The organism is Stutzerimonas stutzeri (genome assembly GCF_002890895.1).
GTDB lineage: Bacteria > Pseudomonadota > Gammaproteobacteria > Pseudomonadales > Pseudomonadaceae > Stutzerimonas > Stutzerimonas stutzeri_AB.
Genome location: NZ_POUL01000003.1, coordinates 283,367 through 514,052, shown reverse-complemented (window position 1 = coordinate 514,052; position 230,686 = coordinate 283,367). Strand labels below are relative to the sequence as shown.

Annotated in this window: 213 protein-coding genes, 3 tRNA genes and 2 pseudogenes (2 of these 218 cut by a window edge); 91 read left to right on the top strand and 127 right to left on the bottom strand. The window is 59.5% G+C overall.

Annotated features, from left to right (window positions below; genetic code table 11):
- The 6 genes from lysS to recJ all read right to left on the bottom strand — a co-directional run.
- A protein-coding gene (gene lysS, locus CXK96_RS08110) for a lysine--tRNA ligase (RefSeq protein WP_102835949.1) crosses the window boundary here: on the bottom strand, positions 1-33 show its 5' end (the start). 1,470 nt of this gene lie to the left of the window's left edge; only the first 33 of its 1,503 coding nucleotides appear in the window; it begins with the start codon at positions 31-33; the stop codon falls past the left edge of the window.
- Positions 34-228: 195 nt separating this feature from the next.
- Positions 229-1,324, bottom strand: a protein-coding gene (gene prfB / locus CXK96_RS08105) for a peptide chain release factor 2 (protein ID WP_102835948.1) whose coding sequence is annotated in 2 segments (ribosomal slippage) — positions 229-1,251 and positions 1,253-1,324 — 1,095 coding nt in all. Because the reading frame shifts where the segments join, the coding sequence is not laid out codon by codon here.
- Positions 1,325-1,480: 156 nt separating this feature from the next.
- A complete protein-coding gene (locus tag CXK96_RS08100; protein WP_102835947.1) occupies positions 1,481-2,245 on the bottom strand; it encodes a tellurite resistance TerB family protein in 765 nt (254 codons plus the stop codon).
- 27 nt (positions 2,246-2,272) lie between these two features.
- On the bottom strand, positions 2,273-3,382 hold the full coding sequence (locus CXK96_RS08095; RefSeq protein WP_102836001.1) for an NADH:flavin oxidoreductase/NADH oxidase: 1,110 nt from the start codon (positions 3,380-3,382) through the stop codon (positions 2,273-2,275).
- 269 nt (positions 3,383-3,651) lie between these two features.
- A complete protein-coding gene (locus tag CXK96_RS08090; protein ID WP_102835946.1) occupies positions 3,652-5,748 on the bottom strand; it encodes a molybdopterin oxidoreductase family protein in 2,097 nt (698 codons plus the stop codon).
- 235 nt (positions 5,749-5,983) lie between these two features.
- Positions 5,984-7,699: a single-stranded-DNA-specific exonuclease RecJ gene (recJ, locus tag CXK96_RS08085; protein ID WP_102835945.1), complete on the bottom strand. Its 1,716-nt coding sequence runs from the start codon at positions 7,697-7,699 to the stop codon at positions 5,984-5,986.
- Positions 7,700-8,006: 307 nt separating this feature from the next.
- On the opposite strand from recJ, the gene CXK96_RS08080 reads away from it, so the two are divergent.
- From CXK96_RS08080 to CXK96_RS08070, 3 genes are read left to right on the top strand one after another with little or no spacing between them, the layout of a single operon-like run.
- A complete protein-coding gene (locus CXK96_RS08080; protein ID WP_102835944.1) occupies positions 8,007-8,756 on the top strand; it encodes a 5-oxoprolinase subunit PxpA in 750 nt (249 codons plus the stop codon).
- Positions 8,753-9,457: a 5-oxoprolinase subunit B family protein gene (locus CXK96_RS08075; RefSeq protein WP_102835943.1), complete on the top strand. Its 705-nt coding sequence runs from the start codon at positions 8,753-8,755 to the stop codon at positions 9,455-9,457. The genes CXK96_RS08080 and CXK96_RS08075 overlap by 4 nt, the downstream gene beginning before the upstream one ends.
- A complete protein-coding gene (locus CXK96_RS08070) occupies positions 9,454-10,368 on the top strand; it encodes a biotin-dependent carboxyltransferase family protein (protein WP_102835942.1) in 915 nt (304 codons plus the stop codon). Before CXK96_RS08075 ends, CXK96_RS08070 begins: the two co-directional genes overlap by 4 nt.
- A 116-nt stretch (positions 10,369-10,484) precedes the next feature.
- On the opposite strand, the gene CXK96_RS08065 is transcribed toward CXK96_RS08070, so the two are convergent.
- Complete coding sequence (locus CXK96_RS08065; protein ID WP_102835941.1) at positions 10,485-11,027, bottom strand: YaeQ family protein; 543 nt, start codon at positions 11,025-11,027, stop codon at positions 10,485-10,487.
- Between the two features lie 177 nt (positions 11,028-11,204).
- Here CXK96_RS08065 and CXK96_RS08060 point away from each other — a divergent pair, with 177 nt between their 5' ends.
- Together CXK96_RS08060 and bfr are read left to right on the top strand one after the other, a co-directional pair.
- Complete coding sequence (locus tag CXK96_RS08060) at positions 11,205-11,423, top strand: bacterioferritin-associated ferredoxin (protein ID WP_102835940.1); 219 nt, start codon at positions 11,205-11,207, stop codon at positions 11,421-11,423.
- Positions 11,424-11,621: 198 nt separating this feature from the next.
- Complete coding sequence (gene bfr, locus CXK96_RS08055) at positions 11,622-12,092, top strand: bacterioferritin (protein ID WP_102835939.1); 471 nt, start codon at positions 11,622-11,624, stop codon at positions 12,090-12,092.
- 150 nt (positions 12,093-12,242) lie between these two features.
- Here the strand turns inward: bfr and grxD are convergent, their stop codons facing one another.
- Complete coding sequence (gene grxD / locus CXK96_RS08050; RefSeq protein WP_019341028.1) at positions 12,243-12,569, bottom strand: Grx4 family monothiol glutaredoxin; 327 nt, start codon at positions 12,567-12,569, stop codon at positions 12,243-12,245.
- Positions 12,570-12,839: 270 nt separating this feature from the next.
- Between grxD and argF the strand changes: the two genes are divergently transcribed.
- Both argF and CXK96_RS08040 read left to right on the top strand, forming a co-directional pair.
- A complete protein-coding gene (gene argF / locus CXK96_RS08045; protein ID WP_102835938.1) occupies positions 12,840-13,760 on the top strand; it encodes an ornithine carbamoyltransferase in 921 nt (306 codons plus the stop codon).
- Positions 13,757-14,866: an ABC transporter ATP-binding protein gene (locus tag CXK96_RS08040; protein WP_102835937.1), complete on the top strand. Its 1,110-nt coding sequence runs from the start codon at positions 13,757-13,759 to the stop codon at positions 14,864-14,866. Before argF ends, CXK96_RS08040 begins: the two co-directional genes overlap by 4 nt.
- 15 nt (positions 14,867-14,881) lie before the next feature.
- Here CXK96_RS08040 and tadA read toward each other — a convergent pair whose 3' ends face one another.
- Together tadA and CXK96_RS08030 are read right to left on the bottom strand one after the other, a co-directional pair.
- Positions 14,882-15,400, bottom strand: a complete 519-nt coding sequence (gene tadA / locus CXK96_RS08035) for a tRNA adenosine(34) deaminase TadA (protein WP_102835936.1) — start codon at positions 15,398-15,400, stop codon at positions 14,882-14,884.
- Between the two features lie 25 nt (positions 15,401-15,425).
- Complete coding sequence (locus tag CXK96_RS08030) at positions 15,426-16,796, bottom strand: multicopper oxidase family protein (RefSeq protein ID WP_102835935.1); 1,371 nt, start codon at positions 16,794-16,796, stop codon at positions 15,426-15,428.
- Between the two features lie 199 nt (positions 16,797-16,995).
- On the opposite strand from CXK96_RS08030, the gene CXK96_RS08025 reads away from it, so the two are divergent.
- Both CXK96_RS08025 and CXK96_RS08020 read left to right on the top strand, forming a co-directional pair.
- Positions 16,996-17,829: a DUF1206 domain-containing protein gene (locus tag CXK96_RS08025; RefSeq protein WP_102835934.1), complete on the top strand. Its 834-nt coding sequence runs from the start codon at positions 16,996-16,998 to the stop codon at positions 17,827-17,829.
- A gap of 574 nt (positions 17,830-18,403) precedes the next feature.
- Positions 18,404-19,456: a GGDEF domain-containing protein gene (locus tag CXK96_RS08020; protein WP_102835933.1), complete on the top strand. Its 1,053-nt coding sequence runs from the start codon at positions 18,404-18,406 to the stop codon at positions 19,454-19,456.
- 79 nt (positions 19,457-19,535) lie between these two features.
- Here the strand turns inward: CXK96_RS08020 and guaA are convergent, their stop codons facing one another.
- The 3 genes from guaA to CXK96_RS08005 all read right to left on the bottom strand — a co-directional run bounded on the left by guaA (position 19,536) and on the right by CXK96_RS08005 (position 23,364).
- Entirely contained in the window at positions 19,536-21,116 is a 1,581-nt protein-coding gene (guaA, locus tag CXK96_RS08015) for a glutamine-hydrolyzing GMP synthase (RefSeq protein ID WP_102836000.1), read from the bottom strand.
- Between the two features lie 100 nt (positions 21,117-21,216).
- Positions 21,217-22,686 carry an IMP dehydrogenase gene (guaB, locus tag CXK96_RS08010; protein ID WP_102835932.1) on the bottom strand — a complete coding sequence of 490 codons (1,470 nt, stop codon included), beginning with the start codon at positions 22,684-22,686 and terminating at the stop codon, positions 21,217-21,219.
- A 126-nt stretch (positions 22,687-22,812) separates the two neighbouring features.
- Positions 22,813-23,364 carry a sugar ABC transporter ATPase gene (locus tag CXK96_RS08005; protein ID WP_102835931.1) on the bottom strand — a complete coding sequence of 184 codons (552 nt, stop codon included), beginning with the start codon at positions 23,362-23,364 and terminating at the stop codon, positions 22,813-22,815.
- 138 nt (positions 23,365-23,502) lie between these two features.
- On the opposite strand from CXK96_RS08005, the gene xseA reads away from it, so the two are divergent.
- Genes xseA through CXK96_RS07985 form a run of 4 tightly spaced genes read left to right on the top strand, consistent with a single transcriptional unit; the run spans position 23,503 to position 27,648 of the window.
- The gene (xseA, locus tag CXK96_RS08000; protein ID WP_102835930.1) at positions 23,503-24,882 is read left to right on the top strand and encodes an exodeoxyribonuclease VII large subunit; all 1,380 of its coding nucleotides are present in this window, start codon (positions 23,503-23,505) and stop codon (positions 24,880-24,882) included.
- Between the two features lie 22 nt (positions 24,883-24,904).
- On the top strand, positions 24,905-25,723 hold the full coding sequence (locus CXK96_RS07995) for a peptidoglycan DD-metalloendopeptidase family protein (protein ID WP_102835929.1): 819 nt from the start codon (positions 24,905-24,907) through the stop codon (positions 25,721-25,723).
- Between the two features lie 18 nt (positions 25,724-25,741).
- The gene (locus CXK96_RS07990; RefSeq protein ID WP_102835928.1) at positions 25,742-26,284 is read left to right on the top strand and encodes a hydrolase; all 543 of its coding nucleotides are present in this window, start codon (positions 25,742-25,744) and stop codon (positions 26,282-26,284) included.
- A gap of 56 nt (positions 26,285-26,340) precedes the next feature.
- Positions 26,341-27,648, top strand: coding sequence for a mechanosensitive ion channel family protein (locus tag CXK96_RS07985; RefSeq protein ID WP_256061592.1), 1,308 nt, complete (start codon positions 26,341-26,343; stop codon positions 27,646-27,648).
- 54 nt (positions 27,649-27,702) lie between these two features.
- Here CXK96_RS07985 and CXK96_RS07980 read toward each other — a convergent pair whose 3' ends face one another.
- Together CXK96_RS07980 and CXK96_RS07975 are read right to left on the bottom strand one after the other, a co-directional pair.
- On the bottom strand, positions 27,703-29,898 hold the full coding sequence (locus tag CXK96_RS07980; RefSeq protein WP_102835927.1) for a TonB-dependent copper receptor: 2,196 nt from the start codon (positions 29,896-29,898) through the stop codon (positions 27,703-27,705).
- A gap of 54 nt (positions 29,899-29,952) precedes the next feature.
- A complete protein-coding gene (locus tag CXK96_RS07975) occupies positions 29,953-30,351 on the bottom strand; it encodes a DUF2946 family protein (protein WP_102835926.1) in 399 nt (132 codons plus the stop codon).
- Between the two features lie 298 nt (positions 30,352-30,649).
- Between CXK96_RS07975 and leuA the strand changes: the two genes are divergently transcribed.
- The 6 genes from leuA to CXK96_RS07945 all read left to right on the top strand — a co-directional run bounded on the left by leuA (position 30,650) and on the right by CXK96_RS07945 (position 36,512).
- Positions 30,650-32,320, top strand: a complete 1,671-nt coding sequence (leuA, locus tag CXK96_RS07970) for a 2-isopropylmalate synthase (protein WP_102835925.1) — start codon at positions 30,650-30,652, stop codon at positions 32,318-32,320.
- Between the two features lie 215 nt (positions 32,321-32,535).
- Positions 32,536-33,594 carry an NAD(P)-dependent alcohol dehydrogenase gene (locus CXK96_RS07965; RefSeq protein WP_102835924.1) on the top strand — a complete coding sequence of 353 codons (1,059 nt, stop codon included), beginning with the start codon at positions 32,536-32,538 and terminating at the stop codon, positions 33,592-33,594.
- 113 nt (positions 33,595-33,707) lie between these two features.
- Positions 33,708-34,565, top strand: coding sequence for a carboxylate/amino acid/amine transporter (locus tag CXK96_RS07960; protein WP_102835923.1), 858 nt, complete (start codon positions 33,708-33,710; stop codon positions 34,563-34,565).
- Positions 34,566-34,663: 98 nt separating this feature from the next.
- Positions 34,664-35,395: an endonuclease gene (locus tag CXK96_RS07955; protein ID WP_102835922.1), complete on the top strand. Its 732-nt coding sequence runs from the start codon at positions 34,664-34,666 to the stop codon at positions 35,393-35,395.
- Between the two features lie 108 nt (positions 35,396-35,503).
- Positions 35,504-36,130: a DUF2238 domain-containing protein gene (locus tag CXK96_RS07950; RefSeq protein WP_102835921.1), complete on the top strand. Its 627-nt coding sequence runs from the start codon at positions 35,504-35,506 to the stop codon at positions 36,128-36,130.
- 4 nt (positions 36,131-36,134) lie between these two features.
- On the top strand, positions 36,135-36,512 hold the full coding sequence (locus CXK96_RS07945; protein WP_102835920.1) for a DUF2784 domain-containing protein: 378 nt from the start codon (positions 36,135-36,137) through the stop codon (positions 36,510-36,512).
- A 13-nt stretch (positions 36,513-36,525) separates the two neighbouring features.
- Here CXK96_RS07945 and CXK96_RS07940 read toward each other — a convergent pair whose 3' ends face one another.
- Both CXK96_RS07940 and CXK96_RS07935 read right to left on the bottom strand, forming a co-directional pair.
- Positions 36,526-37,320: an amidohydrolase gene (locus tag CXK96_RS07940; protein WP_102835919.1), complete on the bottom strand. Its 795-nt coding sequence runs from the start codon at positions 37,318-37,320 to the stop codon at positions 36,526-36,528.
- On the bottom strand, positions 37,308-38,456 hold the full coding sequence (locus CXK96_RS07935) for a pyridoxal phosphate-dependent aminotransferase (protein ID WP_102835918.1): 1,149 nt from the start codon (positions 38,454-38,456) through the stop codon (positions 37,308-37,310). Before CXK96_RS07935 ends, CXK96_RS07940 begins: the two co-directional genes overlap by 13 nt.
- A gap of 162 nt (positions 38,457-38,618) precedes the next feature.
- Here CXK96_RS07935 and cysE (CXK96_RS07930) point away from each other — a divergent pair, with 162 nt between their 5' ends.
- Positions 38,619-39,404, top strand: coding sequence for a serine O-acetyltransferase (cysE, locus tag CXK96_RS07930; protein ID WP_102835917.1), 786 nt, complete (start codon positions 38,619-38,621; stop codon positions 39,402-39,404).
- Between the two features lie 3 nt (positions 39,405-39,407).
- Here the strand turns inward: cysE (CXK96_RS07930) and der are convergent, their stop codons facing one another.
- The 19 genes from der to trmJ form a co-directional block, all read right to left on the bottom strand.
- A complete protein-coding gene (gene der / locus CXK96_RS07925) occupies positions 39,408-40,886 on the bottom strand; it encodes a ribosome biogenesis GTPase Der (protein ID WP_102835916.1) in 1,479 nt (492 codons plus the stop codon).
- Positions 40,887-40,992: 106 nt separating this feature from the next.
- Positions 40,993-42,141, bottom strand: a complete 1,149-nt coding sequence (gene bamB, locus CXK96_RS07920; RefSeq protein WP_102835999.1) for an outer membrane protein assembly factor BamB — start codon at positions 42,139-42,141, stop codon at positions 40,993-40,995.
- A 4-nt stretch (positions 42,142-42,145) separates the two neighbouring features.
- Positions 42,146-42,787, bottom strand: coding sequence for a YfgM family protein (locus tag CXK96_RS07915; protein WP_102835915.1), 642 nt, complete (start codon positions 42,785-42,787; stop codon positions 42,146-42,148).
- A gap of 39 nt (positions 42,788-42,826) precedes the next feature.
- Complete coding sequence (hisS, locus tag CXK96_RS07910; RefSeq protein WP_102835914.1) at positions 42,827-44,110, bottom strand: histidine--tRNA ligase; 1,284 nt, start codon at positions 44,108-44,110, stop codon at positions 42,827-42,829.
- A 14-nt stretch (positions 44,111-44,124) separates the two neighbouring features.
- Positions 44,125-45,237, bottom strand: coding sequence for a flavodoxin-dependent (E)-4-hydroxy-3-methylbut-2-enyl-diphosphate synthase (gene ispG / locus CXK96_RS07905; protein WP_102835913.1), 1,113 nt, complete (start codon positions 45,235-45,237; stop codon positions 44,125-44,127).
- A 2-nt stretch (positions 45,238-45,239) separates the two neighbouring features.
- Positions 45,240-46,223: a RodZ domain-containing protein gene (locus CXK96_RS07900; protein WP_102835912.1), complete on the bottom strand. Its 984-nt coding sequence runs from the start codon at positions 46,221-46,223 to the stop codon at positions 45,240-45,242.
- Positions 46,220-46,978, bottom strand: a complete 759-nt coding sequence (gene pilW, locus CXK96_RS07895) for a type IV pilus biogenesis/stability protein PilW (protein ID WP_102835998.1) — start codon at positions 46,976-46,978, stop codon at positions 46,220-46,222. The genes CXK96_RS07900 and pilW overlap by 4 nt, the downstream gene beginning before the upstream one ends.
- An 11-nt stretch (positions 46,979-46,989) precedes the next feature.
- Complete coding sequence (gene rlmN / locus CXK96_RS07890; RefSeq protein WP_180981508.1) at positions 46,990-48,141, bottom strand: 23S rRNA (adenine(2503)-C(2))-methyltransferase RlmN; 1,152 nt, start codon at positions 48,139-48,141, stop codon at positions 46,990-46,992.
- Between the two features lie 17 nt (positions 48,142-48,158).
- Positions 48,159-48,590 carry a nucleoside-diphosphate kinase gene (gene ndk, locus CXK96_RS07885; protein WP_021209485.1) on the bottom strand — a complete coding sequence of 144 codons (432 nt, stop codon included), beginning with the start codon at positions 48,588-48,590 and terminating at the stop codon, positions 48,159-48,161.
- 162 nt (positions 48,591-48,752) lie between these two features.
- Positions 48,753-48,950, bottom strand: coding sequence for a Fe-S cluster assembly protein IscX (iscX, locus tag CXK96_RS07880; protein WP_102835910.1), 198 nt, complete (start codon positions 48,948-48,950; stop codon positions 48,753-48,755).
- Between the two features lie 13 nt (positions 48,951-48,963).
- Positions 48,964-49,302 (bottom strand): ISC system 2Fe-2S type ferredoxin, encoded by a 339-nt coding sequence (fdx, locus tag CXK96_RS07875; protein ID WP_102835909.1) that lies wholly within the window; start codon positions 49,300-49,302, stop codon positions 48,964-48,966.
- 5 nt (positions 49,303-49,307) lie between these two features.
- Positions 49,308-51,170 carry a Fe-S protein assembly chaperone HscA gene (gene hscA, locus CXK96_RS07870; RefSeq protein ID WP_102835908.1) on the bottom strand — a complete coding sequence of 621 codons (1,863 nt, stop codon included), beginning with the start codon at positions 51,168-51,170 and terminating at the stop codon, positions 49,308-49,310.
- Between the two features lie 41 nt (positions 51,171-51,211).
- Positions 51,212-51,733 carry a co-chaperone HscB gene (gene hscB, locus CXK96_RS07865; RefSeq protein WP_102835907.1) on the bottom strand — a complete coding sequence of 174 codons (522 nt, stop codon included), beginning with the start codon at positions 51,731-51,733 and terminating at the stop codon, positions 51,212-51,214.
- 7 nt (positions 51,734-51,740) lie between these two features.
- Entirely contained in the window at positions 51,741-52,064 is a 324-nt protein-coding gene (gene iscA / locus CXK96_RS07860) for an iron-sulfur cluster assembly protein IscA (RefSeq protein WP_102835906.1), read from the bottom strand.
- 10 nt (positions 52,065-52,074) lie between these two features.
- Entirely contained in the window at positions 52,075-52,467 is a 393-nt protein-coding gene (gene iscU / locus CXK96_RS07855; protein ID WP_045425243.1) for a Fe-S cluster assembly scaffold IscU, read from the bottom strand.
- 47 nt (positions 52,468-52,514) lie between these two features.
- Positions 52,515-53,729: an IscS subfamily cysteine desulfurase gene (locus CXK96_RS07850; protein WP_102835905.1), complete on the bottom strand. Its 1,215-nt coding sequence runs from the start codon at positions 53,727-53,729 to the stop codon at positions 52,515-52,517.
- 30 nt (positions 53,730-53,759) lie between these two features.
- Positions 53,760-54,251, bottom strand: coding sequence for a Fe-S cluster assembly transcriptional regulator IscR (iscR, locus tag CXK96_RS07845; protein ID WP_102835904.1), 492 nt, complete (start codon positions 54,249-54,251; stop codon positions 53,760-53,762).
- A 181-nt stretch (positions 54,252-54,432) separates the two neighbouring features.
- Positions 54,433-55,209, bottom strand: coding sequence for a serine O-acetyltransferase (gene cysE / locus CXK96_RS07840; RefSeq protein WP_102835903.1), 777 nt, complete (start codon positions 55,207-55,209; stop codon positions 54,433-54,435).
- Positions 55,209-55,985 carry a tRNA (cytosine(32)/uridine(32)-2'-O)-methyltransferase TrmJ gene (gene trmJ, locus CXK96_RS07835; protein WP_102835902.1) on the bottom strand — a complete coding sequence of 259 codons (777 nt, stop codon included), beginning with the start codon at positions 55,983-55,985 and terminating at the stop codon, positions 55,209-55,211. Before trmJ ends, cysE (CXK96_RS07840) begins: the two co-directional genes overlap by 1 nt.
- A 152-nt stretch (positions 55,986-56,137) precedes the next feature.
- On the opposite strand from trmJ, the gene suhB reads away from it, so the two are divergent.
- Positions 56,138-56,953 (top strand): inositol-phosphate phosphatase, encoded by an 816-nt coding sequence (gene suhB / locus CXK96_RS07830; protein WP_102835901.1) that lies wholly within the window; start codon positions 56,138-56,140, stop codon positions 56,951-56,953.
- Between the two features lie 47 nt (positions 56,954-57,000).
- Here suhB and CXK96_RS07825 read toward each other — a convergent pair.
- From CXK96_RS07825 to queA, 6 genes and pseudogenes are all read right to left on the bottom strand, one after another.
- Positions 57,001-57,534 (bottom strand): annotated as a pseudogene (locus CXK96_RS07825) (glycine zipper 2TM domain-containing protein).
- A 72-nt stretch (positions 57,535-57,606) separates the two neighbouring features.
- Positions 57,607-58,515 carry a protein translocase subunit SecF gene (gene secF, locus CXK96_RS07820; protein WP_102835900.1) on the bottom strand — a complete coding sequence of 303 codons (909 nt, stop codon included), beginning with the start codon at positions 58,513-58,515 and terminating at the stop codon, positions 57,607-57,609.
- Positions 58,516-58,527: 12 nt separating this feature from the next.
- Positions 58,528-60,396: a protein translocase subunit SecD gene (secD, locus tag CXK96_RS07815; RefSeq protein ID WP_102835899.1), complete on the bottom strand. Its 1,869-nt coding sequence runs from the start codon at positions 60,394-60,396 to the stop codon at positions 58,528-58,530.
- A 67-nt stretch (positions 60,397-60,463) separates the two neighbouring features.
- Positions 60,464-60,793 (bottom strand): preprotein translocase subunit YajC, encoded by a 330-nt coding sequence (gene yajC / locus CXK96_RS07810; protein WP_021209500.1) that lies wholly within the window; start codon positions 60,791-60,793, stop codon positions 60,464-60,466.
- Positions 60,794-60,834: 41 nt separating this feature from the next.
- A complete protein-coding gene (gene tgt / locus CXK96_RS07805) occupies positions 60,835-61,950 on the bottom strand; it encodes a tRNA guanosine(34) transglycosylase Tgt (protein WP_180981507.1) in 1,116 nt (371 codons plus the stop codon).
- Positions 61,951-61,964: 14 nt separating this feature from the next.
- Entirely contained in the window at positions 61,965-63,014 is a 1,050-nt protein-coding gene (gene queA, locus CXK96_RS07800; protein ID WP_102835997.1) for a tRNA preQ1(34) S-adenosylmethionine ribosyltransferase-isomerase QueA, read from the bottom strand.
- A 114-nt stretch (positions 63,015-63,128) separates the two neighbouring features.
- Here queA and CXK96_RS07795 point away from each other — a divergent pair.
- The 3 genes from CXK96_RS07795 (at position 63,129) to CXK96_RS07785 (ending at position 64,461) form a co-directional block, all read left to right on the top strand.
- Positions 63,129-63,215: transfer RNA gene (locus CXK96_RS07795), tRNA-Leu, on the top strand.
- A gap of 437 nt (positions 63,216-63,652) precedes the next feature.
- Positions 63,653-63,865 (top strand): cold-shock protein, encoded by a 213-nt coding sequence (locus CXK96_RS07790; protein WP_003284681.1) that lies wholly within the window; start codon positions 63,653-63,655, stop codon positions 63,863-63,865.
- A gap of 98 nt (positions 63,866-63,963) precedes the next feature.
- Positions 63,964-64,461: an RDD family protein gene (locus tag CXK96_RS07785; protein ID WP_102835897.1), complete on the top strand. Its 498-nt coding sequence runs from the start codon at positions 63,964-63,966 to the stop codon at positions 64,459-64,461.
- Positions 64,462-64,535: 74 nt separating this feature from the next.
- Here the strand turns inward: CXK96_RS07785 and lptG are convergent, their stop codons facing one another.
- Positions 64,536-65,597 (bottom strand): LPS export ABC transporter permease LptG, encoded by a 1,062-nt coding sequence (gene lptG / locus CXK96_RS07780; RefSeq protein ID WP_102835896.1) that lies wholly within the window; start codon positions 65,595-65,597, stop codon positions 64,536-64,538.
- Entirely contained in the window at positions 65,590-66,711 is a 1,122-nt protein-coding gene (lptF, locus tag CXK96_RS07775) for an LPS export ABC transporter permease LptF (RefSeq protein ID WP_102835895.1), read from the bottom strand. The genes lptG and lptF overlap by 8 nt, the downstream gene beginning before the upstream one ends.
- Positions 66,712-66,896: 185 nt before the next feature.
- Here lptF and CXK96_RS07770 point away from each other — a divergent pair, with 185 nt between their 5' ends.
- The 8 genes from CXK96_RS07770 (at position 66,897) to rlmF (ending at position 76,758) form a co-directional block, all read left to right on the top strand.
- Complete coding sequence (locus CXK96_RS07770) at positions 66,897-68,390, top strand: leucyl aminopeptidase (protein ID WP_102835894.1); 1,494 nt, start codon at positions 66,897-66,899, stop codon at positions 68,388-68,390.
- Positions 68,391-68,412: 22 nt separating this feature from the next.
- Complete coding sequence (locus tag CXK96_RS07765) at positions 68,413-68,832, top strand: DNA polymerase III subunit chi (RefSeq protein WP_102835893.1); 420 nt, start codon at positions 68,413-68,415, stop codon at positions 68,830-68,832.
- 125 nt (positions 68,833-68,957) lie between these two features.
- A complete protein-coding gene (locus CXK96_RS07760) occupies positions 68,958-69,317 on the top strand; it encodes a DNA polymerase III subunit chi (protein WP_102835892.1) in 360 nt (119 codons plus the stop codon).
- Between the two features lie 157 nt (positions 69,318-69,474).
- Complete coding sequence (locus CXK96_RS07755; protein ID WP_102835891.1) at positions 69,475-72,309, top strand: valine--tRNA ligase; 2,835 nt, start codon at positions 69,475-69,477, stop codon at positions 72,307-72,309.
- Positions 72,310-72,668: 359 nt separating this feature from the next.
- On the top strand, positions 72,669-74,051 hold the full coding sequence (gene nhaD / locus CXK96_RS07750) for a sodium:proton antiporter NhaD (protein WP_102835890.1): 1,383 nt from the start codon (positions 72,669-72,671) through the stop codon (positions 74,049-74,051).
- 35 nt (positions 74,052-74,086) lie between these two features.
- On the top strand, positions 74,087-74,383 hold the full coding sequence (locus CXK96_RS07745) for a winged helix-turn-helix domain-containing protein (protein WP_102835889.1): 297 nt from the start codon (positions 74,087-74,089) through the stop codon (positions 74,381-74,383).
- A 173-nt stretch (positions 74,384-74,556) separates the two neighbouring features.
- On the top strand, positions 74,557-75,726 hold the full coding sequence (locus CXK96_RS07740; RefSeq protein ID WP_102835888.1) for a YbfB/YjiJ family MFS transporter: 1,170 nt from the start codon (positions 74,557-74,559) through the stop codon (positions 75,724-75,726).
- A gap of 45 nt (positions 75,727-75,771) precedes the next feature.
- Positions 75,772-76,758 carry a 23S rRNA (adenine(1618)-N(6))-methyltransferase RlmF gene (rlmF, locus tag CXK96_RS07735; protein ID WP_102835887.1) on the top strand — a complete coding sequence of 329 codons (987 nt, stop codon included), beginning with the start codon at positions 75,772-75,774 and terminating at the stop codon, positions 76,756-76,758.
- A 50-nt stretch (positions 76,759-76,808) separates the two neighbouring features.
- Here rlmF and CXK96_RS07730 read toward each other — a convergent pair whose 3' ends face one another.
- Positions 76,809-77,000, bottom strand: coding sequence for a hypothetical protein (locus CXK96_RS07730; RefSeq protein WP_045425197.1), 192 nt, complete (start codon positions 76,998-77,000; stop codon positions 76,809-76,811).
- A 270-nt stretch (positions 77,001-77,270) separates the two neighbouring features.
- Positions 77,271-78,482, bottom strand: coding sequence for an MFS transporter (locus tag CXK96_RS07725; protein WP_102835886.1), 1,212 nt, complete (start codon positions 78,480-78,482; stop codon positions 77,271-77,273).
- A gap of 148 nt (positions 78,483-78,630) precedes the next feature.
- Between CXK96_RS07725 and yejK the strand changes: the two genes are divergently transcribed.
- Positions 78,631-79,638: a nucleoid-associated protein YejK gene (gene yejK / locus CXK96_RS07720; RefSeq protein WP_102835885.1), complete on the top strand. Its 1,008-nt coding sequence runs from the start codon at positions 78,631-78,633 to the stop codon at positions 79,636-79,638.
- Positions 79,639-79,820: 182 nt separating this feature from the next.
- Complete coding sequence (locus CXK96_RS07715) at positions 79,821-80,618, top strand: undecaprenyl-diphosphate phosphatase (protein WP_102835884.1); 798 nt, start codon at positions 79,821-79,823, stop codon at positions 80,616-80,618.
- A 48-nt stretch (positions 80,619-80,666) separates the two neighbouring features.
- Here CXK96_RS07715 and CXK96_RS07710 read toward each other — a convergent pair whose 3' ends face one another.
- On the bottom strand, positions 80,667-81,605 hold the full coding sequence (locus tag CXK96_RS07710) for a glutathione S-transferase family protein (protein ID WP_102835883.1): 939 nt from the start codon (positions 81,603-81,605) through the stop codon (positions 80,667-80,669).
- A 66-nt stretch (positions 81,606-81,671) separates the two neighbouring features.
- The gene (locus tag CXK96_RS07705; protein WP_102835882.1) at positions 81,672-81,971 is read right to left on the bottom strand and encodes a GIY-YIG nuclease family protein; all 300 of its coding nucleotides are present in this window, start codon (positions 81,969-81,971) and stop codon (positions 81,672-81,674) included.
- 266 nt (positions 81,972-82,237) lie between these two features.
- On the opposite strand from CXK96_RS07705, the gene mltF reads away from it, so the two are divergent.
- Positions 82,238-83,698: a membrane-bound lytic murein transglycosylase MltF gene (gene mltF / locus CXK96_RS07700; protein WP_102835881.1), complete on the top strand. Its 1,461-nt coding sequence runs from the start codon at positions 82,238-82,240 to the stop codon at positions 83,696-83,698.
- An 18-nt stretch (positions 83,699-83,716) separates the two neighbouring features.
- Here the strand turns inward: mltF and ybaK are convergent, their stop codons facing one another.
- Positions 83,717-84,187, bottom strand: a complete 471-nt coding sequence (ybaK, locus tag CXK96_RS07695; RefSeq protein WP_102835880.1) for a Cys-tRNA(Pro) deacylase — start codon at positions 84,185-84,187, stop codon at positions 83,717-83,719.
- 129 nt (positions 84,188-84,316) lie between these two features.
- Entirely contained in the window at positions 84,317-86,617 is a 2,301-nt protein-coding gene (gene metE / locus CXK96_RS07690; RefSeq protein ID WP_102835879.1) for a 5-methyltetrahydropteroyltriglutamate--homocysteine S-methyltransferase, read from the bottom strand.
- A 390-nt stretch (positions 86,618-87,007) separates the two neighbouring features.
- Here metE and metR point away from each other — a divergent pair, with 390 nt between their 5' ends.
- A complete protein-coding gene (gene metR / locus CXK96_RS07685) occupies positions 87,008-87,934 on the top strand; it encodes a transcriptional regulator MetR (protein ID WP_102835878.1) in 927 nt (308 codons plus the stop codon).
- A 1-nt stretch (position 87,935) separates the two neighbouring features.
- Here metR and CXK96_RS07680 read toward each other — a convergent pair whose 3' ends face one another.
- From CXK96_RS07680 to CXK96_RS20740, 4 genes are all read right to left on the bottom strand, one after another.
- On the bottom strand, positions 87,936-89,063 hold the full coding sequence (locus tag CXK96_RS07680) for a GNAT family N-acetyltransferase (protein WP_102835877.1): 1,128 nt from the start codon (positions 89,061-89,063) through the stop codon (positions 87,936-87,938).
- A gap of 83 nt (positions 89,064-89,146) precedes the next feature.
- Positions 89,147-90,445: an OprO/OprP family phosphate-selective porin gene (locus CXK96_RS07675; protein WP_102835876.1), complete on the bottom strand. Its 1,299-nt coding sequence runs from the start codon at positions 90,443-90,445 to the stop codon at positions 89,147-89,149.
- A gap of 245 nt (positions 90,446-90,690) precedes the next feature.
- Complete coding sequence (locus tag CXK96_RS07670; RefSeq protein WP_102835875.1) at positions 90,691-91,812, bottom strand: beta-ketoacyl-ACP synthase III; 1,122 nt, start codon at positions 91,810-91,812, stop codon at positions 90,691-90,693.
- A 105-nt stretch (positions 91,813-91,917) separates the two neighbouring features.
- Positions 91,918-92,058 (bottom strand): hypothetical protein, encoded by a 141-nt coding sequence (locus CXK96_RS20740; RefSeq protein WP_180981503.1) that lies wholly within the window; start codon positions 92,056-92,058, stop codon positions 91,918-91,920.
- Positions 92,059-92,083: 25 nt separating this feature from the next.
- Between CXK96_RS20740 and CXK96_RS07665 the strand changes: the two genes are divergently transcribed.
- The gene (locus CXK96_RS07665) at positions 92,084-92,614 is read left to right on the top strand and encodes a hypothetical protein (protein ID WP_102835874.1); all 531 of its coding nucleotides are present in this window, start codon (positions 92,084-92,086) and stop codon (positions 92,612-92,614) included.
- A 1-nt stretch (position 92,615) separates the two neighbouring features.
- Here the strand turns inward: CXK96_RS07665 and CXK96_RS07660 are convergent, their stop codons facing one another.
- A complete protein-coding gene (locus CXK96_RS07660; protein ID WP_102835996.1) occupies positions 92,616-92,828 on the bottom strand; it encodes a DUF3820 family protein in 213 nt (70 codons plus the stop codon).
- A 190-nt stretch (positions 92,829-93,018) separates the two neighbouring features.
- Here CXK96_RS07660 and CXK96_RS07655 point away from each other — a divergent pair, with 190 nt between their 5' ends.
- Complete coding sequence (locus tag CXK96_RS07655) at positions 93,019-93,552, top strand: ankyrin repeat domain-containing protein (RefSeq protein WP_102835995.1); 534 nt, start codon at positions 93,019-93,021, stop codon at positions 93,550-93,552.
- Positions 93,553-93,609: 57 nt separating this feature from the next.
- Here the strand turns inward: CXK96_RS07655 and CXK96_RS07650 are convergent, their stop codons facing one another.
- From CXK96_RS07650 to CXK96_RS07635, 4 genes are all read right to left on the bottom strand, one after another.
- Positions 93,610-94,596 (bottom strand): lysylphosphatidylglycerol synthase transmembrane domain-containing protein, encoded by a 987-nt coding sequence (locus CXK96_RS07650; RefSeq protein ID WP_102835873.1) that lies wholly within the window; start codon positions 94,594-94,596, stop codon positions 93,610-93,612.
- The gene (locus CXK96_RS07645; protein ID WP_102835872.1) at positions 94,593-95,357 is read right to left on the bottom strand and encodes a DUF2334 domain-containing protein; all 765 of its coding nucleotides are present in this window, start codon (positions 95,355-95,357) and stop codon (positions 94,593-94,595) included. The genes CXK96_RS07650 and CXK96_RS07645 overlap by 4 nt, the downstream gene beginning before the upstream one ends.
- Positions 95,350-96,465 carry a glycosyltransferase family 4 protein gene (locus CXK96_RS07640; protein WP_102835871.1) on the bottom strand — a complete coding sequence of 372 codons (1,116 nt, stop codon included), beginning with the start codon at positions 96,463-96,465 and terminating at the stop codon, positions 95,350-95,352. The genes CXK96_RS07645 and CXK96_RS07640 overlap by 8 nt, the downstream gene beginning before the upstream one ends.
- A 174-nt stretch (positions 96,466-96,639) precedes the next feature.
- Positions 96,640-97,515, bottom strand: coding sequence for a YihY/virulence factor BrkB family protein (locus CXK96_RS07635; RefSeq protein ID WP_102835870.1), 876 nt, complete (start codon positions 97,513-97,515; stop codon positions 96,640-96,642).
- 330 nt (positions 97,516-97,845) lie between these two features.
- On the opposite strand from CXK96_RS07635, the gene CXK96_RS07630 reads away from it, so the two are divergent.
- On the top strand, positions 97,846-99,117 hold the full coding sequence (locus CXK96_RS07630) for a polysaccharide biosynthesis C-terminal domain-containing protein (RefSeq protein WP_102835869.1): 1,272 nt from the start codon (positions 97,846-97,848) through the stop codon (positions 99,115-99,117).
- Positions 99,114-100,355 (top strand): polysaccharide pyruvyl transferase family protein, encoded by a 1,242-nt coding sequence (locus CXK96_RS07625; RefSeq protein WP_102835868.1) that lies wholly within the window; start codon positions 99,114-99,116, stop codon positions 100,353-100,355. The genes CXK96_RS07630 and CXK96_RS07625 overlap by 4 nt, the downstream gene beginning before the upstream one ends.
- Positions 100,356-100,436: 81 nt before the next feature.
- Here the strand turns inward: CXK96_RS07625 and CXK96_RS07620 are convergent, their stop codons facing one another.
- The 6 genes from CXK96_RS07620 to CXK96_RS07595 form a co-directional block, all read right to left on the bottom strand.
- Complete coding sequence (locus CXK96_RS07620) at positions 100,437-102,641, bottom strand: OsmC domain/YcaO domain-containing protein (RefSeq protein ID WP_102835867.1); 2,205 nt, start codon at positions 102,639-102,641, stop codon at positions 100,437-100,439.
- Between the two features lie 192 nt (positions 102,642-102,833).
- Positions 102,834-102,909 (bottom strand) — tRNA-Thr (locus tag CXK96_RS07615).
- A 100-nt stretch (positions 102,910-103,009) separates the two neighbouring features.
- Positions 103,010-103,834, bottom strand: a complete 825-nt coding sequence (locus CXK96_RS07610) for a DUF3618 domain-containing protein (protein ID WP_102835866.1) — start codon at positions 103,832-103,834, stop codon at positions 103,010-103,012.
- On the bottom strand, positions 103,831-104,283 hold the full coding sequence (locus CXK96_RS07605) for a phage holin family protein (protein ID WP_102835865.1): 453 nt from the start codon (positions 104,281-104,283) through the stop codon (positions 103,831-103,833). The genes CXK96_RS07610 and CXK96_RS07605 overlap by 4 nt, the downstream gene beginning before the upstream one ends.
- Positions 104,280-105,191 (bottom strand): hypothetical protein, encoded by a 912-nt coding sequence (locus tag CXK96_RS07600; RefSeq protein ID WP_180981502.1) that lies wholly within the window; start codon positions 105,189-105,191, stop codon positions 104,280-104,282. The genes CXK96_RS07605 and CXK96_RS07600 overlap by 4 nt, the downstream gene beginning before the upstream one ends.
- 448 nt (positions 105,192-105,639) lie before the next feature.
- On the bottom strand, positions 105,640-107,454 hold the full coding sequence (locus CXK96_RS07595) for a glycoside hydrolase family 5 protein (RefSeq protein WP_102835864.1): 1,815 nt from the start codon (positions 107,452-107,454) through the stop codon (positions 105,640-105,642).
- A 517-nt stretch (positions 107,455-107,971) separates the two neighbouring features.
- On the opposite strand from CXK96_RS07595, the gene CXK96_RS07590 reads away from it, so the two are divergent.
- The 3 genes from CXK96_RS07590 to CXK96_RS07580 all read left to right on the top strand — a co-directional run bounded on the left by CXK96_RS07590 (position 107,972) and on the right by CXK96_RS07580 (position 110,341).
- The gene (locus CXK96_RS07590; RefSeq protein WP_102835863.1) at positions 107,972-108,187 is read left to right on the top strand and encodes a DUF2945 domain-containing protein; all 216 of its coding nucleotides are present in this window, start codon (positions 107,972-107,974) and stop codon (positions 108,185-108,187) included.
- Complete coding sequence (locus tag CXK96_RS07585; protein ID WP_102835862.1) at positions 108,184-108,756, top strand: DUF488 family protein; 573 nt, start codon at positions 108,184-108,186, stop codon at positions 108,754-108,756. Before CXK96_RS07590 ends, CXK96_RS07585 begins: the two co-directional genes overlap by 4 nt.
- A 361-nt stretch (positions 108,757-109,117) precedes the next feature.
- Positions 109,118-110,341, top strand: coding sequence for a lipopolysaccharide biosynthesis protein (locus CXK96_RS07580; RefSeq protein WP_219807523.1), 1,224 nt, complete (start codon positions 109,118-109,120; stop codon positions 110,339-110,341).
- A gap of 66 nt (positions 110,342-110,407) precedes the next feature.
- Here the strand turns inward: CXK96_RS07580 and CXK96_RS07575 are convergent, their stop codons facing one another.
- Positions 110,408-111,178, bottom strand: coding sequence for a WecB/TagA/CpsF family glycosyltransferase (locus tag CXK96_RS07575; RefSeq protein WP_102835860.1), 771 nt, complete (start codon positions 111,176-111,178; stop codon positions 110,408-110,410).
- A 121-nt stretch (positions 111,179-111,299) separates the two neighbouring features.
- Here CXK96_RS07575 and CXK96_RS07570 point away from each other — a divergent pair, with 121 nt between their 5' ends.
- Positions 111,300-112,442: a glycoside hydrolase family 5 protein gene (locus CXK96_RS07570; protein WP_256061591.1), complete on the top strand. Its 1,143-nt coding sequence runs from the start codon at positions 111,300-111,302 to the stop codon at positions 112,440-112,442.
- 54 nt (positions 112,443-112,496) lie between these two features.
- On the opposite strand, the gene CXK96_RS07565 is transcribed toward CXK96_RS07570, so the two are convergent.
- From CXK96_RS07565 to CXK96_RS07505, 14 genes are all read right to left on the bottom strand, one after another.
- Positions 112,497-113,477, bottom strand: a complete 981-nt coding sequence (locus CXK96_RS07565) for a phosphoribosyltransferase family protein (protein ID WP_102835858.1) — start codon at positions 113,475-113,477, stop codon at positions 112,497-112,499.
- Positions 113,478-113,539: 62 nt separating this feature from the next.
- Complete coding sequence (locus CXK96_RS07560; RefSeq protein WP_102835993.1) at positions 113,540-114,304, bottom strand: glycosyltransferase; 765 nt, start codon at positions 114,302-114,304, stop codon at positions 113,540-113,542.
- Complete coding sequence (locus CXK96_RS07555; RefSeq protein ID WP_256061590.1) at positions 114,267-115,550, bottom strand: hypothetical protein; 1,284 nt, start codon at positions 115,548-115,550, stop codon at positions 114,267-114,269. Before CXK96_RS07555 ends, CXK96_RS07560 begins: the two co-directional genes overlap by 38 nt.
- Positions 115,551-115,721: 171 nt before the next feature.
- Positions 115,722-116,690 carry a GDP-L-fucose synthase gene (fcl, locus tag CXK96_RS07550; protein ID WP_102835857.1) on the bottom strand — a complete coding sequence of 323 codons (969 nt, stop codon included), beginning with the start codon at positions 116,688-116,690 and terminating at the stop codon, positions 115,722-115,724.
- Between the two features lie 2 nt (positions 116,691-116,692).
- Positions 116,693-117,817, bottom strand: coding sequence for a GDP-mannose 4,6-dehydratase (gene gmd / locus CXK96_RS07545; RefSeq protein ID WP_102835856.1), 1,125 nt, complete (start codon positions 117,815-117,817; stop codon positions 116,693-116,695).
- Between the two features lies 1 nt (position 117,818).
- The gene (locus CXK96_RS20735; RefSeq protein ID WP_180981501.1) at positions 117,819-117,992 is read right to left on the bottom strand and encodes a hypothetical protein; all 174 of its coding nucleotides are present in this window, start codon (positions 117,990-117,992) and stop codon (positions 117,819-117,821) included.
- On the bottom strand, positions 117,989-119,218 hold the full coding sequence (locus CXK96_RS07540; protein ID WP_102835855.1) for a glycosyltransferase family 4 protein: 1,230 nt from the start codon (positions 119,216-119,218) through the stop codon (positions 117,989-117,991). The genes CXK96_RS20735 and CXK96_RS07540 overlap by 4 nt, the downstream gene beginning before the upstream one ends.
- On the bottom strand, positions 119,218-120,606 hold the full coding sequence (locus CXK96_RS07535) for a lipopolysaccharide biosynthesis protein (protein WP_102835854.1): 1,389 nt from the start codon (positions 120,604-120,606) through the stop codon (positions 119,218-119,220). Before CXK96_RS07535 ends, CXK96_RS07540 begins: the two co-directional genes overlap by 1 nt.
- A gap of 14 nt (positions 120,607-120,620) precedes the next feature.
- Entirely contained in the window at positions 120,621-121,967 is a 1,347-nt protein-coding gene (locus CXK96_RS07530; protein WP_102835853.1) for a UDP-glucose dehydrogenase family protein, read from the bottom strand.
- A gap of 157 nt (positions 121,968-122,124) precedes the next feature.
- Complete coding sequence (locus CXK96_RS07525) at positions 122,125-124,326, bottom strand: GumC family protein (RefSeq protein WP_102835852.1); 2,202 nt, start codon at positions 124,324-124,326, stop codon at positions 122,125-122,127.
- Complete coding sequence (locus tag CXK96_RS07520; protein ID WP_102835851.1) at positions 124,326-124,859, bottom strand: polysaccharide biosynthesis/export family protein; 534 nt, start codon at positions 124,857-124,859, stop codon at positions 124,326-124,328. Before CXK96_RS07520 ends, CXK96_RS07525 begins: the two co-directional genes overlap by 1 nt.
- A 42-nt stretch (positions 124,860-124,901) precedes the next feature.
- Positions 124,902-126,062 carry an outer membrane beta-barrel protein gene (locus CXK96_RS07515; protein WP_102835850.1) on the bottom strand — a complete coding sequence of 387 codons (1,161 nt, stop codon included), beginning with the start codon at positions 126,060-126,062 and terminating at the stop codon, positions 124,902-124,904.
- An 807-nt stretch (positions 126,063-126,869) separates the two neighbouring features.
- Positions 126,870-127,706 (bottom strand): CvfB family protein, encoded by an 837-nt coding sequence (locus CXK96_RS07510; protein ID WP_102835849.1) that lies wholly within the window; start codon positions 127,704-127,706, stop codon positions 126,870-126,872.
- A gap of 91 nt (positions 127,707-127,797) precedes the next feature.
- The gene (locus CXK96_RS07505) at positions 127,798-130,140 is read right to left on the bottom strand and encodes a glucose/quinate/shikimate family membrane-bound PQQ-dependent dehydrogenase (protein WP_102835848.1); all 2,343 of its coding nucleotides are present in this window, start codon (positions 130,138-130,140) and stop codon (positions 127,798-127,800) included.
- A 385-nt stretch (positions 130,141-130,525) separates the two neighbouring features.
- On the opposite strand from CXK96_RS07505, the gene CXK96_RS07500 reads away from it, so the two are divergent.
- The 4 genes from CXK96_RS07500 (at position 130,526) to CXK96_RS07485 (ending at position 133,054) form a co-directional block, all read left to right on the top strand.
- On the top strand, positions 130,526-130,705 hold the full coding sequence (locus CXK96_RS07500; protein ID WP_019342315.1) for a hypothetical protein: 180 nt from the start codon (positions 130,526-130,528) through the stop codon (positions 130,703-130,705).
- A 96-nt stretch (positions 130,706-130,801) separates the two neighbouring features.
- Positions 130,802-131,524, top strand: a complete 723-nt coding sequence (locus CXK96_RS07495) for an RNA pseudouridine synthase (protein WP_102835847.1) — start codon at positions 130,802-130,804, stop codon at positions 131,522-131,524.
- 151 nt (positions 131,525-131,675) lie between these two features.
- Complete coding sequence (locus CXK96_RS07490) at positions 131,676-132,437, top strand: substrate-binding periplasmic protein (RefSeq protein WP_102835846.1); 762 nt, start codon at positions 131,676-131,678, stop codon at positions 132,435-132,437.
- Positions 132,438-132,514: 77 nt separating this feature from the next.
- Complete coding sequence (locus tag CXK96_RS07485) at positions 132,515-133,054, top strand: hypothetical protein (RefSeq protein ID WP_102835845.1); 540 nt, start codon at positions 132,515-132,517, stop codon at positions 133,052-133,054.
- 6 nt (positions 133,055-133,060) lie between these two features.
- On the opposite strand, the gene CXK96_RS07480 is transcribed toward CXK96_RS07485, so the two are convergent.
- Positions 133,061-133,252, bottom strand: a complete 192-nt coding sequence (locus CXK96_RS07480) for a hypothetical protein (RefSeq protein WP_102835844.1) — start codon at positions 133,250-133,252, stop codon at positions 133,061-133,063.
- A 202-nt stretch (positions 133,253-133,454) separates the two neighbouring features.
- On the opposite strand from CXK96_RS07480, the gene CXK96_RS07475 reads away from it, so the two are divergent.
- Positions 133,455-134,333, top strand: a complete 879-nt coding sequence (locus CXK96_RS07475) for a DUF6279 family lipoprotein (RefSeq protein ID WP_102835843.1) — start codon at positions 133,455-133,457, stop codon at positions 134,331-134,333.
- A gap of 26 nt (positions 134,334-134,359) precedes the next feature.
- On the opposite strand, the gene CXK96_RS07470 is transcribed toward CXK96_RS07475, so the two are convergent.
- The 4 genes from CXK96_RS07470 to CXK96_RS07455 form a co-directional block, all read right to left on the bottom strand.
- A complete protein-coding gene (locus CXK96_RS07470; protein WP_102835842.1) occupies positions 134,360-135,334 on the bottom strand; it encodes an SDR family oxidoreductase in 975 nt (324 codons plus the stop codon).
- An 85-nt stretch (positions 135,335-135,419) separates the two neighbouring features.
- Positions 135,420-136,244: an aldo/keto reductase gene (locus tag CXK96_RS07465; protein ID WP_102835841.1), complete on the bottom strand. Its 825-nt coding sequence runs from the start codon at positions 136,242-136,244 to the stop codon at positions 135,420-135,422.
- The gene (locus CXK96_RS07460) at positions 136,244-136,708 is read right to left on the bottom strand and encodes a VOC family protein (RefSeq protein ID WP_102835840.1); all 465 of its coding nucleotides are present in this window, start codon (positions 136,706-136,708) and stop codon (positions 136,244-136,246) included. The genes CXK96_RS07465 and CXK96_RS07460 overlap by 1 nt, the downstream gene beginning before the upstream one ends.
- Positions 136,709-136,807: 99 nt before the next feature.
- Positions 136,808-137,443 carry a LysE family translocator gene (locus CXK96_RS07455; RefSeq protein WP_102835839.1) on the bottom strand — a complete coding sequence of 212 codons (636 nt, stop codon included), beginning with the start codon at positions 137,441-137,443 and terminating at the stop codon, positions 136,808-136,810.
- A gap of 236 nt (positions 137,444-137,679) precedes the next feature.
- Between CXK96_RS07455 and CXK96_RS07450 the strand changes: the two genes are divergently transcribed.
- From CXK96_RS07450 to CXK96_RS07425, 6 genes are all read left to right on the top strand, one after another.
- Positions 137,680-138,330 carry a helix-turn-helix transcriptional regulator gene (locus CXK96_RS07450; RefSeq protein WP_102835838.1) on the top strand — a complete coding sequence of 217 codons (651 nt, stop codon included), beginning with the start codon at positions 137,680-137,682 and terminating at the stop codon, positions 138,328-138,330.
- The gene (gene csgE, locus CXK96_RS07445) at positions 138,327-138,710 is read left to right on the top strand and encodes a curli production assembly/transport protein CsgE (RefSeq protein WP_102835837.1); all 384 of its coding nucleotides are present in this window, start codon (positions 138,327-138,329) and stop codon (positions 138,708-138,710) included. The genes CXK96_RS07450 and csgE overlap by 4 nt, the downstream gene beginning before the upstream one ends.
- Entirely contained in the window at positions 138,707-139,117 is a 411-nt protein-coding gene (locus tag CXK96_RS07440) for a curli assembly protein CsgF (RefSeq protein WP_102835836.1), read from the top strand. The genes csgE and CXK96_RS07440 overlap by 4 nt, the downstream gene beginning before the upstream one ends.
- 17 nt (positions 139,118-139,134) lie before the next feature.
- Entirely contained in the window at positions 139,135-139,971 is an 837-nt protein-coding gene (locus tag CXK96_RS07435; protein WP_102835835.1) for a CsgG/HfaB family protein, read from the top strand.
- Positions 139,972-140,059: 88 nt separating this feature from the next.
- Positions 140,060-140,536 carry a curli production assembly protein CsgB gene (locus CXK96_RS07430; RefSeq protein WP_102835834.1) on the top strand — a complete coding sequence of 159 codons (477 nt, stop codon included), beginning with the start codon at positions 140,060-140,062 and terminating at the stop codon, positions 140,534-140,536.
- Positions 140,537-140,587: 51 nt separating this feature from the next.
- A complete protein-coding gene (locus CXK96_RS07425) occupies positions 140,588-141,862 on the top strand; it encodes a hypothetical protein (RefSeq protein WP_102835833.1) in 1,275 nt (424 codons plus the stop codon).
- Between the two features lie 163 nt (positions 141,863-142,025).
- Here the strand turns inward: CXK96_RS07425 and CXK96_RS07420 are convergent, their stop codons facing one another.
- Entirely contained in the window at positions 142,026-142,970 is a 945-nt protein-coding gene (locus CXK96_RS07420) for a class I SAM-dependent methyltransferase (RefSeq protein WP_102835832.1), read from the bottom strand.
- A 186-nt stretch (positions 142,971-143,156) separates the two neighbouring features.
- Between CXK96_RS07420 and CXK96_RS07415 the strand changes: the two genes are divergently transcribed.
- Positions 143,157-143,852 carry an AzlC family ABC transporter permease gene (locus CXK96_RS07415; protein ID WP_102835831.1) on the top strand — a complete coding sequence of 232 codons (696 nt, stop codon included), beginning with the start codon at positions 143,157-143,159 and terminating at the stop codon, positions 143,850-143,852.
- Entirely contained in the window at positions 143,849-144,163 is a 315-nt protein-coding gene (locus CXK96_RS07410) for an AzlD domain-containing protein (protein WP_102835830.1), read from the top strand. Before CXK96_RS07415 ends, CXK96_RS07410 begins: the two co-directional genes overlap by 4 nt.
- Positions 144,164-144,170: 7 nt before the next feature.
- Here the strand turns inward: CXK96_RS07410 and CXK96_RS07405 are convergent, their stop codons facing one another.
- From CXK96_RS07405 to CXK96_RS07385, 4 genes are all read right to left on the bottom strand, one after another.
- On the bottom strand, positions 144,171-146,126 hold the full coding sequence (locus CXK96_RS07405) for a DNA topoisomerase III (RefSeq protein ID WP_102835829.1): 1,956 nt from the start codon (positions 146,124-146,126) through the stop codon (positions 144,171-144,173).
- Between the two features lie 158 nt (positions 146,127-146,284).
- The gene (locus CXK96_RS07400; RefSeq protein ID WP_102835828.1) at positions 146,285-148,021 is read right to left on the bottom strand and encodes a sensor domain-containing diguanylate cyclase; all 1,737 of its coding nucleotides are present in this window, start codon (positions 148,019-148,021) and stop codon (positions 146,285-146,287) included.
- Positions 148,022-148,449: 428 nt separating this feature from the next.
- The gene (locus CXK96_RS07390) at positions 148,450-149,151 is read right to left on the bottom strand and encodes an SDR family NAD(P)-dependent oxidoreductase (RefSeq protein ID WP_102835826.1); all 702 of its coding nucleotides are present in this window, start codon (positions 149,149-149,151) and stop codon (positions 148,450-148,452) included.
- A 66-nt stretch (positions 149,152-149,217) separates the two neighbouring features.
- Positions 149,218-150,525 (bottom strand): ABC1 kinase family protein, encoded by a 1,308-nt coding sequence (locus CXK96_RS07385; protein ID WP_102835825.1) that lies wholly within the window; start codon positions 150,523-150,525, stop codon positions 149,218-149,220.
- Positions 150,526-150,971: 446 nt separating this feature from the next.
- Between CXK96_RS07385 and CXK96_RS07380 the strand changes: the two genes are divergently transcribed.
- The 3 genes from CXK96_RS07380 to CXK96_RS07370 all read left to right on the top strand — a co-directional run bounded on the left by CXK96_RS07380 (position 150,972) and on the right by CXK96_RS07370 (position 156,021).
- The gene (locus CXK96_RS07380) at positions 150,972-152,498 is read left to right on the top strand and encodes an ATPase domain-containing protein (RefSeq protein WP_102835824.1); all 1,527 of its coding nucleotides are present in this window, start codon (positions 150,972-150,974) and stop codon (positions 152,496-152,498) included.
- Positions 152,482-154,161 carry a response regulator gene (locus CXK96_RS07375; RefSeq protein ID WP_102835823.1) on the top strand — a complete coding sequence of 560 codons (1,680 nt, stop codon included), beginning with the start codon at positions 152,482-152,484 and terminating at the stop codon, positions 154,159-154,161. Before CXK96_RS07380 ends, CXK96_RS07375 begins: the two co-directional genes overlap by 17 nt.
- Positions 154,162-154,527: 366 nt before the next feature.
- A complete protein-coding gene (locus CXK96_RS07370) occupies positions 154,528-156,021 on the top strand; it encodes a sialate O-acetylesterase (RefSeq protein WP_423835183.1) in 1,494 nt (497 codons plus the stop codon).
- A gap of 2 nt (positions 156,022-156,023) precedes the next feature.
- Here CXK96_RS07370 and CXK96_RS07365 read toward each other — a convergent pair whose 3' ends face one another.
- The 4 genes from CXK96_RS07365 to CXK96_RS07350 all read right to left on the bottom strand — a co-directional run bounded on the left by CXK96_RS07365 (position 156,024) and on the right by CXK96_RS07350 (position 159,664).
- On the bottom strand, positions 156,024-156,944 hold the full coding sequence (locus CXK96_RS07365) for an AraC family transcriptional regulator (protein ID WP_102835821.1): 921 nt from the start codon (positions 156,942-156,944) through the stop codon (positions 156,024-156,026).
- Positions 156,945-157,075: 131 nt separating this feature from the next.
- Positions 157,076-157,528 (bottom strand): ferritin-like domain-containing protein, encoded by a 453-nt coding sequence (locus CXK96_RS07360; protein WP_102835820.1) that lies wholly within the window; start codon positions 157,526-157,528, stop codon positions 157,076-157,078.
- Between the two features lie 112 nt (positions 157,529-157,640).
- A complete protein-coding gene (locus CXK96_RS07355; RefSeq protein ID WP_102835819.1) occupies positions 157,641-158,996 on the bottom strand; it encodes a heavy metal sensor histidine kinase in 1,356 nt (451 codons plus the stop codon).
- Positions 158,993-159,664 (bottom strand): heavy metal response regulator transcription factor, encoded by a 672-nt coding sequence (locus CXK96_RS07350; protein ID WP_102835818.1) that lies wholly within the window; start codon positions 159,662-159,664, stop codon positions 158,993-158,995. The genes CXK96_RS07355 and CXK96_RS07350 overlap by 4 nt, the downstream gene beginning before the upstream one ends.
- Before the next feature lie 146 nt (positions 159,665-159,810).
- Between CXK96_RS07350 and CXK96_RS07345 the strand changes: the two genes are divergently transcribed.
- Together CXK96_RS07345 and uraH are read left to right on the top strand one after the other, a co-directional pair.
- The gene (locus CXK96_RS07345; RefSeq protein WP_102835817.1) at positions 159,811-160,305 is read left to right on the top strand and encodes a GlcG/HbpS family heme-binding protein; all 495 of its coding nucleotides are present in this window, start codon (positions 159,811-159,813) and stop codon (positions 160,303-160,305) included.
- Positions 160,306-160,319: 14 nt separating this feature from the next.
- Positions 160,320-160,730 carry a hydroxyisourate hydrolase gene (gene uraH / locus CXK96_RS07340; RefSeq protein ID WP_102835816.1) on the top strand — a complete coding sequence of 137 codons (411 nt, stop codon included), beginning with the start codon at positions 160,320-160,322 and terminating at the stop codon, positions 160,728-160,730.
- A gap of 66 nt (positions 160,731-160,796) precedes the next feature.
- Here uraH and CXK96_RS07335 read toward each other — a convergent pair whose 3' ends face one another.
- The 6 genes from CXK96_RS07335 to CXK96_RS07310 all read right to left on the bottom strand — a co-directional run bounded on the left by CXK96_RS07335 (position 160,797) and on the right by CXK96_RS07310 (position 167,865).
- Positions 160,797-162,050: a sensor domain-containing phosphodiesterase gene (locus tag CXK96_RS07335; RefSeq protein WP_102835815.1), complete on the bottom strand. Its 1,254-nt coding sequence runs from the start codon at positions 162,048-162,050 to the stop codon at positions 160,797-160,799.
- Between the two features lie 430 nt (positions 162,051-162,480).
- Positions 162,481-163,758: a sensor domain-containing phosphodiesterase gene (locus tag CXK96_RS07330; RefSeq protein ID WP_102835814.1), complete on the bottom strand. Its 1,278-nt coding sequence runs from the start codon at positions 163,756-163,758 to the stop codon at positions 162,481-162,483.
- 199 nt (positions 163,759-163,957) lie between these two features.
- Entirely contained in the window at positions 163,958-165,343 is a 1,386-nt protein-coding gene (locus tag CXK96_RS07325) for a PepSY-associated TM helix domain-containing protein (protein ID WP_102835813.1), read from the bottom strand.
- Between the two features lie 220 nt (positions 165,344-165,563).
- Positions 165,564-165,947: a DUF2946 domain-containing protein gene (locus tag CXK96_RS21125; protein WP_102835812.1), complete on the bottom strand. Its 384-nt coding sequence runs from the start codon at positions 165,945-165,947 to the stop codon at positions 165,564-165,566.
- 61 nt (positions 165,948-166,008) lie between these two features.
- Positions 166,009-166,854, bottom strand: a complete 846-nt coding sequence (gene xth / locus CXK96_RS07315) for an exodeoxyribonuclease III (protein ID WP_102835811.1) — start codon at positions 166,852-166,854, stop codon at positions 166,009-166,011.
- A gap of 102 nt (positions 166,855-166,956) precedes the next feature.
- On the bottom strand, positions 166,957-167,865 hold the full coding sequence (locus tag CXK96_RS07310; RefSeq protein WP_102835810.1) for a LysR family transcriptional regulator: 909 nt from the start codon (positions 167,863-167,865) through the stop codon (positions 166,957-166,959).
- A 256-nt stretch (positions 167,866-168,121) separates the two neighbouring features.
- On the opposite strand from CXK96_RS07310, the gene gcl reads away from it, so the two are divergent.
- The 6 genes from gcl to CXK96_RS07280 all read left to right on the top strand — a co-directional run bounded on the left by gcl (position 168,122) and on the right by CXK96_RS07280 (position 175,867).
- Positions 168,122-169,903, top strand: a complete 1,782-nt coding sequence (gene gcl, locus CXK96_RS07305; RefSeq protein ID WP_102835809.1) for a glyoxylate carboligase — start codon at positions 168,122-168,124, stop codon at positions 169,901-169,903.
- A 216-nt stretch (positions 169,904-170,119) separates the two neighbouring features.
- Positions 170,120-170,902 (top strand): hydroxypyruvate isomerase, encoded by a 783-nt coding sequence (hyi, locus tag CXK96_RS07300; RefSeq protein WP_102835808.1) that lies wholly within the window; start codon positions 170,120-170,122, stop codon positions 170,900-170,902.
- 32 nt (positions 170,903-170,934) lie between these two features.
- Positions 170,935-171,825: a 2-hydroxy-3-oxopropionate reductase gene (locus CXK96_RS07295; protein WP_102835807.1), complete on the top strand. Its 891-nt coding sequence runs from the start codon at positions 170,935-170,937 to the stop codon at positions 171,823-171,825.
- A 344-nt stretch (positions 171,826-172,169) separates the two neighbouring features.
- Positions 172,170-173,441 (top strand): glycerate kinase type-2 family protein, encoded by a 1,272-nt coding sequence (locus tag CXK96_RS07290; RefSeq protein WP_102835806.1) that lies wholly within the window; start codon positions 172,170-172,172, stop codon positions 173,439-173,441.
- A gap of 50 nt (positions 173,442-173,491) precedes the next feature.
- Complete coding sequence (gene pyk, locus CXK96_RS07285; protein ID WP_102835805.1) at positions 173,492-174,907, top strand: pyruvate kinase; 1,416 nt, start codon at positions 173,492-173,494, stop codon at positions 174,905-174,907.
- 75 nt (positions 174,908-174,982) lie between these two features.
- The gene (locus CXK96_RS07280) at positions 174,983-175,867 is read left to right on the top strand and encodes an urea transporter (protein ID WP_102835804.1); all 885 of its coding nucleotides are present in this window, start codon (positions 174,983-174,985) and stop codon (positions 175,865-175,867) included.
- A 3-nt stretch (positions 175,868-175,870) separates the two neighbouring features.
- Here the strand turns inward: CXK96_RS07280 and CXK96_RS07275 are convergent, their stop codons facing one another.
- Positions 175,871-176,095 carry a DUF2188 domain-containing protein gene (locus tag CXK96_RS07275; RefSeq protein ID WP_102835803.1) on the bottom strand — a complete coding sequence of 75 codons (225 nt, stop codon included), beginning with the start codon at positions 176,093-176,095 and terminating at the stop codon, positions 175,871-175,873.
- 281 nt (positions 176,096-176,376) lie between these two features.
- On the opposite strand from CXK96_RS07275, the gene hmpA reads away from it, so the two are divergent.
- The 4 genes from hmpA (at position 176,377) to pncB (ending at position 179,845) form a co-directional block, all read left to right on the top strand.
- Positions 176,377-177,555, top strand: a complete 1,179-nt coding sequence (gene hmpA / locus CXK96_RS07270; RefSeq protein WP_102835802.1) for an NO-inducible flavohemoprotein — start codon at positions 176,377-176,379, stop codon at positions 177,553-177,555.
- A 58-nt stretch (positions 177,556-177,613) separates the two neighbouring features.
- The gene (locus CXK96_RS07265; RefSeq protein WP_102835801.1) at positions 177,614-177,847 is read left to right on the top strand and encodes a hypothetical protein; all 234 of its coding nucleotides are present in this window, start codon (positions 177,614-177,616) and stop codon (positions 177,845-177,847) included.
- A gap of 221 nt (positions 177,848-178,068) precedes the next feature.
- On the top strand, positions 178,069-178,245 hold the full coding sequence (locus CXK96_RS07260; RefSeq protein WP_102835800.1) for a general stress protein: 177 nt from the start codon (positions 178,069-178,071) through the stop codon (positions 178,243-178,245).
- A 400-nt stretch (positions 178,246-178,645) separates the two neighbouring features.
- Positions 178,646-179,845, top strand: a complete 1,200-nt coding sequence (gene pncB, locus CXK96_RS07250; RefSeq protein WP_102835798.1) for a nicotinate phosphoribosyltransferase — start codon at positions 178,646-178,648, stop codon at positions 179,843-179,845.
- A gap of 6 nt (positions 179,846-179,851) precedes the next feature.
- Here pncB and CXK96_RS07245 read toward each other — a convergent pair whose 3' ends face one another.
- The gene (locus tag CXK96_RS07245; RefSeq protein WP_102835992.1) at positions 179,852-181,045 is read right to left on the bottom strand and encodes a GGDEF domain-containing protein; all 1,194 of its coding nucleotides are present in this window, start codon (positions 181,043-181,045) and stop codon (positions 179,852-179,854) included.
- Between the two features lie 417 nt (positions 181,046-181,462).
- Here CXK96_RS07245 and CXK96_RS07240 point away from each other — a divergent pair, with 417 nt between their 5' ends.
- Positions 181,463-183,376 carry an autotransporter domain-containing protein gene (locus CXK96_RS07240; RefSeq protein WP_102835797.1) on the top strand — a complete coding sequence of 638 codons (1,914 nt, stop codon included), beginning with the start codon at positions 181,463-181,465 and terminating at the stop codon, positions 183,374-183,376.
- A 75-nt stretch (positions 183,377-183,451) separates the two neighbouring features.
- Here the strand turns inward: CXK96_RS07240 and CXK96_RS07235 are convergent, their stop codons facing one another.
- A complete protein-coding gene (locus CXK96_RS07235) occupies positions 183,452-184,354 on the bottom strand; it encodes an ATPase (RefSeq protein ID WP_102835796.1) in 903 nt (300 codons plus the stop codon).
- Positions 184,355-184,725: 371 nt separating this feature from the next.
- On the opposite strand from CXK96_RS07235, the gene CXK96_RS07230 reads away from it, so the two are divergent.
- The gene (locus tag CXK96_RS07230) at positions 184,726-184,998 is read left to right on the top strand and encodes a hypothetical protein (RefSeq protein ID WP_102835795.1); all 273 of its coding nucleotides are present in this window, start codon (positions 184,726-184,728) and stop codon (positions 184,996-184,998) included.
- 6 nt (positions 184,999-185,004) lie between these two features.
- On the opposite strand, the gene CXK96_RS07225 is transcribed toward CXK96_RS07230, so the two are convergent.
- A complete protein-coding gene (locus CXK96_RS07225; protein ID WP_102835794.1) occupies positions 185,005-185,892 on the bottom strand; it encodes a LysR family transcriptional regulator ArgP in 888 nt (295 codons plus the stop codon).
- A gap of 94 nt (positions 185,893-185,986) precedes the next feature.
- On the opposite strand from CXK96_RS07225, the gene CXK96_RS07220 reads away from it, so the two are divergent.
- The gene (locus CXK96_RS07220; protein WP_102835793.1) at positions 185,987-186,589 is read left to right on the top strand and encodes a LysE/ArgO family amino acid transporter; all 603 of its coding nucleotides are present in this window, start codon (positions 185,987-185,989) and stop codon (positions 186,587-186,589) included.
- Between the two features lie 363 nt (positions 186,590-186,952).
- Positions 186,953-187,534 (top strand): superoxide dismutase, encoded by a 582-nt coding sequence (locus CXK96_RS07215; protein WP_073300977.1) that lies wholly within the window; start codon positions 186,953-186,955, stop codon positions 187,532-187,534.
- A 303-nt stretch (positions 187,535-187,837) separates the two neighbouring features.
- Here CXK96_RS07215 and dcd read toward each other — a convergent pair whose 3' ends face one another.
- Entirely contained in the window at positions 187,838-188,404 is a 567-nt protein-coding gene (dcd, locus tag CXK96_RS07210; RefSeq protein ID WP_102835792.1) for a dCTP deaminase, read from the bottom strand.
- Between the two features lie 321 nt (positions 188,405-188,725).
- On the opposite strand from dcd, the gene CXK96_RS07205 reads away from it, so the two are divergent.
- Positions 188,726-188,935 carry a cold-shock protein gene (locus CXK96_RS07205; RefSeq protein ID WP_003282211.1) on the top strand — a complete coding sequence of 70 codons (210 nt, stop codon included), beginning with the start codon at positions 188,726-188,728 and terminating at the stop codon, positions 188,933-188,935.
- Positions 188,936-189,106: 171 nt separating this feature from the next.
- Here CXK96_RS07205 and apbC read toward each other — a convergent pair whose 3' ends face one another.
- Positions 189,107-190,201: an iron-sulfur cluster carrier protein ApbC gene (gene apbC, locus CXK96_RS07200; RefSeq protein WP_102835791.1), complete on the bottom strand. Its 1,095-nt coding sequence runs from the start codon at positions 190,199-190,201 to the stop codon at positions 189,107-189,109.
- Positions 190,202-190,394: 193 nt separating this feature from the next.
- Here apbC and metG point away from each other — a divergent pair, with 193 nt between their 5' ends.
- The 4 genes from metG (at position 190,395) to CXK96_RS07180 (ending at position 193,593) form a co-directional block, all read left to right on the top strand.
- Positions 190,395-192,449, top strand: a complete 2,055-nt coding sequence (metG, locus tag CXK96_RS07195; RefSeq protein WP_102835790.1) for a methionine--tRNA ligase — start codon at positions 190,395-190,397, stop codon at positions 192,447-192,449.
- 99 nt (positions 192,450-192,548) lie between these two features.
- Positions 192,549-192,758, top strand: coding sequence for a cysteine-rich CWC family protein (locus tag CXK96_RS07190; RefSeq protein WP_102835789.1), 210 nt, complete (start codon positions 192,549-192,551; stop codon positions 192,756-192,758).
- The gene (locus CXK96_RS07185; RefSeq protein WP_102835788.1) at positions 192,758-193,450 is read left to right on the top strand and encodes a pseudouridine synthase; all 693 of its coding nucleotides are present in this window, start codon (positions 192,758-192,760) and stop codon (positions 193,448-193,450) included. Before CXK96_RS07190 ends, CXK96_RS07185 begins: the two co-directional genes overlap by 1 nt.
- 69 nt (positions 193,451-193,519) lie before the next feature.
- Positions 193,520-193,593 (top strand) — tRNA-Gly (locus CXK96_RS07180).
- Between the two features lie 47 nt (positions 193,594-193,640).
- Here the strand turns inward: CXK96_RS07180 and CXK96_RS07175 are convergent.
- Positions 193,641-194,624, bottom strand: coding sequence for a DUF4113 domain-containing protein (locus tag CXK96_RS07175; protein ID WP_256061589.1), 984 nt, complete (start codon positions 194,622-194,624; stop codon positions 193,641-193,643).
- 396 nt (positions 194,625-195,020) lie between these two features.
- Entirely contained in the window at positions 195,021-196,550 is a 1,530-nt protein-coding gene (locus CXK96_RS07170; protein ID WP_102835787.1) for a hypothetical protein, read from the bottom strand.
- Positions 196,551-197,020: 470 nt separating this feature from the next.
- On the opposite strand from CXK96_RS07170, the gene CXK96_RS07165 reads away from it, so the two are divergent.
- From CXK96_RS07165 to CXK96_RS07140, 6 genes are all read left to right on the top strand, one after another.
- The gene (locus tag CXK96_RS07165; protein ID WP_102835786.1) at positions 197,021-198,145 is read left to right on the top strand and encodes a hypothetical protein; all 1,125 of its coding nucleotides are present in this window, start codon (positions 197,021-197,023) and stop codon (positions 198,143-198,145) included.
- Positions 198,146-199,234 carry a hypothetical protein gene (locus CXK96_RS07160; protein WP_102835785.1) on the top strand — a complete coding sequence of 363 codons (1,089 nt, stop codon included), beginning with the start codon at positions 198,146-198,148 and terminating at the stop codon, positions 199,232-199,234. It begins immediately after the preceding gene.
- A 498-nt stretch (positions 199,235-199,732) separates the two neighbouring features.
- Positions 199,733-201,397 (top strand): DNA cytosine methyltransferase, encoded by a 1,665-nt coding sequence (locus CXK96_RS07155; RefSeq protein ID WP_102835784.1) that lies wholly within the window; start codon positions 199,733-199,735, stop codon positions 201,395-201,397.
- Positions 201,394-203,418: an ATP-binding protein gene (locus tag CXK96_RS07150; protein ID WP_256061588.1), complete on the top strand. Its 2,025-nt coding sequence runs from the start codon at positions 201,394-201,396 to the stop codon at positions 203,416-203,418. Before CXK96_RS07155 ends, CXK96_RS07150 begins: the two co-directional genes overlap by 4 nt.
- Entirely contained in the window at positions 203,418-205,736 is a 2,319-nt protein-coding gene (locus CXK96_RS07145; RefSeq protein ID WP_102835783.1) for a Z1 domain-containing protein, read from the top strand. The genes CXK96_RS07150 and CXK96_RS07145 overlap by 1 nt, the downstream gene beginning before the upstream one ends.
- Entirely contained in the window at positions 205,729-206,682 is a 954-nt protein-coding gene (locus CXK96_RS07140; RefSeq protein ID WP_102835782.1) for a PD-(D/E)XK motif protein, read from the top strand. Before CXK96_RS07145 ends, CXK96_RS07140 begins: the two co-directional genes overlap by 8 nt.
- Positions 206,683-206,965: 283 nt before the next feature.
- Here CXK96_RS07140 and CXK96_RS07135 read toward each other — a convergent pair whose 3' ends face one another.
- The 4 genes from CXK96_RS07135 to CXK96_RS07120 all read right to left on the bottom strand — a co-directional run bounded on the left by CXK96_RS07135 (position 206,966) and on the right by CXK96_RS07120 (position 210,286).
- Complete coding sequence (locus tag CXK96_RS07135; RefSeq protein ID WP_102835781.1) at positions 206,966-207,148, bottom strand: hypothetical protein; 183 nt, start codon at positions 207,146-207,148, stop codon at positions 206,966-206,968.
- Between the two features lie 602 nt (positions 207,149-207,750).
- Positions 207,751-208,155: a DUF6957 family protein gene (locus CXK96_RS20630; protein WP_146030698.1), complete on the bottom strand. Its 405-nt coding sequence runs from the start codon at positions 208,153-208,155 to the stop codon at positions 207,751-207,753.
- 143 nt (positions 208,156-208,298) lie between these two features.
- The gene (locus CXK96_RS07125) at positions 208,299-209,699 is read right to left on the bottom strand and encodes a DEAD/DEAH box helicase (protein ID WP_102835779.1); all 1,401 of its coding nucleotides are present in this window, start codon (positions 209,697-209,699) and stop codon (positions 208,299-208,301) included.
- The gene (locus CXK96_RS07120; RefSeq protein WP_102835778.1) at positions 209,696-210,286 is read right to left on the bottom strand and encodes a hypothetical protein; all 591 of its coding nucleotides are present in this window, start codon (positions 210,284-210,286) and stop codon (positions 209,696-209,698) included. The genes CXK96_RS07125 and CXK96_RS07120 overlap by 4 nt, the downstream gene beginning before the upstream one ends.
- A 103-nt stretch (positions 210,287-210,389) precedes the next feature.
- Here CXK96_RS07120 and CXK96_RS07115 point away from each other — a divergent pair, with 103 nt between their 5' ends.
- Positions 210,390-210,620, top strand: coding sequence for a helix-turn-helix domain-containing protein (locus tag CXK96_RS07115; protein ID WP_102835777.1), 231 nt, complete (start codon positions 210,390-210,392; stop codon positions 210,618-210,620).
- A gap of 278 nt (positions 210,621-210,898) precedes the next feature.
- Here the strand turns inward: CXK96_RS07115 and umuC are convergent, their stop codons facing one another.
- The 9 genes and pseudogenes from umuC to CXK96_RS07070 all read right to left on the bottom strand — a co-directional run bounded on the left by umuC (position 210,899) and on the right by CXK96_RS07070 (position 220,660).
- Positions 210,899-212,173 (bottom strand): translesion error-prone DNA polymerase V subunit UmuC, encoded by a 1,275-nt coding sequence (gene umuC / locus CXK96_RS07110; RefSeq protein ID WP_102835776.1) that lies wholly within the window; start codon positions 212,171-212,173, stop codon positions 210,899-210,901.
- A complete protein-coding gene (locus tag CXK96_RS07105) occupies positions 212,160-212,597 on the bottom strand; it encodes a LexA family protein (protein ID WP_102835775.1) in 438 nt (145 codons plus the stop codon). Before CXK96_RS07105 ends, umuC begins: the two co-directional genes overlap by 14 nt.
- 107 nt (positions 212,598-212,704) lie before the next feature.
- The gene (locus CXK96_RS07100) at positions 212,705-213,151 is read right to left on the bottom strand and encodes a hypothetical protein (protein WP_102835774.1); all 447 of its coding nucleotides are present in this window, start codon (positions 213,149-213,151) and stop codon (positions 212,705-212,707) included.
- Positions 213,141-215,162: a hypothetical protein gene (locus tag CXK96_RS20920; RefSeq protein ID WP_256061587.1), complete on the bottom strand. Its 2,022-nt coding sequence runs from the start codon at positions 215,160-215,162 to the stop codon at positions 213,141-213,143. The genes CXK96_RS07100 and CXK96_RS20920 overlap by 11 nt, the downstream gene beginning before the upstream one ends.
- The gene (locus tag CXK96_RS07090) at positions 215,159-216,895 is read right to left on the bottom strand and encodes an integrase (protein WP_102835772.1); all 1,737 of its coding nucleotides are present in this window, start codon (positions 216,893-216,895) and stop codon (positions 215,159-215,161) included. Before CXK96_RS07090 ends, CXK96_RS20920 begins: the two co-directional genes overlap by 4 nt.
- The gene (locus CXK96_RS07085; protein WP_102835771.1) at positions 216,888-218,201 is read right to left on the bottom strand and encodes a site-specific integrase; all 1,314 of its coding nucleotides are present in this window, start codon (positions 218,199-218,201) and stop codon (positions 216,888-216,890) included. Before CXK96_RS07085 ends, CXK96_RS07090 begins: the two co-directional genes overlap by 8 nt.
- A 58-nt stretch (positions 218,202-218,259) precedes the next feature.
- A pseudogene (locus CXK96_RS07080) lies at positions 218,260-218,583 on the bottom strand (DNA polymerase V subunit UmuC); the annotation flags it as partial.
- Entirely contained in the window at positions 218,570-219,001 is a 432-nt protein-coding gene (locus CXK96_RS07075; protein ID WP_102835769.1) for a LexA family protein, read from the bottom strand. The gene CXK96_RS07075 and the pseudogene CXK96_RS07080, both read right to left, overlap by 14 nt.
- Positions 219,002-219,253: 252 nt before the next feature.
- Positions 219,254-220,660: an alpha/beta hydrolase gene (locus CXK96_RS07070; RefSeq protein ID WP_102835768.1), complete on the bottom strand. Its 1,407-nt coding sequence runs from the start codon at positions 220,658-220,660 to the stop codon at positions 219,254-219,256.
- 567 nt (positions 220,661-221,227) lie between these two features.
- Here CXK96_RS07070 and CXK96_RS07065 point away from each other — a divergent pair.
- The 3 genes from CXK96_RS07065 to CXK96_RS07055 are packed head-to-tail and all read left to right on the top strand — an operon-like array spanning position 221,228 to position 224,407.
- Positions 221,228-222,796, top strand: a complete 1,569-nt coding sequence (locus CXK96_RS07065) for a CHASE2 domain-containing protein (RefSeq protein WP_219807522.1) — start codon at positions 221,228-221,230, stop codon at positions 222,794-222,796.
- Positions 222,699-223,064, top strand: a complete 366-nt coding sequence (locus CXK96_RS07060; protein ID WP_146030696.1) for a hypothetical protein — start codon at positions 222,699-222,701, stop codon at positions 223,062-223,064. The genes CXK96_RS07065 and CXK96_RS07060 overlap by 98 nt, the downstream gene beginning before the upstream one ends.
- On the top strand, positions 223,061-224,407 hold the full coding sequence (locus tag CXK96_RS07055) for a M48 family metalloprotease (protein WP_256061586.1): 1,347 nt from the start codon (positions 223,061-223,063) through the stop codon (positions 224,405-224,407). Before CXK96_RS07060 ends, CXK96_RS07055 begins: the two co-directional genes overlap by 4 nt.
- A gap of 262 nt (positions 224,408-224,669) precedes the next feature.
- On the opposite strand, the gene CXK96_RS07050 is transcribed toward CXK96_RS07055, so the two are convergent.
- The 6 genes from CXK96_RS07050 to CXK96_RS07025 form a co-directional block, all read right to left on the bottom strand.
- Positions 224,670-224,849, bottom strand: coding sequence for a hypothetical protein (locus tag CXK96_RS07050; RefSeq protein WP_102835764.1), 180 nt, complete (start codon positions 224,847-224,849; stop codon positions 224,670-224,672).
- A 179-nt stretch (positions 224,850-225,028) separates the two neighbouring features.
- A complete protein-coding gene (putP, locus tag CXK96_RS07045) occupies positions 225,029-226,513 on the bottom strand; it encodes a sodium/proline symporter PutP (RefSeq protein WP_102835763.1) in 1,485 nt (494 codons plus the stop codon).
- Positions 226,514-226,752: 239 nt separating this feature from the next.
- Positions 226,753-227,172, bottom strand: a complete 420-nt coding sequence (locus CXK96_RS07040; RefSeq protein ID WP_102835762.1) for a group I truncated hemoglobin — start codon at positions 227,170-227,172, stop codon at positions 226,753-226,755.
- Positions 227,172-228,029, bottom strand: coding sequence for a DUF3034 family protein (locus CXK96_RS07035; RefSeq protein WP_102835761.1), 858 nt, complete (start codon positions 228,027-228,029; stop codon positions 227,172-227,174). The genes CXK96_RS07040 and CXK96_RS07035 overlap by 1 nt, the downstream gene beginning before the upstream one ends.
- Positions 228,026-230,383: a putative bifunctional diguanylate cyclase/phosphodiesterase gene (locus CXK96_RS07030; RefSeq protein WP_256061585.1), complete on the bottom strand. Its 2,358-nt coding sequence runs from the start codon at positions 230,381-230,383 to the stop codon at positions 228,026-228,028. The genes CXK96_RS07035 and CXK96_RS07030 overlap by 4 nt, the downstream gene beginning before the upstream one ends.
- Positions 230,367-230,686: the end of a methylamine utilization protein gene (locus CXK96_RS07025; RefSeq protein WP_102835759.1), read on the bottom strand. The gene runs 352 nt beyond the window's last position; the window shows 320 of its 672 coding nt (coding positions 353-672); its start codon lies beyond the right edge, outside the window — the gene reads right to left on this strand; its stop codon occupies positions 230,367-230,369. The genes CXK96_RS07030 and CXK96_RS07025 overlap by 17 nt, the downstream gene beginning before the upstream one ends.

The following is a 230,686-nucleotide window of genomic DNA, read 5'->3' as shown; positions in this document are numbered from 1 at the left end:
GATGGCGTGCTGGTTCAGCGGTTGTTCGCTCATGGTTTAAAAATGCCTGGATCGAATGAATGAATCCCGGGGAGGGCGTGTTGGCAGGCGTTTCACTTCAGCCCACCGTGACCTGCCCCTGTTTTGGTGGGCGGAAGCCCACCCTACATCTGGACACTTGGAACTCGAGTTGGGTGAGCTGAGCGGCGTTCCGCTTCAGCCCACCCACACTGGCCAAGGTCAGTCGCGTTAAAGCCCTTGCTTGAGACTGGCTTCGAGATACTGGTCGATGTCGCCGTCCAGCACCTTCTGGCAGTCGCTACGTTCCACGCCGGTACGTAAATCCTTGATGCGCGAGTCGTCGAGCACATAGGAGCGAATCTGATGACCCCAACCGATATCGGACTTGGTGTCTTCCAGCGCCTGGGAGGCCGCGTTGCGCTTCTGCATTTCCTGCTCGTACAACCGGGCCCGCAGCATTTTCATGGCGGTGTCCTTGTTGGCGTGCTGGGAACGCTCGTTCTGGCAGGCCACCACTGTGTTCGTCGGTACGTGGGTAATACGTACCGCCGAGTCGGTGGTGTTGACGTGCTGACCACCGGCACCGGAAGAGCGGTAGGTGTCGATGCGCAGGTCGGCCGGATTGATGTCGATCTCGACCCTGTCGTCGATCTCGGGCGAGACGAACACTGCCGAAAATGACGTGTGGCGGCGGGCGCCAGAGTCGAACGGACTCTTACGCACCAGCCGGTGCACACCAATCTCGGTGCGCAACCAGCCGAAGGCGTATTCGCCCTTGATGTGGACGGTAGCGCCCTTGATGCCGGCGACTTCACCTTCGGACAGTTCGACGATCTCGGCACTGAAACCGCGCTTGTCGGCCCAGCGCAGGTACATGCGCAGGAGAATGTTGGCCCAGTCCTGCGCCTCGGTGCCGCCGGAACCGGCCTGGATATCCAGGTAGCAGTTGTTCGGGTCCATTTCGCCGCTGAACATGCGGCGGAATTCCAGCCCCTCGAGGATGCCGCGCAGACGCTCCAGCTCGGCCGCGACGTCGTCTACGGCGCTCTGGTCATCTTCTTCGACAGCCATGTCGAGCAGGTCGCGGGAATCGGCCAGTCCACCTTCGAGATCGTCGATGGTTTCGACGATCTGCGCCAGGGTAGCGCGCTCGCGGCCCAGGTTCTGGGCGTACTCAGGTTTGTTCCAGACGTTCGGGTCTTCGAGCTCGCGGTTTACTTCAACAAGACGATCATGCTTCTGATCGTAGTCAAAGATACCCCCGAATTGACTGGGTGCGGTCGGACAGGTCCTTGATGCTGTTGAGGATCGGGTTGATTTCCATAGGTCGGCAGCTCTCAATCGGACGTTGCGAAAAGCCGGCGATTATAGCGCAGCTGACCGTGACTGACAGCCCACGCGGGACCGTCGGCGCGGCGAATGTCAAGCAGATTGACCAGGGCTCGTTGGAAAGGCGGCGTGCTCGCCGCCCGATTTGGGATCAGGCGGAAACGCCGCGCACCTGGCTTTCCAGTTCGGCCTTCAACTGCGGATCGAGCTTCAGCTGCCGGGCCAGCTCATCCAGGTAGGCGCGCTCCATGAACTGCTCCTCATCCACCATCAAGACACTGGCAAGGTACATCTCCGAAGCCATTTCAGGTGTAGTGGCAGCCGCGGCCACATCTACTGGATCGAGCGGCTTGTTCAGCTCCGCCTCAAGCCAGTGCTGCAATTCAGGGTCGTCAGTGAGCTGGGCCAGCTCGGCCTCGATCATCTTACGCTCCTGATCGTCGACATGACCGTCGGCTTTAGCCGCAGCGACCAGCGCCTTGAGGATGCCACGACTGTGCACTTCAACCTGGTCTGGCGGAAGTCGGTCGACCGTCTTCGGCTCAGTGCGCGATGCGCTCGCAGCTGCTGCGGTACCCTGTTGAGCCTGCTGCGCCTGCCAGTTGCCATAGGCTTTGTAGGCCAGCATGCCGAGTGCGGCCAGACCACCATAGGTGACAGCCTTGCCACCCATGCGACGTCCGCTTCGGCTGCCCAGCAACATGCCGAGCGCACCGGTCGCCAGCGCACCCTTTCCACGCCCGCCAGCGCCTCCAAGCAGGCTACCCAGAGGCCCACCTGCGCCGGAGAGCATGTCGCCGAGCGAGCCGCCGCTGGTACTGTTGGTATTACCGGGGCGCGTAACCGAGCCCTGCTGCTTCTGCAGAAGATCCTGCCCGGATTTGAGCAGTTGATCGAGCAAACCGGAGGTTTTCATGAAAATACCTGTATACGAAGTGATGGATTAATCGAGCGAATCGGGAACCTGTCGGATCGGCGTATTGCGGTGGGCCGCACGCACATACTGGGCAGGCCAGGGCACCGAGCTGTTACGAAGATCTTCGGCGGCATGTAGCGGCCAGTACGGATCACGCAACAGCTCACGGGCCAGCAGGATCAGGTCGGCCTGGCCGGTGCGCAGAATGTGTTCGGCCTGGACAGCCTCGGTGATCATGCCGACGGTGCCGGTGGCGATACCCGCCTCGCGGCGGACCTGCTCGGCGAACTGGGTCTGGTAGCCCGGCCCAACCGGGATCTCCGCGTTGACCGCCGTGCCGCCCGACGAGACGTCGATCATGTCGACGCCCAGCGTCTTTAGCCGGCGCGCCAGTTCGACGGTTTCTTCCGAGTTCCATCCGTCCTGGACCCAGTCGGTTGCGGACAGGCGAACGAACAGCGGCAACTCTTCCGGCCATACCGCCCGTACCGCCTCGGTCACCTCCAAAAGCAGCCGGATGCGGTTTTCAAACGAGCCGCCATAGGCATCCTGGCGCTGGTTGGACAGCGGTGAAAGGAACTGATGCAGCAAGTAGCCGTGGGCGGCGTGTATTTCGGCAATATTGAAGCCAGCCGCGAGTGACCGCTCGGCAGCGCGAATAAACGCCTGAATGACATCCTGAATCCCCGCCACGTCGAGTGCGGTTGGAACCGCATGTTCCGGGTCGAATGCAATGGTCGACGGACCTACCGGGGTCCAGCCTCCGGCAGCGATGGGGACGCTGCCATGCCGCCCAAGCCAGGGCTGCCAGGTGCTGGCCTTGCGGCCGGCATGAGCCAGCTGAATCCCAGCGACGGAGCCCTGAGCCTCGATGAAGCGTGTGATTCGCCGAAGCGGCTCGATATGTTCGTCAGACCATATCCCCAGGTCCTCAGGCGAAATCCGTCCATTGGCCGAAACAGCGGTCGCCTCGATGATCACCAGCCCTGCCCCGCCCACTGCGCGGCTACCCAGGTGCACCAGATGCCAATCGTTGGCCATACCGGCCTTGGCCGAGTACTGACACATGGGCGATACGGCAATGCGATTGGGCAGGGTCAGCTGGCGCAAGGTGAGCGGCTGGAAGAGCTGGGTCATGGAAACCTCGACTGCAGGGGATGCGTTTTTGGACATCCTTCAGTACAGACTGTTTCGGTGACTTTGCTCCTCCTGGATGGTGTTTACCGAGAATTCGGTGACCGCGTGTTGCACACCGGCGTGAGCCAACATTGATCGACCGCCGACATGACCTTCTGCGTACAAGGAGCGTCCACGCAAATCGCCGATCGCTATCCCAGCTCGGTCTTGTTCGGAAATATTGGAAGCTTGGGGGATGACAAACCACTCGCCATCCCCAGCAACTGCAGTTACGCCGCCTCTACCTCCACCGGTACGCCATTGAGTGCTGCGTTTCCCGACAAGGCATCGAGCTGGCGCTCGTCGGTGAGGTCGTTGGCACTGGCGCCCGGCTGGCGATTGGCAATCTCCAGCTGCGCACCGGGACGACCATGGCCCCAGCCATGCGGCAGGCTGACCACACCGGGCATCATCTCGTCGCTGACAGCCACTTCAACTTCGATCATGCCGACCCGCGAGCGTACCCGCACGCGCTGACCGTCAAGCAGCCCCAGCCGGCTCAGATCAGCCGGATTCATCAGCAGCTGATGGCGCGGCTTGCCCTTCACCAACCGGTGGTAGTTGTGCATCCAGGAGTTATTGCTGCGCACATGGCGGCGGCCTATCAGTACCAGCTGATCGGCCGGCGCCGCGATCGACGCCGCGAAACGCTGCAGATCACCGAGGAACAGCGGGGGCGCCGCCTGAACGCGCCGGCCTTCGGTTTTCAGTCGCCCGGCCAGATTGGGCTTCAGCGGACCAAGATCAAGCCCGTGCGGATAGTCACGCAGCCGGGAAAGACTCAAGTCCAGTTCGCTTTTCTCGCCATAAGGGCCGGCACGCAGGCCACGATCGATCATCTGTTCTGGCGCGACGGTGGGCTTGAGATCGCCGCCGGTGCGCGCCGCGAACGCCTTGGCCAAGCCGATGAAAATTTCCCAGTCATGCAGCGCACCCGCCGGCTTGCTGAGTACCGGCTCGTTGAAGCGGGTAACGTTGCGCACCGCGAACGTGTTGAAGGTGGTGTCGTAATGATCATGCTCCAACGGCGCCGTCGGCGGCAGGATCAGATCAGCGTAGCGGGTCGTTTCATTGATGTAGAAATCCACGCTGAGCATGAATTCCAGACCGTCGAGCGCCTGTTCCAGCTTGCGCCCGTTGGGTGTGGAAAGCACCGGATTGCCGGCTACCGTCACCAGCGCGCGAATCTGCCCGTCCCCTTCGGTAAGCATCTCCTCGGCCAGCGCTGAAACCGGCAGCTCGCCGCCGTATTCCGGCAGTCCTGAAACCCGGCTCTGCCAGCGGTTGAAGTGTCCGCCGGAGGTGTTTGCCACGAGATCCACCGCCGGCTCCGTGCACAGCGCGCCACCGACCCGATCCAGGTTGCCAGTGACCAGGTTGATCGACTGCACCAGCCACTGGCATAGCGTACCGAACGCCTGGGTCGAAACGCCCATCCGGCCGTAGCAGACCGCTTTGTCCGCCGCAGCGAAATCCCGCGCCAGTTGCCGAATCTGCACAGCCGGCACGCCGCAGCGCGGCCCCATTGCTTCCGCGGTGAAAGGTTTCACCGCCGCTCGGAGTTCATCCAGGTCCGCCACGGGAAGATGGCTGGCACGTGTAAGGTCTTCGTCAAAAAGCGTATTGAGCAGGCCGAAAAGCAGCGCCGCGTCTTCGCCCGGGCGGACGAACAGATGCTGATCGGCAATGGCTGCGGTTTCGCTGCGACGCGGGTCGACCACCACCAGCTTGCCGCCGCGTGTCTGCAGTGCCTTCAGCCGTTTTTCCACATCCGGGACGGTCATGATGCTGCCATTCGATGCCAGCGGATTACCGCCCAGTATCAGCATGAAGTCGGTGTGATCGATGTCTGGAATCGGGATCAACAGTCCGTGGCCGTACATCATCAGGCTGGTCAGGTGATGCGGCAGCTGATCGACCGAGGTGGCTGAAAAGCGATTGCGGGTTTTCAGCTGGCCCAGAAAATAGTTGCTGTGGGTCATCAGCCCGTAATTGTGCACGCTGGGGTTGCCCTGATAGACCGCCAGCGCATTATTGCCGTGACGCTCGCGAATCTCGGCGAACCGGTCTGCCACCAACGCGAAGGCTTCGTCCCACTCGATCGCCTGCCACTCGTTGCCCACCCGGCGCATCGGGTGGCGCAGGCGATCCGGATCGTTCTGGATGTCTTGCAACGCGACGGCCTTGGGGCAGATGTGACCACGACTGAAACTGTCCTGAGGGTCGCCCTTGATCGATACGATCTGCTCATCACGAGTTTCGATGGTCAGGCCGCAAATGGCCTCGCACAGGTGACAGGCACGGTGGTGCTGGGTCGTTTCGCTCATCGCGGGCTCCAGAGATTGTTCTTGTAATCAGAACACTCTAGGCCTGAGCCGGGCCTGCGCCAATCATGCACGCCCAGGCAAATAGCGCCCGATTCAGATAACCGATCTTGCTCAGGCCAGTCAGCGGAAGGCATGGGGGCCTGAAGCCCCAGCGGTCCGCAAACCGACACCACCTGCAGCAGCGAATCGCGCGAGTCTCTTGCGCCTTATATTGCGCAGGGTGCAGACCGAGCGGTCATCGCGCAGCGATATGCGCCACCAGCAACTGCACGCTTTCACGCCCGCGGAATTCATTGACGTCCAGCTTGTACGCCAGATCGGCCCAGCGCACCGTGGGGTTGGGCCAGAGTTCGCGGTCAATGTTGAACGCGATTCCATCGAGGGTCAGCGAGCCGCATTCGCTCTTGAGCACCATCTTCAGGTGCTTCTCGCCGACCAGCCGCTGCTGCACCAGCTGGAAAACGCCGTGAAACACTGGTTCGGGGAAGTGCTGCCCCCATGGCCCGGCGTTGCGCAGCGCCTTGGCCAGCTCTAGATGGAATTCCTCGACACTCAATTGGCCATCGGTCAGCAGACGCCCGGTGAGGTCGTCCTCACAGAGCTGACGACGCACCTCGGCATCGAATGCCGCGGCGAAGGCGCCGAAGTTAGCCTCGGGCAGCGACAGGCCAGCCGCCATCGCATGCCCGCCAAACTTGCTGATCAAACCCGGATGCCGCGCCGCAACCGCATCCAGCGCATCGCGGATATGAAACCCCGGCACTGACCGCGCCGAGCCCTTGAGCAGGCCTTCCCCAGCATCGGCGAAGGCGATGGTCGGACGGTGGTACCGCTCCTTGAGACGTGAGGCGAGGATGCCGATGACGCCCTGGTGCCAGTCCGGCTCGAACAAGCACAGGCCGAACGGCATGTCTTCAAGCGGCAGGTCTTTCAGCTGGGCCAGCGCCTCGCGTTGCATGCCCTGCTCAATGCCCTTGCGGTCCTGGTTGAGCTGGTCGAGCTGAACGGCCATGTCGCGCGCAAGCGCTTCGTCTTCGCAGAGCAGACACTCGATGCCTAAAGCCATATCGTCGAGGCGACCTGCCGCGTTCAAGCGCGGGCCCAGAATGAAGCCAAGATCGGTCGAGGTAATGCGGCTGTGATCGCGCCCGGCAACCTCCAGAATTGCCCTCAACCCCGGCCGTGCACGACCGGCACGGATTCGAGCCAAACCTTGATGCACGAGGATGCGGTTGTTTGCATCCAGCGGCACCACGTCAGCGACGCTGCCCAGCGCCACCAGATCCAGCAGCTCGGCCAGGTTCGGCTCCGCCCAGCCACTGCGGCTGAACCAGCCCCTCTCGCGAAGTGCCGCACGCAAGGCCAGCAACACGTAGAAAATCACCCCGACGCCAGCAATGCACTTGCTTGGAAAGGCGCATTCAGGCTGGTTGGGGTTGACGATGGCATCTGCCGCTGGCAATTCGGTACCAGGCAGGTGATGGTCGGTCACCAGGACCTTGAGGCCTGCCGCCTTGGCTGCCGCTACGCCGTCGACGCTGGAAATGCCGTTATCCACCGTCACCAGCAGATCAGGCCGACGCTCGAGCGCCACGGTAACAATCTCTGGCGTCAGACCGTAGCCGTACTCGAAGCGATTGGGCACCAGATAATCCACGTGCGCAGCACCCAGCTGACGAAGGCCCAGCACACCCACGGTACTGGCGGTTGCGCCGTCGGCGTCAAAGTCACCCACGAACAGAATGCGCTGACGAGTTTCGATTGCTTCGACCAGCAGCGCCACAGCGGCGTCGATGCCCTTGAGTTGACCGTAGGGGATCAAGCGCGCCAAGCCTTTGTTCAGCTCGCTAATCGACTGCACGCCACGGGCGGCGTAGAGACGCGTCAACAGCGGCGGCAGGTCTCCCAGGTCGGGAAGCTGCTCGGGAAGGGGGCGAGGTTCGATACGCATCTGTTGATTATCCGGTGCAGCGTGAAGTGGGTGACAGTCATAGCGGAGGGCGCAGGCTGGCCATAGCGGCGGACATGGTAGACGCTACCGCGCAGAGGCGGCTCCTGATTCCGATGGTCAGGCAGCCACGGCAGAAGTACCGACGCAGCAGGCGCCGCTTGAGCTGGCCGCAAGCATACAGCAATGAATTATTGCCGGGCTGCCCGCCGACGGTGTGCCCTATGATCAGGCATCGCGCATCAATGCTCTATCATCGTGACAACCGCGCAAGGCCAATACGAAACCCGCCATTACCCCGGAGACCGGCATGAAGCGCCTGCTACTTAATTGCGACATTGGCGAGAGTTTCGGAGCCTGGACAATGGGTCTGGACGCCGAAGTCATGCCTTTCATCGATTGTGCAAACGTAGCTTGTGGATTTCACGCGTCGGACCCGCAAATCATGCGCCGCACAGTGGCCCTGGCCACAGAGCATCAGGTCATGATCGGTGCGCACCCGGCCTACCCTGACCTGGCCGGTTTCGGGCGCCGCTCCATGGCTTGCAGCCCGGACGAGGTGGAGAACATGCTGCTCTATCAGATCGGCGCGCTGGAAGGCATCTGCCGCGCGGAGGGCAACCAGGTCAGCTATGTCAAACCCCACGGAGCTCTCTACAACGACATGATGCGCAAGCCCGAACTGCTTCGCGCGGTCATGAAAGCCGTCATCGCCTACTCGCCAACGCTGCCCTTGATGCTGATGTCGACCCGCGACAACAGCGCCGCCCAGACGCTGGGTGACGAGCTTGGCGTGACCCTGTGGTTCGAGGTGTTTGCTGACCGCGCCTATGATCCAGACGGCAGGCTGGTCTCCCGTGATCAGCCCGGCGCCGTACATCACGACACCGAGACGGTCGCCGCCCAGGCTCTGAGCCTGGCCATGGGCGAAGCGCTCGTCGCCAGCGACGGCAGCCCGCTGAGGCTGCTTGCCGACACCCTCTGCGTACACGGAGACAATGCCGGCTCTGTTGCCGCAGTCCAGCGGATACGCCTGGCACTCGAGAACCTGGCCGGATGAAGCCACGGATAGAGGTCGTCGGCATCGACTGTCTGATGCTGCGCCTGTTCGACGAGATCGACGAAGCCCACATGCCCTGGCTGCTCGCGGCAACCGGACGGCTGCGCGATGCCTTCGGTGAGGCGTTGCTAGATCTGGTGCCCTCCTACACCACCTTGCTGGTGCACTACGACCTGCGCCAGCTCGACGACGATCAGGCGCGTCAGCGAGTGGCCGAAGCGCTGCACAACCTGCAGCCAGACGCTTGCGGACAGGCGCGGGAACTGAACATTCCGGTGTGGTACGACCCGAGCGTAGGCCCCGAACTAGAGGCATTGGGCCAACGCAGCGGGCTCGGCATGGCGGGCGTGATCGAACGGCACAGCGCCCGCACCTACCAGGTTTTTGCGCTGGGATTTGCGCCGGGCTTCGCCTTCATGGGGCTGGTCGACGAATGCCTCGCCAGCCCGCGCCTGCAAACGCCGCGTAAGCGAGTCCCGGCCGGCAGCCTGGGTATCGCTGATCGCCAGACGGCCATCTATCCGCTGGTTTCTCCCGGCGGCTGGAACCTTATCGGGCGCAGCCCGACCCGCCTGTTTGATCGTGAGCTGGATGGCTACAGCATCTGGCAACCCGGTGGCAGGGTCCGTTTTCAGCCCATCGATCACGCCGAATTCGTCAGGCTAGGCGGAGACGACACGCCGTACGAGGTGACGTCATGACCCTGCTGATCGAGCGCAGCGGCGCCTTGGCCAGCTTGCAGGACGGCGGTCGATTCGGCGTCCGTCATCTTGGTGTGACCCAGGGCGGTGCTGCTGATTGGGTATCGCAATCCTGGGCCAACTGGCTGCTGGGTAATCCACTTCATGCCGCCACGGTGGAAATCACGCTCGGCAATCTGACTCTGCTCGCTGAGACAGATAGCTGCCTGGCCCTGTGTGGCGCCGACCTCGCGGCGACACTCGAAGGACAGCCCATCGCGCCGGGGCGCAGTTTCACCATCCGCAAAGGACAGCGTCTGCGCTTCGGCACGCCGCAACTGGGCGTGCGGGCCTATCTCGCCGCGCCGGGCGGATTCGCGGCGCCGCAACTCCTGGGTAGCTGCGCTACGGTGCGCCGAGAGGGACTCGGCGGCCTGCACGGCGATGGCCAGCCCCTGATCGACGGTGATCGGCTGATTTACAGTGGCGCCCCTGCTAGCGCACGCGAATTGGGCTCTGAACAGAACCCTCCACTGTTTAGCGATACGCCACTAGAGGTCGTGCTGGGCGCGCAGATCGGAGATTTCAGCGGCCAGAGCCTGTTCGACGTGTTCAACCGCCCTTGGACGGTCGACCAGCGTGCAGACCGTATGGGCATCCGCCTGCTGGGGCCAGTGCTGCGCAGTTCGCGGCAGTCGATGATTTCCGAAGGCGTGCCGCTGGGTGCTATCCAAGTGCCGCCGGATGGCCAGCCTATCGTGCTGCTCAATGACCGGCAAACCATTGGCGGTTACCCGAGGCTGGGCGCACTGACGCCACTTGCGGTGGCGCGCCTGGCGCAGTGCCTGCCCGGCACCGAGGTCCATTTGAAGCCGAAAGCCCTGCAGGCTGCGCAACGCGAGCAACGCCTGTTACTCGCCCAGTGGCAATAAGGGTGACAGCGGCGAGATACCACAGACGGCAGCCCGGCCTGTAGGAGCACGGTATGGGTAACCCGATCCTGGCGATCCTGATTCAGGCATGGGAGCCAATACAGTCGGCGAACGCCTTAGCCGCGCTCCCCAATCAGCCACTCAAGCGGCACTTCATGCTGGCCGCGCTCATCGGTGATGAACAATGAACCCTCACTGACCATCACGCTCCAGCTGATCGCCCTGGGCAAATCGCGCGCCACTGATTCCAGTGCCTCCTGCCCCACCGCCACCACGTTGATTTTTTTCAGGCTGCGCACGCTGTCGAGCACCTTCGTCTGCCATACCCGCAGATTCCCGTAAGCGACCAAGCTGAAGCGTTCCGCGCGGCGCGAGCACCAGGTGATCCGCTCAGCATCCGGCTGGCCGACTTCGATCCAGTGCAGCACGCGGTCATCGAGGCTCTTTTCCCACAACGCGGGTTCATCGACATCCGACAGCCCCCGACCGAAGGCAAGCTTTTCGTCATACCAGAGCACGTAGGCGATCAGCCTTGCGACCAGGCGCTCCTCTGTCTCAGAGGGATGCCGAGCAACGGTAAAGCGCAGATCCTGATAAACGTGGCGATCAAGATCGGTGAGATTGATCTCGACCTTATACGGTGTGGCTTGCAGGGCCATGACAGCTCCGGACGGGAAAAAGGAGACGCAGTTTAGCGTATCGGCACAATTTCAGAGCCGCTCGTAGCACGCCTTTCAATGCCATAACGAGCAGGAAAAATCCGACGAACGTTATTTGACAATCGTTCTCATTATATTTAGCATCCACCACATTCGCAGACCCAACGGGTAGTTCATATGTACGTGTGTCTTTGCCAGGGCGTTACCGACGGCCAGATCCGTGAAGCCATCTATGAAGGTTGCTGCAGCTATCGTGAAGTGCGAGATGCCACTGGCGTTGCCACCCAATGCGGTAAGTGCGCCTGCGTCGCCAAACAGGTTGTTCGCGAAACCCTGAGCGATATACAGAACGCCAGCGCCTCCCTTGCTTACCCAGCGGGATTCTCACCCGCCTGATCCACATCGATTTACCCGAGCCGGGCACATGCCCGGCTTTTTTCTGCCCGCGAATCAAGGCCTTGGCCGCCAGTCGCGGAACAGACTTATTCTTATTTCGCTTTACCCTTTATCATTCAAGGACTTAGGTTTGACAGCACCTAGGTTCGTGGCCAGACTGCGCTTATTAACGAACCCGATTCGACGCAGGGCACCGACATGAAAGGCGACAAGCTGGTCATTCAGCATCTGAACAAGATTCTTGGCAACGAACTGGTCGCAATCAACCAGTACTTCCTGCATGCACGCATGTACGAAGATTGGGGCCTCGGCAAGCTCGGCAAGCATGAGTACAAAGAATCCATCGACGAGATGAAGCATGCGGACAAGCTGATCAAGCGCATCCTCTTTCTCGAAGGCCTGCCCAATCTGCAGGATCTGGGAAAGCTGCTGATCGGTGAAAACACCCGCGAGATGCTCGACTGCGACCTCAAGCTCGAGCAAGGCGGCATACAGGATTTGAAGGTTGCCATCGCCTATTGTGAAAGCGTCGGCGATTACGGCACCCGCGAGCTGCTTGAAGACATTCTTGAATCCGAAGAAGAACACATCGACTGGCTGGAGACTCAACTGAGCCTGATCGGCAAGGTTGGCATGGAGAACTACCTCCAGTCGCAGATGGACGAGTAAACCGTCGCTTTTCAACGAAAACGGGAGCCTAGGCTCCCGTTTTCTTTATTGCCTGACGCAACTGAACGTCACATCACGCTGAAATATCGAAGCTTGCCTAAACGTAGGCATAAAAAAACCCGCTCTTTAGCGGGTTTTTCGGAGTAGCTATCAAGCGCCAGCTTTTTCAACGGCTTGCTTGATCAGCGGTTGCAACTCGCCCTTTTCGAACATCTCAAGAATGATGTCGCTGCCACCGACCAACTCGCCATCCACCCACAACTGGGGAAAGGTCGGCCAGTTGGCATATTTCGGTAGATTGGTACGAATTTCAGGATTTTGCAGGATGTCGACGTAGGCGAACTTCTCACCACAGCCCATCACAGCCTGGGTCGCACGGGCGGAAAAGCCGCACTGCGGTGCATTGGGCGAGCCTTTCATGTAAAGCAGCACCGGGTTCTTTTCGATCTGCTCTTTGATGGTTTCGATGATATCCATGGGGCACCTCGGCTAGTCTCGGTTGCCGCGCATTGTACAGAACAGCAGCCTAAAAGCCGAGTCGCGGGCTCGGCTTTTATTAACGCTCGTGCAGCACAGCTTCCCTGAAGCGCACGATTCTGGCGCGCTGAGGCCGATTTGCGCCGGCTGAGGCTTTCTGGATAAGATCGCGCCTTTCCCGTTTCGTCGCCATCTATGCGACCCCTGTCGTAGGCCCTTCTATTTCGTCGAAATCTCCGGCCTCGACTGCGGCAATGAAAGGTAGTTGATATGAGCGCAAGGCACTTTCTCTCACTGATGGACTGCACGCCCCAGGAGCTGTTAGGCCTGGTCCGTCGCGGCATCGAGCTGAAGGATCTGCGCGAGCGCGGCATTCTGTTCGAGCCGCTGAAAAACCGCGTTCTGGGCATGATTTTCGAAAAAGCTTCGACCCGCACGAGACTGTCTTTCGAAGCAGGAATGATCCAGCTCGGCGGCCAAGCCGTATTCCTTTCACCGCGCGACACGCAGCTGGGTCGCGGCGAACCGATCAGCGACTCCGCCATCGTCATGTCGAGCATGCTCGACGCCATCATGATCCGCACTTTCGCTCATTCAACGCTGACCGAGTTTGCGGCGAACTCTTCGGTACCGGTAATTAACGGCCTGTCGGATGATCTGCACCCTTGCCAATTGATGGCCGACATGCAGACGTTTCATGAGTTGCGCGGCAGTATCGCGGGCAAGACCGCAGCGTGGATCGGCGACGGCAATAACATGTGCAACTCCTATATGGAGGCGGCGCTTCAGTTCGATTTCCAGCTGCGTATCGCTTGCCCTGAGGGCTACGAGCCCGACAGCGAGCTGCTTGCGCAGGCCGGTGACCGGGTGCAGATATTCCGCGACCCACGCGAAGCAGTGGCTGGCGCGCACCTGGTCAGCACCGACGTTTGGGCCTCCATGGGCCAGGAAGATGAAGTCGCCGCACGCATGGCCACCTTCCGGCCGTATCAGGTCGACCGGGCCTTGCTCGACGCGGCCGCTGAAGACGTTCTGTTCATGCATTGCCTGCCGGCACATCGCGGCGAAGAAATCAGCCACGATGTGCTCGACGACAAGCGTGCAGTCGCCTGGCAACAGGCCGAAAACCGTCTGCATGTGCAGAAAGCCCTGCTTGAGTTTCTGGTCGAGCCGGCTTACCACCACGCATGAGCCATGAGCCGCTGCTCCACCTGCGCGACCTCGCCTGCGGTTATGGCGAACAGAGCATTGTGCAGAACCTCAATCTGCACCTGAATCGCGGTGATATCGGCTGCCTTCTCGGGCCATCCGGTTGCGGTAAGACCACTACGTTACGGGCTATCGCCGGATTCGAGCACGTCAACGATGGTGAGATCCAACTAGGCGGCGAAGTGCTTTCGCGGCGAGGTTTCACCTTGGCACCCGAGAAGCGCCGGGTCGGCATGGTGTTCCAGGACTATGCCCTTTTCCCGCATCTGACGGTGACCGAAAATATCGCCTTCGGGATTCGCAAGCATCCGCAATCGCAACGCATCGTGCGCGAAATGCTCGATCTGGTGCATCTCTCCCCGCTCGGCAAGCGTTACCCACACGAGCTCTCCGGCGGCCAGCAGCAACGCGTTGCGCTCGCCCGAGCACTTGCACCCGAGCCGGAACTGCTCCTGCTAGATGAACCGTTCTCCAACCTCGACGGCGACCTGCGCCGACGCTTGAGCCATGAAGTCCGCGAGATTCTGAAGGCGCGTGGTACCAGCGCGATCCTCGTCACCCACGATCAGGAAGAAGCCTTCGCCGTCAGTGACCAGGTCGGCGTATTCAAGGATGGTCGGCTGGAACAGTGGGACACCCCTTTCAACCTCTACCATGAGCCGCTTACACCTTTTGTGGCGAGCTTCATCGGCCAGGGCTACTTCATTCGTGGCCAGCTGATCGACCCGGAGACGGTGCAGACCGAACTGGGCGTCATTCGCGGCAACCGCGCCTACACCATGCCGGCTGGCAGCTCAGTGGACGTTCTGCTGCGTCCGGATGACATCGTCTACTCACCGGAGAGCAGGCTCAAGGCGCTCATTGTTGGCAAGACTTTCCTTGGTGCCTCGACCTTGTATCGACTGCAGTTGCCTACCGGCAATCAACTCGAGGGAATATTTCCCAGCCACGCGGACTACCCGACCGGCCAGGAAGTGGGCATTGGCATCGCTGCCGACCATCTAGTGGTGTTCCCGGCGCAGGGCAGCGTGGCCGCCTATGAAAAACTGCCAGAAGCGGGCGTGCGGCGTTACAGCAGCAACGTTTGAGCTCAGCCCCCGCCGTTACTCCTCTGACCGAATCTCCATCGCCTCGCCGCCGCGTGATTTGAGGCGTCGCGCCCTGAAGAACTCAGTCAGTATCTCGCTGCAACGCTCCGCAGCGACGCCACCTTCGATCAACACCCGATGATTGAGAAAATCCTGGGAGAAAAACTGGCCCCGACTGACCGCAACCCCCGCCTTGGGCTCCGTTGCGCCGTATACCACTCGTTGCACGCGTGAATGGACGATCAAACCCGCGCACATACTGCAGGGCTCGAGCGTCACGTACAGCGTGCTCTCCGGTAAGCGATAGTTCTCCAGCTTCGACGCTGCGTCGCGAACAGCGACCATCTCAGCGTGGGCGCTCGGGTCGTGGCTCGAGATCGGGCAATTGAAACCCCTGCCAATTATCTGGCCGTTGTGTACCACCACCGCACCGACCGGGACTTCCCCGAGTCTTGCCCCTTCGGCGGCAAGGGCCAACGCCTCGCGCATGAATTCATCATCACGGGAACGGTCGATGATCATAGGTCTTTTCATTTATTCCGTCCGGCTACTACTGCCCTCAAACCACTTCAATCGCCGCCATCAATCCGGTTTCCATGTGATCGATGACGTGGCAGTGGAACATCCACACCCCGGGATTATCCGCCACCAGCGCGATTCTTGCCGTCTCGTTCTTGCCGAGCAGGTAGGTATCGGTATACCAGGGATCGATGCGCTTTCGGTTGGACGAAATGACCTTGAATGTCAGCCCGTGCAGATGGATTGGATGCTGATACTGGCTGAGGTTGCGCAGCTCGAATATGTAATGACCGTCTTTCTTCAATGTAGCAATCGGGCGGTCCGCACAGGTCTTATCGTTGATGTCCCAGGCCTGGCCGTTGATCTGCCAGAACGTGAAGGTATCGCCCTGCCCGGCATCACTGGACAGGGTGCCAGCCCATTCGAAATTAAAACGCAGGGTTTCCGCTCGCTGCAGGTCCGGCTCTGCAACCGGATTGGCAGGCAGCGGTGCAGGCCAATCGCCTTCGACCTCGGCGGTAGCCACGGAGGCGAGCGTCGCCAGCCGCAGCGGGCCATTACGCAAGGACAGCGCTTCCCCGGCAGGCGGGACTTTCACCGCCAGATCAATACGCATGCCTGGGCCGAGCCAATAGGTTTTACCTAACGGGCGCGGAGCAACCGGGTTGCCATCGATCGCGTAAATACGCGCGTCGCCACCTGGCAGGTTCACTCGGTAGGTCACGGTGTTGGTGAGATTGATGAGGCGCAAGCGCACTACTTGGCCTGCCGGCAACTCAAGGGTCGGCGCGTGCTCCCCGTTGACGGTCGAGAGCACACCAGGCGTCCCTCCCCGCGCGGCCTCACGGGGCACGCTGAAATCGGTGAATGCGCCTTGCTTGTCGATATGCCAGTTTTTCAGGCTCAGCGTTCGCTCATGACGAAAGCCGCTCGGCTCGCGTTCTTCGACAATCAAGGGCCCCACCAGCCCACGCCCCAACTGCTCGGCGCTCGAAGTGTGCGGGTGATACCAGAAACTCCCCGCATCCGGGACCTGAAAGAGGTAGTCGAACGACTCCCCGGGCAATACGGGCAATTGCGAAACATACGGCACCCCGTCCATGTTCAGCGGCAGGCGGATGCCGTGCCAATGAATCGTAGTGGGCTCGGGTAGATGATTGATAAAGCGCACTCGCAGCCATTCGCCCTGCCTGGCGCGCAGCTCCAAGCCAGGCGCTTGTCCGCCGTAGCACCATGCTGGGGTCTTGGTGCCTGCGATAAGCTCGATATCGGCTGGAGCGGCGATCAGCTCGTAATCGTGGGTCACAGGATCGGCGGGCCGCCCGATCCAGTACCGTGCTCCGCCACCGACAACGCCCAACGTAGCGAGCCCAGCCAACCCAACCAGCATCTTTCTTCGGGTAAAAGTCATTTCTTTCTCATCAAAAACTGCACGAGCCGTTACACCAGTAACTAGATTGGAATCGCTCGCATTTGCGACATGCTACAGCTTCGCGGGCCAACTCGCAGCCGGGCTAGACGCACAGCGAACCCGTTGATCAATAGAAGCGAACCCTTGCGCCTGATCCCGCGTCTACTGCGGAGACACTCATTCCAATTGAGGAGGCGCCATGCACCCCACAGCAGCCCAAGCCAAGGGTGAAGTCAGCAGAGGCATTACCTGGCTCGCTCGTAGCGGCTACGCCGCCAGAGGCGTTGTCTATCTGATCATCGGTATATTCGCCTTCATGGCCGGCATCGGTAGCGGTAAAACTGTTGGTACCAAAGGTGCCATTCAGCAATTGTTAGGGCAGCCCTTCGGGCAGACCTTGCTCTGGATCATGGTTGTCGGCCTCGTGGCCTACGTGGCGTGGCGACTGACGCAGGCAATAACCGATCCGGAAGGCCATGGCACCGACGGCAAGGGATTGCTGATCCGCGCTGGTCTCGTCGGCAGCGCCGTGACCTATACCTTGCTTGCGCTGTTTACCCTTGGGCTGCTTGGCAGTTCCATTGGCAGCTCCGGGAGCGGTGGTGGCTCAGGTGGCGGCGACTTCCTGTCTGGCGTACTTGGATGGAAATACTCGAACTATCTAATCTACCTGGTTGCGCTTGTGCCGCTTGGCGTCGGTATCGCCCACATCATCAAGGGCTGGAAAGCCAAGTTCGAAAAGTATTTCTACGCCTCTGAACACGTCATGAAATGGGTTCGCCCGATTTCTCGGGCCGGCCTTATTGCCCGCGGCGTTGCCTTTCTGGTCGTTGCTGGCATGCTTTTCACTGGCGGCAGCCGCTACGAGCCAACCGATCCGCCGGGGCTGGAGGACGCCCTGAATGCTCTGCAGAATCTGCCGTTTGGGGCATTTTGGCTTTCGCTGGTCGGCCTTGGGCTGGTCGCATTTGCGGTTTACAGTTTTTCCGAAGCCATCTGGCGCCGTATCGACACGCCCGCCGTCATGCACTGATTGAACGCTGCAAAGTAGAAGCCCCGGCACGTCGGGGCTTCTGCTCGCCAAAGTGGTCCGGGAATGGAGCGGCTGAGTTACCTTCCACGCGGACACGACCACCCTACTGTCCCCTCAGGAACACGACTGAGCTAAGAAAGTCTTGTTTGAAAGCGAGTGAAGGCGGGATCGCCAGCGTTTACGCAGGCTCTCCAAACTCGCATCGCAACGTTTACAAAACTACGCTGCTTAGCGATACACGGGCCGCCCGGCTCACACCAGCAGTGCGGCCAATCGAATTTCAACACAAGCACGGAAGATCGTCCTGCGTTGCTTCACGCCTCTGAGCTGTTGAAAAAAACACAGGTATGGCAGCGGCGCCTAAGTCGGCGGCTGCTGCGACTCGATCGTAAGCCTGTTGAGAAACATGGCTATTGAAGGCACAGGGCCAGTGGCCACTAGACAGCGACCCTCTAGCCTCGTAACGTGCTTGAGATGCCCTGCAAACTGCTCTCCCGCCCTATTTTGCTAGGTTTCCGAGGCAGTCCGCTCAAAAAGCCGGCGCGATAGAACCGGAGTTCAAGGAATAGCATCGATGCAAGGAACACAACCGGAACACCTTCGCCAGCGCGACGCCCGCCCGGAGTTCTGGCAGCTCTCGATGCGTTGCTGTCAGTTGGCGGGTAGCGTCGATGTAGCCTTTTTATTCATATTCCTCATTCTTGGTTCACCGATTCTGGCCTGGATAAACGTGGTCAGCGTGGCCATGTATATCTATGCCTATCGCGCATTCCAACAGCGAAGAAATCAGCTTGCGGTCATGCTGATACGTGTTGAAGTGCTTGTTCATGCCGGACTGGGAACGGTGCTAATTGGTTGGGAAAGCGGCTTCCACTATTACCTGCTGATGTTTATTCCGGCCCTGTTCGTCAGCATGCCCACACGCACCGCCTGGATATACGCGGGTTGGCTATGGGCTTACTACGTCGGGCTCGACGTATTGATGTGGTTCATTGAACCGCTGCAACCTATCTCCTCCAGCGCGCTGCTGGGCGTGCACGTGTTCAACCTTACCGTAGTGTTCTGCATGTTCAGCTATCTCGCGCTGTTCTATGTGGCCACGGTGACACGGGCACACAAGAAGCTGGCCTCGATGGCAACCACCGATTCACTGACCGGCCTATTCAATCGTCGACACATGATCGAACTTACCGAAAAGGTCCTGGCGAGACACCAGCGCCATCCCACCAACCTCACCTTGATGCTGATGGACATCGATCACTTCAAGCAGGTCAATGACCAGTACGGCCACGATATGGGCGACCGCGTCCTCCAAGCGGTGAGCGATCTGCTCAAACAATCAATGCGCGAACAGGATTTTATCGGCCGTTGGGGCGGCGAAGAGTTTCTGGCCATTCTGCCGGATACGAATTTCAACCATGCAGGCGAAAGCGCCGAGCGTATACGCAAGCGTGTCGAGGAGCTCGAACTCTACAGTGATGGCATACGTGTCTGCGTTACGCTGTCGATCGGCATCACCCAATATCGTGCAGACGAGTTGCTCAGTGATGCGATTGCACGAGCCGACGTTGCGCTCTACGAAAGTAAATCGGCGGGGCGTAACAGGGTAGAAGTCGCTGAGGGATAGCGCCAAATAACCAAAAGCCCGCAGTCACGCGGGCTTCAGGCTTTCTGCTAATCGATGTCGGCCAGCGCCAGACGTCCGATCATTCCCATTCAATGGTAGCTGGCGGCTTGCTCGACACATCGTAGGTGACGCGCGAGATGCCTTCGATTTCGTTAATGATGCGGTTGGAGACCTTCTCCAGCAGCTCATACGGCAGATGCGCCCAGCGCGCGGTCATGAAGTCGATGGTTTCCACCGCACGCAGCGCGACGACCCAGGCGTAGCGACGGCCGTCGCCAACGACACCGACCGATTTAACCGGCTGGAAGACTACGAAGGCCTGGCTGGTCTTGTGGTACCAGTCGAAGTTGCGGAGCTCCTGAATGAAGATGTGGTCAGCGCGACGCAGCAGGTCGGCGTATTCCTTCTTAACTTCGCCGAGGATGCGCACGCCCAGCCCCGGGCCCGGGAACGGATGGCGATAGACCATATCGTACGGCAGGCCGAGTTCGAGACCGATCTTGCGGACTTCGTCCTTGAACAACTCGCGCAGCGGCTCGACCAGCTTGAGGTTCATTTCCTCCGGCAGGCCACCGACGTTGTGGTGGGACTTGATCACATGCGCCTTGCCGCTCTTGGCACCGGCGGACTCGATGACGTCCGGGTAGATGGTGCCTTGGGCGAGGTACTGAATGTTGTCGAGCTTGCTGGCCTGGGCATCGAAGACGTCGATGAAGGTACGGCCGATGATCTTGCGTTTCTTCTCTGGATCGGCTTCGCCTGCGAGGTTGTCGAGAAACTGCGCTTCAGCGTCGGCGCGGATCACCTTGACGCCCATGTTCTCGGCAAACATCGCCATCACCTGATCGCCTTCGTGCAAGCGCAGCAGGCCGTTGTCGACGAATACACAGGTCAGCTGATCGCCAATAGCCTTGTGCAGCAGCGCCGCGACCACCGAGGAATCCACGCCGCCGGACAGGCCCAGCAGCACGTTGGCCGAACCGACCTGATTGCGAACTTGTTCGACCAGATCGTCAACGATGTTGGACGGTGTCCACAGCGCTTCGCAGCCGCATATTTCAAGCAGGAAGCGCGACAGGATGCGCCCGCCCTGGCGGGTGTGGGTGACTTCCGGGTGGAACTGCACGCCGTAGTAGCGGCGGTCATCGTCGCCCATCGCAGCAATCGCGCAGCTCGGGGTGCTGGCCAGAATACGGAAGCCAGCCGGCAAGTCGGTAACCTTGTCGCCGTGGCTCATCCAGACGTCAAGGCCGAACACGCCGTCGTCGTCCATATGGTCTTCGATACCGTCGAACAGCTTGGACTTGCCAACCAGATCGACGCGCGCATAGCCGAACTCACGCTCATCCGAACCCTGGACCTTGCCGCCGAGCTGCTCGGACATGGTCTGCATGCCGTAGCAGATGCCGAACAGCGGTACACCGAGATCGAACACTGCCTGCGGTGCGCGCGGGCTGCCTTCGGCATGCACCGACTCCGGGCCGCCAGCGAGGATGATGCCGCGCGGCGCGAAGGCGCGAATGTCCTCATCCGGCATATCGAACGGATGAAGTTCGCAGTAGACGCCGAGTTCGCGCACGCGACGGGCGATCAGCTGGGTGTACTGCGAGCCGAAATCCAGGATCAGGATGCGGTGAGCGTGAATGTCTTGATGGGCCATTTTTTTCCCCTGGGAAAAACGGCTGAAGGCTGAACGCAAGCAGCTGAACGAGGCATTGCTCATCCAACCGCTCGGCGATCAGCCTCCAGCGACAGAAATATCAACCAACCCGGTAGTTGGGCGCCTCTTTGGTGATCTGCACGTCATGGACGTGGGACTCAGCCATGCCAGCACCGGTGATGCGCACAAACTGCGGATGGGTACGCATGTGATCGATGGTCGCGCTGCCGGTGTAGCCCATGGAGGCGCGCAGGCCGCCCATCAGCTGGTGGATGATCGCAGCCAGCGAGCCTTTGTAAGGCACACGCCCTTCGATGCCTTCCGGCACCAGCTTCTCGGCACCAGCAGAGGAGTCCTGGAAGTAACGATCCGAGGAACCCTGCGCCTGGGACATGGCGCCCAGCGAACCCATGCCGCGGTAGGCCTTGTAGGAACGGCCCTGGAACAGTTCGATTTCGCCCGGAGCTTCTTCGGTACCGGCGAACATCGAGCCCATCATCACGGCATTGGCGCCAGCGACAATGGCTTTCGACAGGTCACCGGAGAAACGGATGCCGCCGTCGGCGATCATCGGCACGCCGGTGCCTTCAAGTGCGGCGGAGACGTTAGCGATGGCGGAAATCTGCGGCACACCAACACCTGCGACGATGCGCGTGGTGCAGATCGAGCCTGGGCCGATACCGACCTTGACCGCATCGGCGCCAGCCTTGACCAGATCCAGCGCGGCTTCAGCCGTGGCAATGTTGCCGCCGATGACCTGGACCTGCGGGAAGTTGTCCTTCACCCAGCGCACGCGATCGAGCACGCCGCGGGAATGGCCGTGCGCGGTGTCGACCACGATCACGTCAACGCCTGCAGCTGCCAAGGCCTCGACACGCTCGGCAGTGTCGGCGCCGGTGCCGACCGCAGCACCGACACGCAGGCGCCCCTGGTCGTCCTTGGATGCCAGCGGATAGGTCTTGGCCTTCTCGATATCACGGAAGGTCACAAGGCCACGCAGGTGGAAGTTGCCGTCCACCACCAGCATCTTTTCGATGCGATGTTCATGCAGCTTGGCTTTGATTTCCTCGAGCCCCGTGCCTTCCTGAACGGTGATCAGCTTTTCCTTCGGCGTCATGATCGCGGCAACCGAATCACCGACGTTCGGCGTAAAGCGCAGGTCGCGCCCGGTGACAATACCCACCAGTTCTTTGCCCGAGACCACAGGGAAGCCAGAGAAACCAAGCTCGCGCGCCTTGCGCAGCAGTTCGCTGATCTTGGTTTCGGGGGTCACGGTCGCCGGATCGTGAACAATGGCCGTTTCGTGGCGCTTGACCTTGCGCACCTCTGCAGCCTGCTGCTCGACATTCATGTTCTTGTGAATGATGCCGATCCCACCTTCCTGCGCCATGGCGATGGCCAGGCGGGCTTCGGTGACGGTATCCATTGCCGCCGAAACAAGGGGAATGTTCAGCTCGATTTCGCGGGTCAGGCGGGTCTTGAGGCTGACATCCTTCGGCAGGACCTCGGAATATCCCGGGATCAGGAGAACATCATCGAAAGTCAGGGCTTCTTGGCTGATACGCAGCATGGCGGGGGCTCCCAGGCGGGAAAAAGGAAGCGCGGCATTATACCCACGCACACCATTACGCTCAATGCGGTTGTGCGGCCTATCGCGTGCAACCCGCTCCGCCTGGCCCCGCAAATGACTGACCGGTCACGCCTCTACATCCACTACCGCAACCGCGAATCCCAAGCGTGCAGCGAACTCGTCAAGAAATGGTTGGCTGAATACTGCGTCTCCCCAACCGTTGAAAATAAAGCCGAGATTGGAGAAGCCGCAGGCTGGGATGAACAGAAAGCCGTTTATGTCGTCCTCATGTCCGCATTCCGGACAGGTGAACGTATCGGTCTGCGCGGGCATCCACTCATCGAGACTGTCAAACAGTGCTTCGCCGATTTCGCGGCGACACTCGGGGCATCCCGCCTCCTCGGCGAAGTCCCGGGTTGGGGTATAGATGCAGCGTTTGGAAACCACCTCCAAGCCATTGATCGCCTGGCCGAACGGCAAGCGATCCGGGTGCAGCACGACGCTGCGTGCGCCCGGTCCGATCGCATATCCCATACCGCCAACGCCACGACCGCAGGTGGTGGGCAGCGCCTCGACGACGCGTCGCTCGGCGAGCCAGCGCAAGATCATCCGCGCCTTGGCTTCATGGCCGGGAAACGTTGAGATGCGCGGCACGACGATAGCTTGACTGTGGCTCATGACTGGCTCGAAAGGACGTGACGAAAGCGGCGCAGCTTAATCTGTACTTTGCTCAGGTCAACGACGGGGCGTCGGCTGCTGTCTGTTCGGTCATACACTGCAGCGCCCCCAGCGCGCTTTTCCCTTATCATCCCCTGCATGCTCAAAGATCCTTTTCAACGCCTGAACCTCGACCGCGAAGTGCTGACCGTCAGCCAGCTCAACGGTCGTGCGCGGCTGCTTCTTGAAGACGTGTTCGCCCAGGTCTGGGTCGAAGGCGAAATATCCAACCTGGCCAAGCCAGCGTCCGGCCACGTTTACTTCACGCTGAAAGACAAGAACGCACAGGTCCGCTGCGCACTCTTCCGACAGAACGCCCTGCGTGTGCGCCAGGCGTTGCGCGATGGCCTGGCGGTCAAGGTGCGCGGCCGGGTGTCCTTGTTCGAGGGCCGCGGCGACTATCAGCTGATCCTCGACAACGTCGAACCGGCCGGTGATGGCTCGCTGCGCCTGGCCTTCGAGGCGCTGAAAGAAAAGCTCGATGTCGAAGGCCTGTTCGACGCCGCCGGCAAGCGCGACCTGCCCGCTCACCCACGGCGTATCGGCATTGTCAGCTCGCCCACCGGTGCGGTGATCCGCGACATCATTTCCGTGTTCCGCCGACGGGCCCCGCATGTCGCCCTGACGCTGGTGCCGACTCCTGTCCAGGGTCGCGAGGCAACAGCGCAGATCGTCCGCGCGCTTGAACTGGCCGACCGTGGCGGCTTCGACGCACTGATCCTGGCGCGCGGCGGCGGCTCGCTGGAGGATCTCTGGTGCTTCAACGAAGAAGTGGTTGCGCGCGCCGTGGCGGCATGCGAGACGCCAATCGTCTCCGCCGTCGGCCATGAAACCGATGTCTCCATTGCCGACTTTGTCGCCGATGTGCGTGCACCCACGCCTTCTGCCGCTGCCGAACTCCTGGCGCCCAGCAGCGCTGACGTGCGCCAGCGACTCGAAGGCCTGCGCCAGCGTCTATTGCTGCGCATGCGCGACCGACTGCACCGCGATGCCACGCGCCTGGAAGGGCTGACGCGTCGCCTGCGCCACCCGGGCGAGCGCCTGCAACAGCAGGCCCAACGCATCGACGATCTGGAGCAGCGGCTGTTGCGCGGTATCGACCGTCGCCTCTGCGCCGGGCAGGAACGCCTCGCCCGCCTCGAGACTCGCCTGGCCGGGCAACACCCTGGGCGAAACCTGACCCTGCTGCGCCAACGTCTGGATCACCTGTCCAGTCGGCTGCCGCGCGCAATGCAGGATACCCTCAAGGGGCATCGCCAACAGCTACAGGGGCTGGCGCAGACCTTGAACGTGGTCAGCCCGCTCGCCACGCTGTCACGTGGCTATAGCATCCTGCTCGACGAGCGCGGCCAGGCAATTCGGCGCGCGGATCAGACCCAGCCCGGCCAACGGCTCAAGGCACGCCTCGGCGAGGGCGAACTGGAGGTCAGAGTCGAAGACAACCACCAGACGCCGGTCACCTTGTCACTGCTGGACTAACCCACTTCTGCTCAGGACTCCCATGCGCTTTGCCCTAACCTTGCTGCTCTGCCTCACGCTTCCCGCCCACGCCGAAGGTTTTCTCACCCGTTTGCTCAACAAGCCCGTACCCGGCGGCGTAGCGGTCATCGACCTGGGCAACGACGCCAGCGCCCCCACAGCACGCTACGACGGCAAGCCGGTGCTGGTGCTGCGTGAAGATGACCAGCGCTGGATCGCTGTCGTCGGCATCCCGCTGACGGTCAAGGCGGGCCAGCAAACGCTGGAGGTCAACAGCCAGGCACAGAGCTTTCGGGTCGAGCCACGCAATTACCGCGAGCAGCACATCACGCTGAAAAACCAGCGGCAGGTCAATCCGAATCCTGATGACCTCAAGCGCATCGAGCGCGAGCTGGCCGAGCAAACCCGTGCCTACCGGCAGTTCAGCCCTCGCCAACCCAGCAACCTGTTGTTTGACAAGCCGGTCAACGGCCCGCTGTCCTCGCCATTCGGCCTACGCCGTTTCTTCAACGGAGAAGAGCGCAATCCCCATTCAGGCCTCGATTTCGCCGCCAAGACCGGCACGCCGATCAAGACTCCCGCCGCCGGCAAGGTGATTTTGACGGGTAATTACTTCTTCAATGGCAAGACTGTGTTCGTCGATCACGGACAGGGACTGATCAGCATGTTCTGTCACCTGTCACAGATAGACGTAACGGTCGGCGACGAACTGTCCCGCGGTGCCGTGCTCGGCAAGGTCGGTTCCACCGGCCGGGCCACGGGACCGCATCTACACTGGAACGTCAGCCTCAACGATGCACGGGTCGATCCGTCGATCTTCATCGGTGCGTTCAAACCCTGAACCAACAAGGATCTCCCTATGCTCATCAATGTGCAGGACTCGACGCTCGTCATCATCGACATCCAGGAACGGCTATTCCCGTCCATCGAAGGCCACACCGCGTTGGCTGAGCACAGCGCCTGGCTGATACAGGTAGCCCAGCGCGTCGGTGTTCCGGTACTGATCACCGAGCAATACAGCAAGGGCCTCGGCCCGACCATCGCAACCCTGCGTGACGGTGTGAGCGACGACGCAATCATCGAGAAGCTGCATTTTTCCGCCGCGCGCGACGGCGAGCTGTTCAAGCGCCCCGGTGGCGAGCGCAAGCAGTTCATCATCAGCGGCATCGAAACCCATATCTGCGTGCTGCAGACGGCGCTCGACCTGCTGGCTCGCGGTCATCAGGTGTTCGTCGTTGAAGAAGCGGTCGGCTCGCGCCGCGCCAGTGACAAGGCGCTTGGCCTGGCGCGCATGCAGCAGGCCGGTGCCAGCATCGTCTCCCGAGAAATGGTTGCCTTCGAGTGGATGGAACAGGCCGGGACCGAACTGTTCCGCTCGATCAGCCGCGAATTCATTCGCTGAGAGGAACACCCCCTGGCACGCGGTTGTGGTTCGACGCCAACTGACGGAGCGGCACGATGCAGGAAGAAATGAAGGTCTGGCTGGAATGGCTGGGCGAGCATGCCGAACTGGAGACGCTGGTCGCCAGCGCGGCGCTGATATTTGCGGCCTGGCTGGCCAACTGGGTGGTCAAGCGCATCCTGGTGAGCGGTCTGTACAAAATACTGCGCAGCACTCGCGAAACTCAGCTGCAGGACTTCGGCATCATTCGCCGGTTGTCCAACATCGTGCCGGCACTGGTGCTGTCGATTGGAGTAAATGCCGTTCCGGGCCTTCCGGAAGCAGCCGTCACCGTTGTACGCAATGTCTGCGGTGGTTTCATAGTGCTGACCATTGCCCTCGCTTTGGGTGCGTTGCTGGACATCATCAACATGATGTACCAGCGTCGGGCCGATGCGCATGTGCACCCCATCAAGGGCTATCTGCAGGTGATCAAGATCGTGCTGTACGCGGTCGCCACCATCCTCATCATCGCCACCCTGATTGACCGCTCACCGCTGATCCTGCTGTCCGGCCTCGGGGCCATGGCGGCGGTCCTGATGCTGATTTTTCAAGACACCATTCTTTCATTAGTGGCCAGTGTGCAGATCACCTCCAACGACCTGATCCGAGTGGGCGACTGGGTGGAAATGCCGCAGCTCAACGTAGACGGCGATGTCATTGATATTGCCCTGCATACGGTGAAGGTGCAGAACTGGGACAAGACCGTAAGCAACATCCCGACCAAGCGTTTTATCAGCGATTCGTTCAAGAACTGGCGAGGCATGCAGGAAAGCGGCGGGCGGCGAGTCAAGCGCAGCCTGTTTCTGGATCAGCAAAGCGTGCACTTTCTGAGTAGCGAAGAATGTGAGCATCTGCATCGCTTCAATCTGCTGGATGAGTACCTCACCGAGAAACGCCGTGAGATCGATGCGTGGAATGCCAAGCTCGAGGAGCGCGGCAAGGAGCCGGTGAATACTCGACGGATCACCAATATCGGCAGTTTCAGAGCGTACGTGGAACGCTATCTGCGCAGCCATGGCGGTATCCATCAGGGTATGACGTTGATGGTGCGCCAGCTCAGCCCCACCGCTGACGGTTTGCCTCTGGAAGTCTACTGTTTCACCAACACCGTAGCCTGGACCCAGTACGAGGCGATCCAGTCAGACATCTTCGACCACCTGCTGGCGATCCTGCCTGAGTTCGGTCTGCGCGTGTTCCAGCACCCGAGCGGTGCGGATATGCGCGAGGGCTATGGCTCGGTCAGCCAGTTATTCAGCCGACCATTAGCCGAGCCGCTCCAACCCGGCGACAATCGCAACGAAAGCCAGTCCCGGCACGGTTGATCGTCCGGGCAGTGAAGCATCAGGCCGTGATGCTCACTGCCCAGACGAGAGCCGTCAGAAGCTGATGTCGACCCGCGCCCAATAGGTGCGGCCCGGCTCATTGACGCGACGGGTAGCGTCAAGCCCGTAGTCGGCGAAGCCTGCGCTGCCAGCCAGGTTGAGATGCTCGCTGTAGGCTTTGTCCAGCAGATTGTCGACACCGGCGCTGAGCTTGAAATGCTGGTCCAAACGATAAGCACCGTTGACCGCCAGCACACCGAAGCCGGCACTCTCGTCGAAGTCCTTGCCAACCACGGTGCCCTGATTTTCAGCGACCCGCCCCTGTGAAGCGACTACTCGCCAGAGCCCGCTGGTGCTCCAGTTTTCACGTTCGTAAGTCAGCCCGAGGCGCCCCTCCAGCGGCGGAATCTGCGGCATGGCACGGTCATCGCTGCGGTTCTTGCCCCAGGCGTAGGCCAGACTTGCGTCGCCTTTCCAGTTGCGATTGAAGCGGTAGCTTGCGCCCAGCTCGCCACCGGCGATGGTGGCGTCAATGTTGCTGACCTCCGCGCGAAGCATGCCGGGCATCACCCCAGGCACATAGCTGAACAGAATGTAGTCTTCGACCAGACCGGCGTACGCGGAGACCCAGGCCTGCAGCGGGCCCTTGGCGTACTGCAGTCCGACATCAAGCTGCGTGGTCTTCTCCGGCCGAACAGAGTCGAACGGCTGTACCGAGCCGACCGGCCCTGGGTTGGAGACGAACAGTTCCCAGTAATCGGGGAACCGCTCGGCATGGCCGAGGCCGGCATATCCGGTCACCGGCATCCCGGAGAGTTCTTTTTCGTAGCGCATGAAGCCGCTGTAAAGCGTGTCACGCCGAGTATCTCCGGCGCTGGGATTGGTCCAATCCTGACTGACCGGCATGCCCATCATGTTTTTCAGCGTCGGGTGATGGCTGTTGAAGAACGCACGCTCATCGGTCGCTTCGTGCAGATCCAGGCGCAGACCGCTGATGACTTTCTCGCGCTCGCTGAGCTGCCAGGTCAGCTCGCCGAACAGGCCATAACTGTGCAGGACGGCATCCGGCACCCACGGCAGCGAGTCGCTATCCGCCGCCGCTACCATCTGATTGACCGCACCCGTCGGGTTCATGACCTTGCGATGTTCACTGCGCTGCGCATCAATGCCGGCCTTCACCTCGACATCAGACCATTGCCAGGTTCCGACGAGGCGGCCACCGAGCGTGCGCCTGTCGACCCGCGACAGGGTCGGCTTTGTCATCATCATTGTCGGGACGAAGTCGCGCAGGCTGTAGTTGTCCATGATGTGATCGGCGTAGTTGTAATAAACCTGCGCCTCCAGCCCGTAGAAGGTCTCGCCGATACTGGTCTTCTCGAAGCGCAATCCGAGGCTTTCACGTTGAAACTGGCTGCCGTCCATGCCTCGTCCAGCATAGCGGGCGAAGCCGTCTCCCCGGCCAGCGGTCAGCTCGACCAAGGTATCCGCATCCGGCACCCAGCCTAGCGCGATGTCGGTGTTCCACTTGTCATAGCGCGACGGCACTGTGTCGCCGTTGCCGTCCGCGTAGTCATCAGCCTGCGAGCTGTTGGCCATCAGCCGCGCGTAGCCCTGTGTGCTACCCACAGCGGCATCTAGGTTGCGGTCGAAGCGGCCATTGGAGCCAGTCAGCAGACTGGCGTTGAGGCGATAATCGGGCTCGCTGAACTGCTCCGGTTCACGCTCGAAGAGCACCGTAGCGGCCGAAGCGCCTGGTCCCCAGAGCACGGTCTGCGGCCCTTTAATGACCGTCAGCTTGTCGAACGTGTCTGGACTGATATAGGAGCTAGGCGAGTCCATGCGATTCGGGCAGGCACCCAGCATCTCGCCGCCATTGCTGAGCAGTTTCAGGCGCGAGCCGAACATCCCTCGGAAAACAGGATCACCGTTCACCCCGCCGTTGCGCACCGCCGAGAACCCCGGAATGGTTTTCAGGTAATCGGCGCCGTCGCTGGCCGGCATCGGCTGACGGGGGATCTTCGGATCGGTAACCACCGTCAGCGGGGACTGCTGCGCTACCCCGGTGACGACCATGGGAGTGAGCTGGATCGGCGACCTGGGGTCCGCCTGAGCGGCCATGCTCTGGGCTGCGACGGCGCTAAGCAGCGCGACGTGCGCCAAGTGCCAGCGCAGGCGCAGGCGCAACGGACGGAGAGAAAAGTTGCCGGGCAGGCGTGAGGTTACCGCCCGTGCAGGGGTGATTCTGGACATAAGGATCTTTCACTTCTGAAATGTAGGAGAAACCGCGCGCTGGCGGCTCGGAAATCAGCCGTGGAGTACAGGTGGTGCCCGCGCATGCCCGCCAGTAAGGCGCGGCATGGCCGGCAGTGGCGGTTGCGCACTCAGCCGTGCAAAAGAAGGCGAGAAATAAGGCAGGGCCGGCGCGAAGGACAGCACCAGTGGCGGACTCAGCGTCAGTAGCTCACAGTAACCACAGAGGTCAAGCGAGGCGAGCCAGGCCGGCTGGCCAACCGACCCCGAAGTTGTATGCGCCTTTGGCGCATGGCCCTGTGCCTGGTGATGATGCTGGTGGGCGACTGATGCCGCTGAAGCGGACTGGGCAGGCCCAAGCTGCGAAGCTGAATAGAGCGGACCCACATGAATCATCAGCATGGCAAAAAGGCCAAGCCAGAGATCCGCTGTGAAAAGTCCTCTACGTCTCACGAAAATCCTGCCCTGGAGCGGCTACTACTCGTCGTGGCCGGATGATCGCATGCTGCAAGGCTAAGGGTGACTGCGACACGGGGCCGCAATTTCGTTGCGCAATCGACCGTCAATTACTTTAACGAGTCGAAATATATCTCCCTCAAATAGTCATTTATTAGTGGTTTTCACCATTTTCTCGGAGAGAGTTGCAATCCAATACGCACGAGCCCTACATTCGGAACCATAGAACCGCATCGACCTGCTCTGCCCTCCCCTATTTGCGCCGCGCTTTGGGGAGCCGCTCAAGGAAATCGCCATGACAATGCTCAAAGATCCTTCAAACAAATACCGCGCCTTTCCGGTGATCAACCTGCCTGACCGTACCTGGCCATCGCAGACCATTACCCAGGCGCCGATCTGGCTGAGCTCCGACCTGCGCGACGGCAACCAATCGCTGATCGAGCCGATGGACGCGGGCAAGAAGATGCGTTTCTTCAAGACGCTGGTTCAGGTCGGCCTGAAGGAAATCGAAGTTGGCTTTCCCTCCGCATCGCAGACCGACTTCGATTTCGTTCGCGAGCTGATACAGGGTGGGCATATCCCGGATGACGTCACAATCCAGGTGCTGACTCAGGCTCGCGAGGACTTGATCACCCGCACCTTCGAGTCACTCAAGGGCGCCAAGCAGGCCATCGTCCACTACTACAACGCAACCGCGCCGAGCTTCCGTCGCATCGTCTTCAACCAGGACAAGGCCGGTGTAATCAACATCGCCGTCAACGCCGCGCAGGTGGTCAAGCGCCTGGCCGATGCCGCGCCGGAGACCGACTGGCGCTTCGAATATTCGCCGGAGGTGTTCAGTTCCACCGAGACCGACTTCGCCGTCGAAGTGTGCAACGCGGTCATCGAGGTGTTTCAGCCGACGCCAACGAAGAAGCTGATCCTCAACCTGCCCGCCACCGTCGAGGCCGCGACGCCGAATATCTATGCCGATCAGATCGAATATTTCGGCCGCAAGATCAACAAGCGCGACAGCGTGTTGATCAGCCTGCACACCCACAACGACCGCGGCACGGGCGTTGCTGCAACCGAATTGGGCCTGATGGCCGGTGCGGATCGCGTCGAGGGCTGCCTGTTCGGTAACGGCGAGCGCACCGGCAACGTTGATCTGGTCACCGTTGCGCTGAACATGTACAGCCAGGGCGTTGATCCGCAGCTGGACTTCTCCGACATCGACGCATTGCGCAAGGTAGTCGAAGAGTGCAACCAACTGCCGGTCCATCCGCGCCATCCCTATGTCGGCGATCTGGTCCATACGGCCTTCTCCGGCTCGCACCAGGACGCGATCCGCAAGGGCTTCAGCCAGCAGGATCCGAACGGGGTCTGGGAAGTGCCCTATCTGCCGATCGACCCTGCCGACATCGGCCGCAGTTACGAGGCGGTGATTCGCGTCAACAGCCAGTCCGGCAAGGGCGGCATCACCTACTTGCTGGAACAGGAGTACGGCATCAGTCTGCCGCGCCGCATGCAGATCGAGTTCAGCCAGGTGGTGCAGCGCGAAACTGATCGTCTCGGCCTGGAAATGAGCGCCAAGCAGATCTACGCGCTGCTCGAAAGCGAGTACCTGCAGGCTACTGCCCCGTATGCGCTGAAGAGCCACCGCTTGCAGGAAGAGAACGGCACCAGCGCCGTCGACGTGGAGGTCGCCACCGAAGGCGAGATCATGCACTGGCGCGGCATCGGCAAGGGCCCGCTAGAAGCGCTGGTTGCCGGCTTGCCGGTCAAGCTGGAGATCATGGATTACCACGAGCACTCGATCGGCGCCGGCAGCAATGCACGCGCAGCAGCTTATATCGAGGTTCGTCTGGACGGCGAACGCCCGCTGCACGGCATCGGGATTGACGAGAACATCACCACCGCAAGCATCCGTGCGCTGTTCAGTGCCCTGAACAGAGCCTTGCGCGAAGCAACATCCAAAGCCGCCTGAGGCCAGACGGCGAGCCCGGAACGGGCTCGCCGTCCCCGCACCACCGGCGGAAGCATTGAGCACAACCCCCTGAGCGCCGCTCCCGCCACTCCATGGCTTCTCGCCCCCTGCTTCCTGCAGGAACGCATCATTCATCAGCAGAATCGTGCAACCGCTTCACGGCCTCTGGTACTAGGATGGGCGTTTCGTCCAGACAATCAGCCTCAGGAGTCGCCATGAGCAATGCCATCGGTTATGCCGCCCAGGATCCGAGCACGCCGCTCGCACCCTATTCCTTCACCCGCCGCGACGTCGGACCGAACGATGTAAAGATCGACATTCTCTACTGCGGCGTCTGCCACTCGGACCTGCATACCGCACGCAACGAATGGAACAACACGCTCTACCCTTCGGTCCCGGGCCACGAAATCGTTGGGCGGGTAACGGCCGTTGGTGAGGCGGTCAGCCGCTTCAAGGTCGGCGACATGGCCGGCGTCGGCTGCCTGGTCGACAGTTGCCGGACCTGCTCGTCCTGCGGCGAAGGGCTGGAGCAATACTGTGAGAACGGCTTCACCGGCACCTACAACGGTCCGGCGTTCGGCGGTGGTGAGAACACCCTGGGTGGCTACTCGGACAACATCGTGGTGGACCAGCATTTCGTCCTGCGCATCTCTCACGACGAAACCAACCTGGCGGCCGTCGCGCCACTGCTGTGCGCCGGGATCACGACCTTTTCGCCGCTGCGCCAGTGGAAGGTCGGACCCGGCCAGAAGGTCGGCGTGGTCGGCCTCGGTGGCCTTGGTCACATGGCGGTGAAGATCGCCAATGCCATGGGGGCGCACGTGGTGCTGTTCACCACCTCGCCGGACAAGAAGGAAGACGCGCTGCGCCTCGGTGCCAGCGAAGTGGTGGTGTCGAAGAACCGGGACGAGATGGCCGCGCATCTGAACAGCTTCGACTTCATCCTCAACACAGTCGCCGCGCCGCACAACCTCGACGCCTTCGTTGCGCTGCTCAAGCGTGACGCGACCATGACCCTGGTAGGCGCCCCCGCATCGCCGCACCCCTCGCCCAGCGTGTTCGGCCTGATCTTCAAGCGTCGCCGCATTGCCGGCTCGCTGATCGGCGGCATTGCCGAGACCCAGGAGATGCTCGACTTCTGCGCTGAACACAACATCGTGTCGGACATCGAGATGATCGATATCCAGACCATCAACGAGGCCTACGAGCGCATGCTCAAGAGCGACGTGAAATACCGTTTCGTCATCGACATGGCCTCGCTGAAGTCGGCGTAAGCCCCAGCATGGGCGCGCCGGGTCCAGGCGTGCCCGTGACCAGCGCGGTTCAAACCGGGCCTTCCCTCTTTGCCGCCGAGCCGCTAAGGTCGCCGACCTTCTGAGGAGTCGGCATGCGCTACCTGATTTTCGTCACCCTGCTCTGGGCGTTTTCCTTCAACCTGATCGGTGCCTACCTCGCTGGCCAGGTGGACAGCTACTTCGCTGTGCTGACACGCGTGTTGCTGGCAGGCGTGGTATTCCTCCCGCTGACCCGCTGGCGCGGCGTGGCACCGGGCTTCATCGGCGGCGTAACATTGGTCGGCGCGCTGCAGTTCGGCGTCACCTACCTCTGCCTGTATCTGAGTTTCAACGTGTTGACGGTGGCGGAAGTGCTGCTGTTCACGGTACTGACGCCGCTCCACGTGACATTGATCGACGATGCACTGAACCGTCGTTTCAACCCCTGGGCTCTGGTCGCCGCGGCCGTAGCGGTATTGGGTGCCGGACTGATTCGCTATGACGGCGTCTCCAATGACTTTCTCGGTGGCTTCCTGCTGATGCAGTTGGCCAACTTCACCTTTGCCGCGGGCCAGGTCGGCTACAAGCATCTGGCGCAGCGCTACCCGTCTGATATCCCACTCCACCGTCGCTTCGGCTACTTCTTCATTGGCGCGCTGGTCGTCGTGCTGCCGGCCTGGCTGCTGTTCGGCAACCCGGACAAGCTGCCGACCACCACTGCGCAGTGGGGCGTACTGGTCTGGATGGGCGTGCTGGCGACGGCACTCGGGCAATTCTGCTGGAACAAGGGCGCCACCCTGGTCGATGCCGGCACTCTCGCGGTGATGAACAACATGGCGGTGCCGGTGGGGCTGGTTCTCAATCTGTTGTTCTGGGGCACGCAGACCAATCTTGTACTGCTGACGGTGGGTGGCCTGATCATTCTGGCCTCGCTGCAGATCAACCGCCTGGGTCGCAAGCAGGCTCAATGACATCATGTAAGTTATTGTTATATATGGATTTATATATCTAGCAGGTAAGATAGCGCGCCGCGCATGGATGCGATTCTCAGTTAGTCGTCGAGAACCCCATGCGCCGATACAGCCTGCTTCTGCTCGCCCTGCTTTTTTCTGTTCAGCTCCACGCCGACGCGCCACGCACCTTTCGCGAAGCAAAGAAAATTGCCTGGCAGATGTACGCCGAGCGACCGGTGGATTTCTATTGCCGCTGCGCCTTCAAGGGCAAGCAGATAGACATGGCGAGCTGTGGCTATGTACCGCGCAAGCAACCCAAGCGTGCCGCGCGGGTGGAGTGGGAACACATCGTGCCGGCCTGGGTTATCGGCCATCAGCGCCAATGCTGGCAGGACGGCGGGCGCAAGCACTGTACGTCCAGCGACCCGGTATTCAGCCAGGCGGAAGCCGATCTGCACAACTTAGTGCCGGTTGTCGGTGAAGTGAACGGTGACCGCAGCAACTACGGTTTCGGCATGCTTAGCGAAAAGCCCAGCCAGTATGGCGCCTGCCCTTTCGTGGTGAACTTCAAGCAACGCACCGCCATGCCGCCGACTTACGCACGCGGCACCATTGCCCGTACCTACCTGTACATGAGCGAGCGCTACGGCCTGCGGTTGTCGAAGCAGGATCGCCGCCTGTATGACATATGGAATCGCCAGTACCCGGTCAACGAGTGGGAGCAATGGCGTAACCGCAGCGTCGCCTGTGTGCAGGGTAATGCCAATCGCTTCGTCGGCGCGGTTGACCTGCGTCGCTGCAGTAGATCGATCTCCCGTTCAACCACCGCGTTGCGGCGGCCAGGCTAGACCCGTCTCGGCAGGAGGCGCTTTTGCTGGCGTTGCCGCCGACGCAGTTGCGCCTGGCCAACCCAGCACTGCATGCTGATGGCCCGACTCGTTACCATGGCGACATCGATGCAGGACCGGACACTCTATGCGACGCTCGGATTGGTCGTGCTGGCGGCACTCGTCAGCTCCGGCGTGGCTCCGTACGATCGAGCAACCTGGCTGCTGGAAGTCGCACCCGTGCTCATCGCCGCCCCCTTGCTGCTCTGGAGCTATCCGCACTTTCCGCTGACACGCCTGCTGTATGGGGTCATCGCCTTCCATGCGTTGGTTCTGATTCTTGGTGGCGCCTATACCTATGCGCGTGTTCCCGCAGGTTTCTGGGTGCAGGACTGGTTCGACCTCAGCCGTAATCCGTACGACAAACTTGGCCATTTCATCCAGGGCGTCACGCCGGCTCTGCTCACGCGCGAAATTTTGCTGCGCCGCCGTATAGTCGCAGCCGGAAAAATGCTGGGCTTTCTCGCCGTTTGCGTCGCTCTGGCGTTCAGCGCCTTTTACGAGCTGATCGAGTGGTGGGTGGCGCTCCTTGCCGGCCAAGGCGCGGAAGACTTCCTCGGCACGCAGGGCGACCCCTGGGATACCCAGTCAGACATGTTTATGGCGCTGCTGGGAGCAATGCTCTCAGTCATACTCCTGGCGCGGCCGCAAAACCGGCAGATACGCCGGCTGAGCGGGGCAGGCCCAGCGGTGTAACGCGGTGCTTTATCGACTTGGCGCCGATGCAGTTCTGCTGCTGCATCTCGCCTTCATCATCTTCGTGTTGCTGGGCGGCCTGCTGGTTGCCTGGAAACGCGGATTCTTACTGTTGCACCTTCCAGCAATCGCCTGGGGCCTCTTCGTTGAGCTGAGCGGACGATCCTGTCCCCTGACCCATTGGGAAAACCTGCTGCGCCGCCTGGCCGGCAGCGCCGGGTACCAGGCAAGCTTCATCGAGCATTATCTGCTGCCGCTGATCTACCCCGCCTGGCTGAGCGTGCCGGTGCAATATCTGCTGGCCGCCATAGTGGTGGTGCTAAACGCACTCATCTATGGCGGCCTGGTGTGGCGTCGCCGGCACCGATCAGCAGCGCGCTGACCTCCACTCCGGGTTAAAGCTTCAGTTCGAAAGCGTCGCCATCGTGGTACGCGGGAAATTTGCTGCGGAATTTGGCCAAATGAGCCGCGCGAAGCGTCGTGCGGAACACACCTTCTGCATCACCGGCTTCGAGCAGCGGATCGCCGAGATAGTCCAGTACCTGGCTGTCGCCACTGTAGGGATAACCCTTACCGTCTTCGCCCACCCGATTCACCGCGGCGACGTAGCAAAGATTCTCGATCGCACGCGCAGGTAACAGGCGATTCCAGGCGTTACGTCGTGCGGCCGGCCAGTTGGCGGTATAGAGGAGCAGGTCGGTGTCGTGCGGATCGCGGCTCCAGACCGGGAAGCGCAAGTCGTAGCAGATCAGCGGGCGCACGTGCCAGCCGTTGAGTTTGAAAACGGCCTGTTTCTCGCCCGCCGTGTAGTGCTTGTGCTCACCGGCCATACGGAACAGGTGACGCTTGTCGTAATGCAAGATTTCGCCGTTCGGCTGAGCCCAGAGCAGCCGGTTACGATGGCTGCCATCGGCGGCCTCGATGATCACGCTACCGGTGATCACCGCGTCCATACGTGCTGCCTGCTCACGCAACCATGAGTAGGTCGGGCCCTCCTCGGGCTCGGCGAGCTCGGCGGAATTCATCGAAAAAGCGGTCGTGAACATTTCCGGCAGGACGATCAGGTCCGCGCCGCGGGCGTCATCCAGCAGCCCGATGAAACGCTCACGATTGGCGTCAGCATCCTGCCAGACAAGCGTCGTCTGGATCAGAGCCAGTTCAAGATCGGGTAAGTCGTTCAGATCGCGCATAGTCGTTCTGCTGCTTGACGCAGCGTCTCCTCTCGTTTGGCGAAGCAGAAGCGGACAAGCCGCGACTCTGCAGGAGGCGTTTGGTAGAACACCGAAATCGGAATACTGGCGACACCGTGTTCACGGGTCAGCCATTCAGCCATGGCGACATCGCCGAGATCCGGGCGGATCGCAGAATAGTCCGCCAGCTGAAAGTAGGTCCCCGAGGCGCGCGTGAAGCTGAAGCGCGAACCGGCCAGCAGATCGCAGAACAGATCACGCTTGGCCTGGTAGAAGGCTGGCAGCTCTGATACGTGCTCGGGATGCGCAGCCATGAAATCGGCCAGCGCCCATTGCAACGGCGTGACGCCGGCAAAGCTGACGTACTGGTGCACCTTGCGCAGCTCACTGCTGAGCGCGGTTGGCGCCACCACGTATCCGGTCTTCCAGCCGGTGACATGGTAGGTCTTGCCAAAGGAACTGACGACGAAGGCACGCTGATACAGTTCATCGTGCCGCAATACACTGGCGTGCTCACGACCGTCGAATATCAGGTGCTCGTAGACCTCGTCACTGAGCAGGTAGATATCGCGGTCGCGGATCAGGGCCGCCAGACGATCCAGGTCAGCCCTCTCGATCAATGCGCCGCTGGGGTTATGTGGCGTGTTCAACACGATCATTCGAGTGCGTGGGGTAATTGCATCGGCGAGCTTCTGCCAATCGATGGAAAAGCCCGGCAAGCTCAGCGACTGATGAACGCACACCCCGCCGGCGAGTTCGACGGCTGGCTCGTAGCTGTCGTAGCAGGGGTCGAAAACGATTACGTCATCCCCTGGGCGGACAACCGCGTGAATTGCACAAAAAATGGCCTGCGTCGCCCCGGGGGTGATCGTGACCTCGGTCTCGGCGCTGACCCGGCGCTCATATAACGAGCCGACCTTGATCGCCACCTGCTCGCGCAACGCCGGCAGGCCGGTCATCGGTGCATATTGGTTGTGCCCAGCCATTACATGCCGGGCAACTGCCTCACGCAACGCATCGGGGCCATCGAAATCGGGAAAGCCCTGCGACAGGTTCAAGGCGCCGGTCTGCGCCGCCAGTTGCGACATTGTGGTGAAAATGGTGGTGCCGACATTGGGCAATTTACTGATCAACATGACAGCCTTCCAACAGGCCCGCCGTAAGGGGCTTCGGCAGGGGAAAACAGAATAGCCGATCAATGCGCCAGGATACGAGGGCGTCGGACATGCCGCGCCGGCTGCTACAGTGATGCAAACACGCCTGCGCGGCACCTCAATCCGATACTCAGGAATTCCAGCATGTCACCTGCAGACTCCCCATGGCACATCTTGCGTACCCAGGCAGAACGAGCAGTGCAGGCAGAGCCGGTCTTGAGCGGCACTTTTCGTGAAGCCATTCTCGATCAGCCTGATTTCGCTTTCGCCTTGGCCCACCGAGTCAGCCAAGCCCTAGCTGACAGCGAGGAGCAGCAAGCGGTCTTGTTTGATCGCTTCTCCAGCATTCACCAGCAGTTCCCGGCATTGGCCGAGTCGGCCTGGTGCGACCTGCAGGCCATCGTCAGCCGAGACCCGGCCTTTGGCACCGGGCTGGAAGTGCTGCTGTTCTCCAAGGGATTTCTGGCCCTGCAGGCCTACCGCATAGGCCATCAGCTGCTGCTGCAGGATGAGCGCCTGCTGGCGATGTTCATCCAGGCTCGCTGCAACGAACGTCTAGCCGTCGACATAAACCCGGCCAGCCGGATCGGCACCGGCATCATGCTCGACCATGCGACCGGCATCGTCATCGGCGAAACCGCCGCAGTGGGCGATGATGTCTCGATTCTGCAAGGTGTGACGCTGGGCGGGACCGGCAAGGAAAGCGGAGACCGTCACCCCAAGGTGCGCAGCGGCGTGATGATCGGCGCGGGAGCAAAGATTCTTGGCAATATTGAAATCGGCGAAGGCGCCAAGGTCGGCGCTGGCAGTGTGGTGCTGCAAGCCGTGGCGCCTCACACAACCGTGGTCGGTAACCCGGCCCGCCAAGTCGGCAAGCCGAGGCATGCACGACCGGCCCTGGATATGGACCAGTCGTTCGACGATGGCTGAAAACTAGCGTTTATCGCGACGCTTTTTCTCGGCCTTTTTGTGGTGGGACATGAGGCGACGCTTCTTGTTGACCTGTCGGTCGGTCAGGGTGTTCTTCTTGCCCTCAAAGGGGTTTTCGCCACCCTTGTACTCGATACGAATGGGTGTACCAACCAGCTTCAGCACCCGCCGGTAAGTGTTTTCCAGATAACGGGTGTAGGACTTGGGAATCGAGTCGACCTGGTTGCCATGGATCACGATCAGCGGCGGGTTGGCACCGCCCAGGTGTGCGTAACGAAGCTTGATTCGGCGGCTGGCCACCATCGGCGGCGCATGCTCGCGAACCGCGTCTTCAAGGATCTGCGTCAGACGGCTGGTGGGCCAACGAGTCACAGCTGAAGTGAACGAAGCCTGCACCGACTTGTACAGGTTGCCAACGCCGGTGCCATGCTTGGCGGAGATGAAGTGGATGTCGGCAAACTCAACAAAGAACAACCGGCGCTCCAGCTCGGTCTTCACATAGTCACGCTCGCTCGGCTCCATGCCGTCCCACTTGTTCAGCGCGATGACCAGCGCTCTGCCGCTTTCCAGCACGAAACCAAGCAGATTCAAATCGTGCTCGACCACGCCTTCGCGGGCATCCATGACGAAGATGACCACGTTCGAGTCCTGGATCGCCTGCAGCGTCTTGACCACCGAGAACTTTTCCACGGCCTCGAAAATCTTGCCACGGCGTCGCACACCAGCCGTATCGATCAGGGTGTACTTTTCATCGTCGCGTTCGAACGGGATGTAGATGCTGTCGCGGGTGGTGCCGGCCTGGTCATAGACAATGACCCGCTCCTCGCCAAGCATGCGGTTGACCAGCGTCGACTTGCCCACGTTGGGTCGACCGATGATCGCTATCTTGATGCCATCTTTTTCGCTCGGCCCTGGGATGCGCTTTAGTTCCTCGCCTTCGGCGACCGCCTCGCCCTCTTCACCTTCGCCTTCGGCAACTTCGGCGTTGTCCTTGGGGAACACGCCGAGCGCTTGCTCCAGCATATGGCTGATCCCGCGGCCATGGGCGGCGGCAATCGGCAGGGCATCACCAAGACCCAGCGGACTGAATTCCGCGCGGGCGATATCGGGATCAATACTGTCGACCTTGTTCGCCACCAGAAAGTGGCGTTTGTTCATCTTGCGCAGGTGTTCGGCAATCATCTGATCGCCAGGCGTCATGCCAGCACGCGCATCGACCATGAACATGACTGCATCGGCCTCCTGCATGGCTTGCAGGGACTGCTCGGCCATCTTGGCGTCGATGCCTTCCTCATCCCCTGTCAGACCACCGGTATCGATGACGATGTAGGTGCGACCCTGCCACTTGGCCTCGCCATACTGGCGATCACGGGTCAGACCGGCATATTCCGCCACGATGGCGTCACGGCTCTTGGTCAAACGGTTAAACAGGGTGGACTTGCCAACGTTCGGGCGGCCCACCAGGGCGATTACGGGAACCATACGGCTCTCCACTGCGATATTTCAGAAAACACGAAGGCCGCTGCAAGGCAGCGGCCAGATATTTATTGCTCCGCCTGATCGGAGCAAGGTACACGACGTGAGGCTGTCAATCCGCCTGGCGAATGGTCAGCGCGACAAGCTTTCCGTCGTTACCGTAGGCATACAGCCAGTCGCCTTCGACCACAGGTCTGGCACGCACCCCGGCGCTGTCGATACGGGTGCGCGCGACGAAACGCCCATCGACCTGACTGAGGAAGTGTAGATACCCCTCCTTGTCACCCACCACGACATAGCTGGAGAAAACCGCCGGAGCGGACAGCTGCCGACGCAGCAGCGAATCATTGCTCCACAGTACGGTTGTCGATCGCTCATCGATGCCGAGCACGGTGCCGTCGGCCTGGCTTACGTAGACACTGCCATACCCCATTGCAAGGCCGGTTGCCGTCGAGGCATCGCGTTGCCAGAGAATCCGACCACTCTCCAGATCCAGCGCAGCTGCGCGACCCTGGAAGGAAGCGACATAGAGGGTGCCGCCTGAAAGCAGCAGCCCGCCATCGATATCGACGACGCGCTCAAGTTCGGAACGACCTTGTGGAATGGCGACCCGTTGCTCCCAGATTGGCAATCCGCGGCGGGTGTCCAGTGCTACTACCTTGCCACTGGAAAGGCCGGCAATCGCCAGCTTGTTGGTCAGCAACGGTGAGCCGGTACCGCGCAGGGTCAGGACCGCTGGCGAACTTTCGTAGCTCCAACGCTGTGCGCCGGTGTCAATCTCAAGCGCGATGACACGGTCATCCTGGGTCTGAACAACAACCACGTCACCATTGACGGCGGGGGCGGCGAGCACCTCGCTGCTCACCTGGCTACGCCAGCGCTCTTCACCAGTGGATACATCCAGAGCCAGCACTTCACCACGCAGGGTACCGACCAGAACCAGGCCGTAGCCAGCGCCTACGGCACCAGAAATCGGCACTTCGAGGTCATTCTTCCAGTTGACCTTGCCGGTCGTACGGTCCATGGCCACGACCAACCCTTCGACATCGGCGGCAAATATCTCATTACCGTAGACAACGGGGGCTAGTAGGTTATAGGTCTCGCCCTGGCCGTCGCCGATAGACCGGCTCCACTGTTCTTTTAGCTGGATCTCAGCGTCAAACTTGACCAGTTCGGCGGGTTCGGGTTCTTTCTTGTCGTTGCTGCTGCAACCTGCCGCAAGAACGGCCAGGGTCAGCAGTGCTGCAGTTTTCCAACGCATCAATTCACGCCTCTCCACGAGCCAGATCGTCAAGTTTCAGCTGCAGGCCACCGATCGCGGCATCCTGAGACAGCAGTTCTTTTGCTTTGGAATAGGCAGCGTGGGCTTCTTCAGGGCGTTGCAGCTGAACCAGCAGATCGCCCCGTAACTCTTCACGACTGGCGGCAAACGCATCGACGGCTTCGCCGTCGAGCAACGCGAGACCATCCTCAGCCTTATCCTGCGCCGCAAGAACACGAGCCATACGCTGGCGAGCCAGCTCTTCCAGAGTCTTGTCGGCAGGCTTGTCCAGCACCGCCTGAAGCTCCGTTGCAGCCTCGTCGAGACGGCCGGACTCTACCGCCACCTTGGCAACGAAGAGGCTGCCGTACTGAGCGTAGTGAGAACCAGCGAATTCTTTCTGTAGCAAATTGCCCAGGCGCGAGACCTCGGCGGTATCGGCTCCACCCTCTTCCAGCGCGGCATTCAGCAACTGCTGATAGACAGTCGAGGCACTATGCGCCTGATTGAGCTGGTGCTTCTGCCAGAACTGCCAGCCGAATACCAACACCAGAGCAAGCGCACCCCCAAACAGCAACGGCTTGCCGTTTTGCTGCCACCATTCCTTGATTTGCGCCAGCTGTTCTTCTTCGGTACCCGAGGTCACACTGTCACTCCTTCATTCGCTTAAATCAGACCTGACCGCTCACGCGAGACAGGCAGCCAGACACTCGGGTAGAGCATCCCAGGCAATGCTTTGTTGTTCGCTGTCGTCGCGCAGCGGCTTGCAACCTACCACGCGCCCGGCCAGTTCGTCGTCACCCAGAATCAGCGCGAAACGGGCGCCGCTCTTGTCGGCTTTCTTGAACTGACTCTTGAAGCTTCCGCCGCCCGCGTTGACCAGCAGGCGCAGGCCCGGCAAGGCATCTCGCAAACGCTCGGCCAGGCCCAGCGCTGCCAGTTCGGCCGCCTCACCAAAAGCACAGATGAATGCGTGTGCCGGCTGATTGAGTTCCTCGGGCACCAATTCGAGTGTTTCGAGAAGCAGCACCAGCCGCTCAATGCCCATGGCGAAGCCAACGCCGGGAGTGGGCTTGCCGCCAAACTGACTGACCAGCCCGTCATAACGACCACCCGCGCAAACGGTACCTTGCGATCCCAGTTTGTCTGTCACCCACTCGAACACGGTCCGGCCGTAATAGTCCAGGCCACGAACCAGCTTGGGATTGATCTTAAAGTCTATTCCTGCCACTTCGAGACGGGCTTTCAGGCCTTCGAAATGCGCACTCGATTCTTCATCCAGATAGTCATGCAGCGTCGGCGCATCAGCCAGCAGCGCTTGGGTCTGGGCATTCTTGCTGTCGAGAATACGCAGGGGGTTACTGGTCAGGCGGCGCTGGCTGTCTTCGTCGAGCTGCTCGAAACGCTGCTGCAGGTAAGCTACTAACGCGTCGCGATAGGTTGCCCTTGCCTCGCTAGAGCCGAGGCTATTCAGCTGCAAGGTGACCGAATCGGACAGGCCGAGCTTCTTCCACAGCCGCGCGGTCAGTACGATCAGCTCGGCATCAATATCCGGACCCGGCTGATTGAAGACTTCGACACCGATCTGATGGAACTGGCGATAGCGGCCCTTCTGTGGCTTCTCGTAGCGGAACATCGGCCCCGCGTACCAAAGCTTCTGTACCTGCCCGCCGCCCGTCATGCCATGTTCGAGCACAGCGCGCACGCAACCGGCAGTTCCCTCTGGCCGCAGCGTCAATGACTCCTCATTACGGTCGAGGAAGGTGTACATCTCCTTGTCGACCACGTCGGTACCCTCGCCGATTCCGCGAGCGAACAGATCGGTGAACTCGAGGATCGGCAGACGAATCTCGCTGTAGCCATAGCTGTCGAGCAACTGTGCGAAGGTCGTTTCTAGGTAGCGCCAAACCGGCGTCTGGGCCGGAAGAATATCGTTCATGCCACGGATGGCTTGCAGAGACTTGCTCAATTCGGTTCCTTAATTCAGCTGCGCAGTATCAGCGCAGCGTCAGACTCGGCCTTTTCGCTGGCCTTGCGACGAATCAGCTGCTCCAGCTCATCGACCAGGTTTTCGTTGTTCAGCTTTTGCGCCGGCTTACCGTCGATATAGATCAGGTTGTTCGGCGTCCCACCTGTCAAGCCGATATGTGCTTCCTTGGCCTCACCGGGCCCGTTCACAACGCAACCGATCACCGCCACATCCAGAGGCACCAGCAAATCATCAAGCCGCCCCTCTAGTTCGTTCATGGTCTTGACCACGTCGAAGTTCTGCCGGGAGCAACTTGGACAGGCGATGAAATTGATCCCTCGCGAACGCAGACGCAGCGACTTGAGGATGTCGAAACCGACCTTGATCTCTTCCACCGGGTCAGCAGCCAGCGATATGCGAATGGTGTCGCCTATGCCCTCGGCGAGCAGCATGCCCAATCCGACGGCCGATTTCACTGTACCCGAGCGCAAGCCACCGGCTTCGGTAATGCCAAGGTGCAGAGGCTGCTCGATCTTGTCCGCCAACAGACGGTAGGCTGCCACAGCCATGAATACGTCGGAGGCTTTTACGCTTACCTTGAAATCCGGAAAGTTCAGACGGTCGAGATGTTCGACATGGCGCAACGCAGACTCTACCAGCGCCTCGGGTGTCGGCTCGCCGTATTTCTTCTGCAGATCCTTTTCCAACGAGCCGGCGTTAACGCCTATGCGAATCGGGATGCCGCGATCCCGCGCCGCTTCGACCACAGCCCGGACACGGTCTTCGCGCCCGATATTGCCGGGATTGATGCGCAGGCAATCAACACCAAGCTCGGCGACACGCAGAGCGATCTGATAATCGAAATGAATGTCAGCCACCAAAGGCAAACTGACGCGCTGCTTGATCTTGCCGAACGCCTCGGCCGCCTCCATCGAAGGCACCGATACACGCACAATGTCAGCTCCGGCATTTTTCAGCCGCTCGATCTGTGCAACCGTGGCATCCACATCGCAGGTTTCGGTATTGGTCATGCTTTGTACGGCGATAGGCGCATCGCCGCCGACCGGTACGTTGCCTACCCAGATTTTGCGAGTAGGTCGACGCTTGATAGGAGACTCACTGTGCATGATTACTGTCCGAGCTTGAGACGCGCGGTTTCACCGCGGGTTTTTCCGGAAAGACTGACGGGCTCGCCGTTGTAGCTGACCTGCACGCCCGAGGCAAAGCCCAGATGCAGGTCCAGCGGGGTTGCGCCAACCAGGGTGCGGCTGCTGCCGGCTTTAGCCAGCCCGCTGTAGAGCACTTCACCTTTCGCATCAGTGACCCGCGTCCAGCAATCCGCCGTGTAATTCAAGGTCAAACGGCCTTCCCCCGGCCCGACAGGCTCGGCTTCAGCTACAACGCCCACTGGCGCGGGCGTAGCATCGGCCGGTGCCTCACTGGAAGGCTCGTCCTCGGGCAGCTGAGCTGGCGTTCCTTCCTCCGTTCCGACTACAGGCTGTTCAGCTAGTGGTAACGGCTCGGTGTTGGGGGCCTGGAGCTCGTCGGCAGCCGACGGCGTCGAGCTGACTGGCTCCTCGATTGCGAGTTCGACTGGCTCTTCAGCGCGGTCGAGCAAATGAATCTCAGTAGTTCCGTCGGCCGCCTCGACCTCAATGCGCTCAAGTGCGGAGACCGACGGGCCCGACTCGGTACGAGCCGAGCGATCCTGCCACCACAAGAACGCACCTACGCCGATCACCAATGTCAGGATGAAGGTAAAGAAACGCACCATGCTGCGCGACAGCCGCACGGGCTGATCGATGTGGCCAAGACTGTTGACGCTGCTGCCGGTTGCATCTGTACCGGTATGCTGGTCGAACTGCTGTACCAGACGATTCTGGTCCAGTCCCAGCAGCTTGGCGTACGCACGAACGTAGCCGCGGGCGAATGTGTGGCCCGGCAGCTGACTGAAGTCACCGGCCTCTATCTGGGTCAGGGATCGCTCCGAAAGGTTGAGCTGCTTGGCTACTGCAGGGAGGGACCAGTTTTTACTCTCGCGCTCGGCCCGCAACGTTTCGCCAGGATTGCCCAGGGCCGTCGGGGCGGCGGCTTCAGAATGGGGCGCTATCATCGTTGCTCCGAAAGAAACTGTTGATATTCAGGCGTCCCCGGATACAGGCGCTTGAGCTGTAAACCCAGGCTCGCCGCCTGATCGCGGTCCTGATGAATGTTCGCCAAACGAATGCCCAGCAGCAGACTGCGGGCATTTTGCTCGGAAAGGCTGCTGAAACCTTCGTAATAACGTTTTGCCGGGACGTACTGCTTGTCTTCGTACGCCATTACGGCCAATTCGAGTAGTGCGCGCGGCTGCCGGCTGTCGAGGCGCAAGGCACGAGTGAAATAGGTTTCGGCCTGCTCGCGCTGACCCAGCATCAGAGCTGTCATGCCCATGTTCTGAAAGACGTGGGATCGCCCGGAATACAGATTATCTTCCGCGGCCTTTGAGAAACGCTCCATCGCCTCTGGATAGCGCTTTTGCTCGAACAGAAAGCTGCCGTAGTTGTTGAGGATACGGGCGTCATTGTGACTCGACAGCGCCTTGCGGTAATGCTCGTCTGCGAGCTGATTTTCCATTTCGTTCTGGAATACCAAGGCCAACGCCGCATGGGCATCTGCACTATTGGGGTCCAGCTCAAGCGCCTTGCGTAGCGGCGATTTCGCCCGAGAGGCCTCGCCCTGCTGCAAATAGCCGATGCCAAGCTGAATATAGGCATCTCGGGCTTCGTCGCGACCTTGCGAAGTACGCATCGGGTTCACCGATCCGGAAGACACACAGCCAGCCATTAGACTGGCGAGCACAAACAGCAGCGCGACGCGCAAGATCATCAGCATCCCCCTCAGGAACGGTTCGTAGCAACGGGCGTCGTCAGTGGCTCAGATTGCAGCTGGCGCACTGCGATGTATCGCTCGCTTCGACGCGTTCTATCCAGCACCTGCCCGACCAGCTGGCCGCAGGCAGCGTCGATATCCTCACCGCGAGTGGTGCGCACTGTCACATTGTGCCCAGCTTTGTGGAGGATGTCCTGAAAACGTCGGATTGTGTTGTTGCTCGGCCGCTCATATCCGGAGTGCGGAAAGGGATTGAACGGGATCAGATTGATCTTGCACGGAATCTTCGCCAGCAGGACGACCATCTGTTCGGCGTGCTCAGGCTGATCGTTAACGCCCTGTAACAACGTGTATTCGATAGTCAGGACGCGCTTTTCGCCGAGATTGGAGATATAGCGTTGGCAAGCCGCCAACAGCATTTCCAATGGGTATTTCTTGTTGATCGGAACCAGCTGATCACGTAATTCATCATTCGGCGCGTGCAGCGAAAGGGCCAGCGATACATCGATGACCTTGGACAGCTCCTCGATCATCGGTACTACACCCGATGTTGAGAGCGTCACCTTACGCTTGGATATACCGTAGCCGAGGTCGTCCATCATGATCTGCATGGCGGCGACGACATTGTCGAAGTTGAGCAGGGGTTCGCCCATGCCCATCATCACCACGTTGGTGATGGCGCGATCTACCTTCGCCGGTATCGTGCCGAACGACTTATTGGCAACCCACACCTGACCGATCACTTCGGCAGCGGTGAGGTTGCTATTAAAACCTTGCTTGCCAGTCGAGCAGAAGCTGCAGTCCAGCGCACAGCCAGCCTGGGAAGAAACACAGAGCGTGCCTCGCCCACCCTGGGGAATATAGACGGTCTCCACGCAGCTCCCCGAAGCCACACGCACAACCCATTTGCGGGTGCCGTCGGTGGAAATGTCTTCGCTAACGATTTCGGGGCCGCGGATCTCAGCAGAGGCCTTGAGCTTTTCGCGCAAGGCCTTGCCGATATTACTCATGGCATCGAAGTCATCGACGCCAAAGTGGTGAATCCATTTCATGACCTGACCGGCACGAAAGCGCTTCTCCCCTATGGAATCGAAGAAGCTTTCCAGCTGAGGCTGGGTCAGCCCCAGCAGATTTACTTTACCGGTAGTCACAGTCATCAGGATTCACCTTCGCCTGATCAGCGAATGCGGGCACACACTTCGGTGGCAGAGAAGAAGTAGGCGATTTCGCGAGCGGCGGACGCCTCGGAGTCGGAACCATGAACAGCGTTCTCATCGATAGAGACAGCGAAATCGGCGCGAATAGTGCCTGGAGCTGCTTCCTTCGGGTTGGTAGCGCCCATCAGCTCACGGTTTTTGGCAATGGCGTCTTCGCCTTCCAGAACCTGGACGATTACCGGACCGGACACCATGAACGCGACCAGGTCCTTGAAGAAACCGCGCTCGCTGTGTTCGGCATAGAAACCGCCCGCTTCACGTTCGGACAACTGAACCATCTTCGAAGCGACGACACGCAGACCAGCCTTCTCGAAACGAGAGGTGATTTCACCAATAACATTCTTGGCGACGGCGTCAGGCTTGATGATGGAGAAAGTGCGTTGCAGGGCCATTTGAAACTCCAGAAAACGATAAGTTAAAGCAAACGAGTAAACCCGCGAATTATACGCGGGTCGAGACGAAAAATATAAGGGTAGCCAGAAGCTAGAAGCCAATCGGCAGAAGCCATCAATTCCAGATAGCCCTCCCACAGACCCCGGCTGACAGAGGCTCCTCTAAGCCTCTTCGATCCAGGCAGCCTGTATGGCTTCCAGGACTTTTTCGCCACCGCGCGTCGGATCGTCCGCAAAGCTTGGCAGCTCGACAACCCAACGATGCAATTCGACGAAATTTACGTAGCGGGGATCAACGTCAGGCTTACGCTCACTCAGCTCAATTGCAATATCCAATACATCGGACCATTTAAGCGCCATGATTCACCTCGCCTTAATGACCTTCGGACACTTGATTGATGGTGTATTTCGGTATCTCGACAACCAGATCGACGTCGGCAATCGCAGCCTGGCAGGACAGCCTGGAGGTAGGCTCTAGCCCCCACGCCTTATCCAGCATGTCATCTTCCAACTCGTCGGACGCCTCTAGCGAAGCGAAACCCTCGCGGATCACCACGTGGCAAGTCGTACACGCACAGGACTTTTCACAGGCATGTTCAATATCGATGCCATTTCGCAGCGCAGCGTCAAGCACCGTCTCACCGGGCTGAGCATCCACTACCGCCCCTTCCGGACAATGGTCGGCATGAGGCAGGAAAACAATCTGCGGCATCTGGTTCAATCCTCGATATCGTTAAGCCGCCGCCCGGCCAGGGCGGCCTTGACGGTGGAATCTAGTCGTCGCGCTGCAAAGGCATCGGTAATTTGGCTGAGGCGCTTCACCTGACGCTCGATGGCAAGGCCATCCTGACTATCAAGCAACTCACGCAACTCGCGCACCTGCGACTCGATCGCCTCGCGCTCTTCTTGGTCGAGCAGACGCTCGCCATCAACCGCCAATGCCCCTTCAACCGCCTCGAGCAGTCGCTGCGCATCAACCAACTGCTCACGAAGCGCTCGGGCCGTTTTGTCTTCATTGGCCTTATGAAAAGAGTCTTCCAACATGCGAGCAATCTCGCCATCGGTGAGTCCATAAGAGGGCTTTACCTGGATACTGGACTCCACGCCCGACGCCAGCTCACGCGCCGAAACACTGAGCAGCCCGTCCGCATCAACCTGAAAGGTGACACGAATCTTCGCAGCCCCGGCCACCATTGGCGGGATGCCCCGCAGCTCGAAGCGAGCCAGGGATCTACAATCGGCAATAAGCTCGCGCTCACCCTGCAGCACATGGATCATCATGGCCGTCTGGCCGTCCTTGTACGTGGTGAACTCCTGAGCCCGAGCAACCGGAATGGTGGTATTGCGCGGAATGATCTTCTCCATCAACCCGCCCATCGTTTCCAGTCCAAGCGACAGCGGAATTACATCGAGCAGCAACAGCTCTTCACCATCGCGATTGTTGCCGGCCAGCGTCTCGGCCTGGATTGCAGCACCGATAGCAACGACCTGATCGGGATCGATATCCGTCAACGGTTCCCGACCGAACATCTCCCCCACACGCTCGCGAACCCGAGGGACCCGTGTGGAACCGCCGACCATGACCACCGCCTGGACCTCATCCAGCTCAATCGACGAATCACGCAGCGCGCGCCTGCACGATTTAAGGCTACGAGCGATCATCGGCTCGATGAGTTCGTTGAATATGGGTCGTGTCAGAATGCCCTGCCAATCGGCATAGCGCACTTCAACGGTATCTGTTTCGCTGAGCTGCTCCTTGGCATCGCAGGCAATTTTCAGCACTTCACGCTGGGTTCCCGGATCGAGATCCTGGGAGGCGCCGGCCTTGGCCAGAATCCAGTCGGCAATCGCATGATCGAAATCATCACCGCCAAGCGCAGTATCACCACCGGTAGCCAGCACCTCGAATACGCCTTTGGTCAGACGCAGGATGGAGATATCGAAGGTTCCACCGCCCAGGTCATAGATCGCCACGACACCTTCGGCTTCGCGGTCCAGACCGTAGGCAACGGCGGCGGCAGTAGGCTCATTAAGCAGGCGTAGCACGTTGAGATTAGCCAGGCGCGCGGCATCCTTGGTCGCTTGCCGTTGCGCATCATCGAAATACGCCGGAACCGTAATCACCGCACCGACCAGCTCGCCGCCCAATACGGCCTCCGCACGCTCACGCAACGCGCGAAGAATCTCCGCAGAGACCTCAACCGGGCTTTTGGCACCCTGCACCGTCTCGATGAAGGGCATCTGTGACTGCCCCTCGCTGAATCGATAAGGGAGCTGCCCACCCAGCTGCTTCACATCACCGACACCCCTACCCATCAAGCGCTTGACGGACACAATGGTATTTAACGGATCGCTGGCAGCGGCGGCTTTCGCTGCTCGCCCCACTTCAACGTGATCGCTGTGATAACGCACCGCGGATGGCAGAATCACCTCTCCATCGGCATCGGCCAGTGGCGCCGTAACGCCACTGCGCAGGGCTGCAACGAGCGAATTGGTAGTGCCAAGATCGATGCCAACCGCCAGTCGACGCTGGTGTGGTTGCGGGCTTTGTCCGGGTTCAGCTATCTGAAGTAAGGCCATGTCTGTCTGATATCGGGCGCAGCGTCTGGCGCTACGCGGGGTTAATCGTCGAGGCGCTCTTCTAACTGGCGCACTTCATGGGACAGCTTGTCGAGAAACTGCATGCGACGCACCAGCCGTTCCGCCTCCGCCCGCTGCGAATCATCCCGCCAGATGCCGGCGAAAGAGTCATTGAGACCTTGCTGAGCCGCTTTGAGGCGAGCCTTGAAGGAACCTACACCTGCGATATCCGCATCACTTTGCAATTCCTCCAGCTCTTCACGCCACTGCATCTGCTGCATAAGGAAAGCGGGATCCTGAACGGTCGCCTCCAACGGCATCTCGCGACCCTCAAGCGTGAGCAGGTAGCGCGCTCGACGCGACGGGCTTTTCAGCGTCTGATAGGCCTCGTTGAGATTCGTCGAGCGTTCGATTGCGTAGCGCTGCTCGGTCTCGCCAGCGTCAGCAAACCGATCCGGATGAACTTTGCGCGCCAGCTCGCGGTAACGAGACGACAGCAGCTCCGGATCGATATCGAAAGTTGGCTGCAACTCGAACAGCGCATAGTGACAGGGAGTTCCCACAGCGTCCTCAGATATTGAAGCTTTCGCCGCAGCCGCATTCGCCACGTACGTTAGGGTTGTTGAACTTGAAGCCTTCGTTCAGCCCCTCTCGAACAAAGTCGAGCTCCGTCCCGTCGAGGTACACGAGGCTCTTGGGATCGATGATCACCTTGACGCCATGACTGTCGAAGACCGAGTCCTCTGTAGCTGCTTCGTCCACGAACTCGAGCACATAAGCCAGGCCGGAACAGCCGGTGGTCCGTACACCCAACCGGACCCCAAGCCCTTTGCCGCGCCCTTCCAGAGAACGACGCACGTGATCGGCAGCGGCGGTTGTCATGCTGATAGCCATCGATACCCCCTTAGGCCTGCGGCAACCCTTTTTTCTCGCGGTAATCGCGAACGGCTGCCTTGATGGCATCCTCTGCCAATACCGAGCAATGGATTTTCACCGGCGGCAGTGCCAGCTCTTCAGCGAGCTGAGTGTTCTTGATGGTTTCCGCTTCTTCCAGCGTCTTGCCCTTCATCCACTCGGTAGCAAGGGAGCTGGAAGCAATGGCTGAACCGCAACCATAGGTCTTGAACTTGGCATCTTCGATCACGCCTTGCTCGTTGACCTTGATCTGCAGTCGCATCACATCGCCGCAGGCCGGCGCGCCGACCATGCCGGTACCGATGGAAGGATCCTCAGCGTCGAACTTACCGACGTTGCGGGGATTTTCGTAATGGTCAATGACCTTATCACTGTATGCCATGGTGCAATCCTCTTTGAATCAGGCTATGCGGAACTCGACGTTTCAAATCAGTGGGCAGCCCACTCGACCTGAGAAATATCGACGCCATCCTTGAACATGTCCCACAAGGGTGAAAGCTCACGCAATTTCGTGACCGCCTCGCTGACCTTCTGCGCGGCGTAGTCAACTTCTTCTTCGGTAGTAAAACGACCGAAGGTAAAACGGATCGAGCTGTGTGCCAGTTCGTCATTACGACCCAGCGCCCGAAGCACGTAGGACGGCTCCAGCGAAGCAGAGGTACAGGCTGAACCAGAAGAAACCGCCAGATCCTTGAGCGCCATGATCAGCGACTCGCCTTCAACGTAGTTGAAACTCAGGTTCAGGTTGTGCGGCACCCGTGCCGTCATGCTGCCATTCACATAAAGCTCTTCCAGGTGCTCAACCTGCTGGAAGAAGCGGTCGCGCAGCTGAGTAATACGCTCGTTTTCTGCAGCCATTTCTTCTTTGGCAATGCGGAACGCCTCACCCATGCCCACTGACTGATGCGCTGCCAGCGTTCCCGAGCGCATGCCACGCTCATGTCCGCCGCCATGCATCTGCGCTTCAAGACGCACACGTGGTTTGCGCCGCACGTACAGGGCGCCGACCCCTTTGGGACCATATGTCTTGTGAGCAGAGAAGGACATCAGATCGACCTTCATCTTCTCCAGATCGATCTCCACCTTCCCGGTCGACTGCGCGGCATCGACGTGGAACAGCACACCACGCGAACGGGTGAGCTCACCAATAGCGGCGATATCGTTGATCGTTCCGATTTCGTTGTTCACATGCATGATGGACACCAGCACGGTGTCGTCACGTAGCGCAGCTTCAACCATCGCCGACGTGATCACACCATCCTCGCCAGGCTCGATGTAGGTTACTTCGAAGCCCTCGCGCTCGAGCTGGCGGGTTGTATCAAGAACGGCTTTATGCTCGATCTTACTAGTTACGATGTGCTTGCCCTTGGACGCGTAGAAATGCGCCGCACCCTTGATAGCCAGGTTATCCGACTCGGTCGCACCAGAGGTCCACACGATTTCGCGAGGATCTGCATTGACCAGCTCGGCAACTTGACGACGCGCATTCTCGACTGCTTCCTCGGCTTTCCAACCGAAAGCGTGGGAGCGCGAAGCCGGGTTACCGAAGTTACCTCCGGCTGTCAGGCATTCAACCATCTTCTCGGCGACGCGAGGGTCAACCGGCGTGGTAGCGGAGTAGTCCAGGTAAATCGGCAACTTCATCAGGTATCTCCTATCAGGCTGTCGTCCTGCTCATTCAATGGCGGACGCTTCAATCTTATCCAGTTGCGGAGTCTGTCCATTGGCGCGGCGCATATCCTGACGCAGAGCCACTTCCTGAACCTCGCGACGCATCACCAGATCCGCCAGACTGATGCCAGTCAGAAACTCATGGATCTGCTGACTCAAGTCGCACCACAGATGGTGGGTCAGACACGTATCCCCCGAGTGGCAGTCACCCAAGCCTTGGCATCGCGTGGCATCTACCGACTCGTTCACCGCATCGATGACCTGCGCAACCTGAATGCCCGCCATCTCACGAGAAAGCTGATAGCCACCCCCCGGCCCACGAACACTCGTCACCAAACTGCCGCGACGCAGCTTGGCAAACAGCTGTTCAAGATAGGAAAGCGATATGCCTTGGCGCTCGGAAATATCCGCGAGGGATACCGGACCGTGTTGCGCATGCAGCGCAAGGTCGAGCATCGCAGTGACGGCGTAACGGCCTTTGGTAGTCAATCGCATCGGTTCGCACCAAGCATCATGGTTTGAGGCAAGTATGCAATACCCGACTATTTAGATCAACTATAAGCCCCATTAAATCACTCGGACTTTAGCCGCACGGGAAAGGTGCCAGAAGCGCGAGCCGTACAGACACGACCGCAGCCGAGCCCGCATGATAACAGCTCGCCCACCCTGTCGCACTTCAGGAGCGAGGCTCTTCGCCGGCGCGCTTGACCTCAGCGAAATCCTCCTCACGCAATTCCGGCATCTGCTTTGCGCAATAATCGCTACCAAGCGCGGTTAATGCCTGACACATGCCATCCATACGCTCCTCGACAGCCTGGACGTGATCGAGCAACTGGCCGATAGCGCGCGCCACCGGATCAGGCATGTCCTCGGTAACACCGTAGGCATCGAAACCGATCTTCTCAGCGATCGCTTTGCGCTTGGCCTCTTGCTCGTCATCGGCCTTGGCAATCACCCGACCCGGGATACCAACGGCGGTCGCCCCGGCCGGCACCGCACGCGTCACCACCGCGTTAGACCCGATCTTCGCGCCCGCGCCCACAGTGAACGGGCCAAGAATCTTCGCGCCGGCACCCACGATTACCCCATCTTCAAGCGTGGGGTGACGCTTACCCTTGTTCCAGCTGGTACCGCCCAGGGTCACCCCATGGTAGAGCGTGACGTCATCGCCTATCTGGGCCGTCTCGCCGATGACGATCCCCATACCATGGTCAATAAAGAAACGCCGCCCTATTTGCGCGCCCGGATGGATTTCGATGCCGGTCAGCCAACGGGCCAGATTTGAGTTCATCCGTGCCAGCCATTTGCAATTGTTGACCCAAAGCCAGTGAGATACCCGATGAAACCAGACAGCGTGCAGACCCGGATAACAGGTGATCACTTCGAATGCGTTACGCGCTGCCGGATCGCGATGGAAAACGCTCTGGATATCTTCGCGCATGCCTTCGAACATCAATCACCTCTCCGCTTGTGGGGTTCGCCGCGCACGGCCTTTTGGGTCTCGGTAAGGATTCCGCGCAAGATATTCATTTCAAGCTTGCTGATACCGCAACGACCGTAAAGCCGGCGCAGTCGCGGCATCAGATGCCTGGGTTTCTGAGGATCAAGGAAGCCAATCTCGACCAAGGTTTGCTCAAGATGACCGTAATAGTGTTCGAGCTCATCGGCTGTAACCGGCTGAGTGTCGAGCATCGACGTTGTTTCGAGCTTTTCTTGCTTGCTAGGCTGATCGTTTGCCGCCAGCCAGGCCATGCGCACCTCATAGGCAAGCACTTGCACCGCAGCAGCCAGGTTCAGCGAACTGAAGGCAGGATCTGAAGGGATATGTACATGGTACTGGCAGCGCTGGAGCTCTTCATTGGTGAGCCCTGCATATTCGCGCCCAAATACCAACGCCACCTCACCGCCCCGCTCGACCTGCTCAAGGCAGACCGTACCGGTTTCGCGCGGATCCAGAAGCGGCCAAGGAATGCGACGATCGCGCGCACTTGTGCCCAGCACTAGGCTGCAGCCAACCAAGGCCTCCTCGAGCGTCGCCACGATCTCCGCTGAATCAAGAATATCGGTTGCACCCGAGGCTCGCGCGACGGCGTTCGGACTCGGAAAATCCTCCGGGCCCACCAACACCAAGCGCGTCAAGCCCATATTTTTCATGGCGCGGGCCGCGCCCCCGATATTCCCAGCGTGACTGGTGTTGACCAACACTACGCGAATGCTCTGAAGCGACACTGTTTTTTCTCAATCAGAAAGCAGACGGAGAGCTTACAGGAAGGATCCGCAGCTTCGCTATTAGCCGCCAGAACGAGCGCTTGGCGAGCAACATGCAGCGCCGGTTTCTGATAGAATTGCCGGCTTTCTTTAAACGACCAGGTATTTGATCGATGCAGCCCATGCTGAATATCGCGCTGCGCGCCGCCCGTAGCGCTGGCGAAATGATTGTTCGTTCCACCGAGCGCCTGGACGTGATCTCGGTTAGCGAAAAGGACGCGCGCGATTACGTCTCGGAAATCGACCGCACCGCCGAACAACTGATCGTCACGGCGCTGCGCAAAGCCTATCCAAACCACGGAATCCTTGGCGAGGAAGGCGGACTGCTGGAAGGCAGCGGTGACGGCAAGGATTACCTCTGGGTGATTGACCCACTGGACGGAACCACCAATTTTCTACGCGGCGTACCTCACTACGCAGTCAGCATCGCTTGCAAATATCGTGGCCGCCTCGAACACGCCGTGGTAATCGATCCGGTTCGCCAGGAAGAGTTTACTGCCAGCCGGGGTCGTGGCGCGGCACTCAACGGACGCCGCCTGCGCGTCAGTGCACGCAAGAGCCTGGAAGGCGCACTTCTCGGCACGGGATTCCCGTTCCGCGACAGCCAGCTGGACAATCTCGATAGCTACCTCAATATGTTCCGAAGCCTGGTTGGGCAAACCGCAGGGCTTCGCCGCGCCGGGGCTGCCAGCCTGGATCTGGCCTATGTCGCGGCCGGTCGCTATGACGCGTTTTGGGAGTTTGGCCTGTCCGAATGGGACATGGCCGCAGGCGCCCTGCTGATTCAAGAAGCCGGCGGCCTGGTCAGTGACTTCACTGGCAGCCATGAATACCTTGAAAAGGGCCAAATCGTTGCGGGCAACACCAAGTGCTTCAAGGCAGTCCTTACCGCCATCCAGCCCCATCTGACTCCAGCACTGAAACGGTAACCATACGCCGCAAAAAAAACGCCCATCTGGGCGTTTTTTATATCGACTTACTGCTGTGTCAGCACCAAACGCCCGTCATGGACCGGAATTTTCTGACCAGGGTCGCGATCCATCCGGACTTGCCCGACCGTGCCGTCGAGGTCGTACTTCACCTCATAGCCAATGATCTTCTGATGAGTGTCAGTGACTGTACTGCAACGGGTTTCCGTTGTGCTATAGGTGTCATTCGCCTGCATGCGGCCTTGCACCTAATTCCCGGCATAACCACCGCCCACCGCACCGGCTACCGTGGCAATCTTTTTGCCGTTGCCGCCGCCAATCTGGTTTCCGAGCAGCCCACCGACCACCGCACCCACGGCTGTACCGGCAATACGATTGCTGTCCTGTACAGGCCTCTGGCGAGTGACCGTCACGTCCTTGCATACCTCACGAGGCGTCTTGACGGTCTCCTTGACGGGATTAACGGCTAGCACGCTGGCGAATTCAGGCCCTCGATCAACCAGCGCATAGGTCGCAAAAGCACCACCAGCGCTCACCACAACAGCCCCCAGTACGGTACCGACCAACATGGACTTGTTCACTGCATCTTCCTTCATCTGACGAGCCAGGCTCGCGGCGGCGCCTTGGACTCGCCAGACTGCCGGAAGTTCGAATCAGGGAAGCTCGTCCACCTCTTCGACGACCGGAGGAATCAGATCTTCGCGCGTCAGATTCAGCCAGACCAGCAGCATTCCCGCCACATAGACCGATGAGTAGGTACCCGCGCCAACCCCGATTAAGAGCGCCAGGGAGAAGCCCCACAGATTTTCGCCACCGAAGTACATCAGCGCGCCCACCGCAAGCAGCGTGGACACCGAAGTGGCCAGAGTCCGCAGTAGAGTCTGGGTGGTCGAAATGTTGATGTTCTCGAGCAGCTCCGCCTTGCGCAGCATGCGGAAGTTTTCACGGATTCGGTCGAAGATCACGATGGTGTCGTTCAACGAATAACCGATCACCGCCAACACCGCCGCCAGTACCGTCAAGTCAAAGGAGATCTGGAACAGCGAGAAGACGCCTAGCACCAGGATCACGTCGTGGAACAACGACAACACCGCGCCCAGGCCGAACTTCCACTGAAAGCGGAACGCGACATAAACCAGAATGCCGCCCAACGCGAGCAACATGCCTAAACCGCCCTGGTCCCGCAACTCCTCACCCACGGCAGGACCAACAAACTCCACACGTTTGACGGTCACCGCACTGCCCGCCTCGCCACCGCGCAGGGCGTCGGCAATTCGCTCACCAAGCAGTGGATCATCGCCCGGCATGCGCACAAGAACATCCGTGGTGGCACCAAAGCTCTGAACCACAGCTTCATTGAAACCGGAGCCGGCAAGCTGTGAGCGCACCTGATCCAGAGCAACCGGCTGTTCGTATGAGAGCTCGATTAGCGTGCCGCCGGTGAAGTCCAGACCGAAGTTCAGCCCCTTCACCGCCAGACTAGCCAGCGAGACCAGCGTGAGCACCACGGTCAGGGCAAACGCCACATGACGAACGCCCATAAAGTTGATTACGCGTTTCATCGTGCTAGCCCCTTAAATCCACAATTTCTTGAGATCACGGCCACCGTAGATCAGGTTGACCATGGCTCGAGTCACGATGACGGCGGTGAACATAGAAGTCATGATCCCGAGCGAGAGCGTAACGGCGAAACCCTTGATCGGCCCGGTTCCCATGGCGAAGAGAATGCCGCCTACCAGCAGGGTCGTGAGGTTGCCGTCAACAATCGCTGAAAACGCGCGATCGAAGCCTTCATGGATGGCGCGTTGAATTGACATGCCGTTAGCAATCTCTTCGCGGATCCGCGAAAAAATCAGCACGTTGGCATCAACCGCCATGCCCATCGTCAACACGATACCGGCGATACCCGGCAGCGTCAGCGTGGCGCCCAGCATCGACATCAAAGCCGTCAGCACGATCATGTTGAACAGCAGCGCGACGGTAGCCAGGATCCCGAAGAACTTGTAGATCAGCACCATGAACACGGCGACGAACAGAAAGCCCCACATCGCCGCCTCGACACCGAGCTGAATGTTTTCAGCACCCAAGCTTGGGCCGATGGTGCGCTCTTCGGCAAAGTACATCGGTGCAGCCAGCCCCCCAGCACGAAGGAGCAATGCCAACTCGGATGACTCGCCCTGACCGTCAAGACCAGTGATACGGAACTGACTGCCCAAGGGAGATTGGATGGTTGCCAGGCTGATGACTTTTTTCTCTTCCTGGAAGGTCTCGACTCGAACTTCCTGCTCGACTCCGTCGACCATCTGCTTGACGTAGCGCGTTGTCGGCCGTTGTTCGATGAACACAACCGCCATGCTGCGCCCAACGTTGTTGCGAGTGGCGCGGTTCATCAGATCGCCGCCGTGACCATCCAGGCGAATGTTTACCTGAGGCCGGCCATTCTCGTCATAGCTGGCCTGAGCGTCGGTGACCTGGTCACCAGTGATGATCAGGTTGCGCTCGAGCTGGACAGGCGGACGCCCCTCCTCACGGAACTCGAAGGTCTCGGTTGTCGCACGGGCAGCGTCAGCTTCGGCCGCCAGCCGGAACTCGAGGTTCGCAGTCTTGCCCAGGATACGCTTGGCTTCAGCCGTATCCTGAACCCCCGGAAGCTCAACCACGATGCGGTTGGCACCCTGACGCTGAACCAACGGCTCGGAGACTCCCAACTCATTGACCCGGTTACGGACGGTGGTCAGGTTCTGCTTGATCGAATACTCGCGGATCTCCGCTAGCTTGGCCTCGGTAATGGCCAGACGCAGCACCTGCTGGCCGTTGCGCTCGGTGGACGTCAGCTCAAAATCGTTGAAGTTCTTGCGGATCAGCGACTGAGCAGCCGAAAGCGTGGCCTCGTCGGCGAAACCTAGCTGCACAGCATTTTCAGCTAAAGGAAGGCTGCGATAACGAACGCGCTCCTTGCGCAACAGGCTCTTGACCTCACCCTCGTAAACGTTGAGGCGCGTTTCGATGGCTTTTTCCATGTCGACTTCGAGCAGGAAATGCACACCACCGGACAAATCCAAGCCCAGCTTCATCGGGCTTGCAGCCAAGTCACGCAGCCACTCTGGCGTCGTGGGCGCAAGATTGAGCGCAACCACATAGGCATCGCCCAGCGCACGACGCACCACATCCTTGGCAGGCAGCTGATCGTCCTGATCAGTCAATCGCAACAGGCCGCCCCGCCCCTGCTCATCAAGGCTTGCAGCCTTGACTTCGATACCGGCCTCGGCAAGCGCTTTGCTCGCCTGATCGAGGTCGGCTTCGGTGACATTGAGCGAGGTGGCAGCGCCGGTGATCTGAACAGCCGGATCATCCGGATAGAGATTGGGCGCCGAATAAATGATGGCAATGCCGAGCACTACCACTATCAGCAGATATTTCCAGAGGGGGAATCTATTGAGCATGACGCAGCCCGTCTAATGACGCGGGGCGCCTTGCGCGCCCCGTCGTTGGTGTGGAGTAGAAGTCGGCTCAGATGGCCTTCAGCGTGCCCTTGGGCAGCGTTGCGGCGATCGCCACCTTCTGGAACTTCAGCTCCACCGAGTCGGAGACTTCGATCACAACGAAGTCATCAGAAACTTTGGTGACCTTGCCAGCGATACCACCGGAAGTCACCACTTCGTCACCCTTCTGCAAGCCGCCGATCAGGTTCTTGTGCTCTTTCGCACGCTTGGCCTGTGGGCGCCAGATCATCAAGTAGAAGATGACCAGAAAACCGACCAGGAACAGCCACTCGAAGCCACTACCAGCGGGACCAGCGGCAGCCTCTTGAGCGTAGGCGGCGGGAATCAGAAAGCTCATGTAGCACTCCTGTTGCAGAGATCAGTTAAGTTATGGATTCGTCACGCAAGCGGCGGCGTTGGCAGGCCGCGCTTGGCATAGAAGGCGTCGACAAAGGCCGCCAATGTACCCTGTTGAATAGCTTCGCGTAAACCAGCCATCAGGCGCTGATAGTGCCGCAAGTTGTGGATCGTATTCAGCATGCTCCCCAACATTTCGCCACATTTATCCAGATGATGCAGGTAGGCTCGAGAGAAGTGTTTGCAGGTGTAACAATCACAGCCTGGATCCAGCGGCGAATCATCGTAGCGGTGAGAGGCGTTGCGGATCTTGACCACCCCGACATCGGTAAACAAGTGCCCATTTCGCGCATTTCGGGTCGGCATCACGCAATCGAACATATCCACCCCACGACGCACACCTTCGACGAGGTCCTCCGGCTTGCCAACGCCCATCAAGTAGCGAGGCTTGTCGGCCGGCATCTGCGGTGGCAGAAAATCAAGCACACGAATCATCTCTTCTTTCGGCTCCCCGACGGAAAGCCCGCCGATCGCCAGACCGTCAAAGCCGATCTCGCACAAGCCTTCCAGTGAGCGCATGCGCAGGGACTCGTGCATGCCGCCCTGTACGATGCCGAACAGTGCCGCCGGACTATCGCCATGGGCATCCTTGGAGCGCTTCGCCCACCGCAGCGACAACTCCATAGAACGCCGCGCGACGTCCTCGTCCGCCGGATAGGGCGTGCACTCATCGAAGATCATTACGATGTCGGAACCAAGATCACGCTGAACCTGCATCGACTCTTCCGGGCCCATGAAAACCTTGGCGCCGTCGACTGGCGAGGCGAAATACACGCCCTCCTCCTTGATCTTGCGCATCGCCCCCAAGCTGAACACCTGAAAGCCACCGGAGTCCGTCAGGATCGGCCCCTGCCACTGCATGAAATCGTGAAGATCTCCGTGCGCCTTGATCACCTCGGTACCGGGTCGCAGCCACAGATGGAATGTGTTGCCAAGGATGATCTGCGCGCCGATCCCTTCAACATCGCGCGGCAGCATGCCTTTCACCGTGCCGTACGTACCCACCGGCATGAATGCAGGGGTTTCTACCGTGCCACGCGGAAAGGTCAGACGGCCGCGGCGCGCTCGCCCCTCGGTCGCCAGCAGCTCGAAGGACATGTGACAGGTACGACTCATTGGGAATCCTCGGGGCCGCGCGGGGCCGGATTGCGTGTGATGAACATGGCGTCGCCGTAACTGAAGAAACGATAACCCTTGGCGATGGCCTCGGCATACGCAGCCATGGTTTCGGGATAGCCCGCAAATGCCGACACCAGCATCAGCAGAGTTGATTCAGGCAGATGAAAGTTGGTGACGAGCGCGTCGACCACGTGAAATGGCTTGCCCGGATATAGAAAAATATCGGTATCGCCACTGAAAGGTTTCAGCACACCGTCGCGCGCCGCACTCTCCAGCGAACGCACACTGGTAGTACCCACAGCCACCACGCGGCCGCCTCGGGCACGGCAAGCTGCCACCGCATCGACAACAGCCTGATCAACTTCGAGCCATTCACGGTGCATATGGTGCTCTTCGATGCGTTCGACACGCACCGGCTGAAAGGTGCCTGCGCCTACGTGCAGCGTGACAAACGCACTCTCAACGCCTTTATCACGAAGGGCAGCCAGCAACTCGGCATCAAAATGCAATCCGGCCGTCGGTGCAGCAACTGCGCCCGCCCGCTGGGCATAGACCGTCTGATAGCGTTCACGGTCTGCGGCTTCGTCTGGTCGGTCGATATAAGGCGGTAATGGCATATGACCGACGCGCTCCAGCAACGGCAATACCTCTTGATCGAACTCCAATTCGAACAGCGCGTCATGGCGCGCCAGCATCAGCGCCTCGCCGCCGCCATCGATGTGAATGCCACCCCCTGGCTTAGGCGACTTGCTGGACCGGATATGCGCCAGCACCCGGCGACCATCGAGCACGCGCTCGATCAGCACTTCGACTTTGCCGCCAGACGCTTTTTGGCCGAACAGACGAGCCGGAATCACCCGCGTGTTATTGAAAACCATCAGGTCGCCGGCGCGCACGTAATCGAGCAACTCAACGAAACTGTGGTGGCCAAGCGTACCGGTCGAACCGTCGAGCGTCAGCAAACGACTGGCACGACGCTCGGCCAATGGATGTCGAGCGATCAGCGAATCAGGGAGATCGAAGGAAAAAGCGGAGACTTGCATTGAAAAGATCAGCACGGAGCAGCAGGGGCGCAAAGCTTAGCGGAAACACCTCATTCTGACCACGCCAGACGATTGACCGCTCCGCAATGCATCCCTATACTGCGCCGCCACTGAGCCTCGATGGCGGAATCGGTAGACGCAGCGGATTCAAAATCCGCCGTTGGTAACAACGTGAGAGTTCGAGTCTCTCTCGAGGCACCATACTTCAGTGACCAGAAGCAGCTATCGCTTCTGATGGGGGATCCGCAGCGAGAAGCGGCTTCACCGACCTATGAAAGGCCAACAGCGCCCTGCTGGAGCAAGCCTTACGCTTCATGGAAAAAAGTTTCGTACTGGCGGCGCGTCATACAGCACCGACTGAACCAAACTGCGATAAGTCGAATTTCTGCAGCACTAAAATAGCACTGTAAGCACCGCTTGCGGTGGGCATAATCTATGGCTCCAAGGGCTTGGCATCGCCCAGCGAGTTATCGTAGAGTGTGCCCACTGTGTTTGCATGGGTCGCTGTTGAATCGTGGCCTGGTGCAGTAGATCTCAAGATCCGCTACATCCGTTCGACTCTTTACTCCTTGCAACCAGTTTCCGCTTTCTGCATTTGCAGAGGCGCTTCCACTATTGAGTTTCAAGGATACAAAGCTATGTCGAATCGTCAGAACGGTACCGTCAAGTGGTTTAACGACGAAAAAGGTTTTGGTTTCATCACTCCCGAGAGCGGTCCGGATCTGTTCGTGCACTTCCGCGCGATCGAAGGCAATGGCTTCAAGAGCCTGAAAGAAGGCCAGAAAGTCAGCTTTGTAGCTGTACAAGGTCAAAAGGGCATGCAGGCTGACCAGGTTCAAATCCAGGAATAAGCCCCGCTCCGAAAAGCCCCTGATGGCAACATCAGGGGCTTTTTTATGCGCGCGTTTCCGTAGAATGCGCGACTGCCTTTCCTAGCGAGACAATATGCATGCGCAACCATCCACTCAGCCCGCAAGGCCCGTTTCCTGCCGCCGGCCTGGTTCGTCGACTCGCCGCCATCTTCTATGATGCCTTCCTGTCGATCGCACTGATGATGGTGGTTACGCTGTTCTACCAGCAGGTGCTCTTGCGTTTTTTTTATGGCAACGAAGGCCTTAAAGCAGTGGCGGAAGCCGGCGGACTCGATATAGACCCGATCCTCTCGACTCTACTGTTGTTCACCCTGTTCGCCTTCTTTGCCAAGTTCTGGACACACAACGGTCAGACACTCGGAATGCAGGTCTGGGGCGTACGCATTCAGAACGCCGATGGCAGCGCCATCGACCTGTGGCAGGCCCTGCTGCGCTTCCTGATTGCGATCATGTCCTGGCTTGCCCTGGGGCTGGGCTACTGGTGGATGCTGATCGACAAGAAGCGCAGAACCTGGCATGACATCTACTCGGAGAGTCAGGTCGTGCAGCTACCAAAGAACATCCATAAGAAATAGCGCCAGGCGGCGAGTCATTCTCGCTCGACTGATCAAGCCCTGCAGGCTCAGGTTCTGAGCCTGCAGGAATGCAATCACCCCGCCCGCCGCAATAGCCAGACACCCGCCAGCGCGCAGATAGTCGCCGGCACCGCCACTGCCAGCAGCGGCGAGAAGCCGAACACCTGGCTTGCCGGACCCAACAGGTCCTGCAAAATTCGGAACACGAAACCAACAATTACACCGGTGAAGATGCGTTGACCGAGCGTTACGGAGCGCAACGGTCCAAAGATGAACGAGATGGCCAGCAACACCAGCGCTACTGTCACCGCTGGCTGCAATACCTTGCTCCAGAATGCCAGCCAGTAGCGACCGTTGCTCAGCCCCTGCTCACCCAGATAATGGATATAGCGCCACAATCCGGTGATCGACAACGCATCCGGCTCCATCACGACAGTACCGACCAGCTGAGGTGTCAGCTGAACATCCCAACGTTCCTCGGCGACTTTTGTCACCTCAGTGTGATCACCTCGAAAATGCGTCGTAGCGACATCGCTGAGCAACCACTGCTCATCCTCGTAGCGCGCGCGGCGGGCAAAGCTTGCGGATAGCAACTGACGCTGTTCGTCAAAACGGTAGCGGGTAACTCCGAGCAGCAGACCACTGGGCTGCACCGCATTGATATGCACAAATTCGTCACCCTGACGATGCCAGAGCCCGCGCTTGCTGCTCTGCGCTTCGCCAGCGCCCTGCGCCGAAGAGCGAGTGGCCTGTGCGATGTTTTCGCTCCAGGGCGATACATATTCACCTATCAGCACACCGATCAGCAGCAGTAACAGCATCGGCTTCATCACAGCCAGCACGATGCGCCCTAGAGACACGCCGGCAGCCCGCATAATGGTCAGCTCGCTACTGCTCGCCAGCGTGCCAAGCCCGATAAGGCAGCCGATCAAGGCCGCCATCGGCAACATCTCGTAGATCCGTGACGGCGTGGTGAGCAGTACGTAAACGGCGGCGTTCAACGTGCCGTAGCTACCCTTCACATCGCCCAGTTCGTCGATAAAGGCGAACAGCAATGCGAGGCCGACAATAATGCCGAGTACCGTCAGAATCGCCAGCAGAACGTGGCTGCCGATGTAGCGATCAAGCTTACGCATGAGCGGCCCTCGACAGGCTGCGGCGCTTGCTGATGGCAAGCCTCAGCGGTTCCCAATAAAGCATCAGCATCCCTATTGCGAAGAAGATTCCGTGCACCCACCAGAGCCCCAGCGCCGGGGGGATTCGACCCTTGTCCAGGGAGCCCCGGGCAGCGATGAGCAGCGCGAGGTAGGCCATATACAGAAGGATTGCGGGTAGCAGTTTCAAGAAGCGCCCCTGCCGCGGATTCACCTTCGAAAGCGGGACCGCCAGCAACGTGACGATGAACACCAACAGTGGCAGCGACAGACGCCACTGCAGCTCGGACTGCAGACGAATGTCGTCACTCCCAAGCAGATCGAGCGTCGGCATTGATTCGCGCTCGCTCAGCTCGACGCTGACCTCCGGCCGGGGCAACAGCACGCCATAAGTGTCGTACTGGATCGCCCGATAATTGGCCTGCCCCGGGTTGCCGTCATAGCGATAGCCGTTTTCCAGAATCAGATAGCGGCTTCCGTCAGGCTGGATTTCTTGACGCCCGCTTTCGGCAACCAGAACGGAGAGCCCACGCTTTTCGCCGGTCGCGCTGGACAGATTGGTTTCGGAGATGAACACGCCGGCCAACTCGGTGCGATCAGCAGTCAGTTCGCGGGTATAGGTCACGCGAGTGCCATCGCGCAGGGTCTGAAAGCGGCCCGGCACCAGCGTGTCGAACTCAGTCAGCGAGTCCTGCTCATTGAGGATGCGATCAACCTCAGCCACACCCTGCGGCGCCAGCCCTAGACTCAGCCAACCGACCAGTCCGGCGACCAGCGCAGCCGGCGCCAAACTGTAGGTCAGCAGACGGCGCTGACTCATACCAGTAGCCGAGAGCACGGTCATTTCGCTGTCGAGATAGAGCCGCCCATAGGCCAGCAGAATGCCGAGAAACAGGCCCAGCGGCAGAATCAGCTGCAGGAACCCCGGCAGGCGGAACCCCATGATCATCAGCAGGACACCGGGATCGAGCAACCCCTGTGCAGCCTGCGCCAGGTATTTGATGAAACGCCCGCTCATGATGATGACCAGCAGCACGGCACTTACCGCGCTCAGGGTGACCAGAAGCTCACGGGACAGGTAACGAAAGACGATCAAACCGGACACTCCAGGGTTGTCAGACTCCGGCGGCTACGCTCAAACTAGCCACCAAGCAGCCGGCCCGCACGTAACAGAGCGTTGGAGTCACTCAGCATTTTCCAACGCCCCGGTAGACGAACCACCGGAAAACAAGCCCGGCATTATCCTGCAAACCCGACTCTTTGTCTTGGGGACTCGACGCCATGGAATTCGTTGTAAAGAACACCAAAGCCGCTGCCGCAAAAACAGCCACCCTGGTTCTGCCCGTTGGCGAAGAGGGTCTGCTCGGTGCAACAGCCCAAACCGTCGACCAGGCCACCGGCGGCGCGATCAGTGCAGTGCTCAAGCGCGGCGACCTGAAAGGCAAAGCGGGGCAGACGCTGTTGCTGCACAGCCTGCCAGACCTCAAGGCCGATCGCGTTCTACTGGTTGGCACCGGCAAGGACGACGAGCGCGACGGGCGCCAGTGGCGAAAGATCGCCGCAGCCGCCCTCGGCGTACTCAAAGGCCTTGCCGGAAGCGATGCGACCTTTGCCCTGCAGGATGTGCAGGTCAAGGACCGTGATACCTATGCACGTGCTCGCATGCTGGTCGAGGTATTGGCCGATGGTCAGTACGTGTTTGACCAGTTCAAGAGCAAGAAGAACGACGAACCCAAGCTCGGCAAGATCACCCTATTAACTGACAAAGCTGACCAGGAACGCGTCGAGCAGGCTGCTCGTCACGCCGCCGCGATTGCCGCCGGCATGAGCTTCGCCCGCGACCTTGGCAACCTGCCGCCAAATATCTGCCATCCGAGCTACGTGGCCGATCAGGCCAAGCAGCTTGGCAAGACCTTCAAAGGTCTGAAAGTCGAAATCCTGGATGAGAAAAAGCTGCGTGAACTTGGCGCTGGCTCGTTCCTCGCCGTTTCCCAGGGCAGCGAGCAACCCGGCTGTATCGTCGTCATGCAGTACAACGGTGGGAAGAAAGGCGAGCAACCCTACGCACTGGTCGGCAAAGGCATCACCTTCGATACCGGAGGCATCAGCCTCAAGCCCGGCCAGGGCATGGACGAAATGAAGTACGACATGTGCGGTGCCGCCAGTGTGCTCGGCACCTTCCGTGCTGCATTGGAGCTTGAGTTGCCGATCAATCTTGTCGGTCTACTCGCCTGCGCGGAAAACATGCCGAGCGGCAACGCCACCCGCCCCGGCGACATTGTCACCACCATGAGCGGCCAGACTGTTGAGATTCTCAACACCGACGCCGAAGGCCGTTTGGTGCTCTGCGACACCCTGACCTACGCCGAGCGTTTCAAGCCCCGCGCAGTCATCGACGTCGCCACCCTGACCGGCGCTTGCATCGTAGCGCTGGGCAGCAACACGTCTGGCCTGCTTGGCAACAACGACGAACTGCTGCAGCAGGTATTGGGCGCCGGCCAGAAAGCCGACGATCGCGCCTGGCAACTGCCATTGTTCGACGAGTATCAGGAGCAGCTCGACAGCCCCTTCGCCGACATCGCCAATATCGGCGGGCCCAAGGCCGGCACCATCACCGCGGCCTGCTTCCTTTCGCGCTTCACCAAGGCCTACCCCTGGGCGCACCTGGACGTCGCCGGTACTGCCTGGATCAGTGGCGGCAAGGAAAAAGGCGCAACGGGACGTCCGGTTCCACTGCTGACCCAGTACCTGCTGGACCGAGCCGAGCAGGCATGAACGAAACGAGCGTAAACCTGGCATGACTCGGATCGAGTTCTACGTATTGCCTGACAGCGAGCAGGCGGGCCGCGCGAGAGCGGCCTGCCAGTTGGCAAGCAAAGGCTGGCAGCACGGCCTGTCGGTGTTCATTCGGTGCCAGGACGACCAGCAGTGCAATGAACTCGACGAGCTTCTGTGGACCTTTCGTGCAGAACGTTTCATCCCGCATGAACTGCATGGGGTCGATCCACTTGCCCCTGTGGTGATTGGTACAGAGCAGCCACCCGCCTCGGTACAGGGCTTGCTGATCAACCTTTCACCGACGCTATCGTCGCATACCGACCAGTTCAGCCGGGTGATCGAGATCGTCAATCAGCAGCCTGAGCTACTGACCGTCTGCCGGGACAACTTTCGCCTCTATCGGCAGCGTGGCTATGATCCAAAGAGAGTCGAACTGTAACGCACGATGGCTGCAAGCGAAGGAGTCGCCAAGCCTGCCACCGATGGACATCAATAGCTTCTGGGCCAATGCCCGATCAGGATCGCCTTAACACGCCTGGACGCTCAATTCCGGATGCCCCGTACATGACGCAATCGCGCCCCCCTAAAGCCCACCTTCTAGATGATCTGGAATCCATTCGCGCGCTACTAGGCGACCAAGACGCGCCACTGCTTAGCGACACACTGGATCCGGACAGCATTCCGCTGCTTTCAGACATCGTCGAACACGCACCAGCAGCCGAGCCGGAGGTCGAGCCACGCGAGCCTGCCGTGCGTACAGCCTTCCGAACGCTCGCCGAGCGTCATCTCGACCACGAGCTGCGAAATGCCGCGCAACTGATCCTGCAGGAGGTCATCGATGATTTCGTGCCGCAGATCGAAGCCGAACTGCGGGTTCGCCTGGAGGCACGCGCCGAGCAGCTGATCAAGTCTCATCGCTCCTGACTCGCTGACAACCAAGGCACACGCTCCGCCGGAACAGCCATCCACGCGCGCTTAGCTGTGCCAGCTGGACAAAAGCGGCATCGCAAGCCTGCCGATCAGCCACTTTGCCTTTATACTTGCCCGCTTTTCCGATCAGCCGTTCTAAGGGTCCCGCCGCATGGACAAGACCTACCAGCCGCACGCCATCGAAACCTCCTGGTACCAGACCTGGGAATCGAACAACTATTTCGCGCCCCAAGGTTCAGGCGAGCCCTACACCATCATGATCCCGCCGCCGAACGTCACCGGCAGCCTGCATATGGGCCATGGCTTCAACAACGCCATCATGGATGCACTGATCCGTTTCCGGCGGATGCAGGGTCGCAACACCTTGTGGCAGCCCGGCACCGATCACGCCGGCATTGCCACCCAAATGGTGGTCGAGCGTCAGCTCGGCGCTCAGGGCGTCAGCCGTCATGACCTGGGGCGCGAGAAGTTCCTCGACAAGGTGTGGCAGTGGAAAGAAGAGTCCGGCGGTCACATCACCCGGCAAATTCGCCGCCTGGGCTCCTCGGTGGACTGGTCGCGTGAGCGCTTCACCATGGACGAGGGGCTTTCCGAGGCTGTCAAAGAAGCCTTCGTGAGGCTGCACGAGGACGGCCTGATCTACCGCGGCAAGCGCCTGGTCAACTGGGATACCAAGCTGCACACCGCGATTTCCGATCTTGAAGTCGAAAATCATGATGAGAAAGGTCACCTCTGGCACCTGCGCTATCCGTTGGCAGATGGTTGCAAGACAGCCGATGGCGAGGATTACCTGGTCGTAGCGACCACCCGGCCGGAAACCATGCTGGGCGACGCCGCGGTCGCGGTGCACCCCGAGGACGAGCGCTACAAGAACCTCATCGGCCGCCACATCATGTTGCCGCTTGTGAACCGCCTGATCCCAATCATTGCCGACGACTACGTCGACCTCGAATTTGGCACCGGCTGCGTAAAAATCACCCCGGCTCATGACTTCAACGACTATGAGGTCGGCAAGCGCCACCACCTGCCCCTGATCAACATCTTCGACCAGAACGCCTGCATCCTGGCCCGCGCCCAGGTGTTCAACATCGACGGCTCGGTGAACGACAAGATCGACGGTAGCCTGCCGGACGGCTATGCGCACATGGACCGTTTCGATGCACGCAAAGCCATTGTCGCGGAATTCGACGCCATGAGCCTGCTGGAGAAGATCGACGACCACGGACTGAAAGTACCGCGCGGCGATCGCTCCGGCACCATCATCGAGCCGTGGCTGACCGATCAGTGGTACGTTTCCACAAAGCCGCTGGCCGAGAAGGCCATCGCCGCCGTTGAAAGTGGCGACATCCAGTTCGTGCCCAAGCAGTACGAAAACATGTATTTCAGTTGGATGCGCGACATCCAGGACTGGTGCATCAGCCGTCAGCTCTGGTGGGGCCACCGTATTCCGGCCTGGTATGACGAAACGGGCAACGTCTACGTCGGCCGCGACGAAGTAGAGGTACGCAGCAAGTACAACCTGTGCAACAACGTTGAACTGCGTCAGGACGAGGACGTGCTGGATACCTGGTTCAGCTCCGGACTGTGGACTTTCTCCACTCTCGGCTGGCCCGAGCAGACCGATTTCCTCAAGACCTTCCATCCTACCGACGTATTGGTAACCGGGTTCGACATCATCTTCTTCTGGGTAGCCCGGATGATCATGCTGTCGACCCATCTGACCGGGCAGATTCCGTTCAAGACCGTGTACGTGCACGGGCTCGTTCGTGATGGCCAGGGCCAGAAGATGTCCAAGTCCAAGGGCAACGTCCTTGATCCGCTGGATATCGTCGACGGCATTACCCTTGACGAGCTGCTGCAGAAACGTACCAGCGGCATGATGCAGCCCAAGCTAGCCGAGAAGATCGCCAAGCAGACCCGCACCGAGTTTCCTGAAGGCATTGCCAGCTACGGCACCGACGCCCTGCGTTTCACCTTCTGCTCGCTGGCCTCTACCGGTCGCGACGTGAAGTTCGACATGGGTCGCGTCGAGGGTTATCGCAACTTCTGCAACAAGATCTGGAACGCCGCCAACTTCGTCTTCGAGAACACCGAGGGCAAGGACACAGGGATCAATGACGAACCCGTTGAGCTGTCGTCGGTGGATCGCTGGATCATCTCCTCGCTGCAGCGCACCGAAGCCGAAGTCACCCGTCAGCTCGAGGCCTTCCGCTTCGACCTGGCCGCTCAGGCCCTGTATGAGTTCATCTGGGACGAGTATTGCGCCTGGTATCTGGAACTGGTCAAACCGGTGCTGTGGGACGAAACGGCCAGCGTCGAACGCCAGCGCGGCACGCGTCGCACGCTGGTTCGGGTACTGGAAACGGCGCTGCGCCTGGCGCATCCATTCATGCCGTTCATCACCGAAGAGATCTGGCAGCGCGTCGCACCGCTGGCGGGCAAATCCGGGCCGACACTGATGCTGCAATCCTGGCCTGAATTCAACCCGGAGCGCATCGACGAAGCCGCCGAAGGTGATATCGAGTGGGTCAAAGCCTTCATGCTGGGTATCCGCCAGATCCGTGGCGAGATGAACATCTCCATGGCCAAGCGCATCGACGTCGTGCTGGGTGACGCCAGCGAATCCGACCAGCGTCGCCTCGCCGATAACGAGCCGCTACTGAAAAAACTGGCCAAGCTGGAAAGCGTTCGCGTCCTCAATCAAGGCGAAGAACCGCCGCTGTCGGCCACGGCGCTGGTCGGCGACATGCAGGTGCTGGTGCCTATGGCAGGCCTGATCGACAAGGACGCCGAACTTGCCCGACTCGACAAGGAGATAGGTCGACTGGACGGCGAAGTAAAGCGCGTGGGCGGTAAGCTCGGCAACGCCGGCTTTGTCGACAAGGCGCCCGCCGAAGTCATCGACAAGGAGCGCGCCAAACTGGCGGAGGCTGAGCAAGCCAAAGCCAGACTGCTCGAGCAGCGTGAGCGCATCGCCAGCCTGTAAACAAGCGAAAGGCCAGCACTTGATGTGCTGGCCTTTTTGCTTAGATAACTGCGCTTGATTGATGACAAGTCGCTTTCAGCGCCGCTGGTACACTATGCCGCATCCGACAATAACGAATTGCAACTGACAGGCCTGAACCCACGCGGAAAGCTCCACGACATGAAGTAAGTCAGCAGCGAAGCAAACCCGAGGCGGTTTGCCCTACGCGCAGCCGTTCACGACGCAGGTAAAACCTTCCGTACCGCGGTTACTTAATTCTCTCGCACCGCCAGTCGCCCATTTTTTAAGCCTGTCAGCCCCGAGCCTGAACAACAACCCGAAATGGCCCGGCACGGTTTATAAAAAATGGAGCCCCTCCGATGTATGTACTCATGGCTGTTCTGTTTGTTCTGGGCTATCTATGCATAGCCTTCGAGCATCCGCTGAAAATTGACAAGGCCGCCGCCGCAATCCTCACAGCCGTGCTGTGCTGGACTGCATTGATACTCGGTGCGGAAACCATCGTGCCACTGTTGCCATCTGCCGCGCATAACCCAGGCGAACCTTCAGCCTTTGTAGTCGAATCGCTGAGACATCATCTGGGCGAAATCTCGGAGATTCTGTTCTTCCTGCTCGGCGCCATGACCATCGTCGAACTCATCGATTCCCACGAAGGTTTCAAGGTCATCACTGACCGGATCCAGACGCGCAAGCGCGTGCACCTGTTGTGGATCATCGGCTTCCTGACCTTCTTCCTGTCCGCCGCGCTGGACAACCTGACCACTACCATCGTCATGGTATCGCTGCTGCGCAAACTGATCCGCGGCCGTCCCGAACGCTGGCTGTTCGTCGGCGTCGTGGTGATCGCCGCCAACGCGGGCGGCGCCTGGTCGCCGATTGGCGACGTCACCACCACCATGCTCTGGATTGGTAACCAGATCACCGCCTCGGGCGTGATCGTCGGATTGTTTATCCCGAGCCTGGTCTGCCTGCTTGTTCCGCTGTTGATCCTCAGCTTCAGCATGCGAGGCGAAGTGCCCCGTCCAGGTGCCAGAGCGCATCTGGCCGAAAGTAACCCGCCAACGACCACGGTGTTCGAACGCAACCTGGTATTAACGCTCGGTATCGGCGCGCTGGTGTTCGTGCCGGTCTTCAAGACCGTTACCCACCTGCCCCCTTATATGGGCATCCTGTTCGGGCTCGGCGTGCTCTGGGTCACTACCGAGTTTCTGCACCGTCACAAAGAAGACGATCACAAGCACCCGCTTTCGGTCGTGGGCGTCCTGCGCAAGGTCGATACCCCGAGCGTGCTGTTCTTCCTTGGCATCTTGCTGGCCGTTGCGGCGCTTGCTACAGCCGGTCATTTGACCCAGGTCGCGACGGCGCTGCGCGATTCGCTCGGGCACATCTATCCGATCAACTACAGCATCGGCTTGCTGTCGGCGGTGGTGGACAACGTGCCATTGGTTGCCGGCTCGATGAAAATGTACCCGCTGGTAAGTCCGGAAACCCTTGATGCCGCACCAGCCGCTGAAGCCGCTTGGCTGTCGCAGTTCGTCGTCGACGGCAACTTCTGGGAGATGCTCGCCTATTGCGCCGGGACGGGTGGCAGCACGCTGATCATTGGTTCGGCCGCAGGCGTTGCGGCCATGGGCATGGAAAAGATCAGCTTCACTTGGTACGTCAAGCGCGTCAGCCTGCTGGCTTTCCTCGGCTATACAGCCGGCGCCGTGACCTATATAGGCATGCTCGCCCTGCGTTGAACCACTCAGGCGGGCCCCACTGTTATGGAGCTGTGATGACAGTCAGCAAAACCAAAAGCAGTTTTTATCGCCGTTTGTATGTCGCCTGGCTGATTGACAGCGGTGCCGCCACGAGCGTGCCCGCCCTGGTTGAAGCAACCGGAATGCCGCGCAGAACGGCGCAGGATACGTTGGCAGCCCTCGCCGACCTGGACATCGACTGCAGTTTTACGCAGGACGACGGCGAGCGACATAACGCCGGTCAGTACCGAATCCACGACTGGGGCGCGATCGACCCGCAATGGATCGAGCGCAACCTGGCGCAGATCAGATCCGTTCTCGACTATCCGTAACCGCGAGCGGTAAACATCCACTCTGGCGCCGCTCGGCCGTCCCAGAATGGGGTGCGGGATGGGTAGCCTTTATCCGCGTACTCGCAATGTTCCTCTCAACCATCAGTAGCGTGGTCCTTTGCCAGGCGCGCCGTTAAGCTGTTCGGTCTCTTCGCCCGCATGGTTCGTCGTCAATGTCTCAACGCCCCTCCCTGTTCCCGGCACTGCTCGCGGGTGCCGCCCTGCTACTGGTTGTCCATGGCCTCGGGCGATTCGTCTACACGCCGCTTCTGCCGTGGCTGGTAGAGGATGGCGTGCTCACCGTGCAACAGGGCGCGAGCGTCGCCAGCTGGAATTACCTGGGCTACCTGATTGGCGCGCTGCTCGCTCTGCGCTGGCACCAGGTTGGTCAGATTCGCCAGAGCTTGCCTTGGGCATTGGTGCTGCATGTCGGAACCACATTGGCGCAAACCCAGGCCGAATCGGTAGAGGTGCTTTCAGCGCTGCGCCTGCTCAATGGCATCAGCAATGGGCTGGTTTTTGTGCAGGCTCCCTCGCTGCTGCTGGAGTGGCTGGCGCGTCATCGCCGCGTCTCATCCAGTGGCCTGGTCTATCTTGGCGCGTGCGTTGGGCTGATCGTATCCAGTCTGATGGTCAGCTTAAGCAACGGCGTGCTCGAGGGTGCTGATCGTTGGTGGCCTGCGGCAATCCTGTCTATCCCGCTTTCGTGGTGGGGCTGGCGCAAACTGGCGAGCCTCGACCTGCCTCCCGAAGAACCCCAAAGCACTACCACAACGCCCCGGAGCGCGCGCCTGCTGGACCGCGCCAGTACACCGCTGTTTCTCTCGTATGCAGGCGCCGGCATGGGTTATATCCTGCCGATGACCTTCTTGCCGATGGTTGCGCGGTTGCAGGTCGAACCGGGAGACATGCTGGTGGAGAGCAGCTGGTTGGTGGTCGCACTGGCTACCCTGCCCTCACCCTGGCTCTGGAACCGCCTCGGCGCTCTGCTCGGCGATACGCTGGCACTGCGCTTCAGCTATGTCACGCAACTGGTCGGTGTGCTGGCTGCGCTGTTGCTGCCCGGCGCACCGGGGATCCTGATATGTGCCGTCCTGGTCGGCGGCACCTTTCTTGGCACCGTGTTGCTGACCCAGCGCCTGGCACGCGCCCTTCATCCGCACCAGGGACCGCGACTGTCAGCAGCGCTGATTGCACTCTACAGCCTGACGCAACTGGCCGGCCCCTGGCTTACTGGCGTCTGGCTAAGCATGGGCGGTTCCCTGCACAGCGCCTTCTGGCTCGGTGCCGGCGCGCTGCTATGGGGGCTGGTATGGATGCTGCTGGTGCCACGTCGGGCCTGAAAGCTGTGGGACAATACGAACTTTTACAGCCAGCGGCAGCCGACCATGACATCCAGACCCGCCACACCGCCACCGCGCAAGGCCAAGCCAGCGGTCGAGAAGGCCGTGCTGCACCCTCGTAACCGCCATACCGGGCGCTATGACTTTCCGGCGCTGATAGCGGGCAGCCCCGAGTTGGCGAGGTTCGTCATTCTCAATCCCTACGGCAAGCAAAGCATCAATTTTGCCGATCCGGAGGCAGTCCGCGTCTTCAATCGCGCACTGCTCAAACAGTTCTACGGAATCGTGCACTGGGATATACCGCCGGGTTACCTGTGCCCGCCGATACCAGGCCGGGCCGACTATCTGCACGGTCTGGCCGACTTGCTGGCTGACGAAAACGCTGGTGAGATTCCGCGCGGCGCAAGCATTCACGCACTGGACATCGGCACCGGCGCCAACTGCATTTACCCGTTGATCGGTCTGCGCGAATACGGCTGGCGTTTTACCGGGTCCGATATCGACGCAACGGCGCTGGCTTCGGCCCGTACCATCGTCACCGCGAACAAGCTCGGCAAGAGCATTGAACTGCGCGCGCAGCAGCACCCTCGCCACGTATTTGAGATTCTGCTGCAGGCCGACGATCGCTTCGACGTCACACTCTGCAATCCACCCTTCCATGCCTCGCAAGCAGAAGCCAGCAGTGGCAGCCAGCGAAAGTGGCGCAACCTTGGCAAGCTCGACCCCAAGCGCAAACTGCCCGCGCTTAACTTCGGCGGTCAGGCAGCGGAACTCTGGTGTGAAGGTGGAGAGGCAGCATTTATCGCGCTGCTGGCGGAAGAAAGTCGTGGCGTGAGCCAACAAGTCTGCTGGTTCAGCACGCTGGTTTCGAAAGCGAGCAACGTGCAGGCTCTACAGGCTCGGCTCAAGAAGCTTGGCGCCCAACAAGTACGCGTATGCGAAATGTCCCAGGGGCAAAAGCGCAGCCGCTTCGTGGCCTGGACCTACCTCGATAATGAACAGCGCGCGAAGTGGCGGAGTGATCACTGGTGAGTCGCAAGTAGGGCTGATCGCTTTCCGAATGATCAGCTGAGCAACTTACTTCAGACGGCAATATCCCAGCGCTGGCGATCTTTCAGGGCCAGCGTCTGGATATACCTCGGCTCCCCGTTGATTTCTTCCAGCTCGGTCATCCCGGCGAGTTCGCCGACGACGCGATAGCGCTTGCCGACGCGTTTGTCCTGCAGCGGATAGAGCTGGGCAATCTGTTGGGCGAGTTCGGTAAGAGTGGACATGGTTCGGTAGCTCCAGATAACTGCATGCCGCAGCTTTTTACAGGCCTTAAGTTACGATTCAACGACAACCTTCCTTCGTCTCGCCTGTTGGAGCCATCCGTTGCGCAATTGATTCCCTAACAGAAGCAAAAACTACCCGAACGATTGATCAACAGATCCCTACACCCAGTTGCAACAGTGCCAGGCCACCCTGCTGCCAGCCCCACCAGGCCGCGACCAAAAGCAGCGACGCCAACATGGCGCCGCATGCCCATAACCAGCCGCGGCGCATCAGGCCATACCTGCCGCCAAGCGCACACGCTCGACCGGCTGCTCACGAATCGGCCAGTTGAGTGCTGCAGCCATCAGGCTCAGCGCGATGGAAATCTGCCAGACCAGGTCGTAACTGCCAGTCGTGTCATAGACCCAGCCGCCCAGCCAGCCACCGAAGAACGAACCGATCTGGTGGAACAGAAACACGATGCCGCCCAACATCGACAAATTGCGCACGCCAAACAGCGTAGCGACCGTGCCGTTGGTCAAGGGCACGGTAGAGAGCCACAACAGCCCCATGGCGATGCCGAAGGCATAGGCGGTCCACAGCGTCAGCGGTGCAAAGAAAAACGCGCTGATTACCACGGCCCGAGCCAGATAAAGCGCCGTCAGCAATTTCGGCTTCGAATAACAACCGCCCAGCCAGCCCGCCGTGTAGGTGCCGATAATGTTAAACAGTCCAACCAGTGCCAGAACGGTCGTGCCGGCCATCGCAGGCAGCTGCTTGTCGACCAGATAGGCCGGCAAGTGAATACCGATGAACACCACCTGAAACCCGCAGACAAAGAAACCCAGCGCCAGCAGCCGGAAGCCGGAATGGCTGACCGCTTCACGCAGCGCCTCCATCAGCGTTTGCTGCGGGCCGGTCACCGGCGCTGCTGGTCCGCTGCGCAGCATCAGCGCCAGCGGCATGATCAGCGCCACCAGCAAGCCCAGCGCCAGCAAGGCCGACGACCAGCCCAACCAGCCAATCAGACCAAGCGTGCCAGGCAGCATGGCAAACTGCCCGAACGAACCCGCTGCGCTGGCAATACCCATCGCCATGCTGCGTTTTTCGACCGGCACCGCGCGCCCGACTGCACCAAGGATCACGGAAAAGGAGGTTCCGGAAAGCCCCAGTCCGATCAGCAGGCCAGCGCTGAGTGACAACGAAACCGGCGAATCCGCGCCCGCCATCAGCAACAGGCCGACCGCGTAGAGCACACCACCGAGCAGCACTGCACGTGCCACACCAAAACGGTCCGCCAGCGCGCCGGTGACCGGCTGCGCCAGGCCCCAGATCAGATTCTGCAAGGCAATGGCAAACGCAAAGGTTTCACGCCCCCAGCCGAATTCGGCGCTCATCGGTGGCAGAAAAAGGCCGAACCCATGCCGGATCCCCAAGGAAAGAGCAAGGATCAAGGAGCCGCCCAGCAGGATCCAGGTACTGTTGCGCCAAATCGCATTCATCGCTGACACACTTTGCAAAAATCGAGGGGGATTCATCTTACTCGCAACCACCCCGTCATCCACCTCCCCTTTTTACTCAGTGAACGACGAGTGGCGGGTTTGCTCGGGTAAACTGCCGCCTGTCTGCCTTTCCCGACGCGAGTACCCCATGCCGATTCGCCACTGCATCGTTCACCTGATCGAAAAAAAGCCGGACGGCACGCCTGCCGTTCTCCATGCCCGCGACTCGGAGCTGGGCGATTCTCAGGCCATCGAGAACCTGCTGGCCGATCTCAACGAGAGCTACAACGCCAAGCAGGGCAAGGCCTGGGGCTTCTTCCATGAGGAATCCGGTGCCTACCCCTTCAGCGGCTGGCTCGCGCAGTACATGGAAGGCAATCAGGACTTCACCGCGTTCAGCCGCCAGGCGGTCGAGCATCTGCAGAAGCTGATGGAGGAGTCCAACCTGTCAACCGGCGGCCACGTGCTGTTCGCTCACTACCAGCAAGGTATGACCGATTACCTGGCCATCGCCCTGCTGCATCACAGCAATGGCGTGACCGTGACCGACGCACTGGATGTGGCCGAAGCCAGACACCTCGACCTGGGGCAACTGCATCTGGCGACACGCATCAACATCTCCGAGTGGAAGAACAACAAGCAGTCCAGGCAGTACATCTCCTTCATCAAGGGCAAGAACGGCAAGAAGGTGTCCGAGTACTTCCGCGACTTCATCGGTTGCCAGGAAGGCGTCGACGGCCCGGGCGAAACGCGCACGCTTCTCAAGGCCTTCAGCGATTACGTCGAGAGCGAAGACCTGCCCGACGAAAAGGCACGTGAGAAAACCAGCGCACTGGTGGGTTACGCCAGCAGTCAGGCCAAGATCGGCGAACCTATGTCACTGGAAGAATTGTCCGGAGTCATCGACGAGGAGCGGCCGCGCGCCTTCTACGACCACATCCGCAACAAGGACTATGGCCTTTCGCCGGAGATTCCCGCTGACAAGCGCACCCTGAACCAGTTTCAGCGGTTCACCGGGCGTGCCGAGGGGCTGTCGATCAGCTTCGAATCACACCTGCTGGGCTCGAAAGTCGAGTACGACGAAGCCCGCGACATGTTGATCATCCGCAACCTGCCGACGCAGCTGACCGATCAACTCAAGCGCCGCAAGGGATAAGGCGCCGGGCAGCGACGCCTGTTCAGGTCGGAGACTGCTGAAGCTCTGGGCCAAGCCCGCGCAAGGCACTCTCGCTACGAAAATCTGCCTTCCCGCTGGAATGAAACGGCCATCTGCCAGTCAGATGGCTGCTTATCGCTGCCGCAACCCCCCGCTCTATCCGTAACGGCTAAGGAATCACAATGGATTGGCTTCACCTGATTATTCTGTCCCTGGTGCAGGGCATTACCGAATTTCTCCCGATTTCCTCTTCCGCCCACCTGATCCTTCCTTCGCAAGTGCTTGGATGGCCCGACCAGGGCCAGGCATTCGACGTTGCGGTGCACGTCGGCACATTGCTCGCAGTATTGATCTGCTTCCGTCACGAAGTGATCGCGACCACCCGCGGCTGGCTGGCGCATGTATTCCGTCGGCAGGTCAGTGCCGAAAGCCGTCTGGGTTGGGCGATCATCATTGGCACCCTGCCAGCCGGAATCATCGGCTTGCTGCTGGAAGACTATATCGAGCAGTACACCCGTTCGATGCTGTTCATTGCGGCAACGACCATCATCTTTGGCCTGCTGCTGTGGTACGCCGACGTCAAGGGCCGACGTGTCGCCGAAATGGACCAGCTGACCTGGAAGAGCGCACTGATCATCGGCTTTGCCCAGGCGCTGGCGCTGATTCCCGGTACATCGCGCTCGGGTATCACCATGACTGCGGCCCTGTTGCTCGGCTTCACCCGGCAGACTGCTGCACGCTTCTCCTTTCTGCTGTCGATACCGCTGATTCTCGCCGCAGGCGGCCTGAAAGCGGTCGAACTGGCTCAGTCAGGTGAAGCTGCGCCGTGGAATGACATTTTCATCGGGGCAGCACTGTCGTTCATAGCCGCTTTCCTTTGCATCAAGCTGTTCCTCAAGGCGCTCGACGCGCTGGGCATGCTGCCTTTCGTGATCTATCGCCTGCTGCTGGGCGTGACACTGCTGTTCATCGCCCTCTGACTAGCGTCGATGGAGGCCCGCGCAACGCATGTGCGCGGGCCCGATACATCAACGCGCGTCGATGCGATAACCCATACGCGGGAAATGCACATGCACGACGCCAGCACGCTCATCCTCACGTCGCAGAATCAACTCTTCCACGCCAGCGAAGACCAGCTCACCCTCGACAGGATCGGTGCCGTAGTCCACTGCGGAGATGGTCACGGCCTGGCCTGCTTCGAACCCGTTGGGTTCAGAGAATGGCTCATCCGGGAGATCGGCCGGCGTTGCCTCGCGGGCGATAGCGACGGCGTCTTCGGCTGACAGCTCGGACAGCGAGCCGTGCCCCACCGCCAGCACCTTACCCAACCACTCTGCTACGTCCGGATAGGCGTCAATCAGCGGCGCCGTCACCGGTGTGCCCTTGAGGAACCAGAGGCAATGGGCGACGGAGAAATCAGCCACGCAGGGTGCGCTGCCAAGCAGAAACTCTCCGTTACCACGCGCCAGTTGCTGTTGCAGGCGCGCCATCAGGACCGGCCAATGGCTCTTCGCCTGCTCCAGTGGAACCCGAGCCGCCGAGCCGCTGCTGAACAACGCAGCGCGGTCCTTGCTGAACACCTCGATGAACGCCTTGGGCACTTGAGCGAAACGCATCGCCATCGACTCGGGCTGAAACACCAGGCTGACGGCATGCAGAAACAGCACCGAGTCAGCCCACTGCGCCAGCGTAGCCGCGACGAACTCCTGTCCTTCCGGAAACAGCGCAGGTGTAGCTTTCTCGGCCTCCAGACGACGTGCAATCAATGCGGTGTCGCAATAGATGTCCGCGCCAATCTGCAGCACCGGCGTCCGCCGATAGCCACCTGTCAGCGCGGTCAGATCCGGTTTTGGCATCACCGGAGGAATTTGCACCGAGCGCCAGGAAAGCTGCTTGAAACCCAGCATCAGTCGCGCTTTTTCGGCAAAGGGCGAGGTTGGATAGTGGTGCAGGATCACTTCGTGCATTGCAGGCTCCGCCAGTCGTTAGGTAAACCGGCAGCTTACTCGCGCCAACGGAGGCAGCCTACCCGTTCAGCTGATTGCCTGGACATTCACCGGATCGCTACCGGACTGAGCAGAGACCAGTGCCTCTTTGGCGGGTTTCTTCATTTGTTTGATGGCGCGCTCACGCCGAAGTGCATCGCCCTTGCTGCCAAGCCTTTCGACATAGACCAGCGCCACCGCGGGGCTGGAGTGAAAGAACCGCGCTCCTCGCCCACCCTGATGAGCCGCGAAGCGGCGCCGTGCGTCGTCACTTATCCCGCAATAGAGCGAGCCGTTGGCGGCGCGTACCAGATAGACGAACCAGGGTTTGATAGCAGCGGTGCTCATGCAGCAGGCTCTTGAAAAGACGGTTGGATTCTCCTGCGCAAAACCCGTCAGGACAAGGCCGCTCTAGCGAAACGAACATCCGCAAGCGCACCGCTTGTCGTCTCGACTTCATCGCGTTTGAACGCTGCAGCAATGTTCCGACACAGTTTGCGTATGCGTGCGACCAGCAGCCAAGCCGCTAGCTTCGAGAAGTGTCGCTTCGCTTAGCAAAGTCCGTCGATCCTGTCGAGATATGGTGGCGGTTCGCCTTTGCGTATACTGCGACGATGTTTGCCCACACTGCATTCCGCAAACGCTGCGCCTCCTGGTTGCTGGCGGCCGGACTCTTCCTGATGCTCAGCAGCTGCGCTGAACCGCCCAGCGCGCTTGAGCGAATAAAGGAGGAAGGTGTACTGCGCGTGATCACCCGCAACAGCCCGTCCACCTATTTCCAGGATCGCAACGGCGAAGCCGGTTTCGAGTATGAGCTGGTCAAGCGCTTTGCCAGCCATCTCGGCGTCAAACTGCAGATCGAAACAGCCGACAGCATCGAAGACATCTTCACCCGCCTAAACCGCCCTGGCGGCCCGACACTGGCCGCCGCCGGGCTGGTGGCCAGCGAAGGGCGCAAGGACCTGGCGCGCTTCACCCAACCCTACCTGGACGTCACCACTCAGGTGGTCTATCGCCGAGGGCAGCGTCGTCCGACTCAACCCGAAGACCTGGTTGGCAAACGTATTCTGGTGCTCAAGGGCAGCAGTCAGGCGGAAAAGCTCAAAGCTCTACAGAGCGAGTTTCCCGATCTGCGCTACGAAGAATCGGATGCGGTGGAAGTGGTCGACCTGCTGCGCATGGTCGATGAGGGCCAGGTGGACCTGACGCTGGTCGAGTCCAATGAACTGGCACTGAATCAAGTGTACTTCACCAATGCCCGAGCAGCTTTCGATCTTGGCGAGCAGAGCAGCCTGGCTTGGATCGTTGGCAAGGGCGAAGACAACAGCGTGCTCGAAGCAGCCAACCAGTTTCTCACCCAGGCGCAGGAGAACGGAACCCTGCAGCGCCTACGTGAACGCTATTACGGTCACGTCGACGTGCTCGGCTACGTTGGCGCCTATGCCTTTGCCAAGCACCTGCAGCAACGTCTACCGCGCTATGAGAAGGTGTTTCGCGAAACCGCCAAGGAACATGGCGTCGACTGGCGTCTGCTCGCCGCCATCGGCTATCAGGAGTCTCACTGGCAGCCCGAAGCTACCTCGAAAACCGGCGTACGCGGCTTGATGATGCTAACGCTCAACACGGCCAAGGCCATGGGCGTAAACAATCGGCTCGACCCGGTTCAAAGCATCCAGGGCGGTGGCAAATACATCGCCCGGGTTCATGCCAATCTGCCTGACAGCATCAAGGAGCCGGACCGCACCTGGTTCGCGCTGGCGGCTTACAACGTCGGCGGCGGTCATCTGGAAGATGCGCGCAAACTGGCCGAAAGCGAAGGTCTGGACCCGAACAAGTGGCTCGACGTGAAACAGATGCTGCCAAGGCTGGCACAGAAACAGTGGTACACCAAGACGCGCTATGGATACGCGCGCGGTGGCGAGCCGGTGCATTTCGTAGCCAACATCCGCCGCTACTACGACATCCTGACCTGGGTAACCCAGCCGCAGATGGAAGGCCAGCAACTGGTCAACAACGAGATCCACGTTCCGGGCATCAACTCCACCGATCTCGGTGAGATTCTTCCGCCGCTCTGATCCTTGCGGCCCGGCCCCTCAGCCCCTTCCAATCGGTGCGAAGCTGCCTGCGGTGTGCTCGGCCAACACCTCAGCCGCCAACTCCACCTCCACCCCTCGCCGTCCGGCGCTGACATAGATGCTCGGTTGTGCTTGCGCCGAAACGTCGATGAAGGTGCGTAGCCGCTTCTTCTGGCCCAGCGGGCTGATGCCACCTACCAGATAGCCGGTCGCACGTTGCGCTGCCACAGGATCGGCCATGTCGACCTTCTTGACCTTGGCGGCCTGCGCCAGCGCCTTGAGATCAAGCGAGCCGGCAACCGGCACGACAGCGACAAGAAGCTCGTTCTTTTCGCTGCACGCGAGCAGCGTCTTGAACACTCTCGCCGCCTCGAGACCGAGCTTCTCCGCGGCCTCGAGGCCGTAGGATGCCGATTTCGGGTCATGTTCGTAACTGTGGATGCGGTGCTCGGCCTTGGCCTTTTTCAGCAGATCGATAGCGGGCGTCATGGCAAAAGGATTCGTCGAGGAAAGGCCGCTACATTAGCCAAAACCCAACGGCCCGCACAGCGTGCGGGCCGAAGCTACTGCAGCACCTACCGGCCGTTAGGCCGACCGGATCTACCCTCAAACCAGCGGTCAGGCCACCTTGGCCCGGTTCGCGGTCCGCAACTGGCGAGCCGCCGCGACCATGTTGACCAGCGCCGCTTCGGTTTCCGCCCATCCGCGGGTTTTCAGGCCGCAGTCGGGGTTGACCCAGAGCCGCTCTGCCGGGATTCGCTCGCTGGCCTTCTGCAGCAGTTGCACCATCTCTGCTGTGTCTGGCACCCGTGGCGAGTGGATGTCGTACACGCCGGGACCGATGTCGTTGGGGTAGTCGAAGGCGCGAAATGCTTCCAGCAACTCCATTTGCGAGCGCGAGGTCTCGATGGTGATGACGTCGGCGTCCATGGCGGCGATCGCCTCGATCACATCATTGAACTCGCTGTAGCACATGTGAGTATGAATCTGGGTTTCGTCGCGTACCCCACTGGCGCACAGGCGGAACGCATCGACTGCCCAGTCCAGGTAGTGCCCCCATTGGGACCGGCGCAACGGCAAGCCTTCGCGAAAGGCCGCTTCGTCGATCTGGACGATCTTGATGCCCGCCGCCTCCAGGTCACAGACCTCGTCACGGATCGCCAGCGCCAGCTGCCGGGCCTGCTGCTCGCGGGTGAGATCCTCGCGAGTGAATGACCACATCAGCATGGTCACCGGGCCTGTCAGCATGCCTTTCATGACCTTGCTGGTCTGCTGCTGAGCGTAGCGAATCCATTCCACCGTCATCGCTGTCGGGCGGCTCAGATCGCCGTAGATCACGGCTGGTTTCACGCAGCGCGAGCCGTAGCTCTGCACCCAACCGAAACGGGTGAAGGCATAGCCATCCAGTTGCTCGGCGAAGTACTCGACCATGTCGTTGCGCTCGGCCTCGCCATGCACCAGCACGTCCAGTCCCAATTGCTCCTGGACGGCGACCGCGTGGCGAATCTCGGCATGCATCGCCTCGGTGTAGTCGGTCAGCGCCAGCTTGCCCTGTTTGAAGGCCTGACGCGCCAGGCGGATCGCCGGAGTTTGCGGGAACGAGCCAATGGTGGTCGTGGGGAATGCCGGAAGATTCAGCCGGGCGCGCTGCTTTTCGATACGGCTTTCAAAGCCTGACTGCCGCTGGCTGTGTCTGGGCTTGATCGCGGCCAACCGCGCTTGTACCTCGGGTTTATGGATCCGGCTGGACAGTGCGCGGCTCGCCTGCACCTCGCGGCTTTGCTGCAGCGCTGACTGTACCAGGGCGTCATCAGGCTGATTGACCGCACGCGCCAGCACCGCGACCTCGGCACATTTCTGCACGGCGAATGCCAGCCAGCTCTTCAGTTCGGCGTCCAGTTGGTCTTCGCGCGCAAGGTCCACCGGCGCATGCAGCAGCGAGCAGGACGGCGCGACCCAGAGCCGCTCACCCAGCCGTTCTGCAGCGTGGCGGAGCACGTTCAAGGCTTTATCCAGATCGCAACGCCATACGTTTCGTCCATTGACTAGGCCGAGAGACAGGATTTTGTAGGCGGGCAGTCGATCCAGAATGACCGGGTACTGGTCAGGTGCCCGCACCAGATCGATATGCAGGCCATCGACCGGCAACGCTGCGGCCAAGCCGAGGTTGTCCTCCAGTCCACCAAAATAGGTCGCGACCAGCTTCTTCAACGGCGCGCGCTGCAACTGGTTGTAGGCTCGTTCGAAGGCGTTCTTCCAGTCCTGAGGCAAGTCGAGCACCAGGATAGGCTCGTCGATCTGCACCCACTCGACACCCAGCGCGGCGAGTCGCTCCAGCACTTCTCCATAGACTGGAAGCAGGCGTTCGAGCAGCGCCAGCTTGTCGAACGCCTCACCCTTGGCCTTGCCCAGCCAGAGATACGTCAGCGGCCCGATCAGCACCGGCTTGACCGCATGCCCCAGCGCTTTGGCCTCTTCGACTTCTTCGAACAGCTGTTCCCAGGACAACTGGAAGGTCTGATCGACGCTGAATTCAGGGACCAGATAGTGATAGTTGGTATCGAACCATTTGGTCATCTCCTGCGCCTGGCCACCACCGCAGCATGCGTGGGTAACACCCCGCGCCATGGCGAACAAGGTATCCAAGGTAGGCTGGCCATCGGCAGGACGAAAGCGCTCAGGCACAACGCCAAACATCAGTGAGTGCGTCAGAACCTGGTCGTACCAGGCGAAATCGCCAGCCGGTAGCAGTTCGATGCCGGCATTGGCCTGCAGCTGCCAATGGGCGGCGCGCAATTCCCTGCCGACCTGGCGCAGCTCGGCCTCGCTGAGATCACCCTTCCAATACGCTTCAAGCGCCTTCTTCAATTCTCGGTCGGCACCAATACGTGGGAAGCCCAGGGAATGCGCAACAGCCATGACGATCTCCAGTTCGTTCGTTTTCGATGAGCGGATTGTGATGTCCGGACAGCGATGAAACAAACTCACGCATCTCTTGATCATCAGTAGATATTTTCATGTTCCTTGCTAGTGCGACTCTTTTCAGGCGTACAGACCCGCCCTCTGCATTCGGTACGTCGCGGCATCCTGAATATCAACGAAAGGAACTTGAGATGGGTTTGATAGCGACGCCGCTTTGCACACTGATTCGTGCGTACCCTTCAAACGCCAACTATTGACGTGCCGGCTCGACAAGAGTCGGCGCGCTGGGACACACTTCGCCGCCACGATGAGAGCGGCTCAAGTCAACCGTCCTCACCGCCCAGTTAAAACCCAGGCTCGCCAACGAAACAGCAGGAAGTCCCCAGCATGCTGGAAATCCGCCACCTGAAGACCCTTCATGCACTGCGCGAAACCGACAGCTTGGTAGAGGCCGCCGAGCGGCTGCATCTGACCCAGTCGGCGCTGTCCCATCAGTTCAAGGAACTGGAGGAACGGTTGGGTTTGCAGCTGTTTGTCCGTAAGACGCGGCCGGTGCGTTTCACCAGCGCCGGGTTGCGTCTGTTGCAGCTGGCCGACAGCTTGCTGCCGCAGCTGCGCAGTGCCGAGCGGGACCTGGCCCGGCTGGCTGGCGGCACCGCAGGACGCCTGCACATGGCAATCGAATGCCACAGCTGCTTCCAGTGGCTGATGCCAACCATCGACCAGTTCCGCGATGCCTGGCCGGAAGTCGAGCTGGACCTGGCCTCGGGGTTTTCCTTCGCGCCGCTGCCAGCCCTGGCGCGCGGTGATCTGGATCTGGTGGTGACGTCCGATCCAGTCGACCTGCCGGGCATCACCTATGTGCCGCTGTTCACCTACGAAGCGCTGCTCGCCGTCGCCAACCAGCACGTGCTCGCGTCCCGCCCGTTCGTACGCGCCGAAGACCTGGCCAGCGAAACCCTGATCACTTATCCGGTGGAGCGAGATCGTCTGGACATCTTCACCCGCTTTCTCGAGCCGGCCGACGTCGAACCGGCGCAGGTGCGGACGTCCGAACTCACCGTGATGATGATGCAGCTGGTGGCCTCCGGTCGCGGCGTATGCTGCGTGCCGAACTGGGCATTGCATGAATACAGCACGCGCGGTTATGTCACGGCCAAACGCCTGGGTGAAAAAGGCTTGTTTGCCACTCTTTATGCGGGCATCCGCGCTGACATGCTGGACTCACCGTTCATGCGCGATTTTCTTTTGACCGCCAAGGACACCTCCTTCTCGACCCTCGAAGGGGTCAGCGCCGCGTCGAAGACCAAATAGATTATTCCTGCCGATACGGCAGCGCATCGCGCGCTGTCTCGGCATAGCGCATCACGCCCAGCCGCTCCTGCTGAAGGAACTCGCTGACCGCAGCACGCAACCCCGGATGGACCAGATAGTGCCAGGAGCGGGTAATCACCGGCTCGAAACCACGTATCAGCTTGTGTTCACCCTGGGCGCCGGCATCGAAACGTGACAAACCGCTGGCGATCGCCTGATCGATCCCTTGGTAAAAGCAGGTTTCGAAGTGCAGGCGATCGAACTCCGCCAGGCTGCCCCAATAACGACCGTAGAGCTCGCCAGCGCCGATCAGGCTGAACGCCATGGCCACCGGTCGTCCGCCCTGTCGGGCAAGTACCAAGCGGATTGCCTCGGGCATCCGCTCGGCCAGCAGACTGAAGAATTCCCGAGTCAGATACGGCGCCTGGCCACGCACGTGGTAGGTATTGGCGTAGCAGGCGTAGACGAAGTCCCACTCCTGTTCGCTGACCTGGTGGCCCTCGCGCCACTCGAACTCAATCCCCTGCCCCGCCACCTGCTCACGCTCTTTGCGCAGCTGCTTGCGCTTGCGCGAGGTGAGGCCGTCGAGGAAATCCTGGAAATCCCGATAGCCGCGATTGTGCCAGTGAAACTGGCAACCGATGCGCTCAAGCCAGCCGTCCCGGTTATCAAAGACCGCATCAGCATCCGGCTCGGTGAAGTTCACGTGCAGGCTCGAATAGCCCCCTTCGGCCAAACCGGCGGAGAGCTGATCCAGCAACTGACCACCCGCCACACGGTTACCCAGCAAGCGCGCGCCGGTCACCGGTGAAAAGGGCACCGCACAGAGCAGCTTGGGGTAGTAGTCGATTCCAGCACGGTGGCAGGCGTCAGCCCAGGCCCAATCGAATACGTATTCGCCACTGGAATGGAGCTTGCGGTAGAGCGGCAGCGCGGCCACCAACGCACCCTGGGCATCGCTGAGTATTTGATGCATGGGACGCCAGCCGCTGCGCCCACCGACACTGCCGCTGTCTTCTAACGCGGACAGAAAGGCATGCCGGAGGAAGGGCTGCGGATCTCTACCAAGCAGGGCATCCCAGCGAGCGGGATCGATATCAGCAAGGCGGGACAGGGTTTGAATAGGCATGCGCGCCAGTCTGGCCTGTAACCGAGACGAAAAAAAGCCCCGCCGAAGCGAGGCTGAATCAGGCACCAGAAGAGAATCAGCGGTTAGAACACGTACTGAGCGCGGAAGACCAGGCCATCACCGTCGTCATCGCCGTTGGCGTTCTCGGTATTGTCGACCTTGGCTTTGACGTAGTAGCCGCTGAGCTTGACGTTGTCATTGGCGTACCAGTTCAAACCCAGGTTGTGCACCTTGCCTTCGACGTCGTTCGTTGCAACCAGACCGACGTTGTCATCCTCAGCTTCGATGTGGTCGTAACGGTAGAAGACTTCCCAGGCACCGATCTGCTTGTTGGCAGGCTTCAGCTGGTCGAAACGGCCCAGCTTGTAGCCGCGGGCTTCGCCGGTCAGGGTGTAGGCGACCTGTGCGTAGTAACCCTTCGCCTCCACATCTTCAAAGGCAGCGGAATCGGAGTCCATTTCGCGTGTGATGTACTCACCCTGTACCGACAGCGGGCCCATGGCCCAGGCGGCTTCCAGACCAAAAGCGGTGTCGTCCCCGTAGGAACCAGCCGGTGCGTTGTTGGCGCCACCCAACAGCAGGCGGTTGCCGTTGGTGCCGGCATCGTTGCCACCGGCGGTGCTCACGCCACGCATGCCCAAGCGGCTGCGAATGCGCCCGTCAACAGCGGTGTCATCCAGGCTGCGCTGGGCAAAGTTCACGCCCAGGTGCAGCACATTGCCCGCCTCGTGCATCGGCGCAAACACGCCGCGAACGTTGACCTGCTTGACGCTTTCACCGTCCACGTCGTTCTGGTCCTTGGCGTGCAGGCCCACCGAGCCGTACAGCGACGAGCCTGCCGTGCCGTTTACCTGGATACCCAGACCGTTCTGGTGACCATTGGCCCAGTCAACCAGATCGTAAGCGGCGTTACGCTCCTGCGCCGTCACCCACTTTGAGCTGGTGGCTTTTTCCAGACCGAAGTCAGGGTCGAAACGGCCCATCTTGATGTTGACCGGGTTGAAGCCGGAATACTGAATGGACGCCTCGTCCCAGTAGCCGTCTTCGCTGCTGCCGGCGTTGTGAGCGAAGTCGTAGTTGAACTGGTATTTCCAATCCTCGAAGGCTACACCGCCGATTTCGAGGAAGGCGCGGCGGAAGTACGCCGCATCAGCATTGTCACCGTTCTGGGTGTAGAAGCCGTCGAAGGTGCTGTAGTCGGCCTGCAGACGGCCACCGATCTTGAAGCTGAATTGCTTGTCCGTCGTGGCGACTTCCAGGCCACCCTTGGTCTTGACTACGATGTCAGCGCCGTCAGTGGTAACGGTACCGGCGAAAGCCTGGGCGGAAACGGCCAGAGCGAGGGCGCTGGCGGCGAAACCGGCGAAGTGCTTACGGATCATCGAAAATTCCCCTTTTGGTTTAGCGTTGGAAAACACACAGCTAGTGGCTCTTTGTGTTGCCGGCATCTTGGCCAGCACGTGTGTCATCCAGGTGGCTGTTCCATAAAGGTTTTATGACAACGGGAACTTAAAAACGCCGTTCTTATCGCCGCTTATCGAGACTACGGTTGCTCATCCCTCCATCAAGTGGCAGGTACAAAAAAGGCGGACCGAAGTCCGCCTTTTGCTTCAGGGGTTAGCGTGAATCAGCGCTTGCGCAGGATCACGCTACCGATGGAGTAGCCCGCGCCAAACGAGCTGAGCACGCCAAGGGTGCCAGCCGGCAGGTCATCCTGATGCTTGTGAAAGGCGATTACCGAACCCGCCGAACTGGTGTTGGCGTAGGTGTCGAGAATGACGGGCGCCTCTTCCGGGCTGGCGTCGCGGCCAAGCAGCTTGCGCACAATCAGGTGGTTCATGTTGAGGTTGGCCTGGTGCAGCCAGAAGCGCTTGACCTCGCCGACCTCGATTTCATTTTCCTTCAGGTGCTCACCGATCAGCTCAGCCACCATCGGGCAGACTTCCTTGAATACCTTGCGCCCTTCCTGAACGAACAGCTTGTCCGGGTTGGTCATGTATTCCTCGGCAGTGCGGTTGAGGAAGCCGAAGTTGTTGCGGATGTTGTTGGAGTATTCGGTCGCCAGCTTGGTGCTGACAACGTCCCACTGATATTGCGAAGTGGCTTGATCGGCGCGCTCGACGATAACGGCCGTGCAGGCGTCGCCGAAGATGAAATGGCTGTCCCGGTCACGGAAGTTCATGTGCCCGGTGCAGATCTCCGGGTTGACCATCAGCACCGCGCGCGCCTGCCCCAGCTGAACCGAGTTGGCGGCATTCTGGATACCGAAGGTTGCCGAAGAACAGGCCACGTTCATGTCGAAGCCGAACCCCTTGATACCGAGTGCAGCCTGCACTTCGATGGCCACGGCCGGATAGGCGCGCTGCAGGTTGGAACAGGCAACGATCACACCATCAATGTCGGCTGCGGTTTTGCCTGCGCGCTCAAGCGCCTGCTGGGCGGCCTTGACCGACATCTCGCAGAGGATGGACCACTCGTCGTTGCTGCGCTCGGGAATGCGCGGAACCATGCGATCCGCATCGAGGATGCCGGCCTTGTCAGTGACGAAGCGGCTCTTGATGCCCGACGCCTTCTCGATGAATGCCGAGCTGGATTCCGGCATCGGCTGTACTTCACCCGCTTCGATTGCCGCGGCGTTCTCATCGTTGAAACGGCGCGAGTAGGTGTTGAAAGACTCAACCAGCTCGTCGTTGGAAATGCTCTGGGCAGGGGTGTAAAGGCCGGTACCGCTGATGACGACGTTATGCACAGTCGTTCCTCTCGAATATTGGCTGATCATAGTCGGGCGCCGGAACAGGAGCGAAGCCGGCCAGCGCCGATGCGATCGTTCATGCCGCGTCTGTTTATATGGCGGCTATTGTGCACGAAAACCGAACAGAATCTGCAGCTCAGCGCGTAAAAGCAGACAAAGGTTGACGATGTGCAGCGAGGGTTGCCACACAGCGGCAATGTCCACCGTGGCCCGCTGGCTCCAGGCTTTCGGGTATTCTTGCACGCCCTCATTCCAGGACTGCGCCCCGATGAAAGAGCCACTCGCCGAACTGATAAGTCTGATCAGCTCAGGCTGCATGAGCGAAGACGAGATCAACCGGCTCGCCGACGAAGCGGCTCAGGCCTATGCCGATCCCCAGGCCTTTCTGCAGGCGAACCCGGACATCATCTACGACGATGACTTTCCCATTCCGCTGGGCGAATGGATGATCGTCGGCAGCCTGCCGGACACCGTATTGTTCCAGGCCGACGATTATCAGGCGCTGTTCGAGCAGATCGTCGGGTCATTCGGGCCGGATGTGAATTTCGTGCTCAAGTCAAAGCAGCTGGCGAAAACCGAGCCGCTCAAGGCACTCAACCGTATCCAGACCCAACTCAGCAGTCTCTACCCGGAAAAAGGCGGCTATGTGCTGGTGGATTTCAGCGAGCCACTGGACGACGAACTGCAAGCGGTGCTCGTCTACACCTGCGATATCGAGCGAGTCATGGCGCTGGCGGTGGAGGTGGGCATCTATGCAGCCCCGGCACTTGCGGCCCGGCAAGCAGAAAGCGAAGACTGACTCAGCGCCGGCGCAGCGGCTCGAGCAAGCCGGACAGGCCGTTGTGGTCGATCTCCTGCATCAGCGCCAACAGCTGGCCGAGATCCCCGGGCGGAAAACCGACCCGGGCGAACCAATTCAGGTAGTTACCCGGCAGATCCGCAATCAGCCGTCCCTTGTATTTGCCGTACGGCATCGTCTGGGTCACCAGACGTTCCAGGTCTTCAGGTTTCATTGCAGCGCTACCGGCGGACGGGCCGCAGATACTGCCATAGCCATTGTGGCCGTGCAGCTTTCGGCCCGTGCCGCACATTTGCGCGGCCTGTCGGTCGGATAGAAACGCAGCCCTCCCGCACCGGCCAATCGCTTGCGAAATGACGCGTCCCGCGCCGCTGCGCCAAAACCATAACGCCGAGGAGATCAAGATGACGGAACAACCGAGCCCCAAGCCCGAACTGGACGAGGCCGCACTCGCGTTCGCTGAACAGGTTTTCGAAAGCGCCCGTACCGGCGACACTCAGCGTCTGGCTGACCTGCTCGGTCGCGGCTTGCCGGCCAACATTCGCAACCACAACGGCGACAGTCTGTTGATGCTCACCAGCTACCACGGCCATCTCGACGCCTCCCGCGTGCTGCTGGAAAACGGTGGCGATCCCCAGCTGCGCAACGACAAGGGCCAGAGCCCGCTGGCCGGCGCCGCCTTCAAGGGCAACCTGGAGATGACCCGCCTGCTGCTAGACCACGGCGCCGACGTCGAAAGCGCGACACCCGACGGCAAGACCGCACTGATGATGGCTGCCATGTTCAATCGCGCCGAAATTGTAGAGCTGCTGCTGGCGCGCGGAGCAGACCCGAGACGCGCCGACATGAACGGCGTTACGGCCCTGACCGCTGCGCAGTCCATGGGTGCGCAGGACACTCCAGAACTGCTAACCGAAGCTCTCGCTGGCTGCAACTGAGGTTCAGCTGCGCAGGCTCTGGACGGCAGCCCTCCCTAATGCGCTGGCTCAGAAACGTCATGGCAAATTCCGGCTTTTGGTCCAGCGAAAAGTCGGCCATAAATACAGAAACAGCGGCGCGCCAGCGATCAGATAGAAGTAGTAGGTCACAAATCGCCAGATCAGGATCGCCGCCGCGGCCGTCGACTTCCCCACGAACGGCGCAAGCAAGGCTGCGGAAGCGAGTTCGGCGCTGCCCGCACCGCCCGGTAGCAGGCTCAGCTGCCCAGCCGTCAAGGCCAGCATCTGCAAGATAAACGTCCAGGCCCAGGCCAGGGATTTGCCCAGGCCCAGCAAGGTGAGATAGAGCACGCTATAGCGCAGCAACCAATGCAGCGTCGTCAGGACGAATACGCTTAGCAGGATCGACAGGGGCAATCTGAAACACTCAAGCACGGCATTGCGAAAACTCAGCGCCTTCTTGGCCCAGCTGCGCTGCCGGGCGCCCTTCACGCCGAGCCGGCTGATCAACCAGCCATTGAGCAGAAACACCTGCCGGTGAAAGCGTCCGAGCAACGCCAGCAGCACCATCAGGCCGATCAGCAACGCCGCACTGACGCCCAATAGACTGGCGATATAGGTATTCAGCGAATGGGTGACCGCATAGATGAGCACACCCACCAGCGCACACGCAAAAAACAGCAGGTCGGTGAGCTGCTCAACGGCATAGGTGGCGGTGCCCTTGGCGGGCGGCACGCCATGGCGCAGCAGCAACGCCATCATGGTCAACGGGCCGCCCGCGCCGCCGGGGGTGGCACAGATGGCAAATTCCGTGGCGATCACGATGCCCACCGCTCGGTGCTGACCCAGACGTCGAGGGCCGACGAGCAGCCGCAGCCGTAGCGCGTTCAAGTACCAGCCAACAACGATCATGCCCAGCATCAGCAACAGCAACCCCGGTGGAAAGCTGCGCAACCGTTCGAGCAAACCGCTGCCGCCGAGCAGAATCGGCACCAGTGCCGCCACCACTAAAGCGCCAGCGAGCAACCACCAGCGGCGATTCATGCCGCGGCGCTCGAGGCCAGTATGTGTCGATCAAGCCAGTCAATCTTTGTCACCGGCTTGTGTCCGTCCGCCAAAAGCCGAGTCAGCAGGTCCAGCCAGTATTGCCGCGAGAACCCATGCCGCATGTCCACCGGATGCAACCCGAGCCGCAACACCGGCGACTGCTGATGCCGCTTGAGCATCCGCTCGCTAACCAGCCGTGACATCCCGCGGCGCCAAGCGCTTCGAGCGCTCCAGACCAGCCCCGGCGCGTCTACGGATTGATAGTTGGGCAGCAAGTAGAAGTGGCCTGGATCGCTGGTATAGGTCAGCCCGGTTGCCGCCAAGGCTTGCCGAGCACCCGGCCCCAAAAGCCAGGCAGGTGCCACGAAACCATGAAGGGGCCACTGGTGGCGCTGAAACAGCTCAATACCGCGCTGCAAACGCCTGGCGGACTCCTCGCGACTGAGCGGGTAGAACTCGCCTTCATGGGTAAAGACGCGGCGCATGAACCAGTCTCGTGGCGTGCGTGGCGAGGGGGCTTCATCTGCGTGGTAGAAACCATGCAGGATGAGCTCATCGCCACGTGCAAGCCGCCCGTCCAGCAGGCGTCGAAAATCAACATGATCGTCGAGCCGGTTGCGACGGTGAAAATCCGGCACCACAAGCCAGCAGATCGGTATCTGACCCAGCGCGTCGACCGCTTCGACGAAGGGCCGGTAATCGGGCCAGGTCTCGGGCGCCACGTCATGCAGCACCAGCATCAGGCTACGGTCAGCCATGCACGGCAACCGGCAGTTCAGCGGTGCCCAACACGGCGTGATAATGCGCCAGCAATCCGGCTACCACCGCATCCCATGCGTGATGCGCCTCGACATGCTGACGGGCCTGCATCCCCAGCAGACGTGGGTCGTCCTCGAATAACTCCCGGACGGTCTGCGCCATCGCTGGAGCGTCCAAAGGGCGACATAACCGACCGGTATGGAAGGGCACCAGTTCTGGTAGTGCGCCGGCGCGTGCCGCAATCACCGGTATCCCACTGGCCATGGCTTCAAGCGCCACCAGACCGAAAGTCTCCTGATTTCCGGCGTGCAGCAGCACGTCACTGCTGGCCATGTAGCGCGCTACGTCCGCCGCCGGGCAAAAACGATCGATCACCGACACGTTGGGCGGCACGCGATGGGGCATGCCGGAACCGACCAGCAGCAGATGGTAGGGCTCACCTAGCCGCCGTGCGGTCTCCAGCAGAACACCGAGGTTCTTTTCGCGCGACCCGCGCCCAGCGAAGATCATCAACCGAGTACCGTCGGCAAGACCCAGCTCGCGGCGCACCTGCGGATCGCGCAGGCTTGGCCGAAAGGTGTCCAGATCCACGCCCAACGGCTGCACATAGACGTTCTCGACCCCGAGCGACGTCAGCTTTTGCGCCATTACCTGGCTTGGCGCAAGCACCCGGTCGAAGCTGCTGTACAGCCGCGACACATAGCCATTCAAGTTGGTGCCCAGCCACCCGCCGATGCGGTTACTCACCAACAAAGGAAGATCCGAGTGGTAGAAGCCGATCACCGGCACGTCCAGGCGTCGCCCGGCGTCCAGAGCCGCCCAGGCAGTCATATAGGGGTCCCCGACTTCGATCACGTCGGGACGAAGGGAGCGCAGTTGATTACGCCAGGGAGCGCGCCGTACAGGAAACCGATACCCCCTACCAAAAGGCAGTGCAGGCGCCGGTATCTGATAGATGCCGGCGCTGTGGCTATAGCGCTCACCCGGAACGAGGATGCTGTGGCGGACTCCCGCATACTGCTGCAGCCGGCGGTGCTTGGCCTCGAGATAAGTACGAACGCCGCCACTGGCGGGGGCATAGAACATGGTCATGTCGGCGATGTGCAAAGCGGAGCGTCTCCAATAAGTCTCGATGCAAAACCTTCGGAGCCGGGTCCGTTAGCCGTAATCTGCTGCCGTTTGGCGGGGCGCAGCCAGACCACCGCTCGAAAGATTCTGCAATGAAATCAATGGACCACCGCCCCTGACAGTTGTTCGCCGTCGCATCGGCGTTATCCGCCGCTAACCGTCGACACGCTTGTCCCCCTCGTCCTTCCCCTCTGCCGAGGCATGTTCGATCACGGCGTTCATCTCGGCGCCCAGGAGCAGAACTGCCGCTGAAATGTAGAAATAGAGCAACAGCACGATGACAGCGCCGATACTGCCGTAGGTCGCGTCATAATTACCAAAGTTCTGCACATACAGGCCGAAGGCAATGGAGGCGGCAATCCAGACGATTACAGCCACCACCGAGCCGGGCGTGATGAAGCGAAACTCTTGCTCTACATCGGGGGTAACGTAATAGAGCACCGCCACCACAAGCATCATCAGCACCACCACAACGGGCCAGCGCAGCCAGGTCCATAGCGTGACAACGATTTCCTTCAGGCCAACCTGATCAGCCAACCACTCGATGACCTGCGGGCCCACGATCATCAGTGCTGCTGTAGCCAGCAGGATCAGCGCCAGACCGATGGTGTATACGACCGAGAGCAGCATCAGCTTCCAGGTCGGCCGCCCTTCTTCGACGTCATACGCCTTGTTCATGGCGTTCATCAGGGAGCGAACCCCGACCGAGGCCGACCACAACGCTACGAGGATACCGAAGGAAACGAAACCGCCTTTTTCCTGTTGCATCTCGTCAATCACAGGATTGACCAGATCCAGCGCATCGGGCGGTAACACCAGCGAAACCTGCTGACGGAGCCAGGTGAAAAATTCCTGCAGATCAAGCAGACCCAGCAGGGCGATCAAAAACAGCAAAAAGGGAAACAGCGAAAAGATCGCACGGTACGCCAGAGCCGACGCGTAGGTGGTCATGTCGTCGTTGCTGAACTCCTTGAAGGTGCGTTTCAACAGCTCGAAGCTGCCGACGCCACGCGTATTCAGCATTGCCATTCCCCCGTTCACTGTAATTAAAGCCGAAGCCGTTAATCGTGGGACGACCCCCGACTGCAAGAGTTCGCCCCGCGTGACGGGCGACGCAGTGCAGGGCCCTCTAGAACCGTACGCTCCCCATCGGCTTAAGCACGACTGAGGCGTGGCAGAGGAACTTTCTTCGCTCGCAACGCTCTTGATGGAGTCGCCAATTCGGTCCAACGCTGACTGAAAGCGCATGCACAGCTGCCAAGTACAAATCGCTTAATCCGCGCGTTTGGCTTGGGCAGGAGTAGCAACCCGGACGCCAGCCATGGCTTTTGTCGCGATCAGCGGCCGCAGGAGCATTGAATGAAATCGGCCTATGCCACGGACGCAGCCCAGCCTGGAATGAAAGCCGACCTCGTCAAATACGCTCGACTCATAGTGACCAAAGGCAGCGGCGCCGGCGCTACGCTCGGCCTGAATATCCTCTTGGCGCGGTTTCTCGTGCCAGAGCTGGCCGGTACCGTGTTCTTTTGCGTGGCTTTGGGCATCTTCCTGTCCCTGCTCGCCCGGCTGGGCCTCGACATTGCTTGCCTGAAGAATATTTCCTCCCTGCACGAGGGCCAGCAGCGCAGGTACTTCGACCGCGCCTTGATCCTCGCGGCACTGACAAACATACCCGCGTTTCTGATCGGCCTGGCGGTGGTGTATTTCTCGGAAACCACACAGGCCTACTTCATCCACGCAGTCGTCCTGTTTGCGGTCACCGCGCTTGGCCTGTCACTGCTGAGCATCGCCAGCGAGACCTTGAAAGCCAAGCACAAAACCAGCGAAGGCCTGTTCTGGCAGACGGCGTTCCAGCCTGCACTGACGCTTGTACTGGTGGCGATCACCGGCAATGACCTGACGACCGTAGTGGGCTGCTTCGCATTCAGCTTCACGCTGGCCATCCTCGGGTCGATCTGGCGTGCCCGTACCAGCCTGCCCCGCTCAGGTTCCGAGGCTGCCCTGGGCTGGCGAGAAATGCTCATTCTCTGCATACCGCTAATGCTGATCGCCGTCATGAACAGCATCATCGAGCTGTCCGACACGCTGTTGCTCGGCGTGCTGCGCTCGGCCAGCGAAGTCAGCATCTATTACATCGCCGCCAAGATTGCAGCGCTCTCGACCACACTGCTGTTCATCATCAACGGCACCATCGCCCCGGACATCTCCAAGCGCTGGGCACGAGACGACCGCGCTGGCGCATTCGCCATTGTTCGCAAATATTCGCGATTCATGCTGGCGCTGGCACTGATGATCCTGCTCGCCATCGGCCTGCTACGCGAATACATCCTTGCCGTGTTCGGCCCTGAATACCGCGAGCAAGGCATCTATCCATTGCTGGTCCTTGCTGTCGGTTACTTCTTTGTCCTGGCCGCAGGCCCTCTGGGCATCTTCATGACCATGACGGGCAATCACCGCCGATACCTTCACAACAACATCGCAGCCTGCGTGATCAACGTAGCGCTCAATCTGATCCTCATCCCGCGCTACGGCGTCAACGGCGCCTGCTTCGCAACCGCCGTGGCGCTGGCGATCAAAAACACTCTGCTCTACGTGCAGTTCAAGAATATCGAAAGGAGTCCGACGCCATGACTGACCGGATAAACGTAATTGCTTACGGAGCCTATGACCGGCACAACTATGGCGATCTGCTCTTTGCAATCGTCCTCAAGCGTTACTTGGAAGCGGATGGTCGCTTTTCGGTAATAGTTGCCGCGACCAAGAAATCCAATCTCTCGAGCTACGGGGCGCTGCCCACCGTTCCGCTGAAAAAAGCGCTGGAGGCCACCCGCCCGCAGCCGAAAACGATGCTCATCGTGGCGGGCGGCGAGTGCCTTACAGCGCAATGGGAAAGCATCATCGGCTACCTCGCGCCGCAGGCGATCTACTACCCGATCAAGGCCAGCCCCTATCTGATCGGCCACAAGGCGTTCATTCGCCTGAGCCGTCTGTTCACCTCGATTCCTTCTGACATCCCACTGGTCCTGGGTGAGCGCGACCTGCCCGGCTACAAAGTGATGTACAACAGCGTGGGTGGCAACGAGATCAGTCGGAAGAAGCCGCTGATCCATGACGCCATCAAGCGCAACCTCAAGGACTGCACATACGTGTCTGTACGCGACCGAGAAACATCGGCCGAACTGGACAAGCTCGGTGTCGAGCACAACCTGGTACCTGACAGCGCCATCCTCATATCCGACATTTACCCGCAGCACGTCGAATCGACCGAACCCGGCCATATCGTCTTCCATATCTCTGATCACCACGCCAAGCGGCGCATCGAGGCGATCGCTCAGCAACTGACCGAACTCAACGTCAATACCGGGCTCAAGATCGCACTGCTGACCATCGGCAAAGCGCCAGGCCACTCGGATGACGATCCTCTCGACAAGCTGCACAGCCTGCTCGGCGACGAGCGCGCGTACCGTGTCGATAGCGGGAACATCAATGACATCATCCACTGCATTGCCACCAGCAAGCTCTATTGCGGCACCAGCCTGCACGGTGCGATAACCGCGCTTGCCTACGCCGTTCCGCAAATCGCATTGCTGCCGCAGCGCGTAATCAAGCTGTCGAGCTTTCTGGAGACCTGGGTGCCTAAGCAGTCGTGTGGCTTTGCAGAAGTCCCGCAGATCAGCCAGATCGGCACCAACCTGATCAACGTCTTCGGCGATAACCAACGGGCCGAACTACGTGCGGTCGTTGAAGCCATGAAAGGCCGCGTGCGGGCTAACCTCGATCATATGGTCAATCTCTATGACGCAGCGCCCGCCCGGGGTGAGACGAGCGGTAACCAGCAGCGCAAGCCCGAAGCGGTAGCTGCAAGCTGATCGATCAGCTGCGTTATCTGAACAACAAAGCCCGCAGCAGTGCGGGCTTTGTTGTGTCCATCAGCTTGATCAACAGCGCAACTAGCGGGCCGTGGTCAGCGACCCGCCTCGAGCCGTATGGAGCTTCTTGTAGCTGTCGATCAGCCGCAGGTGACGATCGAGCCCTTCAAGCTTGATGCTGGTAGGCGTCAAGCCAAAAAAGCGCACGCTGCCGTCAAGCGAGCCGATCACCGCGTCCATCCGAATATCGCCAAACATCCTGCGGAAGTTCATTTCGAAATCATCCAGCTGCAGATCCTCATCCAGCTCCACTTCCAATACAGCGTTCACCGCCTGGTAAAACAAGCCACGTTCGACGGTGTTGTCGTTAAATTGAAGGAAGGCTTCCACCAGCTCTTTGGCGTCTTCGAAGCGCTGCAGAGCAAGACAGATCAACAGTTTCAGCTCGAGAATCGTGAGTTGCCCCCAGGCCGTGTTGTCATCGAACTCGATCCCGATCAGCGTCGTGATGTCGGTGTAGTCATCCAGCTCGCTTTCTTCCAGCCGCTCAACAAGTGCTTCCAGGCCGGCATCGTCCAGGCTGTGGAGATTCAGAATATCCGCCCGGAACAGCAGCGCTTTGTTGGTGTTATCCCAGATCAGATCTTCCACCGGGTAGATCTCGGAATACCCAGGGACGAGGATGCGGCAGGCCTTTGCGCCGAGGTCCTCGTAGATCGCCATGTACACTTCTTTCCCCATCTCCTCGAGGATGCCGAACAGGGTCGCGGCCTCCTTGGCGTTGGCGTCGTCGCCCTCGGCCGTGAAGTCCCATTCAACGAAATCGAAGTCCGCCTTGGAACTGAAGAAACGCCACGACACCACACCGCTCGAATCGATGAAATGTTCGACGAAGTTGTTCGGCTCGGTCACTGCGTTGCTTTCAAAGGTCGGTTGAGGCAAGTCGTTCAAGCCTTCAAAACTGCGCCCCTGCAACAACTCTGTAAGGCTGCGCTCCAGTGCGACTTCGAAACTGGGGTGAGCACCGAAGGAGGCGAATACACCGCCGGTTCGCGGGTTCATCAAGGTCACGCACATCACCGGAAACTGCCCACCCAGCGAGGCATCCTTTACCAGCACCGGGAAGCCTTGCTCTTCAAGTCCCTGAATACCGGCCACGATGCCAGAGAATTTAGCCAGCACGTCCTGAGGAACGTCCGGCAGCGCCATTTCCCCTTCAAGAATCTCCCGTTTCACAGCGCGCTCGAAGATTTCCGACAGGCATTGCACCTGGGCTTCAGCGAGCGTGTTGCCGGCACTCATGCCATTGCTGAGAAACAGGTTCTCGATCAGATTGGATGGGAAATAAACCTTTTCGCCGTCCGATTGGCGTACGAAAGGCAAGGCGCAAATGCCTCGCTCCACGTTGCCAGAGTTGGTGTCGTACAGGTGCGAGCCGCGCAGATCGCCGTCAGCGTTATAGATGTCCAGGCAGTACGCATCGAGTATTTCTTTTGGCAATGCGTCCTTACGGCCAGGCTTGAACCAAAGCTCGTTGGGGTAATGGACAAATTCTGCATTGGAGATGTCCTCACCCCAGAACTGGTCGTTGTAAAAGAAGTTGCAATTAAGTCGTTCGATAAATTCGCCAAGCGCCGACGCTAACGCACTTTCTTTCGTGGCGCCCTTCCCGTTGGTAAAACACATCGGAGAATGGGCATCACGAATATGCAGCGACCACACATTCGGAACGATATTGCGCCACGAAGCGATTTCGATCTTCATGCCCAGATCAGCCAATAGCCCGGACATATTGGCGATAGTTTGCTCAAGCGGCAGGTCTTTGCCGGCAATATAGGTGCTCGTTTCTGATCCCGTGCCGGGTAGCAGCAGCGCCTGAGCGTCGGCGTCAAGGCTCTCGACTTCTTCGATGACGAATTCCGGCCCCGTCTGCACCACTTTCTTCACGGTACAGCGCTCGATTGAACGCAGGATTCCTTGGCGGTCCTTATCGGAAATATCCGCAGGCAACTCGACCTGAATTTTGAATATCTGGTTATAGCGATTATCCGGATCGACAATATTGTTCTGCGACAATCGAATGTTCTCGGTCGGAATACTGCGGGTCTGGCAATACAACTTCACGAAGTACGCTGCGCATAGCGCCGATGAAGCGAGAAAATAATCGAACGGACCCGGTGCCGAACCATCGCCCTTGTAACGAATCGGTTGATCGGCGACCACCGTGAAATCATCAAACTTGGCTTCGAGCCTGAGGTTGTCGAGAAAATTAACCTTGATTTCCATGCGGGATTACCAGAGCGATACATTTGATCGCTATTATCCGGCTTCCGGACAAGAAGTCTTATCCTTTTCCCAATAGGCGCTCGGTGAACAGCCGCTTTTTCAGCCTCTGAAACAGCCACCCAACGTAGCGCGCTGCGCGATCGCCCTTCGGAAAATGAAAAAGGCCCACATCGCTGTGAGCCTTGATTTCATTGGTGCCGGTGAGAGGAGTCGAACCCCCGACCTTCGCATTACGAATGCGCTGCTCTACCTACTGAGCTACACCGGCGCCGAGCGGCGCATTATCGAATTTCGCCGGTGCGGACTCAAGCCCGCACCGGCGAAACTAGCGCTGTCATCGAACGACTTCGATTCAGCGTGGCGCTGCGTTAGATACCTGTAGAGGTACTACCAGTTGTACCAGTCGAGCCGGTTGAACTGGTCGAACCGGTCGAGCGATTACTGTCGCTATTGCTAACCTCGTGCTTTACACGATTCGCGACTTCCTCGCCTTTGGCCGAGGCCTTCTGGTAACCCTCTTCCGCCTTATGACGAAGCTGGTCGGTCATGCGGTCGCTGGCCTCACCGAGCATTTCGTCTTCGCGACGGGACGGCGGCACCGCAGCAGCAATCAGAGCACCAAGTGCGATACCGATCGCACCGAGGGCCAAGGGTTGCTCCTGCAGCAGCTGGTTGAATCCACCGCGCGCACGGTCCGCGCCGCCACGAATTCGAGCCGATGCCTGGCGCCCTGAGTCACTTGCACGCGTCCGGGCACTGCCCAGCGACTCGGATACGCTATGACTCATCTGGCTGGCCTTTTCCTTCATATTGGCGCCTTGTTGCTTCATACCAGCAGTTTTGGCGTGAAGCTTGTCGCCCATGGAAGGACCGTCCGACCCCGAGCTGTAAGCCGTCGTGGTCACATTGGAATGAGGCTGGCGATTCTGCCCTGCCATCATCCAGATCAGTCCGATCGAGGTCAGGACAGTAGGAACCGGATTGGCCTTTACCGTATTGCTCAAGTTACCGAAGAACTCGCCACCGCCGCCTTTGACATAGCCCAGGGCGGTGTCAATCAACTCGCCGGGAGACAGTTTGTTTTCAAGCGCGTGAACAATGTTGCCGATCTCGGTGCGCGTTTGATCAATCTCGCGCTCAAGCTCGTCTGGATCCTTCTGCGCTTCGGCATCAATCTGATTACGTGTGCTCATGATGTGTGCCCCTTCACAGCTTCTTTATCCTTGTTGACCGAATGAATGGTGCGCTCCGGCTTGAACGAGGAAGCCTGAAACTTCTTCTTCCCGGACGAGACCATGATCATCCCGATAACCACCACAACAGCGCCGACGATGAGCGCAGCGAGCCAAGGCTCGACCACGTTGCTCAGTGCGAAGACAGCCGACATCAATAAAACGATGAATCCGCCGAGGAGCACTGCACCGCCGGTAGCGACGCTGCCAGCACCCGCCTTGGTTGCTCGGATCGACTCGCTCATTTCGGCCTTTGCAAGCGCCAGTTCCTTGGTAATCAAGGACGGCACTTCATGAGTCAGCTGCCGAAGCAGCCCACCTACTGAGGTGTCGTTTTCTGGGCGATGGCCAGGCTCCAAAGTCGCATTGGAGGTCGTGGTTGTGGTCGTTGTCTTACGTGGTTCGCTCATGGGAAAAGTCCTCCGTCGGTACCCTTGCCGTCGCGGCTGGTCGTGGAGCCTGTACTGTTGGAACCAGCATTTGACCCTACGCCCAACCCACTACTGGTATTGGCACCCGTACCGGTGCCCGTCCCGCTGGAACCAGCGCCCAGGCCTGTGCCTACGCCGGTTGCCGAACCAGTTCCCAGCCCCGTAGAGCTGCCGGTTGGCGATCGGGAGGTGCTGGTTGCAGACGAAACACCTGCATTGCTGACGCTGCCAACAGAGCCTGACTCGCCTGTACTCAGGCGATCATTCAGCTCGTGTTGGTCGGAGCTGTGATGGCTGCTGGAACCGGTAACGGAACTGGAACTTCCCTGATAGCTGTGATCACCCTGAGAAGCACGCTTGCTGGAAGCTCGAGCGAAACGAGTCAGCCCGAAGCCAAGCGCGATACTGCCGGTAATGAACAACGCTGGATTGTTTCGCGCCATGCGATTCACATCCTGGAAGAGCTCATCGACGTTTTTTCCGCGCAAGCTGTCAGAGAACTGCACCATGCTTTGCGCCATGTCGGAGACATAATTGGACAGTCCAAGACGGTCCTGACCCTCAAGCTCTTGAGCAGCAGCTTTAGCGCTCTGGGCCACTTTCTCAATTTCATCAGCTGCGGTTTCCCGATAGCCTTCCAACTGAGATTTCCCCTGCGTCTTCACCTGGTCGGCTGCCTGACGTGCTGTTGCCTTCGCGTCGTCAGTGACATGACTGGCCGTGCCGGAGCCGGTGTTTTGGGATGCACTGGATGTATGACTGCCACTCGACCCCATTCCCGAACTTGTCGAGCTGGTGGAGCTAGAGCCGGTGGTGCCGGTAGTGGAGTCGGGGCCGGTCTTGGGTTGGCCGCCGTAACCAGTAATTTCGTCGTCGGGTGTAGTCATTTGATTCACCTTTTATATGGCTTGGCCGGAAGACCACGGTCCGTAGGAACACAGCAAATGCGGTGGGCCGCGAACTGTGTAGTTTTCGGTGCGCACATATATGGTGACCGGGGGTACATTTTTGAGTTCCATATTTTCAGGACCGCGGCAAGTGCCCTACTCAAGCTAATAAAACTCAACGCAACTTGGATTAACTGACGGCAACGTGATAGCACTTTGTCCACCATTTCTCGCAATACCGCACCATCACTGAGTTAAAGCGAAGCGATAGAAAACAAGCGAAGCGGCAGTATCAGCGATCGCTGTATGTATCTTTGATTGGAAAACTCCGCGTTATCGTTAGGTACAGCGAAACCGCAGCCGACGAGCTGCATCGCAATTCCCTTGAGAACAAATCGCTAGACAATAAAAAACGGGCCCGAAGGCCCGTTCTTTATATCAGTCGCTATTACAGCGGACCGATGGTGGAGCATGTTCTCTTCGCAGCAGCGTGCTTTTGCAGCGGAGCCAACTGAGGACGATGCTTACCACTCGTTACGTCCAGCGCCATGATGTTCTCACCCCAGCGAGGACCCGCTGCCCAGTAGGTGCTCGGGATGCAGTTCGCGTTCAGGTAAGCCAGCAGGTTGTCAGTCGCGACCACAGCAGATGGAGAGAAGTCCGGAATGCCGTGCTCACCAAGGAAACCGCGCAGCTTGTTGGCCTTCAGCCACTCGACCCAAGGCTTGACCCGCTCGACACCCAGCATCGGCGCGAAGGTTTCGGCACGCTTGGTGTAGGTACCCGAGTAGTCAAAGTCCAGATACTGATGCGCTTCATAGACCAGGTTGTTCTTCGGATCACGCATCCACGGATCGTTGATCAGCGAGGTGTTGTACTTCTGCCAGTGGAAGGCGCTGGAGTAACGGTCACCGGCGATCATGATCCACTTGCTCGGATCGATCTTGCGAATCGCCTGGCCTGCGGCCTGTGCAGTCTGTGGCCAGAGGTTGTTACCGGTGTTGTAGGGCTCGTTCATCAGACCGTAGCCATACAGCGCAGGATGCTTGGACACCGCAACCGCGATCTTGCGCCAGGTCTCGGCGAACTGAGCGCGCGGCACTTCCGGCGAGTTAATGACCTTGCCGTAGTAGCGATAGTAGTTGTGCATATCAAGGACGACCTTGATGCCGTACTTCTGCGCGTAATCCAGCGACTGCTTGATGCGACCCAGTTCAGCTGCATCCAGCTCGGTGCCCAGCTTGGGCTGAATACGCTCCCAGAGGAAGCCCAGGCGGATCAACTTGAAGCCGAGCCCTGCGTGACGCTTGTAGTAGGACTCGTCTGCATAGGTGTAGCCCTTGTTATAGATACCGGGGACAGTGCCCGGATCGAACACGCCAGAGCCGAAGTTAACACCCACAAGATTAATACCGCTGCCATCACTGACTACCGGAGCCGGAGCCGGCGCTGGCGTCGGGGCCGGTGCTGGAGTAGGCGCAGGTGTAACGGCCGCTGGTGGCGTGGTTGTACCAGCGTTGCTGGACACAACACGAATGGTTTTCGGATAGCCAACGCTAGCCGCCGAAAGCTTCGAGCCACTGAGCATGACGGAAAGATGCGCGCCTACATCATAGACAGCCGCAACTTTACGGACTTGGCCATCGGCCAACTGAACCGATGCGCCAACTTTGAACGCAGCCTTGTTGGCACCGGTGTCAGGGATCGAGAAGCCGGCCGCCTTGCGGTAGATGCCATTCTCCCAATCGGAGTTAGAGAAACTGTTCATCGACGCGGTGTAGGTGCTGCTAGGCGCCGGGGCTGCCGGAGCTGCCGGAGCGGTTGTGACCGGAGCTGAAGGGGCTGGAGCGCTCGGCGCCGCAGCGGCTGCAGCAACAGTGCTGACGGTGCGTGGCGCGCCGACTTTGTTGCCATCCAACAGACCGCCATCTACATAAATGCTGAGGTTGGCTCCAACCTTATAGACCCTGGAAATCTTACGTACCTGGCCGTCAGCAAACTTGAGCTGAACGCCCGGCTTGAAGGCAGCGATAGAAGCTGAGGTGGCCGGGACGGAAAAGGCTGCCGTACGACGCCAAACGCCGTTAAGGAAATCGGTACTGGTGAACTTGTTGATTGAAGACGTGAAAGCCACCGAGGTAGCCGTGCTGGCTGTTGTTGCAGCAGCCACTTGGCCTGTGAAGGTAACAGCACTGAATACTGCAGCGAGCGCGATGGAACGAACGAGTGCCTTGGGGGCGCCCATAAATACATTGGTAGACATGCAGTCTCTCCGAAACTTAATACTTCAAAAGGCTTAAGCCTTTAAAAAAGTGGCGGGAGTTGTAATTAAGTCGTACAGGCGCTTGGGGCAGATGCATCACTCGCGCAACCGGACGAACCGCGTTGCAACGACGCCGGATCACCAGTAGTGAAACCCGGCAATCCGTTGCGTGGCGTCTTTATAATAGGTTTCCAAAACGATTCAAAATTTATTTGGCGGCTTTAGAACGCCAACTCTACGTCACAATTTTGACCAGCCATTAATCCGCTATTAGTTTGTGGCTTAGTGCCACCATCTTAAATAGGGTTTAATCCGCTTTAGCACGTTTCGTTTATGGTCCTACCAGCGTCATTTTTTTGGATTTTATCTATCAGCATCACTGTTAGCTGCTATCAGGCTAGCCGACGAACGGTAGGCGTAAGGAAGCCCTGTTTCCGGTCGCTCATAGAGAGAGAGGAAGTAACGTTTCCCAAACAAAAGCGTCGCTCGCCACCTTTTTGAGCATCAGGAGCGTTCTATGAGTCGAGAACAGTTTGCAGTGGGCGACCACGTCCGCTGGAATTCGGAAGCGGGGCATGTAACGGGGCGTATCGTAAAAGTGCACACCAGCGATACCGAATACAAAGGCCACAAGCGACACGCCAGCCCAGATGAACCCCAATACGAGATCGCAAGCGACAAGACCGATCACGTGGCAATGCACAAGGGCAGCGCGCTGAGCAGGGCGAAATGAGTCCACCTCAGCCACACCGAATCTGGACCATTGGCCACTCAACACGCACACCTGCGGCCCTTGTCGCCTTGCTGGAGCACTACGGCATACGGGCGATAGCCGACGTTCGACGTTTCCCCGGTTCCAGGCGATTTCCGCAATTCATGTCGGCAAACCTGCAAGCCACGCTCGCCGAGAATGGGATTGCCTATGAGTGGATCGAAACGCTGGGCGGTCGCCGACGAGCTTCACCGGGTCCTAGCGCGAGCGCTTGGCGCAACAGCTCTTTTCGCGGCTACGCCGAACACCTGCACAGCGACGAGTTTGCGAGCGGGCTAGAGCAGCTTTTACGGCTGGCTGCCGAGCAACCTACGGCGATGATGTGTGCTGAATTACTCTGGTGGCGGTGCCACCGGTCAATGGTGTCCGACGTCTTGAAGCTACGCGGAGTTGAAGTGCTGCACATCCAGGACGAGCAACGTCTGACAGTGCACCCCTATACATCGCCAGCAAGACTCAATAACGGCAAGCTGGTTTACGACGAAGGCGCTGGCCAGCCACTTAAGACATCGGGGCCGGGCATCGACTGAGCTTGTGGACTACATAGGGATCGAGTCGGCATAACTGGCCGGTTTTCACGGCGCTGCGCCAGTAGGCTTAGCGGCTGAAATGACAATCGGAACCGGCGAGGCGAGGCGCATGGGTTGTCCGCTACAAACAGCACTCGCTCACCAGAACTTTTTCTTTAGAGCGACTTCTTATGGCCGGATGCACTCCAAGCGTCATGCCAACGGTCAACTCGGCGCATGACGCGCAGTACGGAACCGCACACGCTGCCTAGGCAGCTCGCTCATAGGAAGAGGAGTTCAAGTGCAAAGCCTCCGTACGGGCAAACTAATCGCAATCCGGCAAAGACTGGCGGGCGACGCCTCTGCCAAAGTGTTTAAGGGCATGGCGACCCTTGCCGTCGGCAACGGCTTGGCCAGAATAGTTGGCCTCGCCTCCATCCCGATCCTCACTCGAATCTACAGCCCGGAGCATTTCGGCGTCCTGTCGGTCTTTACCGCCTTGCTGCTGATTCTTACGCCGCTGATGACGCTGCGCTACGAACTTGCGGTTCCGCTGCCTAGCCGGCATGGGGCCGCCATGACGCTGATGGCATTGGCTGCAGCCTTCGTTGCGGTGACAACGGTATTGGTGAGTACTGTTCTTTGGCTTGCTGGCCCCGTCTTGTTGACCAGCATCTCAATGGAGGCGCTTATTCCGTATCGCTGGATGCTGGCAGTGGCACTGGCAAGCGCTGGCTTCTACGAAGTTTTTCTGATCTGGGCGGTTCGCCGGCGCGCCTATGCGGCTATCGCCCGCACACAGCTGCAGCAGAGCGCCGTTGGCTCGATTGCCAAGGTAGTGTTGGGATTGCTGGGAATGAAGCCCCTTGGGCTTCTGGCTGGCCAGGTGTTGGGAGCTGGCGCGGGGACGTTTAAGCTGGTGCGGTTGTTCAGCGCGGATGTGAGGCGCTACTGGCGGCAGGTCACCCTGCAGCGGGCGTGGTGGCTGTTCAGGCATTACCGGAGTTTTCCAATCTACCGGCTGCCGTCGCAGCTCTTACAGATCTTTTCCAGCCAGGCTCCACTGCTACTGACTGCAGCGCTCTATGACCCGACAACGACCGGACAACTTGGGCTGGCCATGATGACGCTGGCTTTGCCAATGAATCTACTCGGTCACTCGACCAGCAAGGCCTACTACGCCGAAATCGCCACGATAGGACGTAAGCGCCCTGCAGAAATCCGCACGCTGACCTATTCGGTGATCAAAAGGTTGCTGTTACTCGCACTCGCACCGACGCTGCTGCTGTTGCTCTTCGGGGAGCGATTATTTGCGGTGGCGTTCGGCGCAGAATGGGCCGTGGCCGGTGAGATGGCGTCAATACTGGCGATCTATCTGTTGTTTCAGTTCATGCACGCGCCCGCTTCGCATCTGTTGTCGGTGTTCCAGGGTCAGCGGCTGCTGCTGATGCTGAATGTGCAACGCGCAGTGCTTACCGCTGCCTGCTTTGCCAGCGGGCAGCTGCTCGAGCTACCAATCACTTCGGTTGTGTTGATCTACGCGGTCACGCTCTCGGCCCACTACCTGTTCAGCCTGGCGATGACGCTACGGGTGATTCCTCGATAGTCGTCGGGCGCCGCCCGCCCCTGCTGCCGCGGCCATCCATGGCGATGCGGCCGCAGCGGGACCGTATCAGGGCTCGCGCTTGAGGGCATTCCAGCCGCCTACACGGCGGGCGCTGGATAACGCATTACGCGACAGGTAGAAGAAGAACACCGGTATACCGATGGCATATCGCTTGAATAGCCGGCGCGGCTCGATGAGCATGCGGAACGCCCATTCCAGCCCCAGACGTCGAAAGACCATGGGCGCGCGCGGAAAGCGCTGCGCTGAAAAGTCCAGAATCGCACCGCCACAGATCAGCAGCGCGCGGGTATCCATGGCCTTTTGCAGATGCAGCGCAACGCGCTCCTGCTTGGGCATACCCATCGCCAGCACGATGATGGGATAGCGGCCTGGCACGTGGTGCCGCTGATAGAACTCCAGGTATTCCTCAGGCGCCTTGAAGCCATCAATAGCGTGGAAACGTCTGTCTCCGAACAGGTTGCGCGCACCTTCGCTTAGCCAGGGCTCTCGCGTGCCCATGGCGAACAACTCATAACGATCATGGGATTCACCCACCAGATCTTCAATCAGCTCAGGGATGAAGTCAGACCCGTTGAGGTTAGCCTTCGGATCGCGGCCATTGAATGTGCAGGCCATCTTGATGCCAATCCCATCGCGCAGCAGGTAGTTGACCTGCATAAAACTATCCAACACCGCCGGCTGACGCTGTGCAATGTTGTAGCCATGCTGATTGAGAAAACCAAGAATCGTCGGCGCTTCGCGCTTTTTCAGTTCGGAAATGAAGGGGCCGGTATCCGATTCTTCCAGCAGTTTCAACTTCCCTATCAAAGGATCCATCCTTTTGGTGAGGGGATTTTTCATAAATAGATTCTCTGTCTGTAACCCATGAAAGTTGTTGGCACCCGATTCCCATCTTGGTCGTCGTGGGCCGCCAAGCAGAAAGATTCGCCTGACAAAAATGAACAATGCCTTCCGGCACCGGACAAACGAAGCAGCCGCAGCCGCAGCCGCAGCCGCGGCATCGTCCAAAAGAGCAGAAAGAGGTAGTGAGATGTTAAGGACACGCAGCGCTTCGAACCGATCAAAAGGAATACTCCTCGGACTCACGGTTGCGCTCTGGAGTGCCGCCAGCTATGCGGAAAATATCGATCTGGTGGGGCTGAACATTGGCGGAGCCGCATTTTCCGGGAATGTCATCCCCGGAAAATATAAAACAAATTATTTCTTCCCCGCGCCCGGCTATTTTGCCAAGTGGAAAGCCAAGGGAATCGAGACCATCCGCTTCCCCATCATGTGGGAGCGTTTGCAGCCAGCATTGAATGCCGAACTTGATGAGGACTATGCAGAACTGATCGACCAAACCCTGCAGCAAGCCGCCCAATACGACATGCGCATCATCCTCGACATCCACAACTATGCCCGATATCGAAAGCAACTCATCGGCACCGAGGCCGTGCCGATCTCGGCTTATGCCGATCTGCTCGAACGTGTTGCCAAACGCTGGAAAGATGAAAAAGGCCTTTATGCCTACGACATCATGAATGAGCCACATGGCGCTGACGAATACTGGCCGGCAGCCGCTCAAGCCGGTATTGATGCCATTAGAAAACATGACCAGAAGCGGCCCCTGCTCATCGAAGGTAACTTCTGGTCCAGCAGTTATCGCTGGCCTAAATTCAATGATCCGTTGCTGCAACTGGAAGACCCCTCCGACAAGTTGATTTTTTCTGCTCACCTGTACATCGATAAACATGGAAGCGGACACTACAAAGAGCCGCTGGAGAAAAATTTCGACACCATGCTAGGCGTCAAACGAGTCAAGCCCTTCATCGACTGGCTGATCAAGCATGACAAACAAGGCCATATCGGTGAATTTGGCATTCCCGCAGACGAACCTCGTTACCTCGAAGCCATGGATAACTTGCTGGCTTATCTTCAGGACCACTGCATCCCTATTACCTATTGGGCAGCAGGTTCCTCGTGGGGCAAATACAAACTATCCATCGAGCCTACCAAAGACGGCCGAGACCGCCCCCAATGGGAAGTGCTCAGCAAGTACGTCGGCCAAGGTGACTGCAGTCGCATTGGCCCTAATCGCTGACTGAATCATTGAACCGGTGGTTGGTTGCACCCTTCGGTACAACCAACCACCCGCTCAACTCTTCGACGATGATGCTACTGGCGCCCATTTGCTCAAAAAAGACTTGGCCTTCCCGACCAGTTTCGCCTTCAGGCTGTGAGTTTTCCGCAGTGTATTGGCCTTGAGGTTATAGACCTGCCCAGGCACATACATCTCGTTTGTCTCGATGCAGTACACCGGCTTGCGGCTGAGCTTCATGATCTCGACGGCCTGTCTGACTTCGCTCTCGACGAACAAGCGTGTCAGCGGCTGCTTGGAATAGACTTCGGCCTTGAACTTGTGGTGAATGTTCAAACGCCGGCGCTCTTCCGCAGTCGGGAGATCCAACATGTGCAACGTCCCGTATTGCACACCGTTGCGCTGCAGCCACTCCTCCGTTTCGGCGCGATACTTCTCCAATCGGCTGGTCACCAAATGCGCGACCTTGACCGAAGGGATGAACAACGGGCGTGTACAGCTCAGAAACTCCCGGTAGTTCGGTCCGTCATCGTTTTCATCGTTGGTCGGATCGACACAGAGCACGCCGTCGATATCCAGGCACGCCTGAGCCAAGAATGGATGGTGCATGATGTTCCACTCGAACACCCGAGGCTGCTCCACGAGCTCCAGATACATGTCTACGTGGTGTCGATTATGCTTCTCGGCAAAACCCGCCATGGTCAGAACCTGACCGCCATAAACGGCGCGGACTTGTTCATCCGCCGCACGCATCGACTTGGCCGAAGAAACACTGTCGTCGACCAGCAGAATCTTTTTCGCATCCCTCGGCTTTACCAGTTCGGCGTGCTTGTAGGTGCGGGTATTACCCTTCTTCAGGTCGTCGTTGCGCAGGAAAGAGTAGAGATCTGTCAGCGGCAGATTCTGTTTCAGTGCGATGATGCTGGCGACCAACATCCCACTTCTCGGTATGCCGACTATCAGTTCGACATCATTGGGAATTTTGCTAGCACATTCCGTGCTCAACCGCGACAGATCATTCAGGCTTCGGTAATTCATAGAACTCTCTCCTGCGCCCTGTTCTTTTGACAGTCCATTTTTATTGGATCGGTTACCTGTGTTCAGCGCCCCAACGACGAACGCAATTGTTTGGAATGCGTATGGACGTAATGCAACATGTAGAGCGCCAACGCATTGGGTTTGGAAAACTTCAAAAACCGCTTTCGGATATCCATATCTTCACGGATCGCTTCGAAACGGCGTTTATGCGAGACACCCGTGGTGTCGAAAATACATAACGGGAAAGACAGCTGAAGCACCTCGGCCTGCAAATCCAGGCCCTGTAGAAACTCAAGCAGCAGGCAATAGTCGGCTGACAGCTTGTAATCCAAGCGGAATTTGAACTGCCGCAGCCGCTCATTTTCGAAGTACATCGTTTGATGGCTCGCCGGTAGACCAAGCGGTGCTCGCTCAATAGGTCGCGCGGCTGTACGCTTCAATTCACCACTGGCTTCCTTGCGATAGAAGTCGCCATAAACAAATTTGGGTTTGACTGTGGCATCGGTTAATTCTTCGTTGATCCGCTCCAGTACGGTCGGATCGGCAAATGAATCGCCACTGTTAAGGAACAGAGTAAAACCAGGCGTTTCAACAGCCCGCTGGCGTCCCTTTTCCATTGCGTCATAGATGCCTTTGTCTGGCTCTATGGTGATTTCAGCTTGGCTGTCCTGCAAATTCCTCAGCCACTCGCCGCTCCCGTCTTTGGACGCACCGTCTATCACGATCCAGCGGAAGTTCCGGTAAGTCTGGCTGGCCAAGCTCTGATAGGTTTCCTTCAGGCCGTCAAAATTATTCCAGTTTATAGTTACGATACTGAAACTGACCATAATTCACCTGTTCTAGATTTGCATTTAAAGGAGCATCCGCCATCTGCAACTTGGCGTAATAAAGGAAAAATGCAGCAGCCATTCCATACACATCGCCGGAAAACGTCAGTGCGTTGGACAACGTGATATTCAGCATACTGACTACGAATGACAGCTGTAGCGCGGCGAGAAGATTGCCTTTGTCCGAACATTGCCGCATGACCCAAATGAAGCCGCCATAGAACATCAGGACGACAATTGGGGTCAGGAACCCATAGCGATGATAAACCCCGAATATACCGACGTCGGCGAGGTAGAAGTGCGAGTTATAGACCCTTGAAAAACCACCATTCCATTGCAGAGACAGCGCACCCATACCGAAGTAGTTGTTGGTGCTGATAGCGTCGAGAATCACGGAGACAGTTGTGTCACGTACCCCAGGGCCGGATGTTGCATCAAATAACAAGGCGTCGAAGCGCGCGAACTGCTCTTGATAGAACTCCGGAACCATCAGGTACGAAACCACCAGCACCGCCACGCCAAGCGCACTCAGCTTCATCAATGAATCGATACGCTTGCGGAAAATCCATACTCCGGCCAGCGCCCAGACCAACATGGTCTGGCGTGTCTGCATGACCAACCACAGGTAGGCGACGAAGTAGAGAAGAATTGCCAACCGGCCGAGGGTGACGCGGTCTTTCATGCTGTACATCACCATGAATACGGCAATGGTCACGAACGGCGAGCCAATACGGAAGCGGTTCGGTCGCAGCAGATCCTCGTACTGCGTCCAGTCATCGACGGTAAAGGAGGCAATCTGGTTCTGAGGAATGATGCCCAGGTAATACGCAAAGCCCAGCGTCGCGCAAAACAGCGCGATATATAGAAAGTATTTCGCCAGCTCTTCCTGAGTGGGAGAAGCCTTGATCAACAGAAACAGCGTCGGGAAGAACACCAGGTACTGAAAGAAGCGTCGCTCTTCCAGCAAGCCATATGCCAGCGGCTGACCGAAGTTCAGGTTGGCGAGTACCGCAGAGATCACCGGCAGCAGGCAGCCCATGAAGATGATCCACAGGCTGGTCTTCGATTGGTAGACCCACTTCCACGCCACGAACAGACAGGCAGTCGCCGCCACCACCAACAGCAGGAACACCTCTTGGAAGTATGCGATCCCGGCTCGCTTGTCATCCGTCAGGAAGAAGCAGGTCGAGTTCAGCAGTAACAGGATGAACAACAGATTCTTGTACGCCAGAACTTTCCTTAACAAGCGCTCTCTCCAGTATCCGATTGACGTGGCGAAACATAGAACCGAGCAGCCCATCCTGATGACCTGGATGAGGCAGCCCACTGCGGCGAAGAAACATGCGCCATGGATGGACAACAGCAGCGGTAGAAAGGTCCGCTGCTGTCAAATGATCCATGCCAGTCACTATTTCGGTCAGTGGCGTGCCTGATGCTGGTTTTCCACGAACCAGCGATAGGCGTCGCGCAAGCCGTCTTCCAGGCTGATGCTGGACTGCCAGCCCAGCGCCTTGAGGCGGGAAACGTCCATCAGCTTGCGCGGTGTGCCATCCGGCTTGCTGCTGTCGAACTTCAGTTCACCCTGGTATTCGGTGACCCGGGCGATGGTTTCAGCCAATTCACGAATGCTGCAGTCAACACCGGTACCCACATTGATGTGCGAAAGCATCGGCTGGGTATGGGCCTGGTAGGTTTCATCATCCAGCTCCATCACGTGCACGCTGGCAGCGGCCATATCGTCGACGTGCAGGAATTCGCGCTGCGGCTTGCCACTGCCCCAGATCACTACCTCATCGTCGCCACGCTGGGTCGCCTCGTGGAAGCGCTTGAGCAGAGCAGGCACGACGTGGCTGTTTTCCGGGTGGAAGTTGTCGTTGGGACCATAAAGGTTGGTCGGCATTACGCTGCGGTAGTCACGCCCGTACTGGCGGTTGTAGCTTTCACAGAGCTTGATACCGGCGATTTTGGCAACTGCATACGGCTCGTTGGTCGGCTCGAGCACACCGGTCACCAGCGCTTCTTCCTTCATCGGTTGCTCGGCGAACTTCGGATAGATGCACGACGAGCCGAGGAACAGCAACTTGTTCACATCGTTGCAGTGGGCCGCATGAATGATGTTCGCCTCGACCATCAGGTTCTGATAGATGAATTCGGCCGGGTAGGTGTTGTTGGCATGGATGCCGCCCACCTTGGCCGAGGCCATGTAGACCTGATCAATCTTGTTTTCCGCAAAGAAAGCGTTTACCGCCGCCTGATCGACCAGGTCCAGCTCTTCACGGCCGCGCCTGATGAGGTTGGTGTATCCCAGCGCCTGCAAGCGTCGGACGATCGCAGAACCCACCATGCCGCGATGTCCCGCAACAAAAACACGTGCGTCACGATTCATATTCAGTTCTCCACACTCACTGGAATTTCAAAGCCGTGCTCTTTGAGCAGGGCATGTCGCTGGGCAACCTTCAGGTCCTCGCGAACCATTTCGGCGCACATTTCCTGCACGCTGATCTCTGGCGTCCAGCCCAACTTGTTCTTGGCGTTGCTCGGGTCGCCGAGCAATGTTTCCACCTCTGCCGGGCGGAAGTAGCGAGGATCGATGCGGACCACAACGTCGCCGACGTTGAGAGCTGGCGCCTGGTCCCCTTCGATACCCGCGACGACCGCGACTTCCTCTACCCCGCTGCCTTCGAAGCGCAACTCGATGCCCAGCTCGGCGGCAGACCACTTGATGAACTCACGCACCGAATACTGCACGCCGGTAGCGATGACGAAGTCTTCGGCCTGATCCTGCTGCAGCATCATCCACTGCATGCGCACGTAGTCTTTGGCATGGCCCCAGTCGCGCAGTGCATCGAGGTTGCCCATGTGCAGGCAGCTCTCCAGCCCCTGAGCGATGTTCGCCAAGCCACGGGTGATTTTGCGGGTCACGAAGGTTTCGCCACGGCGTGGGGATTCGTGGTTGAAGAGAATCCCGTTGCAGGCATACATGCCGTAGGCTTCGCGGTAGTTCACCGTGATCCAGTAGGCGTAGAGCTTGGCGACTGCATAAGGGGAACGCGGGTAGAACGGCGTGGTTTCCTTCTGCGGAATCTCCTGCACCAGGCCATAGAGCTCTGACGTGGAGGCTTGATAGAAGCGCGTCTTCTTTTCCAGACCCAGCAGGCGAATGGCTTCGAGGATGCGCAAAGCGCCCATACCATCGACATCGGCTGTGTACTCGGGCGACTCGAAGCTGACCGCGACGTGGGATTGCGCGCCGAGGTTGTACACCTCATCCGGCTGAACTTCCTGGATGATGCGGGTCAGGTTCGACGAATCGGTCAGGTCGCCGTAATGCAGCACGAAATTCTGGTCTTCAACGTGACGGTCCTGATAGATGTGGTCGACCCGCTGCGTATTGAACGACGACGCACGGCGTTTGATGCCGTGTACTTCGTAGCCCTTTTCCAGCAGAAACTCAGCGAGATAGGAACCGTCCTGGCCAGTAATTCCGGTGATCAGCGCGCGTTTCTTTTCCATTTCAGAGTACCTGTAGGTTCCAGATGACGAGAGGGGTGTTGAGTTGATGCTGGAATGACAGCGCAGCGGCGCCCAAGCGCCCTGCTCTGCCATGCAGCTGATTGAATCGATGGTTGGCTGGCGACGTTAACGAGGCGTTACCGCCCTGCCCGGCGCGGACAGACGGTCCGCTCATGCGAGCATCTCCTCGTACAGCGCCTGGTATTGACGGGCAATGACGGGACTGTCGAAGGTGGTCAGGATCTTTTCTCGCGCGTTGAGCACAAGCTGCGGATAGTCTGCCTCTCCGGTGATCCACTCGACGCCTTCGGCCAGACCCTGGGCGTCAAAGGGCGCAGCCTTATAACCGTCGTGCTTGTGCGTCACGATGTCCTTCGGCCCTGTGGCATCGAAGCACACCACGGGGGTTCCGCAGCCCATGGCTTCGGCCAAGGTCTTGCCGAACGCCTCCATTAGACTCGGCGCGATGAAGACATCTGCCGCTGAATAAAGCAGGCGCAGCGAGATGCTGTCATGCAGGTAGCCGAACGAGGTGTAATCGAACCCCAAGCCGTCGGCGACGGACTGGTCGAGCTTGCCGAAAAAGCACAGGTGGTACTTGGCCGGGTCCAGGTGCGTGAGCATCTCCAGATACTTGCCAAAGCCCTTATAGGTATCTTTCGCGCTGGTGCAGCCGGTCAGGATGATCTTCTTCTCGGTCTCGATACCAAGCAGTTGCCGCGCCAGCTGTTTGTCCAACGGAAAGAACTCACTGGCATCGACGTTGTTGTGGATGGTGCGCACGTCGAAGTCGCGGAACAGGAGACTCTGCCTGGCCTGCTCGGAAACCCAGTCGCTGATGCCGATCATCTTCATCGACTCGGGAAGATACTTGCGCTTGCGGTTGAGTACGAAACGCGACAGGTCTCGGTCAGAGCTGCTGCCAAGCTGGTCGCAACTGCCACAGCCGGTGGTGAATTTTTCACAGCCCATGGCGTAGTGGCAGCCGCCAGTCATCGGCCACATGTCACGCATGGTCCAGACAACGGGCTTGCGCAATTTGGCGAGGTGCTTCATGTCGACGAAGCCACCGTTGACCCAGTGCAGATGCACCACGTCCGCCTCACGACATGCGGTACTGTCAGTGAAATCGGCGCCCATGACCCCAGCGCTGAACATGCCGGACTGGCGCTTGCGGTAGACGCTGGCGAACGCCTGGTCAGCCTGACTTCTGGCAATGCTGATGATCTTGTCTTTCTTGCTGCGACTGACCGATACCACCGAGGTGTCGCCATAGGTTTGCTGACTGTTGGTGTAGACGCGCGAGTCGACACCCAACGAGCGCAAGCCCTGGTGCAGCCAGTACGCGCCGCGTGCGGCGCCCCCGGTCAGTTCGCCAGCGACCAAATGTAAAACCTTCATCAATCGAAACTCTCTTCTGAATGCTGGGCGTTCTGCTGAGCCGCGTACCACCGGCGCGATGCAATCAGCACGATCACCATCAGCGACGAATAGATGACGATGCTGGCGACGGCGAAGGCCTGCACGGTGGCCAGGGCGCTACCGATCAACAGTGCACCGCCGAACAGCGACAGCACGCGCAAGCTGGTGCTGAAGATTTCGAACAACAGGAAGCGCGCCTGCAGCGACAGCGCCGGGACCGCAACCACGCATGGACGCGAAACGAAGATCACGTACTCGGCCAAGGCCAGCCAACGGGCGTACTCGCCAGCCACATGCCACTGGTCACCAAACACCAGTGCAAACAGCCATGGGCCAAACACTGCGACCAGCGAAAACGGCACCAGGCCAACCAGACCCAGCGCGGCGGTTGCCTTCAGCAGCATCGCGGCGACCGGCTCGCGGTCGTGGATGGCACGACTGATGCGCGGGTAGTACACATCGGCGACCGACTTGCCGATCAGATTGGTTGGCATCGTCAGCGCCTGCTTGCACAGAGCGAAGAAGCCCGCGGCAGCCGGTCCGAAATAGGCAGCAAGCACCAGCGTCGGCAAATGCTGCGACACGGCGTTGATCAACATCACCGGCGCACGAAACCTCGGGAAGTCGCTGTGCCTGCGAGCCAGTTCGAGCATGCCGGGGCTGCTCTGCTCGGCGTCTTCCGCATGGTTGTCCGCATGGGGTTTGGCGCGCAGCATGGCCAACGCGAGCATTGCCGCATGCAACGCTTGTTGCAGGGCGGTGGTGCAGACCAACACCAGAGCAGAGGACTGCACCAGACCCGCGACGGTCCGCATCGAGTTGAAGAACAACGAATGCCCCACCGCCACACTTGCGGTGATACGGAAACGCTGGGTGCGAAACAGCCACTGCTGGCAAATCTCAAGCGCAGCGCCGCAGAACATCACGAACGGGATGAGCATCAGGTAGGGCTGAATGATCTCGATCTCGAGCGTTCGGGCAAGCTGATCGCCAAAGAAGTACAGCGCCAGAGCGACCACTGTGGCCAGCGACAACGCAGTAGCCAGAGCCAATCGCACCAGACCTCGCGCATCGCCATCGCGCTTGGGCAGCACAATGGCAATGGGATAGGTCAACGCCGCCACCGGTATCAGCATCATCGTGACGCTGAGAAAGGTGCCGAGTACCCCATACGCTTCTGGACCATAGATGCGCGTGATCACCGGCATGAACGCCAGGGTGATCGCCTGCGCACCGGCGGTACCAGTCACCACGGTCAGGATATTGCGCAGCAGCTTGCTGCGCATGCTTGCCTGCAGCAGCGCAGCCAGTCTTTCCCTGACCGGGGACGAAGTGCGCCGCATGCTGGACTGATCGATGGCGCTCACTCGCTGCCCCTCGCTCAGGCCTGGACCGGCTGACGGCCGATGCCGTAATAGCTGAACCCTTCGCGCTTGACCTGCTCGCGGTCGTACTGGTTACGCCCGTCGATGATCAGCGGGGTGTTCAGCAGGCGCTTGAGCGCACGGAAATCCGGACGACGGAACGGCTTCCATTCGGTGACCAGGCACAGCGCATCGGCATCGATAGCGGCTTCGTATTGTCCCTCGACGATCTGCAGACGGCCGTCGGTAAACCAGCTCTCAGGGAACTCGCGGCGGGCAGTTTCACGGGCAACCGGATCGAACGCGCGCACCTTGGCGCCGGCATTGATCAGGCTGTTGATCAGCACCACGCTTGGCGCCTCGCGCATGTCGTCGGTGCCGGGCTTGAACGCCAGCCCCCAGACCGCAAAGGTGCGGCCGCTCAGGTCGCCATTGAAGTGGGTGGACAGCTTGTTGAACAGCGAATGCTTCTGCTGATCGTTGCGCGATTCCACCGCCTGTAGCAGCTTGGGCTCGAAGTCGTTCTGATGGGCGATGTTGATCAGCGCCTTGACGTCTTTCGGGAAGCAGGAGCCGCCGTAGCCACAGCCGGCATAGATGAAGTGGTAGCCAATGCGCTCGTCAGACCCGATACCCAGGCGCACATTCTCGACATCCACATCGAGGCGCTCGCAGAGGCTGGCGATCTCGTTCATGAAGGAGATTTTGGTCGCCAGCATGGCATTGGCTGCGTACTTGGTCATTTCCGCATCGCGAATGCCCATGAACATGGTGCGCGGACGATTTCGGATGAAGGGTGCGTACAGCGCGCTCATGACCTGACGAGCGTGCTCGTTGTCAGCACCGATAACGATGCGGTCCGGGTGCATGAAGTCGTTGACCGCCGCACCCTCCTTGAGGAATTCCGGGTTGGAGACGACTGAGAATTCAATGTCGACGCCGCGCGCCTCAAGACGCTCGGCAACCGCTGCGCGCACGAGGTCCGCCGTGCCGACCGGCACTGTCGATTTGTTCACCACGATTGCAGGAGCAGTCAGCGTGTCACCAATCTGCTTGGCGACCTCCAGTACATAGCGCAAATCGGCGGAGCCATCTTCGCCCGGCGGAGTGCCGACAGCGATGAAAAACACTTCGGACTGCTCGACTGCCTCGGAGAGCGACGTGGTGAAGAGCAAGCGGCCGGACTGATGGTTCTCGGTGACGATCTCTTCGAGGCCCGGCTCATAGATCGGCAGAATGCCCTGCTTTAGGTTATCGATTTTGGCCTTGTCGACGTCGACGCAGTAAACCGTGTTACCCATCTCCGCGATACAGGCTCCGGTAACCAGTCCGACGTAGCCGCTTCCAACGACGGTGATATTCATAGCAGGATCCTCGATTCATACATTGATACAGGCGTGCCTCGGCGCGACCCTTTTCGGTGGCCGATGGCGCAAATTGTTCGCTTGGGCAGATAGTCAATCCGGGGTGTGTCCATCGCATGGTTGGACACACCCCGGTAATGGATTGACGAGCCGGTCGTCAGACCGTTTGTGGCTCGCTGTATCCGTAATGGTCGTAGTAGCCACGGAACTGACCGTTCTTCTTGGCTTTCTCGATATCGACGTAGTTGAGTACCACGCCGGTGACCGGCGCATTGCTGTTCTGCAGCTGGCTCACCCCTTTCTGCACATGTGGGATCAGCGTGCTATCGGACTTGACGACGTAGATCACCGCATCAGCGAGCGTGGACAGAACAGCCGCATCACTGACCGCCTGGCTCGGCGGCGAGTCGATGATGATGCGGTCATAGCGACCCTTGACCACTTCGAGCAGCTTAGCGAAACGCGGTGAAGACAGCAGCTCCAGCGGATTGGAGGGCACTGCACCGGCAGCGATCATGTCGACATTGCCAACGGTGTGAATGCACTCCTCAAGCTTGGCGTTGCCACCGATCAGGTTCACCAGGCCCGGCGTGCCCGGCTTGAAATCGAACGCCTTGTCGAGCGTCGCGCGACGCAAGTCGGCGTCGATCAACAGCACGCGATGCAGCTGGCCCATGGCGAATGCGAGGTTGGCCGATACCGAACTCTTACCTTCGCCCGGTGCGGTCGAGGTGATCACCAGCACCTGACGAGGCTGGCTTGCCTCGGTCAGCAGCAGGTTGGTGCGGATAGTCCGTACCGCTTCGCAGAAGCGCTTGTCACCGCTACGTTCGAACAGATGGCTGACTTCCTTGCGCAGCTTGCGCGGCACCTGCGGGACGATACCCATGACAGGCAGACCCAGCTTGGACTCGACTTCTTCAGAGCTCTTGAAGGTGTTGTCGAGAATTTCGCGGATGATCGCCTGGGCGATACCCAGCACCAGTGCCAGGAACAACGCCACCACCAAGATCAGCTTCTTGTTTGGCGCACTGGCCTCGGTTGGCGGGATGGCGGCATCGACTACCCGAGCATTGGTAGAACTGAGATCCGAGGTCGCGGTGGTTTCCTGCAGGCGGGTCATGAAGGTGTCGTAGAGCGCACGATCACTTTCGACCTCACGCTGCAGGTCACGTACTTTGAACTCTTTACGGGAAATATCCTGAATCCGGCCCTTGTTCTCGTCGAAGGAGGCCTTCAAGGAGTTCTCATTGGCGACGGCCAGCTGATAGTTACGCTCGATGCTGGCGACGACCTGCTCGACCTGCTGTTTCAGGCTGGCGGTGGCAGCATTGAGGTCCGACCGAGCAGAAACCATCGCCGGGTGGCGGTTGCCGTAGCGACGCGAAAGATCTTCGACACGCGAACGGGCATGGGCCTGGTCAGCTTTGAATTGCTGGATCAGCGGATGACCCAGAACGGCCGGCACACTGGCCAGACGCTCCCAGCCCTGGCTGCGCATGGACTCGACCTGGCGGTACTGGCTTTCGGCTTCAGCACGCTGACGGCGCGCATCGATCATGCGATCACCAGTAAGCGACAGCTCGTTGGCACTGATGGTGCCTACACCATCGAGGTCGACCAGCCCTTCCGCATCGAGATAGGCCTGAAGGCGATCTTCCGAAGCCTGCAGGTTCTCACGCAGCGAAACCAGGCGTTCATTCATCCAGCTCGCAGCCGTCATCGACATGTCGACCTTCGCTTCCAGCTGCGCCTCGATATAGGCCTGCGCCAGCCGGTTGGTGGCCTGTGCGGCAGTCAGGTTATCCGCCATGGATACGGACAGATAAACCAGCTGACTCTTGCCCTCGACCCAGACTGAAGTACGCTCCATGAATTGCTGGGTGGCGTAATCCATGACCTGCGCTTCTGTGATCGGCTCTGGCTCTTCGCCTGTGACCATATCGATCAGAGCGCCAACGTCGACCAGCGGGCCCGGCTGCTGTCGCAGATCGAACTCGGGGTGTTCGGTCAGATTCAGATCGCGGACGACGCGCTCGGCAACGCCACGGCTCTGCATCAGGCTGAGCTGTGTCTGCAGATACTCGCTGAGCTCAACCGGGGTATCGGCTGCCGGCTGGAACGACAACACTGGCGTGCCCTTGCTCTCGATGAGCACCGTGGCGACAGCCTTGTAGATCGGCGTCATGCGCGACAGCAGGAAAACGGTCAGCACCGCGACGACCGCCACGAGCAGGATGATCCCCCACTTACGCGACCAAACTGCATGCCAGATTTTTTTCAGATCTATGAAGTCACTATCAGCCGCAGGCCCAGCGGGGCGCTGCCATGGTCGATCCGGGCGAACTGGGCTATTCATCAGAAGAATCCTTCATCGATGTTGATCGTGTCGCCAGGGCGAACCAGGGTGTTCATGGTGGCTTTCTCTTCCTCGCGGCTGCCTTGCGAGCCGCGCACGATAGTCATGCGTTTGGTCGAAGCACGCTCGGTCAGCCCGCCAGCAAGCGCAATGGCGCGGTCAAGCGTCAGGCCGGGCTGGAACGGATAGCCGCCTGGAAGCTTTACCTCACCCGCGATGTAGAACTCGCGGTAGTTGGCAACCGATACCGATACGCGCGGATCGATCAGATAGCCATCCTTCAGCTTCTCGACCAGGATGTTGCGCACTTCACCTGGGGTTTTGCCGTTGGCGTCCACCTCACCAATGAAGGGAAAGGTGAAAGTGCCAGCGTCTGTCAGGCGAATCTCTTCGAAGGTCAGGTCCGGCTCACCATGCACATTGATGCGAATGACGTCCCCCGAGCCCAACTGGTATTGCGCAGCGGCGGCACCGGCGCTGAACGCCAGCATCAGCAGCAGTGAAAAGAGTTTGAACATGTTCGGGATGCGCATCGGCGGCTCCTCCTTAGGCACTGGTTAACGTCCTACCCGGGCTCAGAGGCTCAGGTCGAAACTCAGCAGATAAACGTTACGGTCGTAGGTTTCCGAGCTCAGACTGGAGTCGTTTTCCGTCCTGAGGTAGGAAAGGGTCACGTCGATCCAACGATCAGGTGACCAGGTCACGCCTGCGCCGTAGCCGGTGCGCTCATCGTCCCGGTTAATCCCTTCGTACTCGCGGTCCGAGAATCGATACAGCAGCTCGGTCGAGATCCGCGACGTCCATTCGTGATCCCAGGAAGCAATGGTGGTCCAGTCATTGATGGTGCTGGCGCCGTCATCGCCTTCGTCGAAAGCACGGCGAGAATTGACTGTGAATGCCGAATAGCTACGCGGCTTGTAGGTAACACCGACTTCCCACATGGGGCTGGTAAAGTCTTCGCGCTGATCGCTGTCGAAGTCCTTCCGCTCGGCGCCCAACTTGACTGTGCCGGAGGTCTTGGAGGTTGCATCCCAGGTAGCACCACCCAGCAGCGCCACGTTGGTGCTATCGCGCAGTGCGCTGGAGAGCTTGTAGTCATGATCGGTATGGCGAACTTCGACCAGCGAACGGGTCTTGGAACCCAGCCGATGGAACCAGATGGAGTTGAACATCAAACTGTCGCGCTCTTCCGACGCGTTGATGTTGTCGCTGTTGTGGTAGCGACGCTGCTCGTAATGCGTGCCGAACTCCAGCTGGTTGCGAGCAGTGCGGGCTCCGAAACGATAAGCCGCCTGGGCAACGGCGGTACTGTACTTGTCGTTCTCGGTGTTGATCTCGGTGTCGGCGGTCTCTTCCACGCGGTGGTAGGCGAGACCCCAGGTCAGGCGATGCCGGGAGGTGAATTCCATGGCGCTTCTGAGGCGCAGATGATGGTCGGTGTTGCTGGCTTCGGAATCCGAATGGAAGATGTCGCTGTTGAACGAGTACTCAAGTTCATACTCGCTGTTGCGATTACCGGTTCCCAGCACGAACGTTGGATTAATACCGGTGACCCAGGATGCCTGCTCGTTGTCCGACAGACCGCGGTAGTTGTCATCGTAGCTTTCGCGTACAACCAGCGTCGGAGTGAACTCGAACCCTCCCAGCTGTATGTACCGGGGTTCGTCGTCCTGTGCCCAGCTCTGAGTGGCTGCAAGGCACAGTAGCGGCAAGCATGGAAGTGTGATCTTCCTCATATAGAATCCCTTCTCGGAGATAAATTGTGGTGCATACCTACCCTCTGGCTGCGTCGCCTGGCTGCTGTGAGGAGGCATAGACACGCAACAGACCGCAAATATCCCAGACAGTTGCACATTCGCTTAGCAGGGCACTTTTCCGGCGCCAACAGCTTTTATCTCGCACCGGCTCTAATCCGGCCGGTTCCTGCACGCTACCGCCCCGGAGAAATGCTCCCGAGGCGAAACATCCTGTCAACATCCACAGGTGAGCCGCGTCAAGCGTTCGACCCAGGGTCGAACAACGGCTTAACCTGACCTTAGCTTAGGTTTTGTTGTTGGCACGGAAGCATGTAGACGTGCGGCGCGGCCCCAGCTTGTCATCACACCGTTGAATCAAGGCTCAGCATTCAGGCGCACATGAGCTGTACTGCAACGGGGAATAAGAAACAGGCCAAGCCTCTACTCGGAACAGCACCGTTCAGACGCCTGCCATGTCTCGTTGCGCCGCTCAAGGTCTCGCGGGCACATCCAGTCGACCGTCTCAACGCACCTTGTAAAGCACCAGCGACCCTTTCTGGACCCAGCCTGATATGAACGAGTTCCATATGGAGCTCGGACGAGTGCGACGGGGATGAGTGGCAGCGGCTAGTGTTTGATCAGACGAGACAGGCCAAAACCTGGCAGATGAGCGAGGTGCTCAAAAACCCGCGCTAGAGGGGTCGGCAAATCGATACGTCGATTTATGATTGGGCGCAGGGCAAAACAGGGGGGAAAGGAATGCCAAAGTAAATGGCACGGGCGATCCCGAAGGGCCGCCCGCACACCTCAGGCTCGCTCGATACGGTCGGGATGGATAATGATGCGCCCCTGCTTGTACAGGCCACCGATGGCTTTCTTGAAGTTGCCCTTACTAACGCCGAACAGCCGCGCGATTTCATCTGCGGCGGTCTTGTCGCTGACGGGCAGGCTGCCCTGGTTTTCCTGCAGCTTTTGCAGAATCAGCGCCTGCAATGCATCAGCAGCCTCGCTGCCCACTGGTTGAAGGCTCAGGCTGATCTTGCCATCAGGTCTGATTTCCTTGATGTAGCCTTTCTCGCGGATACCGCCACGCAGGAACTTGAAGGCCTCGTTCTTGTGGATCAGCCCCCAGTGCTTGCCGTTAATGATTGCCTTGTGGCCGAGATCGGTGGGCTCGACCACCAGCAGATCAACGGCTTCGCCGATCTTGTAACGCGCAGGCGTCTTGTCCAGATAGCGGTCGAGGCGCGCCGTGGCGGTAATACGACGGGTGTGCTTGTCGAGATAGACGTGCACGACACAGTAGTCACCCTCGTTGAGCGGCCGCTTTTCTTCCGAGTGCGGCAGCAGCAGATCCTTGGGCAGCCCCCAGTCGAGAAACAGGCCGATCCGATTGATTTCGACGACTTTCAAGCTGGCGAAATCACCGACCTGGACCTTGGGCTTCTCGGTCGTTGCGATGAGCTTGTCTTCACTGTCCAGATAGATGAAGACGTTCAGCCAGTCATCTACCTCAGTAGGCGTGTTTTTCGGAATGTACCGGTTGGGCAGCAGAATTTCGCCATCCGGACCACCATCCAGATAGAGGCCGAAACCGGTGTGCTTGACGATTTGCAGACTATTGAAGCGCCCGATTGCGGCCATGTAACGATTCCTCTGGGTCGAAGGTGGCGATTCTAGCAGGCCACCCGCTTACCGCGTGCGCGCCGCTATGGCGCCCACGCGACGATAACCCTTACTGCGGCAGTGCGTAGGCGATCACCGAGTCCCCAGCTTTGGTGCCGAGCGATCCGTGACCACCCGCAACGACCACGACCATCTGCCGGCCCGAACGGCTCTGATAGGTCATCGGTGTCGCCTGGCCACCGGCTGGCAACCGCGCACGCCATAGCTGCTTGCCAGTCGTGACGTCATAGGCACGCACGTAGTAATCCAACGTACTGGAGAGAAATGCCACGCCGCCAGCGGTCATCACAGGCCCACCTAGGCTCGGCACACCCATTTCGAATGGCAGCGGGACCGGCGCCCGATCGCGCACCGTACCGTTCTTGCGCAGCCAATGGGTTTTACCCGTGCGCAGGTCGGCGCCTGCCACATAACCCCATGGCGGTGCGGTGCAAGGCAGACCAATCGGCGACACGAAGGGCTTCAGGTCGACCGCGAACGGCGCGCCGAAGTTTTCGTTCAGGTACGGCTCGCTGTCGGAAACGTAGGTCGTCTCGTCGTTCTCTCGCGGAATCAGCGTTGAAGTAAAGGCCAGATAGGACGGTGCGCTGAACACCATCTGCCTAACCGGATCAACCGCTACGCTGCCCCAGTTGAACACGCCGAAGTTGCCGGGATAGACCAGCGAACCCTGTGTCGAAGGCGGCGTGTAACGGCCCTCGTAACGCAACGAGTTGAACTTGATGTGGCACATCATCTGATCGATGAAGGTTGCACCCCACAGATCGGAATCTTGCAGTTTCGGCGGCTCGTACGACAGCGCCGAAACGGGCTGCGTCGCTGCCACATAATCGCCCTTCGCAGCGCCCTGCGGTGCTGGCACTTCTCGTACCGGGAGCACTGGCTCACCCGTCCGCCGATCCAACACATAGATGTCGCCCTGCTTGGTCGGCTGCACCAGGGCCGGCACCATACCCGACTCGGTCTGGATATCGACGAGGCTTGGCTGCGCTGGCACATCCATGTCCCATAGATCGTGATGCACGGTCTGGAACACCCAGCGCACCTGCCCGGTCTCCAAATCCAGCGCGACGACGGACGAAGCGAAACGCTGTGTGTTCTCGCTGCGGTTGCCGCCCCACTGATCCGGAACCTGGTTACCCATTGGCACGAATACCAGTCCTAACTCCTCATCAGCGCTCGAAATGCTCCAGCTGTTCGGTGTGCTTTCGCTATAGGTTTCGCCCGGCGCGATAGGTGCGGTTTGTTCCGGATCTCCCGGATCCCAGTTCCACTTCAGCTCACCGGTGATGACGTCATAAGCACGGATCACGCCGGATGGCTCGGTAGTCGAGACGTTATCGTTAACTGCCCCACCCACGATGACCAAATCGTTCGCGACTACCGGTGGTGACGTTGAGTAGTAGAAGCCATCGGTGATGTTGGGCATGTTTTTCCACAAATTCACCGCGCCGTTTTCACCGAAGGATTCACAAACCTTACCGGTCTTTGGATCAAGCGCGATCAGCCGTGCATCGGCAGTCGGCATGAAGAGACGTTGCTGACAGGCCTGCCCCTCGACCGGGGTCTCGCTGGCGTGATAAGACAACCCGCGGCATGTCAGATGCTGCCGATTGGTCGAGTCCGGAACCTCCGGATCGAAGCGCCAGCGCTCTTCTCCGGTCTCGGCATCCAACGCAATCACGAAATTATGCGGCGTGCAGATGAAGAGGCTGTCATCGATCTTGAGCGGTGTGACTTCGTAGGTAGTCTCGTTGGGATCGCCCGGACGTCGCACATCACCGGTGTGGTAATGCCAGACCTTTTCCAGCCGCTCGACGTTGTTTGGCGTGATCTGCGCCAGCGGTGAATAGCGCGTGCCGTGCTGAGTACGACCGTAAGCGTGCCAGTCGCTGGCTGGCACATCGTCGGCGGAGTCCACCTCGGCTGCAGGCGCCGCAGCCAGAGGTGGCGGCAGCATGCCCCTGATGTCGTTATTGTCGGTGGTTAACGCATGCAGAGCAGTCGCCCCCCAGAGGGCCACGGCGACCATCAGGGGAATTGCACTACCGCCCCAAGCGCGCGCACCGAAGTGTTGCCAACCCAGTCGCTGCGCAATCCAGGGCGTCAGCAACCACAACCCAAGCGGGCCGATGATGCTGGCGCGAGGGGCCAGTTGCCACCAGTCGAAGCCCACTTCATAGATAGCCCAACCCAGCGCACCGAGCATGACCAGCGCATAAACCCAAAGCGCCGCGCGACGCCGAGCCCACAGCAATCCGCCGGTTAACAGAAACCCGACTGCGAGGATCGCGAAATACCAGGTACCGCCGAGCGCGATGATTTTCCAACCACCGACGGCAAGCGCCAGGCCCAGGATGATGCACAGGATTGCACTGATGACGACCGCCACTCTCCGCTCCTTATTCCATTGATATTCCATTGATGGGGCTGGAGATGACGAAACAAATAACTTTGCCGCGAGCGTCCCCTGCCTTGTCTTCGTGTCGTGGCAGACCGCCGCTTCGCCAGACCCGATAGTGTGTGGACCGGATGTGAACGAGAATGCTCCCGAGGGAGGGGAAAAATCGAAGACGCATGTGTGCTGGCGATCCAAGCCCTGCTAACGCATCCGCCATCAGTCGTTCTGAAGCCGAACACAGGCTACGGCAACGAGCCAGGCGAACCTGAGCCAGGTAGCAAGCGGGTAGAGAAAATCGAGTCAAGCGAAAAATCGAACAAAATTTAGCCAGATCTGTATAATGTCCGGTTCGACTGACCAAAGGAACCAGATGACGATGGCCTCCAAGACCACCACCGCCAAGCGCAAACCCGAACCCGCCAGTGAAACCAGCGAATCGCTGGCCAGCCAGATGGCAGCCTTTCTGAAAGCCGGCGGCGAAGTACAAAAGATCCCTAACGGCGTCAGCGGCCAGACCCAGGGCCCGTCGCGCCAGATCACCATCAGCAAGAAGTAATCTCCGCAACACCCGACCTACTAAGCGAGCCCCCACTGCTTTTAGCCGTTTGCAGTGGCTCGCCAGGTTTCCCCTTCCGAAGTACCCGAGCCCACCATGACTGACCCGATACGCTTGTCCAAACGCCTCGCCGAGCAGATCGGCTGTTCCCGGCGCGAGGCCGAGCTGTATATCGAGGGAGGCTGGGTCAGCGTCGACGGGCAAGTCATCGAAACCCCCTATTTCAAGGTAGGCGAGCAGCGCATCGAACTGTTGCCCGGCGCCACCGCGGCCGAACTGCCACCAGTCACGCTGTTGCTGCACAAGCCAGCCGGCCAGCCCACCGCAGCGGAACCTGCCGATGCAATGAAGCAACTTGCCGAAGCTGGCCATTGGAGCGGCGACGGCTCACGCCTGGCGCCCCGCGAACGCCACTTTGCACGCCAGACTGCCATTCTGCCGCTGGAGCAAGACATCAGCGGGTTGATGGTATTCAGCCAGCAACGCGAGGTGATCCGCAAACTGGCCGATCCACGCGACACGCTAGAGCAGGAGTACATCGTCGAAGTCGCTGGCGAGCCCGAGGAAGGCGGGCTGGCGTTGCTGGGCAAGGGCATCGGCCATCGTGGCAAAATCCTGCCCAAGGCCAAGGCCAGCTGGCAGAACGAGACCCGCCTGCGCATCGTGCTCAAGTCGCCGCAAGCCGGCGATCTGCGTCAGCTGTGTGAAGCCATCGGCTTGCAGATGATCAGCTGCAAGCGAATCCGGATAGGCCGCCTGTCGATGGCCAAGCTGCCGGTCGGCGAGTGGCGTTTTCTCGGCGAACATGAACGCTTCTAGCCTAAAGCCGTCTCTTGCATAACCCTGATTGCTCACGCGTTGCGGCAGCTGGACTATGCTGATGTCGATGGCAACGAAAACAAAGCCAGCCGCAGGCCGTCGTTACAGGCCCTGATCGCCGCCCCTCGCCATCCCGAGATAAAGGTTTGCAATGCACAGACTCGTCCTGTTGCTGACGCTCATCCTGTTGCCTTCGGTCTGCGGAGCCCAGCAACGGGTCGAGGTGTGGACGTATCATTTTTCGCCACCGTTTGTTCTCGACGATGCCCAGGGGCTATCGCAGGCCTTCGTCGAACTGCTCAACAACAACGCCGCCAATGATTACCGCTTTCGCTTCGAGCTGGTCAAATTGCCCCGCAAGCGTGTGGATAAGCGCCTGGAGCGGAAGCGGGCCGGCATTCTGCTATGGGCTACCCCGAGCTTTTTCACAGCCGCGCAGACCGCTGACGGAACCTGGTCGGAACCGCTACTGACAGATCAGCAAGACTTCGTCTCATTACCCGACGCGCCCGTTGAGTACGAGAACCCCGCGTCGCTAGACAACCTGGTCTTGGGTGGCGTGTTGGGTCACCGATACGAAGGGCTTGAAGCGGATATCGCCAGCGGTGCAATCAAACGCCAGGACGCCCAGGGCGATCTGCAAAACCTCGAGAAGCTGCTGTCGGGTCGTATCAGCACCTTGCTGATCCCGCGCTCTGCCCTGCTCTACTACCGCAAAGAAAAAATGCTTCGAGATTTATACGTCTCGAACATGCCGCTGTATCAGTTCAATCGCCGCGTGTGGATAGCCGACACCCTTGGTCAGCCTGTCATCAGCTACCTCGACCACTTTCTAGAAACCTTGCCACAGAACCCCGAGTGGCAGATCCTGCTGTTCCGTTACGGACTGCAGCCCATTGCCGCCGCGCATTGAAACAGGCTGAACAGAAACGAAACACGCAGGTCAGAACACGCGCTGACCCACTAAACAATCAAGAGAATAAGGCAGCAATGAAGAACGCACTGGTGATCGGACTGCTCGTTGTCCTGGGCGGCTGCGCCTCACAGCCATGTGATCAACCTGGAAGCGATAGCGCTTGCCGCGCTGAGCGGTTGCTCTACCAGAACGACCTGCTGCAGGCCAAGATTCTGATTTCCATCGGCGATGAAAATGGCTATGAACTCGCCGAGGCGCTACTTGAGCGCAGCGCTCGGCTTGATGATCGTGGCGAGACCGAGTTCTACCAGGCCCTCCTGCTGATCCGTCAGGGCCCCCAAGCCGAGCAGGTCCTGCACTTGCTGGAACAGGCCCGCGCCAAGGGTCACCCGCACGCGGTGGCGCTGCTTTACAAGATTTATCAGGATCCCTACCTGCTGAATGAGCGCAACGCCGTCAAAGCCGAACAATATCGCCAAGCCTACGCCGGGCTGGACGTTGCGCAGAGCGGCTATCCTTCGTTCGACAAAGCCTTGGAGCTGGTTTCCAAGCTCGTCGAGCCGCCTCCTCCACTCCCGGAAAGAGACGACCCGTGCGTTAATCGGTGCCTCTGACCGCCATCACTGCGGCGTAGGCGTCTGCGAAATCTTGGGGTCCTGCTCCCCATCCAGCACCGCCTGCGCTTCGGCTTCAGTGGCGTACGGCCCGGCAATCGTCTGGCCATCGATCTCGACCACCCAACAGGTGACCCAGGTCGGACGCCAGCCCTGAGGCACTTCGTCTCCGGTCAGATGCTTGATCCTGCGTTGCATATCCACCTCCGCTAGTAACTCTCAACGTTAGAGCGCCGCGCTTGCGCTGCTCTCTTGAGCTAGGACCACAACCTCGAGCATTTTCTCGCAGAAAAACAAGCCGTTGCTGTTTCGTCTCGAACTGACGGGGCGCTTGCGGCTCTATTGAACAGCGCAACCAAAACCTGTTCAGACATCTCGACACAACCAGACGAGGGCTGCAATGCAGATCAGTCAGGCGCTTGTACGACAAACGATTCTGATCCTGCTGGCGTGTGCCGTTGTGCTTACCGGCTGCAGCCGCATGAATCTGGCTTACCGAAATCTGGACCTGCTGATTCCCTGGTCGCTCAACGATTACCTGGACATGAACCGTGACCAGCAGACGCGCTTTCGTGAGCAGCTGCGCGAGCACATCAGCTGGCACTGCCGTACTCAGCTGCCTGGCTATCTGGATCTCATCGAGCAGTTACAGGCACAGGTTCGCCAGGGTTCGCTAGATGAACCCGCGCTCCGGGAGCACTACGAAATCGCCCAAAAGGCAATTCAAACGATCGCGCTGGAGATCACACCGACCACCGTTCAACTGCTTCGCGACCTTGATGACAGACAGGTAGAGGAGCTGAATGAACAATTCGAGAGAGATCGCCAGGAGCGCGAGGACAAATACCTGAAACCGCCGCTGGACCAGCAAATCGGTAAGCGCACCGACCGCATGCAAGAGCGCGTCGAGCAATGGCTCGGCAATGTCACTGCGGCTCAACGCCAACGCATCCACGAGTGGGCTGAGGCGCTCAACAAGCAGAATCAGCTCTGGCTCGATAACCGAGCGCAATGGCAGCGTTCAATGGTCGATGCCGTGCGCAACCGGGACCAGGCAAACTTTGACGAGCGCATTGCTCGACTGCTCCAGGATCGCGAGGTCTACTGGACCGCACCCTATCGAGCTGCCTTTCCGGCCGTTGAACAGGCCACAATCGACCTGATTGTCGACCTGTACGACACGGCCGACGCAACCCAGCGTCGTCATATCAATGAGCGCCTGCAGGACATGAGGCGCGATCTTGGCTCTCTGGACTGCTTACCGGCAACGGCTGACTGACTAGCCGCCGCCGGCACGAAGAAGTGCTAACGGCGTCGACTTGCCAGCAGCAGTCCGACCAAGCCCGCGGCGGCAATGCCACCCGCCAGTAACAAACCACGCTGACTTTTCTCGTCGCTGCGCCAGCCACCATCGATGCGTCGCTCACCCAGCGCGGGATGGTAGAGATTGCCGGCCGACGGCGCGACACGCTCGGCACGCCCCAACGCCGCGCCTGTGAGCAGCCCCGACAACCGATCGAAACCTGGCGTGATGAAGTGCGCAAAACGAAGCAGCGTAGCAGTCAGCCCCACCGATGTTGTGTGCCGCGGGTGCAGGGCGAGACTGACCATCGCCTCGGCCACCTGGCGCGGATCACAAAGCGGTGGCGGCGGTTGCAGCGAGCGGCCTGCAAAATTGCCACCGTCCCGAAAACCGGGGGTATCCACCATCGAGGGGTACACATCGCAGACATGGATACCAGGCCACCGCGCCAGCTCGCCCCGCAGCGCATGGGAAAAGCCGCGCAGTCCGAACTTGCTTGCCGAATAGGCCACTGCGTACGGCTGAGGCACCCAGCTGCCCACCGACTGCGTGTTGATCAGCACGCCGCCGTTCTGTTGTTTGAAATACGGTAGAACGACATGGGCACCGCGCAGATAGCCGATCAGATCCGTCTGCACGACCTGTTCGTGGGCATCCAGCGGCGTCTCGTCGAAAGCACCGACTGCACCAACCCCGGCGTTGTTGATCCAGATATCGATACGGCCTCGACCGAACTCGGCCGCCGCATTGGCGAGCTGTTCGACCGAATCGCTGCGCGTCACGTCCGTCGGCACCACCAGTGCCTCGGCGCCCAGGGCTCGGCATTCATTAGCCACTTCGTGCAACGCCTCCTCGTCACGCGCAGCCAGGACGACTCGGGCCTGCTCCCGCGCAAAGGCTTGCGCTGTGGCACGGCCAATACCGCTGGAGGCGCCAGTGATGACCACCACCACGCCGTCGAGTCTGGATTCGCTCATGTTCGCTTCTCCGGTTTGCTGTCAGTCATAAGCTGACACCCACGGCGAGGCAAACATTCCCCCGCGCCACGCGCGACGCTGAGTTTCAGACCATCTGCAAAGGCTGGGATCGGGACGGCGGCGGGAAAGCCTTGTCGAGAAGCGCCAGGTCGTCGGCGCTCAATGTCAGCTCCGCTGCGCTGGCGTTAAGTCGCACATGAGCAGGGTTTGATGACTTGGGAATCACCAGCACCTCCGGCTGGCGCAGCGACCATACCAGCGCAATCTGGGCAGGTTCCACACCATGCCGCCGGGCAATGTCGAGTATGGCCTGATGACGCAATAGACCTCCGCCCTGCCCCAGCGGACAGTAAGCCATGACCGGCATGCCCTGCGCCTGGCACCAGGGCAACAGATCAAACTCAATGCCACGCTCCTGAGGATTGTAGAGCACCTGATTGACCGCACAGTCCGGCGCATCCAGCTCGCGCATGTCATCCAGGTCCAGGTTCGATACGCCCCAACGGCGAATCTTGCCCGCATCTTTCAAACGCTCGAACGCCTCAACCGTTTCCGCCAGTGGGTATTGGCCGCGCCAGTGCAACAGGTAGAGATCGAGGCAGTCTGTACCGAGACGACGCAGGCTGCGCTCGCAGGCCTCAGGAACACCCTTGCGGCTGGCGTTATGGGGGTAGACCTTGCTGACCAGAAACACCTGGTCGCGGCAGCTGCGGATCGCCTGGCCGACCACCTCTTCGGCACCGCCTTCAGCGTACATCTCCGCGGTATCGATCAGAGTCATGCCCAGCTCGATACCCAGCCGCAACGCAGCGATCTCATTGCCACGCTCTGCGGGATTCTCGCCCATGTGCCAGGTGCCCTGCCCAACCAAGGGAACCCTGGCGCCATCGGCTAGTTTGAGGCTACGCATCAGCAGTCTCCTTGTGGGGCGTTCTGCTCGGCAACCGGCTCGGCCCAGGGATCATAGGTGCCGAAGTTCCACAAATGGCCCTCAAGATCGCGGCAGCTAAAACCACGCCCGCCGTAATCCTGGTCTTTGAGCTCGATGACGATCTCGGCGCCGGCCGCCTTGGCCTTGGTATAAAGGGCGTCGGCACTGTTGACGATCACATAGATGCTCTGAGTAGAGAGGCCTCCCACCTCATCCGGCTGTTTCACTTGGCGGCCGTACTCCGAATCCGCTACCGGCCCGACCATCAACATGCCGCTGCCGAAACTGAGCTGGGCATGAATGACGCCGACCTGTGCATCTTCGATCACACGTTGCTGCTCGAAATCGAAGACCTGGCAAAGCCACTTCAGCGCCGCGGGCACATCCCGATAGCGCAGACAGGGAATCAGATTGGACGTGGTGTTCTTGCTGTACCGAGACATGAGCGCTCCTTTCGGTTGCTGCGGCTGCGTCTATAAAAGCGCACCGCATATTCTTCAGACCGAAACAGGCGCTGACGTTCCCATGCAGTGGCTTGTTGCTTACGCCCGCTCAGCCAAGCCGAGACGGATACCCAGCCCGATTAACACCGAGCCGAGCACGCGGTCGAGCCAAAGACTCAAACGATGGTTACTGCGCAGTGCCGCACTTGCCCGAGCCGCCAGGAACACCATGGCGCATTCCACGACGACCGCCACCAGCACCACCAGCACACCCAATATCAACAATTGCAGCGCCACAGCACCATGGTCGGGTCGAACGAACTGTGGCAGAAATGCCATGAAGAAAATGGCCGCTTTCGGGTTGAGGACATCCACGAGGATGCCTTGACGATAAGCCTGCCAAACGCTGACTTTCGGCGCCGCTTCGAGGTTGAACGATGCGGTGGCTCCGGCAGAGCGCAACGCCTGAACACCGAGGTAAAGCAGATAAGCTGCGCCCACGTACTTGACCACAGCAAAGGCCAACGCCGAGGTGGCCATAATGGCTGAGATCCCCAGAGCAGCGGCCGCGACGTGCACCAACGCTCCGCTACAGACGCCACATACCGAGGCCACCCCGACCCGCCTGCCGCCGGACAGCGTGCGCGACAGAACGAACAGCAAGTCGGGGCCAGGCGACACATTCAGCGCCAGCGCAGCCGAAAAGAACACTAACCAAAACGTCGGCTCTGGCATTTACCTGCTCTGCTCGATTTGAAAAAAGGACGTTGAATCTAGTTTAGTTTTTTCTCGAAAGCCAATCGGCCACGCACGTTTATCAAATGCGTCTCGTCGGAAAACAGGCACCACTTCTCGTTTACGACTTTTTTTTGTCACCTCTCTGAACTACCTTTCTTCCCACAATGTCAAAGCGCCAGTCCCGCGAGGATCACGGGCGCTCCTAGATAGATTTCTTTGCAAAGGATATGCGTATGTTCGATGAAGCCACTGCGGTGCTCGTCGCCTCATCCACTCGTCTGGCCCTGCTGTCCGACAGCGAGGAACTGGGCGCCCTGCTCCATCAGCACTTACAGGGCTGCCCACAAGCTCGCCTCACTCGCAGCAACATGTTCCGTTCAGGGATTACCGACGCCGATCTGGTTCTGCTCGATGTCTGCAGCTTTGCACACGAGGAATGCCTGCGCCTGCTTCGCCAATTGCGGGATACGCCGACGGCGCTGGTCAACGCCCCGGTCGATCAGGCCCGTCGTTTGCTGGTTCAGCACCCTTGGATCAAAGGTGTGTTCTACCCGAACGCCAGTCGCACCAACTTCAGCCGCGGAGTCGGCGTCATTCTTGAGGGCGGCGACTGGCTACCCCGAGCATTGATGGAAAAGCTATTGGGCCGCTACCGTCAGCTGACCCACGCTTCGCGCGCCATCGACGATCTGTCGGTACGGGAGAAGCAAATTCTCGCGCTGGCCGGGAAAGGCCTTTCGAACTCTGAAATCGCCGAGTCCCTTCATCTGAGCACCCATACCATCAAGAGTCATATCCATAACGCCTTGGGCAAGCTGGGCGCGTCCAACCGCGCGCAGGGAGCGTCGCTCGTGCTGGGGCACGTCGGCGAGTCCGGTATATGAGGGCGGCGTGCCTAGGCCTGATGCTGCTGTTCTGCATCCAGGCCTGTGCCGACGAGGCTGAACTCAAGGGATTCATCACCAACAACACGGTTTCCCGATCCGGACAGGAGTTCTACCGCAAATTCTGTGAACGTCTGAACGACACCAGCGCGCTGGATTTCAACCTGGCCGTCAAGGAACGCCCCTCGGCGCGCTGGGGAATTCTCGTCTGGGTGGAGCAGAACAATCAGCCGCTGTATCGCCGCTTTTTGCAACCAAACGTCAGTGACATGGAGCAAACCGCCTATGAAGCGGCGGATTTCGTGCTGCAAGAGATAAACCGTAGGAAAGTCGAAGCACTATTCGAAGACACCATTGACCTCGCGAAGGATGAGTTATGAACCGGCCACAACAAAAAATCACCGGCGTCTTCCTGGCCGGATTGCTGCTTAGCTCCGGCCTCAGTGCCACCGAACTGGTCTATACCCCCGTCAATCCATCGTTTGGCGGCAGCCCCCTCAACGGTGCGTGGCTGCTGGGCAGCGCCCAGGCGCAGAACGACAAGAAGGATCCAGATGCGATCGACCGCTCCATTTATGAGCGGCCTTCAGATCTGGAGCGCCTTACCAGTCAGCTCGAATCAAGCCTGCTGAGTGAGCTGCTTAGGGATGCGCAAGCAGGCGAAACCGGTTCGCTCACGACCACGGACTTCTTCGTTCGGGCCTACAACGGCGATGCTGGCTTACTGATCGTCGAAATTACCGATCGAGTGACCGGTGAAATCTCAGAAATCATCATTGGGCAATAACCAGGGAGAGAAAGGCCATGAGAAGCCTATTTGTAGCCATCGGGATGATGGCTGTTCTACAAGGCTGCGCCGTACGCGAGCCAATGTCGGCAGACCAGGAAACCCCAACACTCACGCCGCGTACCTCGACCTACCAAGATCTACTTGAGCTGCCCCGCCCGCGAGGCCCACTCGTGGCAGCGGTCTACGGCTTTCGCGACCAGACCGGGCAGTACAAGCCCAGCCCGGCCTCCTCCTTCTCAACAGCAGTAACCCAGGGCGCAGCAAGCATGCTGGTCGATGCCATGCAGGCCAGCGGCTGGTTCATCGTGCTTGAGCGTGAAGGCCTGCAGAACGTGCTGACCGAGCGCAAGATCATTCGGGCTTCGCAAGCCAAACCGGACGTGGCGCCAAATATTCAATCCGAACTGCCATCGCTGCTCGCCGCCAACATCATCATGGAAGGCGCCATCGTCGCCTACGAAACCAACGTGCGCAGTGGCGGGCAAGGTGCTCGCTACCTGGGTATTGGGGTATCGCAGGAATACCGGGTCGATCAGGTCACGGTCAACTTGCGTGCCATCGATGTACGCAGCGGCCAGGTGCTGTCAAACGTAATGACCACCAAAACCATCTACTCCATCGGACGCAGCGCCAACGTCTACAAATTCATCGAATTCAAGGAGCTGCTCGAAGCCGAGGCCGGCTACACCACCAACGAGCCGGCGCAGCTCTGCGTGCTGTCAGCCATCGAGGCGGCCGTCGCCCACCTCATCGCTCAGGGTGTCGACCGTCGCCTGTGGCAAACCGCCGACAGCACGCCGGCAGTCGACGCTCAGTTGGCGAAGTACCTCAGCACGCCGGCCAACCCCTAGCAAACGAAGCGGTTTCAGCCGTTAGATGGATTTGTTAAATCGCGGTTTAGATCAGGATGACTTACCGCGACTTAACCAGGGATGACTGATGTTCGACGCGCAAAGGATTGCTCGCAAAGCGCTGCTGCCGCTGATGCTGACAGCGTTTAACTGCTCTGCCCTCCAGGCATCCAATCTCTCGACCTCGGCCGACCTAGCGCCTGACGAAATCGCCGCCAGCCGATCTCCAGTGATCGCACTGACACAAACCAAAACCGGTATCCCCGCCCGCAACCTGGCGCTCGTCGCTCAGGCTGGCGAAAGCCTGAACGGGGACATCACACAGACTGGCAACGCACTGGAAGCCTTCATCCTCCAGAGCGGCTATGCGCTCGATGCATCCATCGAGCAGCAAGGCAGTCACAACCTCGGATTGATTGTTCAAACGGGCAGCTACAACGAGGCCCGCATCGAACAGTACGGCGCATACAACAACGCGTTGATCGAACAGACCGGCACTGGGCATAGCAGCAGTGTTACGCAGCATGGCCAGGGTCTGAGCGTGCTGGTCCGCCAGTACCGCTGAAAAAAGCACCACCAGGAAGTACCGCTGAAAACATTCCATGGAGATACAACAATGTTCAAGATCAAACCCCTTGTAGCTGCCCTGCTGACCGTTGCCGCCGCTCAGGCTATGGCCGCCGATCACACGTCCGAACAGCGCCAGAACGGTGTAAACAATGTTGCCGAGGTAGCCCAAAGCTTCGGCAGTTCCAACATGGCCAAACAGGTGCAGAGCGGCTGGGGCAACGACGCAATGGTCGAGCAGACCGGCTCTTCGTCCTCCTCCGCGCTGCAGACCCAGACCGCCAATTTTAATGAGGCAGACGTCAACCAGACCCTGGCCTTCAACAGCCGCTCCGTGCAGTGGCAGTACGGACACGCGAATCAAGCCAGCGTCAGCCAGAGCGGCACCTTGGGCAGCAGCGCTGAACAGCGCCAGCGCGGCCAGGGCAACACTGCCAAGACTGAGCAGGGCGTTAGCTATGGCGCCGAAGCGTTCACCAAGCAGGACGGCACTGACAACTCAGCGACCAGCTACCAGTCCGCAGTCAACGGCAGCAAGAGTTCGCTGTATCAGGACGGCAACCTCAACGAGGCTACCCTGAGCCAGACTTTAAGCTCCGGTGATCGCGCCTTGGTCGATCAGCTGGGCGATCGGAACATGGCTGAGGTGGTGCAGACCTGGAGCAGTGGCTCGGTAGCCGAAGTTGAGCAAATTGGCACGGCTAACAACGCCGATGTGTATCAAGCCGGACGCAACCAAGAGGCCTACGCCTACTCGAGCGGCAAATACAACACAGTCAACGTAGACCAACGCGGCAGCAATCAGAACGGCTTCGTGTATCAGCAGGGCAACCTGAACAAGGCAACCCTGGATCAGCGCGGCAATGGCAACACGGCTACCGCCAACCAGACAGGCCTCGATAACGCAGCCGTGATCGACCAGGACGGACGCGGACAGATCGCCAAGGTCGACCAGCGCGGCGGCTACAATCAAGCCGAAGTCGAGCAGCAGGGCAAATACAACGAGCTGAACTTCTCCCAGTCGGACGTCGGCAACATCCTGGCGGCGCATCAGGACGGTGACAGCAACCGCATCACCGGCTCTAGCACGGGTGTCAATAACAACGTCGACATCGACCAGGACGGCGACCTCAACGTGGCCAGCGTCAGCCAGAACGGTTTGTTCAACGAGGCAGACCTGGTTCAGAACGGCCAGAGCCACACAGCTACGATCATGCAGAGCGGCAGCAACCACACCGCAGACGTCATGCAGAGCGGTATCGGCAACACCGCGTTGATCAGCCAGGCAGGTCTCAACAACATGGCGATTGTTAGCCAACACTGACGTCGCAGCAGCCAAAACTGCCGGCCGTGTGCCGGCAGTTTCGCTTCCATCCCACATCGACTAATCCGGCTATATGCGCCATCGGAGCTATTCGCCAAACCATATGCCAGCGCCAGGTCCTGTCTGTTGGCGTTGCTTCAGCCCTAGACTCGGATCGCTGCTTCTATGTCGAGCGACGGGTGAAAACCAATGCCTTGAGACCACTGTCGGAGCTGATGTCGGGGAACTCCGGCGGGTTTTCCAGGCGCTCCTGAAACACCAGTTCCGGCGCTTCGGTCGCCATGCCCTGGACAAGAAAGTCCGGCCCCGTATCCGGGTCATTTATACAGGCCAGCACCGTCCCGTTCTCGGTAAGCAACTCGGGCAACCGCCGGAGGATCTTCTGATAATCGCGGCTCAGCGCAAAGCTGCCCTTCTGGAAAGACGGCGGGTCGATGATGACCAGATCGTAGGGACCGGTCTTTTTCACCTTGCCCCAGGATTTGAACAGCTCATGGCCGAGGAAACTGACCCGGCTCAGGTCATGTTCGTTGAGCCGATGGTTGTCCCGACCCCGACTCAACGCGGCGCGTGCCATGTCGAGGTTGACCACATGCTCAGCGCCACCCGCGATCGCAGCGACGGAAAAGCCGCAGGTGTAGGCGAAAAGATTGAGCACGCGCTTGCCGGCGGCCTGCTGCTGAACCCAGCGCCTGCCGTAACGCATGTCGAGAAACAGCCCGTTGTTTTGCTTGATGCCCAGGTCAAGCTTGTAGCGCAGGCCGTTCTCGCTGATCAGCCATTCCTCGATAGGCTCGCCCAGCAGCTGCTGCATGTGGCTATCCGGCAGATAGCGGTGTTGCAGCAAAAGCGTATGCGCCCCGCTCGCCTTCCAGGCTGGTCCTCTCGTCAGGACAGAAAGCATCTCGACCAGTGCATCCAATTCCGATGCGGCCGGCTCGCGGAACAGCGAGATCAATACCACCCCTTGCAGCCAGTCCGCCGTGACGTGCTCAAGCCCGGCCCAGCAGCGCCCTCGCCCGTGAAATATCCGTCGGGTTTCGTCGGGCACCTGGGTCAGGGCTTGGGTGAGGTGGTGCTGCAGGGTAGCGAGGGCGTCGGGCTGCATGATCGGTCGTCTCGAAAAAGGCGCGCGCATTCTAATCGCGAACAGTTGGGCCTGCTGAGCCGATAGCAGTCAAATCGAAAAATGTTGATGAACACTGTCACGCGAGACGACAGAAAGAGCGCCGGTTTAGACTGCTTGGCTCGGTGCGATAAGCGCACCATGGCGCGAGCAAAAGGATAGTAATAGATGGAAGCCACCGCATACCGCCCCTTCGACGCCTTGCGCCGGGTCGCGCCCGCTGCGCTGGCAATCATCCCGGTCAGCCTGTTGTTCGGCGTGTTGGCCGGCCGCTCCGACTGGAGCCCGCTCGAAGTCGCGCTGATTGGCCTGCTGGGTTTTACCGGAAGCGGACAGTTTGCCGTTTTGCCGCTGGCCGATTCCGGCGCCGGGTTCCTCACGATGTTACTGCTCACCGCCTCGATCAACAGTCGCTATCTGCCCATTGCCTACGTTTCGGCAGCGCGCTTGCCCAGGAGCCGGGCACCACGCGCACTGCTGGCCCACATGCTCGGCGACGAGGCTTATGCCAGCGAGCGCGAAACGGACTCCTGGGCTCAGCTGGCGATGATCCGCGGCAGCCTTTTCCTGACCTGGGTGATCGCCGGAGTGGCGGGCGCCTTGATGGGTCGCCTGATTCCTTCGGCCTGGCTCGATGCCGACCTGAACCTCGGGTTTCCAGCAAGCGTGGTGTTGATGTATCTCTCGATCTGTCAGTTGCGTGCTCGGCTGCCACAGTTTGATGCAGGCAAAGCGCGCCTGTTGTTGGCAGTGGTGCTCTGTGCAGCACTCGCCGTGCTACTGATCCTGCTACTAGGCCCGCTGTATTTCTGGATACCCAGCGTGCTGCTCGCCACTTTTGTGCTTTCGAAGGTGCGTGCATGACGACTTCCGTACTGCTGGCTATCGCGGCCCTATTCGCCACTAGCTGCCTGGTACGCATCCTGCCGGTATTCGTCAGCATCGACCTGACCGACACAACCCAGCGGCTGCTCGAACGCGTACTACCAACCGCCGTGTTCATCAACTTTGCCGTGTACATCCTCTACAGCGAGGCCACCAAGGCGCCATTGGCTGCCGGGGTTGCGTTGGCACTGGTCGCGGGCATCGCCGTGGCAACACGGCTGGGCCTGATCATAACGGCCGTGCTGGGTAGCGGCTGTTATTACCTGCTGCAGTCTCTCACCGGGACCTAATAGAGCCTCACGCCGGGCTCGGTGATCTGGCCGCCCGGCCCTTGCGCGGCGCCGTTTTGCGTCCAGCACCCTTGCGCTTTTTCCAGGGCGCGCCGCGACCGCCAGGCGTGGCCGGGCCAGTGATATTCAAGCGAACGCCCTTGCACCGCTCCACCTGCTTGCTCATCCACGCCGATTGCTTGCTGACGAACTCTTCCAGGCTCATCTCACCGCTCTGCACCATGTCCAGGGCCTGTTCCCAGATCGCAGTGGTGCCGGGGTCGGCGATGGCGCGCGGAACGGCGTCGATCAGGCTGAAGGCTGCCGGGGTTGCGGCCAACGCCTTGCCCTGTTTGGTCAGGTAGCCACGGTCGAGCAGGCCCTGGATGATCCCCGCGCGGGTCGCTTCGGTGCCGATGCCAGTGGTGTCCTTGAGCTTCTGTTTCAACTTGGGGTCATCCACCAGCTTGGCGACGCTCTTCATGGCCTTGATCAAGTCGCCTTCGGTGAAGGGTTTGGGCGGCTGGGTCCAGAGGTCCTTGAGCACGATATCGGCCACCGGATACACCTGCCCCTGTTGTAACACCGGCAAGCTTTGCGCCGACGCATTCGCCGCATCAGCGGATCGCCCACGGCTGGCCGCAAGCGCTTCAGGCAAGGCGCGTTTCCAACCCGGTTCGACAACTTGCTTGCCCATCGCTCGCAGCGCCTCACCGGCGCAATCGAAGTCTGCCTGGGTGCGATCGTACTCGTGGCTCGGCAGAAACTGCGCCAGGTAACGAGCGCGAATCAGCGTGTAAACCGCACGCGCCTTGCCCGTCAGCCGCTCCAGCGAGCGCGCCGCGGCGGTAGGGATGATGCCGTGGTGCGCGCCTACCTTGGCGTCATTCCAGGCGCGCGACTTGCGCCGCGGATCCAGATGCGGCTTGAGCGCGGCCAGTGTCGAGTCAGCCCCGGCCAGCGCTGCAAGAATCGCGGGCGCCTCGCTGTGCTGGCTCAACGGCAGATAGCCGCAATCGCTGCGCGGGTAGGTGATCAGCTTGTAGGTTTCGTAAAGTGACTGGGCGATATCAAGGGTCTCCTGAGCGCCCAGCCCGAGCTTTTTCGAACAAATTTCCTGCAGCGTTCCGAGATCGAACGGCAGTGGTGCTGCTTCTCGCATGCGCTCGGTCTTGAGCTTCTGCAGTCTCGCTTCCCCCGCCTGACGCATGGCCTCTGCAGCCTGCTGCGCAAGGTTCTGGTCAAGGCAGCGGCCCTGATCATCACAACGATCGTCCGCTGCTCGCCATTGCGCGGTGAACGGCGCGCCATCACCCAGCAGCTGCGCCTCGATGGCCCAGAACGGCAGCGGCACGAAGCCGGCAATGCTGCGATCGCGATCGACCACCAGCCGCAGCGTTGGTGTCTGCACGCGGCCCACCGGCAGCACACCCTGATAGCCGGACTGCTGTCCGAGCAAGGTGAACAACCGGCTCATGTTCATGCCGATCAGCCAGTCCGCCCGTGAACGGCCCAGGGCCGACTGATACAGATTGAAGGTGTCCGCGCCCGCACGCAGTGCGCCGAGTGCCTTGCGAATTGAGGCATCGTCCAGTGCCGACAGCCACAGCCGCTGAATCGGCCCGCGATACCGGCAATGCTCGACCAGCTCCCGCGCGATCATTTCGCCTTCGCGGTCGGCATCAGTGGCAATGACCAGTTCTCGCGCCTCTCCCAGCAACCGCTTGACCGCCTTGTACTGGCTCGCGGTCTTGGGCTTGACCTGCATTTTCCAGCGCTCCGGCACGATGGGCAGATCCGCCAGCACCCAGCGTTTGTACCGCGCGTCGTAGCTGTCTGGCGGCGCGGTTTCCAGCAAGTGGCCGATGCACCAAGTGACGGTAACGCCCGCGCCCACCCAGCAGCCATCGCCACGCCGAGTGGCACCAAGCACCTGGGCAATGTCCTTGGCCTGGGAGGGTTTTTCGCAGAGAAACAGCCGCATCGGGTCGTCACTAGGTCAATCGTCGATAACGCACAGCATGCGCAGCGGTAATGCCTGAAGCAAGATTTATCTGTATGGATATACAGCCAATAGTGACTCCACTATGCGGAGACGTAGCGCCGTGACTCAATTTAAAGGGTTACAGAGCACCGCCTGATTTAAGCGGTTACTTGATCAGCCAACGCCTGGACGCTGGACATCACAACGGGCTCTGCTTGGCACACGCGATTGCGCCCGCTTTTCTTGGCGTCGTACAGCGCCCTGTCGGCGCGCCCCAGCGCGGTTTCAATACTCTCTTGCTCGATATTGATCTCCGCGACGCCAATGCTTGCAGTTACCTGAATGTTCTCGCCTATGCTGACAGCGACTGCCAGCGCCTGCACTGCAAGACGGATACGCTCAGCACACTGACTGGCTTCCAACAGGTTGGCACCTGGCAGCAGGACAACAAACTCTTCGCCGCCCAAACGAGCAACAAGGTCAACAGTGCGACTTTCCTCTTTCAGTGTTTTCGCCAGATACATGATGACCTTGTCACCACAGGCATGGCCATGGGAGTCGTTGATGCGCTTGAAGTGGTCTATATCCAGGGTCACGATCGACATCGGAGTGCGGGTCTGTCTGGCCAACTCCAGCAAATAGTCTGATTCTGGGAAAAAGAACCGTCGGTTATACAACTTGGTTAGCGGATCGGTGGCGGCCTGCTTCTTCAGGTCCTCCTGGGAGGCGCGCATGTTTTCCAGCAGCTTGATACGGTGAGAGATGATGAATGCCAGGGTCAGCGCTTCGAGCACGATACCGATACCCACCCCGTGGCTGCTTACGTAACTCGGCGAAAGTAAGCCCTTATAAGTGAGCACGGCGAGGATGTTGAACAATACGAAGAAGCTATGACCGACCAAGAAGTACTTTGCGAGCGGATGGCCCTTACGGTACAGCGAGATGCTGACCGAAAAGGTGACCAGCATCATAAGCGCCGCCAAGCTGCTTGCCGGTTTGAGCGCAGCGGAGATATCGAATACAGACCAGACAAGGGTCGCTGTTAGGAGTGCAATCAATCCCTGTAAAAAACGGTGCTCGGTCGGGTAAAACAATTTGGTTTCGAAGATAGCCATCATGAATAGCAGCAGGAAGATCGGCATTGTGATCAGTGACATGTTCAGCTGGAAAACCGCGTCACCATATCCGTTGAACACACTGGCGATCAGGCCGTAGGACAGTGCAATCCAAGTCAGTCCGGAAATCAGATACAGCGAGTAGTAAATATTTTCTCTATTACTGGTAGCGAAATATAGCAACGCGTTGTAAAGCACTAGCGCGAGTAGCATTCCGACCATCAGGGCTATATCGGTGTTTATACTTACCAGTGCTAGGCGCGAGGCTTGTTCATCAAAGATTTCGACTGCAAACCACTGATGCGAATAAGAGAAGCTGCGCACGTAGAGCGTAGTGGACTGGTGCGCCGCCAGCGTCAGAGGGAAAACTACAGTCCCGCGATACATCAAATCGGAACCGGCAGTTTGGCTCAGGTCTAGCACTTCGTGCCGCCGCAGCTCGCCGTCTCGCTCCTGATAAACACTGACTGAGCGTAGATGGTAGGCGTGTGGCAGATGGACAAACAGCTTTTGATCCGCGCTCGATGCATTCTTCAGAGCCAGCCGATACCAAGCAACCCGCGCATCAGTGCCCAAGGAGGTCCGGTTGCTGGTTTCCTTGAACGGCTGAGTTCTGGCCTGTTCAAAAGTTAGGGTACGCGAGGGATCGACGAGGTAACCCATATTAAAGTCGGTCAGTTCGACTGGGCCCTGGTCAATTACCAACTGTGATGCGGCACATGTCTGTTCCACTGCCAGCAGAAACATAAGTGCGAACAGCACCTGCTTGTATAGATCCATCTGCCAAAGCCTGTCTTATGTTCGCGTGTGCCGGGGTTTATCTGTGCGCTGCGGTTCCCTCGAAGCGAATATACTCAAATCCGACCGCCAATCCCATGTTGACCTTTGTATACATAGTATTTTCCTGATATATGCGCAGGTCCTGGATCAGACGGATGGTAGCTGCATACTTTGCCTTCGCCGGCTGCCTCGGCAGCGCTCAACGGTGGCGCTGGCTTCTTGCAGAATTTTTGAACCCTGCACGCAAGATGTTCCGCAAAATTAAGTCGTCACGCTCCTGCTTGAAATTTAGCGCTGCTAATGTGGTGGTGCAGGATGATTTGTCTGCTTTGACCTAAAGCAGCCGCCCGCCCATCAAGCCCGAGCAGACATATATCTGTCTTCAGCAGAACGGCAGCCCCATCCCGGCTCGCCCCGACAAGCAGTGATTACCACGGCAACGCCTCTCCGCTATACGCATAAAACCCACCACTGGCCTCCGGCCCCAGCCCGTCGATGACGCGCAGCAGGTCATCGGCCGCCTCTCTGGCAGGCCGGCCTATTTCGCTGCCGCGGAAAGGTTGTGAAAGGCGGGAGTTAACGGTGCCAGGGTGCAGCGCCAGCAACACGGCATTCGGCTGGCTGCGCTTGACCTCGATGGCAGCCGTCTTGATCAGCATGTTCAGCGCGGCCTTGGAAGCGCGGTAGCTGTACCAGCCGCCGAGGCGGTTGTCGCCGATGCTGCCGACCTTGGCTGAGAGCATGGCCAATACACCGCGCTGGCGGTCGAGCAATGGGCAGAAGTGTCGCAGCAACAGCGCGGGGCCGAAGGTGTTCACCTGAAAAGTGTCGAGCAGCTGCTGGTGATCGAGGTCAGCGAGGCGCTTTTCCGGCATGAAAGCGTCGTTGTGCAGCACGCCGGCCGCATTGATGATGAGGTGGAACGGGCCCTGCCCGGCTACCTCCGTCGCGGTCTGTCCGATGCTGGTGGGGTCGGTTAGGTCCAGCGGCGGTGTGGTTGAGCGCGCCAGTTCGGTTACCGAGGCGCAACGCGGGTCCGCCCGTAACGTTTCGACCAGCGCAGCACCGATGCCGCCAGAGGCACCGATGACCAGCGCGCGATATCCCTCGGGAAGAGAATCCATCTGCATCCTGTTTGCCTCTGGCCGCGATCAGGCCTGATTGGAATGGTCGGGTCCGACTTTAAGGTTGAGCGCTTAGCCTGGTTTGTCGGGCAAACCGGTGCACCATTGCTCGATGTGCTTCGCCAGCAGGTCGGCCACCGGCAGACAGGCGCCGAGCCGGTAGAGGTTCCAGTAATGCCCTTCCAGCGTTCGATTGACCAGTAGCGTACCGGACGCCGGTTGCAGACTGCCGAGTGCGGACATCAGCAAAGGCGAGAGCTCGACCAGCTGCTGATGCAGGGACGCGCCGCGGAAATCCCATTCCGCGCCCGGTTGCAGCAGCGGATGCAGCAGCAAATGGATGCGTCGATACAGGCTATGGGGCGGCGCGCTGCCGGGCTGGCGCCCTCCGAGTGCCTGGAAGCCCGCCTCCAGCGCCTCACTGGAGGGACCGCGCAGGGCGTCGAAGATCTGTACATAAGCACGCAGCAAGCGCTCCGGCAGCGGCACGACGCTGCCGAAGTCGTAGACAACCAGTTCCCCGGTCTCGGTCCAGGCAAGATTGCCTGGGTGCGGGTCCGCGTGCAGCAGTCCCAGGCCGAACGCCTGCTCGGCAAGCCAGTCGCACAGCGCTTCGGCCAGCTGTTGCCGGACCTCGAGGGCCGCCTGGTCGACCTCGTTCATTGAGCGCCCCGGCACTTCCTCCAGCACCAGCACGCCCGGGCGGCACAATGTGGGGACGGCATACGGGATGCGCAGGCCAGGCCAGTCGCTGAAATGCTGGCGAAAGCGCTCGAGGTTGTTGCGCTCGGCCTCGTAGTCGAGCTCCTGGTCGATAGCGCCCTGAAGCTCACGGTAGACGGATTCGAGCCGCGCCGAGGGCGTGCCGAATAGCCGCCCCAGCGGCATCAAGCGACGCAACTGCCGGAGGTCAGCATCGCAGATGCCGCGAATGCCTGGATACTGGACCTTCATGATCAGCGCCCGCCCCTGCCGATCACGTGCGCGGTGTACCTGCCCCAATGACGCCGCTGCCGCAGGTTGGGGTTCGATGGCTTCGAATAGCTCGTACAGCTGCCCTTCATAGAGACGCTGCAGGTAGGACTCTAGCGAGGCGAACGGCAGCGATGGAACCTGGTTCTGTAGACGAGACAGCGCCGCGCTTATCGGCTGGGGCAACACGTCCTGCCATTGCGAAGCCTGTTGGCCGAGCTTGAGCACCGGGCCCTTCATCTGCCCTAGCGTCTCGCCGAGCAATGAGCCGACCGGCTCCCAGTCGATACGCGCCTTGCCGGGTGTGATGCGCTGCACCAGCAGATTGCCTGCTATCCGGGCGCCAGTGCCACCAAGGTTGAGGAAGCGCCCCAGCGCTGACGTCGATGGGCGAGAGAAACGAGACATGCAGGCTACCTGTCACAGGCAAAGGATGATCATGGAGCAGCCGCCCAGGTGAACCAAGGGGCAATGGTTGCAACCTGTTACATCATCAACACGTCAGTAGCCCGTTCGGAGCAACTGGCGAAACGCCAGCGACCGGTGGCGTGGCAGGCCATTACCCGCATGAAAAGCCCTCCTGAGCGCAGCTGGCAAAGAGCCTGACACGGAACGGGCCGTGGAAAAGCGAGTCGGATTAGCTGACTACGCCCCTCGGCTATCGTCCGCCGAACACCTGTAATAAGCTCGCTCGGCACGCCTCTGACGATCGTTCGAGAGGTTTTTTTGCCCGACCCGCCTACCAGGCATTTTACGGGCGTGTTCCGCATGGCCTTGCCTGGATTAAGGACTTGGCCGGCAGGAACAACCAACGCGGCTTCCTTTGAAATAGAAGCCTGCGTAAGGAGTACGGAATGACCGATTCAAGTGATCTTTCCTTCAACGCGGACGACGAACTCCCACGTATTTCCACCGGCAGCGAAGGCCTGGACGACATCCTCGGCGGCGGCCTCGATGCCAATCGCATGTACCTTTATGAAGGCAGCCCGGGCGCTGGCAAAACCACCATCGCCATGCAGTTTCTGCTCGAAGGCGTCCGCCAGGGTGAGCGCGTACTCTACGTCACCCTGTCGGAGACCAAGCAGGAGTTGGAGTTGGTCGCCAAGCGTCACGGCTGGTCGCTCGAGGGTGTCGACGTATTCGAGCTCGTTACCCCGGAAGACAGCCTCGACCCAGAGCTCGAGCTGACGGTGCTGCACCCGGCAGAGATGGAGCTGAGCGAAACCACTCAGCAAGTCTTCGACCGTGTGACCCAAACCAATCCGACCCGAGTGATCTTCGACAGCCTCTCGGAAATGCGCCTGCTGGCGCAGAGCCCGCTGCGCTATCGGCGCCAGGTATTGGCGCTCAAGCACTTCTTCACCACGCGCCGTTGCACCGTGATTCTGCTGGATGACCAGACCTCCGAACTGGGCGACCTGCAGCTGCATTCGATCTCACACGGCGTGGTCATGCTGGAACAGTTGGCCATCGACTATGGTGCGGAGCGGCGGCGTCTGCGCGTCGTGAAGATGCGCGGTATCCAGTTCCGCGGTGGCTATCACGACTTCGTCATACGCAAGGGCGGGTTGCAAATCTTCCCTCGGCTGATCGCCTCAGAGCATCATTCGAATTACATCGGCGAAGCGGCTTCCTGCGGGAATGCAGCGCTGGACACCATGCTCGGCGGCGGACTGGAGCGGGGCACCAATGCCCTGTTCGTGGGTGCTGCCGGTGTCGGAAAGTCTTCATTGGCATTGAGCTTTGCGGTCGCAGCGTGCAAGCGCGGTGAGCAGGTGTCCTTTTTCGTCTTTGACGAAAATATCGGCACCTTAATGGCACGTGGACGCTCGTTGGGTCTCGACGTCGAGCCGTGGGTCGAACAGGGCCTGCTGCATTTGCAACAGGTCGACCCGGCGGAGCTGTCGCCCGGCGAATTCACCGCAGCCGTGAGGCGCGGTGTGGAAGAGCAAGGCTCGCGGCTGGTGATTCTGGACAGCCTCAACGGCTACCTGCATGCGATGCCGGACGGCCGTTTTCTGATCCTGCAAATGCACGAGCTGCTGAGCTACCTGGGGCAGAAAGGTGTGATCAGTATCATGGTGCTGGCCCAGCATGGCCTGGTGGGCCCGATGGATACGCCCATCGATATCAGCTACTTAAGCGATGCGGTTATCATGCTGCGCTACTTCGAGCACACCGGTATCGTTCGCAGGGCCTTGTCTGTTGTCAAAAAGCGCAGCGGGCGGCATGAGAACACCGTTCGCGAGTACCGCCTCAGCGCCAGTGGCGTTCAGGTCGGGCCACCGCTGAGTCACTTCAGCGGCATTCTATCGGGCACACCGGAATACACCGGTGATGCGACTCAGCTACTGACAGACGAGCATGACAACGCCCACTAAATCAGAGCATCCGCGGATCGTTGTCTATGCCCCCATTGGCCGGGATGGCCCGGCCACAGCCGAGCTGCTACGCCGCAGCGGCATGGATGCGATGGTCTGTCACGGCGTCGACGAAGTGCTGCAACGCGCCGAAACCGACGCGTCTGCCGTGTTCATCGCTGAGGAAGGCCTGTTCGGCCATGACCTTCAAGCGCTATCGGACTGGGTCGATCGACAACCGCCCTGGTCGGATTTTCCTTTCGTGGTCCTCACCAGCAAGCACCAGCAACCCGCTGTTGCCGCCTGGCGGCAACGCATGGTCGCGGCGCTGCGCAATGTTTCGCTGCTCGAACGTCCGGTGCAGAGCATCACCCTGACCAGTGCCGTGCAGGCCGCGGTACGCGGACGGCTGCGCCAGTACGAAGTGCGCGCCCTGATCGAGGCACGCGAACGGGCGTCGCAGGAGCTCGAAGCACTGGTGGTCGAACGCACCAGCGAGCTGGAACGCACCAACCTCGAATTGCGCACGCAGATGGCCGAGCGCGCGCACATCGAAGAAACCCTGCGGCAAACGCAGAAGATCGAAGCCATCGGCCAGCTTACCGGCGGCATCGCACATGACTTCAACAACCTGTTGATGGTGATCTCCGGCGGGCTCGACATGCTCGACCGCCGCGACGACATGGAGCGCCGCAAGCGCCTCATGGACGGCATGCGCCAAGCCGCCCAGCGTGGCTCTGCGCTCACTCGCCAATTGCTGGCCTTTTCACGCCGTCAATCCCTGGCGCCTGAGGCTGTCGACTTGGCTCAGCGGATCAGCCAGATGCGCGAGCTGCTCGACCGCAGCCTGCGCGGCGACGTGCACGTCAAGGAAGAGTTCGCGCCCGATCTCTGGCCCGTGGAAGTCGACCCAGGTGAGCTGGAGCTGGTCATCCTCAACCTCGCCGTCAATGCGCGTGATGCCATGCCTGAGGGCGGCTCGATTCTTCTGCAGGCTTGCAACGCGCCCGATCAGCAAGTGCTCGGTCGCAGGGGCGATTTCGTTCGCCTGGCGGTCATCGATTCGGGCGTCGGCATACCAGATGACGTTCGCAACCGGGTCTTCGACCCGTTTTTCACCACCAAGGAAATTGGCAAGGGTTCGGGCCTCGGATTGGCGCAGGTCTATGGTTTCGCACGTCAATCCGGCGGCACGGTGTGGATCGATTCCGAATGCGGCCAGGGCACCAGCGTCGTGATGCTGCTGCCGCGCTCGGTGAACCTGCCGAACCCCACCAAGGATCAGCCACCGGTGGACGAACCGGCCCGGCGTTCGGCCGGCAACGTACTGCTGGTGGATGACGATGAAGAGGTAGCGGCGCTGGTCGGCGAGATGCTCGAGCACCTTGGCTACGAAGTGACGTACGCCGCCAGCGCCGCGGCAGCGCTGGGTGCGCTCGCCAATGAGCGCGAGGTCGATGTGGTGTTCTCCGACGTGATGATGCCCGGCGGCATGAACGGCCTGGACCTGGCCCGCGAAATCCGTGCGCGTCAATTCGGCGTGCCCGTGCTGCTCACCAGTGGTTACGCCGAAGCGATCAAACAATCGGCCGAAGCCGAAGGCGTGCAGGTGTTGGCAAAACCCTATCGGCTGGAAGAACTGGCTGCGGCGCTCAAGAGCGCAGTCGAAGTCATCGAGGCCTGATCGTTCTGCCTTGGCGCATGCCGTGGACGAACGCCGTTTCCCGGTCGACCGCAGCATGCTTGGTGTCGGAGCGAGCTTGCTCGCGAATCGTGTGACTGGTCCTCTCCGAACGCGCACTCCGGTCATCGACCGGCTTGTCGCATCGAAAGCCTGTTGAATCCGCACTGCCCCACTGCTCGCGACGTGTATCGCCTTGATGGCTTGCACATCCCTCCAGAACTAAGCGCCTCCCAGATCGTCGAAACGCGAGCCCTGCCTTTACGGTATGCCGCAAGCTCCCGTCTCCCTTGCATCGCGCTCGTTTGCGCTTCAATCACAAGGATCCGATCGATGCCCTTTGCTTCCAGCCAGTCCAGCCGAGCCTTCATGCTCCCTAGAAATCCGATCGTTTATGCCGCTTTTACCGGCCTCCTGCTTTCAGGCGCCCCACTGCTAGCCCACGCCGATGAACCGGCCATCGCTGCGCGCGATGCCCAGAACAAGCGCTGGAGCCAGGAGATGATCGAGCATCCCAAGCATCAGCCGCCGGCCCTCGATGCGAAGTACAACCACGTCATCACTTTCGGCCAGTCGCTGGCATCGGCTGCCGAGGGCTGGCCTGCGCTATCCAAGCAGCCGGGCTATGACAACCTCATGCTGGGAGATTCGACGCGCTCGGCCACCTTTAGCGGCGATCGCTTCGTCCCGGTCGGCGGCGCCGCGTTCAAGCCGCTCCAGGCGGTGGTGCAACTCAAACGCGACCCGAAGGTTCTGCTCGATGCCGACGCCGTTGCGCAGCTGGAAGAAAAGGCCCAGGAAGAAGGCGAGTCGGTGGAAGTCGGCGCATTGAACATGGCCCGACGGCTCTATCTCGATAGCAAAGGCATCGAGGCCGACCCGGAGCATTTGCTCGTCGCCAGTAACGCTGCGACGTCGGGCCGCTCCATTGCTCAGCTGTCCAAGGTCGGCGGCACCCACGAATACAAGCGCGTGCTCCAAGCGGTGGATCAGGCCCGGCAGGTCGCGCAGGCCGATGACGCCAGCTACAACCTCAGCGCCCTGTTCTGGCTGCAAGGCGAATACGACTATGCCGAGGTACAGGGCGGGGTCAACGACAAGGCCACCTACAAGAAGATGCTGCGTCAATTGCGCAACGACATGAACGAGGACACGGCCAAGGCCATCGGCCAGGAGCGGATGCCCGCGTTCATCAGCTACCAGACCGACGCCAAGACATCGGTCGTCGATGGCAGCCTGGACATCGGCCTTGCGCAGTGGGAGCTGGCGAAGGAAGAGCCCAACTGGTACCTGGCCGGCCCCGTCTATCCCTACGTCGACAAAGGCACGCATCTGTCGGCCAATGGCTACCGCTGGTTCGGCCAGATGCTCGGCAAAGTACTCCACCAGGTGGTGGTCGAGCAGCGCGGCTGGCAACCGTTATCACCTCTGCACGCGACGGTCGAAGGCCGTGAAATTCTGATGGACTTTCACGTACCTCATCCGCCGCTGGCCTTCAGCGAGCCCTATCTTGGGCACAAGGCGCAAATGATCGAGAACTACGGTTTCGTCATCACCGATGACAAGGGCAAGGTACCGGTGGAAAACATCGAAGCCGCTGCCGATACCGTGTTGCGCCTGGTGGTTGGCCGCGATCTGGTGGGCGTCCCGACGATTCGCTACGCCAGCCATGCGACAGGCGGCGCCGGTGAACTGCATGACAGTGACCCCACCGTCGCGGACGCCAATTACGAATACCTGCCCGATGAAGGCATGCCGGACGAAGCCAATATTGAAGCGCTGGTGGATAAGCCCTACCCGCTCTACAACTGGTCGATTGCCTTCGAGATCAAGCCCAGCAGAGGACACGACTCGGCGCGTTGAGATCAGGCGCTGTTGCGCAGGCGGGCCAGATCCTTGACCGGGGAGGCACCGAACAGCCGGCTGTATTCGCGGCTGAATTGGGATGGGCTCTCGTAGCCGACCCGATAACCCGCCGCCGACACCTCCAACCCTTCGGCCATCAGCAAGCGGCGAGCTTCCTGAAGGCGAAGCTGCTTCTGGTACTGCAGCGGGCTCATGGCGGTAAGCGCCTTGAAGCGATGATGCAGGCTGGAGCTGCTGAGATTGACCCGTCGCGCCAGCTCCTCGATGCGCAGCGGCTCGACGTAGTTGCGATTGAGCCATTCGATAGCATCGTTGACCCGGTGCGACTGACTCCCTTGCAGCGCCACCGCCTGCAGATGATGCCCCTGCGGGCCGCAGAGCAGGCGGTAGAAAATCTCGCGCAAGGCCAGAGGCGCCAGGACCGGAATGTCATTCGGATTGCTCAGCAGGCGCACCAGCCGAAGCGTGGCATCCAGCAGCGGCGCGTCGATACGGTCCAGATAGAGGCCGCGCCCCTCGGTGTCCTTCGGCGTCGGAGGCAGGCTGGCCTCAGCGACCAGCCCGGCAATCAGCGACGGATCGATGTCCAGCCGAACGCAGATGTAAGGCTCATCGCTGGACGCCCGAATGACGCAGCCGGCGACCGGCAACGTCACCGACACCACCAGATAGTGCAGCGGGTCGTAGCGATACAGCTCGTCGGCCAGGCGCACTTCCTTGCCGCCCTGCACGATGACGCACAACGCCGGCTTGTGCAGCCCGTAGGTCATCTCGCCGGGCTTTGCGCAGCGGATCAGATGCAACGGCTCGATAGCGGTCGGGTGCATCCCGTCGCCGCTGACGGCACCCTCGACCAACCGTGCCAGCTCGGCACGCTGAGCGCTGGTATCGCCATCCGACGGTGATACGAAAGAGTTCATGAGCAGCCAGCTCCCTGATGCACGAAGGGATGAAGCTTAGCAGCTTGGCTGAACTGCACCGCTAGCCACAGCGAGGTCCCGGAAACAGGAACGCCGGCACTATGGCCGGCGTTCTTCATTTGATCGATCGATCAGCTGCGGGCGCGTTCGGCGTCGCGCAGTGCTTTGACCTGATCATGGTTGCGCTGCACGCCCTGCATCTGGCGCTCCACGACTGAACGCACATCCATCGGCAGGTCTTTTTCCAGCGCCTTGCGGTAGCTCTTGAGGGCGACATCTTCGCCACGCTCGCACTCGTTGAGAATCGCTTCGTCGTCCTTGCCGGTGACCATCGTCTTGAGGTCAACCCAGCGGCGGTGCATATCACCTGCAGTGCTGGTAGTGGTTTCTGGGTCGCCACCCAGGGTGCGTACCAATTGCTGCAGCTCGGCGGCCGCCGTGGCGCAATCCTGGGCACGCTGGTTCATGGTGGTCTTCAGCTGCGGATTCTTCAGATCCTCAGCGCACTCGCGAAAACCCTTCTCACCGTCCTTGCTGGTTTCGATGAGATCGTTGAGTACGGAAATGGTGTCTTTGGTATCCATGAAGATTCCTCCTAAGGGCTTTTGAACGGGCCGGAACAAACACGGCCAACCTGTTAAGTCGACTGTGCCGTTTCGACAAAGGTTCAGCCGGGCCGCCCGGTGGAAGCCGCGCTCAACAAGGAAAGGACAAGCTGAAGCTGGTGCCTGATGCGTCGCTTGTCACCCGCACCTCACCCCCGTGCAACTGCATGATCGAGCGCACTATTGCCAGTCCCAGCCCGCCAGAGTCGCCCGGCTCGGCACGGGACGGATCGCACCGATAAAAGCGGTCGAACAGGCGCGGCAGGTGCTCTGGAGGAATCGCCGGCCCCTTGTTGGCGACGCTGATCACGATTCGATCGCCCGTGCATTGGCTGGCCACGGTGACGACCGTCCCCGCCTCGCCGTAGCGCAGCGCATTGGCGATCAGGTTGGCCAGTGCCCGGCGCAGCAGCTCGGGATCGGCGCGCAGCTTGCCGGTTGCCTCTTTGTGCAGGCGCATGCCGTGCTCTTCGGCAATGCCTTCGAAATAGTCGCCGAGCTGCTCCACCGCTTCGGCCAGATCGATCTCCTCCAGGCCGACCTGTTCGTTTGCCTGTTCGGTACGTGCAAGGAACAGCATGTTGTTGATCATGCGCGCCAAGCGCTCGTACTCCTCCTGGTTTGATGCCAGTAGGCTCTGGTAGTCCTCCAGCGAACGCACCCGGCGCAGCGCCTGTTGGGTCTGCCCCATCAGGTTGCTCAGCGGGGTACGCATCTCGTGCGCCAGATCCTCGGAAAACCTCGACAGCTGGGTGAAACCCGCCTCCAGCCGCGCCAGCATCTGGTTCAGTGCATCGCTCAAGGCCCGCAGCTCGCTCAACTCGGCGCAATCGTCGATTCGCAGGTGCAGGTGCTGGACGTCGATCGCCAATGCGCGGCGGGTCAGCTGACGCACCGGCCGCAGCCCGCGCTCACTCACCAGCCAGCCCAACAGAAACGCCAGCAGCGCGCCGGCTGCCAGCGCCAGGCAGAGCTTCAGGCGGTACGCCGCAAGCATCTGCCCACGCTCGGCCAGCAATTTGCCGGCAATCAGCGTCAGACCGCCCTCCGCCCGCTCGATATGCACCCAGGCCAGGCGCGCCTTGTCGTCAAGGTCATCGAGTTGCGGCTGCGCCTCAAGCGGCAGCTGCGGGATCGCCAACTGAACGGGGTTGATCTCGATCAGCGGCTGGCCGCCCTCCCCCAGCACCCAGAGCAGGTTGTCCCGATTGCCGAGCATGTTGGCGTAGAGCTGGGGCCGCTCACGCAATGCCTCGATGCTATCGCTGTCATCGAGCAGGGCTCGCATGCGCTCCAGCCGACCCAGCAAGGCCTGATCGTCGCGCCAGGCGATCTCGCGCTCCAGTGACTGGTACAGATAAAACCCGATTGCGCCCAGCAGTGCCGTGCTGACCACCGCGAACATCAGCGCCAGCCGCAGGCTCAACGAGCGTGGCATCAGGCTCATTCCGGCGCCTCCAGCAGGTAGCCCATGCCGCGTACGGTATGGATCAGCTTGGGCTGGTAGGGGTCGTCCACCTTGGCGCGTAGGCGGCGAATGGCGACATCCACCACATTGGTGTCGCTGTCGAAATTCATCTGCCAGACCTGCGAAGCGATCTGCGCTCGCGACAGTACCTCGCCTTCGCGGCTGAGCAGCAGATGCAGCAGCGCAAATTCCTTGTTGGTCAGCGTCAGCCGCTCGCCGTTGCGGCTGACGCGACGGCGCAGCAGGTCCAGCTCCAGATCGGCCACCCTGAAATGCTCGACCTCGCGCGGCGGCCCGCGACGCAGCAAGGTGCGCACCCGCGCCAACAGCTCGGCATAGGAAAACGGCTTCACCAGGTAATCGTCAGCGCCCAGTTCGAGGCCCTTGACCCGATCCTCCACGGCATCGCGTGCGGTGAGAAAAAGCACCGGCGTCTGCGCCTTGCGCCGCACGATTTGCAACAGCTGCCAGCCGTCGATGCCGGGCAGCATGACGTCGAGAATGATCAGATCGAACTCGCTCTCCTGAATCAGGTGCTGGCCATCCAGACCATTGAGCGCAACCTCCACCAGATAGCCGGATTCGCTCAAGCCCTTGCGTAGGTAGTCGGCTGTCTTGAATTCGTCTTCCACCACCAGTATGCGCATTTGTACCTCCCGGGCGAGGCGCATAGGCTAGGCCGGCCAGTGCGTTTATCCCATTACAAATACGTAATCCACCGGCAATGGGTTTGACGGGGCCGCCAGCACAGGATGGCGCCACCTGCTCCACGGAGCCCATTGAGGAGAAACCGATGCGCATTGTTCCCCTGTCGCTGCTCGGCCTGGCGCTTGCCAGTGCCCAGGCGCTGGCCGCCACGCCACAACCCGTTAACCAGCAGAACGTATCGCTGCAACTGGCCAACGCCCTGCTCGACTCGACCATGGCCGCCTGCCATGCCGACGGCCGTACTGCCGCTGTGGCAGTGGTTGATCGCGGCGGCAACCTCGTCGCGCTACAGCGTGATGACAATGTCGGTCCGCACAACACCATCGCGGCACAGCGCAAGGCCTATACCGCATTGTCGAGCAAGACGCCCACCCGCTTGTTCGGTGAGCGTGCACGCAACAACCCGGACGCCGCCAACCTCAACACCTTCGACGAATTGCTGCTACTTGGCGGCGGCGTTCCGCTGCGGGTCGGCGCTGAGGTGATTGGTGCCATCGGCGTAGCCGGTGCCGGCGGCGCCGAAACCGACGAAGCCTGCGCCACCCAGGCGATCGCTCAGCTGCTGCCTTCCAAATCCTGATCGGAGAAACACCTATGACTTCTTTGAAAACCCTTTGCGCCAGTCTCGTCCTCGCCGGTCTTTCCAGCCTCGCCATGGCGGCCGACAACCCGCTCAGCGTGCATGTGCTCAACCTCAACGATGGCCTGCCGTCGCCCGATGTAAAGGTCACCCTGGAAAAGCAGAACGGCAACCAGTGGGCTGTGCTGAACGATGGCGTCACCAACCAGCAGGGCCGCATCACGGCGCTGTACCCACAAGGCAAGGCGCTGGAAAAAGGCACCTACCGTGTCACCTTCAAAACCGGTGACTGGTTCGAGGCACACGACACGGCGAGCTTCTTCCCGGAGGTTCCGGTGATCTTCGAGGTGGACGGTACCGTGCCGCACTATCACATCCCGCTGTTGCTCAGCCCATACGGTTTCTCGACCTACCGGGGTAATTGAGCCCACAGAGCCTGCCACACTGATAGTCGCAGCCAGGCGGGCTGCAGCTATCAGTCGCGGCCTCGTCTAGATCATCTGCCTGTCACCCAGTGGCAGAGGGCAGCCAAGCAGATAGCCCTGCGCCTTGCTGACCTGCAGTTCCCGCAGAATGGCCAGTTCAGCCTCCGTCTCGACGCATTCGGCGACGATCTTGCACTCAGTTTCCTGGCCGAAACGAATCAGCGCCGAAGCGAGTGCTCGGCAGTCGCGGTTGCTGTCGATGTTACGGATCAGGCTGCCGTCGAGTTTGATCACGTCCGGCTTGAGCTTGAGGATGTGGCGAAAGCTCGCATAGCCGGCACCTGCATCGTCAACGGCCAATAACAGGCCTTTCGCTCGCATCGGCGCAAGCGCTTCGGCAATCAGGTCATAGTCACGAACCGAAGCATGCTCGGTCACCTCGAGCATCAACCGGTCCAGCGGCTGGCCTTCCAATAGCGCTCCGACTGCGCCGGCCAGAATGGTTTCCGGCGAGACGTTAACGGACAAGTAGCAGTCTCGGCGAATGTCGCCCAGGCCTTTCAACGCTTCCTTGACAAGCGCCATTTCCAGCTCGCACTGCAGACCGACCTGCTCGGCCTCGTCAAACCAGAGATCCGGGGTACGTTGCGGTTCACCAGAGAACCGCGCCAGCGCTTCGTAGCCGACCACGCTGTTCCGTAGCACGTTGAAGATTGGCTGATACACCACGTTATAGGCCTGCTCGCTCAGCACGCCATTGATCCGTGCGAGCCGCTCCTCGTGTTCTCGTTGCTCCCTGGCCTGTGTTTCGAGCAGTCGGCCGGCAAAGTCGGCGAACAACCGCAGGGTGTCCAGGTCACGCTCGTTCAGGGTGCCGTCAGGCTTGGAACTGAAGCAGCAGAAGGTGCCGTATAAACGGCCATCGCTGAAGCGGATTGGCACGCTGATATAGGAGCCGATACCGAGGATGGCGGTAATTGGCAGCGCCACCGCTTCGGGAAGCTTGCTGGTGTCCGGGATCAACTGCGGCAGTCTGCCGTCAACGACCCGCTGGCAGTAACTGTCGGAAAGAGGGTCAGAGCCGCCGACACATATCGGTGGCGAGTCGTCACGACCACACACATGGCGAAACACCCGCAAACCCTGCACCATCTCGGCGACGAACGCGACGTCCATTCCCAGATGCGAACGCACCGAGCGCAGCGCCTCGCACAGCATATCGCCCACCGAGTGGCCCGCTGTTTCTATATCCCGCAGCATGGAGGCCGCGTCACCCCTGTCCTCGAAAACTTCGGGGCCCAACCGAACGTTCTGCAGCATTCACACCTCCGGTGAAATAGCCGTTTCGCTTCGACGGCTTGAGTGGATCGCCTTATCCGCAATACGGTTAACGCTGCAGCCCCGCTGCAAGGTTAAGACTTGTCGCCAGTGTGGTTTGTTTCAGACGCCTTGCTGAGATTCCAGATGATCGGTTCCCGGCTGCGAGCCTCTGCGATCAGCCTGCCTTGCGCAGCGGCCCTCGGGGCGTTATGGGGCAAGGTCTAGCGGCCCATTCACTGACTCAATAGCTGTTCATCACGACACCAAGCCTTTGCAGCGGTGCCATGTAAACCTCAGAGCAGCTCCCAACAATCTCAACCTACATCCCCCTCGCTCAGTCGGCAGCATCGGACCGCTATCACGCCAACTACCCGTCATCCCTGTTAACCCTCGATGCCCAGCGCGACCTTCGATACCAGTTCTCATGCAGCTACGAGAAAGCCTGCTCGAACGCTGCGGAAACCGGCGCGGTGATGGGAACCGGGCGACCAAGCAGGAAGCCCTGTGCCTTGTTCACCTTGAGCTCCCGCAGCACCGCCAACTCCGCTTCGGTTTCGATGCACTCAGCCACGACCTTGCTGCCCGTTTCTTCAGCGAAGCGAATCAGTGCGGCCGCCAGGGCGCGGCAATCGGTGCTGCTATCGATGTTGCGGATCAGGCTACCATCCAGCTTTATTACGTCCGGCTTGAGCTTGAGGATGTGACGGAAGCTGGCAAATCCAGCTCCTGCATCATCCACCGCCAGTCGCAACCCCTGCTCTCGAAGTGGTTCGAGGACATTGGCGACAATCTCATAGTCGCCGATGGACACATGCTCGGTTATTTCAAGGATCAAACGGTCCAGCGGCTGACCCGCAAGCGTTGCAGCGAGCGCCCCCGTAAGCACCGTAGCCGGCGAGACGTTCAAGGACATGTAGGTCTGTTCCGGCAGAAAAGCGAGCCCTTTGAGCGCCGCCTCGATCAATGCAATTTCCAATTCTGCTTGCAGACCGACCGATGCCGCTTCGGCGAACCACAGATCGGGCGTTCGCGCTGGCGTTGCGCTGAAGCGCGCCAAGGCTTCATACCCGACAATCCGGTTTTCGAGCAGATGAATGATCGGTTGATAGACCACCGAGTACGTTCGTTCTTCCAGCACCGAACGGATGCGACTATGGATTTCGGCATAGCGCATCTCGCTGAGCGCATGCCGCTCGAGCAACCGCCCGGCGAATGCGGCAAACAGCCTCAAAGTGTTCAGATCGCGCTCATTGAGCGTGCCGTCAGAGGTCGTGCTGAAACAGCAGAAAGTGCCGTAGAGGCGCCCATCGCTGAAGCGCAGCGGCACGCTGAGGTGTGCGCCAACCGGCAGGGCCTTGGTCACTGGCATGGCAAGGGCTTCAGGCAGAAGCGCTGCGTCCTGGATCAACTCCGGCAGGCGTCCGTCCAGCACACGCTGACAGTAGCTGTCTTCCAGCGGATCTGAGCCGCCAATGGCGAGCTGCAGTGGCACGAAGTTGCCATCAAGGTAGCGAAACACTCGGCTTCCGCCGCGAAACTCGCTGATAAACGCTACATCCATACCCAGGTGCATGCGCACCGCATGAAGCGCCTCGGTCAGCATTTCGCTGAGTGAAAGATTCGTACCCTCAAGGCGAAGCAGGATCGATACCGGATCGTCGATAACCGTAAAACGGTCAGCTCGATCAGGCTTCACATCGTCAGACATGGACTCCCTCCCCCACTACGGCAGCCATGTCTTGCCGAGTGACCGAACCCAAAATATTTGAAAGCCGCCCCGTTCCTGGGCCGGCTTCCTGAACAGCTGACCCGATACTACTGATACAAACGCAGACGCTGTACTTTCGCCGACGATCGGCGCAAAAATCGCAGCGATGGTCTATCGGACCCCGAAGTCAGGCATCCCGCTAAGCCGCGTCGGGCCGGTAACGCCAGGGCGCTGTCAGAACGAACTCGCTTACCAGGAACAACAGAAGACTGCCGCCCAGAACCGGCAGGCAATAGCCAAACAGCAGCGCCACGGCGAGCGTGGTCCAGCGCACAGGTGGCGACAGACCGCGCAGAACCGCGACCACCCCCAGCCGACCAGCTCGGCGCTGCCCGCGGCGTCGCCACCACATCAGGTAACCGAAGGCCACCAGGAACGCCAAGCCAAGCGCCGTGACGGCAAGCAACAACTGGTTAGCCAGACCGAACAGCGAACCCATATGTGCATCGATGCCCCAGCGCGTCAGCTTGGCTGCAATGGGGAAGGTCGCGAAATCAATCCGATCCGTGATGCCCAAGGTGCGCGGATCGACAGCGACGGCATCGACCTGGGTGGGCCAGCTGCGGTCGATTTCAGTCACCGTCCAAGCGCGATCTGGCCCGACAGCCGGGACGATCTCGACCTTGCCAGCTTCTATTCCGCTCGCTCTGGCCGCGCCAAGGACTTGATCGAACATCTCCGGTGCTGCCACTCGGGGCGCCGACATGGCCATTCCGGTGTGGTGTGCATGTTCGCCCGCAGGTGCGGCCGTTTCGCCACCCAGTGCGGTCGAGACGCTCGGGGTCGACATGCCCAGTGCGGCTCGCGCAACACCGATGTTGCCGCCTGCCCATCGCGACCAGGTCAGACCCGTCGCGGAGAAGAACAGCAACCCGATCAGCAGGCACAAACCGAGCGTGGCGTGCCAGCGTCGCAGACCTCTTGAGCGCACCGGACCTCCGCCGCGCCGCCGCCGGATGTACCACAACGCAAAGCCACCCAGTGCTGCGACCCACAACCAGGACGCTGCCAGTTCGCTGTAAAACCGCCCTGGCTCGCCAAGCAGCAGGCTGCGGTGAAACTGATCGAGCCATGTGCGCAACGGCAGCACGCCGCTTGTGCCGTAGACGAGCAGGTCGCCCCTAATCTCAGCTGTAACCGGGTCAATGAATATGGCGCGACTTTCAGACGCGCCAAGGCCTGGCGCCTGAAACATTACGCGCGTAGTCGTGCCCGGTTGCGGTGCCGGACGTACCGCCGACAGCGTCGCCGCTTCGCCAATATAGGTCTGGGCCGCCTTGATCTGCCGAGCCAGTGGCTGCGGCGTACCGCTGCTGTCGCTGTAGAGCTGCTCGGCGTACAGCCGGTCCTCTAGCTGCGGTGTCAACGCATAGACCAGGCCGCTCAAGGCAGCAACAAAGATGAACGGGCCGACCAGCAGCCCGACGTACAGATGCAAACGAATCAATAACGCCAGCAGTGGGTGCTGTGTTCGGGAAGGCAGGAGTGGTGCCTCATGGTGGGCGCCAGCGGTACTTGAAGTCATGACTACTTACTCGATCGAAACGGCAGCAGCTTCTCTGTAAGAGCCAGTTTGCTGCGATCAATGGCGCAGCAATGGTTCAGATCGCGAGCAAGCTCGCGCCTACAAAGGCGGGGCCGTATTTTCGCGCTGCCGGCCGGGACGTAGGCCTGCAGCAAGGGCCAGCAACCAATAGCGGCGAACGCAACCACCGGCGGCTACCGGACAGACAACACTTGATCGATCAAGCGAAAGGAGAGGCGCGGGGGTTCAGGCTCGGCCAGCGATATCGCGGCGATAACAGCGGTGCGGTGACCGAAGGCAAGTTGCCGAGCGGCACCAGTCGAGGATGGAGCAATACTGGCGAGCCAGCTGGAATAGCTGCCAGCGAGGCCGACCCCGCGGCACAGCAGCAAGGCATACCCTGATGATGACTCTGCGCCGGCGCGGACTCGCTGGCATGACCGTGATGCTGGTCTGCCTTTAGCGCATGGTGATGGCCCATCGCATCATGCCCACCTGCTATAGCCTTGGCCCGCATATGCGCAGCCATCAGCGGCATCGAGCACAGATGCAACAGGACGGCGAAGGTGGCTATCCAGACGGGAGCACGACGACGGCGGTGCATGCAGCTAGCGGCCCCAGTGAAAACGGATGGGCGCCGAACCTGTGATCCGGCGCCAGTGAAGTTACTTGGCAGTGCTCTTGGCCTTGCTGCGCTTGGCCGGTTTTTCAGATTCTTCCTGCGCAGCCTCACCACGAAGGGTTATCCAGGTCGGCGCGTGGTCGCTGGCGTGTTCCTGGTCACGCACCCAGCGATCCACCCCGGCATCGACCAGTCGCGGCGCCAGATCAGCGCTCAGCAATAGATGATCGATGCGCAGCCCGGAGTTCTTTTGCCAGTGCTGGCGGAAATAATCCCAGAAGGTATAGAGGCGCTCGTCCGGGTACTTGGCGCGTAACGCATCGGTCCACCCTTGATCGAGGAGCCGCTGAAAACACTCACGGCTTTCGGGTTGCAGCAGCGCATCCTTGGTCCAGGAGCGGGGATTGTAAATGTCCTCGTCGGTGGGCACCACGTTGTAATCCCCAGCCAGTACCACCGGATGACCGTTCGCGAACAGCCCGGCTGCGTGCTCGATAAAACGTTCGAACCAGCTCAGCTTGTAATCGAACTTCGGTCCCGGCTGCGGGTTGCCGTTGGGCAAATAGAGGCACGCGACGATCACCCCATGGGCGGCGGCTTCGAGATAGCGACTGTGGGTATCGTCCGGATCGCCCGGTAAGCCGCGGCGGATCTCCAGCGGGTCGTCGCCCTTGGCCAGGATCGCCACACCATTCCATGACTTCTGCCCCTGCCAGATGGCGCCGTAGCCGGCCGCGCGAATGTCATCGATGGGGAAATCGGCGTCCTGCGCCTTCAGTTCCTGCAAGCACACCACGTCCGGCTGTTCGCGCTCCAACCATTCGAGCAGGTTGGTTCGACGGGCACGGATGCCGTTGATGTTGAAGGTGGCGATTTTCAGTTGATCCACTGGGCACCTCTGACGATAGCTGCGATTGTTTGACGGCCGCAGCGCGTGGATGTGCTTCGCGACATCCACACTACGACCAGACGCGGACCGACGTGGTTCGACTCAACGCACCTCCCAGTAGCCCGGCGCGTTGTAGATCTGCTTCAGATAATCGATGAAGAAGCGGACCTTGGCCGGCAGATAGCGCTGCTGCGGATACACCGCCTGGATGTCATAGGCCGGCAAGGCGTACTCGTCGAGCACCGTCACCAGCTCGCCGCGCTTGAGTTCGGCCTGGATTTCCCAGGTCGAGCGCCAACCGATACCCAGGCCCTGCTTGACCCAGTCGAACAAGAGTTCACCGTCGTTGCAGTCGAGATTCCCCGCCACCCGCACCGCCACCTGTTTGCCGTCACGCAAAAAAGTCCAGCCGCGCTGCTGCCCGCCTTGCAGGTTGAACGCCAGGCAATTGTGTCGCGCCAGATCTTCCAGCGTGCGCGGTACGCCCTGGCGCTCGAAGTAGTCCGGCGAACCACAGACCACACGGCGATTGGGGAACAGCTTGACGGCAACATAGTTGGGATCAGTCACCTCGCCGATGCGGATGCCCATGTCGTAACCGTGGCGCACCAGATCGACCACGCTGTCGGTGAAATTGAAGGACAGCTGCAGGTCCGGATAGCGCGCCTGGAACGCCGGCGCGTGCGGGCCGATGTGCCGACGTCCAAATGCCGCGGGCGCCGATATCACCAGGTGCCCGCGCACCGAGGTGCGGTCATGGCTGATGCTGGCATCGGCTTCGTCGAAATCCTTGAGCAACCCTCGGGCGCGCTCGAGGTATTGCTCGCCGAGGTCGGTCAGCGCCAGCCCGCGCGTCGAGCGGTGCATCAGCTTGACGCCCAGGTGCCGCTCCAGCGCATCGAGCCGGCGCCCCATGACCACCGGCGTTACGCCTTCCTTCAGCGCAGCGGCGGCAAAGCTGCCGTTTTCAGCCACCAGAACGAAGCTGTGCAAGGTTGTGTAGCGATCCATTCGATACTCCTGATATCGACAGAATTGAAGTTTCTGCCAATTCCCTCGTTCCGGCCAGCCCTTCATGCTTGGGCCACGTATAAAAACTATTGAATAAAAAGACAGCCACGATCTAGCGAGCTAGAGACCTGCAAGGCAAAAGCAGGCGAGGAAGCGGAGTTTGCTGGTGCAAATGAGCATTCCGAGCCTGGTTTTAACGCAGCAGGGCCGACGCGCAGCAGATCGTGAACAATTCTAAGAGTCAGGAGGAACGACCATGCCCCGAATGAGAGCAATCGATGCCGCCGTAGCGGTGTTACGCAAGGAAGGGATTGATACCGCCTTCGGCATCCCTGGTGCGGCGATCAATCCGTTGTATTCCGCCATGCGTGCCGACGGCAGCATCCGTCACATTCTGGCTCGCCACGTCGAAGGCGCTTCGCACATGGCCGAGGGTTACACCCGCACCAAGGCCGGCAACATCGGCGTGTGCATCGGCACTTCGGGCCCGGCCGGTACCGACATGATCACCGGCCTCTACTCGGCCTGGGCCGACTCGATACCGATCCTCTGCATCACCGGCCAGGCGCCGCGTGCTCGCCTCTACAAAGAAGACTTCCAGGCTGTGGACATCGAGTCCATCGCCAAGCCGGTCACCAAGTGGGCCGTGACCGTGCGTGAGCCGGCACTGGTGCCGCGCGTGTTTCAGCAAGCCTTCCACGTCATGCGCTCCGGTCGCCCTGGCCCGGTATTGATCGACCTGCCGTTCGACGTGCAGATGGCCGAGATCGAATTCGACATCGACACCTATGAGCCGCTCTCCGTTTACAAGCCGGCCGCCACCCGCAAGCAGATCGAGAAAGCCATCGACATGCTCTGCGCCGCTGAGCGCCCGTTGATCGTCGCTGGTGGCGGTATCTACAACGCCGGCGCCGAAGCCCTGCTGGTGGAGTTTGCTGAAACCGTTGGGGTACCGGTGATCCCGACCCTGATGGGCTGGGGCTCGATTCCCGATGACCATCCGCTGATGGCCGGCATGTGTGGGCTGCAGACCAGCCACCGCTACGGCAACGCCAACATGCTGGCCTCGGACTTCGTGCTCGGCATCGGCAACCGCTGGGCCAACCGCCACACCGGCTCGGTCGACGTCTACACCAAAGACCGCACCTTTGTGCACGTGGATATCGAACCGACCCAGATCGGCCGGGTGTTCTCGCCGGACTTCGGCATCACTTCCGATGCGGGTGCCGCGCTGGAGCTGTTCGTCGAAGTCGCCAAAGAGCGCAAGGCCGCCGGCCAGCTGCCGGATCGCACCCCATGGGCCGCCGACTGCCAGGAACGCAAGCGCACCCTGCTGCGTAAAACGCACTTCGACTCGGTGCCGATGAAGCCGCAGCGCGTGTACCAGTGCATGAACAACGCGTTCGGTCGCGACGCCTGCTACGTCAGCACCATCGGCCTGTCGCAGATTGCCGCCGCGCAGTTCCTGCATGTCTACAAGCCGCGCCACTGGATCAACTGCGGCCAGGCCGGCCCGCTCGGCTGGACCATTCCGGCAGCGCTGGGTGTGGTCGCCGCGGACCCAACGCGCAAGGTGGTGGCGCTTTCGGGCGACTACGACTTCCAGTTCATGATCGAGGAGTTGGCGGTGGGCGCGCAGTTCAAGCTGCCCTACATCCACATTCTGGTGAACAACGCCTACCTCGGCCTGATCCGCCAGGCGCAGCGCGGCTTCGAGATGGATTACTGCGTGCAGCTGGGCTTCGAGAACATCAATGCCGATCAGGCCGGTATGGAAGGTTACGGCGTCGACCACGTCGCGGTGGTCGAGGGCCTGGGTTGCAAGGCGATCCGCGTGTTCAAGCAGGAAGACCTGCGCCCGGCCATCGAACAGGCCCAGGCCTGGATGGCCGAGCATCAGGTGCCGGTAGTGATCGAGGTGATCCTTGAGCGCGTGACCAACATCGCCATGGGCACCGAGATCGACGCCATCAACGAATTCGAGCCGCTGGCCGAGGGCCGGGAAGACGCACCGACTGCGGTCGCGCTGCTGGATTGACCGTTACACCGAGCGCGACCTGCCACCAACGCGTGGAAGACGCTTCGCGGTCTTCCACGGGGCGGCCACCCGTCCTACGGCAGGAACAGCTCGGACTCGTAGGGTGGATATCGCGAAGCATATCCACCGCAAACGCAACACCCCGGATGGCTGCGCGTCGCGCAACCACCACGAGCATCACCGGATTGTCCCTACAGACAAAAAAGGAGAAACCCCATGCCCCGCTTTGCCGCCAACCTGTCCATGCTGTTTACCGAGATGGATTTCCTCGACCGCTTCGCCGCCGCTGCCGAAGCCGGCTTCAGCGGTGTCGAGTACCTCTTTCCCTACGACTACCCGGCCGAAGAGATCAAGGCGCGCCTGGACGCCCACAACCTGACCCAGGTGCTGTTCAACCTGCCGGCCGGCGACTGGGCCAATGGCGACCGTGGCATTGCCTGTGACCCGGAGCGGGTCGAGGAATTTCACGCCGGCGTCGACCAGGCCATCGCTTACGCCAAGGTCCTGGGCAACACCCAGATCAACTGCCTGGCGGGCATTGCACCCAAGGGCGCCGACCTCGGCAAGCTGGAGATGACCTTTATCGAGAACCTGCGTTACGCGGCGAAGAAGCTCGAAGCCGAAGGTATTCGCCTGGTGATGGAGATGATCAACACCCGCGACATCCCGCGCTTCTTCCTCAACAACACCTCGCAGGCGTTGGAGATTCGCGACAAGGTCGGCAGCACCAACCTGTTCCTGCAGTACGACATCTATCACATGCAGATCATGGAAGGGGACCTGGCGCGCACCCTCGAGACCAATCTGGCGGCGATCAACCATGTGCAGCTGGCCGACAACCCCGGCCGTAACGAGCCGGGAACCGGCGAGATCAACTACCGCTTCCTGTTCGAGCACCTGGACCGTATCGGCTACCAGGGCTGGGTTGGCTGCGAATACAAGCCGGCCACCACCACCGCGGCCGGCCTCGGCTGGATGAAAGCGCATAACGCTATCTGACCCGACCTGAACGAATCGAAGGAGAAAACCTCATGGCTAAGATTGGATTTATCGGCACCGGCATCATGGGCCTGCCTATGGCTCAGAACCTGCAGAAAGCTGGCCACAGCCTTTTTGTTTCGACTCACCACGATGCGGCCCCGGCCGCCCTGCTCGAAGCAGGCGCCGTTGGCCTGGCCAATCCGAAAGAAGTCGCGCAGGAAGCCGAGTTCATCATCGTCATGGTGCCAGACACCCCGCATGTCGAAGACGTGTTGTTCCGCGAGAACGGCATTGCCGAGGGCGTCGGCCCGAACAAGCTGGTGATCGACATGAGCTCGATCTCACCCAGCGCCACCAAGGCGTTCGCCGAGAAGATCAACGCCACGGGCGCCCAGTACCTGGATGCGCCGGTCTCTGGCGGTGAAGTTGGTGCCAAGGCTGCAACGCTGTCGATCATGGTGGGTGGTAGCGAGGACAGTTTTGCCCGCGCCCTGCCGCTGTTCCAGGCCATGGGCAAGAACATCACCCTGGTCGGCGGCAATGGTGACGGCCAGACCGCCAAGGTCGCCAACCAGATCATCGTGGCGCTGAACATTCAGGCGGTGGGCGAAGCCCTGCTGTTCGCCGCGAAGAACGGTGCCGACCCAGCCCGCGTCCGCGAAGCACTGATGGGCGGTTTCGCCGGTTCGAAGATTCTCGAAGTGCATGGCGAGCGCATGATCAAGGGCACCTTCGATCCGGGCTTCCGCATCAGCCTGCACCAGAAGGACTTGAACCTGGCTTTGGCCGGTGCCCGCGAGCTTGGCCTGAACCTGCCCAACACGGCTAACGCGCAGCAGGTCTTCAGCACCTGCGCAGCCATCGGTGGCAGCGGCTGGGATCACTCGGCGCTGATCAAGGGGCTGGAGCACATGGCCAACTTCTCGATTCGCAAGGATTAAACAGAAACTTCAGCCTTCGAGCACGTTGGCCAAGCCAAGCGGCCCACCTTCAGGGACAGACAGACCAGGTGGTGGGAACCGCAACGTTTGGCCCAGCGATGCTCAAAGGGTCGGATTGGAGTTGCGCGGGGTCGGAATCACAGCGTCCCCCACAACCTCAGCCCAGCGCACCTGCGATCCGATCGCTGCCCTCGGGCGGCACCCCTTTCGACCTGCTCGGCACGAGGAGTCACGGCCTGACTGCCGGGTGGGTCGATTCCAAACCTTAGGACTTGCTTTTGTACTTGCATAACCGAGCCCTAAGGTCTGGAATCGGGCACCTGACCTACTAGATGGAGTTGTACATGAACCTCGAACCGCAAGCCTTCCTGCGCGACCTGTTCACCGCCGCCATCGATGCCGCGCACCCGCGCCAGGTGCTGGCCGACCATTTGCCGGCAGACCGCAGCGGCCGGGCCATCGTCATTGGAGCAGGCAAAGCGGCAGCCGCCATGGCCGAAGCCATCGAAGCGGTCTGGGAAGGCGAGCTCTCCGGGCTGGTGGTAACGCGCTACGGCCACGGCGCCGACTGCCGCAAGATCGAGGTGGTGGAAGCGGCGCACCCGGTGCCGGACGATGCCGGTGAGCGCGTCGCCCGCCGGGTGCTAGAAATGGTCAGCAACCTCGAAGAAAGCGACCGGGTGATCTTTCTGCTCTCCGGCGGCGGTTCCTCACTTCTGGCACTGCCGGCCGAGGGCATCAGCCTCGCCGACAAGCAGGCGATCAACAAGGCGCTGCTGCGCTCCGGCGCGCACATCGGCGAGATGAACTGTGTACGCAAGCACCTCTCGGCGATCAAAGGCGGCCGTCTGGCCAAGGCCTGCTGGCCAGCAAGCGTCTACACCTACGCGATTTCCGACGTGCCGGGTGACGAAGCCACGGTGATCGCCTCCGGCCCGACCGTCGCGGACCCGACCACCTCGGCCCAGGCCCTGGCGATCCTGGCGCGCTATCACATCGAGATACCGCAGAATGTTCGCGCGTGGCTGGAAGATCCTCGTTCCGAGACGGTCAAGGCGGATGATCCGTGCCTGTCACGCAGCCACTTCCAGCTGATCGCCAAGCCTCAGCAATCCCTCGACGCGGCGGCCGAGAAGGCGCGCGCAGCGGGCATCACCCCACTGATTCTCGGCGACCTGGAAGGCGAAGCACGCGATGTAGCCAAGGTCCATGGCGGTATAGCTCGCCAGGTGGTGCTGCACGGTCAGCCGATCAAGCCGCCCTGCGTAATCCTCTCCGGCGGCGAAACCACGGTGACCGTGCGCGGCCATGGCTGCGGCGGCCGCAACGCCGAATTCCTCCTGAGCCTGACGGACACTCTGCAAGGGCTGCCGAATGTTTACGCACTGGCCGGCGACACCGATGGCATCGACGGCTCGGAAGACAACGCCGGCGCCTTGATGACACCCGAGAGCTACGCTCGCGCCGAGGCGCTGGGCCACAGCGCAGCAGATGCCCTGGCGAACAATGATGGCTACGGTTATTTCCAGGCGCTCGATGCGCTGCTGATGACCGGCCCGACGCGGACCAACGTCAACGATTTCCGCGCCATCCTGATCCTGCCGTCGTCCCGCTAGCGGGACACGGCAAGCAGGGTCCCTAACCACAACTGCCGATAGAGCCTGCCATGACACCCGACAAGAAGGTCAAGATTCTCGCCACCCTGGGACCGGCCACACGCAGCATCGAGGATGTGCGCGAGCTGGTGGAAAACGGCGTCAACCTGTTCCGCCTCAACTTCAGCCATGGCGAGCACGCCGACCATGCCGAACGCTTCGGCTGGATTCGCGAGGTGGAACGTCAGCTGAACCAGCCGATCGGCATCCTCATGGACCTGCAAGGGCCCAAGCTGCGCGTCGGTCGTTTTGCAGAGGGCAAGGTACAGCTCAAGCGTGGGCAAACGCTGCGTCTGGACCTCGACTCGACGCCGGGCGACAGCACGCGGGTCAACTTGCCGCACCCGGAAATCATCGATGCCCTGCAGCCCGGCATGAGCCTGCTGGTGGACGATGGCCGTCTGCGCCTGACAGTGACGGCCAAGCATGCTGATGCCATCGACACGCGCGTGGTGGCCGGTGGTGAGCTGTCCGACCGCAAGGGTGTAAACGTGCCAGAGGCGGTGCTGGAGTTGAGCCCGCTGACCGAGAAGGATCGGCGTGATCTGGCCTTTGGCCTGGAGCTGGGTGTCGACTGGGTGGCGCTGTCATTCGTCCAGCGGCCACAGGACATTCATGAAGCACGCGAACTGATCGGCGACCGCGCCTTCCTGATGGCCAAGATCGAGAAACCCTCAGCCGTGCAGCACCTGCGCGAAATCGCGCGGCTGTGCGATGCGATCATGGTGGCGCGGGGCGACCTGGGCGTCGAAGTGCCCGCGGAAAACGTCCCGCGCATTCAGCGCAATATCGTACGCACCTGCCGCCAGCTGGGCCGGCCGGTGGTGGTGGCGACGCAGATGCTCGAATCGATGCGCTTCTCCCCGGCACCGACCCGTGCCGAGGTGACTGATGTGGCCAACGCCGTGGCCGAAGGCGCCGACGCGGTGATGCTCTCGGCGGAAACCGCCTCCGGCGAGTACCCGCTGGAAGCGGTGAGCATGATGAGCAAGATCATCCGCCAGGTGGAAAGCGGCCCGGACTACCAGGCTCAGCTGGACGTCAATCGGCCAAGCGCCGAGGCCACCCTGCCCGATGCGATCAGCTGCGCCATTCGCCGGATCAGCGGCATTCTGCCGGTTGCGGTGCTGGTCAATTACACCGAGTCAGGCCGCTCCAGCCTGCGCGCTTCGCGCGAGCGACCGGCCACGCCAATCCTGAGCCTGACGCCGAACCTGACGACCGCACGCAAGCTGACCGTGGCCTGGGGCGTGTACTCGGTGATCGATGCACGCATGTATGACATGGAGCATGTCTGCCTCAATGCGCTCGAACTGGCCCGCGCCCAGGGCATGGCGGGCACCGGGGATACTGTGGTGATCACGGCGGGCGTGCCGCTGGGGCAGTCTGGCACCACCAACTCGCTGCGCATCGAAATGCTCAACTGACCCTCCAGACAACCTCACCGGCGCAGCGCAGCTCCGCCGGTGAGGGTCTGTTCGCCCTTTTCTCACGACACGCCCATGCCCCCTCGTTTTTCGCAGTTGTTGCGCTCGATGCTCAACGGGATCAGCCAAATCTTCTTGCAGCGCCACCTGGGCTGCGGCCTGCTGATCCTCTTTGCAATCGCGCTGCATGACCTGGCGTTTCTGGCGGGCGCCCTCCTCGGCCTGCTGAGCGGCACCTTGTCGGCGTGGCGCCTCGGTTATCCACCTGAGGATATCGAAACCGGTCTCTACGGCTACAACGCCGCGCTACTAGGGCTTCTGATCACACTGATGCTCGGTCTGGCGCCGCTCGCCTGCCTGCTGATCGTCATGTCTGGCGCGTTGTCGAGCGCCGTGCAGCACCACCTGCTCAGACGGATGCGTGAGCGGCGTAGCTTGCCGGGTTTCACCCTCTCCTTCGTCCTCTTGGGATGGTTGGCCATGGGGCTATCAGGTGTTCTGGAAAGCGTTGTCGAGGCGCGCACACCCGAGCATCAGCTGGATGGCTGGGGCGCGCTGGGGGGAATAATGCGCGGGGTGGGCCAGGTCTTGTTTCTCGCCGACCCCATGGCGGGGCTGTGCCTGTTCGCGGCGTTACTGCTGGCTGATCGACGTGCTGCAGTGTGGACACTGTGCGGCTCGGCAGTAGGCATCTTTATGGCACTGCTGGCCGGAACTTCCGAGCCGTCAGCGCTGGCCGGACTGGCTGGCTACAACCCGGCGCTCGCCGCTCTGGCGTTGAGTCAGGTTCACCGCTCGGCACTGGCGCCAGCACTGGGCATCGGCTTGGCGATCATTTTCCGGCTGTTCTTCGATCAGCTCGGCCTGCCGCCACTGACCATGCCCTTCATTCTCGCCTGCTGGGCGGTCACGCTGGGTAAACGTCAGTATCAGCGCCAGGGCGAGTTGCAGCCGAGCTGAGGGTTAGCCCCTGGTGGCGCGTGGGTCCTGGTCCCGCGGGTAGGTTCGTTCTTCTTCGATCTTGCCGTCGAGGGTATGGATTTTCACCGAGGCGGTGCGCAGCTTCATGTAATCACGGGTCTCGTTGATGATGTCTTCCTTCGTCGAGGCTTCAAGCAGCGCGCGTTTATCGCCTTCCTCACGCAGCACCCAGCGATCGTCATCGTGCGTGATGTGGTAGTTCTCCATGTTGCCTCCCTCTGTTTATTGAACGTTGAAGTTATAGAACGCTTCGGTTGATGACGGTTCGATTGGCTGTTGATCGACACCACCACTTGAGGTGCAAAAAACCCAACAAGGTTATAAAAACCCACATCATCAGGGTGCGAAATACCACGAATCGCTTTAAGCCCTTGATTCTGGTCAATTCCAGCCTGGAACGATTATTGAAACAGCTCCAGTACCTGTCTGGGACGCGTGGTCGCCACGCTGCCAACCAGAGACAGCGTTACCAATAATTGGAGTTTCCCATGCTTTGCGCCGAACACCGTGCCCTAATTACCGCTACTGTCCCGTTGCTCGAAAGCGGCGGCGAAGCCCTCACCGACCACTTCTACAAACTGATGCTGGCCGAGCACCCAGAGGTTCGTCCGCTGTTCAACCAAGCCCACCAGGCCAGCGGTGACCAGCCGCGTGCGCTGGCCAATGGCGTGCTGATGTATGCCAAACACATCGACCGCCTCGATCAGCTCGGCGGGCTGGTCTCACAAGTGGTCAACAAGCATGTCGCGCTGCAGGTTCTGCCGGAGCACTACCCGATTGTGGGCGGATGCCTGCTGCGAGCGATCCGCGAGGTGCTCGGGGCCGAGATCGCCACCGACGAAGTCATCGACGCATGGCGTGCCGCTTATCAGCAGCTTGCCGACATCCTGATCGGCACCGAGGAACAGCTCTATCGCCAGACCGCCGAGGCGCCCGGCGGCTGGCGCGGCGCGCGGCATTTCCGGATCGCACGCAAGGTGCCTGAGAGCGCAGAAATCACCTCTTTCTACCTTGAGCCGGAGGATGGCGAACCCGTGGTGGCGCATGAACCGGGCCAGTACATCGGTCTGCGCCTGCTGGTCGATGGGCAGGAGATCCGCCGCAACTATTCGCTATCGGCTGCGAGCAATGGCCGTGACTACCGGATCAGCGTTAAACGTGAACCCGGCGGTGTGGCCTCCAACACGCTACATCAAATGCAGCTTGGCGAGACGCTGGAGCTGTTCGCGCCGGCTGGCGACTTCGTCTTGCAGCCCAGCGACAAGCCGCTGGTACTGATCAGTGGCGGCGTCGGCATCACCCCGACGCTGGCGATGCTCGAAGTCGCCCTCGGCACCAGCCGACCGATTCACTTCATCCACTGCGCACGCAACGCGGAAGCCCACGCCTTCCGCGCGACCATCGACCAGCTCGCCGAGCAGCACGTCCAACTAAAGCGTTTTTATTGCTACGACGAGCACCGTGGCGATGAGCATCAACCAGACGCCATCGGCCTGTTGACCGAAGCACGACTGGACGCCTGGTTGCCCGCCGAGCGCGACCTGGATGCGTATTTCCTAGGCCCGAAACCATTCATGGCGGCGGTTCGTCGGCAACTGCACGCACTCGGCGTGCCGGCCCAGCAGCTGCGCCATGAGTTCTTTGGGCCAGCAAGCGCGCTGGAGTAAACCGGACGGGTCGGCCTCATGGCCGGCCCTCTCGCATCACCGAAACGAGGTGTCTCCCATGCTTATGCAACCGCTCGACTCGTACCGCCTTTTACTATTCGCCAACCTGTCGATGGCGTTGGGCGTACTTCTGCTCCTGCTGGGTATCGCCGGTGCTTATGTCGTCGATGACCAACTTCAGCTCGGAGCGGTGGTGGCGAGCCACGCCCTGGTGATCCTGGGGCCGACCGCGCTGAAGATCGGTTACGTGATGCGGCTGCTGGCACAGCGCCAACTCGCGCTGGTCGCCTGATCGGGCCGATAGTCGATGCAATTCTGTGAATTCAAATACGCCACACGCTAATTGCCGTTCCGTTGTACTTGCAGTTAGCCATGTCGCGGCTTCATCTGTAACCACTCGTCCGCAGGCCATATAAAACGGAAACTACTGGCGTGCTCCTCGGCTCTGAAATCCTGAAGGCTGATGAAGTTGTTCAGCCCCGCAGAAGTCTTGTCCATTGAGGAGAGAAAGACATGGCAAATAAAAATCCTGGCAACTTCGCAAACGACCGCGAAAAAGCGTCTGAAGCAGGTAAGAAGGGCGGCCATAACAGCGGTGGCAACTTCGCCAATGACCGCGAAAAGGCCTCCGAAGCTGGCCGCAAGGGTGGACAGAATAGCCACGGCGGCGGTCGCAACAGCAAAAGCTGATCGATATAGAAAACAAAAAGGGCAAAGATTAAAAATCTTTGCCCTTTTTGTTGTCCGCTATTTTGCGTAGACAATTACCGCATTTCTGGCTGGCGCATTTCTTACGACAATAAACCGGCACCGGCCCTGGATCACTTATTTGAATTTTATTTAGCTTAAACAAATACAGACTTTCAGCAGAGGAAGTTTTCATATGAACATTTCAAATCATGACCACTCATCGTCCAATCTCGGAGACGAAGCGCCGCCAGGAACGCCCGGGACGGGTGAAAATATCTGCCCCGTTTGCAACGGCAGCGGCCGTACCGAGGCAGGGGAATGTAAAAATTGCGGCGGCACCGGTAAGGTGATCGAAGGCATCGGCGGAGCCTGATCCGCCTCCGCAACCAGGAAGCAACTCATGCGTGGCAGCGCCTTTTCCGAACGAATCATCCAGAGCCTGCTCGACACCGACTATTACAAGCTGACCATGATGCAGGCAGTGCTTCACCACTACCCCAATGCGGAGGTGGAGTGGGCCTTCCGCAGTCGATCCGAAGAGGACCTGACGCCATACCTGGGTGCTATCCGCGAGCAACTGGAGGCCTTGGCGGAGCTGCGATTCGAACCGCAAGAGCTGGCATTTCTGGAACGCATTCCCTACATGCAGCCAGACTTCATTCGCTTCCTCGGGCTGTTCCGCTTTGATCCCCGCTACGTGCGACTGGAGCTTGATGACGGCGAGCTGGTGATCTACCTGCGCGGTCCCTGGCTGCACGTAATCCTCTTCGAGGTGCCGCTGCTGGCAATCATCAGCGAGGTGCGCAACCGTGCTCGCTATCCGCAGGTGACCCTGGACCAGGCGACCGACCGCCTGGAAGAGAAGCTGCAGTGGCTGCGCGAAGAAGCCACGCCCGACGAGCTGGCCGGTTTCAAGCTGGCCGACTTCGGTACCCGTCGGCGCTTTTCGTTCGGCGTACAGGCTGCGGTGGTCAAACGGCTGAGCGAGACCTTTCCCGGTCACTTTGTCGGCACCAGCAACGTGTATCTGGCGCACACCCTGGACCTCAAACCCATGGGCACCATGGCCCATGAGTGGATCATGGCCCATCAACAACTCGGCCCACGGCTGATCGACAGTCAGAGCGCGGCTTTAGACTGCTGGGCGCGTGAATACCGTGGCGCACTGGGCATCGCCATCACCGACTGCATCACCATGGACGCCTTCACCGCAGATTTTGATTTGTATCTGGCGAAGCTGTTCGACGGCCTGCGCCATGACTCCGGTGATCCGGTCGAATGGGCTGAAAAAGCGATCGCCCATTACCGACGGCTGGGTATCGACCCTATGACCCGCCAACTGGTCTTCTCCGACGGTTTGGATTTTCCGAAGGCGCTTGGTATCTATCGCGCCCTAGCCGGGCGCAGTAACACCAGCTATGGCATCGGCACCCAGCTGACGTGTGACATACCGGGGGTCGAGCCGACCAACATGGTGATCAAGATGACCAGCTGCAATGGTCAGCCAGTGGCAAAGATATCCGACTCACCCGGCAAGACCATGTGTCGCGATGAAGCCTTCATCAGCTATCTCATGCACGTGTTCGATGTGAATCGCTGAATACGCTCAGGCGGCTGACAGAGGCGTTTCGGACGGTATCTCGCCAGCAGCCTCGAAACACAGGCGGTTGCGTCCGGAGGTTTTAGCCAGATACATCCGCTTGTCCGCCAGGTCCAACAGTTCTTCTGCGCTTTCGACAAAATCAACGCAACGCTCAGCCAAACCAATACTGGCGGTCAGCGGGCTGCCGTCCGGGCGCCTACCGAGGCTCGATCGGATCATGCGACTCAACGCCAGGCGCGCCTGTTCCCGATCGGTGTCAGGCATGATCACAACGAACTCTTCCCCACCCCAGCGCAGCAACGTATCGGTGCTACGCAAACTGGCCAGCATCTGCTGGGTGCACTCGCGCAACACCAGGTCCCCAGCTTCGTGACCGTAGTTATCGTTGATCTGCTTGAAATGATCGAGATCGATAAAGGCAACGGCCAGGCCGGTGTCGTGACGCCGAGCGGTGTCCCATTGCAGCTTCAGGATCTCCTGCCCGCTGCCGCGCGAAAACACGCCGGTGAGCGGGTCGCGGATAGCTTGGCGTACCAGTGCGATCATGAACGCCAACTGACTGAGGCTTGCCAGTGAGGTGACCCCGGCGATCAAGATCAGCAACCAGAATCCACCCGCGTAAGAAGGCCAGTTGAGCGTCGTCCATGACAGATAACCCGCCAATGCATGCGCGAGAAGCAGGACGGACGCCATTACCAGATTCTCTAACAGGGTCAGCGGGAAGATGGCCAACCCGGCCATCAGTACGAAGGGCAGGAACGCATAACCGGTGGCGACCACGGCGGAGGCCTGGGTAAGTTGATAGCCCCCAAGCAGCGTATGCGAAGCGATGTAAAAGACCGTCGGAATGGCGAACAGCAGCGCAACGGCCCGATAGGCATCAAACAAATTGCCGCTGGGCCGATAGAACAGCAGCAGGCAGGCGAAGGCAGCGCAGGCCAGCAGGCGAAAGGTAGCCAGGCCGAGCCAGAGTGGGTAAGTGAAGACCATCAGGTCGATGATCCCCCACACGGGTGTCAGCACTGCAAAGAGAAACGCGAACAGCCGGACCCGGTTGACGATCAGGGTCGCGCGGCGCTGACTCATCAGCATCGAGTGACGGTGCGGAATGACCAGCTTCATGAACTCAGTGGACTTGAGCTCACTGGGCAGCAGCGTAGCCAGGCGGCTCAAAAGCAGATCGATCAAGGACGGCATTTTTTTATAATCACCCGACTGAAGCATTGGAACGGCCATCCACGTCTTCGTGCCGACCGCGCCGAATGGTAGCACTTTGCCATACGCCCATCGCATCAGCGACGGACGGTGCCAACCCTGAGTTCGCACCAGAGGCCGTTAACAAAAAATAGCTCGGTAGAAATCCCCATGTTTCATGCGGCTTTGGTGCCATTCTGGTTAGCGGCCTGTGGCAATCGGTCTGTAGCGCTAGCGTCATAAAAACTTTGTAACAAGGCGTTTTGAGAATTTTCTCGGGTCCGTAATCCATTCGAGCGATACCAAGCCGTCCGGCAAATGACGCTTTAGAGCGCTTATGCCTCCTTCAATTGGCGACTAGCTTGAACGGAGTCGGAGCTTCGACTTCGACTGCCAAACAAGAACAATAAGGAGATACCCGTGCAGAGCGCTCTCAAGCCACTCGCCCTTGCCATCTTGCTGGCGGGCGTATCCGTTGCAGCACATGCGGAGACCAGCCCGTACAGCCAATTCGTCAACTTCGGCGACTCGCTGAGTGATGCTGGCAACTTTCCAGACGTCGGCAGTCCTCTATTAGGGGGCAATCCAACCGGCGGTCTGCGCTTTACCAATCGCACTGGCCCGACCTATGCGGCCAACAACACCGAATATGCGGGACAGGTTGTTACCCAAGTACTCGCCAACCGCCTGGGCCTTCAGTCGCTGCCATCGACCCCAATCCTGCCGCGCCTTCTGACGGGCAATCCAGACGGTACCAACTACGCGGTAGGTGGTTACCGTACGGATCAGATCCTTGACTCACTCATTGGCACCTCGACGGTCGACGCCGGAGGCGGGCTGACACGCAGCCGGCCTGGGTATCTGGTGCAAAACCCGCAGGTCGACCCGAATGGGCTGTACTACCTCAACGGTGGCGCCAACGATATATTTCAACTTCAAGCCAGGCCGACGACCATGGCGCTGGCAGCGGCGAACATGGTTCAGGCGGTAGGCGCGCTGCAGAACGCAGGCGCCCGCTACATCATCATTTCCGACCTGCCCGATGTCGGTAATACCCCGCTAGGGACACAACTTGGGACCAGCGCATTTCTCAACAGCCTGAGCGACAGTTTCAACGCCGAGCTCGCTGCAGGACTGCAGGCACAAGGGGGCAACTACGTTCTGTTAAACAACCGTCTATTGCTTTCTGAAGTTCGCGCAGACCTTGCTCGCTACGGATTCGACCCCACTATCAACCAGACCGCGGTTTGCTTTGATGGGGGCAATTGTCCGCTAGATCCGACTTATGGCCTGGGTACCGCAAACGCGGATCCAAGCCGTTTGTTGTTCAACGATGCGGTCCACCCAACCACCGCAGTCCACCAGATAAGCGCTGACTATATCTACTCCATTCTTTCAGCACCGGCAGAGGTATCACTGCTACCAGAGATGGGCCGTTCGGCGCTGCGCAACCACCTCCAGTTACTCGACAACGAACTCGCTGCCCAGCGTGGCAACTGGCAATCGGTAGGCGGCTGGCGAACCTTCGTTCAAGGAGGTTACAACCGTCCCGAGTACGACGGTTTCGGAGGCGGCGATGGGGACAGCCCGACCCTGGCGATTGGACTGAGCAACCGTGTCAGCGAGCACTGGCTGGCGGGACTCAGTCTGGGCCTGGCGCAGAACTCCCTCAGCCTCGGTGCAGGGGACTCGGACTACGATATGCGCAGCTTTCTGGCGAGCGCGTTTGCCAGCTATCAACAAGACCGGTTTTTCGCTGACCTCAATGCCAGCGCGGGCTACCTTGACTACGATTCACTGGACCGCACCTTTTCCCTCGGCGTAGCGGAACGCTCAGAAAAAGGCAGTACTGAAGGCATGGTCTGGGGCGTGTCCGCCAAAACCGGATTCAACCTGATGCAGATGGGGGATCCAGTAGAGTTCGGCCCGTTCATCGGTGCCAGCTATCAGAAAATCGACGTCGACGGTTATAGAGAGCAAGGCGCCAGCTCGACCGCTTTAAGCTACGAAGACCAAGAGCTGGAATCACTTCGTTTGTCGGTCGGACTATTTGGTACTTATGCAGTGTCGGAGCGCACTCGGCTGTTTGGCGAGGTCGCCCGCGAGGTCGAGCGCGAGGATGAGCAGCGCGAAGATCTGCGTATGTCATTGAATAGCGTGCCGACTAATAGCTTTGAGCTGCCGGGTGCGACCCCGACGGGCGACCAGACCCGTTTCAGTGTCGGTATCGCGCACCAACTGACGACAGGCCTCAGCGTCCGAGCCAACTACAACTACCAAGGCAACGACAACCGCAACCAGGGTGTCGGATTATCCCTGGCGCTGGACTTGTAAACCGCCACTCCTCCTTTGGCTGACTCGCCTGGCCGCTGCGTAACATACGCAGCGGCGTTTTTTATCCAGGCTTGCCTAGCGCTGGTCTATCTGTTGCTGGAGGTTGGCAATCTGCCCCTGCAGCGTGTTGATGTTGCGGGTCATCTGGGCTCTGAACGCATCGAACTCTGACGTCACTACGCCTGGCGTAGCGGCAGGCCGGTTATCCAATTCACTGCGCAAGATGAGCACGTCCTGCTCTAAGCGACTGATCGCCTGGCTGGCATCGCCCCTCTGCTTCAACGCTGCGACGTCCTTGCTCAGCCCGTCAATTCGGCCAGACAGCTTGCCCAGCTCGTCCACCGAACCCTTCAGCGCCGACATCGATGACGTGAGCGCGGCCTGATCACTTGCAACCTTTTTAACGGTATCGGCGAGCGTGGCTGTTGCAGACTGATGCCCTCGCACGTCAGTGGCGATGCGCTCGATCTGTCCACCCTGTTCGTCTAGGCGCTTGTCCTGATTACCCTGTTTGCCGGTCAGGCTCTGCTGCTGGGTAGTGATAGCCCGCTGTTGCTCAGCCAAGTCCAGCGCCTGTTTTTCAAGCTGCTTGATGCGCAGCTTTAATGCCTCGCCTTCGGTGGTGACGCTGGATTCGGTCGCCACGATCTTGCCGGAGATATCCTGCAGCCGGCCGGTCGCGTCTTCGCTGATGCGTGCGAAACTTTCTTGCGTGGCCACCAGCTGAGCCTCGAGCCTGGATACCTGCTGCAGGCCCCACCAACCCAACGCGATCAGCAAGCCGAACAGCACCAGAATCAGGAACCACAGCGGCGCAGTGCTGGCGGCACGGCGCTTCTGGCGCGGCCGCGCATCGTCGGCAGCCTGACTCGTCGACTTGCTGATCGGCTCTAGCTCCGGCGCTGGGTACGGATCGCGATCGCGGCCGGCGGTCAGGCTGGGTATGTTGTCCAGTTCGTCGTGAGCATCGTTGCGCATGGGGTACCTTTAAGGGCGCGAAGCAAGAGACAGCGCGCAGTATAACGATTCAACTGAGTCTCTTCAGCGCCATCGCCTGTCCGGAACCTGCACCTGGAACAGGCGTTCCATGCCGAGGCGATTCAAGACTGTGCAAACCGACAGCAACGGGCACTGGTCAGCACCTCGCTGCGTCATGCTGATGCAAAGCGCATTCAGGCGGTAAAGCCAGTTGCGACGCACCTCTAATAGTTTTCCTAAGCAAAACAGGCAATCCAAACAGCAACTGGTACGCCTGTTGCTTGAGCACTCATGCCAGCGGATAGCGCTTTCCGACACGGATGTCGGGCCACGACGCCAAGAACGGCCGATAGATTGGAGGATGAATCGTCATGGAGTTCAACAAGTCCGTACTGGATTGCATGCAGCAGCTGCGCCGTCGACTGCGTGACGAGCAGCAGCTGAACATTCGTCTGAGCCAACCGGATGCGATCCAGGCCATGCTGACCGCCTGTCTCTGCTCCGGCGACGAGATGACGCGGGACCTGGGCAGACAACTGGCCACGTACAGCGATATGCCCGCCCTTTTTACCCCGCCGCCCACGCCAGCAGACCGTAGCGGCCCCTCGGTACGCATCTACCGCGGCCAGCGAGTCCTTGGCTAATCCGTCTTAATAGATCAACCATTGCTTGGCCGAGCATGACAGCTGCCGTGTGAGTTCGCCGAGCAACTCACCGCCGTTGCGCCAATGGTGCCAATACAGCGGCACATCAATCGGTTCGCCCGGATAAACATCAACCAATTCCCCGCTCGCCAGTTCCGCGCGTACCTGCAGTTCAGGCACCAACCCCCAACCCATGTCGCTTTGCAGCAGCCGGACAAAGCCTTCGGATGACGGGCATAGATGATGACTGAACGCCCCCTTCAGGCCTAACGCCTCTAGATAGCGGTGCTGCAGCTGGTCATCAGGGCCGAATACGATCGCCGGGGCCTTTAATAAGGCCTCGACCGGCGCGTCCGGCTTGAGGTGCCGGGCAACGTAGGCGGGACTGGCAAGCGCGCGGTAGCGCATGGCGCCAAGAAATTCACTGCGCGCACCTGCCAACGGCCGTTCGACTGCACAAACACACGCAGCAACCTCCCCCGCTCGCATCCGCTTGAGCCCGACATCCTGATCCTCCAACACGTGATCGAGCACCACGCCATAACGGGTGCAAAAAGGTGCGACGGCACCCGGCCACCAGGTAGCCAGGCTGTCGGAGTTCAGCGCGATGCGCAGTCGCTCCGGCAGTCGGCTCTCGTCCAGCCCCGGAATCTGCCCCTGCAAATCACGTTCGAGCAGACGTACCTGCTGCACATGGTTAAGCAAACGCCGACCAACCTCAGTTGGCTGGGGTGGCGAAGCGCGTAAAAGCACCGGCTGCCCCAACCGAGCCTCGAGCAGCTTTATGCGCTGCGACACGGCCGACTGCGACAGTCCCAACGACTGCGCAGCGCGATCAAATCCGGCTTGCTCAACCACCGCCGCCAAAGCGACCAGTAACTTGTAATCGAACATTCGATTTCCTTATGAGGTATTACCGAATTTCGTTTTTCTTATAGGCCAACAGCACCGAAACTGCGAGCATCTCTTGACGACAGGGCAACGCATCATGTGGCAGAGCTACTTTAACGGGCTTCTAATCACCGCCGGACTGATCATTGCGATCGGCGCGCAGAATGCATTTGTCCTGGCGCAGAGCCTGCGCCGCGAGCACCATCTACCGGTAGCTGCGCTCTGCATCCTCTGCGACATTCTGTTGGTCAGCGTTGGCGTCTTCGGTCTCGCTGCGGTACTGGCAGAAAATCCAGTGCTGCTACAAATCACGCGATGGGGAGGCGTGCTGTTCTTGCTGGTCTACGGTGCCATTGCGTTGCGCCGTGCAGCGCGCCCACAAGCCTTGCTGGAAAACGCCCAACGCGGACCGCGCTCACTGCAGAGCGTGTTGCTCGCCGCCTTGGCCGTGACGTTGCTAAACCCGCACGTCTACCTCGATACGGTACTGCTGATCGGCTCCCTCGGCGCGCAGCAACCCGAGCCCGCGGCTTATACGCTGGGCGCCGCGAGCGCCTCGACTCTGTGGTTTCTGATTCTTGCACTGGGGGGCGCCTGGCTTGCACCTTGGCTGGCGCGGCCGCTGACCTGGCGACTGATCGATCTGGGCGTGGCGACCATGATGTTCACGGTAGCCGCACAGCTTGTTGTCCTGGCCTAAGGAACGCCCAGTGTAATCGGAGGTCCACGCAGAGGGCCTCGGACATCCTCTCCCCCTGCGCCAGAACCTTGTTACAAGGCTCTGGCCCTGGCTTTTCCACACAGTTGACGCGTGGTTTTGCCACAGGCTGAGTGCTATGATCGTTGGTCCGCGGGCATGGAGTGGAACGCTTCAGCCCGCCATTGCGGCCGCCCGTGATCGGCCGAAGAATGCGCAAGCATATAGCGAGCGAAGGGAAAGACAGGCGTAAACGGACGAACATCAATGCAGTAGTTTTCTCCGTTCCGCGAGGCGCTGGTTACCAGTGCAGACTGCCTCCTTCCGAGCCGCATCTATTCTCGACACCTGAGCAGGAGATACACCATGGCTTTCGAATTGCCGCCGCTTCCGTTTGAAAAGAACGCCCTCGAGCCGCACATTTCCGCTGAAACCTTTGAATATCACCATGGCAAGCATCATCAGGCCTACGTGACCAACCTGAACAACCTGGTCCCAGGCACCGAGTTCGAAGGCAAGGATCTGGAAACCATCATCAAGACCTCTTCCGGTGGCATCTTCAACAATGCCGCTCAGGTTTGGAACCACACCTTCTTCTGGAACTGCATGGCCCCGAATGCCGGCGGCGAGCCAACTGGCGCCCTGGCTGATGCCATCAATGCTTCTTTCGGATCCTTCGACAAGTTCAAGGAAGAGTTCACCAAGACCGCAATCGGCACCTTCGGCTCCGGCTGGGCCTGGCTGGTGAAGAAGTCCGACGGCAGCGTCGGCCTGGCGAGCACCATCGGTGCCGGCAACCCGATGACCGCTGGTGACAAGCCGCTGCTGACCTGCGACGTCTGGGAGCACGCTTATTACATCGACTACCGCAATGCCCGTCCGAAGTTCGTCGAGGCATTCTGGAACGTTGTTAACTGGGACTTCGTCGCGAAGAATTTCGCCGGCTGAGCCTAGGCCTGCTTGAAGAGCTGGACTGCCGGCCCTTCGCGCAACTAAAAATGCCCGCATTCATGCGGGCATTTTTTTGCTTAAGCGGAATGAAACGGCATCTGCTCGAGCGAATAAGACTCTAGCCATCTTGGTTCGAGGCATTGCACGACGGGAAGCAGATCAGTACTGGCAAGCGCAGGACGCGCAGCCGGGACGCCGCCAGATGGCGCCAGCCCTATGCCGGACTATTCCATATCGCAAAGATGATGCGAGCGGCAGTCACTACCGCCCGCCAGGGCTCTTGAAGCTCGTGAAGTCCAATCAGGCCTTGGGCAAGGTCACGCCACGCTGGCCCTGATATTTACCACCGCGATCCCGGTAAGAGGTTTCGCACTCTTCATCCGACTCCAGGAACAGCATCTGTGCCACGCCTTCGTTGGCGTAGATCTTCGCTGGCAAGGTGGTGGTGTTGGAGAACTCCAGCGTCACGTGCCCTTCCCACTCGGGCTCAAGCGGCGTGACGTTGACGATGATCCCGCAACGGGCATAGGTGCTCTTACCCAGGCAAATGGTCAGCACGTTGCGCGGAATGCGGAAGTATTCGACCGTACGCGCCAGCGCAAAAGAATTCGGCGGGATGATGCAGACGTCACTCTTTACGTCGACAAAGCTTTTCTCGTCGAAGTTCTTAGGGTCGACGACTGCCGAATTGATGTTGGTGAATATCTTGAATTCGTCAGCGCAGCGCACATCGTAGCCATAGCTGGAGACGCCGTAGGAAATCAGGCGCTCGCTGCCCTCGGTCCGCACCTGGCGTTCCACGTAGGGCTCGATCATGCCGTGCTCCTGGGCCATCCGGCGAATCCACTTATCCGATTTGATGCTCATGGCGGGCGTCCTGATTTGGCTGATGGTCGTTTAGATAGAGGCGTGTATCTTACCGAGCACATGGAGCCGGTTCAAAGGCCACGAACCGGGTCCATGCGTCGCATCTCTGGCGCTTCGGGCGGAAACTGAAAATAATGCTCGCAATGCGACAGAAATGGAGTATCTTTCATTGGCTGCTGCTGCATGTGTCACCGTGAATCGCTACATGTTTAGATTTCGATCCGATCATTGCTACGACTCCTAACTCCTTGCACACAGTCACCGTTCGGGGTATTTGCCCGTTCAAATCATCTCTACACCTTGTTCAAGGAGACATTTCAAATGTCCAATCGCCAAACCGGTACCGTTAAGTGGTTCAACGATGAGAAAGGCTTCGGCTTCATCACTCCGCAATCCGGTGACGACCTCTTCGTACACTTCCGCGCCATCCAAGGCGACGGTTTCAAGAGCCTGAAAGAAGGCCAGCAAGTTTCCTTCGTCGCTACTCGCGGCCAGAAGGGCATGCAAGCTGAGGAAGTTCAGGTTATCTAACCTGAAGCTTTTCTGCTGAAAAAGCCCCGCTTCGGCGGGGCTTTTTTATGCCTGCGATTTACTGTATTCAGCGTCAGAGGGCGGCAGCCTCCCTCCAAGGACGATTCTACTCAGTCGATCAGACCTCCTCGGTCGACCAAGGCGACGCACAGAGCGCCGCCATACCGAAGGTCAGTCGTCGGACACAGTGATGTTTGGCATCGACTGCGCAATGATCTGCCCGCTCTGGGAAATCCGCGCACCCACACTGCGTGCCATCTGCTGATAGATCATCGCGATCTGGCTTTCCGGATCGGCAATGGTGGTTGGGTTACCTGCGTCAGCCTGGCTGCGGATTGCCATGGAAAGTGGTAACGAAGCCAGCAGCTCAACGTTGTACTGCGTTGCCAGCTTCTCACCACCCCCTTCGCCGAACAGATGCTCGGCATGCCCACAATTCGAGCAGATGTGGATGGCCATGTTTTCCACCACACCGAGCACAGGGATGTTCACCTTGCGGAACATCTCCACGCCTTTCTTGGCATCCAGCAGGGCCAGATCCTGCGGCGTCGTGACGATAACCGCACCCACCACCGGCACCTTCTGCGCCAAGGTCAGCTGGATATCACCCGTACCCGGCGGCATGTCCACCACGAGATAGTCGAGATCATTCCAGGCCGTCTGAGTGATCAACTGCAGCAAGGCACCGGAGACCATCGGGCCTCGCCAGACCATCGGCGTCTTGTCGTCGGACAGGAAGGCCATCGACATGACCTGAACGCCATGCGCTTCCAACGGGATGAATGCCTTATTGTCGCGGATTTCCGGTCGCGTACCTTCGGGAATGCCAAACATGATGCCCTGGCTAGGCCCGTAGATATCCGCATCCAACACGCCCACCCGCGCCCCTTCGCGCGCAAGCGCCAGCGCCAGGTTGGCAGCCGTGGTCGATTTACCGACGCCGCCCTTGCCGGACGCGACGGCAATGATGTTTTTGACGTTGGCCAGTGCCTCAACCTGGTCCTGCGCCTTGTGTGAGCGGATCACACAGTCGACCTGCACATCCGCGCGGGTCACGCCGTCGAGCTGCTCAATGGCCATCGCCAGCATCTGCGCCCAACCGCTGCGAAACAGCCCAGCCGCGTAGCCCAATTCGATCTGCACGCTAACGTGATCACCCACTACATCAATGGAACGCACGCAACCAGCAGCCACCGGGTCCTGGTTCAGGTTAGGGTCGGTGTACTGGCGCAGTACGGCTTCGACAGCTTCGCGTGTGACGGTCATGACTACTCCCAAGAAAACCTACTAAAACAGACGGGCATCTTACCCCGTGCCGCCACAAGGGCTCATCAAGCGCGTCAATGTGGCGCGGCACTCGCTATTCGACCCGTGCCGTCCGCACCAGTGCGGATGAAAAAAAACTGCGTGACCTTTATAGTGGCCGACTCACTTCGCAACCTCGACTGCAGACTTTCCCATGTCCGAAGCTCGCCAAATCCTCGTCACCAGTGCCCTGCCCTACGCCAACGGTTCGATTCACCTTGGCCACATGCTCGAGTACATCCAGACGGACATGTGGGTGCGGTTCCAGAAGCTTCGCGGCAACCAGTGCATATACGTCTGTGCGGACGACGCGCATGGCTCGGCCATCATGCTGCGCGCCGAAAAGGAAGGCATCACGCCTGAGCAACTGATCGCCAACGTGCAGGCCGAGCACAGTGCCGACTTCGCCGACTTCCTGGTCGACTTCGACAACTTTCATTCGACCCACTCGGAAGAAAACCGCGAGCTGTCGAGCCTGATCTACACCAGGCTGCGCGACGCCGGCCACATCGCCACGCGCTCGGTCACCCAATATTTCGACCCGGAAAAGGGCATGTTCCTCGCCGACCGCTTCATCAAGGGCACCTGCCCGAAATGCGCGGCCGAGGATCAGTATGGCGACAACTGCGAAAAGTGCGGCGCCACTTACGAACCCACCGAACTGAAGAACCCGCGCTCGGCCATCTCAGGCGCCACCCCAGTGCTGCGCGACTCCAAGCACTTCTTCTTCAAGCTGCCCGATTTCGAGGCGATGCTCAAAGAGTGGACCCGCAGCGGCAGCCTCCAGGATTCGGTCGCCAACAAGATCGCAGAATGGCTCGACGGCGGCCTACACGAGTGGGACATCTCCCGCGATGCGCCCTACTTCGGTTTCGAGATTCCGGATGAGCCGGGTAAGTACTTCTACGTCTGGCTGGATGCGCCCATCGGCTACATGGCGAGCTTCAAGAACCTCTGTACACGTCGCCCTGAGCTGAATTTCGATGCTTTCTGGAACAAGGATTCCAGCGCCGAGCTGTACCACTTCATCGGCAAGGACATCATCAACTTCCACACCCTGTTCTGGCCCGCCATGCTCGAAGGTGCCGGTTTCCGCAAGCCCACCGCCGTCGCGGTGCATGGTTACCTCACGGTGAACGGGCAGAAGATGTCCAAATCGCGGGGCACCTTTATCAAAGCGCGCACCTATCTCGATCACCTGAACCCCGAGTACCTGCGCTACTACTACGCGGCCAAGCTGGGCCGTGGCGTCGATGACCTGGATCTGAACCTCGAAGACTTCGTGCAGAAGGTCAACTCCGACCTGGTGGGGAAGGTCGTAAACATCGCCAGCCGTTGTGCCGGCTTTATTCACAAGGGCAACGGCGGTGTGATGGTCGACCGCAATGCCGCACCGGAATTGACCGACGCCTTCCAGAGCGCCGCACCGTCCATTGCCGATGCTTACGAGAACCGTGACTTCGCCCGCGCCATGCGCGAAATCATGGCGTTGGCTGACCGCGCCAATGCCTGGATCGCCGACAAGGCACCCTGGGCACTGAACAAGCAGGACGGCATGCAGGATGAAGTGCAGGCGATCTGCGCCACTGGCGTCAACCTGTTCCGCCAGCTGGTGATCTTCCTCAAGCCGGTGCTGCCCAACCTCGCCGCCGACGCCGAGCGCTTTCTCAACGTCGAGCCCCTGCGCTGGACGGACCTGCAAACGCTGCTCTCCAACCACCAGCTAAACGCCTTCACCCCGCTATTGACCCGTATCGAGCCTGCGAAAATCGAAGCCATGATCGAATCATCCAAGGAAGACCTCGCTTCCACCGAAACCGCCGCGCCCGGCGCAACCCCCGAGACTGGCAACGGCGAGCTGACCAAGGAGCCGATTGCCGCCGAGATCGCCTTCGACGCCTTTGCCGCTGTGGACCTTCGCATCGCGCTGATCGAGAAATGCGAGTTCGTCGAAGGTGCCGACAAGCTGCTGCGCTTGACGCTGGACATTGGCGATGCCAAGCGCAACGTGTTCTCCGGCATCAAGAGCGCCTACCCGGACCCAAGCAAGCTGGAAGGTCGCCTGACCCTGTACGTCGCCAACCTCGCCGCACGCAAGATGAAGTTTGGCGTCTCCGAAGGCATGGTGCTCGCCGCCGGCCCTGGTGGCGAAGAGATCTACCTGCTCAGCCCCGACAGCGGCGCCAAGCCCGGTCAGCGCGTCAAGTAACGAAGTAGACGAGAAGCCCGGCGCAATGCCGGGCTTCCGATTCAATTCCTCATTGACCGTCCCACCGCAGCAAGCTGCTGACATTTCCCGGAGGCGGTAATGAACCAAACACCCGATCCCAGCATATGCCCACTCTGCGGCGAGCCGAATCAATGCAGTCTCAGCAATCCCGCAACTGCCACTCAGCCGTGCTGGTGCTTCACCGCCGAGATCGCAGCCGAAGCCTGCGAACGGATTCCCGATGAGGCGTTAAACAAGGCCTGCATCTGCCCGCGCTGCGCTCGCGGCGAGTCGCCCGCAAACCCGTAATGCGCCTCGACCGCTTCCTCGCCAACCTGCCCCACTGCAGCCATCGCCAGGCGCGCCTGCTGCTAGCATCGGGCCGCGCTTCGGTGAATGGCGAGACAGTCTGCGATGGCACCCAAGACATCCGCGTCTTCGACCGTATCGAACTGGATGGCGAGGTGCTGCAGGCCGGCAAGCCCGCACGTTTCTATATGCTCAACAAACCCGCCGGCTGCGTTAGCGCCACCGCCGACCAGCAACACCCCACGGTGCTGGACCTGCTGAAAGAACCGGATAAGCACGAGCTGCATATCGCCGGTCGGCTGGACTTCAATACCACCGGGCTGATGATCATCACCAACGACGGCCTCTGGTCCCGCCGCCTGACCCAACCGGAAAGCCTGCTGGGCAAAACCTATCTCGTCGAAACGGAAGACCCGATCGACCCCATCTGCGTCGACCGCTTCGCCGAAGGCCTCTACTTTCGCTTCGAGAACCTCACCACCCTGCCCGCCGAACTCGAACTGCTCGACTGGCACCAGGCACGCCTGACCCTACATGAAGGCCGTTACCATCAGGTCAAACGCATGTTCGGTCACTTCAACAACAAGGTCTCCGCCCTGCATCGCGAACGCATGGGCCCGCTGCTGCTCGACCCCGCCCTCGCTCCCGGTCAATACCGCAGCCTGACCGCGACTGAAATCGAACAGATCTGAAACATTCATCGACCTAAACGGCGCACCCACTTCTACTCGCCCCGCCCTTCTGGTACAAAGGCTGCCTACGCGGGCGTCGTATAATGGCATTACCTGAGCTTCCCAAGCTCATGACGAGGGTTCGATTCCCTTCGCCCGCTCCAAATCAGAAAAGCCCTGAACTTACAGGGCTTTTTGTTTGCTGGTCCCTTCAGCGACACCCCACCCTCCACAGCTGATCCATCCTCGTCGTAAAACGACGGCTCATCATTTCCCGCCGCATCCCCCAATCCGGCGCGTTGGGAATGCGGCCCGGTCTGAGCGTGTTCCGCCCCAACTTCGCGTTGACGGCGTCGAGCACGCCCATGACGCGCTCTGCGGTGGCGGGTTGGGTTTCGGTGAAAAGGTCGCCTGTGTATTCGCCGCGTTGGCAGAGGTCCATCAGCAGCACTTCGGCTTTGCTGAAGGCGAAACCCTCTCGATAGATCAGCTCCAGCCCGGCGATGGCGGCGCGGGTGATGTAGCGGGTGTCGTCGGTGGGGTATGGCAGTTCGCAGACAATGCCTTCGGCGAAACTGGGCTCATCCAGGTTGAACATGCCGGTGCGGATGCTGACGCGCACGCGCTTGCACAGCGATTGCTGGGTGCGCAGTTTCTCGCTGGCGCGGGCAGCATAGGTGGCAACGGCTTCGCGGATGGGGGCGAGTTCGCGCTGGCGGTCGCCGAACATGCGTGAGCAGCAAATCTCCTGTTTAGGTGGTGCGACGTCTTCCAGCTCCATGCACGGCGTGCCGCGCAACTCGCGGGCTGTTTTCTCGACCACCACGCTGAATTGTTTGCGCAGGGTCCAGGCGTCGGCGTTGGCCAGGTCCCAGGCGGTCCGGATGCCCATGCTGTTGAGGTGTTCGGTCATGCGCCGGCCAACGCCCCACACATCGCTCACGCCCGTGACGCGCAACACCTTGTCGCGCCGCTCGGGGTCGCGCAAATCGACCACGCCGCCAGTTTGCCTCTGCCAGCGCTTGGCCGAGTGGTTAGCGAGCTTGGCGAGGGTCTTGGTGTTGGCAATACCCACGCCGACCGGTATGCCGGTGAGGCGCAGCACATCGGCGCGGATGCGGCGCCCGATGGATTCCGCGTCGGGCACGCCCGAAAGATCAGCGAAGGCTTCGTCGATGTAAAGGAAAGATGTCAACCCATGGACATTCGTAAAACTTACGTCAACCCTGGCTTCACGCTGAATGCACCATGTCCATGGGTACTGACTGATGTAGGGCTGTCAGAGTCTAACTTGTCCATACCGAAAATCTGCTGTTGACTGAGTACAGAATCTCCTCTGGTCTAAGTGTCGTTCATGAGAGGCAGCTATCGGCCGAGGCTGTGTAAAAACGTTTTCGAGCGCGACAGGTACTCAAAACCGGACTGGAAATCGCGCATCTGAGCGAAATCTACATTTGCTGAGGTGCCGAAACATTTCAGATTTCACGTAGACGCGCTCACTTCAATTTTGACGAAGCGTTTTTACACACTCTGGGCCAGCAGCAGCCATTCAATGGGCGGCTACCGATCCTCGATGGATGCTTGGGTTCGTCTACGATTTTTGCGCCGACTCGCTGCGATATTTTTTTTCATTTGCCCAGCGGTAACGGTCCGGATCTTTTGCTAGTAAGGACGCTCGCATCGTTCCGCGCCGGGCATTGTCCGCCCGGGCGAAGATACCTCTTAGTTCGATGTCGATGCTCTGTTTGCTGGCACCGCGCTCCTCAGCCTTGGCGTACCAGTCATGCCCCGCCATATAGTCGCCTAACTCCATGCATACAGCCCCTAGCAGAGTGCATGGGCGGAAGTTCTTCGGCATTAGCTCATGCCCCTGCTTGCCGAGCTTATAAGCTTCGTCACGTCGCCCCAGATCGCGCATGACACCGCCTTGGGTAGTGCATATGGCTGAGTGGACCTTGGGATGTCTGAGTCTATTGGTCGGTACACTGGCGAGTAGTTCAAGCGCCGACTCTGGCTGATTGCACTTTCGATAGTGGCCACTGGCATTGATTGCGTTCCAAGGATCCTGGGTGCGACGGTACTCATTGCCGCAGAATTCGGCTTCACGTAGGTAGTGGGTCTTCCGCAGCTTTTCAGTGAAATGCACTTGGCCCTCAGTGTTGAGCCAAACGAAGTCGTCATCGGTCAGTCGGTTGCCGGCGTCGATGTTCTGAAGGATATCCATCAACCGTGGCAACAAAGGCTGAGCTATGGCGAGAACCCCGTATTTCTTGCGCAGGATGTATGCGGGATCGCTTTCGCGGGCAATGAGGGCAGCCTCGGCAGCGTCACGCCGCCGTTTTTGTGCTTCGGCCAATGCGAGGCGAGTTTCGGCCGTTGTCCGCACGACCTCGGCTGCATTGAGGTCTGAAATATAAGACTCATAGGTAACTTGGCCAATGGCCAGCGCATACAGTCGGGGGAGCCCCTTGATTTTTAGGTAGTTAAGATAAGCCGCGGAAAGTGGACGGCCTTGATAGAGAGCCGCCAGGATATTGCTCAGTGGCGAGGTAACCACACCTTCAAGGTGGCTCACCCGGTAGTGCCGGGCAATGTCGTAGGGAGCCAGAGCGATGTAACCTGGCTCGCTCATGCGTGCTTTGTACATGGCTTCAGCAGCCTCACAATTAAGCGTGCGCTGTGCCGCCCACTCGGCTTCGCGGACGAAGCAAGCTGCCTCAGCATCTTGGCGATCGCGATCGTACTGCGCCGTGCGAGCAATACGGGCAGATTCTGCTGCTTCGCCCTCGCGTTTCCGCTGAACCACCCGCTCGGCCTCTTGGGCCAGACGTTCTGCTTCTTTGGCTTGGTGTTCTACTCTGGCAGCCCGCTCGCGGGCTACTAATGCTGGGTCGAAAGCAGCGATGAAGGCTTCATATGTGATTTGGCCGGTCGCCAGCTGGTGCAGTTCGTTGAGATTTTGCTGCTGTAGGTAGCTCAGCGACAGTGCAGTGAGCGGTCGCCCATGAAACATGCCTTCGAGGATGTTACTCAGACGAGTGTAGGGAACGGCCGCGCCAGCAATGCGACTGACGCAGAAGTGACATGCGATGTCGTAGCGTGATGGGCGATTCAATTCCATGAAAGGGAGAGTCCGTTCTAGCTTGGGTGAGGTGATTCAGATTCTCTCACAGGCATGAGAGATCCGCTCCTGGCCGGTTGCTGCCAGTAGCTCAAAGCTGCTTTCGGCCAGAAGCGGGCTTTGAGTCACTTTATTGAGGCAAGACCCTGCAGGGCTTTCCTGCATCGAATCTAGCGTTTGATGTAATCAGGCCAGTCATGGATTAGGTGAGTTTTCCGCGAAGCAATAGAAGGCAATTCCTGCATCCAACCCGCGCTAGCTCCTTAACAAGTTCGCAGATCCGTGATTGGGGCAGCATGCTCCACTAATATTAATCGCTGTTCGCCCCCATTCACCTCACTCGCATGAATGTCGTCATTGCACGCCACGACCAATAGGTCCGTCGGATATCTGAAGTGCTGAGCATAGCGTATTCCCAATTCTTCGGCTTAAAGGTAAAGTGCGGAGCACCGAAACTTTTGGAAGCGGAAATGGAAATCAAGATACTCGGGACAGCGAAAGATCTACGCACCCAAACACCAGTAATTTATGCACAGTGTGATGTCCCTAATTACTTGGATCTTGTAGGCAAAGATTTTTCCTCATTTTCAATCCAGCGCAAACGGGAAAAATTCACGGCCTACACCCGACTCAAGGCTGACATTATTAACGGTACGCTCCTGCCGACCATTACACTTGCTCTTCCGGTCGAGAAGTCAGATTTTGCGAACGAAGCAGTCGAGGCAGGTAATGTTGACGAAATCAAGAAGATGATTCAGGACTCCGCTCCGCTCAACATCCTAGATGGACTGCAGCGCACTTTTATACTAAAAGAAATACTTGAAAGCGGTCATATCTTCCCTGCTGAGCAATTAGTCCATCTTGAAATTCGAGCCGAGCCAGATCTGGATCACTTAATTTATAGGATTATCGTACTAAATGCAGGGCAAAAGCCCATGTCAATGAGGCATCAGATAGAAATACTATCTCTCAGCCTGCGCAAGACACTAATCAATGAAATTGAGCATTTGGAGCTTGTTCCGGAAGTCGATGGCGGGCGGAGAACTCGGGCAAGACGCTATTCGCTCGACAAGGTTTCAAGTGGCTATCACGCATACCTATTGAAATCACCAGAGGTCGACAAGCAGAACGTAGTTGCGCAGCGACTGAGTGAGCAAGCAATTTTGCAGCAAGATGTTGAACAGTTCGGCATCCAGTTTGGCGAGTTCGTAGAGTTTTTCAAGCTGTATTGCGAATTGGATGATGCTGTTGAAGGCACAGTTGCAGCAGGAGACACCATCTCTGCCAGCAATTGGCTAGGCAATGAAAATACACTTAACGCATTTTTTGCCGCTGTAGCCGACTTTGGTTCTACCCAGCCCCGAAAAGAGAGAATTAAAAACGCCATTAAAAACCTGACCAGTTCTATTTCAATATCGCGGTCGGAAGAAATATTAGGGCTTGATAAATTCCAGCAAATTATCGCTGGTTTTCCAAGCCGAAAAACAAACATTGGATATGCAACGCGAAAGCTTATCTTCGTAGCTCTGAAAGAATTCTTCCGAGACGAGGGCGAAACGCCACTGGGCGATATTTGGGAGCGTGAGGCTGAATAGATGGATTATAGGGAGGTAATTAGTAAATTCAGTTTTGATGATTTGAGAATTGACCCAAGCCTTCAGTTAGCCGAAGCCTATGGGCAATGCTCGGTCGATGGTTACGTTGCGATACCTGTATATAATTTGTCACCCCGATACCAGGCCAATGAAACCTTTACCATAAAGCTCAATCATCATCCTCATGACTGTATGCTGGTTACATGCAAAGGCACGACTTTCACTTATGGCGAGGCTCCTGCAACTTCTGTGGCAGCCTTCTTGCGAGACGCTAAAGCTGAAGATATATCGCAAGCCCAGTACTCTGACTATATTTTTAAGAACAATTACGTTGTAATTAGGGATATCGCTTACGCGCTTTACTTCTCCCACTACCAAGCAACAAGTTCCATATGGGGCGCTTTTTCCCACTCACAAAGGATACCTCCGCATCTGAAGTTGACTAGCGCTCATACTGTGGAGGCCTATCCTGACTTGCACATTCCAACCGTAGATCACGATCTGGCCACTGTACGAGCGACCCATGAATCCACAGCCTTGGGTCACTATCTGTCCTTGTATCACCTTATCGAACTAAGTTTCGATTTTGACTTACTGCAAGACTTGCAGGCTCTCGGAACGAATCTCAAAGGTTTTGGGAAAATTATAGCTACTTACAATAACTCAGAGCTACAGAAGCTCTTGAGAATTGTAAAGAAGTACTGGCTTGACGAATCATCCCTTGAGCAATATTTGCGTGATTTTTTTTGTCAATCCCAATTTGATTCCACAATTGACGATTTGCTTTATGGGTATGACAAAGATGGATTTCCTTGGGGATTCAAGGATAACCCAACCAAAAGAGTTCAGTTCGCTGCACACGTTAAGCATTCTTTTACGAAAGCGTGCATTGAGGCTGCAAGATTCGGCTGGACGTTAGATCATTTGCAAAAAGCTGTAGCGTATATTATCTACCGATTCCGCTGTGCAATTGCTCATGCTTCTATCGGTGAGCATATTTTGACAATCCAAGACTCCACCTTGATAACAACCAAGGCAACACCTCTTCTGATGGGATTAATCAACCAAGTTTACAAAAGAACGTCATAGCACTATCGATTTGATATATTAGGAGGTGTGCTTCATACCGTTCTCAATGAAGTTTCAGCTAGTCCTGCCATGCTCGGCTGATCAAGAGCTGCCGGGAAATTGCGGCGATGCTGCAAATGGTTCCGCCGGCATTCGAAATGGGGGGAGCAGATTTATTGGGATTACTGTCCGCTTCTGGCCGGTTTAAGCCTGTCGCATCAAGTTGGGGTCGACCATAAGCGGTCTTCGAGAGTGATTCAATCGAGCTTGGCATACCCTCCAGAACACGGAAAGCAGATAATATCCAGATGAAGCTGATGTAATCATGAAGGTTCACACAACCTGCGCCGGCGACACCTCGCGGCTGTTTCATTACACTCTGACACGATGCAGCATTTGCCGCCTAGATGACGATTCGTCAAGCCGGGCTGCGCCGCGTGGTTTGAGCAGGCCTGAGCCGCCGTCCTCCTGCACTCCGTGCAGATGGTCTTGGCGCATGTTCCCTATGAGAGATACCGGATGTCCATCCAAATCGAGCTGCGCAAATCGCAGCCCAGCAAGACCTACGAAAAGCCAATTAGCCACGCTGCAGACCTGTCCCCCTCGACTGGCAAGAATTCCCGCGCCACAACCCCAGATGACCAGCTGATCCGCAGCAAGCTGCAGCGTATTCAAGAAGGCGGCGAAATCCGCTACTTGGACATGTTCGCAGGCTGTGGCGGCATCTCTCTTGGCTTCCTGACCGCCGGATTTACGCCGGTCGCATCGATCGAAATGGACCCGTGGGCTGCGAAGTCGCACGGAGCCAACTTCGGCTCGCGCTCGGTCGGGGGTGACAAGGAAGCGCACCACGCCCCGCGCGACGCGGTAACCGAAACCGCAGACACCGTCTTCGGCGATCTCGGGCTGCAGGGCGCCACGGACCGTCAGATCGATGTTCTCGTCGGCGGGCCACCCTGTCAGGCGTTCGCCCGTGTAGGCCGGGCTAAGCTTCGCGAGCAGGCCCGCCTGCGCGAAGAGGTGACCGCAGACCAAGCCTTCCTAGTGGATGGACGGGTCAGCCTGTGGGAGCGCTACGTCACATTCATCCGGGCGACAAAGCCTGTTGCGCTTCTGATGGAGAACGTGCCAGACATCCTCAACCATGGCGGCACCAATGTTGCCGAGCTCGTTTCCAAAAGCCTTGCCGATGAAGGCTACGACGTAGCCTACACACTGCTGAATTCCGTCTGGTACGGCGTTCCGCAGATGCGGGAGCGCATGATTCTTGTCGGTTTCCATCGTTCGACCGGCATCAAGCCAAGATTTCCGGTGCCAACACACCATTTGGTTCTGCCATCCGGCTACACGAGCTCCAAAAATGCTGCGAGGCGGGTTATCAAAGCCGAAGGCTCGGCGCACCACCGCTGGATTCCCGATCCAGCTCCCGACTCTCCCGCGGCCACATCAGCCTCTGATGCGCTGGCAGATCTGCCGCACCTGTATGCCGAAGAAATGCTTCGTTCAGGGGCCATTCGTCGCGGGGCGAAAGACCCGTCTGAACCTGTCGAGTACACAGCAAAAAAGCCGTCGACTGCCTATTCGCGCTTGATGCGGGAGTGGCACGGATTTACGACTAGGTCTACGACTGGCCATGTTTTCCGGTATCTGCCGCGCGACTACAAGATCTTCGCCGAGATTCAGCCTGGCTGGGAGTACCCGCAGGTGCATGCCTATGTAGAGCAGAAGATTGCGAACTGGCTTGCAGACCGCAGGAGACTCGGTTTGCCCACCGACCCGAGACACGCAGACGTCAGCACATACATAATGTCCTGGCGCATCCCGTATGATCCGGGAAAGTTTCCGAACAAGTGGTGGAAGCTCCGCGCCGATGCCCCGGTACGTACGCTGATGGCGCACCTCGGCAAGGACTCTTATTCCCACATCCACTTCGACTCGAAACAGGCACGCACCATCACCGTCCGTGAGGCTGCGCGGCTCCAGTCATTCCCTGACGGCTTCGTTTTCAAAGGATCGATGAACCCGGCATTCAAGCAGATCGGCAACGCCGTGCCACCACTCTTTGCCTATGCCATCGCTCGTGGAATGCGGGAGTGCCTGGGCGCACCGGAGACTCAGGACATGCGTGTAGCGTTATTCGATTTGGAGCAATCACAAATCAGGACAACAGAGGGCAGGAAGTGAAGTTCACCATTCTCCGACTGCTGACTCATTCCGAACTCGGCATGTTTCATGAGTACCGCCGCCAGGGGAAGGAACGCGGCAAGCAGCGTTCCATCAACTTCGACTGGGACGTCGTCGACAAGGTTTTTCCTTCAGCAGAGAAATCGGACACCATCGCAATCACCTGCCGGCGTCTCGAAGACGAAGGTACCGTGGTTGAGATTGCTTCATGGCTCAAGCGGCAGCACAAAAATTGGAGATTCGAAGGCGATTGCCCGAAAAGCTCCTTCTACAGTTTCGTCGACCCAGGCGTCCTGTTCGCGATGGTGGTTGACGCCTCGACCACCCCTGCCAATGCATCCTGGCTTGTCATCCCAGCAGACCACCCAGCCCGCTCTCTGATCCTCGGCCATGGAGAGAGCGCCCGGCTCGGCAAATCCGCGATGATCGCGTTGTACGGTGATGAAGGCCAGCACTGCCAAGCAGTGCTCTCGGATCACTTCCCGCAGCTATTCAAGGAGGCAGAAACAGTGTCCGTGACGTCAGAAAAAGAAAAAGAAAACGACAACAACCGCAACGACGATGACGCCGCACCGGACCCGCTCGGCCTCTTCAATATCCTGGCACGTGCCGGGCACAGCCTGCCCAGCGCCGTGGCCGACCTAGTGGACAACAGCCTGTCGCATGGCGCTCGGGAGATCAACATCAACTTCCCAAATCCCAATGCGGGCGGCCGGTGGATGTGCATTCGCGACGACGGCACAGGCATGACTCCATCGGGTTTGCGCGACGCCATGAAGATCGGGCACCAGCGTGAATACGACGATGGCGATCTTGGCAAGTTCGGCTATGGGCTGAAGGGTGCGGCATGGTCCCAGGCCGATCGACTGACGGTCGTATCGAAAGCTGCCGGAAACGAGAGCACGACACTCACCTGGGACAAGGACCATCTTGCCAAGACGCGCCGCTGGGCGCTTCTGAGCGACCCGGTAGCTCCCGAGCATACCTCGGCAGTCGACATCGGCGACTCCGGCACAGCTGTGCTGCTTACACAGATGCGCCCCTCGATAGAGCCTGCGAGAGGCAGGGCGGATTCTCCCTACGCGCAGGAACTCGCTGCCATCAAGTCGCACCTCGAACTAGTCTTCCACCGGTACCTTGAAGGCAAGGCGCGCGGGCGCGAGAAGGTCGTCATCAGGCTTAACGATGACGTTCTGCGTGCCAACAACCCCATGGGGCAGCCGCTGACAAAAGAGTACGACCAGCATCGCATCGAGCTTCCCGGTGCTTCTCCGGACAAGACGGCTGCCCTCTATGTCCGTGCGTACGTTACGCCAAACGAGGCAGAGTTCGACGAATACATCAAGGATCTGCTGCCGCTCGAACAACGCGTCGAACGCGACCGCCACTCTTTAAATGGCCGCGCAAACGATGCTCAGGGCCTGTACTTCTATCGACTTGACCGCCTTATCAAATGGGGCGGCTGGGAAGATCTCTTCGCCAAGGATGAGCACACCAAGCTGATTCGTGTCGCAGTTGACTTCGACAGGCTGGCCGATGAGCAGCTGCAGGTAGATATCAGCAAGCAGCTCATTCGCCTGCCCTTTGCGATCACCGCCCCCCTCAAAGACCTGATCAAGATCCCTCGCGCAGCTGCCCGGTCCCGGTACGACAAGAAGGAAAAACCTGCGCCGACTCCGAAAGGAGGCGGCAGGACTGTGTCGCCGGCCGGCACGCCAGCGCTAGGTGGCCTCTTGCCTCCGACTACAGCAGCGGGAGGCAATCCCGTGGTGGCACCTGATCCGGCCTCGGCTGCAAAGAAGAACAGAACTTCAATCCGCCTTGTCAGCAGCGGCGACAAGCCATGGCAACGCAAGACCGGGTTCAAGGGGGAGGAAGTCGAGGTCACCCCGCTGATGCCGACGCTGGTGACGCTCGTGCAGCTCATCGACAAGGATGCTGAGGCCAAGACGGCTCTGTCTGAATTCCTTCGCGCACTGGAGACGGCCGGTGTCCCGGACCAGCTGACGGACAAGGCCTGATGCAGGTCCGGCTTCCCCTTCCCCTTACACTGAAGCCCAGGCTGGCCCTGTGGACCGATGCAACCGCCTGGACCAACTGGTCCCGGCATGAAGCCTATCTGCGGGCCCAGCCCAAATGGAAGCCGCACCAGATTGCGTCGGTTGCGGAAGAGTCACTGCGGATCATTTCGAAGACCACACCGGTGGGGCGCCCGGAATTCCAGTGCCGCGGCCTAGTAGTCGGCTACGTTCAGTCAGGCAAGACCGCCAATTTCACAGCTGTGGCAGCTCGCGCAGCCGACGTCGGTTACCGCCTGATCATCGTTCTTTCAGGCATTCACGATTCATTGCGGAACCAGACGCAGAAGCGCTTGGATCTGGAGCTGGTCGGGACCGGCGTCGACTGGATCACGCTGACCGATGAGACTTCAGACTTTCGTGAGCCGGAGGTGGCCGACGGATTCGCATCGACCGGTACCGTTCTGATCGTCGCGAAGAAGATCACGCCGATCCTGAAACGGCTCAACCAGTGGTTCGGCAGACTTGAAGGCCGGCTCGCTGATGTACCGGTTCTTCTCATCGATGACGAAGCCGATCAGGCCTCCATCAATACACGCGGAAATCGGCGAGACCCCAGTATCGACACCGACACCGAACCGGATGACGACACGGCCCCGTCACTGACCAACGCCCTGATTCGCGACATTCTCAGAAAGATTCCGCGGGCCACATACATCGCCTACACGGCTACGCCATTCGCCAACATCCTCATCGACCCAGACGCCAGTGACAGCCAGGTCGGCGAAGACCTGTTCCCCAAGGACTTCGTCGTGCAGCTTCCGCGGCCGGACGGCTACACGGGAACGGAAGAGCTTTTCGGCGTCAGCTCGCAGGACCGCGATGTAATGCGCCCTGTAGACGCGGCGGATGTGAAGGCTCTGAAGCCGAAGCAACGCAAAAGGAGCGAGGCGATTGTTGCCCGGGGACCGCTGGATCTTCCCCAGTCGCTCGCCGATGCCCTCCTGACCTTTGCACTTGCCGGCGCCATTAGGCTGCAGCGCGGCCAGATGGGTAAGCCGAACACGATGCTGGTGCACGTATCCCGGCTCCAGCAGGACCAGTTGCGCATTGGAGAGGCGATCGAGGAACAGATCCGCAACTGGTTCCATCATGAGAACGCCGAACCCGGCGTGCTCAAACAGATGTTCCGGTCAACGCTCGCAGGGCTGGGACCGGTAGATCTGCCTTGCAGCGAAGAGGTTCTACTTGAAGAGGCAGTGACGAACTTGGCTCGTCTGGCCGTCGTTGTGCTCAACAGCACGACGGGCGACGAACTGGAATACGATGCCAAGCCTGGACGGCAGCTCGTTGCAGTGGGCGGCAATCGGCTGTCGCGCGGATTGACGCTTGAGGGACTTACGATCGCCTATTTCCTGCGCACCACAACGATGGCGGACGCTCTGCTGCAGATGGCCCGCTGGTATGGTTTCAGGACAGGCTATGAAGACCTGATCCGTATCTGGACAACCGAAGGTATCGCTCAGTGGTTTGTGGAGCTGGCGCTGGTCGAAGAATCCCTGCGTGACTCCATCACGGCACTGAACAAGGCCGGCCGCAGGCCTGACCAGATGGCCATCCGGATGCGCGCCCATTCTAAGCTCCTGCTTACTAGCAAGAACAAGAGCAGGATGCAGACGGATGATGCACGGTCATGGTCTGGCGAAAACCCGCAGACAATCCTGTTTCCCATGCAGGACCGGGGACTGCTGGAACGGAACGTCGACTTGGCGTCCGCCCTGCTGCGACAGCATCCACCGACACAGGATGCATACGGCGGCGCCATAGCACACGATGTACCGGCCGAGGACATCGCACTGTTCCTGAGGCATTATGAAGGGCACCCGAACAGCGTTGCATTTCAGGGCGCGGAGATCGCCGACTGGATCCTCGAGCGAGCCGAAGCGGGAGAGCTGACGAACTGGACCGTATTCGTAGCCAACCCGCTGCGGGAACGACAGGTACTCCTGGGAGGAAGGCCTTTCGGCCTTGTTCGACGTTCGTTGCAGGCCAACGAGTCGATCGGGATTCTGATCGATCCACGCCATGAAGGTGCCGACCTGCATGGTGGACCAGAGAACTACCGCATTGCCTCAGGCTTCAATGCTCGGGCAATGCGCGAGGACCGACCCGCGCAGCAGGGCCTGCTCCTGCTCTACCCCCTAGATCCCGAACCGCTCCGCGCGCCAACACGAGCAGTGCTGGGCCTCGCGCTTTCGCTGCCCCGCACTGCGGACGGCGAACAACGGCTCGTCGTGAACCGTGGGGTACGCAATGGTTGAGATCACACAGGACCGCTGGGCAAGTCTGCGCGAGCAGCGACTTCCGCACGAGGACATCTACGAGCAGGCGGCCGAAGACCTGGAAGCAGCGCTGATCGGAGTGTCAGACGACGGACGCCTGCACCTGCTGCTGGCCATCGATATTGCCCCGCAAAACCTGCCGCCGGACCTGCAGAGCCTTCAGGTCCGCATCCTGGAAGGCGGACAGACTTGGCTGGACGTTTCCGCACGCAGCCATCACGAAGAACTGCTTACGCTCGTAGCCAATAAGGTCCTCCACGCTATCCGCATCGAAGGCCGCGATCCTGCTGTCTCGGTCGAACGCATCATCGACGACATGCGTGCGGCATTGCGCCCGCTCGCACCTGACCTGAGCATCGCAGAGCAGATCGGTCTTTTCGGCGAGCTCTGGGTTCTGTCCAACGTGCTGCTCCCGACCATCGGACCGCGCGTCAGCCACCTTTGGAGCGGCCCTGAAAGCGAACGTCATGATTTCGTCGGACAGGGCGTCCACGTCGAAGTCAAGACCACCACGCGATCGGAACCGAAGCACGAAATATCCCGTTTCGATCAGCTGAAGGCACCCGCCAGCAAGCGCCTCCTGTTTGTGAGCGTCATGCTGGAGCGCAGTATTGGCGGCGACGAAACGCTGGCAGACCGCGTCGATGAGGTTCGGGAGAAGCTGGTATCCGATGGGCGTGCGCTAGATGTTTTCGATTCACGTCTAGCACAACTTGGCTGGCACGAGGGCCTACGACAGACAGGAGCCCTCCTCCGGTTCACATTCCGTGATGTCCATGTCTTTGAAGTGGCCGGCAACTTCCCCAGGCTCCCCGATGACTACGTGCCGCCACTCGGTGTGACAGGCATTAAGTACAGCATTAATGTCGGCAGCCTGCCGTCGCTCGACGTATCGGAAGTTCAGGAGGTTCTTCTAACCGCCTAACGCGTCACCGCGCATCTGCGCGGCCATACGCCGCGACAGGTTGACGTGGGTTGTGCGCAGGGGCATTTGCAGATCTGAAAAACGCCGAGCTCAAAGTACCGTATGTGTAAAGTGGCCATATACAAAAACGAAAGCCCGCTGATGTGGGCTTTCGTCTGTTACAGCGCAGGGGCTTCCGCCGGCCTACTCACTCCCACTCTATTATCTATAATTATAAGAAACCCTTATAAAACAGCGACTAAATAAAATGGAAAATATAAACCATGAAAAATGCCATACACCACTAAACCCGCTCAAAAGGCCGGGCAGCGCCACGAGTGTCAAAAGCAGCCGATAGCTGCCGCTCCAAGATCGCCAACTCGTCCCCGTTACCATTAAGAACAACCTCAGCCAGCAGCTCAGCCGCATAAATCGGATCGGCCTTAAAAAGCTCTATCATTGACTCATCGTGACTACGATCCTTCATGAACCGCCCCTAGATGCCCTCACACTCAAGAACAGACTGCTCTAGCCACTACGAGAACTTCAGATCTTAGCCGGTGCGGACCATCGCAGCGGTCAGAAATTGGTCGGGAGTAGCCCTTTACCAGTGCCTAACTCTGGCCGAGTCCGGCCCGAAGCGTCTGACAGTAGTCGGCCAAGAGGTGACCTTGCAGAACTTGGGCCGCGGATTGGAATGAAGCGTGACAGCGCGAGGCGGTTCCTGAAGAGTTTGCTGAGTCAGCAAAGAAGTGTTGGCTCTATTGGTAGTTCCATGTGCTGGATCAGTTATGATTTTACAATCTTCCTCAATCAGCTTCTGAATACGACCAGTTTCATCCAGCTTGGCGGTAATGAGCAGGTGAGCTGGAACGGTTCCACCCATTCTACGGATGTATTCCTCTTTCTCTGCGAGCATATCCACCTCTCTTGCAGAAGGGTAATGACGCAGAGCGCGTAGCCTGGCGTTTTATCTCATCGCTGACCTCGCTGCTGGCTGTCAGACTGTCAGACTGTTAAGGAATCGGCGCACCTCCATAAGTGCGGCAGTGCGTTCGACCGGCATAGTCATGATGTCTCCGCAGCTCATCAAAATATGCTGGCAACTACAGCTGGTTCTGCTGTCTTCCGGGTTCCTGTGCCCAAGAGGATGTAAACGCTATTTTGGGTTTCAAAAAGGCAGTTACTTTTTCGATCGACCAGGAGCGTGCTTCTGACCCAATCGCCTGGAGAAAATCGACGAGCACTATCTGTTACCACGGTGTGGGCATACAGAACGATTGGCTGAAAACCCTGCTCTGTAACCAGCGCCTTTTTGTCATCTGAAATATCGAGATCGACGACAATCCATCGTCTCACTGAACAGTATGCTTTTCCAGGGCACAGCTCTTGAGCCAGCGCGATGCCAGCTGCCTCATCGTCAGAGGCGCTATGTATTTCCTCGCTTTCACTTGATAGGAAGTCGCTGATTATTTTGATGCGTGTATCTGTCATTTAATGACCTCCGGCCTGCGACCACGATTACTTTTGCCTGCACTTTGATCCACGTGCTCGCCGTCAATGATTTGCCGAGCCAATGACGCGAACGTTCACACACAACCCACACGCTTCCACTACTCGGGCTATGCGGCGCAACATCAAAAACAAGCCAACAACTGCTGCCTATAATGTTGAGAAAAGCTGACCTGATAAGCTGGCTCAGCTGCAAAATCAGCTAGCGAAATTGTGTTCGTTGCCCCCGAATCAATAGCCTGACCAGCCCGACTTAAGGCTGCACCATCCATCCCATCGATATGGCCGGCTGTAACAATCAAGTCAGGGTCCAAATCTGGGGTCGATATCGAAATCCGTACTTCATTCAATACCGCCAAGTCATCCGGCAGGTCATTTGCTATTCGCTCCGCAAAGCCCTGCAGTTTTGGTTCTGCCAGCATGAATAGCCATGCTTGGTGATCAGATTCACCTGTGCGCCGAAGCACCCGTCCAAGTACTTGCCGATAATGCAGCTCGGTGCGGATACGACTGAGATAGCAGCAAACTTGCAGGCGCGGGATGTCGGTGCCTTCGCTGATCATGCCCACGGCGACAATCCAGCGGCAACCGCTGCTCCGGAATGCATTAATCACCTGTTGTGCCTCCGGGGTTTTGTTGGTTACGACACGGCACTCTTCACCTATTGCCTCCAGAGCTAGGGCAACTTGCTGAGCGTGTTCAATATCGGTGGCCACCACCAAACCGGCTGCATCAGGCTTGATCTGGCGTAGCTCATTGAGCTTGCTGCAGCCTAGGTCAAGGATCGGATTGATCACCTCGTCATGACGCAGCAGTTCCTCATAGGTCACGAGTGACTCGTCCAACAGTTTGGCGATGCTGGGAAACAACCTCACGGAGCTATCAGCACCAAGCTCCTCCGTAAGTTTCACCTTCTGATTATCTAGCAACACAATGCGAGGAGATCGGCATACGCCGTCGCCAATGGCCTCTTTCAAACCGTAGCGATAATCACAGATCAGATGCCCTTCGGGTGATGAGTAGCGCGCCAGGGCGATGGCCTTATCGTCCGAACGCCAGGGCGTACCAGACAAGGCCAGCGTGAAGGCAGCGCGATCCTGTATACGGTGCAGTACTTGCTGCCCCCATGCATTGCTGAGCAGCGGATCGTGACCAGCACAATGGTGTATTTCATCGAACACTACGAGCACACGGTAATCATCGAGAAGCTGCCAGAACCTCTCATCTCGGTGTTCCATGGCCTGATAAGTAAATGCTGCACCCACGGCACCTATCTGACCATCCAGACGCTTGCCAAGCACCGTAGCAAAGGTCGAACGAAAGCCATCAACGACCTGGCAGGACGGCGCAAAGCACATCACCAAGTCGATTCTGTCCTGCTCAAGCAGTCGGCGAGCCAGTTCTGCCGCCATACGCGTCTTCCCGGCTCCCGGCGTTGCCTGGCAGAAGAAGTGCGGCGTGACGGTGAAGTGCTCCAGCGCTTTAGTGATGCAGCTGCTCTGCCAGCTGCGCAGCGATCTGCTCATCGTGGTGCGGCGAGCGTTTTGAGGGTCTTTTCGATGGCGCGCAGATGCCCCAGAAGACGAGAACTGCGATCTCTGGCCTCCAGGTACTCGCCTTCAACCTCGTCCCGCAAATGTGGCATCTCGTCCAGAAGCAACTTGAATCGCTCCGCCTCGCCCATTGAAGTGAGAAATTCCAAGCGGATCTCCTTGTGGAGCGCCTCCAACCGCTGATCCGTATTGGCTGCAGATTTAAGAGGCGAAGCCCGCAAATCTTTCGCTGCAGGTTCTTGCTCTGGCACTTCGATAGTCTTGAGGATGTTCTCAAAACCGTTGTCAATCAGCTCCAGTTGCAGATGTGCCGGAATTGGCTGCAGATGGTAGATCTGCCCTCGAACACGGCGATCCTCATCAGGCACGACCCAGCCCGTGCGTAGTAATCGACGGATCTGCTCATACACATAGCGGCGCACATCGGCGACACGAAAATTTTTGCCCTCCAGACTTTTGGCATAAGCATCGCGCAACTCACGGGTGGTGAACTTTGTGCGGCCTTCCTCCTGAAGCAACCCATACAGACGCCTGTCAAAGAAGAACGAGGCCGATTTCATTGAGGCACCAGAAGAGTAATAGCAGGAAAATGCGGATTATAGTCCGTGGCTCGTGCGTCCGCAAACGCACGATAGTGCCGTCTCAAGTGGAATTGAGACGGTTATGGAAAATTTGGCGAAAGCGTTAGGGGAACGCATCCGCGCGCAGAGAAAAATCTGCCACATTTCTCAGGATGCACTCGCGCTGGCCTGCAGCCTTGACCGCAGCTACATGGGGCGAATCGAACGAGGCGAAGTAAACATCACCGTCGAGAAGCTTTACCGCATCGCAGTTGAGCTGTCCTGCGATCCGTCCTACTTGCTTCCCCAGGTAGAAGAGCTGCAGCCCACCTGATTGATACAGGCGCCAAAAAGCGTCGAGTCAACCAACTCCGTTGCTTTGCTCCAAGCCCGCCCGCCGACTTAAGCATCTTCAAAATCACCAGCGCAAACGCGCCGCTCTTGGTTTCGTTATCCAGCACTTCCAGCGATAGCTTTTCGTGGTCGGTCATTCGACTTCTTCTTCGCTGAGGCGCAACTGGTGCTGCCCGATTTGCCCTGAACGTAAGCACTCAGGCTGGTAGCGTAAGTAGCTGACGGCCTCGAAAGCTAGTTGAATAGCCTTCGGCACGGCTATCTCACCGTCCAAAGCTCGTCCAGTCTCGTTGTAAAGCTCGGACTTTTCAGCTCTCGTCTCATACCCCACTCCGGCGTAACAGGGACGCGCCCCGTTCTCAACGTTCCCCGCCCCCACTTGGCATTGATCTCATCAAAAACATGCATCACACGTCCGTCACCCTTCGATTGCGCCGGAGCGAATAAATCGGCGGTGAACTCGTTCGGCTGCCGGAGATCCATCAACAGTATCTCCGCCTTGCTGAATTTGAATCCTTCCTGAAACAACTCGCTTAAGGCCGCAACTGCGGCTTTTGTGATGACCCGCGTGTCGTCCGTTGGATATGGAAGCTCACAGATAACACCGCGAGCGAATTTGGGCTCGTCGGGATTGAACATGCCAGTACGTATGCTCACCCGTACCTTCTTGCAGAGAGAGTTTTGCGCCCTTAGCTTTTCACAGGCCCTGGCTGCATATGTGGCGACCGCCTCTCGGAGTGGTTCGATAGCAGTAAGACGTGCTCCGAACATTCGGCTACAACAAATTTCCTGTTTCGGCGGATCTATCTCGTCCATTTTAAGGCAGGGAACACCTTGAAGCTCTCTAGCGGTTTTCTCGACCAACACACTGAACCGCTTACGTAAAGTCCAGGGATCGGCCTTGGCCAAGTCCCAGGCACTGTTGATACCCATTCCCTTGAGGTGCTCGGTCATCTTCCTACCAACTCCCCATACGTCGCTCACATCACAGACCTTCAGCAGCTTGTCCCGGCGAACCGAGTCGGTGATGTCTACGACACCGCCGGTTTGGCGTTGCCAGCGCTTTGCTGCATGGTTTGCGAGCTTGGCCAGGGTCTTAGTGCCGGCGATACCTACCCCCACGGGAATGCCGGTGTAACGAAGCACCTTCGAGCGTATTTGGCGGCCCAACTGCTCCAACGGCACAGTCATTCCGCTTAGATCACAAAATGCTTCGTCAATGCTGTATGACGTCGATTTTACGACCAGACTTTCAATAACAGTCATCACTCGTTGGCTCAAATCTCCGTAGAGGGCGTAGTTGCTAGAGAACGCCACAATCCCATGCTGTACGAGCTTTTCCTTAATCTGAAAATAGGGCTCACCCATCTTGATGAAAGGCTTTGCGTCGGCGCTACGAGCAATCACACAACCATCGTTATTGCTTAAAACCACGATGGGAACACGAGCCAAATCTGGCCGAAATACACGCTCGCAGCTCGCATAAAAGCTGTTGCAATCCACTAGGGCAAAGCACGGTTTAGGCTCGTGCATTGGTGTGACTGCGGATGCTGTAGAGAACCACTCCCCAGATAAGCAGCTCATCGCTCTCAAGAACATATCTGGGAGCGTACGTGGCGTTTTCGGAGCGAAGGACGAACTGATCACCGTCCTTGAAAAGCGTCTTGATCAGCGGCTCGTTGTTTAGTGCAGCGATGACTATTAAGCCAGGCTTAGCCTCGATAGCTCGGTCTACGACGACCAAATCGCCATCGAAAATCCCAACATCTTTCATGCTATCGCCGCCAACTCTAGCGAGGAAAACTTGAGGTAAACGCAGCCCTAGAAGCTCGTCTAACGATATTTCCCGCTCGATGTGATCTTGCGCTGGCGAAGGAAACCCGGCAGGTACGGTAAATGAGTACAGGGGAAGGGGTTTCCCTGAAGCATCGATGTGCCGGAAATAGTCAATCGACATAGAATTCAACCAATGATACTGTTTATATATACAGTATCGTGATTGAGTGCTTGAGGCAACACGGGCTGACGAAACGACTAGAAAAACGGCTCGTACGAGCCGTTTTTCTAGAGCTTTCTGGGCCCGCGCGGATCTAGCGAAATTATGTTGGACGCAGGCAGCTGCGCCTCAAGCTCAGCGATACGGCCATACAGCTCTACGATTTTCGCGTCTGCTTCACTCAATAAGCTTGCCAGCTGATCGCGCTGCCGGGAAATTTGCTCATTTCGATCACGCAAGGTTCGGCTTTTCTGACGATTCAGGAGATGCACCTGGTTCAACGAAGGAGGCCGTTCCTCTGAATGCTGTTCCAAGTAATTCTTTATCTCAGCGATGAGGCTGGGGAAACGAGACTTCTTGAGCGCTGACGGATCACTCCCCGCCTCTCTGGCCACGTTGTTCTGAGTGACTGGTGTCCCCTTCGGCAGTAGTTGCGGCCTATTGAGCTTCAGGCGTTCGAAAGCGTCGCGGTATTGATCAGCCGCGCTGCGACGAGCAGTGAGTTCAATGTCCATTTGCATCCCCCATGACACGTCGGAAGCTCTCTATGCTTCGCTGTTGAGCCATCAACGACTCCATTAACGGGCTTCCATGCTGAGCAGTAGCAAGCCTCTCTTTGAGAATATGTTCAAGTTCATCGACCGCATCCAACCTCCCCGAGTCGTACAACACATCAGGGCAAGGTTTTGCGTCCTCTGAATCACCGCCCCCGCAATGGGCAATATTGTCGACTCCACCATACGGACAGGGCTCACGACTTGAACAAACGCCAAGCAGGATCTGGCGACATGTGACCGCGCCCTTCTTCGCCAAACCGATCATTTTCTTTGCATCGTCAGGTGAGATCAGCCGAACGATTTCAGCCTTACGCTTATCTCCATGGGGACTGATAAAACGCTCACTCGTAAGCTGCTGTAGCTCTCTTCCAAGCGCCTCGTACATCGTACGTACGTAGAGGGTGTGAGCCTTTTCCTCCAGACGAATTCGCGAATGATTTTGTCCGTAATAAAGACTCATCGCTCGCGTAATGTGTTTGAGCTGATACTGAAGCGAAGCGTCACTCACGAGCCCGGAAGCTTGCATGTTGACCGCACCAGTTCTACGTAACTGATGCCATGCCAGCGGCCACACAGCTCCCACTTGGTAGTCCTCCGGCAGTGTGGGGGTAGCTAGCCGGGCCAATCTCAAATCCTCAGTCGTGATTCGCAAACGTTCTAGGTCAAAGAGCTTGTGGTACTGCCCCACAAGATCGGCATATGGCGGAATGGTTGGTCTCAGAGAGTGATCACCTTTTTTGCGCAACGGAGTCCATGGCTCGCAATAAGAGTCAGTCAAATATCGGCTAGCAAGACCTCTCGTTTGTCCGTGAGATGCGTGCAATGAGCGAAACAGAGAAATCACATCCATCGCCCGCACAGCGACCTCCACAGATGGGGATGTGACCCACATCGCGTCGCTATCAGACAGCGTTTTTGTCGTCTGCCCGCGTAGCAAAAAAATGTCGCCGAAACTCTTGTCGTGCTCAACGTCTAGGCATCCGGATCGGAGATCCCAAGCCTCCTCGACCCGCATGAGACTGAAATTAAGGATGTAAGCTAGGCCAACGCGGTTGACCAGTTTGAGATAGCTAGTCAGCGCTCTTATTTGCAAGACGTCAGTACGGCCCACCCAACGCGTAAGCAGCTCAAAAATGCCGAAACGTTTCGCGGTGTCTGCAAACTTCCCCAGAAAACGAAGTCCCGTTTTGGCCCCCGACAACTGCATGATATGGCCGCAAAATGGCGGTGCGTTTTGGCACAACGCTCTTTCCGATGCTCGCTGATTATGTTCGTAAGCGGCGATGCAGAACCTGTAACAAGCCTCAACCTGTTCTCGGTGAGATAAGAAATCGTCAAGGCACTCTCGTAGCCTGGTGAGTTGATACTTCCAAATACGCGGAGGAATGTACGGTGTTTGAACCGTATGATGAGGTGGGAAAAGTGCAGCCAGACGGGTTATGGAGCCCGAGTCCAGCAACGTAAACCCTACGACCCCACGGGACGCGTAAAGCTCATGCATTAACGTTAGAAACTCGGTCTTTCTTGACGTGTGAAGAAAGGCTGGGATTTTTTCGATTACGCGCGGAAAGTGGCTTATTTCGCTGGCAAGTATCCCTGCCTCTTCGCAAAGCACAAACAGTCGCCGCATCTGATCGAAACGCGTCTTAAGAGATCTGTAGCCACGAGCGCCGTACGGGCCGTATAACCACCAGCCTGTGATAATACGAAGCAAGTTGGCGTTAGCTGAACAAATGGGCGCCGCTACCTTGGTAGCTGGGCCATCCCCAAAATTCAGCGTCAACGGTCGCTTGGCCCATGGGTCAAGCCTCCAAATTGGATCGCCCCAGCGACTAATAACCTTGCCCTGTGCATCAATTACAACCGGCCAGTCTGGTGGTGGGGGCCAGCTTTCAGGACGGAAATTAGGTGCCCCAGGAATAGCGAGAGGCGACTCGATTGAAAGTCCCAATGAGGCGAGCATATTCATAGAGATGGCCCACCCGTAATTTCTGCAAGCCGAATAAATCCGTCCCATGCCGGGTGGTAGTTTTCCTCAGCTATGCGAGCCAGCGCCTCTTTCACCCAAAGCCGACGCACTTCACTGCTTTCTTGAAAAAACCGTAGCTTCGCACTCAGACGCTCGACTGCAAGCATCGCAGGATGGTCAGCCTCGCCAGCTCTATCCGTATTAGCCGGGCGATACCTCATCAGCTCTAAACTTTTAAGCACTCGCAAACTGCTCAGAGACCAGACGTGATCCTCGCTTTCAATATCCCGATGATTGACGCAGAAAAGGCAACCAGCAGCGTTAGTACAATCGGGGTTGGGAGCATTATTCGGAGCATCTATGACCGTTTCCGGCGTAGGCGTCACACAAGCACCTGGAGCGGGTGAGCAAATGACGGGATCTGCTTGCCGGTGAAATCGAGTGATTTCAATCATCGCAATTTGCGGATTGGGCTCTGCGTACACGCGGATTAAAGTTTCAACTGTGTGCTGCGCGATTTCCGCTACCAGTTCAGGGCGTTGCGACTCACGTAAAAGCCAATTAATGCGCGCCCCCCGAAGCTTACGAGGTCGAACAAATCGAACATTGGAATCGGTGCAGATGCGCGCGATGGCTGTGAACTGAGGGGCTGCTAAAACCAGACGCCCACCAGGACGGACGAGAGGAAAAAGAAGCCCCTCCAGATCGTCTGGAAACCACGTATTTCGCCACTCAATGTAGCGTTCGAACCACTGCCTGTAGCTTGAGAAAACCTCAAACAGCACTTCACCCTGACGGCGATTTTTGTAAGACCTGACTTGGTAACCATCAAGGTGGCTCGTGTAGTGGTATTGATCGATCCGAAGCTGATGCGCCTGCGATAAATTCATGCCGGTTTGTGCAATGAACATAAGCAGCTCAGCTTCGATTCGAACATTCACTGCCGGGTATCGAGTCTCGATTGAAAGGTCAGAATTGCGAAGATCGCGGTTTCGAAGGATGCCCGCAATCTGGTATTTGGTTTGAGGTCGAATTCGGCGTGACGCGTCCTTCTCTGGATCGCGCAGGCGGCACCAGATAGCTAGCGTCGAACCCGACCGCAATTTAACTGGGATGGGAAGTGGCCCCGTCACAGCCTCATAGGTTAGGGCCGTACAAACGTCTGCAATTAGCTGCCCGAATGAAAAGCTCTCCTCTAAACTTTGCTTATCAGCCCCCCTATTAATGAGCTTTGCGGTGCCTCTGGGTTTGCGAATTCGAGTGCTGTACAGGAGCGTCGAGCTTCGGCCTAGAACTCGGTCGAGCATCGTGGCGGTCAAACTTGCCACGTCGTATAACGATCCCGCAGTTAGATAACCCTCCACGCGGTGACGCTGTAGAAGATGTTCAGCCCACCCAAGGTATGCTCCCTCGACCGTATCAATACTCAACGAACGCCGGCACTCATCCACCCACTGGAAAAACTTCCTCAACGCCCCGACCTTGTTATTCGCCGAAAAGCGGCTTCCTCCGCCGGCAAGGTCATCGGTCAAACGATCATGGAGTTCTTTCACCAACTCCCAGCGCTCCAACAGAGGTTCACCGAAAGCACCTGATGTGATTTCACTGCGTACAGTTTTTACCTTTGCCCCTGCACCACCGCAGTACAAAAGCGGTGCCAGATCCCAAGGCGTCTCGTTTTTGGCGTACTCAAGCATTGGAAACGTCAGGTCAAAAGGCGTCAGATCACTCATTGCTCGCTCCCTGCCTCGAAGCGATACCCGTAAACGCTGTCATGAAGCTGTTCGCAATGGCCTGCTTAGCGGGGGCGGCCTGCACAAATTTGATGTATTTGAAGGTTGTCGCTTCCGAGTTCCGACCGTGAAGCAGTGCGTTGCCAACGGTCGCAATCACTACCGCTACATCAGCGCAATTTGCTAAAGCGAGCTTAGTTAGCTCAGTCGCAAAGGTGCACCGGGATTGGTGGAAGCGGAATTTCCTAAGCGCCTTGATGCCAGCCGCGATACCGAATTTTCTAAGCGATGACATCTCAACGTTTATGGCAGAAGACTGATCGCTGTTGCGCCGTCCGTATGGGTTTCCGAAACGAGTCAGGAACACTAGGTTTCGATTCTCACCAGCAGCAGATGACTCGCGCGTCCACCTGCGAAGTCCCTTGGTGTATTCCAAGACTTCTGAACACAAAACTTCGGGAATCCATACCTGGCCAGTTACTCCAAATTTGGTATGCACAGGCGGGGACGCACCTGGCCCAACCGGTATCAGAAGCAAACCTTCAGCAGACGGATCAGGTATCGCGCGCTCCAACGTCTCAATACGAAGGTCACAGATCGTTCCCAGTCGCATGCCCGTGAAAAAGCCTAGAGCTAGCATCAGGTAAAGCTCAGGTGAGGCGTTACATTTTGCGAAGTCGAGGATCAAGTCCCGGTCAGATGAAGAGACAGGGAGTAGCCCACCTTCCAAAGTGATCCCAATGCGCTTGCGGTTGGGGATACCCAAATCGGTAGTAGTACCAGCCAGGGTTCGCTCAAAGCCCACTTGGTCGAAGTATTTGATGAGGAAACGCTTGTCCTTCCACAGTGGCAATACTGGCGACAGCAGCCCACGTCTCCTAACCCACCTGTAGAAACTGATGCAGTTACGCATGTACTCGGAAGCCGTAGCCGGGCTGATGTGACCGGCATCCCGAGCCTTGATAAGGGCTCCACGGTACTGAACAAGGCACCGATCAGCTTTACGAGACGGAAACTCAAACCATTGAAGCCCGCGACTCTCCAAGAATTTCGCGTAGTTCAGCAACCCGTTAAGGTTGCTAGAAACGGTCTTAAGCAGTGCCTCGCCATTGGTGACTCGCTCCATCCCCCAGAGGTTGGCCTCTCTCCAGGGCAAACCGTCTTCCCAGAATATTTGCGGTAGGCCTTCGATCACTACACGTGCGCTGTTAAGCGAGTAGGTAACCAGATCGTCAGTGACAGAAAGGTCATGCGGAATGAAGTGAATGTGTTCGACGGTAGCCAAGCGAAATCTCAGTAAGAACAAGGGTGAATGTCCATGGGGGCGCCATCTAACTTTGGACGTCCACAGCATGCAACTTATTCTTATCGATGGAATACACCTCGACGGCCGGCACGCGCTGTTCGATCACCGTCATCACGCGCTCGCTCATGTCGCCGTAGAGCGCGTAGTTGCTGGAAAACACCACGACGCCCCAGCGCTCCAGATCACAGCGGACCTTGAAATATGGCGCGCCCATCTTGATGCCGAGGGCTTTGGCTTCCGCTGAGCGAGCGATCACACAGCCGTCGTTATTGGAGAGTACGACGATGGGCGTGGTACGCAGGTCCGCGCGGAAGACGCGCTCGCAAGCGGCGTAGAACGAGTTGCAGTCGATCAGCGCCAGTACGCGCTCAGTATTTGCCATGGAAACGCACACTGAAGGGCACCACGCCCCAGACGTAGAGCTCTTCGCTTTCAAGCAGGTAGCGCGGGGGAAACTTGGGGTTGGCCGAGCGCAGGATGATCTGTTCGCCCTGCCGGTCGAAGATCTTCACCAGCGGCTCGTTGTTGAGCGCTGCGATGACGATCTCGCCTTTCTCCGCTTCGCGCCCGCGATCGATGATGAGTATGTCCCGGTCGAAAATACCGACGTGAATCATGCTGTCGCCGTCTGCGCGCGCCAGGTAGGTGTGCGGCGCGCGGATGTTCATCAGCTCATCGAGCGAGAGCGTCCCCTCCATATGGTCCTGCGCCGGGCTGGGAAAGCTGGCGGGCACGCAGAAGCTGAAAAACGGCAGGGCAATGGTGGACGGAGCAGCGGGCCCCAGGAAATGCACGGGCATGGCACAGACCTCAAAACTGTATATGCGTACAGTATTGAGGGCCGAAGGCCGGGTCAATCGAACCGGACGTAAGGACGATCTGGCTTGATGCGATGTGCCAACAATCGGTACAGCAAGCGGCTAAGGTTATGCACCGCGTCATGCTTGCTTTGCTTCGTGATGCCCATTTGCTTTTCTCTGATCGCAAAAAAGCCCTGACTGGCAGGGCTTTTTTCGGTCAATGATCCCGGCTCGGATCAAAGGGCCGGTTCATCAACTCCCGGGACAAGCAGGCAGCGCGGTCCGGTTCTGGGTGCCGTCGTTACGCGTGAACTGGCAGCCATAGGCAGGGTTGGCCACTACGCGCGGATTGAGGACCTCGTCACCGGCTGGCTTGATGCCCTGCTGTTCCCACTGCAGCATCGCAGCCATTGCTTCGACCTGTTCTTGATAAGTGAAATCACAGTGACTGGGTGCTCGGATGGCGCGTTGCACCAGCAGGTCGCCGTTGCCGTTGGCGACAGCGTTGCGGCGATAGATCTGCTGGTGTTTGAACGGCACGTAGAGGTCGCCCAGGGTGTGGATGCTGACCACCGGGACGTTGAACTGGCCATTCACCACCGGGATCCAGCGCAGGCCGTCCGGGCGGATGCTGTTGGCCGGTGGATGACCGATCACGCGGATGATCGAGTCGTTGAACTCGCGTTCCTCGCGGGACATCGCCTTGTTCGTGTCGAACTGATAGCGGGTGGCGAGGTTGCCGCTGAGCGAGTCGGCCAAGATGCCGTTCACCGAACCGTCCTGCCCTCCCGTACCCAGCACGACGCTCTGCAGGCCGGTGCGGAAACCTTCAGCGAAGATCGGCCGCTCGCCACCGCTGAGCTCACGAACGACCCCTTCAAGCTTTTCTCCCTGCGGCGACGGATCGGTCGGGTAGCTGTCCCACAACGCGCCGATGATCAGCGGGAGCTTGGCCTGGAAGTCCGTCGCCGGGAATGTGGTCGGCCGCTGCCCTGCCAGGTGCTGGGCAGCCAGGGTGAAGTTCATCAGGTATTCGAATTCATAGACGTCGCCAGTAACGCCGCACATCGGCACCGAACCGCTGTAGCGCAGCGGGTTATTGGCGGTGGCGTAGGTTTCGGCTTCCACCGCGGCGGCCGCAACATGGCCGCCCATGGAATGCCCGGTGATGTAGGTCTTGCTGGGCTGGGCTTTGCCGGTCAGCTCACTGAAGGCGAGCGCCAGGGCGTTGGTATCTTCAATGCCTGCACGTACGTCGTAGTAGTTCTTGCTGTAGCTCGAAGCGGCCCAAGCGTAGCCCTGCTGCAGCAGCCATGGCCGGATCGGTGGCGGCCCGACAGTGAGCTCCGGTCCTGTGCCACGGTAGCCGTGCGCGTACATGATCAGCATGCCGTTCCAGTTGGGTGGCACTTCGATCTGGTAGGACGCCCCTTCGTGGATACCGGTCCAGCGTTCGCTGGGCAGACCGGGGAATGCTGCCAAAGGCGATACGACCGGGACGAAGACGCGCGAGTCCTGTTCGCGGGACTCGTTGTGGGATACGGGCGGCTTGATCGGTTTGGAGCGAGCCTGAACATCGGCAGCGATGCCGACACCGCCAACCAGCATGACACCAACGATGGCACGCGCGCAGGCTGAAGCCAACTTGCTTGGGAGCATGGGAGTTTCCTCGATTATTGTTTTTGTTTTACAGGCCTTGTTAGCGATACGAGCTCTGCCGGGCTTGCCGACCACAAGCGGTACACGCATTTCCACTAACCGTGGCAGAAAGCTTGGACCTGTCAAATAGCTAAGCCGCTCGGAGGATGAGCGGCCATATCGCTTCGGGAATATCACAACTGGCGCCGCGCTTATGGACCGCTTCCGTAACGGACAGACTCTGGCGCGGTCATGGGCTTCGCCAGCTCAGAAGACTACCGAGCTGAGCGCAGGATTCTCGGCTCAGACCATACGACGCTGCGGCCTTTGGTCAAAGGATCGCTGAAACAGTTCTGCACTGTTTAATCGGTGCGCACCCATCGATGGGCAGGCGGAACTATCCCGTTATCACCTAATCCGACATAATCGAGCGAAACGGATTTGCAAAGTGCCAAGGAGAGCACAGATGAATACATATGGAACGTGGCTGCAAGGTCAGCAGCCGGGTTCGGGCCGACCCTCGGCGCCGACCACTCCCACTGCGCTGCAGGGTCTGGATGAGTATTGTTGGGTTGGCTGCATCAAATGATGTCTGAGGAAGCCAACACAAACATCAACGGTACGCATCCTGAGGAGCAGACGACTGCAAAACGCATCAGCGCTGCACTGAATGCCTTCCTGCACGTTTTCGACCGGCAGCTCAAAGCTGTGCTCACGCGAAAGCCGGTGCGGTTCATCCTATATTTTCTTCTTGGCTACTGGGCGCTTGGCAGCGACCCACTCGGGCTGTCTACGGCATCGGACAAGGCCATCTCTGACGAGCTTGCCCGCTTGGGTGCCTACCTCGCGCCCTCCCCCCCGGCGCCGATAACAGTCGTGGCGATCGACCACGACAGCATTGAAGGCCTGCACAACCAGGGAAAGGGCTGGCTTACCGCCGATGACTGGCCCCTCACCTATGTCGACCACGGGCGCATACTTCGGGATCTGGTGCTATCCAGAGAAAAACCCGCTGCGGTTTTCTACGATATATTTTTCGAGAAACCGCGGGCCATCAGCGGGGACATGACCCGGTTGGGCCGGCTGCTCTCGCGTCTGCAGGATCAGCCCGAAGCCGCTCCTCTCCTTCTTTCCGGTGGCGGCAGCTTCATGCCGATGTCGCCAGAGGCATACCAGGCACTCGGGCGACCGCCGCTGGCGGTCACTGCCTGGGAAGGCTACGGAGATTTCTACCCGCTGCATGCGCCGCTGCGTACTGGCGGCGACAGTGCTGGTGCCGCTAACGCTCCGATGGCCGCTACGGCGCTCTATCAGGCCCTGTGCGCCCGCCGGGGCCAAAATTGTGATTGGTTAGCGCAGCCTGACCAACCAAACTTGGCCGTTCAATGGGAGCTGGTCGACAAGCCCGGATGCGGCAGCAGCGATGCCGGACATGCATGGGCCCGAGTGGCGCGGGACCTGTTCAACATGCTCGGACGCGCCATCGGTTTCGGCGATGCGCTGCAGCCACCGCCTGCGTCGTGCCTGCCGTTTCATCAGGTACGCTTGGCCGACCTGTACGCAGACGAACCCGCTAGCCTGCGACCTCCGCATCTCAATCCGGGAGAGCCTTTCGTGGTGCTGGTTGGGGTGGTAATGCCGAGCATGAAGGACTATCTGCCGTCGCCGCTGTACGGTTTGATAGAAGGCGTCTACCTGCATGCGGCGGCGCTCGAAAATTTGCAGCGGCACGGTGCCAGCTATATCCATGAGCACGACATCACCTCGATCAGCCTGGCTCTGCTGATGCTGCTGATCGCCGCCGCCATGCATGTGCGCCGCTACAGCAACAGGACCATCAACCGAATACTCGAAAGCGAGATTCTGCTGGTGGTAGCTATACGCTGGTTGGCCTGGTGGTTCTTGCTTTGCGCCGTCGTGGTGGCTCTGTACTGCGCGTTTTATATGGTCTGGCGTATCGCACCGGAAGGCTGGTTGACGCTCATTGCGCTGGCCCCGCTCTTGCGCGAGGTGGTTCTGACAACCGAATCGAAATACGACACACAACAGGGAGAACGACATGAAGAAAGGACGACTCGCAGCCATGGTGATGGGCTTGATGCTGATGCAAGCGACACAGGCGCAGAACGTAAAGATCAGTGCAATTCCCTCTCCTGAGTTCACCGAAGTGGAGTCACTCAAGACCGGTGCATTCAGACCAGTAGCCGAGCTCGGCAAACTGAAGTTTCCGCTCAGCGCTCAGACCGAGAAGTCCGACGGCACGCTGGTATTCAGGGCCGACGGGGAGCGCTACCGCATTGGCCGCGCGGATGTGACGCTGCAAAACGAAACGCTGGTGGTCGATGCCTGCAACACCGTGCCGGTGATACTTGCCCTGGATTCTCGCTCCGCAACAGTCAAGGGTGCCGGGGAGGGATGCCGGTGAAACGAATCCTCGGTGTTCTTGCTCTAGCGGGTAGCGCGTTGCTAGCCGGCTGCGCCAGTGACGGCAAATACAGCGCCATGAAGGAAATGGCGGGTTACGACCGGCGAGTCAATATCAATGACATCCGACAACTACATCAGATGGATCGAACCGCCGTTCAGGACCTCGAGTTGATCAGGTACATGCAGCGCATCCGTACACGCTTGGAGAACGCCCAAGGCACGCCTTGCAACTGCGTGGTGTTGGTTGACTCGTTCGGTGGATACGAAGCGTATTCGCTGTCATCTACCAGCATCGTGGTCTCGGCCGGCCTTGTCGCCCAGGCCGGCTCCGAGGACGAAATAGCGGCGGTAATTGCCCATGAGCTCGGGCATGTCTACGAGCGGGACAATATCAAGGGCTGGATGCAGGAAGCCGCAGTCGACCTGATCAAGGTCGGCGGATGGGCAGCCGGAGCTGGCGGCTACACGCTACTGCTCGGCGATTCTGTCGAAGCGGCCTCGAAGGGCCTGATCTACCGGCGCTGGAACGGCGAGCAAGAAACCGCTGCCGACCTGTTTGCGACCGACCTGCTGTTGAAAAGCGAATATTCGCTCGATGGCCTGAAAATGGCGCTCCGCCGCATAGCCGATTACGGCTCGCAAGCCGAAGAGCGAAGGATGCAGAGCACTGAAGGATGCCTGATCAGAAACGGCAAGAACATCAGCGTGAACTTCACGGGTTGTACCCAGCAACTGACCGAGTCGGAAAAAAGCATTTATCAAGCCGATCGGCTAAGCATGGTACGCGAATCGGCCTGGAAGGCTTCGCCCGAGCAGCGCCGCCGTCGTACCGGCGCAGCGCCACCCCGCTTCGCCTCCGTCGACTACCTGTTTGGTCTCAATGCGTTGGTCTCTGGCGACAAGGCGGCTCTGAAGAGAGCATTGCAAAAGGTGGAACGACGCACTGTTCCGCCTGCATTGGCCGGGAATGCCGCGGTGAGCAATCGGCTCGCCATGGCGCACTTCCTAGCTGGCAATAACAACAAGGCAACAAGCTATCTGCGCGCCAGTCTGGAGACCACGGATAGAACCGCATGGACGTTCAATCATCTGTACAAGGAGGTGGATAAATCGGGTGACCCGAAGGCTGTACAGAAGGCGATATTCGATGCCCACGATGAGCTCGGCTACATGGCGACCTTGCTTCCGATCGAATACTACCTGTCGAAACGGCACGGCCTGACTGTTCTGGAGGCCGTCTCCTATGGCCGCTGTGCATCCAATCTGATCGATGACAAGGACACCTATCAGCGTTGCACCGAGTTCCAGAAATACGCGGCCAACGGCAGAGCCGACTGGTGACGAAAACCCCACTCCAGACGGAGCTGGGTTCACGAGAGTGGCCATTAGAGACGTGAAAATGATCGACGTCGCTTTGATGGATGCGTTGTACTCATCAAGGCGACGGTTCCGAAAGGTTCGTGCATACGGGGCGTGATGGACACGCGGTGCGGTTGATGCCCCGGAATTGGGATTCGGAAGCCAGGCCGTAGGATTACCGTGAAAATCATATCGCCACTGCTGGACAGCAACATGCCGCTCAGCCTGCGATTTCAAGCCTGTATCAGCAGTTTCCTTTCTTCGCCTGGCCCGGCGGGCAATGAGTTCCGCCATGACCACCATGCCCACCACCGTCGCCGATATCGATACCGACGCCTGGCAAGCGCAGGCTGCAGCCAGTCATCAGTACAGAAGCCAATACAACGGCCATGGCCCGGATCATCATCGTAGATTGCGCTTTCATTGGAATACTCCTGAATTTCCTGACGTGCGCCACTCAACGGCGCCCGGCGCACAGTATCCAATGCTGCATCAATGGGCGACAGCCCATTCTTGCGGCGGCGCGGCGCCAATCACGAATGACGGTTTCAAGGCTTGCTGCGCTGATCGCTCAGCAGGCCCTGATCCCCACACGGCCCCTTCCTAGCCCGCGTGATATTCCGCGTCAGCCACTTCGAAACGCTGCTGAATGGAAGCCGCAGGCTCCTTGCCCATGATGCTCACCACATAGATGGCGATGCTCGCGAGAATGAAGCCAGGGATGATTTCGTACAGCCCTAGACCGATGAATTGCTTCCAGACCACCACGGTAATCGCGCCGACCAACATGCCGGCGAGCGCGCCGTTGCGGGTCATGCGCTTCCACACCAGTGAGATCAACACCACCGGACCAAAGGCTGCACCAAAGCCGGCCCAAGCGTAGGACACGAGGCCCAGTACCTTGCTGTCCGGATTCGACGCGATGCCGATTGCGATCAAGGCAATCAGCAGCACCATGGCCCGACCAACCCAGACCAGTTCAGTCTGCGAGGCACCTTTGCGCAGGAAAGCCTTGTAGAAGTCCTGGGTCAATGCGCTAGAGCTGACCAACAGCTGCGCGCTGAGCGTACTCATGACGGCGGCCAGCACGCCGGAGAGAATGATGCCGGCCACCCAGGGGTTGAACATCAGCTTGACCAGTTCCATGAACACACGCTCGCCGTTCTCGGTGACCGGGCCGGCCAGCGCGGGGTTATCGGCGAAGTAGGCAATGCCGAGGAAGCCTACGGTTACAGCGCCTGCGAGGGTCAGGATCATCCACGCCATGCCGATGCGGCGGGCGTTGGGGATGGTCTTCACCGAGTCGGCAGCCATGAAGCGCACCAGGATGTGCGGCTGGCCGAAGTAGCCAAGGCCCCAGCCGAGCAACGAGATGATCGCGATGAAGGACAGCCCCTTGAACATGTCGAAATTCGACGGGTCCTGGGCCGCGATGGTGTCCATGGCGGTGCCCATGTCGCCCAGGGCGAGGATGACGAACACCGGCGTGATCAACAGCGCAAAGATCATCAGCGTGGCCTGCACGGTATCGGTCCAGCTCACCGCCAGGAAACCGCCGATGAACACGTAGAGGATGGTCGCTGCCGCACCGACCCACAGCGCCGTACCGTAATCCATGCCGAACGTCGACTCGAACAGACGTGCACCGGCCACTACACCGGAGGCGCAGTAAATGGTGAAGAACACCAGAATCACCAGCGCCGAGAAGATCCGCAGCAGGCGGCTGGTGTCCTCGAAACGATGGGAGAAATAGTCCGGCAGGGTCAGCGCATTGTGGTTGTGCTCGGTGTGCACACGCAGCCGCCCCGCGACGAATATCCAGTTAAGCCAGGCGCCGGCGATGAGGCCAATAGCGATCCAGCTCTCGGACAAGCCGGCAACGAAAATCGCGCCGGGCAAGCCCATCAGCAACCAGCCGCTCATGTCCGAAGCGCCCGCAGAAAGAGCGGTGACAAAACTGCCGAGGCTGCGCCCGCCGAGGATGTAGTCGTCGAAATTCTTGGTGGCGCGGTAGGCGGTGAAACCGATGAGAATCATCGCCGCGATATAGATCACGAAAGTGATCAGGGTGGGGGTGCTCACATTCATTAGTCTTGTATTCCTTGTGCTGCGGGGACCTAGCCCCCGCCTCCACTGACTAGACGCGAACGCTTGTGGCGCAGCGCTGGCAACGGACGGTCGGGTTAGAACGAAAGCATAGCGTCTCGAAGCGCTCTTCGCTCGCGACCGGACAGTTTTGGCGGGTAAAGGTGCGAGCGGAGCGATCAAACGATGCTCTAGGAGCGGCCGGGTCGCAGCGGCTCGCTTCGGTCTCACCGCTCGCGCAGTCAGCGCTCGATGACTTGCCCGCGCATGGGCGCCAGGCGCGCCAGCAAACGGTTCTGCACAGGGATCGGCACGCCCTCGACGGTCATCGCCGCCTGCAGGTTTTCCACCAACGCGTTGAAGTCGCTGGGTGTCAACGCCAGGCCTTTGTGGCTTTCTTCCATGCTGTCGCCGGTGTAGACGCAGGGACCGCCCGCCTCGGCGCAGACCTGCTCAATCAGCTTGTCGCGCAGGCGTTGGATGTCGATGTCCTGAAAATGCTCGACGATGCGGGGGTCTCCAGCAATGCGCAGCAGCATGCCTTCGACAATCCGAGTCACACCGGGCTCGCCACCGAGCTGCCGATACAGGCTGTCATCCTTGGGCGCTTGCCCAGCACAGGCACCAAGCAACAGGCAAAACAGCAGGACAAACTGGCGCATCAGAGGCTCCCCTGGACGGACAGGTACAGGCCATCCTGGTTATCCAACGTGGCGATTTCACCCAGCCGCGCATAAGCCAGGACCACGGCAAGGCGCTTGTTGGGGAAGTAGCCGAGGAACAGATCGGCCCAGTCGCTTTCGCCCGCAAAGGACAGGTTGTCCGGCTTTTCACGGTACTCAACGCCCAGCGCCCAGCTTGGGTTGAACAACACGGCAGCCGAGCCCTCCTTGAGCAGGCTGCGGCTGTCGCGACGGTCGCCGCCGAATCCGAGCAGGCCCAGCTCATTGGCGCGGCTGTAGCGCACGCCGCCATTGAGCAGGAGGTTGTAGCCAAAGGCACCCGCGAGGATCAGGCGGCTGGCGGTGAGGTAGGCCTCGGTGTCTTCATCGCGCTGCGCGCCGACCAGCGACGGGATCAGGAAATCCTTCTGGCGCTTATGCTGCACACCTAGCGACACCTGGGGCAGCCGGTCGTAGACCAGATCGCCGAACAGCCGCAGTTTGGCGCCGATGATGTCCTGGCTGAGGCTGTTCTCGGGGAGCGAAAGGTCGCGCGCCAATGTGCCGAGATCAAAGCGCTGCCGCGCAAAGGACAACTCGAGGCGGTTATCGAAGGCCACCGCCACGCCAGCGACGTCCAGTCGGTAGTCGCCAGTCTCGACACGGGTAGCGAAGACGTCGCCGCCCCACTCACCGCGCTCACCGTACCCCGCCAGCACGGCCCAGGGCGTAATCCCCCCACCCGCCGACCCTTCCAGACTGGTCGCCCCGCCGGTGGCCAACAGACGGCCTGCATCGGCACTGGCCAACATCGGCGCCCAGCACACCGCCAGCAGCAGCGTTCGCCAACCTCTCATGAATGCTCCTTGCGCGGCCGCGCGGCCAGATGAGGTTGTTGCTTCAACCAGGTTTCGAAGACGTCGGCCGGCAACGGGCGGCTGAAGAAATAACCTTGCAGTGTGTCGCAACCCCAGGCCCGCAACAGGTCGCGTGTTTCACCATGCTCGACGCCTTCGGCCACGACCTTCAGGCCCAGCGCGTGGCTCATGTCGATGGTCGAACGGACGATCACCGCATCACCGCAGGTGTCATCCAGCTCACGAATGAAGGATTGGTCAATCTTCAGCTCCTGCACCGGCATGCGCCGCAGCTGAGCAAGTGACGAGTAGCCGGTGCCAAAATCGTCGACCGACAGCCGAATGCCCAGCGAGCGCAACCGATGGAGCATCGCCAGGGCGCGATCCGGGTCGCGCATCATCGCGCTTTCGGTAATCTCGAATACCAGCTGGTCGCCAGGGATGACATAGCGCTGCAGCAACTCCCCGACCCGCTGTTCCAGAGTCAGGCTGGAGAGGTCTTCGGCGGAGATGTTCAACGACACTTCCATGTACAGGCCGCGACCGTTCCAGAGATGCAGCTGCCGCAGCACCGCCTCGATCACCCAGGCGGTCAGCAACTGGATGCTGCCAGTGCGCTCAGCCAATGGAATGAATTCGCCGGGCGACACCATGCCGTGGACCGGGTGATTCCAGCGCAGCAGCGCCTCGGCCTGATAAACCCGACCGTACTCCAGGTCGATCTTCGGCTGAAAATGCAAATGCAGCCCGCCAACCTGAGCGGCGTGGCGCAAGTCTCGAATCAGGGTGATCTGCCGCTGATGGGCATCGTCACGGCCGTGCTGGTAGAGCTGCAGGCCGTCCGGCAGCTGCGCGGCGTCCTGCATGGCGATCCGTGCGCGCCGCAGCAATTCGTCGACGCTGCCGGCATCGTCCGGGTAACCGGCCACGCCGATGTGCGCCTCGATGCGCATCTCCAGCTCGGCGACGCGTACCGGCAAGGCCAGCGCCTGCTGCACCGCCACCGCCGCGCTGAAGGCGTTGTCCGCCGAGGTATCACTGACGATCAGCAGGAATTCGTCGCTGAGCATCCGCGCCAGGTGGTCACCAGGTTGCAAACCGGCCTGTAGGCGTTGGGTCAGCTCACGCAGCGCCTGATCAACCCCTTCGGGGCCGCCGCTGTCCTGCACGCCAGCCAGATTGCCGATGCCGATGTGCAGCACCGCGGTGGTTCGCCCGGCGCCAATGGCATTTGAGAGCAGCTCGCCAACCAGCGAGCGGTTCGGCAGCCCGGTCACATCGTCGTGGAGCATGTTGTGGGCGATCAGCTGTTCGCGCTCAGCGATGCCACTCTGCATCTGGTTGAGGGCGCTGGCCAGCGCGCCCAGTTCGTCACCACGATCCAGCTCGATTGGCGTCTGGTAATCGCCGCGCCCAACCCGCTCGGCCGCCCGGGCCAGCGCATTGACCGGCTCGGACAGGCTGCGCGCCAGCAGCAGCGCTCCAAGCAGCGAGGCGATCAGCCCGACAAAGGCGATCAGCAGAATTCTTGAATCGAGCTGATGGAAGCCGGCCAAGGCATCATCCAGCGACCGGTGCACGAGCGCGATGACACTGAAGTTCTCACCCACCGACAGCACGATGTCCTCGTTGAGATAGCGCTCACCGTTGAGCAGCAATTCCTCGATGCCCGTTGCATGGTCATGCCGACTCCATCCATCGATCAAATCGTCGCGTGTTTCTGAAGCGAGCGTGGTGACCAGCTCGCCCTTACTTTCGCCCTCTCGGGTCAGGAACGACACGTCCAGGCTAGTCAGCTCTTTGAGTTCGCCCGCCAGCGCCTGGTCCATGGCAAAGCCCATCACCACACGGGCGATGGGCAGCGGTGCGCGAACTTCGGCCTCGACCATCAGGTGCGCCTGCCGATCCAGTGAAACCACCAGCATCGTCAGTCCTTGCTGACGCGCCGCGCGCAGCTCGTCAGCGTAACGGAAGGTATCGCCCGGTCTGACATTCGACAGGCTCGACGCCAGCACCTTGCCGTTGAGATCCAGCAGCATTGCCTCACTGGCGCTGATACGGGCCGCCTGATTAGTCATGGCTGATTGCAAGGTAAGCGTGTCGCCGCTGGCGACAGCTTCCTTGAAGCCGAAGTCGGCAACCAGCACCTGAACGCCGTCGCGCAACTGGCGGCCACGCATGTCCAGCAAGCGCTCGAATACCCGTAGACCTGACTCCAGCCGCTCAGCGGCCTGGCTGCTCACGGCCGACTCGGTGACCAGGCGCACAGAGAAATACAACGCGGCGATCACCACCAGCAGAAAGGCGGCGAGGATCCACGACAGTCGCGCGTGGAAGCTAAGGCTGCGCGTCACGGGTGGCCTTCCTGAAAGCATCGGCGAACGCCGTGGGGGCCGGAGCCGAAGGTTGCAGCGCGGCAGTAGCCGCAACCGGCAGCTTCAGCTCGACCGGCGCCTCGCCCAGCCGCAGCGTGCCCGCATCGATTGGTTGCATATCCACCAGGGCCGGGTGCCAGAGAGTCGCTGGATACTCGCCGGCAGGCGCGTCCAGCTGGATGCGGCCTTCTGCGTCGCTGACGCCAAACCAGGGATCATCGGTGATGTAGACGTAACCCAGCATCCAGTCGTGAATGTTACAGCCCAGTATCACCAGGCCTG

Coding starts and splice junctions, on each gene's coding strand:
- CXK96_RS07500 (WP_019342315.1), top strand. CDS start 130,526: ATGGCCTCCAAGACCACCACCGCCAAGCGCAAACCCGAACCCGCCAGT.
- CXK96_RS07675 (WP_102835876.1), bottom strand. CDS start 90,445: ATGATCCGTAAGCACTTCGCCGGTTTCGCCGCCAGCGCCCTCGCTCTG.
- CXK96_RS07060 (WP_146030696.1), top strand. CDS start 222,699: ATGAAGAAAGGACGACTCGCAGCCATGGTGATGGGCTTGATGCTGATG.
- CXK96_RS07560 (WP_102835993.1), bottom strand. CDS start 114,304: ATGGTCAGTTTCAGTATCGTAACTATAAACTGGAATAATTTTGACGGC.
- CXK96_RS07295 (WP_102835807.1), top strand. CDS start 170,935: ATGGCTAAGATTGGATTTATCGGCACCGGCATCATGGGCCTGCCTATG.
- CXK96_RS07040 (WP_102835762.1), bottom strand. CDS start 227,172: ATGCGCCAGTTTGTCCTGCTGTTTTGCCTGTTGCTTGGTGCCTGTGCT.
- CXK96_RS07740 (WP_102835888.1), top strand. CDS start 74,557: ATGTCTCAACGCCCCTCCCTGTTCCCGGCACTGCTCGCGGGTGCCGCC.
- CXK96_RS07710 (WP_102835883.1), bottom strand. CDS start 81,605: ATGCACGAAGTGATCCTGCACCACTATCCAACCTCGCCCTTTGCCGAA.
- CXK96_RS07665 (WP_102835874.1), top strand. CDS start 92,084: ATGAAAGAGCCACTCGCCGAACTGATAAGTCTGATCAGCTCAGGCTGC.
- CXK96_RS07790 (WP_003284681.1), top strand. CDS start 63,653: ATGTCGAATCGTCAGAACGGTACCGTCAAGTGGTTTAACGACGAAAAA.
- CXK96_RS07405 (WP_102835829.1), bottom strand. CDS start 146,126: ATGCGGCTGTTTCTCTGCGAAAAACCCTCCCAGGCCAAGGACATTGCC.
- CXK96_RS08020 (WP_102835933.1), top strand. CDS start 18,404: ATGCAAGGAACACAACCGGAACACCTTCGCCAGCGCGACGCCCGCCCG.
- CXK96_RS07525 (WP_102835852.1), bottom strand. CDS start 124,326: ATGAATAGCCCAGTTCGCCCGGATCGACCATGGCAGCGCCCCGCTGGG.
- CXK96_RS07205 (WP_003282211.1), top strand. CDS start 188,726: ATGTCCAATCGCCAAACCGGTACCGTTAAGTGGTTCAACGATGAGAAA.
- fdx (WP_102835909.1), bottom strand. CDS start 49,302: ATGCCGCAGATTGTTTTCCTGCCTCATGCCGACCATTGTCCGGAAGGG.
- CXK96_RS07145 (WP_102835783.1), top strand. CDS start 203,418: ATGCAGGTCCGGCTTCCCCTTCCCCTTACACTGAAGCCCAGGCTGGCC.
- CXK96_RS07230 (WP_102835795.1), top strand. CDS start 184,726: ATGGAGTTCAACAAGTCCGTACTGGATTGCATGCAGCAGCTGCGCCGT.
- CXK96_RS20630 (WP_146030698.1), bottom strand. CDS start 208,155: ATGACAGATACACGCATCAAAATAATCAGCGACTTCCTATCAAGTGAA.
- CXK96_RS07705 (WP_102835882.1), bottom strand. CDS start 81,971: ATGAGCACCGCTGCTATCAAACCCTGGTTCGTCTATCTGGTACGCGCC.
- CXK96_RS07235 (WP_102835796.1), bottom strand. CDS start 184,354: ATGCGCAACGATGCTCACGACGAACTGGACAACATACCCAGCCTGACC.
- CXK96_RS07980 (WP_102835927.1), bottom strand. CDS start 29,898: ATGTCCAGAATCACCCCTGCACGGGCGGTAACCTCACGCCTGCCCGGC.
- gcl (WP_102835809.1), top strand. CDS start 168,122: ATGCCCCGAATGAGAGCAATCGATGCCGCCGTAGCGGTGTTACGCAAG.
- secD (WP_102835899.1), bottom strand. CDS start 60,396: ATGCTCAATAGATTCCCCCTCTGGAAATATCTGCTGATAGTGGTAGTG.
- CXK96_RS07900 (WP_102835912.1), bottom strand. CDS start 46,223: ATGATAGCGCCCCATTCTGAAGCCGCCGCCCCGACGGCCCTGGGCAAT.
- CXK96_RS07770 (WP_102835894.1), top strand. CDS start 66,897: ATGGAATTCGTTGTAAAGAACACCAAAGCCGCTGCCGCAAAAACAGCC.
- CXK96_RS07345 (WP_102835817.1), top strand. CDS start 159,811: ATGCGCATTGTTCCCCTGTCGCTGCTCGGCCTGGCGCTTGCCAGTGCC.
- CXK96_RS21125 (WP_102835812.1), bottom strand. CDS start 165,947: ATGCACCGCCGTCGTCGTGCTCCCGTCTGGATAGCCACCTTCGCCGTC.
- CXK96_RS07565 (WP_102835858.1), bottom strand. CDS start 113,477: ATGAATTACCGAAGCCTGAATGATCTGTCGCGGTTGAGCACGGAATGT.
- CXK96_RS07325 (WP_102835813.1), bottom strand. CDS start 165,343: ATGACTTCAAGTACCGCTGGCGCCCACCATGAGGCACCACTCCTGCCT.
- CXK96_RS07935 (WP_102835918.1), bottom strand. CDS start 38,456: ATGTTGATCAGTAAATTGCCCAATGTCGGCACCACCATTTTCACCACA.
- CXK96_RS07415 (WP_102835831.1), top strand. CDS start 143,157: ATGGAAGCCACCGCATACCGCCCCTTCGACGCCTTGCGCCGGGTCGCG.
- CXK96_RS07850 (WP_102835905.1), bottom strand. CDS start 53,729: ATGAAGTTGCCGATTTACCTGGACTACTCCGCTACCACGCCGGTTGAC.
- nhaD (WP_102835890.1), top strand. CDS start 72,669: ATGTATGTACTCATGGCTGTTCTGTTTGTTCTGGGCTATCTATGCATA.
- CXK96_RS07185 (WP_102835788.1), top strand. CDS start 192,758: ATGCGCCTCGACCGCTTCCTCGCCAACCTGCCCCACTGCAGCCATCGC.
- CXK96_RS07225 (WP_102835794.1), bottom strand. CDS start 185,892: ATGTTCGATTACAAGTTACTGGTCGCTTTGGCGGCGGTGGTTGAGCAA.
- ndk (WP_021209485.1), bottom strand. CDS start 48,590: ATGGCCCTGCAACGCACTTTCTCCATCATCAAGCCTGACGCCGTCGCC.
- CXK96_RS07785 (WP_102835897.1), top strand. CDS start 63,964: ATGCGCAACCATCCACTCAGCCCGCAAGGCCCGTTTCCTGCCGCCGGC.
- CXK96_RS07190 (WP_102835789.1), top strand. CDS start 192,549: ATGAACCAAACACCCGATCCCAGCATATGCCCACTCTGCGGCGAGCCG.
- apbC (WP_102835791.1), bottom strand. CDS start 190,201: ATGACCGTCACACGCGAAGCTGTCGAAGCCGTACTGCGCCAGTACACC.
- guaB (WP_102835932.1), bottom strand. CDS start 22,686: ATGCTGCGTATCAGCCAAGAAGCCCTGACTTTCGATGATGTTCTCCTG.
- metR (WP_102835878.1), top strand. CDS start 87,008: ATGCTGGAAATCCGCCACCTGAAGACCCTTCATGCACTGCGCGAAACC.
- CXK96_RS07275 (WP_102835803.1), bottom strand. CDS start 176,095: ATGGAGAACTACCACATCACGCACGATGACGATCGCTGGGTGCTGCGT.
- CXK96_RS07995 (WP_102835929.1), top strand. CDS start 24,905: ATGCGCTTTGCCCTAACCTTGCTGCTCTGCCTCACGCTTCCCGCCCAC.
- CXK96_RS07435 (WP_102835835.1), top strand. CDS start 139,135: ATGAGAAGCCTATTTGTAGCCATCGGGATGATGGCTGTTCTACAAGGC.
- argF (WP_102835938.1), top strand. CDS start 12,840: ATGAGCGCAAGGCACTTTCTCTCACTGATGGACTGCACGCCCCAGGAG.
- tgt (WP_180981507.1), bottom strand. CDS start 61,950: ATGTCCTTCGAGCTGCTGGCGACCGAGGGGCGAGCGCGCCGCGGCCGT.
- CXK96_RS07595 (WP_102835864.1), bottom strand. CDS start 107,454: ATGTCTACCAATGTATTTATGGGCGCCCCCAAGGCACTCGTTCGTTCC.
- CXK96_RS07425 (WP_102835833.1), top strand. CDS start 140,588: ATGTTCAAGATCAAACCCCTTGTAGCTGCCCTGCTGACCGTTGCCGCC.
- CXK96_RS07955 (WP_102835922.1), top strand. CDS start 34,664: ATGCGCCGATACAGCCTGCTTCTGCTCGCCCTGCTTTTTTCTGTTCAG.
- CXK96_RS07585 (WP_102835862.1), top strand. CDS start 108,184: ATGAGTCCACCTCAGCCACACCGAATCTGGACCATTGGCCACTCAACA.
- CXK96_RS07730 (WP_045425197.1), bottom strand. CDS start 77,000: ATGTCCACTCTTACCGAACTCGCCCAACAGATTGCCCAGCTCTATCCG.
- CXK96_RS07625 (WP_102835868.1), top strand. CDS start 99,114: ATGACTGACCGGATAAACGTAATTGCTTACGGAGCCTATGACCGGCAC.
- CXK96_RS08065 (WP_102835941.1), bottom strand. CDS start 11,027: ATGGCCCTGCAAGCCACACCGTATAAGGTCGAGATCAATCTCACCGAT.
- leuA (WP_102835925.1), top strand. CDS start 30,650: ATGACAATGCTCAAAGATCCTTCAAACAAATACCGCGCCTTTCCGGTG.
- CXK96_RS07105 (WP_102835775.1), bottom strand. CDS start 212,597: ATGTCGATTGACTATTTCCGGCACATCGATGCTTCAGGGAAACCCCTT.
- CXK96_RS07515 (WP_102835850.1), bottom strand. CDS start 126,062: ATGAGGAAGATCACACTTCCATGCTTGCCGCTACTGTGCCTTGCAGCC.
- CXK96_RS07450 (WP_102835838.1), top strand. CDS start 137,680: ATGTTCGATGAAGCCACTGCGGTGCTCGTCGCCTCATCCACTCGTCTG.
- CXK96_RS07475 (WP_102835843.1), top strand. CDS start 133,455: ATGCAGATCAGTCAGGCGCTTGTACGACAAACGATTCTGATCCTGCTG.
- CXK96_RS07575 (WP_102835860.1), bottom strand. CDS start 111,178: ATGGATCCTTTGATAGGGAAGTTGAAACTGCTGGAAGAATCGGATACC.
- CXK96_RS07065 (WP_219807522.1), top strand. CDS start 221,228: ATGTCTGAGGAAGCCAACACAAACATCAACGGTACGCATCCTGAGGAG.
- CXK96_RS07725 (WP_102835886.1), bottom strand. CDS start 78,482: ATGAATGCGATTTGGCGCAACAGTACCTGGATCCTGCTGGGCGGCTCC.
- bfr (WP_102835939.1), top strand. CDS start 11,622: ATGAAAGGCGACAAGCTGGTCATTCAGCATCTGAACAAGATTCTTGGC.
- CXK96_RS07120 (WP_102835778.1), bottom strand. CDS start 210,286: ATGAAATCGGCCTCGTTCTTCTTTGACAGGCGTCTGTATGGGTTGCTT.
- CXK96_RS07715 (WP_102835884.1), top strand. CDS start 79,821: ATGGATTGGCTTCACCTGATTATTCTGTCCCTGGTGCAGGGCATTACC.
- guaA (WP_102836000.1), bottom strand. CDS start 21,116: ATGGCCCATCAAGACATTCACGCTCACCGCATCCTGATCCTGGATTTC.
- CXK96_RS07630 (WP_102835869.1), top strand. CDS start 97,846: ATGAAATCGGCCTATGCCACGGACGCAGCCCAGCCTGGAATGAAAGCC.
- CXK96_RS07605 (WP_102835865.1), bottom strand. CDS start 104,283: ATGAGCGAACCACGTAAGACAACGACCACAACCACGACCTCCAATGCG.
- CXK96_RS07620 (WP_102835867.1), bottom strand. CDS start 102,641: ATGGAAATCAAGGTTAATTTTCTCGACAACCTCAGGCTCGAAGCCAAG.
- CXK96_RS07380 (WP_102835824.1), top strand. CDS start 150,972: ATGACCGATTCAAGTGATCTTTCCTTCAACGCGGACGACGAACTCCCA.
- CXK96_RS07765 (WP_102835893.1), top strand. CDS start 68,413: ATGACTCGGATCGAGTTCTACGTATTGCCTGACAGCGAGCAGGCGGGC.
- CXK96_RS07260 (WP_102835800.1), top strand. CDS start 178,069: ATGGCAAATAAAAATCCTGGCAACTTCGCAAACGACCGCGAAAAAGCG.
- iscA (WP_102835906.1), bottom strand. CDS start 52,064: ATGGCTATCAGCATGACAACCGCCGCTGCCGATCACGTGCGTCGTTCT.
- CXK96_RS08040 (WP_102835937.1), top strand. CDS start 13,757: ATGAGCCATGAGCCGCTGCTCCACCTGCGCGACCTCGCCTGCGGTTAT.
- ybaK (WP_102835880.1), bottom strand. CDS start 84,187: ATGACGCCCGCTATCGATCTGCTGAAAAAGGCCAAGGCCGAGCACCGC.
- xseA (WP_102835930.1), top strand. CDS start 23,503: ATGCTCAAAGATCCTTTTCAACGCCTGAACCTCGACCGCGAAGTGCTG.
- gmd (WP_102835856.1), bottom strand. CDS start 117,817: ATGGAAAAGAAACGCGCGCTGATCACCGGAATTACTGGCCAGGACGGT.
- iscU (WP_045425243.1), bottom strand. CDS start 52,467: ATGGCATACAGTGATAAGGTCATTGACCATTACGAAAATCCCCGCAAC.
- CXK96_RS07370 (WP_423835183.1), top strand. CDS start 154,528: ATGCTCCCTAGAAATCCGATCGTTTATGCCGCTTTTACCGGCCTCCTG.
- mltF (WP_102835881.1), top strand. CDS start 82,238: ATGTTTGCCCACACTGCATTCCGCAAACGCTGCGCCTCCTGGTTGCTG.
- CXK96_RS07100 (WP_102835774.1), bottom strand. CDS start 213,151: ATGGACATTGAACTCACTGCTCGTCGCAGCGCGGCTGATCAATACCGC.
- CXK96_RS08005 (WP_102835931.1), bottom strand. CDS start 23,364: ATGAGCCACAGTCAAGCTATCGTCGTGCCGCGCATCTCAACGTTTCCC.
- csgE (WP_102835837.1), top strand. CDS start 138,327: ATGAGGGCGGCGTGCCTAGGCCTGATGCTGCTGTTCTGCATCCAGGCC.
- CXK96_RS08100 (WP_102835947.1), bottom strand. CDS start 2,245: ATGAAAACCTCCGGTTTGCTCGATCAACTGCTCAAATCCGGGCAGGAT.
- CXK96_RS07090 (WP_102835772.1), bottom strand. CDS start 216,895: ATGAGTGATCTGACGCCTTTTGACCTGACGTTTCCAATGCTTGAGTAC.
- CXK96_RS07745 (WP_102835889.1), top strand. CDS start 74,087: ATGACAGTCAGCAAAACCAAAAGCAGTTTTTATCGCCGTTTGTATGTC.
- CXK96_RS07265 (WP_102835801.1), top strand. CDS start 177,614: ATGCTTATGCAACCGCTCGACTCGTACCGCCTTTTACTATTCGCCAAC.
- CXK96_RS07570 (WP_256061591.1), top strand. CDS start 111,300: ATGAACAATGCCTTCCGGCACCGGACAAACGAAGCAGCCGCAGCCGCA.
- putP (WP_102835763.1), bottom strand. CDS start 226,513: ATGAATGTGAGCACCCCCACCCTGATCACTTTCGTGATCTATATCGCG.
- CXK96_RS07135 (WP_102835781.1), bottom strand. CDS start 207,148: ATGAAGGATCGTAGTCACGATGAGTCAATGATAGAGCTTTTTAAGGCC.
- bamB (WP_102835999.1), bottom strand. CDS start 42,141: ATGCGTTGGAAAACTGCAGCACTGCTGACCCTGGCCGTTCTTGCGGCA.
- yajC (WP_021209500.1), bottom strand. CDS start 60,793: ATGAGCTTTCTGATTCCCGCCGCCTACGCTCAAGAGGCTGCCGCTGGT.
- CXK96_RS07360 (WP_102835820.1), bottom strand. CDS start 157,528: ATGGATACCAAAGACACCATTTCCGTACTCAACGATCTCATCGAAACC.
- recJ (WP_102835945.1), bottom strand. CDS start 7,699: ATGCGTATCGAACCTCGCCCCCTTCCCGAGCAGCTTCCCGACCTGGGA.
- CXK96_RS07390 (WP_102835826.1), bottom strand. CDS start 149,151: ATGCAGATGGATTCTCTTCCCGAGGGATATCGCGCGCTGGTCATCGGT.
- CXK96_RS08025 (WP_102835934.1), top strand. CDS start 16,996: ATGCACCCCACAGCAGCCCAAGCCAAGGGTGAAGTCAGCAGAGGCATT.
- CXK96_RS07680 (WP_102835877.1), bottom strand. CDS start 89,063: ATGCCTATTCAAACCCTGTCCCGCCTTGCTGATATCGATCCCGCTCGC.
- secF (WP_102835900.1), bottom strand. CDS start 58,515: ATGAAACGCGTAATCAACTTTATGGGCGTTCGTCATGTGGCGTTTGCC.
- CXK96_RS07760 (WP_102835892.1), top strand. CDS start 68,958: ATGACGCAATCGCGCCCCCCTAAAGCCCACCTTCTAGATGATCTGGAA.
- CXK96_RS07755 (WP_102835891.1), top strand. CDS start 69,475: ATGGACAAGACCTACCAGCCGCACGCCATCGAAACCTCCTGGTACCAG.
- CXK96_RS07965 (WP_102835924.1), top strand. CDS start 32,536: ATGAGCAATGCCATCGGTTATGCCGCCCAGGATCCGAGCACGCCGCTC.
- CXK96_RS07290 (WP_102835806.1), top strand. CDS start 172,170: ATGAACCTCGAACCGCAAGCCTTCCTGCGCGACCTGTTCACCGCCGCC.
- fcl (WP_102835857.1), bottom strand. CDS start 116,690: ATGAATCGTGACGCACGTGTTTTTGTTGCGGGACATCGCGGCATGGTG.
- CXK96_RS07655 (WP_102835995.1), top strand. CDS start 93,019: ATGACGGAACAACCGAGCCCCAAGCCCGAACTGGACGAGGCCGCACTC.
- CXK96_RS07365 (WP_102835821.1), bottom strand. CDS start 156,944: ATGAACTCTTTCGTATCACCGTCGGATGGCGATACCAGCGCTCAGCGT.
- CXK96_RS07480 (WP_102835844.1), bottom strand. CDS start 133,252: ATGCAACGCAGGATCAAGCATCTGACCGGAGACGAAGTGCCTCAGGGC.
- CXK96_RS07330 (WP_102835814.1), bottom strand. CDS start 163,758: ATGTCTGACGATGTGAAGCCTGATCGAGCTGACCGTTTTACGGTTATC.
- CXK96_RS07125 (WP_102835779.1), bottom strand. CDS start 209,699: ATGAGCAGATCGCTGCGCAGCTGGCAGAGCAGCTGCATCACTAAAGCG.
- metG (WP_102835790.1), top strand. CDS start 190,395: ATGTCCGAAGCTCGCCAAATCCTCGTCACCAGTGCCCTGCCCTACGCC.
- CXK96_RS07310 (WP_102835810.1), bottom strand. CDS start 167,865: ATGGATCGCTACACAACCTTGCACAGCTTCGTTCTGGTGGCTGAAAAC.
- CXK96_RS07460 (WP_102835840.1), bottom strand. CDS start 136,708: ATGTCTCGGTACAGCAAGAACACCACGTCCAATCTGATTCCCTGTCTG.
- CXK96_RS07220 (WP_102835793.1), top strand. CDS start 185,987: ATGTGGCAGAGCTACTTTAACGGGCTTCTAATCACCGCCGGACTGATC.
- CXK96_RS07385 (WP_102835825.1), bottom strand. CDS start 150,525: ATGTCTCGTTTCTCTCGCCCATCGACGTCAGCGCTGGGGCGCTTCCTC.
- CXK96_RS07215 (WP_073300977.1), top strand. CDS start 186,953: ATGGCTTTCGAATTGCCGCCGCTTCCGTTTGAAAAGAACGCCCTCGAG.
- CXK96_RS07335 (WP_102835815.1), bottom strand. CDS start 162,050: ATGCTGCAGAACGTTCGGTTGGGCCCCGAAGTTTTCGAGGACAGGGGT.
- CXK96_RS07455 (WP_102835839.1), bottom strand. CDS start 137,443: ATGCCAGAGCCGACGTTTTGGTTAGTGTTCTTTTCGGCTGCGCTGGCG.
- CXK96_RS07520 (WP_102835851.1), bottom strand. CDS start 124,859: ATGCGCATCCCGAACATGTTCAAACTCTTTTCACTGCTGCTGATGCTG.
- CXK96_RS07610 (WP_102835866.1), bottom strand. CDS start 103,834: ATGAGCACACGTAATCAGATTGATGCCGAAGCGCAGAAGGATCCAGAC.
- CXK96_RS07420 (WP_102835832.1), bottom strand. CDS start 142,970: ATGCAGCCCGACGCCCTCGCTACCCTGCAGCACCACCTCACCCAAGCC.
- CXK96_RS07600 (WP_180981502.1), bottom strand. CDS start 105,191: ATGACTACACCCGACGACGAAATTACTGGTTACGGCGGCCAACCCAAG.
- CXK96_RS07245 (WP_102835992.1), bottom strand. CDS start 181,045: ATGCCGTCCTTGATCGATCTGCTTTTGAGCCGCCTGGCTACGCTGCTG.
- CXK96_RS07510 (WP_102835849.1), bottom strand. CDS start 127,706: ATGGCCGCAATCGGGCGCTTCAATAGTCTGCAAATCGTCAAGCACACC.
- CXK96_RS07490 (WP_102835846.1), top strand. CDS start 131,676: ATGCACAGACTCGTCCTGTTGCTGACGCTCATCCTGTTGCCTTCGGTC.
- suhB (WP_102835901.1), top strand. CDS start 56,138: ATGCAGCCCATGCTGAATATCGCGCTGCGCGCCGCCCGTAGCGCTGGC.
- dcd (WP_102835792.1), bottom strand. CDS start 188,404: ATGAGCATCAAATCGGATAAGTGGATTCGCCGGATGGCCCAGGAGCAC.
- CXK96_RS07985 (WP_256061592.1), top strand. CDS start 26,341: ATGCAGGAAGAAATGAAGGTCTGGCTGGAATGGCTGGGCGAGCATGCC.
- CXK96_RS07070 (WP_102835768.1), bottom strand. CDS start 220,660: ATGCTCCCAAGCAAGTTGGCTTCAGCCTGCGCGCGTGCCATCGTTGGT.
- CXK96_RS07160 (WP_102835785.1), top strand. CDS start 198,146: ATGGATTATAGGGAGGTAATTAGTAAATTCAGTTTTGATGATTTGAGA.
- CXK96_RS07165 (WP_102835786.1), top strand. CDS start 197,021: ATGGAAATCAAGATACTCGGGACAGCGAAAGATCTACGCACCCAAACA.
- CXK96_RS07400 (WP_102835828.1), bottom strand. CDS start 148,021: ATGGATCTATACAAGCAGGTGCTGTTCGCACTTATGTTTCTGCTGGCA.
- CXK96_RS08060 (WP_102835940.1), top strand. CDS start 11,205: ATGTACGTGTGTCTTTGCCAGGGCGTTACCGACGGCCAGATCCGTGAA.
- CXK96_RS07580 (WP_219807523.1), top strand. CDS start 109,118: ATGGCGACCCTTGCCGTCGGCAACGGCTTGGCCAGAATAGTTGGCCTC.
- hscA (WP_102835908.1), bottom strand. CDS start 51,170: ATGGCCTTACTTCAGATAGCTGAACCCGGACAAAGCCCGCAACCACAC.
- CXK96_RS07050 (WP_102835764.1), bottom strand. CDS start 224,849: ATGAAAGCGCAATCTACGATGATGATCCGGGCCATGGCCGTTGTATTG.
- CXK96_RS07650 (WP_102835873.1), bottom strand. CDS start 94,596: ATGAATCGCCGCTGGTGGTTGCTCGCTGGCGCTTTAGTGGTGGCGGCA.
- CXK96_RS07410 (WP_102835830.1), top strand. CDS start 143,849: ATGACGACTTCCGTACTGCTGGCTATCGCGGCCCTATTCGCCACTAGC.
- CXK96_RS07590 (WP_102835863.1), top strand. CDS start 107,972: ATGAGTCGAGAACAGTTTGCAGTGGGCGACCACGTCCGCTGGAATTCG.
- iscR (WP_102835904.1), bottom strand. CDS start 54,251: ATGCGATTGACTACCAAAGGCCGTTACGCCGTCACTGCGATGCTCGAC.
- CXK96_RS07075 (WP_102835769.1), bottom strand. CDS start 219,001: ATGCCCGTGCATTTCCTGGGGCCCGCTGCTCCGTCCACCATTGCCCTG.
- iscX (WP_102835910.1), bottom strand. CDS start 48,950: ATGGCGCTTAAATGGTCCGATGTATTGGATATTGCAATTGAGCTGAGT.
- CXK96_RS07350 (WP_102835818.1), bottom strand. CDS start 159,664: ATGCGCATACTGGTGGTGGAAGACGAATTCAAGACAGCCGACTACCTA.
- pilW (WP_102835998.1), bottom strand. CDS start 46,978: ATGATCTTGCGCGTCGCGCTGCTGTTTGTGCTCGCCAGTCTAATGGCT.
- rlmF (WP_102835887.1), top strand. CDS start 75,772: ATGACATCCAGACCCGCCACACCGCCACCGCGCAAGGCCAAGCCAGCG.
- queA (WP_102835997.1), bottom strand. CDS start 63,014: ATGCAAGTCTCCGCTTTTTCCTTCGATCTCCCTGATTCGCTGATCGCT.
- CXK96_RS08080 (WP_102835944.1), top strand. CDS start 8,007: ATGAAGCGCCTGCTACTTAATTGCGACATTGGCGAGAGTTTCGGAGCC.
- CXK96_RS07140 (WP_102835782.1), top strand. CDS start 205,729: ATGGTTGAGATCACACAGGACCGCTGGGCAAGTCTGCGCGAGCAGCGA.
- CXK96_RS07530 (WP_102835853.1), bottom strand. CDS start 121,967: ATGAATATCACCGTCGTTGGAAGCGGCTACGTCGGACTGGTTACCGGA.
- uraH (WP_102835816.1), top strand. CDS start 160,320: ATGACTTCTTTGAAAACCCTTTGCGCCAGTCTCGTCCTCGCCGGTCTT.
- CXK96_RS07635 (WP_102835870.1), bottom strand. CDS start 97,515: ATGGCAATGCTGAATACGCGTGGCGTCGGCAGCTTCGAGCTGTTGAAA.
- grxD (WP_019341028.1), bottom strand. CDS start 12,569: ATGGATATCATCGAAACCATCAAAGAGCAGATCGAAAAGAACCCGGTG.
- CXK96_RS07280 (WP_102835804.1), top strand. CDS start 174,983: ATGCCCCCTCGTTTTTCGCAGTTGTTGCGCTCGATGCTCAACGGGATC.
- CXK96_RS07495 (WP_102835847.1), top strand. CDS start 130,802: ATGACTGACCCGATACGCTTGTCCAAACGCCTCGCCGAGCAGATCGGC.
- CXK96_RS07115 (WP_102835777.1), top strand. CDS start 210,390: ATGGAAAATTTGGCGAAAGCGTTAGGGGAACGCATCCGCGCGCAGAGA.
- CXK96_RS07660 (WP_102835996.1), bottom strand. CDS start 92,828: ATGAAACCTGAAGACCTGGAACGTCTGGTGACCCAGACGATGCCGTAC.
- CXK96_RS07465 (WP_102835841.1), bottom strand. CDS start 136,244: ATGCGTAGCCTCAAACTAGCCGATGGCGCCAGGGTTCCCTTGGTTGGG.
- CXK96_RS07940 (WP_102835919.1), bottom strand. CDS start 37,320: ATGCGCGATCTGAACGACTTACCCGATCTTGAACTGGCTCTGATCCAG.
- der (WP_102835916.1), bottom strand. CDS start 40,886: ATGGTTCCCGTAATCGCCCTGGTGGGCCGCCCGAACGTTGGCAAGTCC.
- CXK96_RS08095 (WP_102836001.1), bottom strand. CDS start 3,382: ATGACCCAGCTCTTCCAGCCGCTCACCTTGCGCCAGCTGACCCTGCCC.
- lptG (WP_102835896.1), bottom strand. CDS start 65,597: ATGCGTAAGCTTGATCGCTACATCGGCAGCCACGTTCTGCTGGCGATT.
- CXK96_RS07485 (WP_102835845.1), top strand. CDS start 132,515: ATGAAGAACGCACTGGTGATCGGACTGCTCGTTGTCCTGGGCGGCTGC.
- hmpA (WP_102835802.1), top strand. CDS start 176,377: ATGCTTTGCGCCGAACACCGTGCCCTAATTACCGCTACTGTCCCGTTG.
- CXK96_RS07950 (WP_102835921.1), top strand. CDS start 35,504: ATGCAGGACCGGACACTCTATGCGACGCTCGGATTGGTCGTGCTGGCG.
- CXK96_RS08090 (WP_102835946.1), bottom strand. CDS start 5,748: ATGAGCGAAACGACCCAGCACCACCGTGCCTGTCACCTGTGCGAGGCC.
- CXK96_RS07470 (WP_102835842.1), bottom strand. CDS start 135,334: ATGAGCGAATCCAGACTCGACGGCGTGGTGGTGGTCATCACTGGCGCC.
- CXK96_RS07990 (WP_102835928.1), top strand. CDS start 25,742: ATGCTCATCAATGTGCAGGACTCGACGCTCGTCATCATCGACATCCAG.
- umuC (WP_102835776.1), bottom strand. CDS start 212,173: ATGCACGAGCCTAAACCGTGCTTTGCCCTAGTGGATTGCAACAGCTTT.
- CXK96_RS08070 (WP_102835942.1), top strand. CDS start 9,454: ATGACCCTGCTGATCGAGCGCAGCGGCGCCTTGGCCAGCTTGCAGGAC.
- CXK96_RS07170 (WP_102835787.1), bottom strand. CDS start 196,550: ATGGAATTGAATCGCCCATCACGCTACGACATCGCATGTCACTTCTGC.
- hyi (WP_102835808.1), top strand. CDS start 170,120: ATGCCCCGCTTTGCCGCCAACCTGTCCATGCTGTTTACCGAGATGGAT.
- CXK96_RS07645 (WP_102835872.1), bottom strand. CDS start 95,357: ATGGCTGACCGTAGCCTGATGCTGGTGCTGCATGACGTGGCGCCCGAG.
- ispG (WP_102835913.1), bottom strand. CDS start 45,237: ATGCACAGTGAGTCTCCTATCAAGCGTCGACCTACTCGCAAAATCTGG.
- CXK96_RS20920 (WP_256061587.1), bottom strand. CDS start 215,162: ATGAATATGCTCGCCTCATTGGGACTTTCAATCGAGTCGCCTCTCGCT.
- pyk (WP_102835805.1), top strand. CDS start 173,492: ATGACACCCGACAAGAAGGTCAAGATTCTCGCCACCCTGGGACCGGCC.
- CXK96_RS07375 (WP_102835823.1), top strand. CDS start 152,482: ATGACAACGCCCACTAAATCAGAGCATCCGCGGATCGTTGTCTATGCC.
- metE (WP_102835879.1), bottom strand. CDS start 86,617: ATGGCTGTTGCGCATTCCCTGGGCTTCCCACGTATTGGTGCCGACCGA.
- CXK96_RS07355 (WP_102835819.1), bottom strand. CDS start 158,996: ATGAGCCTGATGCCACGCTCGTTGAGCCTGCGGCTGGCGCTGATGTTC.
- CXK96_RS20735 (WP_180981501.1), bottom strand. CDS start 117,992: ATGAGCGGACCGTCTGTCCGCGCCGGGCAGGGCGGTAACGCCTCGTTA.
- CXK96_RS08075 (WP_102835943.1), top strand. CDS start 8,753: ATGAAGCCACGGATAGAGGTCGTCGGCATCGACTGTCTGATGCTGCGC.
- CXK96_RS07960 (WP_102835923.1), top strand. CDS start 33,708: ATGCGCTACCTGATTTTCGTCACCCTGCTCTGGGCGTTTTCCTTCAAC.
- cysE (WP_102835917.1), top strand. CDS start 38,619: ATGTCACCTGCAGACTCCCCATGGCACATCTTGCGTACCCAGGCAGAA.
- CXK96_RS08030 (WP_102835935.1), bottom strand. CDS start 16,796: ATGACTTTTACCCGAAGAAAGATGCTGGTTGGGTTGGCTGGGCTCGCT.
- CXK96_RS07440 (WP_102835836.1), top strand. CDS start 138,707: ATGAACCGGCCACAACAAAAAATCACCGGCGTCTTCCTGGCCGGATTG.
- pncB (WP_102835798.1), top strand. CDS start 178,646: ATGCGTGGCAGCGCCTTTTCCGAACGAATCATCCAGAGCCTGCTCGAC.
- CXK96_RS07035 (WP_102835761.1), bottom strand. CDS start 228,029: ATGAGAGGTTGGCGAACGCTGCTGCTGGCGGTGTGCTGGGCGCCGATG.
- tadA (WP_102835936.1), bottom strand. CDS start 15,400: ATGAAAAGACCTATGATCATCGACCGTTCCCGTGATGATGAATTCATG.
- yejK (WP_102835885.1), top strand. CDS start 78,631: ATGCCGATTCGCCACTGCATCGTTCACCTGATCGAAAAAAAGCCGGAC.
- CXK96_RS07540 (WP_102835855.1), bottom strand. CDS start 119,218: ATGAAGGTTTTACATTTGGTCGCTGGCGAACTGACCGGGGGCGCCGCA.
- CXK96_RS07430 (WP_102835834.1), top strand. CDS start 140,060: ATGTTCGACGCGCAAAGGATTGCTCGCAAAGCGCTGCTGCCGCTGATG.
- cysE (WP_102835903.1), bottom strand. CDS start 55,209: ATGTTCGAAGGCATGCGCGAAGATATCCAGAGCGTTTTCCATCGCGAT.
- CXK96_RS07155 (WP_102835784.1), top strand. CDS start 199,733: ATGTCCATCCAAATCGAGCTGCGCAAATCGCAGCCCAGCAAGACCTAC.